This is a genomic window from Proteus sp. G2673 (assembly GCF_009915125.1).
Lineage (GTDB): Bacteria > Pseudomonadota > Gammaproteobacteria > Enterobacterales > Enterobacteriaceae > Proteus > Proteus penneri.
In genome coordinates this window covers 1-230,686 of record NZ_JAABLT010000010.1, presented here as the reverse complement: position 1 = coordinate 230,686, position 230,686 = coordinate 1, and the positions used below count along the sequence as shown (strand labels likewise).

Genomic DNA, 230,686 nt, shown 5'->3' with positions numbered 1-230,686 from the left:
GGGTCGCGTGGTTTCCTTGTGCAATAACAAAAGGAGGAACATCTTGTGCCACGCCTGAACATCCACCGACCATCACATGAGAGCCAATTTGGCAAAACTGATGCACTGCACTCATGCCACCGATAATCACAAAATCACCTAAAGTGACGTGACCACCCAGAGTACCGTTATTTGCAATAATACAACGATCGCCAATGATACAATCATGTGCGACGTGGGTATTAATCATCAGTAAGTTGTCGTTACCTATTTTTGTGATATTGCCACCTTGGGTTGTTCCACGGTGGATAGTCACGCTTTCACGAATAAGGTTTCGATCACCAATAATGACTTGCGTTGGTTCACCATGATATTTCAGATCCTGATTAACTTCACCGATAGAAGCGAATTGGTAAATCTGATTTTCTCGACCAATACGTGTATGCCCATTGATAACAACGTGAGATTTGATATCAGTACCTTCTCCAATCTCAACGTTTGCACCAATAACGCAAAAAGGGCCAATGCGAACATTAGCACCGATTACCGCACCCTCTTCAATAATTGAGGAAGGGTGAATGACTGCGGATTTATCTATCATAGGCTAGACCTCACGGCGGCGAGCACACATCATTTCAGCTTCGCAAGCAATTTCCCCATCAACTTTAGCGACGCCTTTAAAGCGAGCAACACCACGACGTTCTTTAATGAATTCTACTTCTAGGATCATTTGATCCCCAGGTAAGACAGGACGTTTAAAGCGAGCACCGTCAATAGCAGCAAAATAGTAGAGTTCACCAGGTTCCAGCTTTCCTACGCTTTTGAATGCTAAAATACCCGTTGCCTGAGCCATGGCTTCGAGGATCAATACGCCTGGGAAAATAGGTTTTCCTGGAAAGTGTCCTTGAAAGAAAGGCTCATTAAAAGATACATTTTTTACTGCTCTTAGAAATTTCTTTTCTTCAAAATCAAGGACACGATCAACCAATAAGAATGGGTAACGGTGTGGAAGTAAATCTAAAATTTCTTCGATTTGCAGAGTATGATTCTCACTCATTGCAATACTCTTCCTGTCTAATAAAACTGAGTCTAATTAATAATGACACGACCTGCTGTGACTCAAAAGGTGAGTTAATCCGCAGGTCGCAAAATGGGTAACATTTCGTCAATGACGTATATTGTTACTTGTCGCTACTTTCTATTTGGCGTTCAAGTGACTTGAGCCTTTTTTGCATTTCATCAATTCGCAACACAAGTGCTGCAGTTTTACGCCATGCTTTATTCGATTGTAGCGGAATTCCTGAAGAATAAACTCCCGGCTCAGTGATAGGACGCATTACCATGCCCATACCTGTTACCGTGACTTTATCACAGATTTCCATGTGACCATTGATAACACTTGCTCCACCAATCATACAATAGCGGCCTATTTTCAGGCTACCCGCCATGATGACACCACCAGCAACAGCGGTATTATCACCAATAATGACGTTATGTGCGATTTGGCACTGGTTATCAATGATAACACCATTACCGATAACTGTGTTATCTAATGCGCCTCGGTCAATTGTCGTACATGCACCAATTTCAACGCGATCACCAATAACAACAGAACCTAATTGTGGAATTTTGATCCAATTACCACGTTCATTAGCATAGCCAAAACCATCTGAACCAATCACAGTACCAGATTGAACCAAGCAATCTTTACCAATGATAACTTCATGATAAATAGATACATTTGCCCATAAACGGCTATTCTCGCCAATATGTGCTTTTTTACCTACAAAACAACCGGCACCAATCACAACATTATCACCCAGGATAACATCTGATTCGATAACGGCATTTGCACCCACTGATACATTTTTTCCTAACTTAGCATCAGGAGAAATAACAGCACTTGGGTGGATATCCTGTGCTGGCTTTGGTGTTGTATCCATAATCTGTGCCATTTGAGCATAGGCAAGATACGGGTTTTTCACCACAAGTGCAGCAACGGGACAAAATGGAAGATCAGCTTCTGTTAATACAACAGCCGCTGCCTGACATTCACTTAATTTCTCACGATAGCGGCTATCGGAAAGAAATGTAATTTGTTCGCTATTTGCTAGGCTCATTGAAGCAAGACCGGCGATAGTGATATCACCATCGCCGTGTAACTGTGCATTCAACTGCTGAGCAAGATCAGCTAATCGAATTGAAAACATCTATTATTTAACCTGTTTCTGAACCTGAGCAGTAATATCTTTACCATCTGCGAAATAAGGTACAGTGTTAGCATCAAGGATCACATCATAGCCTTCTTTCTTCGCTACTGCATCAACAGCGTCTAATACACGTTTCATGATTTTGTTACGTTCTTCAGCTTGACGGCGGCTAAAGTCTTGCTCAAAAGCTTGTGCTTTTTGTGCATATGCTTCACGTTTAGCAACCAGATCTTTCTCTGTATTTGCACGTTGTGTTGCATTCATAGTTGGTGCATCTTTTTGATATTTTTCAACAGCGGTCTGTAATGCTTTACCTAAGTTCTGCAATTCAGTGTCACGTGATTTGAATTCATTTTCCAATTGTTTCTCTACCGCATCACGGTTAGGAATTTGTTGGAGAACTTGACCGATGTTCACTACACCTACTTTATCTGCGGCTTGAACACCTGCTGACATGGTCAATGCCATTCCTAGGGCAGCGGCACATAACAATTTTTTCACGATTAAACTCCTTAAAACCAAAAATAATTTTTTGTCAGAAATCGGATGCCTTTTTCAGCATTGTGAATCAGGCATCAACTTTACTTACATCGCTACCACGTTCTACCAATATTAAACTGGAATTGCTCTGATTTATCGCCTTCGTAATCTTTTATTGGTTTAGCATAAGAGAATACTAACGGACCTAAAGGAGATAACCATTGTAATGCAACACCGGTCGAAACACGTATATTACTTGCTTTACCAAAATCAGGCATACCTGCTGTCCAATTAGAGTTCGTGCTATTCCAATTGGTATCCCATACTGTACCCGCATCAACAAACATAGAAGTTCTAACTGATGAGGAATATTTATCATCTACAAATGGCGTTGGTGTGATCAGCTCAAAGCTTGCCACGGCCATAGCGTTACCACCAACCGCATCACTTGATAAATATGGTTTTCCTTCATGCCCTTTTTCATTTAAATAAACGGCTTTAGGGCCGATATTATTTGAACGGAAACCACGAACGGTACCAGAACCACCGGCATAGAAGTTTTCATAGAATGGTAATTCTTTACCACCTAAACCATCACCGTAGCCTAAACGGCCTTTAAACAGAGTTACCCAAGATTCTTTTTCATTGATTGGGTAATACGCCATACCGTCCCAAGTCACTTTGTAGTACTTGTTGTCAGAACCAGGTACAGTCACACGTCCACTTAAGTTACTTCTCACACCCGAAGTTGGGAAGAAACCTTTGTTTAAGTTATTAAATGTCCACCCCAGACTGACAGTATAGTCATCCGCGTTAAACGATTCACGTTTATCAAGTGCTGGACTTTCTCCCATACTTTCAAGATAACGCCACATCGCAACTTGAGGATCCATACGTGACAGACCATTGTGAGTATAGCCTAAACCTAGACGGGCTGAGTTATATTCATTAATTGGGAAGCCTAATGTACCATCTACACCATAAGATTTATTGGTATAACCTGATAAATCAGCATCATTAGCGCGGAAGTCGTTATAGAAAATTCGACCACCCAAACTCACACCATTGACAGTAAAGTATGGGTCTGTAACAGACAATTCAGCGTAAGTTGAGTAGTCATTTTTACTCGCATTAATCGCAACTGCATTACCTGTACCTAACCAGTTATCTTGGGTAACACCCACTTGGAAACTCACACCACTTTCAGTACCGAAACCGACACCAAAGTTAAGAGAACCAGTGTTACGTTCTTTTACGCGATAAACAATATCAACTTGATCAGGCGAACCTGGAATACGTTGCGTTTCTGTTTCAACCGATTCGAAATAACCTAAACGATTTAAACGTTCTTTACCTTGTTCAACTAAATCACTACCTAACCATGCACCTTCCATTTGACGCATTTCACGGCGTAAAACAGAGTCTTTCGTGATATCGTTACCTGCGAAACGTACTTGGCGAACATAGAAACGGTTTCCAGCATCTACGTTTACATGCAGTTTCACGGTTTTGTTTTCATCATTAATTTCAGGGCTTGTCATAACACGAGGATAAGCATATCCATAACGACCTAACAGATTTTTAATATCATTTTCTGTTTTAGTCACTTGCGCGCCATTATAAAGAGAGCCCGGTGCAATTTCGATAAGCTCTTCAATTTGTTTAGTGTAGCCTGCCGTATTACCATTGACTTCAGTATTTTCTACTGTGTATTTATCACCTTCTTTCAGGTTAATGGTAATGTAAATACCTTTTTTGTCTGGCGTTAAGCTGACATTAGTTGATTCAATATCAAAACGAGCATAACCACGATCGAGATAAAAACTTCTTAATGTTTCTAAGTCACCCGCCAGTTTTTGTTTCTGATATTTTTCATCAGCCGCTAAGTTCCACCAAGGCACATCGTCACGTAATTGGAAACGGTTAACGAGCTCAGCGGTAGAAAACGCTTTATTACCAACAATGTTGATTTGCTGAATAGTTGCTGATACACCTTCTGCAAACACGAGTTTTAAGTCAACACGGTTACGAGGGAGAGGTGTAACAACCACTTTTACCGTTGCATTATATTTACCAACACTATAATAGAAATCTTCAAGTCCTTTCTCGATATTTGCAAGCATTGTACGGTCAAGTGTTTCACCAATACGAATGTTAGAAGCATCAAGGTTCTGTTTTAGCATCTCTTCCTTGATTGCTTTGTTACCAGAGAAAGTAATGCTGGCAATAGTTGGACGCTCTTTTACTTGAACAATCAGAGTATTTCCGTCACGCAGGACACGAACATCATCAAAGTTTCCTGTCGCAAATAATGAACGGATAGTTCGGCTGATATCATCATTACCGACCGAGTCTCCAACCCGAACCGGCATGTTCAGTAATGCTGCACCAACGGCGACGCGTTGAAGACCTTCAAATTGAATGTCCTGAACTACGAATCCGTCTGAACCGTATGCAGTGGCGCTGCCCAGCAGCAGCGACGCTATAAGCAACTTTTTCATCGCCATCGTTGTTTTGTGTTTTCCTAACCGGTCTCTGCTTACCAATTATAAGCGAGAGAAATCATTGAAAAGTGCAAGTCCCATTAAAAGCATCAGTGCCATAATACCAATACGATAACAGAAATCTTGTACACGCTCAGATACCGGCCCTCCCTTTATCTTCTCGATAACCAGGAAAAGCAGGTGCCCGCCATCTAAGACAGGCAGGGGAAACAAGTTAATGATCCCCAAATTGACACTAATAAGCGCCATAAACATCAAATAATAAATAAAACCAGAGTCAGCAGACATTCCCGCGCCTTTCGCGATGGAAACAGGCCCACTAAGGTTAGTTAATTTGACGTCACCTACGACTAACTTGCCAATCATTTTGACAGTTAAACTCATCAACTGCCATGTTTTATCAGATGCTTCATAAAGCGCTGAAAATGGGTTGTATTGCTGCATTATCAAATATTGCTCATCAGGAGGTAATACTTGCAATTGCGCACCAACTTGCCCTACTTCAGTGCCATCTTTCAGTGCAACAGCTGTCGGTGTAATATTCAACATCAACGACGAGCCGTTACGTTCAACAAGAAGCGCCAAAACTTTATTGGGACTTTGTCGAACAAAATAAGTAAATGGATGCCATGCATCAATTGGCTGACCATCAACTTTAACGATACGATCCCCCGCCTGTAAACCCGCTTTTTCAGCAGCAGAACCTTTCGTAACGTCAATAATCTTTGAGTCTAATCGTGCGCCAACAGGCATTATCCCTAGAGACAAGATAGGATCTTGTTTTTCAGGATCAAAATTCCATTGTTGTAAATTCAGTATATTCTCACTCTCAGAAAGAGAATTTGGATCTGAAACAATGAACGAAACCTCTTTGGCACCAATTTTACTAACTAATGCTAAACGAACTGCATTCTGATCAGGCGTTTCGATACCTGCAACAGATTTTAGTTCCATTCCGGGCGTTAATTTTGCTTGTTCTGCGATAGAATTCGGACGAATGTCTGCAATTATAGGTTTTAATGCAGGCACACCTATCATAAAAACAATCCAATAGGCGACTATCGCTAACAAAAAGTTAGCAATAGGTCCTGCGGCAACAACCGCAGCACGTTGACCAACTGTTTTATTATTAAATGCAAGATGACGGCGCTCAGGTGCAACCTCAGCGACTCTTTCATCTAACATCTTTACATAGCCACCCAAGGGTATCCATGCGATAACAAATTCAGTGCCATGTTTATCTATTTTGCGCCAAATTGCTTTTCCAAAACCAATAGAAAAACGCTCGACATAAATACCACAGCGCCTAGCTACCCAAAAATGCCCAAACTCATGTACCGTAATTAAAATACCTAAAACGATAATAAACGCGGCAAGATTCCACAGGATACCCATTACTTACCTTTATAGTTTAAAGCCAGAAGAAATCAGAAAGACCAATCCTGCAAAGACTGGGATAGCCGCAGTCAAACTATCAATTCTATCAAGTACACCGCCATGCCCCGGTATCAATTGGCTACTGTCTTTAATACCAGAAACGCGTTTAAACATGCTTTCTGCAAGATCGCCAAATACCGATACGATAACAACAACGCCAGATATTAATAACAAGTTGTCCGGTACTTCAGTCACTGGTGAAAAATAAGTAAACAACCACGATGCAACACCAGCAGTAATCAAGCCACCAACTAACCCTTCGAGGGTTTTACCTGGTGATACTTTAGGCGCCATTTTATGTTTACCGATTAAACGTCCGAAAGCATAAGCGCCAGAATCAGCCGCCCAAACTAATAACATGACATACAATAACCACCATGCACCAGTATAAGTGTCGGTGTTATAGCCCAACATACGTAGCGCCATCATGCCACAATAAAAAGGAACAATCGTCAATATACCGAACAATAACTTAATAAAAACTGAATTTTTCCACATATTGGCTGAATTCGGATAACTTACAACTAATAAAATTGCGGCTACCCACCAAATTAAACCTGCCCACAAACCATTTTTTATCATTGGAGTATCTAGTAGGTGGTCAAAATTAGGTAAAGAAAACTGCATAACGAGTAACAATGCAGCAAAGCCGATCCCTGTTGCAATACGTTTGCCTTGAGAATGCCAGCCAATAAATTGTGCCCATTCCCATCCCGCTAAGCCTGATATTGCAATAATGACCAATCCAAAACCTACGGGAGGAAGTAGAAATAGTGCAGCAATAACAATAGGGATTAAAATTAATGCGGTGATGACACGATACTTAAGCAAGTTATCCTCCCAGATTTATAGTATCTGTTTCTGATGTAGTACCACCGAAACGTCTTTCCCGTTTAGCAAAAGCATCTAGTGCATTCTGAAAAACTTGTTCATCAAAATCAGGCCATAAAACCTGTGTAAAATAAAGCTCAGCATAAGCAATCTGCCAAATAAGAAAATTACTTATACGATGCTCACCACCTGTACGAATAACAAGATCGACATCAGGCTGATTATGCAAGCAAAGATGTGAGGATATTGCATTTTCATTAATATCTTCGAGGCTAATTTCCCCTTTTGCGAGGGATGTCGCTAATTGTTTTACACTTTGAGTGATATCCCATCGACCGCCATAATTAGCCGCAATATTTAAATTAAGTCCTGTATTATTCGCAGTGAGTGCCACAGAACTTTTAATTCGGTCTTGTAAGCGACGACTAAAACGGCTGATATCACCAATGACAGTCAATTTAACATTATGTTTATGAAGACTCTTCACTTCGTTATCTAAAGCAAAAACAAATAACTCCATGAGAGAACTCACTTCCTGCTCTGGTCTATTCCAGTTTTCGCTACTAAATGCATATAACGTTAGTGATTCAATTTTGTGTTTTACGGAAAAGCTAACCGCATCCCGAACTGCTTTAATTCCCGCGCGATGCCCCGTTACTCGGAGTTTCCCTTGCTTTTTAGCCCAGCGTCCATTGCCATCCATAATGATAGCAACATGCTTTGGTTTTGATGCGGATGAATCGTCACTGGATAAGTTCACTCAATTTAACCCTTTGCTAATCTGATACTGATACAGACAGTCCTCTTCGGATAACCTATGCACAAAAAAAAACCGTGACACCCACGGCCTTTGGCAAAGCCTCAAAGTTGCTAAAGCAATAGCTTTAGTAATGAACTGTTAATTTTCATTATTGTCTTTAGTGATTCGGCAACTATACCATTAGCCAGAAAGACGAACAAACACCCTATATTAAATATAATCACCATTATACCAATTGAGTGATTATCTGATGAGTTTCTAATCTTGCTAATTTATCAATTTCTAGAACATCATTAATACTTTGAGGCTCTGATAGGTCGAAATGTTCAACAACTTTACGATTAATTTTAGCAATATCAGTAAACTTCACTTTTTCGTGTAAAAATGCATCAACAACCACTTCATTAGCTGCATTTAACACTGTTGTTGCCGCTTGCCCACGTTTTGACGCTTCAATAGCTAGCGCTAAACAAGGGTAACGTTGGTAGTCTGGACGAATAAACTCTAGAGATTGAATCTCAAAGAAATCTAATGCTTTTGCACCAGATTGAGTTCGATGTGGGTAAGCCATTGAGTACGCAATTGGCGTTCTCATATCGGGTTCACCAATTTGAGCAATAATACTACCATCGCGATAGCGAACCATTGAATGAATAACAGATTGTGGATGAATAATGACTTCCATTTCTTCTTCAGAAGCATTAAAGAAATAACGAGCTTCAATATACTCAAGCCCTTTATTCATCATCGTTGCAGAATCAACCGAAATTTTACGTCCCATAGACCAATTTGGATGCGCACACGCTTGATCTGGTGTCATCATTTCCAATTCTTCTAATGGTGTATAGCGAAATGGACCGCCAGAACCCGTTAACAAAATGCTCGTCACACCTTCGTTAGCTAAAGAGGCATGGCCTAGATTTTCTTGAATAGTTTTAGGTAAGCTTTGATAAATTGCATTATGTTCGCTATCAATGGGTAAAATTGTCGCACCATATTTAGCAACCGCATCAAAGAAAAGTCGCCCACTAGTTATCAGTGATTCTTTATTTGCTAATAGAATTCTTTTGCCTTTTTCAATGGCAGCAAGTGTCGGTTTTAATCCTGCAACACCGGTTATCGCAGACATCACTTGATCAGCATCATCAAGAGCGGCAATTTCATTGATCGCATGAGAGCCAGATAAAATTTCGGTTTTGCACGATGTATTAGCAAGTAATTGTTTAAGTTGTTTTGCACTGTTCTCATCAGACATCACAGCGTATTTAGGCTGGAAAGTAAGGCACTGTTGCGCCATCTTGTCTGCATTTTTTCCTGCTACTAGAGCAAGAACCTGATACTCACCAGGATTATTTTCAATGACGGAAAGAGTACTAGTTCCGATAGATCCTGTTGAACCTAATATAGTTATTTGTTTCATTTATTAATCAATCAGTATGTCTACAACGTTTTAATTAAAGAGAATTATATCAGTATGACAAGGTAAATGAGGATTAAAGATAAAAACTTTAATAAATAATGTGACAAAAGAAGGTATTAAGCACGAATTTTCAAATAAATAATTAAAAATAATGCCGCTAAAAAGCGGCATTATCGAAAAAAGATATAAAATTTAGAATTCCATTAACTCTGCTTCTTTCAGCGCTAATGCATCATCAATTTTTTTAATGAACATGTCAGTTAATTTCTGAATGTCATCTTGTGAACGGCGTTCATCATCTTCGCTAATCTCTTTATCTTTTAGTAATGCTTTTACTTTATCGTTAGCATCACGACGGATATTACGAATAGAAACGCGACCTTGCTCTGCATCACCACGAACAACTTTGATTAAGTCTTTACGACGTTCTTCAGTTAATGGAGGCAGTGGAACACGGATAATGGCTCCAGCAGATGAAGGGTTTAAACCTAAATCTGATGCCATAATCGCTTTTTCAACAGCTGGTGCTAAAGTGCGATCGAATACCGTGATCGCCAGTGTACGGCCATCTTCTGCAACGACGTTAGCAACTTGGTTTAATGGAGTTGGCGCTCCGTAGTATTCAACTACAATGCCATCTAAAAGGCTAGGAGACGCACGACCAGTACGAACTTTATTAATCTGGCTTTTTAGTGCTTCAACGCTTTTATCCATGCGTTCTTGAGCATCTTTTTTGATTTCATTAATCACGTTATAAACCCTTGGGAACTGGTTATCTTCCAGTCGATATGAAATCATACCGACATAAATGAATTGGCGTACTCTAGATGTTAACGCCAAATTATACCGTTGTCTCTGTGTATTAAGCGTGAGAAATCAAAGTTCCTTCACTTTCACCCATTACAACCCGACGTAATGCACCCGGTTTATTCATATTGAATACGCGGATAGGTAAATTATGATCTCGGGCTAATGTGAATGCAGCAAGATCCATGACTTTCAATTCACGTTCTAATACATCCTGATAAGTCAGTTTTTCATAAAGTACTGCATCAGGATCTTTGGTTGGATCAGCAGAATAAACGCCATCCACTTTCGTTGCTTTTAATACAACGTCAGCTTCAATTTCAATACCGCGTAAACACGCAGCTGAATCGGTAGTAAAGAATGGGTTACCCGTACCAGCCGAGAAAATAACGACTCGACCGTGGCGTAATAAGCTAATTGCTTCTGCCCAACTGTAGTTATCGCAGACACCATTCAGTGGAAATGCAGACATAAGGCGTGCATTTACATAAGCACGATGCAATGAATCACGCATTGCTAAACCATTCATTACTGTCGCGAGCATTCCCATGTGGTCACCCACAACACGGTTCATACCTGCCGCAGCAAGACCCGCGCCACGGAACAAGTTACCACCGCCAATTACGACACCGACTTGTATACCTAATTCAACGAGTTCTTTGATTTCCTGAGCCATGCGATCAAGTACGCTCGCATCGATACCGAAACCTTCTGCGCCTTGCAGGGCTTCGCCACTCAGCTTTAATAAAATTCGCTGATATACAGGTTTTGCATTGGTAGCCATGGTGTTCTGTCCTAAGCAGATTAGTTAATTGGAGGTTTTAGATAGCTTCTCTTTTTAACAAAAAAAAGCAAACAGCCAGTGGAGATTACAACAAAACAGAACCGCCATTAGGCGGCTCTGTTAACGCTAAGCGTTATTATTTGCTCATTGCAGCAACTTCTGCTGCGAAATCAGCTTCAACTTTCTCAATACCTTCACCAACTTCGAAACGAACGAAGTTAATAACATCAGCATTGTTTTCTTTCAGCAGTTCACCAACAGTTTTGCTTGGATCCATTACGAAATGCTGACCAGTCAGAGAAATCTCACCGGTGAATTTGTTCATGCGACCGATAACCATTTTTTCTGCGATTTCGCGTGGTTTACCTGATTGCATTGCGATATCCATCTGAATTTGGTGCTCATGTTCAACAACATCAGCAGGAACATCTTCAGGACGAACATATTCTGGTTTGCTTGCAGCAACGTGCATAGCAATGTGTTTGATCAGTTCTTCGTTAGCGCCTTTAGCTGCAACTAAAACACCGATACGAGCACCGTGTAGGTAAGTACCTAATTCTTCAGCTTCTAATACAGCAACACGACGAATGTTGATGTTTTCACCGATTTTAGCAACTAATGCAGTACGTGCTTCTTCGAATTTAGCTTTCAGAGCATCGATATCATCAGTTTTGTCAGCTAATACAGCAGCCATAACTTCTTTACCGAAAGCGATGAAACCAGCATCTTTGGCAACGAAGTCTGTTTCACAGTTCAGTTCAACCAGCGCACCGAATTTACCATCAGCAGCAACTTCTGCAAGGATGATACCTTCAGCAGCAACACGGCCTGCTTTTTTAGCCGCTTTAGCTTGACCTGATTTACGCATGTTGTCGATTGCTAATTCGATATCACCATTAGCTTCAACCAGCGCTTTTTTACATTCCATCATGCCTGCGCCAGTACGTTCACGCAGTTCTTTTACCAATGCAGCGGTAATTCCAGACATTTGTTTCTTCCTCGACTTTTCTATGGGCTAGCCATAGATGTTCTCATAGCAGATGTGTAAAGGGGGCCTATTGAGGCCCCCTAACCAATATATAGCAATACCTGGTTAAATAAGGGCTCTTACGAGCATGCCTTATTATTCAGCTTCGACTAAGCCTTCTTCAGCCTGAACAGCCAGATCTTGAGAACGACCTTCACGAACAGCTGTAGCTGCAGCGGTCAGATATAATTTAACCGCACGGATTGCATCGTCATTACCAGGGATAATGAAGTCGATACCATCTGGATCAGAGTTAGTATCAACGATAGCAAATACTGGAATACCCAGGTTGTTTGCTTCTTTGATAGCAATGTGTTCGTGTTCAGCATCGATAACAAACAGAGCGTCAGGTAAACCGCCCATGTCTTTGATACCACCCAGGCTGTTTTCTAACTTACCAAGTTCACGAGAACGCATTAACGCTTCTTTCTTGGTCAGTTTGTCAAAAGTACCGTCCTGAGATTGTGATTCTAAATCTTTCAGGCGTTTGATTGACTGACGAACAGTTTTCCAGTTAGTCAGCATACCGCCTAACCAGCGGTGGTTTACATAAAACTGGTCACAGCTTTCTGCTGCTTCTTTAACAGCTTCAACGGCAGAGCGCTTAGTACCAACAAACAGGATTTTGCCTTTACGAGAAGCAATTTTGTTCAGTTCAACCAACGCTTCATTGAACATTGGAACAGTTTTTTCCAAGTTAATGATATGAACTTTGTTACGCGCACCAAAGATGAATGGTTTCATTTTTGGATTCCAGTAACGAGTTTGGTGACCGAAGTGAACACCGGCTTGCAGCATATCGCGCATTGAAACAGTTGCCATTTTAGACCTCTATAAATTTAAATTTGGGGTTATTTCGTCCACAAATCCCATACGACCGACTCATCAGCTGTAAAGGCTAAAACCTTCACATAAGAGCACCCCGGCGTTATGTGCCGATTTGTGTGTGTAATTAACACAATTGAATGTTTCAGATTTACTGCTATTACCCACTGTGTGGTGCAATAACAGAACTCCGGCGCGCTTTATACCATAAATAACCTTAAGAAACCACTATTACTTGTGTTTGATAACGGCGTATTTGACATAAAATTGGCGATATTAAACAGAGGAAAAAGAGATTATTGAAGTGATTGCTATGAATATTGCTCTAATATCAATTTGCTAGAAAAACACCAATAGAAAAGCGCAATATGTAAAGACAATCAGATTAAGAAGGCGTAATGTTCGTCATTATTCTCGATATCAGACAGATTGCACACATCCTCTTTATTGGCACACCTACTTTCTGCTGATATCATAAATGGTAATCAGAATTATTTCTCATCATCATTCATTTAACCTGCAATACAAAATATGAATACAACAAAATGTATTATCTAATTCGTATTGTGGCTTTTAATCTAGACGAAGAACTCAAATGGCTATTGTAATCAAGACAGAAGAAGATATTCAAAAAATGCGCGTCGCAGGTCGTCTTGCGGCAGAAGTTCTTGAAATTATCGCACCTTTCGTAAAACCAGGCGTAAACACCGCTGAATTAGACCGTATTTGTCATGAGCATATTGTTAACGCACAACAGGCTATTCCTGCTTGTCTTAACTATCATGGTTTCCCTAAATCAGTCTGTATTTCGGTTAACGATGTTATTTGCCACGGTATTCCTAGCGAAGAAAAAATCCTTAAAGATGGCGATATCGTTAATATTGATGTCACTGTCATTAAAGATGGTTTTCATGGCGATACTTCAAAAATGTTTATCGTAGGTAAACCAACAATACAAGGTGAACGTTTATGTCGTATCACCCAAGAAAGCCTCTACCTTGCTATTAAAATGGTTAAACCAGGTATTCGCTTACGTGAACTTGGCAAAGCAATTCAAAAGTTTGTTGAAGGTCATGACTATTCTGTTGTTCGAGAATATTGTGGTCACGGTATTGGTGAAGGATTCCATGAAGAGCCTCAAGTTTTACACTACGATGCAGATGATAGCGGTGTTGTGTTACAAAAAGGCATGGCATTTACCATCGAGCCAATGGTAAACACAGGTGATTACCGTATTCGTACGATGAAAGATGGCTGGACGGTTAAAACTAAAGACAGAGGTTGGTCAGCACAATACGAACATACATTAGTCGTTACTGATGATGGTTGTGAAATTATGACATTACGCAAAGAAGAAGAACCGTTTATTTCGGCGGTATTAGTCAACGCATAAGCTTCTTTTTGAGCTAGAAATGTAAAAGCGACATATTTTTTCGAGATGTGTCGCTTTTTTTATTTTATTTGCTATGAAATAGCAGAATGACTAGTCAGGTTATCGTTTTAACATTAGTCTTAATGTCATAAGCAAATATTAAGGAGGAAGACGAATAATGACTAATAAAAATACATTTCAAACACCGCCCCCTTCCCCTTTTTTGCTGACAGAAAACATCCTAGATTGCGCTAAACTTAAGCAATCTATTGAACAATTTCAGTCTTGGTTAGCAGATGCTTTTCATCATGATGTTGATGTAGCTTTATTACTTCAAGCCCGTAGCCATTTCATTGACCAACTCTTAACTCAATTATGGCGTTATACTCAATTATCTGATTATCCTGACCTTAGTATTATTGCTGTTGGTGGTTATGGTAGGCAAGAGTTACACCCCCTTTCTGATATCGACCTTCTGTTTTTAAGTGATTCACCTTTATCACCAGAAATAGCCGACAAAATCAGTAAATTAATTACCTTACTTTGGGATGTGCGCCTTGAAATCGGTGTCAGTGTTAGAACAATGGAAGAGTGTCTTTTAGAAGGTCTCTCTGATTTAACGGTAGCGACAAATTTGCTAGAAGCTCGCCTTGTTTGTGGTAATCAATCACTTTATCAACAGTTAATTAATCATATTTTCAGCCAAGGATTTTGGCCATCACCCGATTTTTTTGCAGCTAAAATAGAAGAACAAAAACAGAGACATCAACGATTTCATAGTACCAGCTATAACTTAGAACCAGATATCAAAAGTAGCCCTGGTGGACTGCGCGATATTCACACTCTAATTTGGGTAGCGCATCGCCATTTTGGTGCTGCATCAGTTTCTGAAATGGTCAACTTTGGCTTTTTAACGCCAGCAGAAGGACAAGAGCTATTAGAGTGCCAATACACACTATGGAAAATTCGTTTTGCTCTCCATCTTGTGCTTTCTCGCTATGACAATCGCCTATTATTTGATAGACAACTCAACGTTGCTCAACTTTTAAATTATGAAGGTGAAGGCAATCAGTCGGTTGAAAAGATGATGAAGGATTACTATCGCGTAACTCGTCGTGTCAGCGAGTTAAATGATATGTTACTTCAACTTTTTGACGAAGCTATTCTTGCTCTGCAACCTAATGTAAAACCACGACCTTTAGATAATGAATTCCAGCTAAGAGGCTCTCTCATTGATGTTATCGATGAGAGCTGTTTTCTTGATGATCCTATCGCCATTATGCGCCTATTTTTACGTATGGCAGAACATAAAGAGATCACGGGAATTTATTCTACAACACTACGCCATTTGCGTTATGCGCGTCGTCATTTAGTTCAGCCTTTGTGTGAGTACCCACTAGCACGCCAAGTTTTTATGCAGATCTTGCGCCATCCTCATGCAGTTTCTGGTGCATTTGTTCCAATGCATAAACACAGTGTACTGGCGGCTTATTTCCCGCAATGGAATAATATTGTAGGCCAAATGCAGTTTGATTTATTCCATGCCTATACCGTTGATGAACATACTATTCGTGTTTTACAAAAACTTGAAAGTTTTGGTTCTTATGAAAACCACGAACAACATCCGCTTTGTGTTGATATTTATCCCAAACTTCCTCAACTTGAATTACTACGTTTAGCTGCACTTTTTCATGATATTGCCAAAGGTCGCCATGGCGATCACTCCATATTAGGCGCTCAAGACGTTGCGCATTTTGCTCAACAACATGGTTTAAATCAGAGAGAATCAGCCTTAGTTGAATGGCTTGTTTGTAACCACTTACTTATGTCTGTTACAGCGCAACGACGTGATATTCAAGATCCTGACATTATTTTTCAGTTTGCATCAGAAGTAAAAAATGAAAGTCGATTGCGTTATCTTTTGTGCTTAACCGTTGCTGATATCTGTGCAACCAATAGCAGTCTATGGAATAGCTGGAAACAGAGCCTATTACGTGAACTTTTTCTATCAACAGAAAACCAGTTACGCCAAGGTATGCACTCTATTCCCGATTTACGTGAGCGTATTCGTAATCATCGTTTGCAAGCACTAACTATTTTACGAATGGAACAGGTTGATGAAGATAAACTACAAATAATTTGGGGACGCTGTCATGCCGACTATTTTTTACGCCATACACCAGAACAAATAGCATGGCATGCACTTGCGTTAATTGAGCATAATAGTGCTGATCCCATGGTATTAATCAGTCAACAAACTGAACATGGTGGTACTGAGATATTTATTTGGTGTGCTGATAGACCTTCTCTTTTTGCATCTGTTGCAGGTGAATTAGATAGACGTAATTTAAATATCCATAACGCTCAAATTTTTACTAACCGCGATAATATGGCTATGGATACCTTTATTGTGTTAGAGCCTAATGGTAAACCTCTGGCGATTGATCGGTATAATGCAATCCGCAACGCGCTGATCCAAGTTGTATCCGCTCCTTATAACGCCAATGCAAAAACACGCTCATTACCTGCCAAATTACGCCATTTTGACGTTCCGACTAAAATTAACTTTATCGCGTCTAACCATAATAAGCGCACCTATATGGAACTATTTGCACGAGATCGCCCAGGATTATTAGCGATTATTGGTAAAGTTTTTGCTGATCTTTCACTTTCATTACATGGTGCCAGAATAACCACAATAGGCGAACGTGTTGAGGATTTCTTCGTATTAACCGATAGCGAAAATAAAGCATTAAACCAAAAAATGAAGGATGAAGTCGTAGAAAGGTTGACAAAAGCCCTAGTTTCAAAGGATAAAATATAGGAACCCACGACAATACATATAGGAAATACTATTAATGCAAGCATTACAATCTATTATTGATAACGCCTTCGAACATCGTGCTGATCTCACTCCAAACAACGTTGAGCCTCATATTCGTGATGCCATTAATAGCGTTATTGCACTGCTAGACAGCGGGAAACTGCGTGTCGCGGAAAAAATTAACGGTCAGTGGGTGACTCATCAATGGTTAAAAAAAGCCGTTCTGCTCTCTTTTCGCATCAACCATAATCAAGTCATTAATGGCAGTGAAAGCCGTTATTTTGACAAAGTGCCGATGAAATTCGCTGATTATGACCAAGCACGTTTTGAAAAAGAAGGTTTTCGTGTTGTTCCACCCGCAGCTGTTAGACAAGGGGCTTATATCGCTCGTAACACTGTTTTAATGCCATCTTATGTCAATATTGGTGCTTACGTTGATGAAGGTAGCATGGTTGATACATGGGCAACCGTAGGTTCATGTGCTCAGATCGGAAAAAATGTTCATCTCTCTGGTGGTGTAGGAATTGGTGGTGTTTTAGAACCACTACAAGCAAACCCAACCATTATTGAAGATAACTGCTTTATCGGTGCTCGCTCTGAAATTGTTGAGGGTGTTATTGTTGAAGAAGGTGCCGTTATTTCAATGGGGGTTTATATTGGTCAAAGTACCAAGATTTATGACCGAGAAACAGGCGAAGTACATTATGGCCGAGTCCCTGCGGGCTCTGTTGTTGTGTCGGGCAATTTACCCTCTAAAGATGGAAGCTACAGCCTTTACTGTGCCGTGATCGTGAAAAAAGTTGACGCAAAAACGCGTGGAAAAGTTGGTATTAATGAATTGTTAAGAACTATCGACTAATATAAGAACAGCGGATAGAATTAATTCTGTTCGCTATTCTTTCACTCATCTTTCTATCAGGTGCCAATATATGTACGATAATTTAAAAAATTTAGGGATCCCGCATCCTGAAGATATTGACCGCTATACTCTACGCCAAGAAGCTAATAACGATATTTTAAAAATCTATTTTCGCAAAGATAAAGGTGAATTCTTTGCAAAAAGCGTAAAGTTTAAATATCCACGCCAACGTAAAACGATTTCTGATGGTCAATCAGGACAAGGCTTTAAAGAAGTCAATGAAATCAATACTAACTTACGTTATGTTATTGAAGAATTAGATCAAATTTGTCAACAAGATCAAGTAGAAGTCGATTTAAAACATAAAATCCTAGACGACTTACGCCACCTTGAACATGTTGTTGCAAATAAAATTGCTGAAATTGAAGCTGACTTAGAAAAACTGACTCGCCGTTAATAACAAACCCTTTTAGCTGTTATTTATGTCAGTTTTATAGAAAAACACCGCTTAGTTACTGTATAAAACAGAAACAAGCGGTGTTTTTAATACAGGATAGAACTCATTATTTTATCAACTAATTAAAAATTAGATTATTTTCTAATTAATCTAGTAGGTTAACCCAGTTTTCAAGCCAATCAATTGCAAATACTTCTGGCTCTGCGACATCCATACCATCTATTTTTAATATTTCGCCGATACGTTTTGCTTGGTGCTCTTGTAACAACTCATCAAATTGCATTCCTGCACCACAAAAAGAGTCATAACTACTATCACCTAAGGCAATCAAGCCATAACTTAGATTTGGCTGATATCCAACATTATCACGTAGTTCATGAAATAGCGGAGCAATAGTATCAGGTAAATCCCCTTGCCCTGTACTCGATGTTATCACAAGTACTGTCGAATATTTTTCCCAATCAGCAAGTGTACCCTCTTCATAAATATTGGCTTGATGTTTATGCTCAAGCAAAATACGCTGCGCCTCTTCAGCTACCGCTAATGCATCACCATAAACAGTACCTACAAAAATGCCGATTTTAGCCATCATAACTACCTACTTTATACAGTTTAAAATTCAATAAACTTAGCTTGCCTAACATATAGAAATTTAACCTTTATCTCAAGCTTCAGGGTCGTTAATTACTTCATATCATCCTAGAATTCAGTAGAATAAATGAAAAAATACTTATTTTATTAATTTAATGTCTGATTTATATTTTTATATTTTTATATTAATATTTAAATTGATTTAGTTTTATGACCTAAAAATAAATTAATTTAATAGATATAAACCGTCATTAATTAATAACGGTTTATATCAAAACAAAGGATAAAGAAATACTACATAAGCCACATATTTACTTATTTAACAAAAGAGTATTGTAAATTTTATTCCATTCATTTCTTTCTTTTGAAAAAAACCAAAATATATCATTTTTAGGTTTTGATTCCTTTAGCGTTTTTGTTATTAATTTATTAGCCCATTCGGGTAGTTTTCCACCGTTGAAAGCATCGCTATTCAGTATAATATTTAAATTTTCATGTGCTTTCATTATATTGCCATGGTTTTTATTATTGATATCGAGTCGTTTCTGATATGATTTAGGAAAGAAAAACTTATATGCTTTAGAAAAAAAGCTATTACTATTCTCTAGAGAATTATTATTAATAAAAAGTAATGAAGCGATTTTATTAATATTTAATAAAATATTTTCTTTTTGAATTTCACTATTAATCCTAGCAGTATATCCTTTCAATTTATTATCCACCTCAATTAACAATTCAATTCCAAAATAATTAGCCGATTCAATGGATTTATAATATTCATTTTTTATAGTTTTTATTTTTTCTAAGCTAGATTTAAATTCTATTAATCTATGTTCATCTTCTATCTTTTCATTTGAATTTAACTGTCTAACAATATCAAATTCATTATTAATTTCGATTTTCTTCCTAGTTAACATATCAATATTTATTTCAGATATATCTTTATAACCTAAAAAATCAACAATATTATTTATTGCTAAAGCTACATCGACTATTTTTTTATGGCTACTTACTTTTGAATGTAATTCATTTTTAATTAATTTAATTTCATTTTCAATTTTTTTAATTTCACATGGTGTGTCCTTGATGGAAGGTATTATATCAACCTTGCAATAACTCTCCTGATTAGTTTGTATCTCATCTTCTATTTTCATAATGGATAAACTACATCCATGAAAGCCAATATTATTATTTTCATTTGAAAATATATTCAATAAATTATTACCACCATTACTCTTATTATATAAACTTTCATTAATATGATCTATTTTATAAAACTGACCTTTATGGCTTATAAAGCTATTTATAATTGGACTATCATCATTAAAAACCATTTTTTCAAGAGAACTAGTATTATAAATATTCTTTTTCATTTTATTAAATAAGCTGTCCTTTTTTTTATAGGAAAGCAAACCAGTAAATATTTTTTCGACATCACCGATATCATTAATATTTTTCACGCTGATTATTTTATCTTTACTATCAAAAAAAGTTTTAACGCCTCCTGAGTTAATCCTGTCTTCCAGTTTTTTTAGATGTTCTTTATTTTTACCATTATTAGTATATTTATCAATTGAATTATCTAATTCTTTTTTTATATTATTTAATAAAAAATCCTTATCCTTATTAAGAATAAAAATATTATCATTTCCTTTTTTAAAAAAAAGTGAAATGTTATTTTTATCGAATACAGCACTCTCTCTATTTTTTTTATCATTTATATCTGTTATGGATAATATAAAACTTCTATGATTACTTTTGACGGTTAGCATGATATTTTCCCACTCTATTTAATAATTAATAGAATGGCATAACCAGCATAAATATTATTGCAATAAAAAAACACTCCCGAGTTTTACATGGGAGTGCTTTTTTATTTAGTGTGGAATATAGTAAGCTATTTATCGTTACCTAAAGACCTTATATATTCATCCATTTCAGTTTTTAGATTATCTGATTTAGGGCCAAATATCGCTTGAATACCCGAGCCAACAACCACAACACCAGCAGCACCTAATCTTTTCAACTCATCACGATCGACTTTTTCAATTTCTTTAACGCCAATACGTAAACGAGTAATACAAGCATCTAAGCTACTGATATTGTCTTTGCCACCAAACGCAGCGACTAAAGATTGCCCCATTGCACTCTTATCAGCTTGTTTTGCATTTTTATCTTCAACTTCGCGACCTGGAGTTTTCAGGTTTAGTTTCACGATTAAGAAACGGAAAATAGAGTAATAAGTTATCGCATAAAGTATGCCAATAATTGGGAACAGGTACAGCTTACTGCTGTTACCGCTTAATACGATAAAGTCAATTAAGCCATGAGAGAAACTCGTCCCATCACGCATACCTAACAGAATACAAATAACAAATGCTAAGCCAGCTAAAATGGCGTGAATAACATAAAGAATAGGTGCGACGAACATAAATGAGAATTCGATAGGTTCTGTGATCCCTGTTAAGAAGGCAGTTAATGCCGCAGAAATCATGATACCGCCCACTTTTACACGATTCTCAGGACGAGCTGAATGCCATATCGCAATAGCTGCTGCAGGCAAACCAAACATCTTAAATAAAAAGCCACCTGACAACATACCCGCAGTAGGGTCTCCTGCCATATAGCGAGGAATATCGCCATGGAATACTTGTCCTGCACTATTTACATATTCACCCACTTGCATTTGGAACGGTACATTCCAGATATGGTGCAAACCAAACGGCACCAATGCACGCTCAACAACACCATAAATACCGAAAGCAACTGCTGGGTTTTGATAGGCAGCCCACTCAGAAAAACGTTGGATAGCTGTACCGATAGGTGGCCAAATAAAGGATAGAAGAATACCCACAAAAATCGCAATCAGACCAGAAATAATAGGGACAAAGCGTTTACCTGCAAAGAAACCTAAATACTCAGGAAGTTTAATACGATAAAAGCGGTTAAACATTGATGCGGCAATAATACCCGCAATGATACCACCGAGTACCCCCGTATCAGTTAAACGTTGTATTTCAACACTATCAGGTGATAAACCTAATACCCAAGGGGCCACTACCAGCATAGTTTTTGACATAATGCCATAAGCCACAACAGAGGCTAGTGCTGATACCCCATCATTATTGGTAAAACCTAATGCAACACCAATCGCAAAAATAAGTGGCATATTAGAGAAAACCGAACCACCAGCTTCTGCCATAACTTGAGAAACAGAAGAAGGGATCCATGAAAGATCAGCGGAACCAACCCCTAATAAAATACCGGCGATAGGCAGCACAGATACCGGTAACATCAAGGACTTTCCGATTTTTTGTAAAACAACAAATAGGTTTTTAAACATCAAGCAGACTCCCGGAATGTGGGTTTTTATATGTTGTAAGTTTTTATTTGTTTAAAGTAGTGTGGGTTTTATTTCATAAACTTATCTAATGATAAGCCTTATTTATTTTACATCATAAAATAAATCGCTTAATGAATACATGATAGCTGTCACGTTTCAAACATGTGTTCAGATCAATTAATAAAATAATTTATTTTACAAATAATTAAAATAGATTATAAATTTGCGCAAACCATCAAGACTTAAGTAAAAAAGCCTTGATAGTCACAAAATGAAAGTAATATTTAAAATAAGAAAGGAATTAAAAATGATGAGCTAAATCTTCACCATACTGCTCTAATTCAGGTCTTAATCCACGCCAACCAAATTGATTAATAAGGTGTTGCCAAGGCAGATCCCATTTAGCTGTTAAGTTAAGTGGTTGCAATGTGATTGGATGAATTAAGTTTAGATGGCTTGCATGTAACATCAAGCGATGAGATTGAAAATAATTTACAACTCCACGGTTTTGACGTAAATCACCATGAGCGGTATCACCGATAATTGGATGGCGAATATGAGACATATGGCGACGTAATTGATGCTTACGACCTGTTTCAGGACGCAATTCTAATAAACTAAATCGAGATGTAGGATAGCGCCCAATCGCAACCTCTTTTTCAACAGTACCTAATGGCTGGCAATGTGTTACACATTCTTGAATTTGTGGAGGTTGAGTTGCAAATTTGTCTGCAATTTTATCTAACTCCTCCACTAAAGGGCTATCAATCACTAGCGCTTCTTCAACATACCCTCTGACAACGGCATGGTAAATTTTTTCTGTTTTATGTTGTTCAAAAGATTGAGATAGCGCTCTAGCGACATCAGAAGAAAGCGCCATCAATAGAACACCTGATGTAGGTCTATCTAGACGATGCACGGGGAAAACATGTTGCCCTATTTGATCTCTTAGTGTCTGCATTACAAACACTGTTTCATGTCTATCTAACCAACTACGGTGAACAAGCCAGCCCGCAGGTTTATTCACCGCAACAAGATATTCATCTTGATAAATAATATCTAGCATTGTCGGCCTTATGATTTAAACATTGCGTCAAGTTCACGCAAATGATTGAGTAAATCAGTAACATCTCGACTCTTATCTTCTTTAAATGCTTCTTCGTAATAAGGTGCGATTGCAAATGCATTCGGTAATGGCATTTCATTTTCAATCATCGATGACAATTTTGGAATTAATACCCACTGTAACCATTCATGAGCACTCATTGTATCAATACAGAAAGGCTCAACACTTTCAAATGCTTGTTCAGTCGGAGATTCTAATTGCCATAGCTCAATATTCTTCATCTCTTCTTCAATCAAGAGCAATTTAGCTAAAATGCGTTGTTCTGGTGTCATCATTTATTCCTTATATAAAACTTACGAATAAGGATAACATTGGGATGGAATAGCAGAAAACAAATAAAAAATAAAAGGAGCCGAAACCCCTTTTAGACAAGAAAAATAGTTGTCTGTACAACACATGCGTCCAAGCAAGACCGTTTTTATCTATCCTTGAGATTACGTCCGTATCAACATTAATGGAAATATCCTATTTCCTGTGTCCTTGATCACTCTATATTTTATCGGTCACCAAACAGTCCCTTAGTTGGTGGACGTAGAATGCCAATAATTGATTAGTTAAACAACCCACAAAATAAAAGTAATTAAAGAGCTATAACTATAAATAAAGACAATAAGTTAATAACTTATTGCTCTACTTAAATAAATCAATTTTATTTTTATTAGTGGCGTTTTTTAATAAAAAACACATGCTTTTTTTGTAAGATATATCTCACAAGAAAAAAGGCTTATAGACTACATCACTCATTATATACAGCGACTAATTCCGATAAAAAGAGAGATAAATTTTCAGCTAAAACTTCTCTTTTCTTTTTACCGAAAGTTTCAAGAATGACTTCACCGGAAACATTACACACGGAAATTATTTCATTTTCTGAATCTGTAGTGCCAATAAACAATGTGGGTGTAAGTTTTAAACGCTTTTGAGTCACCAAATGACCAATAATGTTTTCTTGTAAGCGAATAAAATCTTCTTCGCTCCACACTTGGATCAAACTGAAATCTATATCTCTAAAACGAACCTGCATATCACCAGCATACTGAGTGGTAAAGTAATCATGCAATTCAGGGCGAATAATAATCCCCATTGCTTTTTCAATTTTTTCTAGTTTATCTATTCCTACAAAAGGTTGCGGTAACCAGTAAACAACCTCATCACCTGTTCTTGATATACAAATAGAAGGAACACCATAAAGATCTTCACTTGCAGGAGGTAAACCTGATTTTTCTTGCCACAAATCAACATACTTTTGCGTAAAGGCTTTTAATTCAGAGGAGATGTTTTCAGTCATGATTATCTGTTTTATCTATTTAAATAAGAATTCCCTTTATATTACCTGATTATGACACTAATTCAGAGCATCAAAAATAAAGCATTCATATACTATTGATGTTTCAATAGTATAATTAACCTTCTTTTATTTTCAGCTAAAGTTAGGATGTAAATTATGTCTTTATATCAAGGTGATAAATCTCTTGAAGCATTATCTCTCGGCAAAGAGACTCAATATCACGATCAATATGATGCCGGATTATTGCAAGGTGTACCACGTAGCCTAAATCGAGATTCACTCTCTTTAACTGCTGAAAATTTACCTTTTCATGGTGGTGATATTTGGACTATGTATGAGCTCTCATGGCTTAATAGCAAAGGCTTACCACAAGTTGCTATTGGTCATGTTGAATTAGACGCAACCACTGAAAATCTTATTGAATCTAAAAGTTTTAAATTATATCTCAATAGTTTTAATCAAACTCGCTTTGAAAGTTGGGATATCGTCGAAAAAACCTTACTTAACGATTTAACAACTTGTGCTAAAGGCAAAGTTAATTTGACTATCTATCCACTTTCGCATTTTACATCACAACCTATTGTCGATTTTGCTGGAGAGTGTATTGATGAACAAGATATCGAAATTGATAATTATCAGTTTGATGTCCAATGGTTAAACGAATCGACAACCGATACACTGGTTGAAGAAACCCTTGTCAGCCATCTGTTAAAATCCAATTGCCTTATTACCAATCAACCAGATTGGGGATCAGTCGCTATTCAATATAAGGGTAAAAAGATTAACCGTGAAAAACTGCTACGCTATTTAGTTTCATTTAGGCAACACAATGAATTTCATGAACAGTGTGTTGAACGAATTTTTCACGATATTATGCAATTATGTACGCCAGAAACATTAACTGTTTATGCGAGATATACGCGACGTGGTGGATTAGATATCAATCCTTGGCGTAGTAATTGTGAGTTTGTTCCAAAAATCAGTCGATTAGCCAGACAATAATAGGAATAATGCCTGTATGTTAATATGATCTGTGTTATACCAAGATCAGTTGCACTTCAGTTTGTTATTTCAGGAGAAAAAGGAGTCCTACGTGATAACTCATGTCAGCCCATTAGGTTCCATGGATCTGCTTTCACAGCTAGAAGTTGATATGCTAAAGAGAACCGCAAGCAGTGATCTTTATCAGCTGTTTCGTAATTGTTCTCTTGCTGTCCTCAACTCTGGTAGCCTTACTGATAGTAGTAAAGAACTGTTATCTAAATACCAAGATTTTGATATTAACGTACTGCGCCGTGAACGAGGCGTAAAACTTGAGTTAGTCAATCCTCCTGAAGACGCCTTTGTTGATGGAAAAATTATTCGCTCACTACAAGCTAACTTATTTGCTGTGCTTCGTGACATATTGTTTGTTCACGGGCAAATCACAACAGCCAAACGCGATCTTCACCTGAACTTAGAAAATAGTACTCACATTACTAACACAATTTTCTCGATTTTACGTAATGCACGAGCCCTTCATATTGATGAAGATCCTAACATGATCGTTTGCTGGGGTGGTCACTCAATCAATGAAACAGAATACCTTTACGGTAGAAAAGTAGGTAACGAATTAGGGTTACGAGAACTCAATATCTGTACAGGCTGTGGACCTGGTGCGATGGAAGCACCAATGAAAGGGGCTGCCGTTGGTCACGCTCAACAACGTTATAAAAATAGCCGTTTTATTGGTATGACTGAGCCTTCAATCATTGCGGCTGAGCCACCAAATCCATTAGTTAACGAACTGATTATTATGCCAGATATTGAAAAGCGTCTGGAATCTTTCGTGCGAATTGGACATGGAATTATTATTTTCCCTGGCGGTGTAGGAACAGCGGAAGAATTGCTGTATTTACTTGGTATTCTGATGTCTCCAGAAAATCAAGACCAAGTATTACCACTGATTTTAACTGGCCCTAAAGAGAGTGCAGAGTACTTTAATGTATTAGATGACTTTATCGCCAATACATTAGGCGACGAAGCTCGACGTCATTACCAAATTATTATTGATGATGCACCTGAAGTTGCTCGTATCATGAAAAAATATATGCCTTTGGTCAAAGATAATCGTCGTAGTACTGGTGATGCTTATAGCTTTAATTGGTCAATGAAAATCAATGCTGATTTACAGCATCCTTTTGAGCCAACACATGAAAATATGGCATCGCTTAACTTAAGTACCGATCAATCTCCTGAGAAATTAGCAGCTGACTTACGTCGTGCATTCTCTGGTATTGTTGCTGGTAACGTAAAAGAAGTAGGTATGAAAGCGATTGAAGCTTACGGCCCTTATAAAATTCATGGTGATCGTGAAATTATGCGTCGCATGGATATTTTATTAACCGGCTTTGTTGAGCAACATCGAATGAAACTTCCGGGTGGTACAGCTTACCAACCATGTTACGAAATTATCAGCTAATTTATTATGATACATTTGCTGATTATTGATGCTTTAAACCTGATCCGCCGCATTCATGCGGCATCAGGTTCTTCTTGCCAAACTGTGTGTGAACAGAGTGTCAATCAGCTGCTTGGTCACACACAACCTACCCATGCTGTAGCGGTCTTTGATGAAGATGATCGAGAGGGTAGTTGGCGACATCAACTCTTACCCGATTATAAAGCAGGCCGCACACCCATGCCTGATGACTTGCGACAACAATTACCTGAAATTAAAGCAATGTTACTTAATTTAGGAATACAAAGCTGGCACTCAGGTGGTGATGAAGCAGATGACGTTGCAGCAACACTGGCAACCAAAGTGGCAAGTGCAGGTTTTCGAGTCACGATCATTTCAACGGATAAAGGTTATTGCCAATTACTTTCTCCCTCTATTCGTATACGCGATTATTTTCAACGACGCTGGTTAGATTTAGAATTTATTAGATCTGAATTTGGTGTCGAACCATCTCAACTTACCGATTATTGGGGATTAACGGGCGTCAGTAGCAGTAAGGTTGTAGGAGTTCCTGGTATTGGCCCTAAAAGTGCTACCGAGCTTTTACAAGCTTATCCAGATCTAGAATCGCTCTATCAACATATTGATGATGTTCCTACTAAATGGCAAAACAAACTTACTACTCATAAAGAGTCTGCATTTATCAGTCGGAAAATCGCGACATTACGTACTGATATTCAATTAAACGGTAATCTACAACAGTTGCGTTTAAAATAGCCAAGTTCCCAGTCATTAAGACACAACCAGCGAATATCTTTAAATAACTCGCTCTCATTAAAAAAAGCTAAGCTTCTATTTATAAGCTTAGCCTTTTATCGTTATCAATACACCGATGTAATTTGAGCGTTTTTAGAATTCACGGTCGGGTCGATAAGCGGCCCAAATATTTTGTATATGAACTGTTATCTCTTCTCTATCATGATAAAGATGCTTAGCTTGGATCTTAACGTTAATCCCTTTTTCCGCTAATTCTGACTTTATTTTGTCAAGGATATGAGAGACTTCTTCATAACGCTTTTTCATTGGCAATTTTAAGTTAAAGATAGCTTCACGACACCATTCATTAGCAATCCAAGTTGTCATTAATGCAGCAACTTTAGCTGGTTTTTCAACCATATCGCAAACAAGCCATGTGATATTTTTAGAGGTAGGTTCAAATTTAAAACCATCAACTTGGTGATGACGAACTTGCCCGGTATCCATTAAAGATTGTGCCATTGGCCCATTATCAACAGCATGCACCATCATACTGCGTTTTACTAATTGATATGTCCAACCACCGGGGCATGCACCTAAATCGACCGCTTTCATTCCACTTGCTAAACGCTCTTCCCACTCTTCATAAGGAATGAAAATATGAAATGCTTCTTCAAGTTTTAATGTCGAACGACTTGGCGCATCTGATGGGAATTTTAATCGAGGAATACCCATATAAAATGGGGAATTATTAAAACTATAGGAATAGCCAACATAACAACATCCCGGCGCAATAAAAAACACATGAACAACAGGACGGCTAAAGTTCTCTACTTTCAACAATATTTTCTCATTACGTAAATGATTACGTAATGGCACCGTAAATTTACGGCAGAATTTTAATAATTCTTTGCTTTCGTTAGTGTCTGCAACTTCAACTCGAAGTTCACCTGCTTTTTCAACAGCACCTTTTAGCATTCCAACAATCGGTGTAATTCTATCTTCTGGTGGTAAATCTTTAAGTAATTCACCTGTCACAAACATCTGACGAGCAAAAATTAATTCACGGAAACTCACATCACGCGCAATCTTATCTGCATCACCTTCTTGGTAACATTCAAAGATCACATAACCACTTCCTTCTTTAACACGAGGAAAGCCATAAACGCCGATTTGACCTGCTTTATCCGTAATCTCAGCCGCGCACTCTTTTTCAAAACCTTGGCGACAATATAATGCAACTTTATTCATGGCGAGACGCCGGTGCCCTTAGACGCAAAGCGCCAATAAAAATTAATGCCCAACCAATAAGAAAACTAAATCCACCAATTGGCGTAAAATAAGATAACAATCTAACTTGTGTTAGCGCCATACAATAAAGGCTACCACTGAAAAGTAGAATACCAACACCAAAGAAAATACCCGCCCAATAAAACCATAAAATGGTTTTACGCATTAACATTGCCGCAATTCCGACAAGTAATAAGGTATGGACGATTTGGTAGCGCATCGCTAACTGAATGTATTCCCAATGTTGTGGCGATAAATGAGGTGCAAGCTTATGAGTTGCAAATGCACCAAAAGCAACATAAAAGAAGCCACTAATCGCGGAAAACATAAGCAATGTACGACTATTCACTGTTTATTCCTTCCTATCTAGAAGATATTTACCAATCGCAATATTAAGATGATGTTAGTAAACCCAGCTTTTCTTGCTCATTCGCTGCTTGAGATAAAATCCATTGGCGGAAAGCCGCAATCTTACCCAATTCAGCCTGACTATCTTGGCAAACTAAATAAAATGCATTTTTACTAACAAGGACATCTGGAAAAGGTCTTACTAATCGACCTGATTCTATTTCACTACGTGCCATGACATTATTAACCAATGCAACACCTTGTCCATGTACAGCAGCCTGTATCACCATTGAACTATGGCTAAAAATAGGGCCTTGTTGCACATTTATCTGATTTTGTATCTCTAATTGGCGTACATAAGCTTGCCAATCTCGACGAGATGTATCATGTAGCAGTGTATGATAAATCAGATCGGATGGGGTTTTTAGTGGTTTTTCACCTGTAAGTAAAGATGGTGCACAAACAGGAATTAAATATTCTGCATAAAGGCGGTCTGTACGCAACCCAGCCCAATTACCTCGACCATAAAAAATGGCGACATCAACATCATCAGCCAATTTATCTTCTTCTCTATCAACAGCTTGAATTCGCACATCAATTCCCGGATAAGCTTGGTTAAAACCAGATAACCGAGGTACTAACCATTGAATCGCAAAACTTGGAGAAAGGCTAACGGTAAGTGCGCCTTTCGCGCTTCTAGCTAATAATTTGCGAGTTGCCTCGTTAATTGATGAAAAAATTTCCTTAATATCGAGGTAATAACTCTGCCCTTCTTCCGTTAATAAAAGAGAACGGTTACGTCTTCTAAATAATTTTAGCCCAAGGAATTCTTCTAATGTTTTAATTTGGTGGCTCACTGCTGCTTGTGTCACAAATAATTCTTCAGCGGCTTTAGTAAAACTTAAATGACGTGCCGCTGAATCAAAAACCCTAAGCGCATTTAATGGCGGTAAACGTTTAGACATATTCGGTTCTTAAACCCCTATTTTGGCTATTAGTAGACCCTAACTTTCATCATTAGTTTTTTTTATGCGAAGCATTATAAATTGTCCCTTGATGATTAGCCAGTAAATACCTATAGTAAGCGCACTTCCTAAGCCGGAACGAAAAGTTGTGTAGTAGTAATACTGCAAAACTTTTGGCTTTGTGGTTGTGATGTTGTGTTTGCAAGTTGTCTGGAAATTCCAGACTTAGTAGCTGATGCTACTGTTTTTTTTCACTTCCTGTACATTTACCCTGTCTGTCCATAGTGATTTTATAGTGCACCGCCAAGGCGGTGCTTTTTTTATTCCCTATTTTTATCTAACTTTTCATCTTCTACACACTCACTTTTGATGTTTTCATCTTTTCTTCACAATAAATTTATTGTCAATGTTCTGAAAAATGCATCATATTCTCTTTAACATGATTAAATTAAAGAAAAAACATATGATAAATCTACTATCTGTGATTTTTTATTGAGCGAATTTTCGCCATCTTTATCGTGTTATTATGGGCGCACTATCATGCTATAAACGGATGTTCTTAGTTTTTCATTATAAATAAATATAATTAACCGTATAATCTATACGCCCTATTTTTACTACAAATGACGAAACGTTATTCATCTACCAACACAGCATAATTATGAACGTATTTTCCCCTGAATTATTTCGACAACAATTTCCTGCTCTTGAAGCAAACACAGTGTATCTTGATAGCGCAGCTACGGCATTAAAGCCTCTTGCGATGATAGAAGCCTCCGATAATTTTTATCGCCACAATTTTGCAACGGTACACCGTAGCCAATATCAGCATGCTAGGGAAACAACGCAACAATATGAGGGGACGCGTCAACAAGTTGCCAAATTAATCAATAGTGCTGATAGTGATACGATTATTTGGACAAAAGGCACCACAGAATCACTCAACCTGATTGCTCAAGGCTATTTTCGTCCACGCTTACAAGCTGGTGATGAAATAATTGTTAGTGAGCAAGAACATCATGCAAACCTTATTCCTTGGTTGATACTGGCCGAACAAACGGGCGCACGAGTGATCCGCTGGGCAATTGAGGATCATTTTTTACCTTCAATTAATAGCTTAAATGCTTTAATCAATAAGCGGACACGAATTGTTGCTGTTAGCCAAATGTCGAATGTAACAGGTGCTCAAATTGCATTAGATAAGGTGTCTCAATGCGTTCATCAACATGATAATTGCTTATTGGTTGTCGATGGTGCGCAAGGTATTGCGCATCACCCAACGGATGTCACAGCACTTGATATCGATTTCTATGTTTTTTCCGCTCATAAACTCTATGGCCCTAATGGATTAGGTGTTTGTTATGGCAAACGAAAATATTTAGAAGATATGGCTCCTTGGCATGGTGGTGGAAAGATGCTAGCTCACGTCACATTTGATGGGTTTACTCCAGCCGCTATTCCTCAACGCTTTGAAGCGGGAACACCTAATGTTGCAGGTGTTATTGCATTTTCAGCCACATTAGCATGGTTAGAAAAACAAAATATGCATCAGGCTAATCAATATGCTCTTGAGCTTGCAAAAGAAGCAGAAAAACGTCTCAGTGAGTTAAATGGTTTTATTAGTTATCGAGCGGCCAATTCATCGGTTGTTTCCTTCAATTTCGAAGGTGTTCATCATAGTGATTTAGCAACATTAATCACAGAGAAAGGTATTGCATTACGCACAGGGCAACACTGCGCACAGCCTCTTATTGATTCATTAAACATTTCAGGCTGTTTACGCATTTCTTTTATGCCTTATAATCAACACGCTGATATTGATGTTTTTATTAATGCCGTTAAATTTGCTCTAACACTCTTAAAAGATGAATAATTGAAATGAATAACAACACACCTCTGCTTGCAACTCAGCACCCATTTGGTCATGAAATCACTTTAGAAGCATTACTTAATGATTTCCAAAAATTAAAAGCGTGGGAAGACAAATATCGTCAATTAATTCAACTCTCACGTAAATTACCCGCATTACCTGATGAATTAAAAACAACAGAAAAAGAGATCAAGGGATGTGAGAACAGAGTGTGGTTAGGTGTCGAATTAAATAATGACGGCAAATACCATATTTATGGTGATAGTGATGGTCGTATTGTAAAAGGCTTATTGACTATTATTTTAACCGCTGTTGAAAATAAAACAGCGCAAGAAATAGCTGATATCGATATGTTAGCTATTTTTGATCAATTAGGATTGGCTAATCAAATTAGCCAATCTCGCACGGACGGCGTGAATGCGATTATCAAACGATTAAAATCACTTACCTCACAGTATTAAGTTTTATACTCTAAATAATTCAATATGTAGCTAGGCGACAAGTAAATGAGTCACTAGGAGCATCAGTATGCGACTAGTGCGATGGAGCACCGTCAACAACACGACAACTTCAAATATGACGAGTACGTTGAGCCTTCGCTAGCATCTTCTTCAATGCATGAGACACCGCAATAAAACCAAATGACGCCGTTACCATCGTTACAGCACCAAAACCGGCTGAACAATCCATTCGTTTCACACCATCCGCCGTACTTTTTGCCGCACAAACCGTACCATCGCCTTGTGGATAAACTAACTGTTCTGTTGAGAAAACACAGTCGATCCCTAATTTCCCCTTACTATTTTTTACAACATTAAAATCAGATTTCAAACGCTCTCTTAATTTAGCCGCTAAAGGATCTTGAATTGTTTTTGCTAAATCAACCACTTGAATTTGGGTTGGATCAATTTGCCCACCAGCACCACCCGTGGTGATCACTGGAATTTTATAACGGCGACAATACGCTAATAATGCAGCTTTTGGCCTTACACTATCAATAGCATCAATGACATAATCGAAGTTGTTATTCATCATTTCAGCAACATTATCAACTGTGATAAAGTCATCAATACTGGTCACTTTGCATTCTGGGTTGATTTCTAAAATACGTTGTTTCATCACGTCGCATTTGGGCTGCCCCACGCTTTCTTTCAACGCATGTATTTGACGATTAGTGTTCGTCACACACACATCATCCATATCAATTAAGGTGATAGCACCAATACCACTGCGTGCTAATGCTTCAGCCGCCCAACTACCGACCCCACCTATACCCACGACACAGATATGGGCCTGAGCAAAATAAGACAATGCTTTTTGCCCATAGAGTCGCCCGATCCCAGAAAAGCGTTGTAAATATGAATCTGATAATGAATTTTGCATGGTGCGATAACAACCTAAATAACAGAAATAATCATGGCTATTCATATTAATAGCCATGTCGTGTGTATAATTTTACCGTTTATAACGAGCAGATAAAGAGTAAATCGTTTTATGATGAAGGATTTAGCAAGTTAAGCTGTGATTTTTTTAATACCCAAACACGCCCATAATGATTATAGAAACCTGCCATATGGCCAGCATCTTTACCAATTCCATGATAAATATCGAAATGATGGCCTTTAATTGCTCCGCCTACATCTAATGCCACCATTAAACGCATTTGATATTCACCTGTAAATTTACCCGTATTATCAAGTACAGGAATTTCAGCAAGTAACACCGTTCCGGCTGGAATAATACTTCTGTCAGAAGCCACAGAGGCAAGTGCAACAAGTGGGATAGCACTGGCACCTCTAACAGGGGTAAACGGTTCTGGTTTGAAAAAAACAAACGATGGGTTTTCTTCTAATAATTTTCTCACTTCAGCATCATTGTGCTTATCAGCCCAATCTCTAATAGCGAGCATCGACATATCTTTTTTTTCTACTTCGCCATTATCAATAAGTACTTTGCCAATACTACGATAAGGGTGTCCGTTTTTCCCTGCATAACCAAAGAACGTTAAAGGTTTACCATCACCGAAATCAACATAACCACTTCCCTGAACTTCCATCATAAAATTATCCATAATGGAGTTACTGTACGCTGCAATTAAAGATGGGCTTAATGCACCATTATAAATAGCAGCACGAGAAGGCAATTTTGAACGATTATTAGTAGGCATTCTATAAAGAGGATATTGGAATTCACCTTGTCGTGTTAAACGAGCTTCAAGGACTGGCGTATAATAACCAGTAAATTGAACATTACCGTAGTTATCAACCCCTTCCATTTGAAATGCAGAAAGATTAAATTGACGTAATTGACGAGTATCTGCACCAGAACGTAGCCAGTTTTCAACCGCCTGATAAGTCTCTTTGTTGCTATTATACAAACGAGATGATGTTTGGTTTATCTGACTTACTTGTTGTAAGTAATCAGGGCCATTAATCGGTGTACCTTGTGTGTTTGGCGAACTTACTTCAATGAGATCTTGCTTAAGCTTTCCATCTTTATACTGTTGCCCTTGCTCTGTTGGACGATGACATCCTGTCAAGGCAAGCGCTAACATACCTAAAATTAACGATTTTCGCCAAGTAACCATTTTTGACCCGCTTAATAACTAAATTTGAGTGTCGATTTTGAGTTAGAAAGATACCAAAGCAAAATCAATAAATATACGATTATACTAATTGTTAAGGCTTTCTATTATCACCCAATCAATATGACTTTTAAACATCAAGTATATACGCTAAATAATTTGAAGCATGACGAGTATAACTGCCTAAATTTGCATCTTGATGTGTTATTTCTGACCGTTTTTAAAAGAAAACTGTAAAAATTTCATAAAAAACTTGCAACTCGGCAGATCCTGAGTATAGTGCCCCTCTGTGGAGACGCGGGGTGGAGCAGCTTGGTAGCTCGTCGGGCTCATAACCCGAAGGTCGTCAGTTCAAATCTGGCCCCCGCAACCAATTCACAAAGCAGTAAGTTATAGTATCAGTCGCGGGATGGAGCAGCATGGTAGCTCGTCGGGCTCATAACCCGAAGGTCGTTGGTTCAAATCCAGCTCCCGCAACCAATTCTATAAACAACAATTCAGTCGCGGGATGGAGCAGCATGGTAGCTCGTCGGGCTCATAACCCGAAGGTCGTTGGTTCAAATCCAGCTCCCGCAACCAATTTCTTTTCAAAATTTCTTCTTATTTTACTTTTCCTCTTAATTTACAAATCTAATCTTCTCACTCATAAATTTACTACATTAAATTTCTTTTATCTCAATAACCCATTGTGTTAGATAGATTTATTACACTTAAAATACAATAAAAAACGCCAATAGAAAGCGCATGATATTGGCTTTCCACTGGAATATAAGAAAAGAATATAGAAAAAGATTAGCTACGATCAGCTAACGTTAATTCACCGCCATTAGCGAAATAAGCTTTGATCCCTTTGAAAATAGATTCTGCAATTTGTTGCTGGAATTTAGCCGTTTTCAGTTTCTTCTCTTCTTCGATATTACTGATAAAGGCAGTCTCTACTAAAATAGAGGGGATCTCAGGCGCTTTTAATACCGCAAAACCGGCCTGATCGACTTTATTTTTATGCAGTTTATTAATACCACCTAATAGCTTAAGCACTTCGCTACCAAATTTTAAGCTGTCATTAATAGTCGCAGTTTGTACGAGATCGAGCATTGCATGGTCTACATAGCGATCGCCACTTTTACTCACCCCACCAATTAAGTCAGACTCATTTTGTGTTTGAGCAAGATAACGTGCCGTATTACTGGTTGCGCCCGTTTTTGATAATGCAAAAACAGATGAACCTCTTGCTGAACGGTTTGTAAACGCATCCGCATGGATAGAAACAAATAAATCTGCCTGCATTTTTCGCGCTTTAGCAACACGCACTGTCAATGGAATAAACACATCTTCATTACGTGTCATATACGCCTTCATTTTGGCGTCTTTATCAATAAGCGTTCTTAAGCGACGAGCAATTTGTAAAACCACATCTTTTTCACGTGTTTTATATTTACCAATTGCCCCAGGATCTTCTCCACCATGGCCTGGGTCGATCATGATAATAATAGGTCTATCTCGCCCTGCTCTACCCGGTTTACGGGTATCAGTTTGTGCTGGCACTGCTTGTTGTAAATCACCGTCGTTATATTCACGCAATAGTGCTAAGAGAGGATCGTCTTCCGTGTCAGCACCATGGCTTGGATAGAAATCTAACACCAAACGGTTTTTAAATTCAGCCACAGGTTTAAGCGTAAACATTTGTGGTTGTACAGGCGTTTTTACTTCAAATACCAGTCGTACTGTTTTAGGTGTATTTTGACCAACGCGAATAAGCTTTAAATACGGATCGCTAGTCTGAACCTGATTAGCGACACCTTTCAGCACGCTATTAAGTTGAATACCTTCTAAATCCACCACAATACGTTCAGGATTTGATAATGCAAACTGACGATATTTCAGTGGGGTACTGGATTCTATAGTCACGCGAGTATAAGTCGAGGCAGGCCAAACCCTCACAGCAACAATAGATGCTGTGGCAGCAAAACCAACAGGACTAACACTTAACAATAATAACGCGCCAATTCCTTTAACAAGACGACGACGAGTTTGATTGTGCTCAGAATGACTCATGAAAATATTCCAAAAAACGATTAACGCCAATAAACTCTAAAAAGAGATAAAAAAAGTTAAGAACAAAAAACTTTACCCAATCCACACTTCACTGTCACTTAAAAACAGCACAATTACTCACTTTTACACGAATATTCTGCCTTCAGGGAAAACAATAAGATAGGATTTTACTTGCCATTCCTCTCCAAAAAGAATAAAAATACATTAAATACGAATAAAAATTCATTTGAGAGGGTTTTATGAAAGAGCGTAGCACCGAATTGGTCGATGGATTCCGCCACTCGGTTCCGTATATTAATGCACATAGAGGCAAAACATTTGTCATTATGTTGGGTGGCGAAGCCATTGCTCACGAAAATTTCCCATCCATCATTAATGATATTGGGTTGTTACACAGCCTAGGTATTCGTTTAGTGGTGGTTTATGGTGCTCGCCCACAAATTGATGCAGCTCTTGAAGTACAAAAAATATCTCCGATTTATCATAAGTATACGCGTATCACAGATAGCAAAACCTTAGAAATCGTTAAACAAGCTGCGGGTACATTGCAACTCGATATTACGGCTCGCCTATCAATGAGTTTAAGCAATACTCCATTACAAGGTGCTCATATTAATGTTGTCAGTGGTAACTTTGTTATCGCGCAGCCATTAGGGGTTGATGATGGCGTTGATTACTGTCATAGCGGGAAAATTCGTCGTATTGATGAAGAAGCTATTCATCGCCAGTTAGACAGTAATGCTATTGTATTAATTGGCCCTGTTGCAGTGTCTGTTACCGGTGAAAGTTTTAATCTCACCTCAGAAGAAGTGGCAACACAGCTTGCAATCAAACTTAAAGCACAAAAACTGATTGGTTTTTGCTCATTTCAAGGTGTTGCCGATGAAGAAGGCCACATTGTTTCTGAACTGCTACCTAATCAAGCTGAAGATAAAATTCTAGAGCTACAAACAGAAGGTGATTACCACTCAGGCACAGTAAGATTCTTGCGAGGTGCGGTTAAAGCCTGTCGTCGAGGTGTAGAACGTAGCCACTTACTAAGTTATCAATCTGATGGTGCGCTTATTCAAGAATTATTCTCTCGCGATGGTATTGGTACTCAAATCGTCATGGAAAGTGCAGAGAAAGTTCGTAGAGCAAATATTAATGATATTGGTGGCATACTCGAACTTATTCGCCCATTAGAACAGCAAGGTATTTTAGTCAGACGTTCAAGAGAACAATTAGAAATTGAAATTGACCAATTCACTATTATTGAACGCGATAATATGACTATAGCCTGTGCCGCACTGTACCCTTATCCATCAGAAAAAATTGGTGAAATGGCGTGTGTTGCAGTACATCCAGATTATCGAAGCTCTTGTCGTGGTGAGGTTTTACTACAACGTATCTCAGCACATGCTAAGCAATTAGGATTGGAAAAGCTGTTTGTTCTAACAACTCGTAGCATACACTGGTTTCAAGAAAAAGGATTTGAACCAGCCGAAATTGATAAGCTACCGATTGAAAAACAGGCACTTTATAATTACCAACGTCGTTCTAAAATTTTAATTTTAGACTTACGTAAAGAGTAATTAATAAGCATAAAAAAGACAGGAGCCCTCTCAATGCCTGTCTTTTTATTTTCTATCATTAACTAACAGCTAATAACGTAATTTATCAATTAATCCACTTCGACGTTGAATACGTGTTTGTATTGCCATTCTCACCATAGACTCTGAAGCATATAGAGAAAGCTTCTTTTTAGCGCGTGTTAATGCGGTATACAGCAATTCACGACTAACAACAGGTGAAAATTTATCGGGTAGTACTAACGCTGTATGGGTAAATTCAGAACCTTGTGATTTATGCACGGTCATTACATATGCGGTTTCATGTTGTGGTAATCGACTCGGTTGGATCGCTTTCAATTTTCTATCAGGTAGCTGAAAAAAAGCCTTCATTTCACCTTCATCATTATTGAGCATAATGCCAATATCACCATTAAACAAACCTAATGTACTGTCATTTCTTTGGATCATAATAGGTCGTCCAATATAATCACTTTGATAACTATTTGTAGGACGGCGGATCAATCGCTGGCGATGCAATAACATTTCAATTCTGTCATTTAACCCACTTACACCAAAAGGGCCTTCTCTTCGTGCACACAATAAACGGTATTGGTTAAATGCATTAAGAATAATATCAGGTGAGGCTTTTTGGGAAACTAATGTGAGATATTCTCGATAGGCATTAACGGCATCTTGAATCATCAGTAAATAACTTTCTTTTGATTCCAAAGCAATAAAGCTCACATCTTGAGGCTCTAATACTATTTCAAGCTGTTGTGGGCTAATCTCTGCTTTTTTTAGCAATGTAATCGCTGTTTTGGTCTGCCCTTTATTAACCGCAAAAGCCAGTTGCCCTATGCCTGAATCTTCACCAAAACGATAGCTTTTACGTAATAGACACAGAGAATCACTGACGACAGATACTGGGGTTTGAGAAACTGGAATAGTATCCGTCGATTTAACCAATTCACCTTGGGTTAAGTGATTAATCTGATCAAATCTTTTTTGACTGAAGCCATCTTCAGAAAAACGACAAATATCACCTAATACAGCCCCCGCCTCAACAGAAGCAAGTTGGTCTTTATCTCCTAAGAAAATAACGTGACATTTTAATGGAAGTGCATCAATCAAACGCGCCATCATAGGTAAATCAACCATTGAGGCTTCATCAACAACTAAAATATCAAGCTGTAATGGGTTATCTTTATGGTAGCGCACTTGCTGACTTTCAGGCTGAGCACCTAATAAGCGATGAATAGTTTGCGCCTGCTTTGGCATCCATTTATTTTCTTCTTCACTTAAATTAAGTTGTGCTAAGGCGTTACCTAAAGATTCCGTTAATCTCGCTGCCGCTTTACCTGTAGGAGCGGCTAATTGAATAATCGGCTTTTCATTCGATGTGAGCATCACAAAAGCGGCTAAAATTTTAGCAACTGTTGTCGTTTTTCCCGTTCCTGGACCGCCAGAAATAATGGAAATGGGGCTAGTGATAGCAACGCTGGCAGCCACTTTTTGCCAATTTGTTTCTTGATTTTCTTTCGTTGCTGGAAAAAGTTGGTTGAGCACTTTAATTAATTCATTTTCATCAATATCAACAATAGCCTGCTCTCGCCTAAAAAACTGAGCAACTTTCTCTTCATAGCTCCACATTCTTTGTAGATAAAGATATTCATTATCTAAAATAATAGGAAAAGAGGGATCATCGCGACTTTGATTAACGCAATGACAATGAGTCAACTCTTCTACTATCTTTTTAGCAGAAGGCTTACCCATTTTTTGCCAAATCTCTAGTGCAAACTCTTTTTGTCTACCATCGAATAATTGATCTTTCTGAATAATATTCAATGGTAAACAAACATGACCCGCTCCAGTTTGAGCACTCAAATAAGCAAATACAAACAGTAAAATAGGGTTTTCATCTTCAACCAGCATTTGTGCAAATCGAAGATCTAAAGGTCGTAATAAATTTTGTGTAATCGCTTGTTCTAAGAGTTTGATCATTTTTATTTCTCACCGACTACATCGGGTTTGCTACTTTGCCCTGTAAATAGTGAATCTAATGCCAAAACAAAAGCTTCATCAGGTAAATAGGCATAAACACCATTTCCAGGGTGCGCTTTGTCTATTCCACGTAAAAAGAGGTAATAAATTCCACCAAAGTGGCTTTTGTAATCATAATCAGGGATGCGCTGTTGTAAAAAACGATGTAACGCTAAGGTATAGAGTTGATATTGTAAATCGTAGCGATGATCCATCATTGCATTCATCATCGCTTCTTGTGTGTAATCCTCACTCGATTCACCTAACCAATTCGATTTATAATCCACAACATAGTATTTACCTTCCCAAGAAAAGACTAAGTCAATAAAGCCTTTAAGCATCCCTTCTACTTGTTGAAATTGCAGAGCCGGACAATGTCTTGATAGAGGATCAAACTGACTAATTAACTGGGTCAATTGGGTTGATGATAGTTCTTTTTCAATAGGTAAATAGAATTGTAATTCATCAAGTTGTTGTGATTTTGGGATATCAGCAAGACACAATCCTTGAGAATTAAGCGGTGTATGAAACAGTGTTTCCATCCAAGTAACTAAAAGGGGAGCCCACTTTTCATCAAAACCTTGAACGCTCAATTGTCCTTGCATCCACTGTTCATCAATAGGTTGCGAAAAATCTAATACTTCCAGCAAACTATGTAAAAACGTTCCTGCGACTGCACCACGCGGGAAATGATGAATAGAATTTTCATCAACCTCTCCTTGTCGTTTCTCACCTTTAGCATCTGTATCAAGTCCCGGTGCGATAGATTGCACCAAAGACTCAATATCACCTAAATCAAAATGATAATGACGATTTGAATGCTGATAGGTTAATCCTGAATAACTTGTTATACGCCAATTATCATGGATCTGACGTTTAAATATAGCAGCTTCAAGTTTGGTTTCAGGGGCTAATTGAGACTGGTAGCGATGCGCTGATATATTATCAAGCGTTGTAACACTGATATTATCATCTAATAAGGCATGAATTGCTTGATGTAATAATTCACTATTACCTTCTTCGCCTTGCTGTAATAAATACCCTAACGCATTTTTATGCAAATCAGTCAGCCCTGACTTACGTTTATTCCCTTTGACAAGAGGAGCGACACCAACATAACAGCAAAATTTAGATCGCGTTAATGCCACATAAAGTAAGCGTAAATCTTCAGCTAAGCGCTCTTCATCCGCTAAGCGTAAACTTTCAGGTCGGCTAAAAATATCTAATTTTGCGTAAAATTTCTCTCTATCATGATAAAGCGCTCCTTTTTGCTCTTGGTAATTACAAGCAAAAGGTAAACAAACAATCGGATATTCAAGACCTTTAGATTTATGGATAGTACAAATTCGCACAAGATTTCGGTCACTTTCCAAACGCATTTGTTGGTTTTCAGATTGTGCATCAGGATGAGAAATCTGTTGTGCTAACCAACGAATAAGAGCATGTTCACTATCGAGTTGTAATGATGTTTCTTGTAATAGTTCACCAATATGCATGATATCTGTAAGCCGGCGTTCACCACCAATACTTGCGAGTAAATTTTCTGCAATTTGATTATCCATCATGATCTTGCGCAACATTGGTAAAACACCACGCTTTTGCCACAATACATAATAATCAGCAAACTTCTCCACGTAACTATTCCAGTGTGCCTCACTGCGGTTCAAATCATCAATTTGCTTTGCGCTAAACCCAAATAATCGGCTGGCTAAAGAAGCCCTTAAAACTCGCTCTTTTTCAGGTGTTACAACCGCTTGTAATAGCCAAAGTAGATCTTTGGCTTCGTTGGTTTCAAAAACACTTTCACGATTGGATAAGAATACTGACTGTATTGAAAGTAAATTCAATGCATCACTGATCAGTATCGCTTCTCTGCGGCTACGCACCAATACCATAATATCAGCAGATGTAACCGTTTTTTTTGTACCTTGTTCGATCAGCCAAGCCTGTTGCTGATCCCCTGCTGATAACCAATCACGAATTTGTGCAGCACATTGTGCTGCCATAATTTGCTCATAATTTCCCGTAGAAACACTTTCACCTTCAGCAAGCCAAAAATTAAAAGGTGAAATCGGTTTGTCATGGTAAACAAAGGCCATGTCTTGGTTTTTTTCAGCCGAGCTTACTTCAATAAAAGGGATATGCTCAAATAGAAATGGAGCATTGGAACGCATAAAAAGCTTGTTAACTGCATTCACCATACCCGGCGCAGAGCGCCAGTTAGTATTTAATGTGTAGTGATGAGATGTCTGCTTTCGGGCTTGAATATAAGTAAAAATATCCGCACCACGGAAAGCATAAATTGCCTGTTTAGGATCGCCGATAAACAACAACCCACTGTTTTCATACTCACCATAAATCGCATCAAAAATACGATATTGTTGGGGATCTGTATCTTGGAATTCATCAATCATTGCAACTGGATAGCGTTCACGAATAGCTTGTGCTAAAGCTTTACCACCTTCACGTTTCAATGCTCTATCTAAGCGTGTTAATAAATCATCAAACCCCATTTCACCGCGACGCATCTTTTCATTTTCAATGCCTCGACGTATTTCAGGGATCGCATTGAGCAGAATAACATCACGCAGAGTCAAGCTCTGCTTTGTTAATCGTTCAATTTCAACAAAAAGAATATGTTCTGGTGCTGGGCCTTTTGTGCTCTTCTCATTCAGCGTTTCTTGCGAAAAACGAACCAAACAATCTGGTAATTGATAGCTTTTCGTTTCTGCTGTTGACGCCCACAACGTTATTTCTTCAATCCATTTAGGTAAAAAACGACTGCTATAACTACGTTTATCAACACCCGAAGCTGTTATCCATGCTTCAATTTCATGTTGATGTGCATGCCAACGCGTTTTCACCTTGTTAATTGCTTCAATAACCGCTTGATGACGCTCTTTAACTGACTCATTTTCACTGTCTAATGCCACACCTTCGATTTCAGGCATTTCACCTTGTAAATAAGGCTGTATTTCATAAAGCAGTTGTTCAGGGCCAGACCAAATCTGGCTTACTGCATTAGCAACATCATAAGAAAGTGGATAACAATGGCGGCGCCAGAAGTCAGCACATACCCGCCTTTTGAGTTCATATTCATCTTGGATCAAGACTTGTTCAAACAAGACGCCTGATTCAAATGCATTGTTTGCCAACATACGCTGACAAAAACCATGAATCGTATAAATAGCCGCCTCATCCATTTGGCGCTCTGCTTCAAGCAACCATAATGCAGCCAGATCTTTATTAGGGATCTGTTTAAGTAATTCGTGGTAAGTATCATTGCAACTTTCAACATCATGGCGAATACAGGCAAGTCTTAGTTCATGAATATTTTTGCGAATACGTGCTCGTAATTCATCTGTCGCCGCATCCGTGAATGTCACAACTAAAATCTCTTCAACACTGAGAGGGCGGTAAAATGCAGACTCCCCGCCTAATCCAAGAAGCAACCGTAAATACAACAACCCTATTGTATAAGTTTTCCCTGTTCCTGCTGACGCCTCAATGAGGCGTCTTTGGTACAGCGGAAGTGTATACGGGTTTAGTGGCTGTGCCTGTATCACTTCACTCACTCTTTAATTTCCTCAATAGGTAAAGTTTTTTGTAATTCGCTTACTGTGGCGTAACGTTTCCACTGTTTATTTTCGGCGTAATCAGCATCTTTGCCATCTTTACCAATAACTTGAGAGACAAAAATAAATCCGTTCGGTTTTATAATTGCTTTTTCATAAAATTCAATAGCTTGTTTTAAAGTCACTTTATTAAGCTCAGCTAAGAATTTTTCACGTCCATCATATTTTAAGTTATTACGATGGAAGTCATTTCGATAAAGAGAAACTTCTTCATAGAACGTTTGAGGTGGTTGTTTAACTTCAGTAATAATTGCTTGCTTATACTGATTAAAATCTGCTTCACTCATTCTTTTCAAACGTTCATAGGCTTGCTGATAAAATGCGTTATAACGTTCATTTAAGTAAACTGGCGGTTTAGCATTACTTTGTAATAAGAAACCTAGACCAAACTGTTCACCCATAGTGCCTTGATAAGCAAATACTGCATAACCTAGCTGTTCTTCTGTTCTTAATTGATCATAAAACCAAGGTTTGATAACAGACGCTAACACTGAAGAAATTGCCTGACCTTCAAGACGGCTATAACCTATTGGGATATAAAGCTCACCTAATGCGTTATCTGTACTCTTCGATTTACTTTGGAAATCAACCGCATTTAATTTATTGAATACTAATGTTTCACCGATCCAGTATTCTGTACCTTGATTACCTAATAATTCGTGTGCAGATTTAGCGATATCGCGGCTTTGCTCTGGCGTTAAGTTACCAATAATTAGCGCTTGAAGTACTGCGTTTTTAATTACTTCACGGCGATTATCAATAATATCTTGCAGTGTAATTGACTCTAATGCTTTGAGTTTGTCAGCTTCTTCATAATACGGGATCGTATTTAATCGACGAGCCGGCAACATAGCTTCTTCAAATGCTTTTAAGTTATGAGTCACATCAAGTTGTTCACGATACCAAGATTTAGCTTGATCGAGCTCTTCTTGAGTTGATTCGAAACTCATATAGCTTTTCAGTGTAGCATTAACGAGTTCTGGTAAATGTTGTGTATAACCATTCATTGAAAAATCAATGCCTTGTCCTGATGAGGATGAGATATTCATTCCAGCAACAGAAGCTTGGTAAGATAATTCACTTAACGCTAAACCAGCAAGATAATCCGTTAAAGTTTGTGTCACTTGTTGCTTAACGGTAATGTCAGCTCCCTTATTCACTAAACTTAATGTCACACTGGCTTTAGGCTCATCAGAGAAATAGTGTGATGGCATATAAAACAAGCGAGCGCTTTTATCCTGCCACAACAATTCTGGTTTGATGATTTTGCTATCCGCATCAATCAGAGAAAGGTTATCAGGGATATAAGGATTAAGTGCTGGCAGAGATAATGAAATATCATCCGATAATGTCTGCCATGTTTTTAATTGCTTATCTGTGATTTTATCAACCTGATAAGGGGCATTAACAAAGTAGGCTTGTTTGTTAGACGGCTCATTAGGACTTATTACCCAAATACGCGCTTTCTCTGGTGTAAGAGAATCAAGACGAGAAAGAATAGCTGAAGGCTCATACTTATCAGCAATATAACCCGCATTGAGGATATTTTTGATTGGATAACGCAACATCATATCCGAAATACCTTCTATGTAATTCATATCTCTTACAATAGAGCCATAACGGAATGAAAGATCTAATACATTCGCAATTTCATCAAAATAACGTTGGCTGATACCTTCTGTCTTAATTAAACGAATGTATGAAAAGATAGCGGAAATCACTTTGTCTTTTTGCGCTAAACCTTTATCTGTCAACGCAACATAAATCGTAAATGAGCCTTGATTGCGATCGATATAAGGCTCTGAAGATGCACTAATACTTTCAGCTAAACCTTGATCTTGTAGCCATGTTGCCAATGTGCCTGCACTAAGATTACCGATTAAATAGCCAATATATTCATCAGATTTACTACGAAAATCAGCAATATTGTTATCTATACCAAACTCAATTTGTAAAGTCTTTTGCGGTTGAGCGGGTACTAAATGGATCATTAACCCTTTTTCTTTATCCGTCATAGCAGGTACTGTGGTGACTGGCACATCTGCCTTTTTATTCGGGATACGAGCGAAAGTGTTTGCGGCTAATTTAGATAATTCATCAAGTGATTTATTACTATAAATAACACCATTCATTAAATTACCAGAATAGTGTTTTTGATAGAATTTAATCAATTCATCTTGAAGCTTACTATTTGGTTTATCACTTAATGTCTCTAGATTCCCCCCCATAAAGCGAGAACTTGGATGTAATGGATTTAAAGTTTCAGCCCTGACTTGCCAAAAACGCATACCATCACGTGCACGCGCCATTGTTAATTCAGCATTAACCGCATTACGCTCACGATCGGCATTTTTAGGATCAAGTAAGGGTTCAGCTAAAGCATCAGCAAGGCGATCAACTGCTTCATTAATAGCACTATTTTCCACTTCTAAATAGAATGCAGTACGATAGGTCGTTGTACTCGCATTATGAGAGCCACCATTCTTTTGTAAGAATTCAGACATACTGCCTGATTGGGGATATTTCGCCGATCCCATTAGCACCATATGTTCTAAATAGTGCGCAAGACCTTGCTGGCTATCCGGATCTTCTAATGCTCCAACAGGTAATGCAACTGCCGTTAATGATTTAACTGCCTTTTCATCAGAAACCAGTAATACGGTCATTTCATTAGGTAGTTTAATCGCTTGATATTGCCGTGGATCACTCTCACTTTTTTCAATACTATCAGGCAATACTTGCCAAAGTGGATCAGTAGCAAAACTGTTGATACTCAGTAGCATCAATAGCAACATGATCCCTAGTTGCGAGCAGTATTTTCTCATCTGATATGAGCTCCCTTATTTTTTCAGAAATGGAATTATTGGTTTAAATATTGTTAATGCCGTCTGCTTGACTGTTTGTAAAAAAGGCTCGTCTAATTGAGAGAAAGCACGCTGAACATACATGTCATTCATTTCACCATCTCGATTATAACTATCCGTTAAATGTTGCATTAGAACTAATTCTGCTTTTTCTAGTGTCTCTTCATCATCAAGTAAAAACGCTTGTGATTTTTTATCATAGCAAGCTTGTAACCAAGCCCAGCCACTTTTCGCAAATAGCGCTAATGGGCTGTTTAACCCTTGTTTATAATCACTAATTAAATTGTCTAATGTTGAATAGGCAAATTCAGGATCAACAGGTAATAAACACCATTGAGTCTCTTTTCTGCCGTAAAACCGGCTCTCGCCCGTCCCCTCTTTTAAACAATAAACTAAGTGCTCAATCCAAAGCTGTAATAAATCATTAGCTGTTAAGCTGGCAGGTCGCCAGCGTAATAAACCATCAGTTTGTACCTCATTTAAACGGCCAATCAGTGGCATTGCACTAAAGCTTTGCTCTAATGTGACAGAATGTGTGGCTGATCGTTCACTTCTTATCTTTTCCGCTAAAGGGAGTAACTCTTCTATTTGTTGCTCCCAATAAATTTGACCAAATGCGCTCGCCGGAAGTTGTCCCGCGGCTTTGATACGCTCAAACAAAGCTTCTGTTGAACTTTGATCAATCAATGCTTTTAATAACCATTGATTCAATAGATAACGTTGAAGCGCATTTATCACAAATGGCTCTTCTTCAGGTAATTCTGTTTCTTCAATAACAAAGTTTGTTTTTAATCTTTGTTGGAAAAAAGCACGAATAGGATGGCGATAAAAACGTGCAAGCTCGTCAATTGAGACTTTATCTATTGTGTCATCATCATTAAGTGCTTCCGTAAAACATTGATGAACCTCCCCCTGCCCACTGGCAGCAGGTAGCCATTCAGAAGCATAAGAGCGAAAAGAAGCACCGATTCGGAAATTTTCTTGAGCAAAAGGAACACGGCTATGTTGTGTTAACAAATGCTGATTTATACGAATCGCACTTTCATCGACATTGCGTTCACCATCTTCCGGCAAACGGAAGTTTTGCCCAATATAATCTTGTAACTCTTTGATTAATAAAGATGGGTTACATTCTCGATCGTCCCGTATCGATTTTCCGATATAACTAATATAAAGGTATTTTTCAGCTGAACTAAGCGCTTCAAGGAATAAATAGCGGTCATCATCACGACGTTTTCTATCACCACGACGGCGTTTTTCCGCCATTAAATCAAACCCTAACGGCTGAATATTACGAGGATAAATACCGTCGTTCATGCCTAATAAACACACCGCTTTAAAGGGAATAGAGCGCATAGGCATTAACGTACAGAAATTAATGCTACCCGCTAAAAAACGCTGACTGATTTTTTCATCATCAAACCGTACGGTTAATTCATCACGAATAAGGACTAGCGGGATTTCATTTTGATATTGCGCTTTCAGTCCATTTTCAATCACCTTTTGCCATTGCTGGATAATAAGCGCTAAAACTAATTCCGTTTCCTCATCAGATTCAAAAAAAGCATCAACTAATTGTTGTCCAACTTCTAGCCATGCTTCTAATGAGCGAGTTTCACTCAAACGTGTACGCCACTCACTTAATGTATAAATAAAATCAGCGAGATATCCTGCAAGCTCAGCAACTAAGCCACTTGATTCATCATAAGGAAGGACCCCTTTCCAAGGGCCATTTTCACTTTCCATCGCATAACCAAGCAACATGCGCAGTAAACCAAACTCCCACGTATTTTTACCCGTGATGGGTAATAAGAATGAAGCCACATTCTCATCATCCAATCCCCAACGTATGCCTGATTCATCGACCCAACGACGTAGTAGTTTTAGTTCATTTTCAAAAATAGAGAAATGCCCAGCTAAAGCAGGAACTTCAAGTAAAGCTAATACTTGTTCTGCGGTGAACCGACTTTGAGGAAGCTCTAACAACGTAATAAAAGCTTGTAATACAGGGTGTGCTTGACGAGCTTTCCTATCTGAAATTGCAAAAGGAAGATAACGTTCTGAAGGTGCATTACCAAACACCGCTTGAATATAAGGTGTATAGCTATCGATATCCGCAACCATCACAATAATATCACGTGGTAATAATTCGGGATCTTGCTCTAATAAATGCAGTAATTGATCTTGTAGTACTTCTACTTCACGCTGTGGGCTATGACTGGCATGAAAAGTCAATGAGTTATCATCTGGTAAAATTACACGTTTATTTTCACTACATTCATAAGTTTCAAGTGTTGTACCTAATTGCGAAAAATCTTCTAAATCAAGAATGTCAGCTTGCAATTGATGAAGTAAATTATCTCTTGGAATATCAACAAAAGCATCCAATACATCGGCATATTCAAGTTCAGAAAGAAAATAGAGATTATCTTTACCCAATTTTCCCCATGAAGCTAATAGCGGATTACCAATATTTTGCTCCCCCTCTTCATTAAATAATGATGAGGCATTTTTTTCATCTTTAAACCACGATAATTCATGTAATTGCTGATAATGACGAGGTTTTCTACTATTCAAGCGAGCAAGAAATTTAGGATCTTGAATATCGCCCCAATAGTAACGGCAAGGATTGGTAAAAAGTAAATAGATCTCTGTATGACGCCCAATAGCTTGCAGAGCCTGCAAATAAACTTGCGGTAATGCCGAAATACCACAAATAAAAATACGGGGTGGAAAACAGTGTTGAAGTTCTCCTTCTTTTGCACCATTTAATGTCGAAATAAATTGCTGGTAAAGATTAGAACGATGCCATTGAGGCTGATTGAGATCTTTTGTGTATTGCTGTAACGCTACCCACAATATTTTCTGCCAACGCTGATTTTCACTCAGCCCTTCTATCAATTCATCTTTTTCCCACGAAGCTAACCAATCTGAACGATATACCAAATATTGGTCAAATAAGTCAGCAACACGCCCTGCTAATTGGTGTAATTTACGTTTATCCTCATCATCATCAAGATAATGAAGTAGCGGTTTAAATTCTTCATGAGATAAATATTCAGGTAATAATGCCATTAATTTCCATGTCATGGCATCTTTAGAAAAAGCACTTTCTTTAGGTATACCTGATAGCACCCGCGTAAACATTTCCCAAATAAAGGTTGCTGGTAATGGGTAACGGATATTAGCAGCAATACCCAAGCTTTCGGCAAGCTGGATTTGCAACCACTGAGACATTCCGGGGCTTTGTACAAGGATCACTTCTTGTTCAAAGGGAGAAGAGAGTGGTCTGGTCTGCATAAAGTGCACCATAAGTGACTTTAGTAATGACAACTGATTTGAGTGATATATATGAAACATCAGATCCTCATCTTATTAATAGCATGACCAGTAATACAGCTTTATTTCGGGTAATACATTATTGGCAACATAACCTTCTATTTCCTGACAACCTTCAGACTGTAATAGTGAGCGTGTCATTATTTTGGAATTGGCTACGAAATAGTCAGGTAATTTATCAGTCATTTGTTCAAATAAAACAAAAAGTTCCTGCCCTGCCTGCTGCATTTGAATTAACCGCTGAAAGTCAGCTTTTAATGATTGACTATACCCTATAATAGCGACAAAACTAATATTAAAAAACAGTAATATAAACATTGTATTAAGTAAAATAGAGCCACTTTCTGATTTATTTTGAATGTTATCTATAACACACACTCCTTATGTACTAATGGGCAATAATCTAGCCATCCATTTGGATGTGTCACCATGGATTTATTTTTGTCCTCCAAAAAATCAACCCATTGATAATGATATATTTTATAACCATTTAAGCTTTCTGCTTGTCCTTGTAATAATCCTTTTTCTAAAGAAATCAAAAATAAACAACTCTTTATTTTAGGGTTTACATGAAAATGACGACACTGCCATTTATTTAACTGTGACGATAGAATTTCCCAATTCCGTTTTATTCCCCACGCTAATGCAGATTCAGCAAATAAAAAAGCTTGTCGTGCTTGCAACTCTTGCATTACTATTTGTTGAGATTGCCTGTAATGATAAGCAAAATTTCCTAGCGCTGATAAGCTCATAACAATAAACCCAATTACGACAAGTAAACTTGCAAATCCTTGCTCACTTTTATTATTAATAAAATCAATACTCATAACGTGGTCACATTCCTTAACCGAATTTCATTCTTATAATGTAGTTTCACAGTAGGCGATTGTTTTAAATGAAATTTCAAGGAAACAGAGAGATAAAAAAAGGGTTTCTTTTTGATAAGATGTTGCTTTGAGTAAGGACGTAAAATAAACTCCGTCACTTCTATTTCATGACTTTCAAAGAATCGTTGCCATCCTGAAGAAGTACAATCTTGTACTCCTCTTAATTGTTCTAGTTGCCCATTTCTAAGCCGATAACCAAAATAATCACTCTCTTTTGAGGAAGGCGCATCCCATCGACCATTGCCATTTACGTCATAAGCGAAAATAACGCAGGAGTTTTTTTCTTGATAAGAATACTGCCCTATTTTTAATGGTGAAGAGTGTAACCCCTTTGACTGCGATACATAAGCACACTCACCCTGACAATATCCAGTGCGCCTTAATTGTGTTTCTAGCACCAATAACCTTTCCCTTAAAAAAATATCTAACTGATATTTTTGGTAAGAATGGAGCAGTGTGTTCATTACTTGAGGATATGCCCGACTGATGCACAGAAATAGAACGCCACTAATTGCCATGGCAAAAAGGCATTCCATCAGCATCATGCCAGATGAAAATGAAAATATTGATCGCTTTAACATGGCGAAAATACCTTAATTTTCTGGCTACATGCTCTTATTCTCCCTAAAGATGAAATAACAATTTTTACTTCACCTTCTGAGCTTTGAAGTACAAAACTCATTGGTCTTAAAGTTTGACGAATATCCCCAAACGTAAAATTTGAGACCGTTGATTGTTTAAGTTGAATACCCGTGGTTAATTGAAAAACTGTTTGTTTTTCAGTTAAATGCCGTTGAGAAAAAGGTATAGCGACGACTTTATTGCTGGGTGATAAATGAAGTGATATTTTAATTTTTATATTAAACAGTAGCGCTTGTTGTCGTTGATATGAAAGAAATGCAATGGTTTCTCGTACACTATGTATCAATTGACGTTGGTGAGTAAATTGCTGATAGGTCGTAATTGATAAATAACTTAAAATCGAGGCAATCATCATGACAATAAGCATTTCGAGCAGGCTTATCCCCCATTCACTCTCTTGTTCAAGTTTACTATTTAGGCTTATTTCCATATTACTGTTCATTTTGTTCTCCTCTAGAGCCTGCGATGAGAATGCAGCTAAACCTTTGTAAGGTAAATAAAAGAGAGTGTTTTTTTCGAACGATGACGCAGTAACTATATTTTCAGAACAAACACAAAAAAATAGTTATCAACAAGGCTGGGGTTAATCTTAGTTTATTGAATTTAAATTTAATGGTAGGAATAAAAAGCCCCTGTTTATCACTAAACAGAGGCTTTAAAACATAAAGGAAAAATCAAACCGTAAATGGGTATTTTATTGCTTCATGGCATTGATAACCTTCAACAGTAAAATCATCCGTTGTTACCCATGTTTCGATATCTTCCAATGTTTTAATTTTTGGATTGATATGCAACGTTGGTAACGGTAAAGGCTCTCTTTTTAGCTGTACATCACGCATTAGAGGTAATTGATTTTCATAGATATGTGCATTGATTATCTTATGAAATGCTTTACCCGGCTTATGTCCTGTAATTTGAGCCACCAGCGCTAATAAAACAAAACACTGTATTTGGTTGAAATTTAACCCTAATGGTACATCACAGCTACGTTGATAAGAGGTTAAGTAAAGCGTATCACCCACCAATGAAAATGTGTGTGTATGCATACAAGGACGCAAACAACCTAACTCAGTTTCACCTGGGTTATAAAATGTTACGATCTCCCCACGATCATCTATCCCCTTAGTCAGGTTATCTATCACTTTGCGTAGTTGATCAAAATGGGAGCCATCAGGGCGTTGCCATTGACGTCCTTGAACACCATAAACACGCCCCATATCATCTTCACCTTTACGATGGGGGTTGTTTAACCATGCTCCATTTTCATTGGCGTTTGCATTCCATGTATTACAACCAATTTCACGAAATTGACCTGCATTGTCGTAACCACGTAAATACCCTAACAGCTCTGCAATTGCTGCTTTATAAAAGCTTTTACGTGTCGTTATCAGCGGAAATTGGTTATTCGCAACATCATATTCCAGATCGGCATTAATCACCGTTAAACAACGGGTTCCTGTTCGTTTATTATCAATCCATTGCCCTTCATCGATAATGCGTTGACACAATGCCAGATACTGCTTCATGTTGTCTCTCTTGTAATTAACTAATAATAAGAAATTTATCTCACACTATTTGTGAGTTGGTGTTGGGTTTTGTGGTGTCTTTTTATCTTGGCGATAAGCCCATACCATAAAAATAATACCCAATAAAATCATTGGAATTGAAAGTATTTGCCCCATACTCACACCACCAAATAATCCTAGTTGTGCGTCTGGTTGACGGAAGAATTCAACAATAATACGGAATGCACCATAACCAATCAGGAACAGACCTGACACACTACCTACAGGACGACTTTTGCGTACAAAGATATTCAGGATAATAAATAGCACCACACCTTCTAACAGCATTTCATAAAGTTGTGAGGGATGGCGAGGTAAAACCCCATATTCTTGAATAATCGGTAGTAGTGTTGTTGGATCTTGAGCAACAAGCTGGAGATCTTCAGAACGAGAGCTTGGAAATAAGAAAGCCCAAGGCGTATCTAATGTGACGCGTCCCCACAATTCACCATTAATAAAATTACCAATACGACCTAAACCTAAACCAAATGGAATTAAAGGTGCTACAAAATCAGCCACTTGGAAAAATTTACGTTTAGTACGTTTAGCAAACCAAATCATGGCACAAATGACCCCAATTAAACCACCATGGAATGACATACCGCCATCCCACACTTTAAAGAGGTAAAGAGGATCATTTAAAAAGACAGGTAAGTTATAGAATAAAACATAACCTAAACGACCACCGATAAATACACCGACAAAACCAACATAAAGTAATGTTTCAACTTCATTTTTATTCCAGCCACTATTCGGTTTTGCAGCTCGACGATTTGCAAGCCATAAGGCAAAGACAAATCCAACTAAATACATCATACCGTACCAGTGTAATGAAACAGGCCCGATAGAGAACATTACAGGATCAATCTCTGGAAATTTAAGGTAGCTTATACTCATTATTCCCTACTTCACTTAATCAATAATTTCTGTATTGGCTATTTAATACCAACATAGAAAAGGCTTATACGAAGGCAGACTAAATACCTCCGCGAATTAATCCACCTAATCCTTGCCGTTCCATAAATTCAGAAGACAATTTTTTGATTTCTGTTGCTGTTTCAGCTTGCAACACTTGTTGCATAAAAGACTGTAACACCACAGGATCAAGATGGCGTAATAAGTATTTTACCCTAGGTAAACTACGACCACTCATGCTTAACTGCCTAAAACCGAGCCCTATTAACAGCAATGCCCCGATAGGGGTTCCTGCCATTTCGCCACAAACACTAACTGGCAACTGATAATATTGGCATTGTGTTGCAATCAAATTCAGTGAACGCAATAACGCAGGATGCAAATTATCATAGAGTGATGCTACATGGGTATTATTACGATCGACTGCAAGCAAGTATTGAGTTAAATCGTTTGTTCCAACAGAGATAAAATCAACCCGATTCGCTAATTGTGACAACATAAACACCAATGAAGGCACTTCAAGCATAATACCCAGTGGAGGTGGAACACATTCACATTTTAGCTCTCGACTCACTTCATTACATGCGCGTAGCAGCAATGTTCTTGCTTCGTCAATTTCATCAATACTTGTCACCATCGGCAACAAAATTTTCAAATTTTTAAATTCGAGGTTTGCTTTTAGCATTGCTCGTAGCTGAATAAGAAAGATTTCAGGTTGATCAAGCAATATTCTTATGCCTCTCCAACCTAAGCAAGGATTTTCCTCATTAATGGGCATATAAGGAAGTTGTTTATCTGCACCAATATCTAAAGCACGCAATACAACAGGCTTATCAGGGAAAAAAGAGAGTATTTCGCGGTAGCGATTTTTCTGTTCATCCTCAGAAGGGAAACCGCTTTGTAGCATAAAAGGGATTTCTGTCCGATATAAACCAACGCCATCTATTCCCACGCTAATGCGTTGCTCGTATTTAATATTTAATCCCGCATTCAATTGAACGCTAACCGATTCACCATTTTTGAGAACAGCTTGCTGTTCAAGCTGATCTTCTGCAATTTGGCTTAATACACTTTCTTCATCAATAATCTGTTTATATTCTTGAGTAATAAAAGGCTCTGGTTCAATAAAAATCTCACCACGATAACCATCAAGAATAAGCATACGATTGTGTAAAAGCTCCGGTTGAATATCCGCGCCCATGATCGCGGGAATTCCCATTGCTCTAACAAGGATCGCAGAATGTGAGTGTGTTGCACCATCTCGCACAATCACACCTGCAAGCTGTTGCTCTGGTAACTCCGCCAATAAACTTGCGCTTAATTCATCAGCAACCAAAATAAAACGCTCTGGCCAAATATTAGTTGAACTTAGATCATCATCTAAATGAAATAATAAACGGCGCCCTAATGCTTTAAGATCAGAGGCTCTTTCTCTCATGTAGCCATCTTTCAGGCTAGAAAATTGTGACGAAACTTTCTCAACAACCACTTTTACAGCCCATTCTGCGACATATCCTTGAGTAATAATCGCTGTCATTTTATGTTTAAGCTGGGGATCATTAAGTAAATGAGAGTAGAGATCAAAAATAGCGGCACTCTCTTTTTGTGCATTCGCCATAAAGCGTTTACTAAAGCGACGACATTCTGCAGTGGCATCTTCTAAAGCCACAGTGAGTCGATTTAATTCCGCCTTAATATCAAGTGCGCTGGCTTTAAATACATTTTCCAGAACTGGCTGGGAAATTTCTTGCCAACCATAAGCCATAACAACGCCAGTCGAAACTGAAAGTGCTTTAATCCGACTTTGGCGATATTGCCCAAAAAGCCCTTTAGTTTGTACTTGCGATAATGTAGCCCCGAGCTGTGTCGCCAGCGTCACCATAAAAGACTCTTCGCTTTCATTGAATAAGCGACGCTCTTTTTGCTGAACAACTAATACACCAAGGAGTTGGCGACGGTAGACAATAGGAACGCCAAGAAAAGCACGGAGATCGTCTTCTTTAACTTGAGGAAGGTACTTAAAACTAGGATGTTCGCGAATATCAGCGAGGTTGATAAGCTCTGAAAGACGCCCCACTTCACCAACCACGCCTTCATTAAATGAAAGACTAACCGCTCTCCCTCTAGGTTTTTTTAACCCTTTGGTCGCCATAAGATAAAAACAACTACGTTGTTTATCGGCAAGATAAATAGAACACACATCCGTGTGCATTGCCTGACACGTTTCCTTGACTAAGAGTTCAAGCGCTTCTGGAAGCCCAGCTGCCATAGCCACTTTTTCTACAATTTCTCGCAAACGTGTCAGCATAGTGTTATCTAATACCTTTTACGCCGATATCCATACGATGGACGCGGTAAAGACACTTGTTCTTGCAATGGCATGACTACTGGTGCGAACTCTTTCATTACACGTCGATAAACATCGCGTTTAAAAGAGACGACTTGTCGAACGGGGTACCAATAACTCACCCAACGCCAGCCATCAAATTCTGGCGTTTTGCTTTGTTGAACATTAATGTCTTTATCATTACTTGTTAACTGCAAAAGGAACCAACGCTGTTTTTGTCCAATACAAACAGGTTTTGTGTCCCAACGCACCAAACGCTTAGGTAACTTGTAACGTAACCAGTTACGTGTGGAGGCAAGAATTTTGACATCCTTGCGACTTAACCCAACTTCTTCGAACAACTCTCGGTACATTGCCTGCTCTGGCGATTCTCCAGGATTAATTCCCCCTTGAGGAAACTGCCATGAATGTTGCCCATAGCGACGAGCCCAAAGCACTTGCCCTTGCCGATTACAAATTACAATCCCTACATTCGGGCGGTAGCCATCATCATCAATCACTAGACTACCTCAATAACCAAATTTGAAAGATAACTCATTGTTTCATACTACCCACAAACGGTAAACCTCTATCAACAGACTTTGCATGGCGCGTGTATTTATCTACAATGGGAAAGTCTCAACGGGGTGCCTTTTTAGGCTGAGAAAAACTCGTGGAACCTGATCCAGCTAATACTGGCGTAGGGATTTGAGTCAGGATGTTGCAATATTCATTGGTTTGCTATCCTTACTCCTCAGATCCTACCTGACTTTTACTGAGGAACTAAACGTGTTAAATAAATCACTTCGCTTTACTTTCTTTCTGGGCGCACTGGGCATTATGGGCACTTTTTCAACTCAAGCCTTAGCACAAAAGCCCACACTCACTGTTTACACTTATGATTCATTTACCGCAGATTGGGGCCCTGGGCCTGCAATAAAAAAAGCGTTTGAACAACAATGTGATTGTGAGCTAAAACTGGTTGCTCTGTCTGATGGTGTATCACTCCTTAATCGCTTACGCATGGAAGGTGATAAAAGCAAAGCTGATATTATTTTAGGGTTAGATAACAATCTGATCCATGCAGCAAAAGAAACTGGACTTTTCGCACCAAGCAATATCGATACATCCAAACTCGCCTTACCTGAAAAATGGACTGACGATACCTTTGTGCCTTATGACTACGGTTACTTTGCTTTTATTTATGATAAAAACCGTGTCCAGAATCCACCCAAAAGCATGGCTGAACTGTTAAATAGCAAAGAAAAGTGGAAGATTTTGTATCAAGATCCTCGCACCAGCACACCGGGTTTAGGTTTAATGCTATGGATGCAGTCACTTTATCCTGAAAACACGGCTACTGAATGGAAAAAATTGTCAGAGAAAACGCTGACAGTCACTAAAGGTTGGAGTGAGTCTTACGGCTTATTCTTAAAAGGTGAAGGTGATTTTGTGCTTAGCTACACATCATCCCCCGGTTATCATATTTTAGCGGATAAAAAAGATAACTATGCTGCTGCGATTTTTGATGAAGGGCATTACTTGCAAGTCGAAGTTGCTGCAAAACTCAAATCAAGTAAACAACCTGAATTAGCGCAGCAATTTATGCAATTTATGCTCACCCCTGCTTTCCAAGAAACGATACCTACAACCAATTGGATGTATCCTGTTATAGATATGCCATTACCGGATGTCTATTCCGTGATGCCTAAACCCGAAAAATCATTGCAATTCGATGCAGATATTGTCGCCAAAGAGCGCCAAACGTGGACGCGTAATTGGCAATCTGCGGTGAGTCGCTAATGGGAAGATGGCTTATCCCGGGGCTATGTGCCTCGGGTTTACTGCTTATTGTGGCATTATTGTCATTTGGTGCATTATGGATTAATGCGCCAAGTGGCGAATTATCCTCTATTTTTGCTGATGACTATTTATGGCATGTCGTGCGCTTTACTTTCTGGCAAGCCTTTTTATCTGCCTTATTTTCAATATTACCTGCCATTTGGCTCGCTAAAGCACTTTATCGACGCCAATTTAAAGGTAGAACACTTTTCTTACGTTTATGTGCCATGAGCCTTGTGTTACCCGTTTTAGTGGCACTTTTTGGTATTTTAACGGTTTATGGACGAGTCGGTTGGATTGCTCAAATCTGTGAATGGCTGGGGATTAATTACCAATTTACCCCTTATGGCTTACAAGGTATTTTATTGGCGCACATTTTTTTCAATATGCCATTAGCAACCCGAATGCTGTTACAAGCTCTCGAAAGTATCTCGCCAGAACAACGCCAGTTAGCCTCACAATTAGGCATGAATGGTTGGCAGCGTTTTCGCTTTCTGGAATTTCCTTATTTATGGCGACAAATACTTCCCACAGCGTCACTGATTTTTATGCTCTGTTTTGCCAGCTTTGCTACTGTACTGGCGTTAGGTGGAGGCCCTGCGGCAACAACCGTTGAGCTAGCAATTTATCAAGCATTAAGTTATGACTACGATTTACATCGTGCTGCACTTTTAGCACTAATCCAGCTCTTTTGCTGTTTAGGCTTAGTACTTATCAGCCAAAAACTCAAAGGTACACTCTTTATTGGAGATAGCCAAAAACAGCATTGGCGCGATCCCTATGATCCTATCTTTAGTAAAATAGCAGATGGTCTCATTATCACACTTGCACTCCTCTTTTTAGTCCCCCCCATTTTGGCCGTACTCACTGATGGTCTTAATAGCCAATTTCTACGTGTCATACAACAACCTGTACTTTGGCAAGCTTTTACAACCTCACTGATTATTGCTGTTGGTGCGGGTATTGTTTGCGTTGTATTAACGATGATGTTGCTATGGAGTAGCCGAGAACTTCGCCTACGCCACTTTAAAAAAGCGGGGCAGGCTATGGAAATGAGTGGTTTGATCATTCTAGCGATGCCGGGTATTGTGTTAGCAACAGGCTTTTTTTTGTTATTAAACAATACGATTGGATTACCTGAATCACCTTATATTTTAGTGATTTTGACCAACGCTTTAATTGCCATTCCTTATGCTTTAAAAGTGCTCGAAAATCCAATGAATGATATTGCTTCACGTTATGGTCTTTTATGTCAATCGCTTAACATTCAGGGTATCAACCGACTTCGTTGGATCGAATTACGAGCATTAAGAAAACCGATTTCACAAGCACTTGCTTTTGCTTGTGTTATTTCTATTGGTGATTTTGGTATTGTTGCCCTATTTGGTAATGAAACATTTAGGACATTGCCTTTCTATCTTTATCAGCAAATTGGTGCTTATCACACACAAGATGGGGCTGTGACAGCCATGATTTTATTACTACTTTGCTTCTCTCTTTTTAGCCTAATAGAACGATTAGCTGGAAAATCTTATGATTAAATTAGAGCACCTAACTTATACTTATGAACACCAACACCTCTTATTTAATCTAACGGTCAATGCAGGAGAACGCATTGCTGTATTAGGGCCAAGTGGTGCAGGTAAAAGTACATTGCTCAGTTTAATCGCTGGTTTTTTACCATCAGAGAAGGGAAGCCTGTTTCTTAATGGCCAAGATCATACCAAAACAGTACCGGCCAAACGCCCTATTTCCATGTTATTTCAAGATAATAATCTATTCCCACATTTAACTGTAAGGCAAAATATTGGCTTGGGGTTAAATCCAAGTTTAAAACTGACTAGAGAGCAAAAAGCACTATTAGAGAGTCGAGCTGAACAAGTAGCGCTCAGTGAATATCTTGAACGTTTACCTTCCCAGTTATCAGGCGGTCAACGCCAACGTGTTGCCATTGCTCGTTGCCTTGTACGTGAACAGCCTATCTTATTGCTCGATGAGCCTTTTTCTGCACTCGACCCCGCTTTACGCATTGAGATGTTGGCACTACTTGAGCAACTTTGCCATGAAAAAGCGTTAACCTTATTGATGGTTTCTCATAGCTTAGAAGATGCAGCAAAAATTGCCTCAAGATCGATTGTGATAGATAACGGTATAATTGTTTACGATGGAAATACACAATCACTAATAAATGGTGAAGTGGATCAATCACTTATTTTAGGTATTCCATTTAATTAATCTTAGCTTAAATTAACTGTATAAATAACCACTATATTGACTATAATAAACTCATCTTTAGTGAATAATTTGTGTTTATTAGGTGCTCATGATTGGTCATACGGAACAAGGCTTTATTCTTACCCGCCACTGGAGCGACACGCCAAAAGGTATTGTCGTCTCTTATTGGCTGGCGACAAATAACGGCCCACGTAAAGTTACAGTTCCTATGCAACGCGCTATCGGTTTTGTTGCCCGCCAACATGAAGCGGTTTTACGTTCACTCGTTAATAAAAACCCTGATATAGAAATTCGCCCTCTCGATTTAAAAGACTTTGAAAGGCAGCCTGTTTTTGGCGTCTACTGCAAACAATACCGCCAACTCGTTCAACTAGAACAGCAACTCAAAGAGCATCACATTCGTCTTTATGAAGCGGATATTCGCCCACACGAACGTTACATGATGGAGCGCTTTATTACCGCACCTGTCTGGTTTCGTTATCAACAAAATAATATTACGACATTAAAACCCGCACCTGATTATCGCCCTACACTGCGAACTGTTTCTTTAGATATTGAAACCAGTGAATTCGGTGAACTTTACTCTATTGGGCTTGCAGGTTGTGGCGATAATGTCGTGTTTATGCTGACAGATAATTTATCTACAGAGAATGAGAGTCAGCAATCCAAAGGTTATCGCTTATGTTATGTCAGTAGCCGATTGCGTTTAATTGAAAAACTGAATGAGTGGATACAACATTACGATCCTGATGCGATTATCGGTTGGAATTTAATTCAATTCGATCTGCGTATTTTGTACACACATGCCCAACGGTATGGTGTCAGTTTATTATTAGGCCGCCAAAATAGCCCGTTAGAATGGCGAGAGCATGGATTTAAAAAAGGTCATTTTTTTGCTTCGGCTCAAGGTCGTTTAATTATCGATGGAATCGAGGCTTTGAAAATGGCGACATGGAACTTTCCCTCTTTTAGTCTTGAATCCGTTGCTCAAACACTGTTAGGCGAAGGTAAAGCCATCGATACCCCTTACGCCAGAATGGATGAAATTAATCGACGCTTTAAAGAAGATAAGCCCGCACTAGCTTATTATAATTGGCAAGATTGTGTCTTAGTAAACCGTATCTTTGATGCAACCTCTCTTATGGCATTCTTATTAGAGAGAGCTTGTGTTACAGGGCTTTCCGTTGATAGAAGCGGCGGATCTGTGGCTGCATTTACGCATCTCTATCTCCCTTCAATGCATCGCATTGGATATGTTGCGCCTAACCAAGGTGAAAAACCTGAAGAGCATAGTCCCGGTGGCTTTGTGATGGACTCTACTCCCGGTTTATATGATTCAGTCGTTGTGCTTGATTACAAAAGCCTTTATCCCTCTATTATTCGTACTTTTTTAATCGATCCTGTCGGAATGATTGAAGGAACACATCAACCCGATGAAAAACTGGCTATTCCAGGTTTTCGCCAAGCGTGGTTTTCGCGGGAAAAGCATTGTTTACCCACTATTGTGTCGCAAATTTGGCATGAAAGAGATAACGCAAAGTTACATAAAAATGCCCCGCTCTCTCAAGCTCTCAAAATTATTATGAACGCTTTTTATGGTGTTTTAGGCTCTGTGGGCTGTCGTTTTTTTGATCCTCGTTTAGCGTCATCTATTACACTACGAGGTCATGAAATTATGAAAAAAACGCGAGAATTAATAGAAGCTAAAGGTTATCAAGTTATTTATGGTGATACGGACTCTACTTTTGTTTGGCTTAAATCGCCACATACTGAGCAACAAGCCCAACAAATAGGGCATCAGTTAGTACAAGAGGTTAACCAATGGTGGAAGACACACCTTTTTGAAACCTATCAACTTGATTGCAAATTAGAGCTGGAGTATGAAACACACTATCGCCGTTTTTTAATGCCCACTATTCGAGGGATGGAAACAGGTAGTAAAAAGCGTTATGCGGGATTAAGCAATGATAAAATGGTATTTAAAGGATTAGAAACTGTCAGAACGGATTGGACCCCACTCGCTCAAAAATTTCAACAAGAGCTTTATACACGCATTTTTCATCAGCAACCTTATCAGCAGTTTATTCGTGATTATGTCGCGGATACGCTTGCGGGAAAATATGATGATAGATTAGTGTATCGTAAACGGTTACGTCGAAAATTATCAGAATATCAGCATCACGTTCCCCCTCATGTCAAAGCGGCACGTAAAGCGGATGAATATAATTTATCCAAAAATAGACCTCAACAATATCAGCAAGGCGGTTGGATTAGTTATATAATTACCCCCTTGGGGCCAGAACCGTTAGAGCACATTACCACTGCACCAGATTATGAGCACTATATCAATAAGCAGTTAATGCCGATTGCAGATGCTATCCTGCCTTTTATACAAGATGATTTTTCAACCTTGTTAAATGGGCAAATGACACTCTCATTTTAAGTTGTGTCATTTTGCAGGTGACGGTTTGCTTTGCATCTATTAACATAACGTCCCTTTGGTGATAATTAGCTTTTCTTTGTTCTAGGAATGCACTTTTTATCCCGCAGATTTTAATGACAACACCGCAATACTGCATTCATTAATAATTCCTAAATTATATATTTGAGAGCTGAGTTTATATATATGCCTTTTACTCTTGGTCAACGTTGGATTAGCGATACTGAAAGCGAGCTTGGACTGGGTACTGTTGTGGCAGTTGATGCCCGCATGGTTACCTTACTTTTCCCCGCCTGTGGCGAAAACCGCCTTTACTCCCGTCATGATGCACCAATAACGCGGGTGATGTTCAATGCAGGGGATACCGTCACCAGTCACGAAGGCTGGAAACTCGCCATCGATAACGTTGTAGAAGATAATGGCCTTCTTATCTATCAAGGTGTACGTTTAGACACCGAAGAGCCCGCGCAATTACGTGAAGTGTTCTTAGATAACAAACTCACTTTTAATAAACCTCAAGATCGCCTTTTTGCAGGCCAAATCGACCGTATGGATCGCTTTGCCTTACGCTACCGCGCTCGTAAATTTATGAGCGAGCAGTTTAAGCAAGCTCAAAGTGGTTTACGTGGCATTCGTGCAAGCCTTATTCCTCATCAGCTTTATATCGCCAATGAAGTGGGTAAACGTCATAACCCTCGCGTATTATTAGCTGATGAAGTGGGTTTAGGTAAAACAATTGAAGCCGGTATGATTATCCACCAGCAATTAATGGATGGTCGTGCAGAGCGAGTGTTGATTATTGTGCCTGAAAGCTTACAACATCAGTGGTTAGTTGAAATGTTACGCCGTTTCAACCTACGTTTCTCTCTGTTTGATGATAGCCGTTATAGTGAATCTTTATTAGATAGCGATAACCCATTTGAAACAGAACAGATGATCATCTGCTCTTTAGATTTTGTGCGTAAAAATAAGCAACGTTTTGAACACTTGGTTGAAGCAACATGGGATATGCTGGTTGTCGATGAAGCCCATCACCTTGTTTGGAGTGAAGATGCACCAAGCCGTGAATATCAAGTAATTGAAGAGTTAGCTGAATCTATTCCTTCAGTGTTGCTATTAACCGCAACGCCTGAGCAGTTAGGCCAAGAAAGCCACTTCGCTCGTTTACGTCTGCTTGATCCAAACCGTTTCCATGACTACAACGAATTTATTAATGAGCAACAAAAATATCGCCCTGTTGCCGATGCTGTTACTATTTTGCTATCAGAAGATGATTTAAATACCGACCAACAAAATATCATCAGTGAAATGATCAGCGAGCAAGATGTTGAACCATTACTGAAAGCGGCAAATACCCAAGGCGAAGAACGCACCAAATCTCGCCAAGAACTTATCCATATGTTAATGGACAGACACGGAACGGGCCGTCTGTTATTCCGTAATACACGCTCTGGTGTGAAAGGTTTCCCAAATCGCGTACTTCACGCGATAAAAATGCCACTGCCAACACAATATCAAACAGCGATTAAAGTTGCTGAAATTATGGCAGCGAAAAAGAGCCTCGAAGTTCGTGCGAAAGAGATGCTCTATCCTGAACGTATTTACCAAGAATTCGAAGGTGAAAACGCAACATGGTGGAACTTTGACCCCCGTGTTGAATGGCTACTGGGTTTCTTAACGGCAAATCGCAATGAAAAAGTTCTAGTTATTTGTGCGCAAGCAGCAACTGCATTGCAGTTAGAGCAAGTTTTACGCGAGCGTGAAGGTATTCGTGCTGCCGTCTTCCATGAAGGTATGTCTTTACTTGAACGCGATCGCGCTGCAGCCTATTTCGCGTCCGAAGAAGAAGGTGCTCAAGTTCTGCTATGTTCAGAAATCGGCTCTGAAGGACGTAACTTCCAGTTTGCTAATCAACTGGTTATGTTTGATCTGCCGTTTAACCCTGATTTATTAGAACAACGTATTGGTCGTCTTGATCGTATTGGCCAAAATCGAGACATTGATATCAGCATTCCTTATCTGGAAGGTACGGCTCAATCTGTATTGTTGCGTTGGTATCACGAAGGCTTAGATGCCTTTGAACATACTTGCCCAACTGGTCGTACTATTTACGACAGTAAATATGATGCTCTCATCTCTTATCTTGCACAACCTAATGAATTAGCTGATTTTGATGAGTTTATTGCTGCTTGTCGTAAACAACATGATGAAATGAAGCTCAAACTTGAACAAGGTCGCGACCGCCTATTAGAGATGCATTCTAACGGTGGTGAAGTGGGTGTTGAATTAGCCGGTGAAATAGCCGCTCAAGATAACGATCCTGAGTTAGTGAACTTTGCACTGAATTTGTTTGATATCGTCGGTATTAATCAAGAAGATCGCAGTGATAGCTTAATTATTTTAACACCATCCGATCATATGTTAGTACCTGATTTCCCTGGCTTACCACAAGATGGTTGCACTATCACATTTGATAGAGAGCAAGCGCTATCTCGTGAAGATACCCAATTTATCAGTTGGGAACACCCCATTATCCGTAATGGCTTAGATTTAATTTTATCTGGTGATACAGGAAGTTGTGCCGTTTCTTTATTAAAAAATAAAGCATTACCAGTGGGAACGCTGTTAGTTGAACTGATCTATGTCGTAGAAGCACAAGCACCTAAACATCTGCACTTAAGTCGTTTCTTACCGGCAACACCCGTTCGCTTATTACTTGATCTAAAAGGTAATAACCTAGCCTCTCAAGTTGAGTTTGAAAGTTTTAACCGCCAATTAAATGCGGTTAATCGTCATACTTCTAGCAAACTGGTCAATGCGGTACAGAGCGAAGTACACCATGTACTCAAAGCTTCTGAACCGTTAATGGAAATCGAAGCGAAAGGACTGATTCAAAAAGCGAAAGAAGAAGCTGATCGCGTACTAACTCATGAATTATCGCGCTTAGAAGCTTTACGTGCGGTAAACCCAAATATTCGTGATGATGAAGTCGAAGCCATTGAAAATGAACGAGCTCATATTCTTAACCATTTAGATGAAGCAACGTGGCGTTTAGATTCAATTCGCCTCATTGTTGTTACCCACCAATAATCACCGTTAAAGCGGGGAGTATTCTACTCCCCGTTGTTTTGATGAGATATCCACCATGATGGAAGTGTATAACCCGCCGACAGATCCTTGGTTACATGTTTTATATCAAGATGAGCATATTATTGCCGTCAATAAACCCAGCGGATTACTGTCAGTGCCGGGCAAAGCGCCCGAGCATAACGACAGTATTATGTCGCGCATTAAAGCTGAGTTTCCTAATGCTGAATGTGTACATCGCCTTGATATGGCAACCAGTGGCGTTATCGTTGTGGCACTAAATAAAGAAGCAGAGCGTGAGCTAAAGCGTCAGTTTCGTGAACGTGAACCCAAAAAAACCTATATTGCACGCGTTTGGGGACATGTCGAAAAAGAAGAAGGATTGGTTGATTTACCTTTGATTTGCGATTGGCCTAATCGACCAAAACAAAAAGTCTGTCATGAAACAGGAAAAGCGGCGCAAACTTTTTATGAAGTGCTGGAATATGAAGAGAATGCAACAAGAGTGAAACTCTCACCAATTACGGGGCGTTCACATCAATTGCGGGTACATATGTTAGCGTTGGGGCATCCTATTTTAGGGGATCGCTTTTATGCACATCCGCAGGCAAGAGCGATGGCACCTCGCCTGCAATTACATGCTCAGGAATTATTTATTACGCATCCTGCTTTTCGATCCCCGATACATTTTGAATGCCTTGCCGATTTTTAATGTCTTATGACACTAAAACAGTCACTGAACTCAATGAAGCAAGGAGCAAGCAAAGCGCTAATCCCATAACCCCAACAAGAACACGGACGTTTGACATGGATATAGTTCCTTTTTTAAGAGAAGAGAGAATGAAATAATTAAATTTCACTTATATTTTACCGTGATAAATAATAAACTCAACTCAGTCTAAGTTATCTCTATCACGAAATAATTCTCTCTTTTCTCATCTTCTTTTACAAGATGTTAACGAAATCCTTTTTCTTTTTTTATCAAATCGTAAGCAACTTGTATAGACTGTGCTTTTTGTTTTGCTATTTCCATCATTTCTGGTGGCAAACCTTTCGCTACAAGTTTATCTGGATGATGTTCTCCCATTAATTTTCTATAAGCTCTCTTTATAGTTTTAACATCATCATTTTCATCGACGCCGAGTACCTTACATGCATCCGAGAGCGTAGGGCCTTGAGGGTGAGGCTGATAGCCCTGTCCATTTTGATAATGAAAATTCTGACCAGCCTGCATCATTGCTAATATATGCTCAAAATGCGCACGAGAAAAACCAAGCTCATCAATGATGATAAACAGCATTTTTCTTTCATTTGGATGCAGTTGGCCATCCGCAAAAGCAGCTTGTAATTGGATTTCCAGAAACATCTGAAGTAAGTCACGGCGCCCAACACAAATTTGTCTAACACGTTGCAATGTGGCTCTTAATGGAAAATCAGGTGATTTACCTTCTCTAAAAGCTTGTTGTGCAGCTTGGCGACCGACACCATGCAGATTCATGCGATCCATCAATTCACTGGCAAGTGAGATATCAGTTTGAGTCACTCGCCCTTTTGATTTTGTTAAATGCCCTAAAACTTGGAAGGTTGCAGCAAAGAAAAAAGCTTGTCTATCACGCGTATAGCGACCACCACTTCCTAATTTACTTCGTTGCATGTCATAGAGATGCCCAAGAAAAACACCAATAACAATGCCCCAAAAGCCTATTCCAGCAAAACTACCGATGGTAAGGCCTAATAATTTTCCCCAATAGCGCATAGACTCCTCAAATCTTCGATGCTCTGCCTGCAATTTTGCATTATCATACTATTCATTTGCTTGCACACCTAACACCAAGCAACCTCTAAATAAACTTTTTCTTAAAATAAAGAGATTTGCTGTGTCTCTTTGGACAGAGGTAATGCTGTTTTCGTTTAAACTGTGTTAAAGTAAAATGAGTGACCAAACAAATAATTTTAGCGTTGTTATACAGCACGAAATACCGCATCAGCGCGGTGTTTTTTTGTTTCTAATAAGGCTATAACACTATTTCAACACAGAAACATCGAAAAAATGGGAATTAGACCTATTTTTCGGTTACCGTTAGAACAATGTTCAGAACGTTGGGCTGGTGTCGCATAACTCCCTGCGTTAGTTTCTAGCTGTTTATCAGCACGAAGCCACTGATGACGGAAGCACATAAATACTTATGAAAAAAAGTTATCCCACACTGCTGGCCACCCTAGTTTGGGCCACAATATATGGTCAGCCTGCTTATGCTGATCTTGCCTCCCAATGTTTACTGGGAGTTCCTGTTTATAATAAACCGTTAGTACAAGGCGATCCCAACAGCTTGCCTGTCACTATCACTGCAAATGATATGCAAGGTGAATATCCTCGCATGATCAAATATAAAGGTGATGTTGATATTAAACAGGGCAACCAAACCTTAAGTGCAGACAGTGTTGAACTAACACAAACTGAGGGAGAAACACCATTAAGAATGGTCACAGCAACGGGAAATGTCTCTTATGATGATCCTCAAATCATCTTAAAAGGGCCTCGCGCTTGGTCTAATCTTAATAATAAAGATACGGATATCGAACAAGGTAATTACCAAATGGTTGGCCGCCAAGGCCGTGGTTACGCAAATAAAATGCAAATGCGTGGCGAAAATCGCTATACCATTATGGATAAAGGTATGTTCACTTCTTGTTTACCGGGAGATGATAGCTGGAGCGTTGTCGGCTCAGAGGTTATTTTAGACCGTGAAGAGCAAGTTGCTGAAATCTGGAATGCACGTTTTCGCGTCGCTAATGTGCCTATCTTTTATAGTCCTTACCTTCAATTACCGATTGGCGACAAACGTCGCTCTGGCTTCTTAATTCCTAACGGAAGCTATTCTCGTAGCTCAGGCTTTGATTTCCAATTACCTTATTATTGGAATATTGCCCCTAATTATGATGCCACCATTACAACCAACTATATCAGTCGTCGTGGTTTAAAATTAGATAACGAATTCCGTTATTTAACAACCCCAGGACGCGGTACCATCGCGGTAGATTGGATCAATCACGATAGCCAATACAATAAAGACAAAGAAGAAAATAAAGCAGGCTATCTTCCTCGTGACACCGCTACACGTTGGTTATTCTACTGGGGCCACAGTGGTGTTATGAACAATGTGTGGCGATTTAATATCGATTATACAAAAGTAAGTGATAATAAATACTTCACTGATTTCACCTCTCAATACGGTAATACGACTGATGGTTATGCGACTCAGAAATTTAGTACGGGTTATGCACAACAGAACTGGAATGCCACATTAACCACTAAACAGTTCCAAATTTTCTCTGATAATAAAGATGCAAAAGCTTATCGTGCCGAACCCCAGCTTGATCTGAATTATTATAAGAATGATATCGGGCCATTTGATTTCCGAACTTATGCTCAATTTGCGCGTTTCACCAGCGTGGGTGATAACACGCCTGAAGCAAATCGTTTCCATATTGAGCCAACAATATCCTTACCTTTATCAACTGGTTGGGCTAGCTTTAATAATGAATTGAAAGTAATGGCAACTCATTACGATCAAGATATTCCTGATGCGTATAAGCAAAAGAACCCTAATCAATTAGACGATAATGTAAACCGTGTACTACCACAGTTTAAATCTGATATGAAAGTGGTTTTCGAACGCCAATATCAAACCAATAATATTACACAGACCCTCGAACCTCGTGTGCAATATCTTTATGTCCCTTATAAAGACCAATCTAACATCAACAACTTTGACTCTGCATTATTACAGTCAAACTATGGCGGATTATTCCGCGACAGAATGTACGGGGGTCTAGACCGTATTGCCTCTGCAAACCAATTCACCACAGGGGTAACTTCGCGTTTTTATGATAGCGAATTAGTTGAACGTTTTAACGTTTCTATAGGTCAAATCTACTTCTTTGAACGTCCAAGAACCGGTCCATCATCTATTGGTGAAATAATTAACAGTAAAGATGAAAGTGGCTCTATGGTCTGGGCGGGTGATGCTTATTGGCGTATCACTGATACCGTAGGTATGCGCGGAGGTTTACAGTATGACCGTCGTTTAGGTAGCGTCTCAATGGGTGATGCTATAATGGAATATCGTGCCGATAGTGATCATCTTTTACAGTTGAGCTATCGCTATGTGGATCGCGATTATATTCAAGCAACACGTGTTCGCCCTTATGATGGAAAAATGCAACCACTACCTGAATACCAAAAAGGTATTTCTCAAGTCGGCGTGGTCGGTAGTTGGCCATTAGCCGAACGTTGGGGCCTTGTGGGATCGTATTACTTTGATACCAAAGAATCAGAGCCTGTTAGCCAAATGGTTGGTCTACAATACAACACGTGTTGCTGGGCTGTGAATGTGGGTTATGAACGAAAAATTGTTGGTTGGAAAGTTGACCACAGCGATATTGATAATAAATGGTCTGTCAATGTGGAACTCAGAGGCCTAAGTAACAATCATAGTTTGGGTAGCCAGAAAATGCTTGAACGCGGTATCTTACCTTATCAAAGAGCATTCTGATTTAATCAGACTACGGAATTGGCTGAATAAATATGTCATCCCGCAACAAGATGCGGAAAACACATAATGGGAAACTTATGAAAAATTGGAAAACGCTGTTTATCGGCTTAATGATCACGGTCGGTGCAGCTACCAGCTCAACAACATTTGCTGCACAAGAATTAAACCGTGTATCGGCTATCGTCAATAACGGTGTCGTTCTAGAAAGTGACGTTAATAGAATGCTACAGACTGTCAAAATGAACGCAAAAAATGCGGGTCAAGAAATGCCAGATGAGCAAGTTCTTCGCCAACAAATTCTAGAGCGTTTGGTGATGGATAACATCATTTTGCAAATGGCACAACAAATGCAAATTGATATTCCTGATGCCGCAGTAGAATCGACAATTCAGGGTATTGCTGCTGAAAATAAACTTTCACTAGATCAATTGAAAAAACGTCTCGCAGCGGATGGTATTTCTTACAACGATTATCGCCAAGATATTCGTAAAGAGATGATGCTAGCCGAAGTTCGTAACAATGAAGTGCGTCGCCGTATTACTATTTTACCTCAAGAAGTTGATTCTCTTGCTAAACAAATTGAAGGCCAAGCAAGCCAACGTGTTGATCTCAACCTAAGCCACATCTTAATTCCATTATCAGAAAATCCTGCACCAGCTGAAATAGAAAAAGCCCAGCAAGTCATTACTCGCATTATGAATCAGCTAAAAAATGGTACAGATTTTGGTAAATTAGCTGCAACTTATTCTGCTGATCCACAAGCTTTAAATGGCGGTAATATGGGCTGGGCATCTATTGATGAATTACCAACGCTATTTGCGAAAGAGTTGATAGATGCGCAAAAAGGCCAAATCGTAGGACCTATTCACTCTGGTGTTGGCTTACACATTATCAAAGTAAACGATATTCGTGGTGGCTCTAATACCCTCTCTGTTACGGAAGTTAAAAGCCGTCATATTCTGCTAAAAAGCTCACCAATCATGAGTGATGAGCAAGCCTATGCCAAGTTACAGCAAATCTCTGCCGATATTCGCAGTGGTAAAATAACTTTTGCTGATGCTGCAAGAGAGTACTCTGAAGATCCAGGTTCAGCATTGCGTGGCGGTGAGTTAGGATGGTCAATGCCTGATGTTTACGATCCGGCATTCCGTGATGCGTTAATGCGCTTAAATAAAAACGAATTAAGCCAACCTGTTCGCTCAAATTTTGGCTGGCATTTAATTGAATTAGAAGACACTCGTAGTGTTGATAAAACAGATGCCGCTAATAAAGAACAAGCATACCGTTTACTCTTCAACCGTAAATTTAATGAAGAAGTACAAAACTGGATGCAAGAGCTACGAGTAGGGGCTTATGTGAAAATAATGAACGAGAATAATGCAAACTAAGCAAATAAAACCACTTGTTATCACCCCCGGCGAACCAGCCGGGGTTGGTCCTGACCTAATTATCTCATTAGCACAAATGAGTTGGGATTTACCTTGGGTTGTTTGTGCTGATCCTCAGTTACTTAAAACAAGAGCAGAATTGTTAAACCTGCCTCTTTCATTAGTTGAATACGATCCTGCCACACCACCTAAAACACACACACCAAGCCAAATTTGTGTACTCCCAATCACACTTCACACCAATGTCATTCCAAGTACATTAGATGCGCGCAATGGATTATACGTTGTAGAAACATTAGCTCGTGCTTGTGATGGTTGCCTAAACGGTGAATTTGCAGCACTCGTGACGGGGCCGGTTCATAAAGGCATAATCAATGATGCAGGTGTGCATTTTACTGGACACACCGAGTTTTTTGCTGATCGTAGCCACTGTGAACGTGTTGTCATGATGCTAGCAACAGATACATTAAGAGTTGCATTAGCAACCACACATTTGCCTCTGCGGGATGTCGCTGATGCAATTACAGGCGAGCTTCTGCATGAAATTATCACTATTTTAAACCACGATTTAAAAACCAAATTTGGCATAGCAGAACCTCAAATTTACGTTTGTGGCCTTAATCCTCATGCGGGAGAAAGCGGTCATATGGGACGTGAAGAAATTGATATTATTGAGCCTGCATTAGCACAATTACGTCAGCAAGGCGTTCATCTTCATGGACCTTATCCTGCTGATACTTTATTTCAACCAAAATATTTAACACATGCTGATGCGGTACTTGCGATGTATCACGATCAGGGATTACCTGTGCTAAAATATGAAGGTTTCGGTCGCGCCGTGAATATCACTCTCGGTCTTCCTTTTATCCGTACTTCTGTTGATCATGGCACCGCCCTTGAGCTTGCAGGTACGAAAAGCGCAGATGCTGGCAGTTTTTGCACCGCATTAAATTTAGCCATTAATATGATACAAAATTGTAATGAATAATAGAGTCCATCAGGGGCACTTTGCCCGCAAACGCTTCGGGCAGAACTTTTTAACAGACAGCTATATTATTGAAAGTATTGTTGAATCCATTTACCCTCAACCTGGTCAAGCCATTGTTGAAATTGGCCCTGGTTTAGGAGCAATTACAGAGCCAGTAGGCGCAAGAATGGATAAAATGACGGTTGTAGAAATTGACCGTGATTTAGCCGCTCGTTTAGAAGTTCATCCTACATTAAAAGACAAGCTGACCATTATTCAGCAAGATGCAATGACGATCGATTTTGCACAATTAGCAAAAGAGCGTCAGCAGCCTCTGCGTGTTTTTGGTAACTTGCCTTATAACATTTCTACACCACTCATGTTCCACTTATTCAGTTTTGCCGACGCAATCTCTGATATGACATTTATGTTGCAAAAAGAGGTGGTTAATCGCCTTGTTGCGGGTCACGGTAGCAAAACTTATGGTCGCTTAAGTGTGATGGCGCAATATTATTGCCAAATCATCCCTGTACTTGAAGTTCCACCAACTTCATTTAAACCTGCACCTAAAGTTGATTCAGCGGTTGTTCGTTTGATCCCTTATAAAGAAAAACCATACCCAGTAACGGATATTGCAATGCTTAGCCGTATTACCGCTCAAGCATTCAATCAACGCCGTAAAACACTACGCAATAGCTTAGGTGGATTACTCACAGCAGAAGATATGATAGCACTTGATATCGACCCAACAGCAAGAGCTGAAAATATCTCTGTTGAGCAATATTGCAAAGTGGCAAACTGGTTATCGCAAAAGCAAGACTCACAAGCATAAGATAAAGCCAGAGACAGGAGGCACTATGTTCACCTCATCAAAAGTGGCGATACAGGTACAAAGCGTTTACATTGAAAGCCAATCATCTCCTGAAGATGAACGATATGTTTTTGCTTATACCATATCAATTCATAATTTGAATAAATGTGCAATTCGCCTCCTGCGCCGCTATTGGTTAATCACCAATGCACAAGGTAATACCACTGAAGTTCGAGGTGAAGGTGTTGTCGGCGAACAGCCCCTTATCGAGCCAGGCACACAATACCGCTATACCAGCGGAGCCGTTCTTGAAACACCAATGGGAACAATGGAAGGTCATTATGAAATGATTGACACTGATGGTCGATTATTTCAAATCGAGATCCCTGTTTTCCGCCTTGCACTCCCAACATTGATAAACTAACTATGGCAACTTATTTAATTGGTGACATTCATGGTTGTTACCGTGAATTGCGCCACCTTCTTGATAAAGTCAGTTTCGAGCCAGCACAAGATACATTATGGTTAACGGGAGATCTTGTTGCACGAGGCCCTGACTCACTTGAAGTACTGCGCTTTGTAAAAAGTTTAGGCAATTCACTAAAGCTCGTCTTGGGCAATCATGATCTTCATCTTTTAGGTGTATTTGCAAAAATTAGTCGCAATAAACCAAGAGATAAGCTGAATGACTTACTTAATGCACCTGATGCAGATGAATTAATTAATTGGTTAAGACGTCAACCTGTATTGCAAATTGATGAAGACAAGAAAATCATCATGGCTCATGCTGGGATCACGCCACAATGGGATTTAGAAACAGCCAAAATGTGTGCGCGTGAAGTTGAAGCTATTTTAAGTAGTGATAGCTACCCTTTATTTATTAACTCAATGTATGGCGATTTACCAAACAATTGGTCACCAGAACTTTCGGGACTAGCACGATTACGCTTCAGTACTAATGCACTCACTCGTATGCGTTACTGCTTTCCCAATGGTCAGCTCGATATGATTTGTAAAGATAAACCACAAGACGCACCAGCACCATTAAAGCCTTGGTTCGATTTACCAAGCCAGTTACCTGAAGGTTATAGTATTGTATTTGGGCATTGGGCCTCTCTTGAAGGAAAAGGCACTCCTGATAATGTTTATGCATTAGATACGGGATGTTGCTGGGGTGGTAATCTCACTTGTTTACGTTGGGAAGACAAACAATATTTCACTCAATCTAGCCTATCAGCCCCCAAATAACGCACTTATTATCCCTTTACTTCTTCTTGCGCAAAATGGCGACATTGCCTTTTGCGCTATGTCGATTTTATCCTCACATATAACTTAATGACTCTTTTTTATTCTAAAGAGAACGTTTTATACACAAAAACGAACACCTTAAAATACCCATAAATTTAATCATTAATAATCAATAAGTTATTTTTTTTCATAGTAAAATAAGTATCAAAAAATACGATATTGGGAATAAAAAACCTCTATATTGATTAATATCTCATATATTATTCTTATAAAATGAATTTATTAAAATATAAATAATGATTAGCTTAAAATAAATCTCTGTTTATAAAAAATATTTAAGTAGAATAATAAATCTTGCTTCTTATTATTTTTATATGAATAAAATAGGAATAATAAAAAGGGAGATATTTAATCTCCCTTTTTATTTAATTCTTGTTATTTTCTTCTTTTTAATATTTCGAAGCAGTAGTTATGAGAGTTATTTTCATCTGCTTCATGATATTCCATAAAAGTAGAATCCCACTCATCAGGCTCATAATCTGGGAATGTTGTATCACCGATGACTTCAGCATCGATGTGAGTTAGATAAAGTGTATTTGCCATAGGCAGAAATTGCTCATACACTTTACCGCCTCCTATAACCATGATTTCATCATGATTTTCAGCAGCTTGCAAAGCTTCTTCTACAGACTTCACCCAAACAACTTCACTATCTGTTCCTGGTTGGCTACTTAACACAATATTGAGACGATTCGGTAAAGGACGACCAATAGATTCATAAGTCACCCGGCCCATAATAACGGGTTTATTTAGCGTATTCTTTTTAAACCATGCGAGGTCACCCGGTAATGTCCAAGGCATTGCCTTTTCCATACCAATAATGCGATCCATCGCTAATGCTGCGATTAAACTAATATTCATTTACACACCTACGGGTAAAGATGGGAAAAAACTGCTCACACTATACGTAAAGCTAAAACCTGAGTCGATACAAATTATGCTTCCTTGATAATAAATAATTGCTTTATACTCGAAGTGTTAACTTAATCATATAAGATTCAATCATTATAATATTGTTATATACAAGGCGCTATTATGCTTGAAACTTCTTTAGTTGTTTTTACAATTGCTTTACTCGGTATGATCTCACCAGGTCCTGACTTTTTTCTCGTTGTAAAAAATGCGGCGCGTTATCAACGATCTGCAGCAATGATGACTGCAATGGGGATTGTGGCAGCATTACTTGTGCATATGTCATATTGTGTTGCAGGTATTGCCGTTCTTATCACCACAACACCTTGGCTCTTTTCTATTTTAAAATATGCAGGTGCTGTTTATTTGCTATGGATTGGTTTTCAAAGTTTGCTCTCAAAATCTAATCATTCGATTGATGAAAAAACAGCACAACATTCACAAATCAGTTTTAAGAAAGCTTTTATGCAAGGTTTTCTCTGTAATTTACTCAACCCTAAAGCCACTTTGTTCTTTCTTGCCGTTTTCACTCAGGTATTAAGTATCGATTCAAGCATCGGTGAAAAATTATGGTATGCCTTTATTATTTGGGGATTAGCTGTCGTTTATTGGCCTTTGCTCGTTTTATTAATTCAAAGTGCACCAGTGAGAAAAGTACTCAATAAAATCCAAAAAAGTATTGATAAAGTTTTAGGTGTGGTACTGATTGGATTAGGTATTAAAGTGGCATTGAGTTAAATAAAAACCTCTTTGATAAGATTTATTAGAGAGGTATAACTCATTTATAATAAATTTAAACTCCAATCATTATCACTCTTTAAACACTCAATAATATCTAGTAAAACCCTTTCGTTATCAAGATAATTAGAGTTATTTTTCATTTTAATTAAAATAAAGTCATAGTTATCCCTAATAACTTTCGCTATATTGTTTTTCATTTCATCACTGCTTATATTTTTACTAAAAAAATTCTTTATTTTTCGATTATAATCAGATATAAAACATTCATCCCCTGCTGTTTTTTCTTTTTCTTTAATAATGTCCTCGTATTCTAACACGCCAGACCGAAGCATATTGTCCACAAACGCCTTGACACCTTCATTATTTTTTAATTTATTAAGAGATTTATTATTAATACTAACAAAGTCTGAATTTATTAAATTATTATTTTTGAATTCTATTTTTTCACACCCCACCAAAAGAGTAGATAAATTATTTAATCTATCATGTTGATCTAAATTTAATAAATAAGTCAAACTAGTCTTAATATTAAATATTTTCTTTATAAAAAAAGATATTTTAGATGAAAAACTTTTATTCTCCTCCCTTACATAAAAGCTGCTGAAACTATTTGAAATACTATTAATTGCATTTTTTATTTTCTTTTTTTCTTTTCTATCTATATTGAAATCTGTTATTGCTGTAGCTTGAGTACAATAATTCATTATCTTCATAATAACTCCTTATTTCATAGTAGAATAATCCTCTTTTTATCTATATATTCATACCGAAAAAAGCCCTTATTACTAAGGGCCTTTTATAGAAAAAAACCTAAATATAATTAGAAATTAATTTTCAATGTTGCATTGATACCACTTGTACTTACATCACTATTATATTGGCCTTGGTAATACAGCCCGAAGGTAGTTGATTTACTTAATTGCGCATCAACACCTAAGCCAACACCAAACAAATTATCCAGCTTACCACCGCGTAATGTTGCATCACCGGAATTTGATAAGAACAGACGTGATTCAGGACGATTGTCACCAAACAGATGGCTTGCAGAAATATCGCCTTTTAATGCCATATTTATATTGCCAGCCATAAATGGATAACCACCACGTAAACCGATAGTACCGACTTGAATATCTTGTGAATCAGTCTTAGTGGTAAATTTCATATTACCGACATTTTCATTGATATCATCTGTTGATACGCGTAACCAGCTAAATCCTGCGTATGGCTCAATCGAGTATTGATTAGTATTAAATTGAGTATAAGCACCTTCTAAGAAAATTTGAGTAATTTTTGCATCATAACTGGTTGAGTTATAACCTGCATTTTGTCCCACCCAAAGTGTTCTTTTTGCATCTCTATCTTGATTAGTATGGGTGAAACCATAGTTTAATGAAGCCACATCATACAAATTAGACACACCATAAGCACCAATATGGATATCGTTGCTATCTATTTTACCGTGTTCATTACCTTTATATTTGGTTGAGCCGGCACCAAAGAAGAGACCTACTTTCGTATTTTCAGTCACATCAATTTCTGCACCTAATAACCCCGCATAGAAATCAACATCCATATTGCTATGACCATAATCAGCATTACCCCATTGACCAATGCCGGTCATCCAAATACGGGCGTTACTGTTATCCAATGTAGCATAGCGGCCTTGACCAATACCCATAGCTTGATCTTTCACTGTACGAGTTAACCCTAAAACATTTACGACACTCGCACTGTTAGCATTTAAATACATATCACTCCCTAATGATCCATAGGTCTTATTCAGATCTCTTTCATTCATAGGAAGTACAGCATTAAATAAATCGCCACTGCCAGTGATATCTAATGTATTAGCAATAGAACGGCCATTTTCATTATTTGCAAAAGTGGCTAAAGAGGTATTTTCTTTCTTACTTAATGTGCCTGTAATGGTGTTATCTTTTACAGAAACATTTTTATCAAATAATGCATAATCACTATTTGAAGCCACGTTGTTATTCGCTAACATTTTTGTTTTGGTGCGATTATCAACTAAATTGTCTGCATTTACAGTGCCTGTCGCAACAGCGTTGTTAAGATAAATATCTTTTAACTGACCTTCATTATCTGCACCGATATCTAAATTTGCCCCTTTATTTAAGGACATATCGCCGACATTAACATCGTGCCCGACGGTCACTAAATATGTCCCTTTATCATTGATATTAATATTGGTTTTATGACTCTCATTTGATGCTAATTGACCTTGTTGTGTGAAAGTATCGTTATAGCGATCAATAACACTTAATTTACCGCCATTCACATTAACCGCTTCTGTACCAAACGATTCTGTAAAGCCATATAAAGTACCTTGTCCGACTGTTGTACCACCACGATAAGTATTATCGCCAGTCATCACCAACGTACCTTCACCTTTCTTGACTAAAGCGCCATCATATAACCCAGCGTCAATTTTCGCTTGAATAGCATCAGCACGTTTTTGGTAATACTCTTTACGCCATTTTTCAGCATCTTCTTTGCTGACAATGTGTGAAGTTGGATCTGGGTTACCGTCGTTGATAACAAAATCCGTTCCTAGATTGTAATCACCACCCGCCGAAATGCCTTTCTCTTGGTACTCTTTCAGCCATGATAAATCTTCTTGTTCTCGCAGATCTAACGCAGTTTGTGAAATATCATTTGTCCAAACATCAAGCGGTGTCATGCTTAAGTTATATTCAAACTTACCTAAGAATTGACCAGGGCCATACATTCCTTTATCTAAATCAGGAGTCCCCCAACCATAACGTACATCAGGCGTACCTTCAGCTGCCGTCCAACTATCATATAAAGAGCCATCTGGATTATGGTGATTGGCAGTTGTGAACATCACATCACGTACTTGCATCGCATTCATTGATTGATAACGCGACATTAAGACGCCCATAGCACCTGTAACATGAGGTGCAGCCATAGATGTACCACTAAAGGTATCCCAACCTGCATTTCCCTCTTCATCAACAACTGACGAATAAATGTAACGACCCGGAGCAACCACCGTCCACCATTTCGCATTCCCTGCTTCATTAAAGATTTTTTCTAATTCATAACCCGACTTGTCTGCATTCTGTTTAAGACCTGCAACTGCAATCCAATGTTTTTCTGCTTCAGGATTAAAGTAAGGATAAAGGGGGCGATAATAAGGCTGGGCAAAATCGCGGTTACCGGTTGTAAAGACTTGCACAACATTCGTGCCTTTTACTGCATCATAAGCGGCATCAACAAAAGAAGGTTTATCACCATAGACTTTTTTGAAATAAAAATATTCGTATTCAGTTTGTGCTGTGGTATCAACCGGCATGTGCTCAGTTGTCTTACCACCATCAGGACCTTTCGTCGGAACTGTATTAATAATTCGTGGGTTGGTTCCCCAGCTATTATTAATCACCTGAGCGCCTGCATCGACCATGGCTTTCCAGCCAGTGTAGAAGTAGGTGTAATCTTGGTAAGGGCCGTAGTTATTGCTATCTGTTGCCCCCGTATTTCCTAAATAAACATCAGCACCCCATGCAACCCCATGCATGCCATTACCGTCACGGCTTGCGCCTACCGTGCCTGTAACATGTGTTCCGTGTGTATCATTCACATCTTTGATCCAGCTTCCATCAACATCAAAGTCTTGACCTTTTTCATAATGTCCCCCCATTTCTTGGGGGTAACGCATGCCTGTTGAACCGTATTGACCTTTGGCTTTAACGGCATGGAAACGTGCATCATTTAATTCAGGATGTGATAATAATGCACCTGAATCCATCACACCTATTTTGGCACCTTGCCCATGAAAACCAAGTGCATAAGCACTAGAGGCATTCATTGCAGCTAGTCCCCAGTCTTTTTGATATTCTTGGCTCTCCCAACTTTTTCTATCACCTAATTGCCCAGTTTCTAAATATGCCACAGAATATCCAGAAAAAAGCAATGCAGATGCAACAAGGGAAAGTTGAAATATATTTTTGTTTATTTTATTCATTTTATGATGATGACTTAAAGCTATTTCTTTGTTCATTCTGTACCTTCAATTATATTAAAATTTAATAACATTAATTAAGGATCAAAAATAAAAGACGCAGAGATTCTCTAGTTTCTAGAAAAATAATTACTTGAAGAACATCCCAAAAATATCACTTAAAACCATAAAAATAGATAGATTGACTAACCAGTCACAAATTAGCAGATAGATTAAACAAAATTAGATCGTTTGTTATTATATTAAAAATAACCAAAATTAACCTATTTCAATATTAATCTCATTAATGACAATATTTAAATCAACTTAATAAAGAGAACTTAAATAAACAAACAAAAATATTAAATTAATTAACAATTTTTTTGGAAATATTTTCTCTATTTAAACTTTAGTCTAAAAAATATAATTCACATTGTTTTTAACATGAAAAAAAACAGTATTTTTATTTGAAAAATACTGTTTTTATTTTAATTTAGTATTACTACTGAATTTTTATTCCGAAGGCGTGACTTCCATTTGTCCTACCATACCTTTATCTGCATTTTCTAATACTTGGCTGTAATATAAGAAAGGGAAATGCGAATAAGAAGGCTGTTTTAATTCCACCAGCAATTCACTTTGATCCTCAATCCAAACAGTATCTTTCCAACCAAAATCAGAGGGTGCAGGTTTCTGACCATTATGATTAATCACTTTAAAACGGGCACCTTCAATATGGAATGGTTGCGGTGTCGGTACTGTTACAAGCCAACGCTCCCAGCCATTTTGCTTACCGACTAAATCAATTCTTGAAAGTTCCCAACGAGCATTATTTATTCCCGGAGGACTGTTATGCAGTTGAATAGTTCTAGGCTGAATAGAGGTAGTGATTTGTGTGTCATCTACCGCTAATTGCGCAGGGACTTTGTCTGTCATTAATGACATTAATCCGGTTGGTTTAATCGTTATTATATTGGTATTACGTAATAAATCTGAAGATTCAAAAATACCACGGAGCCTATCCATAAAGCCGGCACTTTGCCCTGCGGTAATGGTGACGTCACCACCTTCAGACATATCAACCAATATTTCACGTCGCTCCCCTGGAGCCATTGGAATTGACTTCAATTCTACAGGAGATGTTAATAACCCCTGATCAGAAGCGATAAGGTAAAGCGATCGACCATCATTTGCAGTTAATTCATAACGACGAGCATTAGATGCATTCACTAAACGTAAGCGGATCCAACCTCTAGAGACTTCAATATAAGGATCTTCACGTCCATTAACTAACAATGTATCACCATAGAAGCCATCACTAGCAGCTTCTTTGTCGTATTGTGGCGTACCAAAGTTATCAATCCGTTTATCTTGAATGATGATCGGAAAATCATTCACTCCATAATGTTTTGGTAGCGGTAGGGATTTGCTCTCTTCATCTTCCACAATCCACATTCCTACCAATCCATTATAAACATGAGGTGCCATTTTAAACGGTGTATTGGCGTGATACCAACATGTTGTTGCTTTCTGACGAATAGGCAATACCGGCGACCAATAAGCTCCGGGTGACATTAGTCTTGCGGCTCCACCGACTTGAGTGCCCGGAACTAATAAGCCACTTACCGTCATTGATACCGCTTCATTAAGGCGGTTACTATAAATCAGTTTTATATCATCGCCACTTTTGACTTTGATTGTCGGTCCCGGAGTTGAGCCATTGATCCCCCAAACCTGTGCTTTTTGAGTACCATTAAACGCCCAATGCACGTTTTGCAAAGTTAAGAACAGTGGCTGACCACGACGCGATTCCAACAAAGGCGGTATAGGTAATTTTTTATCATTAACTGATTCAGCACGAACAGAAGATATAGAGCCCAGACATACCGCTAAGCCTGTAGCCTGAATAAACTGGCGACGACTAAATGACATACTTTCTCCGCAACAAAATACAAATATTCCTATTGCATAATCAAAATGCTGTGACAGGAAAAAAGCTGCTGTGATTTAAAGACAAAAGGACTTAAATGAAATTACGGGAGCATAATAGCGCGGATGTGACATAAATCCTAAAAATAGTTGATAACCAGCACTCTAAATAATTCAAAATACAACTAGGCAACTAATGAATGAGCCGCTAGTCACATACATAAATATGTAACTAGCGCAAATGAGTGTAGTCAACAACGTTGCACCTTGAAGTATGACGAGTATATGAAGATCAGGCTTATATTTGTACAAACAAAGCAACGAAAAAAGTATTAATTTAACTTACCGGGAAAATCACGTTTATTCATTTCTTCAACTTCTCTATCTAGCTCTTCGATTTTCGCTTTCATAATTTGACGACAATCTTCTGCTAATTCTCGAACTTGATCTTTGGTGTATTTTGAAACGTCAATTGGAGGTAACATTTCAACAATAACGTACCCATTATTCCAACGGTTTAGCTTAATCTTACCCTGTGTTGTTGAAACACAAACAGGAATAATCGGTACGCCCGCTTGAATGGCGGCATGGAATGCCCCCGTTTTAAACGGTAATAGTCCACGGCCACGGCTACGTGTTCCTTCTGGGAACATCCAAACAGAAATCTTCTTCGATTTAATTTGATCAGCAACTTGTGAAATGGTGCCATGTGCTTTAGAGCGGTTTGCTCTATCAATTAAAATATTCCCTGTGATCCAATACAATTGACCAAAAAAAGGAATAAAAATTAAGCTTTTTTTACCTACTGTCACGGTATTAGGTTGAACCGCATTTGACATCGTTACCATATCGAAATTATTTTGATGGTTTCCGATATAAATACTTGGACCATAACTTTTTGCTTCTTTTGGAAAGCGCTCAACGAGTTTGATACCAAAAACAGTAGATAACTTGCCGAATAAGCGTCCATAAGTCATTACATGTTTAGGATTTCTTGGTGAAAACATGCAATAAATCATTCCAAACGTCACCACAATAATGGTGTAAAGAATGACAATGATGCCTCGAATAATGGCTAACATAAGTTTTAGCGTCCTAAATAGAAGTGGGTCAACAGACCCACTCAATATCAATTAAGTATTAGATTTAATTTGTTTCAATATCAATATGATCGATAACTTGAGCACCACGAGGTAAAGAGGTTCCTCGACGTCCACGTTTTGCTTTAAAGCTAACTAACTCATTCATCGACATTGTCATCTTACGTTTACCGAAATGCAATGTAACAGAGGCATTCTCAGGTAATACACGTAACCAAGCGACGTTATCTTCACCACTTGCGGCTTGTGACGCCGGAATAGAAACCATCTGATTTCCTTTTCCTTTTACCATAGTTGGTAATTCAGATGCTTCAAAAATCAGCATTCTACCGCCTTTAGTAATGATCATAATGAGATCAGTGAGCTCATTGTTCAAGCGCTGTGGTGGTAATGGTAATGCATTTTCAGGTAAAGTCAGTAATGATTTTCCTGCTTTATTTTTAGAAGTTAAATCATCAACCTGACAGATAAAACCATAACCGGCATCAGATGCCATGACGATCTTATCGGTATTTTCGCCCATAACAACATGACGCAATTGCGCACCTTTCTGAACTTTTAATCGTTCAGTTAGCGCATCACCTTTGCTACGACCAGAAGGTAATGCATCAACATCAACAGTATAACTTTGACCTGTGGTATCAATTAAGTGTACTGGTTGATTACTCATCCCTTCAACAGCATCAAAATAATCATCACCAGATTTAAAACCAACCGATTTAGCATCAATACTATGTCCTTTTTGACAACGAATAAGCCCTTTTTCAGACATAATGACGGTAACTGCTTCAGGATGCAGATGTTTTAACGGAATAGGTTCATCACCCGCATTACCGCTAAAATAGTTGATCTCTTCTGCTTTAAGCACTTCTTGCTGACCATCGACAGTAAAGATTAATGCTTCATCTTTTGGTGCAAACAACATTTGTTCAATCACATCACCTTGCTCTTTCCCTAAAGCAACAAGACGTGTACCACGCCCTTTTTTATTCATTTCATTTAGTTGTTCTGCTGAAATGGCTAAAATACGTGTTTTATCAGTGATGATAATAAACCAGTGTTGCTCATTTTTCTTTTGAGGATCAACTAAGAGCGGTGCTAATAATTCAGTCTCTTCAGAAACAGTGAGTAGACCTTTACCTGTCTTATTCTTCGTTTCCATCTCATCGTAAGAGAGAACCGTGCCATAACCTTCTTTTGTTGCCAGTAAATATTCTTGTCCAGCACTTCCCGCTAACATGTATTTCACGCTAGCTTCTGGAGGGAAAGTTAACTTACCGGTTAATGGTTCGCCTTGGCTACGTCCAGAAGGCATATCATTTGGGCTTAGAGTATAGCTTCGGCCAGTGGAATCAAGGAACAGAACAGGCTGATTACTCATGCCTCGAACTGCACTGTGATAACTATCCCCAGCGCGATAACTCATACCGCTAGGATCAATATCATGTCCTTTTGCATTACGTACCCAGCCCATTTCAGAAAGCACAATGGTGACAGGCTCTGATGGCAACATATCTTGTTCATTAACCACTTTCGCCTCTTCTTGAGGGCGAATAGGAGAACGTCTGTCATCACCAAATTCTTTTGCGTCGGCTTCAATTTCTTTTTTCAGTAAAGTATTTAAGCGACGTGGTGAACTTAATAATTTCTCAATACTATCGCGTTCTTTTTCAAGCTCATCACTTTCACCTTTTAGTTTTATCTCTTCAAGTTTGGCTAAATGACGCAAACGTAACTCTAAAATAGCTTCAGCTTGAATATCAGATAACTCAAAGCGACGCATTAATTCTGCTTTTGGCTCATCTTCATGACGAATGATTTCAATCACTTCATCAATATTGAGATAAGCAATTAATAAACCTTTGAGGATCTCTAAGCGACGTAAAACTTTTTCTAAACGATGATTTAGACGATTTGTGACTGTTTGGCGACGATAAACTAACCATTCGTTTAAAATAGTCAGTAATCCTTTTACTGCTGGGCGGTTATCTAACCCAATCATATTTAGGTTAACGCGATAACTTTTTTCTAAATCGGTATTTACGAACAAGTAGTACATCACTTGCTCTAAATCAACACGATTACTACGAGGAACAATCACAAGTCTGGTTGGATTTTCATGATCGGATTCATCACGCAAATCTTCAACTAAAGGCAATTTTTTTGCTCGCATCAAGGCTGCAATTTGCTCAAGTACTTTGGCACCAGAAACTTGATGAGGTAATGCAGTGATCACCGCACATCCTTCTTCTTTCTGCCAAACAGCTCGCATTCTGACCGAACCACGACCCGTTTTATAGATTTTTTTGATATCGTCTTGAGCCGTAATAATTTCAGCTTCAGTTGGATAATCAGGGCCTTGAACATATTGCATCACGTCAGATAATCCCGCATCAGGATTATCTAAAAGCATCACTAAAGCTTGTCCTATTTCACGTGCATTATGCGGTGGAATATCCGTTGCCATCCCAACAGCAATCCCCGTTGTGCCATTAAGCACGATATTAGGTAAGCGTGCTGGCAACATTTTCGGCTCTTGCATCGTGCCGTCAAAGTTAGGGATCCAATCTACCGTACCATGTCCTAATTCACTCAATAATGTTTGTGAATATTTGGAAAGGCGTGATTCGGTATAACGCATAGCGGCGAAAGATTTTGGATCATCCGGCGCCCCCCAGTTACCTTGTCCATCAATTAACGGATAACGATAAGAGAACGGCTGAGCCATCAGTACCATTGCTTCATAACATGCACTATCACCATGCGGGTGATATTTACCTAGCACGTCACCAACAGTACGGGCTGATTTTTTAAATTTAGCAGAACTACTTAAACCTAGCTCTGACATCGCATAAACAATACGACGTTGCACAGGTTTTAGCCCATCTCCAATAAAAGGCAATGCACGATCCATAATGACGTACATGGAATAGTTGAGATAGGCATTCTCTGTAAATAAGTGGAGCGGTTGGCGCTCTACACCATCATGAGTCAATTCACTCATTCAATTTTTCCTCAGACTCTTGTGGTATCCATTACACTTCGATGTCAACTTCATCGCCCTTCTCTTGTAACCAATTTCGGCGATCTTCAGAGCGTTTCTTCGCTAACAACATATCCATCATGCCTAGGGTTTCTTGATAATTTTCATCATCAATCACCAATTGCACTAAACGACGCGTATTAGGATCAAGCGTTGTTTCACGCAGTTGAAGCGGGTTCATCTCACCCAAACCTTTAAAGCGCTGTACGTTAGGCTTTCCTTTTTTACGACTTAAACGTTGTAAAATGGCATTTTTTTCTGATTCATCAAGGGCATAATGAACTTCTTTACCTAAGTCGATACGGTAAAGTGGTGGCATCGCCATATAAACGTGCCCTTCCTTAACAAGAGCTGGGAAATGGCGCACAAATAAAGCACACAATAAAGTTGCGATATGTAAACCATCCGAGTCCGCATCCGCAAGAATACAAATTTTACCGTAACGCAGTTGGCTTAAATCATCGCTATCAGGATCCATACCAATTGCAACCGAAATATCATGGACTTCTTGTGACGCTAACACTTCATCTGAAGAGACTTCCCATGTATTTAGGATCTTACCGCGCAAAGGCATAATCGCTTGATATTCACGATCTCGAGCTTGTTTAGCAGAACCTCCTGCAGAGTCCCCTTCGACCAAAAATAGCTCGGTGTAACGTAAATCTTGAGAAGTACAATCAGCCAATTTACCCGGCAATGCTGGCCCTGAAGTGAGTTTCTTTCTCACCACTTTTTTAGCTGCTCGCATACGACGTTGCGCGCTACTAATCGCCATTTCAGCGAGTAATTCGCCGACTTGAACGTTTTGATTTAGCCATAAGCTAAAAGCGTTTTTTACCGCATTTGCAACAAATGCACTGGTTTGTCTTGAAGAGAGTCGTTCTTTGGTTTGCCCTGCAAATTGAGGATCTTGCATTTTCACTGATAATACATAAGCGCAACGCTCCCATGTATCATCCGCGGTTAACTTAAGACCTCTTGGTAGCAAATTACGGAATTCACAAAATTCGCGCATTGCATCTAACACACCTTGGCGTAAACCATTTACGTGTGTACCACCTTGAACCGTCGGAATTAAGTTAACATAGCTTTCAGTGAGTAGATCGCCACCTTCAGGTAGCCATAACATAGACCATTCAACGGCTTCATTATCTCCTTCAAATTTGCCTGTAAACGGCTCTTCAGGAAGGCGAACAAATTCAGCAACAGCTTCACTTAAATAATCGGTTAAACCATCAGCGTAGCACCAATTTTCTTGAGTATTGTTTACTTTATCGACAAAAGAAACATTCACGCCCGGGCATAATACCGCTTTAGCTTTTAATACATGAGATAAGCTTTTAGAAGAAAAACGAGGAACATCAAAATAGGCGCCATCAGGCCAAAAATGCACACTCGTTCCTGTATCTCGTTTTGCACAGGTGCCAATCTCATGCAACTCTTCAACTTTATCGCCATTTTCAAAGGCAATTTGGTAAATTTTACCATCACGACGAACAGTTACTTCAATACGCTTTGAGAGGGCGTTAACAACCGAGATCCCCACACCATGCAACCCGCCAGAAAATTGATAGTTTTTATTAGAGAATTTTCCTCCGGCGTGAAGGTGAGCAAGGATTAACTCGATAGCAGAGACCTTAAGTTCTGGGTGAATATCGACAGGCATTCCTCGCCCATTATCGATAACTTCGATAGATTGATCTGCATATAAAATGACATCGACCTTCGATGCGTGTCCCGCAAGCGCCTCGTCCACGCTATTATCGATCACTTCCTGTGCCAAATGGTTCGGTCTTGTTGTATCTGTATACATCCCTGGACGGCGACGTACAGGCTCTAGACCATTAAGAACCTCAATATCCTTTGCGTTATAACTTGATTGAGTCATTGTTTTAATCTGCGGTTCGCTGTTAGAAAATACTGTTTATAATAACAGGTGTTTGCGGCAATATGATATTAATTTTCGGATAGATACATCAACCTACGTTTTACAGGTTAATTAACCGAAAGACTAAATTATCTTTAAAAATTGAATAATTTTCGGAAAAAAACGTTCAAAACCCACAAATGCGTGATTTCCATCCGATTCTACGGTTTGCCTACACGCGCCAAGATATGAGACAGCTTGACGATAATCAAGTATTTCATCTCCAGTTTGTTGAAGCAACCAAATAAGTTCGGGTGATGTAATTACGGGAATACGCAAGGCAAGTAACTCATCCATATGATGAGGTTCTAATCTATACTTTTGATGTGTATAGGGATTTTCGTTTTCACCCAAGAAATTTTGTAAGAGATCAAAAGGACGGATCGCAGGATTAACAACAACAGCGGGTAAATTAAAACGTTGAGATAGCCAGATCGATAAGTAGCCACCTAATGATGAGCCAATTAATCCAAGCTTGTCATCTACGCACTCTTTAGCTAACGATTCAATTAACTGAGCGGCTTCTTGAGGGTAAGGTGGCAATTGAGGTACTAACAATTCAATTTCAGGATGTGTTACTTCAAGCCATTGACGAAAAGCCTGTGCCTTTGCTGATTTTGGTGAGCTATTAAAGCCATGTAAATAGAGAATACGAGGCATGACTTAATAGCCATCCGAATCAAGGTCAGGACAAAATTCAGTCCCCTCTAAACGGTAAACTTGTGTTTCAATTCTGCCCTTCTCATCAGATAAAAGTGACATTTCCAAATAACGCCAGCCCGGAGAAACAGTATCTAATGTAAAATTAGTACAATGAGGGCGAAATTGAATGCACGTAGAAGGTGTTGCCAACAAACGAATACCATTCCACATTTCATCCATTTCTTGATGAATGTGACCACAAAGCATCATTTTTACTTGAGAGTGCTCTCTTAAACGCTCAGCCAATTCTTGAGAATTTCTTAAACTGTGTTGATCTAACCATGTACACCCTGACGGCATAGGATGATGATGCAACAAGATAATCGTATCTCTGTGCTTTTGACTTTCGAGACAGCGTGTTAGCCAATCTAATTGACAATCTGATAATTCACCATGAGGAACACCTTGAATTTGGCTATCTAATAACAGCATTTGCCAATTATCACCAATCAACACTTGTTTAGCTGACAAAACGCCTGCCTGATTTAAAGCATCAATCATCGCAGGTTGATAGTCATGATTACCTGGCAACCAAACACAAGGTGGTGTTAACGTTGCAATGCCATCTGCAAAATGCTGATAAGCTTCAAAGGTTTGATCTTGAACTAAATCACCTGTTGCTACAATCAAGTCAACATCAAGACCCTGCTCTCTAATCGCATTTAATACCGCATGGTAGCTACGATAAGTATTTATGCCCAGCAAAGTGTCTTCCACATTAGCAAAGAGGTGGGTGTCTGTGATTTGTAATATTCTTACGGTGTTTTTGTGTTTCACCGATAATTCAAGCTGGCTTTCCAAAAGGTTTCCTTGTTTCACTCTCATTAGCCGTTATGTTAACGTATTTTCGTAGTAAAGATCTGCCAACCAATACACATTTCAAAAGATTAGTGAGAAATATTCTCGCTTTCAATCACGTTTTTTTCACTTCTTTTTACAATTTAATTCATTTGATATCGTACACTTAGAGATAGTTACTCTACTTGATAATATTACTAAAAACACCCTTTAAAGATTGATTAATATATTAAATTACCGACCAACGCTTTCTTAACTCAATATGATGAAGTTGTAACCATTGAAGTGCAATGACCGATGCAGCATTGTCAATCACGCCCTCTTCAACCCAACGATAAGCTTGTTCTCTGCTAACAACATGAACACGAATATCTTCATTTTCACACGCTAATCCATGAATACCTTTTGCTGTTGTTGTATCAACTTCACCGACATAAACATGCATTCTTTCGCTGGTGCCACCAGGACTAGAAAGATAACTAATAATTGACTCGCATCGCCCAACAACAACGCCCGCTTCTTCTTGGGCTTCGCGTCTAACAACGTCTTCTGGGCTTTCGCCTTGTTCAACCATACCCGCAATCACTTCTAGCAACCAAGGTGTCTCACTGGTTTCATACGCAGGAATACGAATTTGCTCAATTAATACCACTTCATCACGTTTAGCATCATAAGCTAACAAAACACCCGCATTGCCTCGCTCAAAGACTTCACGTTTGACTTCTTCACTCCATCCGCCTTCAAAAAGGCGATGTTTAAAGCGGTACTCAGTCATACGGAAAAAGCCTTTATATAAATCTTTTTGATTGAGCAATTTCACGTCTTCACGGCCGTATAAAAATGGTGTATTTTCCCTTTTCTTCATACAATGTTCCTTAAGTTATATTTAAGAGTCTTTTTATTGCTTATGTTTAATACAGATTTAAAGAAATTTGCCAACAATTCATGTAAAGTTAATCTAAAATAAAAGGATATGGCACAAATGGCTACCCCTACTTAGGGAAACAATCTGCTAGAATTATCCCCAATCAAGATTAACAGAGGCAACTCAGCGAAACTGTTGCAACAAGGAATTAAAATGAAAAAACTGCTCTCTCTTTTGGTCACGATGAGTTTGGCAGGATTCAGCACTGCAAGTCAGGCTGAGGATCTGCTTCAAGTTTATCAAAAAGCAAAGGACAGTAACCCTGAGTTACGCAAGTCATTAGCTGAAAGAAATCAAGCTTTTGAAAAAATTAATGAAGCTCGTGGCTCATTATTACCCCAATTAGGATTAGGTGCCTCTGCCGATTATAAAAGCGGCTACCGCGATAATAACAACACCGAATCCAATTCTATTGGTGCAAGTTTAACGCTAACTCAAAGTGTGTTTAACATGGCATTATGGCGCCAGTTAAACATTCAAGAAAAAACTGCGGGTATGAGCGATGTGACTTACCAAACAAGTCAGCAAAAGCTGATTTTAGACACCGCGACCGCTTACTTTGATGTTTTACGTGCTATTGATTCATTATCATTTATTGAAGCGCAAAAAGAACAAGTTTACCGTCAGTTAGATCAAACAACTCAACGTTTTAACGTAGGTTTAGTGGCTATTACTGACGTACAAAATGCGCGTGCAAATTATGATAGCGTACTGGCACAAGAAGTGGTTGGCCGTAACCAATTAGATAACGCATTAGAGAAACTACGCCAAGTCAGTGGTATTTATTACATTAATCTGGCATCACTCAATATCAGCCGTTTTTCAACAACATCACCAGACTCTATTGAGAAACTGTTAAAAGATGCCGAAGAACGTAACTTAAGTTTATTAAGTGCACGTTTAGGCCAAGATTTAGCGCGCGAAAATATTCGTTTAGCGCAATCTGGTCACTTACCAACCGTAGATTTAAATGCATCAACTGGCGTATCCAATAGCCATAGTCACGGTAGCGCATTACCTCCTGTAACGCCTAACACTAGTCGCAATAGTTACAGTGGTCAAAATAGTATTGGTCTGTCTGTTAGTATTCCTCTGTATACAGGTGGCAGAACAAGCTCACAAGTTGAACAAGCACAATATGGTTTTACGAGTGCAAGCGAACAATTAGAATCGGTTTATCGTTCTATTGTCCAAATCGCACGTTCTTCTTATAACAATATTTCTGCATCAATCAGTAGCATCAAAGCGTATCAACAAGTTGTTGTTTCTGCACAAAGTTCATTAGATGCAACTGAAGCGGGTTATCAAGTGGGTACTCGTACTATTGTTGATGTGTTAAATGCCACAACAACACTTTATGATGCAAAACAAAAATTATCCAACGCACGTTATGACTATTTAATTAACCAACTAAATATTGAATATGCACGTGGCACATTAAATGAAAATGACTTAATTCAGTTAAATAACACACTGGGTGCAGAAGTTTCTACTTCACCAGATAGTATTATTCGCTCGTTAACAAGCCCTGCTCTTAACGTTGCTCCGTGATCGTGAATTAAGAATTTAGCCACTTATAAAAAACCGCTTTCAGCAATAAACTGATAAGCGGTTTTTTTATGTTTATTCTTAACATTACAATATCATGTTATGGCTTAAATTAAGATCTCAACAATATCTATATTCTTGTATTAACAAATAGCTTAATCACAATTAGGTTAAAAAGAGAAGATTCATCTAATTTCATTATTCTTAACCTTATAAAGATCACAAATTTCTGGTTATCCCTGATGATTAGGCGTTTCTTATTTATTTTCTAGACTATTTAACCTATCCTAGCTTTTATTTTGAACGTGTTACCTTTTATGGATCTTACCAATATGCCAATGAAACGTACCAAATCGATTAATCGAGATGCTTTCCGTAAAGCATTCCGTCCTTATCGTCTGGCGCCTGTTGCAATCGCCATCACTGCTGTATTCGCGCTTTCAGGATGTGAAGAGAGCGATGAGACAGTTTCACTGTATATGAATGCACAAGAATGTGCTCAAGCGAATCCTTCACAAGCAGCACAGTGTGAAGACTCTTATCGTACTGCATTACAAGAGGCACAACGTACAGCACCTAAATACGCAACATTAGAAGATTGTGTAGCTGAATTCGGTGACGCTCAATGTACACAAACAGCATCGATTGATGGACAAGCTGTGAGTACTGAAAATGCCAATAATTTAAACCCAGACAGCTCACAAATGGCCCAAGCTAACTCCGGTGGTAGCTTCTTTATGCCATTAATGGCGGGTTATATGATGGGTCGCTTAATGGGGGGTGGCGCACCAGCACAACCACTGTTTAGTTCGCGTAATCCAACAAGCCCTGCAAACGGTAAATTTGTGGATGCGACAGGTCGTAACTATGGTCCTGCGGTTGGTGGGCGTCAAATGAACGTACCAAAAACAGCCATGACACCAAAACCATCAACAACCTCAACAATAACACGTGGTGGCTTTGGTAATACGGTTTCAAGACAAGCTGCAGCTCAACGTACCAATGCTACGAATAATAACCGTAGCTCAACCGGTTCATCTTCTTATCGTTCAGGTGGTTAATTAAAACCATGAAACGCGAAAATATCATTGAACGCCCGGATTGGCGTGAAAAAGCAACTGAATTTGGCTTTAACTTTCATACAATGTATGGCGAGCCTTATTGGTCTGAAGATGCTTATTATCAATTCTCAATGGAAGAGGTTGAAACGTTAGAAGAAACGACAGAAGAGCTGCATCAGATGTGTTTACAAGTCGCTGATAAAGTGGCTAATAGCGAAGAGTTGCTGACTCGTTTTCAAATCCCTCGTCACTGTTGGGATTTTGTACGTGATTCATGGAAATCGTCTCAACCTTCGCTCTATTCACGTCTTGATTTAGCGTATGACGGTAAAAGTCCGGCAAAACTGTTAGAAAATAATGCAGACACACCAACTTCATTGTATGAATCTGCTTTTTTTCAATGGATCTGGCTTGAAGATCAAGTCAATGCAGGTCGTTTACCGCAAAATGCCGATCAATTTAATAGCATACAAGAAAAGTTGATTGATCGTTTTGCAGAGCTTCGTGATCAATACGGAATGCGTTATCTGCATATGTCTTGTTGCCAAGATACGCAAGAAGATCGTGGTACCGTTCAATACTTACAAGATTGTGCTGAAGAAGCAGAGGTCACAACTGACTTTGTCTTTATTGAAGATCTAGGTTTAGGTGAACGTGGTGAATTAACTGATCTGCAAGATCAGATAATCAGCAACATGTTTAAGCTTTACCCTTGGGAATTTATGTTCCGCGAAGACTTCTCAACTAAACTGGCTGATGCGGGTATTCGTTGGTTAGAGCCTTCTTGGAAGAGCATTATCTCAAATAAAGCATTATTACCCATGCTTTGGGAAATGTTCCCTAATCACCCCAATCTGCTACCTGCTTATTTTTATGAGGGTAAAGCGCCTGATTCATTATCACGTTATGTTATCAAGCCACTGTTTTCACGCGAAGGTGCAAATATTCGCATTGTTGAAAACGGCAAAGATATTGCTGTCGCAGATGGTCCTTACGGTGAAGAAGGCTTTATTGTTCAGGATTTCCACCCACTGCCAAAATTTGGCGATAGCTATACATTAATTGGTAGCTGGCTGGTTAACGACCAATCTGCAGGTATTTGCATCAGAGAAGATAGAGAGCTTATCACGCAAGATCTTTCACGCTTCTATCCACATATTATTTTAGATTAATAGAAATCTTAAAATTATATTGAGCACCTTATTGCTGATAAGCAGTAAGGTGTTTTTTATTCAAAATAGGTTTCGTTATTAGTAAAAAAGGCTAAATCCCATAAAATGAATTTAGCCTTTTACTTATATCAATAGGTTTTATTGGATGGTTTTATCCAATTTGAAACGTCATCATACTTAATGATTTATTCACAATATCATTATTCAACACTGTTACCTTTTCACCCGCTTGTTTTAAACCTAATAGATACAAAGCAGGCAAAAAATGATCGGGAGTAGGATGTGACAATCGCCCTTCTTCTGTTGATAAAATCGTAAATAACGCTTCTGGTACCTTATCGCTTTGTAAACTATTTTCGACTGCCTCATTAAAAGCCAATGCCCAAGGATAAGGCATTGCGTCGCTGTTTTGCCAATCCATCATTCTTAAATTATGAACGATATTACCGCTACCAATAATTAAGACACCTTCTTTACGCAATTCAACCAGCTTTTGCCCTAATTCATAATGCCATTGTGCCGATTGACGTGCATCAATGCTTAATTGAACAACTGGAATATTTGCGTTGGGATACATTTTTTCAAGTATTCCCCAACTTCCATGATCTAATCCCCATTGATCCATATCGAGTTTTAATTTAATCGGATCAATCAGATCTTCAATTAGTGCGGCTAAACCTATCGAGCCTCGCGCTGGATATTCTATTGCATACAATTCTGGTGGAAATCCATAAAAATCATGAATTGTCTTTGGTTGCGACATTGCCGTTACATACGTTCCATCAGTATACCAATGGGCTGAAATCACTAAAATCGCTTTAGGTTGAGGAAGCGTTTCCCCTAATTCTGACCAGAGGCGAGTATATGTATTATCTTCTAATACATTCATTGGACTACCATGCCCAATAAACAGTGCTGGCATCATTTTTGTTTCCATAACCACCTCTATGGCAAGTGTTCTTATCGTATAAGCATACTGCCTTATTACTTGAAATATAGTCAAAGAAGTATGAAATAGTTATTCAAAAAATATGAAAAAAGCCACCTAAGTTTCCTTAAGTGGCTTAAATAAGTGTGTGTGTGTTTTCAGTGTCGGTTATAACATGTTAATTTCAGCCAGCTTTTTTCTCCTTACGAAGACGATAAGCCACTAAATCTTCAATAGTTAACACTGGCATATTGTGCTTTTTAGCAAAAGTAATCACTTCTGGTGCTCTTGCCATTGTGCCATCGTCATTGGTTAATTCACATAACACTGCAACAGGTTTAAAACCAGCTAAAGTTGCTAAATCAATTGATGCTTCTGTGTGTCCGCCACGCGTTAACACACCACCAGGTTGAGCACGTAATGGGAATACATGACCTGGGCGATTTAAATCACTTGGTTTTGCATTGTCAGCGGCGGCTGCACGTACTGTGGTTAAACGATCAGATGCTGAAACACCTGTTGTTACGCCTTGTGCTGCTTCAATCGTTACTGTAAATGCCGTATGAAAATGACTGGTGTTATTCTCCACCATCATAGGCAAATCAAGTTGTTGACGACGTTCTTCTGTAATGCATAAACAAACAATACCACTACCATGACGAATAGACATCGCCATTTGTTCTGTAGTCATTGTTTCTGCGGCGAAAACCATATCGCCTTCATTTTCGCGATTCTCGTCGTCGAGCACCATCACGCCTTTACCCGCACGAAGGGCTTCTAGAGCAAGTTCAACACGCTCAAATGGATTACCGAATTCGGAAAGTAGCGTCTGATTCATGGTAAAAAAACCTCAATAATTAATGAAAGTTACCAGAATCAGGGCAGTCTTAGGAGTGGATCTCTGCTTAATAAAAACACAAGCAGAAACAACAGGAATGGATACAATGATCCTACTGATGCTATTTTATTCTCTCCCATCCAGACTTTAACTGTCGGCTCCAGAATTACACTGGATCTGCTGACCTTTGCATTACAATAGCAACACAAAGCGCTCGCGGGCTTTACCTATGTATTCAGGTATCTACCGCCGGTGGGGACTTTCACCCCGCCCTGAGATTAACGGTGAAACTATACGCTTTAAAATTATAAGAGGCAATCATCAATCGACGACAATCTTTGTTTCATCACATAATCATTTTATGACATACGGTTATTTAACGATTTATAATAAAAAGTAACAATAATCTTGATATCTAGTTTTATTCCCTCAGTCCTCATATTACACTTAACCTCAGCTTTCTATTTTATTTGTGAGGATTTCCCATGTTGGACCCGAAAAAACTTGAACAAGTCGCGCGCCAAATCCAAAACGTACTGCCACAAGGCGTTAAAGATTTTGGTGATGATATTGATAAAAAAATCCGCACTGTTCTGCAATCTCAATTAAACAAATTGGATTTAGTCAATCGCGAAGAGTTTGATGTACAAACTCAAGTCTTATTACGCACTCGTGAAAAACTTAATCGTTTAGAACAACGTTTAAATGAGCTAGAAGCGAGTCTGCAGGCAAAACCTCAAGCTGAAGTTGCCCAAGTTGAAGAGGTTGAAATTGTGGTAGAAACTCCAGCAGAAAATAAAGCTTAGCCAATGACTTTATTGCTTATTTAAGCCATAAAGCAAAAACCCTGTATCTCATAAAGACACAGGGTTATTTTTTATCTACTAAATATCGTTATTAACAACTATTTTAATTCTGGCCAATAGTCTTTATTCGCTTCAATTAAATCATCTAAAATTGCTTTTGCAACAGTCGCACTAGGTACTGTTTTAGACATTGTAATCGCCTGCCAAAGTTTCAAATAAGATTTTTCAATCCATGCTTCTACTACTAATTTTTCAACTGCAACTTGTTGGCTCATCATCCCTTTTTGGAATAATGGAATTTTACCCATGACTAAAGGCTCTGGCCCATGGCTTCCGACAATACAAGGGATCTCCACCATTGCTTCAGGATCAAAGTTAATAATTGAACCGTTATTAGGAACGATCAGCAACATTCTTTCTTGAGTATTAAACGCGATAGCCGTTGCAAGATCGACAATATAAGAGGCATGTTCATCTATTTCAATATGACCTGCTGATGATTTACCAGCGGCTGTAATGGCTCGACAAGCGCTAAATACATTCTTTTCTCTGTGCTCCATCACTTCATTCGCACGAGTATGATGAGGATCAGAATGCGCAACGACATAATCTGGGAATAGATAATACTTCAAGTAAGTGTTTGGCATCGTTGATGGATCTAACGCCCACACATCTTTTGCTTTACCGAATGTATCATTCCAACTTGCTTCAACCGGCTCACCTGCTACTTTTGGAATATATCCATGTTCGGCAACATGTTTACGAATAACCGGCAGTAAATCATTACCTTGCAAATCTTCGACCTGAGTCCACCAACCAAAGTGATTTAAACCGTAGTAACGGACTCGCATCTCTTTGCGTGATTTTAATCCTGCAATTTGTGCCATACGTGATTCAATGCCAATTGGCATATCACAAATATTTAAGATCTTCGCATTAGGTTTTAAACGGCGAGTAGCTTCAGCGACAATTGCTGCTGGGTTAGAATAATTTAGCATCCATGCATTTGGTGAATATTTTTCCATATATTCAACCAATTCCAATACTCCACCAATAGAGCGCATACCATAAGCGATACCACCAGGCCCACAGGTTTCTTGTCCTAATACGCCATGGCGTAAAGGAATTTTTTCATCTTTTTCACGCATTGGATATTTACCAACACGAATATGAGCCATAACAAAATCAACATCCGTGAAAGCAGTTTTAGGATCTGTGGTATAGCAAAATTCAATTTCAGGTGCTTTTTCAGTAAGAATTATTTCACAAGCTTTAGCAATGGTTTCTTGCCGCTCGGCATCATTGTCATAAAATTTGATGGCTCTTAATGGAAAACGTTTTAAATTTTCCAGTAGCATCAAAATAATACCGGGTGTAAATGTACTACCGCCACCTGCAATTACGACTGAGAACTTCTTCATTATATAGCCTCCGACAAGGTGATATTTTGTGTATCTTCTTTCATAAGTTGTTCAATTTTGTCTCTCACTTGAGAAACGTGTAGCCCGATAATGATTTGTAATGCATGACCTTTACGCACCACACCATGTACACCGAGCCCTTTAAAATAGGCATCCGTTTCAACTATCTCGTTATCTATCACTTCAATACGTAAACGTGTTGCACAGTTATTTAAAGATTTGATATTTTTACTTCCCCCTAGGCCTTCAAGAATGCCTTTAGGAAGGGCGAGTTTGCGGTCTTCTTTTTCTGTTTTTGAACTATCTGAAGTTTGTGACTTTTTATTTTTATAATCTTGTTTGCTATAAAGCTTGATCTCTTCATCATCTTCTTCACGACCTGGTGTTTTTAAATTAAGTTTGATAATTAATGTTCTAAACACCACAAACCAAATCATTGTAAAAATAAGGCCTATGACTATTTGTGTAATAATCATCCCGTAATGGTTATGGAACATAGGGATCCAATTCATAGGCAGGAAATTATCGATGATCCCCCCACCCATATTTCCGACAACACCAAAGTGATAAAGCGTTGTCGCTAATGTGGCGGCTAACACGGCATGAATGGCAAACAATAACGGAGAGATAAATAAGAATGTAAACTCTAACGGTTCTGTTATTCCCACAAATACCGCGGTCAATGCAGAGGGTATAAGTAAACCTGCAATTTTGGCTCTATTTTTAGGTGCAGCAGTAAAATAAAGAGCAAGTGCTATACCAATAGAACCAAAGACTTTGCTGTTGCCATGTAAAGCAAAGCCACCTTCAGGAAATAACTCTTTTAAAGATTGGGTGCTTTGACTGAAATATTGCATATTTTGAGCCCAATCAACTTGAATACCATGTTCAGTGACAGCGGGACCAAAAATAAAAGGACCATAAATAAAGTGATGCAAGCCAGTAGGAATTAAAATACGTTCAAGAAAGGTATATATCCAAACACCTAAAGAGCCAGATTCAACCATAAATACTTGCAAAGATTGAATACCAATTTGCACTTTAGGCCAGAAAAATAATGTTATCCACGCTAAAGGTAACATCACAAAAAAACTAATTAATACAACATAAGATGTTCCTTGAAATATACCTAAAAAGACAGGAAGTTGTTTATCGAAATAACGATTATGAATACCGGTAACTATACCCGCAATAATAATTGCTCCAATAATACTGGTATCTAATGTTTTAATTCCAGCTATCATTGTTAAGCCACTATTTCCGCCGATTTCATTTGTAAAATCTACGCCGAAATAACTGCCCCAAACTATTCCCATTGCATTAATAAAATAATTCCAAGTGAGAAAACTTACCATTACAGCAAGACAAGCTCTTGCTTGTGCAGTTTTAGCTAAACCAATTGGTAAGCCAATTGCAAAAATAAGAGGCATATTACGAAAAACAGTCCATCCCCCTTCTTCAATAATATGAACAATTTGGGAAAATAAACTATCGGGTCTTAATAAATCTTCACTAATAAATAATGGATTCTGTAATAGAATTGCAATGCCTACAACAATACCTGCAAATGGAAATAGCAGGACAGGAGTAAACATGGCTCCACCAAATCGTTGTATTTGACTGAGCATAAAAATATCCTCTTATTTACTGCTACTGAAACGATATGCTATTTAATTCATTTTTTTTCTGTAAATTCAGATTAGATTCTTTTCTCTTTATTCTCTCATCTGAAATGAGTTATTCGTGATCTGATTCATACTAATCTTTCAGTCAAAGTGATCTCATTTTTAGTCAAAAGGCAGATCACTTTTTATTTTTTGATAACGTTCACATTTTAGAGTTATAAATGATTTTCTTATATATCAAAAAATTATATTCAGATAGATTAAATAAAAAGAGCCGATTTTAAGAGTGAAAAGAGGTATAAAAGTGATCTACAAAGACATTGCAAAAAGCCTAAGAATTCAAATAAATTCGGCTGGATACCAAATTGGTGACCCTTTACCAGCAGAAAAATCATTAGCACAACAATACAACGTATCGAGAATGACAATACGTAAAGCGGTGGATTTATTAGTGACCGCAGGATTATTAGAACGAAAACATGGCTCTGGTACTTATATTAAAGAAAAAGCTGTTCATCATGAAAATGCTAGCCTAAAAGGCTTTGTCGAATTAATGGCAAATACAGGCCACAATGTAAGAAGTGAAGTGATAGAATTTAGCGTTATTCCCTGTCCTTTATCTATCGCCAGTAAACTACGAATTAATTCAAATGAACGTATTTTTTATTCAAGGAGAATACGTTACGTTGATAATAAACCACTTATTGTTGAAGATAGTTATATGCCTGTTAAATATTTTCGTAATTTAACCTTAACCCATTTAGAAGGTTCTAAATTTGATTTTATTGAAAATATTTGCCAAATAAAAATAGCGGGAAGTTACGAGACATTTCACCCTATAATACCAGACAACAATATTTGTCAATTATTAAAAATAGAGAATAACATTCCAATATTAAGACTCAGCACATTATCATACAGCACCAATGGTGATTATATAAATTATTCAATAATGTATAGAAATACCCAAGATTATATTGTTGAGTATCATTTAAAACGAGAGCAATAGTTATTAATAATAAATAATCGCTATAGCAAAAAAGCACCCCGTAGAGTGCTTTTTAAACTGAATAAAAGAGCTTAATTATTTCTTTTTAATCGCATTAATAATATTTGTTGTAGAAATGCCATCTTCAAAGTTCAGCACTTTTACTTCACCGCCTGCTGCCCAAACTTCTTTACTACCCGCGATATCTTCAGGTTTATAATCACCACCTTTAACTAAGATATCCGGTAAGACAGAAGCGATTAAACGCTGTGGTGTATCTTCTTCAAATGCAACAACCCAGTCTACTGCGCCTAAAGCGCCAAGCACTGTCATACGTTGCTCTAATGGATTAACAGGACGAGTTTCACCTTTTAAACGCTTTGTTGAAGCATCGCTATTTACAGCAACAATCAAACGATCACCTAATTTTCGTGCATTGGCTAAATAACTAACATGGCCTGCGTGAAGAATATCAAAACATCCATTAGTCATCACAATACGCTCACCGCGCTGACGTGCTAATTCAACTGCTTGTTTTAATTGTTCTTCTTCCATTATACCAAAACCGTTGTCAGCACGACCACGAATGGCGTTTTCCAGTTCAATAGGTGATACTGTCGATGTTCCTAATTTACCGACAACAACACCCGCTGCTGCATTAGCCAGGAAACAAGCTTCACTTAAAGGTTTGCCAGCAGCTAAAGAGGTGGCTAATACACCAATTACCGTATCACCAGCCCCAGTAACATCATAGACTTCTTGTGCTTGGGTTGGTAAATGCAATGGCGCTTCATTTGCACGAAGTAAGCTCATTCCACGTTCTGAACGAGTGATCAGCAACGCTTCAAGATCTAAATCTCGAACTAATTGAGTCCCTTTTTCCACCAGCTCATCATCGGTTTTACATACCCCAACGACTTGTTCAAATTCAGACATATTTGGCGTTAATAGCGTCGCACCACGATAGCGTTCAAAATCAGATCCCTTAGGATCAATTAATACAGGTACACCCGCTTTTTTTGCCAGTTGGATCATCTCTTGAACATGAGAAAGTGCGCCTTTCGCGTAATCTGATAAAATCAGAGCGCCAATAGAAGGCAACGCTTGTTGAATTCGTTCATAGATAGGTTGAGGATCAACGTTGCTAAACCCTTCTTCAAAATCAAGACGAATTAATTGCTGATTACGAGAAAGAACACGTAATTTTGTGATCGTTGGGTGTGTCGCAACAGAGACAAAATCACAACGCACATTGACCTGATTTAATGTATTACTCAATGCTTTTGCGGCTTCATCAATACCTGTTAAACCCACTAAACGCGAATTAGCACCAAGAGACGCAATATTCATCGCAACGTTTGCGGCACCGCCTGGTCGCTCTTCTGTGGTATCGACTTTAACCACTGGCACTGGGGCTTCTGGTGAAATTCGACTTGTTGGGCCATACCAATAGCGGTCTAACATGACGTCACCGACAACCAACACATTGGCCTTATTAAAATCCGGCAGCGTTACTTTCATCCCATACTCCACATTTATTTTCAAAATAAGCCGAAATAATACCATAACTTGTTAGGCAAAAAGAGATACACATAAAGACTTCATGCCAACAAACCATTACTCTTGTTCACCAAGCCACTTCAGTTTGCTTTTTAATACACACTCTCGCTCTGCGATAAAACAATGATTATCCACAATGGCAGGTAATGCTTGTAACGCCAGATGATGTAATTCATTACGCAAAGTGACATAAGCATGTGTTAAAGCGAGAGCTTCATCTTCATCCATTACTTGATGCTTTGCCATTAACTCAAAAATACGCACATTATCAGACCAACGAGTTAAAGCAGGGTATTGATGAGAAAAACGCAATACTAAATATTGCGCGATAAATTCAATATCAGTAATACCACCAGATGAGTTTTTTAAATCAAACTTGTCTGCTTGTGTTGGTGCAAGATGTTGTACCATTTTTTTACGCATATCGCGGACTTCATTTTGTAACACATCAGCATCCCGAGAGAGGCACAATGTTTCATGACGAATACGTGAAAACATCTGTTGTAGTTGCTCGTCACCGTAAATCATTCTGGCACGAATTAAGGCTTGATGTTCCCATGTCCAAGCTTCATTTTTCTGATATTCATCGAAAGCTTGGATCGTACTTACTAACATTCCTGATTCACCCGAAGGGCGTAAACGCGCATCGACTTCATACAATACGCCAGAGGAGGTTCGGGTACTAAATAAATGGATAATACGCTGTGCTAAACGAAGATAAAATTGGCGGGCATCAATCTGTTTTGCTCCAGTTGTCATGATATTCATTGGACAATCTAATAAAAAAACCAAGTCCAAATCTGAGCTATAGCCTAATTCCCATCCCCCCAATTTGCCGTATCCAATCACCGCAAAGCCCAATCCATCACGATGAGATAAATGTTCAGGCTCACCATAACGTTTCACCATATATGACCAAGCTTGATGCACAACCGCATGAATAATAGCTTCAGCTAAATAGGTTAAATGATCGCTAACTTTCATCACGGGTAATACACCTGTGATATCTTCCGCAGCAATACGCAACAGTTGGGCTTGCTTAAATTGGCGCAGTGCTTCTAGTCGTTGTTCTTCATCTTCTTCTGGTACACGTAATAAATATTGACGTAATTCATCACGATAGGCATCTAAAGGTAGTGGCTGATAGAGTGAATTAGGATCAAGTAATTCATCTAACAATAAAGGATGAAGCGCTAATTGTTCTGCGATCATCGGAGATGCTGCACATAATCGAATAACGTGTGTTAAAACTTCATCAGACTCTTGCATCAACTCTAAATATGTCGTGCGACTGACAATGCTTAATAGTAATGGAGTGATCCGTTTTAACGTGACTAATGTTTGAGGTTGCTGGCAAATTTTAGCCAATAGTTTTGGCATTAAGGCGTCAAGAACATCGCGTCCTCTCGGCCCAATAGTTCGCTTGCCAATATCTTGGCGAAAAATCTGCAACGTCTGATTTATAGCCTCAAGCGCTTCAATGGTTAATGTTTCATGAAATAATGACGACGTTTCAGGTAAGCGTCCAAGTAACCAAAGACGTTTAAATTCAGAGATATCATCTTCATCATCGTTTTCGTCTTCTTCACCAATTAATTGCGTGAAAATCACGGAAACAGCCCGCATCTTGTGGTTAATCTCTTGATAAAGCGTATCCCAATGATCAAATCCCATTGCGAAAGTTAACCGTGCTTTATCTTCTTCACTTTCAGGTAAAGTTTGGGTTTGTTGATCGCCAATAGATTGCAGTAAATTTTCTAATCGACGGAGGAAAAGATAACTATCAGACAATTGGGCGGTTTCTTGTGACGTTAACAGTTCAAGTTTGGTGATAACATTAAGCACTGTTAATAATGAATTGTTTTGTAACTCAGGCTCCCTTCCTCCACGAATTAACTGGAAAACCTGAGTAATAAATTCGATTTCACGAATACCACCAGAGCCTAATTTTATATTATCAATCATGCCACGACGACGAACTTCACGACTTATCATGGATTTCATATTTCTAAGTGATTGAATAACACTAAAATCAATATAACGACGATAAACGAAAGGACGCAACATTTGCCGTAAAACTTGGCAATATTCTCTCTTTTCTGCACCTAAAACACGCGCTTTGATCATTGCATAGCGCTCCCAGTCTCGCCCTTGCTCTTGGTAATAATCTTCCAGCGCCGCAAAGCTCATCACCAAAGGCCCACTTTCACCAAAAGGGCGTAATCGCATATCAACACGATAGACAAAACCATCAATGGTATGCTGATCCAGCGCTTTAATAAGCTTTTGACCTAAGCGAGTAAAAAACTGTGCGTTATCTAATTCTCGACGTCCACCTTGCGTAAATCCATTTTCAGGATAGGCAAAAATTAAGTCGATATCAGAAGAAAAATTAAGTTCAAATCCACCTAATTTCCCCATTCCTAAAATCAATAATGGCTGAGGTTTACCTTCACTATCACAAGGCGTCCCCCATTGTTGGCAACATTGCTGATAAAGCGTATCTCTCGCGACACAAATTAATGTTTCAGCCAATACACTCAAATGTTTTAGCACACAAGGAATATCGCCTAATTGAAAAAATTGTAACCATGCAATTCGCACTAATTGTTGATGACGAAATTGGCGTAAGATCCGCATCACATCATCTTCATTATCAATATTGGCTAATTTTGCCGTTAATTGAGATTCATAACTCTGCCATTCGACACAAGTTGGTGGATTTTGCCTGATATCAGTCAACCATTGAGGATTAACCCGAAAATGCTCGGTTGCAAAGGGACTAAATGCAAGAAATTGTTGTTCTTGTTCACTAAAAGGTGCCAGCGCATTAAGTTGAGAAGAAAAACCACACTGTGCTTTATCCCACAATGATTGAAGTACACTGATAACAGACATAAATAGATTCTCACGTTGTCAGGAAATTAAGCAATAGACAGTAACCACGACGTAGAAGATAACTTAAAGTTCAACCATAAAACATGATAATAGTTGGTTGCAGTTGTAAATGTTAACGGTGAAATTGCATTGAGTGACTGTTGCATAAATTCAGGCAGATCTGACTGTTTTTTGCACCAATCTGAAAATAATGCCAACATCGCTGGCATAGTTATTGTCGGAGGTGTTGGATTAGCAAAAATAGCTTCTTCTAATGCCTGTATTGCACTTAACCATTTTGTCAGTTGTTGTGCCGTAGTATCACTAGGAGAAAGATTTACGACACTCAACGATAACGCAGGCTTATCTTTTGCCAGATAATAACCTCGAGCCGCTTTACTGCGAGAGGCAAGACGTAATCCGCCTTTTTCACCTAAATACGTCGCTAATGCAATAACGTCTGACACCTTACCTTTTTTAAGTTCTAGCTCAAACTCTTCGATGGGTAATTCATATTGCTCAGTACGAATAGCACCTTGATCTAAGACCACTTCTATTTGACTGTCTTGATACTCAACAAGCCAGATTTCACGATAAAAATCGGTATGAAATAACACATTAAGCTGGGATTCTAATAAAGTGAGATCCGTTTTTTCTGGCCAGATTTCCGCAGGAAAGCGAGCCAAATCTAATTTAGGTTGTATTAATTCAACGTTATATTCTGGACGTTGATGCAAACCTGCAACAACTTTACCCGCTGTTTTAATTGTCATTTCATAACGTTCATCAACACCACGAATACGCAACCCCATATCCCAACGACGAATTTGATTATCTGTCGTCTCAAAGTAAAGATTAGTCAGCTTTTTGGGGGCAGCGTGCTGATGTGGTAGAGTCAGAATGCGCTGAATAATGTGAGGAATAGCGGCAGGTATGGCACTCATTTTGAGTTCGGTTTCTAATTGGCTCATTCTATTTCCCTTAAGTAAATCAATTGATTAGTAAAATATTTAACGCATTTTCATTTAGCAAGTGATAGCCTAATAACAATAATGAATAAAAGGCAGATTATCCCTATATTCTACCAGTTAAGAGTGTTCTCATTCTGGTTTACTATTTGCTTACGCAAACTTTACTCTTTAGTATCAGTAAAAATATTCTCTTGTATAGATAAAAAAGTTGAAAACATAATGCGAAAATTACCCTTACTTTTTCTTTCCTTACTTGGCTTAGGTGTTTCTCTGAGCTCACACGCAGAAACTCGCTATGTTTCCGATGAATTATCCACTTATGTACACAGTGGACCTGGAAATCAGTATCGAATTGTTGGCTCTTTAAATTCGGGCTCAACCGTGACTGTACTTTCTCGTAATGCAGCAACGGGTTATGTACAGGTTAAAGATGATAAAGATCGTACCGTTTGGTTACCAGAAAACCAACTCAGCACACAGCCAAGTATGCGTACTCGCATCCCTGCTATGGAAAAAGAGATCCAAACACTGCGTGATAAACTGGCAAATATCGACCAAAGCTGGAACCAACGCACCATTGATATGCAAAATAAAGTTTCAAACAGCGATGACATCATCAATGGTTTGAAAAAAGAAAATGAGCAAATGAGAACAAAGCTCGCTGTCGCAGAGAAAAAACTCGATTTTGCTAATCAACAGTTAGATGACCGACAACGTGACATCATTTTACAGTGGTTTATGTATGGTGGTGGTGTTGCTGGTGCAGGTCTTATTTTTGGTCTGATCCTTCCGCATATCATTCCTCGTCGTCGTAAACGCAACGATCGTTGGATGAACTAATATTCAGCCAAAAGGAATCATGATCCCGTGAATATATACCTTGTTGGTGGCGCTGTGCGTGATCAATTATTACAGATACCTGTAAAAGACAGAGATTGGGTTGTTGTTGGCGCAACACCCGAAGAACTGTTACAACAAGGCTATCAACAAGTCGGCAAAGATTTTCCTGTTTTTCTTCATCCTGATACACATGAAGAATATGCACTTGCACGTACGGAACGAAAATCTGGATCAGGTTACACGGGATTTACTTGTTATGCCGCTCCTGATGTCACATTAGAAGACGATCTTGCACGTCGCGATCTCACTATAAATGCCATAGCGTATTCTGCAAATGGTGAATACATTGACCCTTACCAAGGTATAGATGACATCAATGCACGATTGCTTCGCCACGTCTCCGATGCCTTTTCAGAAGATCCTTTAAGAGTTTTGCGGGTTGCACGTTTTGCGGCTCGATTTGCGCCTTTAGGTTTTATCGTAGCACCAGAAACACTGCAATTAATGAAGACAATGGCACAAAGTGGCGAACTAAATGCACTAACGGCAGAACGCGTTTGGAAAGAGACTGAAAAAGCCCTTGAGAGCCATGCCCCTCAGGTTTACTTTGAAGTTTTACGCCAGTGCGGTGCTTTAAAAGTTCTTTTCCCCGAAATTGATGCCTTATTTGGCGTACCAGCTCCTGAAAAATGGCACCCAGAAATCGATACGGGTATTCATGCCATGATGGTACTGAATATCGCCAGTCAATTAACAGACGATATTGCGGTACGCTTTAGTGCCTTATGTCATGATCTAGGAAAAGGATTAACGCCTCCTGAAAATTGGCCTCATCATCACGGTCATGGCCCTGCTGGTGTACCTTTAGTTGAAGCATTGTGTCAACGATATCGTATTCCAAATCACATTCGTGATTTGGCTCGTTTAACAGCAAAATTTCACGATCATATCCATCGTATCGATAGAATGCGCCCTTCTAAAATTATCCGCTTATTTGATGCTATTGATGCATGGCGAAAGCCTGAACGTGTTGAACAATTAGCTATGGTCAGTGAAGCGGATGCTAGAGGACGTCTCGGGTTAGAAAACCTACCTTATCCACAACACGCATTTTTTTGCCAAGCTTTCGCCGTTGCAAATAATGTGGATATTAAGCCAATCATTGAAAGTGGATTAAAAGGAAGTGCAATACGAGATGCGCTAACCAAGCAACGAGAAGTTGCGATTATTAAATGGAAATCGCAACTTAATCGAGAAAGTGAGTAATTAAGCTTTACGCTCAATAATCACCCCTACATTTGTGGCTTGTGCAATAGCTCCCGGTTTCGCTAATTTAATTTTTACTCTTGGTACAGCAAATTGCGTTATCAATAGCTGTGCCACTTCTTCAGCTACTCGTTCAACTAATTCAAAACGTCGACTCTCGACATAATCAATGATTGCATTGCTCACACTGGCATAATCTAAACAATGAACAACATCATCAGTTTGGGATGCGCGTTTGTTATCCCATTCCATTTCGATATCGAACACTAATTTTTGTTTTATGGTTTTTTCCCAATCATAAACACCGATTGTAGTTATTACTGATAATTGCTCAATAAATACGATATCCATCACGTCATCTCTTATTTTTTCTGTTCATCGGATACCACTTCCGATGAAATATGCGTATTATCCATACATGCCTAACGAACTTACATAAACATTGGAGAATACAAATGAGTGCTAACGCACTTGGAATGATCATCTTCGCCTACTTGTGCGGCTCAATCTCCAGCGCGATATTGATTTGCCGACTGGCAAGATTACCTGATCCAAGAAAATTTGGCTCTGGCAATCCCGGAGCGACCAACGTCCTACGTATTGGTGGAAAAGTAGCCGCAGCAGCCGTTCTTATCTGTGACGTCCTAAAAGGGATGATCCCTGTTTGGCTCGCCTATTACTTAAATGTGCCTCCTTTTTACCTCGGCATTGTCGCCATTGCCGCATGTCTTGGGCATATCTACCCTGTTTTTTTCCACTTTAAAGGAGGAAAAGGGGTTGCAACCGCCTTTGGTGCCATTGCCGCAATTGGCTGGGATTTAAGTGGTCTTATCGCAGGAACGTGGTTACTCACCGTATTACTTAGTGGCTATTCATCACTTGGCGCGATTATCAGCGCATTACTCGCCCCTTTTTATGTTTGGTGGTTTAAACCAGAATTCACTTATCCCGTTGCGTTATTATCATGCCTTGTACTTTACCGCCATCATGACAATATTCAACGTTTATGGCGTGGGCAAGAGAGTCGGATTTGGCAAAAATTGAAGAAAAAAACGGAAAAAACAGAAAAAGAGATCATTCAAGAAGCAAAAGAACAAGAAAAAGAAGATTAATTACATTACGCTACGCTTCAAATAAACACCAAAAACAAAAAGCCACTTTTGAAAAAAAGTGGCTTTTTAACAAAGGAATAAAATCTAAATACTCAAATAAATTATTGCTTATCAAGCGCAGGTAATTCAGCTAAAGGCCAACGTGGTCTTACCGTCACACTTAATGGGCCTTCTGTACCACCTTTAAAACGGATCATACCTGCCAATGCAATCATTGCGCCATTATCTGTACAAAGCTCAGGGCGAGCATAAAAGACTTCTCCACCGATTTGCTTCATAACAGCTTCCATTTTTGCACGTAATGTACGGTTTGCACTCACTCCACCCGCCATGACTAAACGCTTAAAACCTGTCTGTTCTAAGGCTCGACGACATTTTATTGCTAACGTATCAACAACTGCATCTTCAAACGCGCGTGCGATATCCGCGCGCGTTTGGTCTGTATCATCATTTTGACGAATAGTATTAGCCGCAAAAGTTTTTAAACCTGAGAAACTAAAATCAAGTCCCGGCCTGTCTGTCATTGGACGAGGAAAAACAAAGCGGCCTTCTGTACCTTGTTGCGCCATTTTCGATAATACTGGACCACCAGGGTAATCTAATCCCAACAGTTTTGCCGTTTTATCAAAAGCCTCACCAGCAGCATCATCTATAGATTCACCCAATAAGGTGTATTCACCAATTCCTGTCACACTAATTAACTGTGTATGACCACCAGAAACCAGAAGTGCCACAAATGGAAACTCGGGGGTTTTTTCTTCAAGCATTGGTGCTAATAAATGGCCTTCCATATGATGAACAGGAATAGCAGGAACATCCCACGCAAACGCTAATGAACGCCCAATAGTTGCACCTACAAGTAATGCGCCTACAAGACCAGGTCCCGCAGTATAAGCAACCGCATCAATATCTTTTGCAGTCAGATTTGCTTCTTTAAGCGCGGCTTGAATAAGTGGCACTGTTTTACGGATATGATCTCGTGAAGCCAACTCAGGAACCACACCACCATAATCGGCGTGCAATTTAATTTGGCTATAAAGTTGATTTGCTAATAGACCGGCTTTATCATCGTAAATTGCGATACCGGTTTCATCGCAAGATGTTTCAATACCTAAAACTCGCATGACGCTTCCAAATTCTTCATCGCTGATCCGCGTAATAAGTCAATTGTATCATTATTTCGGTGATTTTATACGCCTTCACGACATCTTTTACATACCAGCATGTGACAAATTCCTTTTTCTGGTCTATAATTATCCACCTATTTTAAGTGATTTAAATGTGTGGTTAGCGACTTTCGCTTTTTGTGCTTATTAAAAAGACACAAAAGTGAGAGTTTGCGTTTCAATTTTGTGCATCTCTTTACAAAGTGCCCTGCTTTGAAGTAAAATTCCGCACCATTTTAAATGTCGGCTGGCTTAAATAATGCCAGCGCAAACCGATTTCTATTGAGGTGAGAGGCACATGCCGGTAATCAAAGTACGTGAAAACGAGCCATTTGACGTTGCTCTTCGTCGTTTCAAACGCTCTTGTGAAAAAGCAGGCGTATTAGCAGAAGTTCGTCGTCGTGAGTTTTATGAAAAACCAACGACTGAACGTAAACGTGCTAAAGCATCAGCAGTAAAACGTCACGCTAAAAAATTAGCTCGCGAAAACGCACGTCGTACTCGTCTGTACTAATATATTGCGGCTTATACCGCAACATATGCAGACACAGTAGTCGCAGTTAAAGGCCGTGCTTTCTTTCGAGAGCGCGGCTTATTCTCGTTCAACAACAGGCGTAAAAGGGCTTATGGCTGGACGAATTCCACGTTCATTTATCAATGATTTGCTAGCTCGAACCGATATCATCGATCTTATCGACGCTCGCGTGCCGTTAAAAAAACAAGGCAAAAATCATTCAGCGTGTTGTCCGTTTCATAATGAAAAAACGCCCTCTTTTACAGTAAATAGTGACAAACAGTTTTACCACTGTTTTGGTTGTGGCGCGCATGGCAATGCTATTGATTTTTTGATGAATTACGACAGGCTCGATTTTGTCGAAACCATTGAAGAGTTAGCAGCAATGCATGGGTTAGAAGTTCCTTATGAATCAGGAACAGGCAGTAGCCCTATTGAACGACATATAAGACAAAATCTCTATCAAGTGATGGAGAGATTGAATCAGTATTATAGTAACGCTCTCAATAAACCTGATGCACAGGAAGCAAGAAACTACCTTGCGCATCGTGGGCTTAGTGAAGAAATTATTACCCGTTTTTCTATTGGATTTGTGCCAACGGGTTGGGATAACGTCCTAAAACGTTTTGGTCAAGATGCCGATAATAGAGCCTTACTTCTTGAAGCGGGTATGGTAATCACTAACGATAATGGTCGCACTTATGATCGTTTTCGCCAACGCGTCATGTTTCCTATCCGAGATAGACGTGGCCGAGTTATTGCCTTTGGTGGGCGTGTTTTAGGTGATGATTTACCTAAATACTTAAACTCACCAGAAACAGAGATTTTCCATAAGGGCCGTCAACTTTACGGACTTTATGAAGCACAACAATCTAATAATAACGTCACAAAGCTATTAGTTGTTGAAGGTTATATGGATGTTGTGGCATTAGCACAGTTTGGTATTGATTATGCCGTTGCCTCATTAGGAACCTCCACCACAGCAGAACATATCCAGTTGCTTTTTCGAACAACGGATAACATTATTTGCTGCTATGATGGAGATAGAGCTGGACGTGATGCCGCATGGCGAGCATTAGAAACCGCCCTTCCTTTTTTAAATGATGGCCGCTCTTTACGTTTTATGTTTTTACCCGAAGGTGATGATCCCGATTCTCTGGTTCGTCGTGAAGGTAAAGAATCTTTTGAAAAACGTATGGAACAAGCACATTCATTATCAGAATTTTTATTTGATTCACTCGTTCCTCAAGTGGATCTGAGTACTCAAGAAGGCAATGGTAAGCTATATAGTTTAGCCAGACCATTAATAGATAAGATCCCAAGTGAAACTTTACGTCTATATTTATTAAGAGAGCTTGGAAGCTTAACGGGAAATCCCGATATTGAGCAGATGGATCGATTATTTGGCAGAACGCCGGTTAATCACGAGTTATCGTATCAACCGACAAAATTACGCACAACACCGATGCGTATATTGATTGCCCTATTGATACAAAACCCAGAATTCTCTAAATTAGTGCCCCCTCTCGAGGGATTAAGTACAGAAAAAATCGCAGGTTTATCGCTTTTTATTGAATTAGTTTCTGTTTGCCAAGCACAACCAGGCCTGAATACAGGACAGATTATCGAACTCTATAGAGAGAATAAATTCGGTAAACAGCTTGAAAAATTGGCAATGTGGAACGATATAGATATAGATGAGATTGCAGAAAAAACCTTTACAGACACGTTAGATCATATTTTTTTAACCGCAATGGACGAACGTTTAAACGCGCTTATTGCGAAAGAGAGAACAGAAGGTCTAACGCAAGATGAACGCGAAGAAGTCCAATTGATAATACAGGCACGCGTTAAAAAGTAAATACAAAATTAAGATTAAAAACACGGCTTAATTGCCGCTATCGGTAGGTACTAAAAACCTACATTTGCTACGCTGAGGGGATCGTAGCAATCGACAATGAAAATGCCCCTCCGTAGTTATTGTTGGCTAAACAGTTATCGCCGACCCGACACCAACCCAAATTACTTTGAAGTGTGGATACCGTCTTATGGAGCAAAACCCGCAGTCACAGCTGAAGCTACTTGTTACTAAAGGTAAGGAGCAAGGCTACCTGACCTATGCTGAGGTCAATGACCATCTGCCGGAAGATATCGTCGATTCAGATCAAATCGAAGACATCATCCAGATGATTAACGACATGGGCATTCAGGTTATGGAAGAAGCACCTGACGCCGATGATCTGATGCTGGCAGAAAATTCAAATGATACTGATGATGATGCTGCAGAAGCCGCAGCTCAGGTACTTTCTAGTGTAGAATCTGAGATTGGCCGTACAACCGACCCTGTGCGTATGTATATGCGTGAAATGGGGACAGTTGAACTGCTCACCCGGGAAGGTGAAATTGATATCGCAAAACGCATTGAAGATGGTATTAATCAAGTTCAATGTTCCGTTGCAGAATATCCTGAAGCAATTACTTATCTTCTTGAACAATATGATCGTGTTGAAGCAGGCGAAGCACGTCTTTCAGACTTAATTACTGCATTTATTGACCCTAATGCCGAAGAAGTGGCAGAAAGTGAAGATGTCAATTTAGGCAAAGAAGATGATGAAGTTGCCAATGACGCTGAAGACGAAGATGAAGATGAAGACGAAGATGGCGACAATGACAGCGATAGCGATGACGATAACAGCATCGATCCTGAATTAGCACGTCAGAAGTTTACTGAGCTTCGTGAGCAATACGAAAAAACTCGCCAAACTATCAAGGCGAAAGGTCGCAACCACAAAGATACAGAGCTTGAAATCTTATTGTTATCTGAAATTTTCAAACAGTTCCGTTTAGTACCGAAACAGTTTGATTATTTGGTTAACAATATGCGTGAAATGATGGACAGAGTTCGTACTCAAGAGCGTCACATCATGCGTCTTTGTGTTGATCAAGTTAAGATGCCTAAGAAAAACTTCATTACGCTGTTTACAGGTAACGAAACTAATGACACATGGTTTACTGCTGCTCGAGCAATGAATAAGCCTTGGTCTGAAAAGCTAGCAGGCATTGAAGAAGAAGTACAACGCAGCTTACAAAAACTGCAACAAATTGAAGTTGAAACTGGATTGACAATCGAACAGGTTAAAGATATTAACCGTCGCATGTCTATCGGTGAAGCAAAAGCACGTCGTGCGAAAAAAGAGATGGTCGAAGCGAACTTACGTCTCGTTATCTCTATCGCGAAAAAATATACCAACCGTGGCTTACAGTTCCTTGACCTAATTCAGGAAGGGAATATCGGTTTGATGAAAGCGGTTGATAAATTTGAATACCGTCGTGGTTATAAGTTCTCAACTTATGCAACATGGTGGATCCGTCAGGCAATTACTCGTTCAATCGCTGATCAGGCGCGTACAATCCGTATCCCTGTTCATATGATCGAAACGATTAATAAACTGAACCGTATCTCTCGTCAAATGTTGCAAGAGATGGGACGTGAGCCTTCACCAGAAGAGCTTGCAGAACGCATGTTAATGCCTGAAGACAAGATCCGTAAGGTACTAAAAATCGCTAAAGAACCTATCTCCATGGAAACCCCAATCGGTGACGATGAAGATTCACATTTAGGTGATTTTATCGAGGATACAACTCTCGAATTGCCACTGGATTCTGCGACATCAGAAAGCTTACGCTCAGCAACTCACGAAGTGTTAGCTGGCTTAACACTGCGTGAAGCGAAAGTCTTGCGTATGCGTTTTGGTATTGATATGAATACAGACCATACCTTGGAAGAAGTGGGTAAACAGTTTGATGTTACCCGTGAACGTATTCGTCAGATTGAAGCGAAGGCACTGCGTAAATTACGCCACCCAAGCCGTTCTGAAGTGTTACGTAGCTTCCTTGATGAGTAATCAACTTTCCTCTCAATAAAAGTTATAATGAACGCCTGTGATATCACAGGCGTTTTTTTATGAGGATTTAGAGACGATATCTACAATCTCTTTAAGCTACGATAGATTTCACCTACATATATTTATAAAAAATAGCCTTATTATTTATATTTTTGTATCTGTACGCATGCTTATTAATGATATCGTTACGCTATCTTATTGATATCATAGTTATTCTCTGTTTTATCTTTTTATTGTTTAAATTGAACATAAATTGCGCATACAGTCATTCAAAGGCTAGACCTAGTGCCAAATGGCACGTATAATCACACTCCATTAAGGCCCCTTAGCTCAGTTGGTTAGAGCAGGCGACTCATAATCGCTTGGTCACTGGTTCAAGTCCAGTAGGGGCCACCAAATTTTAGCTGTTAAATCAGCGCATTAAGCCACTTCTTAGCAAGTGGCTTTTTTGTTTTTATAGGTCAATGGCGACAAAATGGCGACAGAGTTTTTTAATAAAAAATATTTCACATGGTTTAAGTACAAAATATTTAATATATAAAAATACAAAAAATTTCAGTTTCAAAAATCTATAACTCACTGAAAAATAAATATTCTCTAAAATGCTCTCACGTAAAATATGGATCATCAACCCCACGTAAAGTATGAAATTTCTTTTACTATCAATGCGTTAATTTTTTATCGAGATCCTTTTTCTATCTCTCAAACTGAAATAACCTGAAATCTTTTACAATCATTTCAGTTTGACGCCGACGCAAAGAACCCAATACCTGCGCGCCCTCGCGATATGTTTTGTAAAAAATTCAAACTGAAATAATTTTTAGATCTAAATTGTGCAGGCGGGTGCGGATTAGTGCGTTTTACGTGGTGAATGATTTTATTTCGTGGGGATTATGCGCACTGTGTCGCATGCTATCAACGCGATCTATTTTGAGTTAATGCAGATGTATTATGAGAATTGAACGCCGTAGCGTGGCGTAGAAGTGGATATAATGACGGGCGTAAAAAAGCCCGCAAATGCGGGCAAGGATGGTAACGATTTTATCACCCAATGACAGGTGAATATTTCTGCTTAAGTCCTGTTGATTTAGTGCCTGTTTTGCTAATGGCTGATGCGTTTAACGGGTTGCCCGTGTTGTTATGAGTATGGCTTGCCGTGAGTGTGGCCAGCTCATTGACGACGTCTAACGTATCTAACATGCACTGCATCACATTCAATTGTTCATTACCTAAATAAACAACCGGTGCCATGATTTTTTGCATCGCGCCTGCAATACTCGAACGCACTGCCCCGATTTTTTCCTCCAGTTTCTGACCAACATCAACCGTCATATTTTTACCAACCGCCACAACCTTATTGGCTTGCGTTGCTTGGCTAAAATCGCCCTCTGCAATTTGCATAATGGCACCTGCCATTAACGTGCTGGTGCCAATGACTGTCGTTTTATCGGTAGCTTGTACGGTGGTTTCTCTGGTGATAACGGTGCGATTTTCTGTGTCGGTTTTAACTTCACGGTGCATCGACTCTTCAATAATTTTCTGGTCAGTTTGACGATGCCATGTGCCGTCCTGCGTAACCCGTTGTGATACCTCTTGGCGTTGCTGTTGCAGTTGTTCGCCTGGCTTGATGTCTGGCAAGGTATTGCCATGACTTAACACTTGGCGAATAAAGGGCTTATCTGCACGGCCATTTTCAAACGCAATTTCAACCATTGAACCCACAGGCGGATATTGAAACATTCCCGACTCATTGCCTGCCATGGGCAATGGTAACGGCACCGCGTGATAAACGGGTGCCACATCATTGCCGTCGGCATCAACCATTTGCACGTCAACGGCGTATTTCGGTCTAAAGGGGTCTGAAATATCCCCCGCGGTGGTGTTTTCGGTGGGTGCTTCAACACGGGCAAATTTCGGCAAGTGCAACCCTGCAGAAAGTTCGGGGTAAGCATTATCAATTTGTTGTTGTGCTATGGTGCGATTTTCGGCTCGTCCTGTAATCGCATCGGGGCTAATCCACGTTAACGTCATATTATCGTTATCAAGGGCAACACGCTCTAAGCGTTTATCGTTAACTTTCACACCAGGGCGCAAACTTTGCACCATCGGGATAGTCATTTGATTACCGGCACGTTGTTCAGAAGAAAACTGATTGTCTATTTCAATCTCTTTATCTTTCCAAAATGAATCATTCCAGCTTCCTACGAACACGTCACCGTCTGGCGTTTGATACCACACGTAATCGGGAATATTGAAGACTTTTCCCAGGCTATTTAATAATTGATACCCCGTGCCGTTATGGGTGTAGTGTGGGATTGGGGTATTCACATATTCAGCATCTGGTAACACAAAATGTAATCCGCTGTGCTCTTTTAGATAATCGGTGATCTGTTTTAAGGTGGGATGCTGAAAAGAGCATGGCCACATTCTGTCAAATACGCCAACCAATTCGCGCACGAACAATTTTTGAAAACCATTTTGTGACGGTTGCGAACGCTCCACATAGCCCGTGAAATACCGTAATAGTAAATCCGTGTAGCCAATATCAAGGCGCACCAATTTACCTGTGTAATCTGTGTCTGTTTTAGCGGTAATAAACCCACGGCCACATTGTGATAATTCCAGCACCATTTTCACGTCGACAAGGTGTGTTTCATCACCCGATAAATAAAGTCGATTAATCGGTTTCATCTTTTAATCTCCCAAAGCATCATTAACAGGCTTCAACACATTTTTCTCAAACCAGCTTAATTCCTGCTCTTGTTCTGGCGTTCCTTCGCCGTTAGCTTTCGGCTTATCACTCATGGCTTGTGTTTTAGCCTTAACTTGCCCTGCCGAACGACTCTCACGTTTTTCGGGTACCGATAAATGCTCACGTAGAGTAAAAGTAATTTGCCAAGCTTGCTTGCCGTCCATTTTTGAAGCATCGATGCCATTAGTGAATGTGCCCAGGCGAAAATTAATCGCGCTGGCCATACGGTTGGCCACACGATAGCGTTTTAGTAATCCATTTTCTTTGGCTTCCGCCAACGCAAATAAACGGGTTAGCGTTTTTTCTTCGGTGAAAGGGATCGTGCCCGTGATGCGTAGCTCTTTGGGTTTAATCCCCTGCTCACTGTTTACCGTGCTTGATGACTGCCCCGACTGGTCTTTGTCTTGATACATCATGGAGGGTGTAACCGTGAGATTTTTTAATAAAATCGCTTCACCGTCCAGAGCTAATGTAATGATTTGACTGACTTTCGGTGTGTTATTTTCGTTGAGTGGTGTCTGTGTCATGCATCATTCCTTTGATTGCATCAATATCGCCAGCAAACAATGTGGCCAAGGTGTAAACCGCATCTTGTTCGGGGATTTCTTTTTTCATTTTCTCCGCTAATTCTGCGCCGTTACCTTTTCCCTGGAACACCCAAACCGTGGTTGATTTTCCCAGTAAGCCCGCCAATGAATCAGCCATGCCTTGCAAGATATTTTTTCGACTTTCCGCAAATCCTTTTACGCTAGAAAGTAACCCCGCCACACTTGCCCCGCTTGAGGCTTCACTTTTTGCCTTTTCAATTAATCCCGCATTGATTACCGCACGGCTATTATTGGTTGATAATGTTTGTGGTTCTGGAATACCCGCTAACGTTTTAGCGGGTATCTGCATTTTGGTGATATTCAGGCTTTCGGCTGTTTTGGCCATACGTTCAACTTGGCTAAACACCGGCAAAGGCAATACGCCCGAAAAGGCTTGAATTGCATTGATAAACTCGTCATGAGTACGGGCGCAAATCATTGTCACCACAATATCAACCTCGCCCGCACCCTGAATTTTATTCGCAATATAATTAATCGCATTGGTGGGGCTTAAATAACTGCCTGTGGCGGTATTCTGTCCGACACCATAAATAAATGGGTGAACGGGCAGTAATGAACAGGTAACTCCCGTTAAATCGCCTGATAGTGAAAACTGCTTACGTTGCCATTTCATTATTTATTCCTCAATTAATATGCAACCCATACTTCAATAATCCCCCACGCTGAATCAACTTTTAATGCTTTATTTCCAGTTACTGTGAATCGAGTAAATTCATTATTAAACCCAATGTAAACAGGTGTATTTAAAAACGGCGGAATTAAATTACCGCCTATAAACCCTTTATCCACTCCTGAAAGTTTCGCATAAGCTATTTTCCCTCGAATATCTTCTTTTAATGTTATATTGATATTATGTCCCTTTATTTCCGCACCTTCCCACACCTTAATAAATCGCATATTTTCACCTGCTCTCAAATAGCGAACATCACCTTGTGCTGTCGTTAATGCCCCCACATCTCCCGCATTTAATGTGATATCCGCATTCAGCGGTTTACCATTCACTTTACGGGTATTGGGTACACGACCATTTGCATTGTTATTGGCATTATTGGCTGTGGTTTGGGCGGTATTGGCTTTACTGACGCCATCATTGGCTGTTCTTTGGGCATTATCAGCCTTAGTTACCGCACTACTTGCCGTATTTTGTGCATTAGTCGCCATGGTTTTGGCTTCATTGACTTGCGCAGGCGTAGATGCGCCCACATCGCCCGCGTTTAAGGTGATATCCGCATTCAGCGGTTTACCATTGACTTTACGAGTATTAGGCACACGACCATTGGCATTGTTGTTCGCATTATTGGCGGTAGTTTGGGCGCTATTGGCTTTACTCACGCCGTCATTGGCTGTCTTTTGAGCATTGTCGGCTTTAGTGACAGCACTATTTGCCGTTCCTTGGGCATTGTCAGCTTTAGTTACGGCACTGTCTGCCGTCTTTTGTGCATTAGTCGCCATAGTTTTGGCTTCATTGACTTGCGCGGGCGTAGCTGCCCCCACATTTCCCGCCGTTAACGTAATATCTTGCGTACCATCAAACGGCACCCCCGAAATTTTGCGCGGTGTCGCCAGTTTTTGCGAGGCAACGGCTGTTCCTGTTGAGGGTAATCGGGTATTAGCATTGTCATTCGCCGACTTGGCTGAAGCCATAGCGTTATTATGTAAATCAGTCACTAATTTTTGTGTCGGAGCTAATGCCTGGCTAGTGCCCGTTTTATCCGTTAGTTGGGTAAATCCTTTTGCCGTCAATGTTGCATCGGGATGATTACGGGATTTTTCGTGCGCTTTTAACGCATCATCTAATTGTTGAAAATCCAGTGTTCCTTTAGGGCGTAAATCGGTAATTTTCCCATCTGCTGAAATCGACGCGATTGCAAATACAAAATGCGCAAAACCCGCGTTATCGATAGTGTTTTTTAAATCAGACTTAACGGTGAGTTGAATCTGAGTTTGCCAGCGACTAGTAATATTCCCTTGGTAACTCACATCGGCATAAACCTTAGTATTTTCCGCGGGTACGGTGATATTCTGGTTTGAGGTTAATTCCGCTCGTAATCCACCAATGTAACCAATACCTTTTGTGACAAAATATTGATTCCCTGTTTTACCCACTAAAAACGCATCGCCAAAAAAAGAGGCTTCACCGTAATTGTCGGTATTAACCAGCCGTTGCATTTCATCTATACCAGAAAGCCTGGCGGTAAAATCAATCTGCCACATTTCTGCGGGGGTATTGATAGCGGTTTCTTTGCTGGCACCTAAATACTCCAACAAGAAAGAACGGGTTAACACGTTACCCTGTTGCCCTGCTTGGGTTTTAATTTTGCGTTGGGTAGGTGCGTGCACAATCATCGCTACCGTGCCAGATTTTTTATTTAATAAACCAATCCAATTAAAATCAAAATCTCCAATTTCAGCACCAACAGTAACCGAATAGGCCACCGCATTTTGATTGACGACGCCCGTTTTATTTACCGTTTGACGATGCACAATGTATTTTGCATCGGGCAACCCTTCATTGCGGTCAATCGGTTTTTCAAGCTCTAAATTCGGGATATATGCAAAGACGAATTCGTCTAATACAATGAGGTTTCCATCAATCGACTCTTGGGCTTTCCAGCGCTCAAATGCCGTTGTAATAATAGATTGTGACATTTGTTACTCTCCTTGTAACAATGACGCGCTAAAGGTCTGATATTCACAATCAGCCCAACCAAAACGCATCACTAATTGATTATTGGTGATCACTTCAAAACGATAACGGCGACAAGTGCGCCCATACTGGCGAATAATTCCCATCAATAAATCAGGGTTGCCTGCGATTTGTCCGTCACTGACTCGTAAAATAATGACATCCCAATCAATATCAGGCTGACGCTCTAACAGCTCGACATAGCCCACACCGAGGCGCTCAAAAATGGCAATAAAGCCACTAACCGACCCTGCATCACGGGCATTAATAAAGGCAAACTTTACGCGCTTGCGAAATAAATCAAGGGGTTCACCTTTAAAACGGTGAATATCGCGCTGATACGCGAGCACCGATAACAATTCTTCTGAACAGGTTTCCGCATCCAATTGTTTGAGTGGCCATAACATCCAGTCATAAACACCCGACCAAAATTTGCGCACCGCATTTAACAATTTTGCGGGTTCACCTTTGTTCATCCATGACGGCAAATTTAAGCCTTTTAATCGTTCCTTGAAATCAGGCATCTTGTAGCTCCACGGTCAGCGATTTTAAACGGGGCACACTCAATTCACTGATAATGTCCGTTTGATTAAATTGCAGGGAATCGACCAGGGTAAAATGGCGATGAATTTCGCGCCCCAAATTGGAAAATGAAAAACGCGAGTATGGCCATGTTTTTTTCACGTCATAACTGGTGTTTTCACGAAAGGCACAGCGCACCAGATTTTCAATATCTTGCTTGAGTTTGGTCTGCTCATTGGCGGTTAAGTTGGTGATATTTTCCACGTACACCGTCAATGTAATGGCGTGTTGCGTTTCAGGCATGGGCATACATTGCATATCATCACCGTGCCCGTGATGCCCTTGTGTATTGACGTAATCATTGACTTTGTCGATAAACGGCTGACTGATCACGCCACTGTCTAAAAGCAGATAAGCATTGGCGGTGCCTGCACCTCTCGGTGCATCATGCAAAAAGAAAATACGGTCAATACTCAAACCCACCACGCTGGCAATCATCCCTTGATATACCGCATCAGTATGGTAATTACCGACTAAATTATATTGATTACGGCAACGATCACGTAAATCATCATCGCTCTCTTTATCCGCACCTGGCACTAACAACCAATTTTCTTCATTTTGCGCCCGTTCAATGCCTGGCACGGCAACGGGTAAAATGCGGAAATAGCCAGGCGCGAGATTAAAGGCGCCACCTGCTTCGCTCGCATCAACCGCAATCAAGGCTGACTCTTTTTCAATCGTGACCGTTTCCGTCGTCACGACACTGTAAATCTGCCCGTTAATGCGCTCTGTCTGCACGATAGTGCCCGCTGGCACAGTGACACTGTTTTGCCCTGCGACACGATAAAAGCGCACTTGCCCTTTCGCTTTGGTGGCGGGTTTGCGTTGCAGATTAACGCCCCAAGCAAACATTTCTAGCCACGCCCCCGATGCGGTAGCCAGATACATATTGGTGAACACCAAATTAATCAAGGCGTCTTTGAGCCATTGAACGGGGGTTGTGACAAGGGTATTAATCAAACGCCAAAACGGTGACATAGAAGAAGTGTTGGTAATTAAGCCTTCTTCTTTCACTATGTCGTTAAATTGCTGATTAATGTCATCCGCAGTGATGGGCATGCCGTTGTCTTTTAATGCCGATTCATAGTCAATTTGTGGACGTTGTTTATTCGCCATAATTCACCCCGACACTAATACGGCCAAAATCATAAGTGTCTGCGGTCACCCATAATTTTTTTACGTTTTCTTCATCAACGATAATGGTGCCTGGAATCAGTCGCACATCATCTTCAACCAGTAACACAATCTGCATCCGAATATCGGCGCGTAATGTTGGGCTACGTTCGGCGACTAATTGTGTCGCTAAACCACTTTCAATAATCGCATGTGCAATGTCTTGTGTGATACTTTCACGGTTATTACACAATTTAGGCTCAAAGCCTGCATTGAGCGTAAAGTCACGCTCGGTTATCAATAAATCAATATATTTCGCCTGTTCCATGGCTTCTATCCTTAATTAAGCGCGCTCCACTCTTCCAAATCCGCGGGTGACATCACATTACCATTGTTGATCGTGATATTTCCGTATTGTCTGCGATTATCAACACTCGTTTGATTGTTATTAATTTCTTTGTTTAAACCACCTTTGTTAATGCCTTTTAAATCCCCGCCCGTTAATAATGACGGTTGATAGTCAAAACGGCGGTTAACTTGGTTTTGATTGACCGCATTAAAGTCAGGTTGAACGGGCACACTGGGTAATGCAGAATTGACGACGGCGGTTTCGGTTTCTTTTAAATCAATATTCACGCCAGGGAGATAATTTAATTTGCTGGCCACCGCATTAAACACGCCGTTAAAACTGTCACTTAACCAATTCCAAAGCCCATCAAATACGTTCTTAATGGAATCTGAAATACCATTAAATGTGTCACTGATAGAGAAGTTTTCAAACCAACCGCACAACGCATCCCAACCGCCCGCAATCACATTCCATAAATTGGCAAACAGTTGCGACACCGTGTTATAAATCGCAATAAAGGCTTGCACAGGTGACAATGAGAAAAACCATTGGCACACGGCATCCCAACCTTTGGCAATGCCTGCATACATCAAATTTGTTATGCGGGTAATGGATGCCCAAAAACTGGCAAATACGCTAACGGGATTGATGCGCTCTAAAAATTGAACCGTCTCGCTCCATGCTGTAATGATGTTATTTTTTAAGTCATTCCACGTTTGAGAAATCCATTTCGATGCATTGATAAACGCGGTGATAATCAAGCCCACACCTTTGATGGTCATGCGCAATGGCCACGACAATAGTTCAATCGCTTTCGCCACACTCTTACCAAAGGCTTGACCTGCAATCGTGGTTTTATTCAGTGTCTTTTCTGAAAATTCAATAGGTGTGAGTAAATCCGTAAACCAATTAAAAACCGTTTTGACCGCTTCCCACACGACACCCAACGCTTTACCGATGTCCTCAAACATCGAACCAACGGGCGACATAGAGTCAAAGGCCTCTAAAAAGCCTTGCACAAATCCTTTGAAAAACGCCTTGATAGGTTGCCAAAATTTCACGACAGCAATCGCGACCAAGGCAAACAAGCCGATTAACAATAAAACTGGCCATGTGATAGAGGTAAATCCTAATGCTGTGGCAAAAGAAGCAATTTTTGTGGTATTTAAAAATCCCGTCAGTTTAGCGAGAGAACTGCTAAAAAAGCCGGTGGCTTTCGTCACTAAATCGTATTTGCCTTTCATCAGTGAGAGCAACACCCCGCCCGTTTTCCACAACGGCAGAATACCGACCCACAACAACCGACCGATACCTAGCACGATATTCGCCATCGCACCCATTGCGGTGAATGCAATAAACCCCGTCACTACATAACCAATCGCACGGGCGATATTTGGGAATAATGTTAACCAACGCACGAGCATTTGCCCCATATCGGCAATTTTATTAATCAGGGGCACAATCACAGGCAATAATGTCATGCCGACCGCAATGCGTATCGACTCCCAAATCGACAATAACCGTTCCCACGGATTGGCTAACATACTCGCCATTTCGGTGGCGCGCTTCATGCCGTCATCACCGCCTAATGCCGTGATGTTTTTGCGTAACACCTCGACGTTATTAAACAGTGATTTAACGACAATCGCCGAATCGCCAAAGGCATCCTCAATCTCTTTTTGGGCTTTTAAATTGCCCGCAATGGATTTGCCGTATTTGCCTTGCAGTTTCTCCAGCATTTCGGGCATCGTCAGCATTTGCCCTGACGCATTAACAAACGATAGACCGAGTTTTTTCGCCCCGTCCGTTGCTCCTGACAGAAACGACTCATATGCGCCACTGGATTCCGTGCCTAATGAGCGTTGTAACTCGCCTAATACCGCTAACTGTTCATCAATACCAACTCCAAATTGTGTACCCGCAGAGCGTGCCCCTTCCATCAAATCAGTGATTTCAGCCATAGAAGTGCCGAACGTTTGCGACATAATAACGGCTTTGCCTGCCAGCTCTTCCGCGAACGTCACTTTGCCCACGCTATCGGCATAGCCTTGAAATTGGGAAAACATTTTCCCCATATAGGCATTGGATTCTTCGGCGGTGGTTTTTAGTGCTGATGCCGTAATGTTGCTGATTTTAGTCAGTTGCGGGAGTTCATTATCAGAAATACCACCAATGGCCTTTCGGATAGAAAGAGAAGATTCAACGAATTGCACGGCGGATTTACCGTATTGTGCGCTAAAGGTCAGCGCATCATTGGTAATTTTTTTCATCGCGCCATCGTCTACACCCGTGACTTTTGCCATGTCGAGTGCGTCTTGAATAGCTAACGCGGGGTCTAAAACGTTTTTCAACGCAAAGACAGAGCCAGCCAAGCCAGCCCCACCGACCGCGATATTTTTAAATGCTTCTTGTGAGGTTTCAGCGAATTGAGTCACGCCTGCTTGCACGGCCTTCAAGGGCTGAGTGACTTTATCAATCATGCTGAGTGTAAAATCTAATGTACTCATCATTCACCCTTGAAAGCTAATGCAATGCCGTTTGCGACCGCAATGCGGTGATTTTCTGTGAGGTGGTTATCTAGCCAAATTGCGCATGCGAAGCTGTCGATATCATCCTGCTCATGAGGGAGATAGTGCCGTCGTAACGCCATATATTGTCCGAGGGCACTGCGTTCAATCGCTTCGACTCGCGCCGTTAGTTTTTTAGTTCAATATCCAATTTAGGTGCGTATTCTGAATTCACCTTTTCCAGTAATTGCATCGCCGAACCTGGGATATTTAAAACCTCTGTTAAGGCTTCTTTGCTTTCAGGGGTAATAATTCGGCGTAAATAAGTGACAGTGGGCGCGACTTTATCCGTTGCTGAAATTTCATTTAACCAGCCGTTATACGCGGTCATATTCGGCTCAAAAACCAGCTCTTTGCCCATTACGATTAAGGTAATTGTGTTTTTCTTGGTACTCATTTTTCCATCCTTTGACGAATTTCGTCCGTTAATTGGTTGTGCCGAACGGCACATTTCCCGTAAATTTCATGGTATTTTAATAATGCAGTGGCTAAATCTGCCCCTGTATTACCGTTTAGTTTCGGTAAGGTTGTCGTGCATTTTGTCAGTAGATTTTCCTGATAAGGCACGTTCTGCATTGTCGATTGCTTCGTTGTACATCCTGACAAAATCATCACTAACACAAAGATGAGTGAACACAGGCTTAATAATTTCGGTGCGTATTTCAGGCGGTTGCGCATTGGCGAGTGCCTCCAATTTATTTTCTAACGTCCTTGCTGATTGACTCGCTAAATCGTGTTGAGCCTTTAAACTGGCGTTATTAACTTCATTAGCTGTTTTTAATGCGACCAGTTCAAGACTGTCTTGATGCCAACCTTTAACCAACCAGCCAGCTCCAAAAGTTAAAATAAACGCAAAGATGATCGCCGTTGCTTGTTTCATTATTTCACGCCGTTGTGCTCTAACGAGTAGTGATTACCGTCATTGAAACGACCGCCCCACGTACCGCCAATGGATTCCCAATATTCGCCAAGGGGCTGATGGTCAGTTGTCTTGGTGAGATAAACACCCTCTTTAAACAGGTTAAAATCCACGGCCAATCGCTGAGTGTGTAAGCTGTTTTTAATACCAGTGCCTGATTTAGCGTTTAACTTTGCTTGTTCTTCTGTGCGATACGCTTCTGAAAATGTCAGTTCATAACCGTTGTCATAAGCAAAGAGGATCAAGTCTGCAATCATGCGCGTAAACTTGCGTTGTTTTTCGCCGAGTGTCATTTTTTCAACTTCCCTGTCAGTAAGTCACTGCCTCGTTTTTTCAGCCATAATTCCACTAACTGAAAGCCTGCAATGCCTAACGCTGAACCTAGCCCCGTAATCGCCAGTGGCGAAAGACCTGGGATCCAAATCAACAATCCCCCTGCCATTAATGATACTGCCGAACCCAAAATGACACGACCAATAAAGAGGCGTAACGTAATGGGTTCACTGCCTGACATCATTTTGCCAATCGCAATTAAAGCGCCCAAGATAATCAAAGAAATCAGTGTTTTGTTATGTTCTTCCATGAACAAAAATCCTTTCAATTACAATTTATCTGTCAATTCAGACTCTAAATAAGGAATGCCATTAATGCGCACAAAATCCGGTGAGGTAACGATAAATTTAATTTTATGCGTCATCACCGCCCCGCCTTTTGGGTCAACGTCTAAAATATCGGTGACGTTTAATTTACAGCCGAAAGACTCAACCTTAAGTTCTTCTGTGCCTGCTTTTGCGTACCACATCAAATCGACTAAGGGGATAGCGCGCCAAGAGCCTGCACTACGGGCTTTTGCTGTAATCACATTTAAATATTTGGTGGATAATTCCAGTTCACCCTCTGCCGATACATCCCCGTTCACATAACCGTCAGGCACCCCATTGGTTTGAGCGACACCTGTATTGTCTGTAATCGATAGACTGACTTTCTCAACATGCACTAAGTCACCATCGATATTAAAATCAATCGACTGCCCCGAAATCCGTTTTCCGCTCATTATTCACTCTCCAAGGATGTGTCTAACAGAATGCCAATGGTGATCCCTTTCGGGCATTCATAAGTTCGCACCGTGATATACACTTCAACGTTATTTTTGTTTTTCCATGTAATAACCACATCACCTTCTTTGGGTGGTTTTACTTCGCCTGGGAAACTCACCCCATTAATTTGCGTACTGCGTGACATTTCACGTAACACTTTGGCAAAGTAGGCTTGATGGGCTTCAATACTGGACGGGGTACTGTTTAAACTGCGGTCAGCAATTTTGGCAATCGCACGAATACGCACCGTGCGCGCGACTTTATCAACAACACGCAAGTTTTCAATTGACTGATAATCACCCCCTTCAACGTCTAATGTGCGACCGTCAGACCAATAAATGCCGTCATAATCGGGGTACCACATCGGCACACTAAAACGCTGTTTTTCCAACGCTTGCAGTGTCGCCAAATCAAGGCTTTTCCCTGTGCCATCTAATGGAAGATACGCACTGCCTAAATCGGTTAGTGCGCCCGTTTTAACACGTGCGGGGCTATCGGCAATCGTCACCGCACGGTTACATAATCGCCCAGCCAGAGCACCTGCCTCATTTCCCCAAAGCATTGGCACTAATTGAATGGAGGATTCCGCTTCCCCTTTTGAGAGCGCTGATAAACGTTCAACATAGCCCGACCACGCTTCATCATCTTGCGTTGCACCGACACCTAAAATGGCAAATAACCAGCGCCCATGTTTTGCGATTAAATCAGCGCGTAAGGATTTAGCCGATTGGATAACAGCTTTTGTTGCATCACCAATTAATACATACCCTTCGCAACTGGCAACCGCTTGTGCATCCATCACCGCGTCAACAAATGCCAATTCTTCCGCATCTTCCGCTAATACATGCACGTAACCCGACCAGTTTTGTCCTGCATTACGCATCGCCGATAACACATTACTTTTTAACGGGCTGTCTGGCGTTCCTAACACATCATCGAAATCGGTTTGCGTATTGACCGCAATAGTTTTACCGACATTGGTTTTTCCTTTACCAATAAACAGCAAAATGCGCTCAATTTCCTTTGTTTCGCCTTGCAGTTGGTTATGTTGATTAACCTGAACAGTTGGCCACATAGTAAATTCCTTTTTTATGCACCGTAGCCGATGCCTTGAAGTTGTCTCTCTAACGCTTTGATAAAGTCTTCATCACTGATACCTAAAAACTCACGACTGGGGATATCTACCTCCCAACTGGTTTTTTTAGGTTTATTTTGTAAAAGACGGATTAGTAATCCCGCCTGAAAAAAACGCATCTTTCCTGTAATCTCTTTTAAAGGAGGCTTTACCCAACGCTTTCCTTTTTTGATTTTATAGCCCAATGCCCGTAGTTTTTTGGCTTGTTTCGGTGTTGCGGTAGGCTCTGGCTTCTTCTCACTCGTTGCTTTTCGGATATTATTATCGTTGGCATTTTTACGACTAATTTTTGCTGTCATACCATATTGCTGGCTATATCCCACGACACCAGCACCCACAGGTTTACTGCCATTGCGATAATTTCCGCCCCCAAGATAAATACGGACTACACCTTTTTCGGGAATTTCACGAATTTTTAATAGTTTAGGCATTTTACGGAGCATCTTTTTTTTGTAGTTACCGTGTCGCCCTTGCCATGCCTCACCATCAGGTGTCTGCTGGTTTTTTACCGCACGTTTTGAAGCAACAATCACACCGTATTTCGCAATTCGCCAAAGTAACCGCTGACGTTTTTTCGGCGGTAATTCCAATTCTTTGAGCTGTGCCCGTAATTTTTTTAGTTGCTCTGCGTTTAATTGCCCTTGAATGCTCATTTCACACCACGGGGATCACATCAATATTTTCAGCAAATAACACTTCTGGGTTGGCTAATGACCAACGTTTACCGTCAAATGGCACGAGGCCTTTTTCATCTTCTTTTAACACAATGGCGTCGCTTAATTTAAGGGTGACAACAACCATTGCTATATCCTCGTCCACATCAACATCAATCGTCGGTGGTTCATCATCAAAATCGGGTTCAGTTAAATCTGTTTTTAACTCTTGATACCAGGCCTCAATCAAAATAGGGATATAACGTGTATCTATTTCACGATATGGCCAACGTCCCCAAGCAATTACCGCATCATATTCTTGCGTTAAAATTTGATATTGTTCTTTATTCGACTCATCTTTACCCAAATCTCTGTGAGCACGTTTAAAAACAAGTTCATCCATTTCGCTACTAAATTCTGTCGCAAATAAGGATTCAGGCAAATTTGCACGTAAGAACGCAGTCAATTTTTGTAGTCGGGTCATATCATTTTCACCGTAATGCGAGGCAACTGTTTCATATTGCGAATAACAAAAGTTGATTCCGCTAATAACCGTGACCGTAATTCGTCGCTTTCTTGCTGTGGATTTGGCGCTCGACTAACAATCGACAAATATTCACCCAATAAATCCGCTTTTGCCCTGGCATACACCGCTTTTTTATACTGCGCACAAAGGGCATTAACGCCTTTTATTTTTGCGCCTGGGGCGTCTTTTGCCTGATTAACACCTTTTGATAGCCAATAACTTTTCACATCTTTTAATTCACAATTAATTTCTGTGACCGTGGTTAATAATGCATCAGCAATAAAATCGGCATCGATATTGGCAGGAATAGCGCGACTTTTTTGAAAATCACCTAAATTTAAATCAGGCCAAAATTCATCATTTGTCAGTTCTTCATTTTTATAGGTAATGCCATCGCCATTTAACATGCTGACCTCTAAATAAAAAGCGGGCGTACCAGTTTCCACGACCAATAAACAATAAATTGTTTTGTCTCCACTGTGCCCGCTCCGGCTTGCGGTAGTCTTTACTCTTGCTCTAATGCCCGTAATCGTGAGGCAATGCGCAAACGATGTGTTTTAACCCCGCTTTTCGGGTTTAATTGATGTGCTCTGGCAAGATAAGCATCGGCTTGATTTAGCGTATCAACACAATCAATTGCGCTGGCTCTTGCATCGCCCACATCGCCTTTTAATAACTCTAACGCGTGGAATTTAAACCACTTCGCTTGTATTTTTTCGTGAACTCGCCAAATTTCTGTGACATTCTTAAATGTCCTTGAAAAATAAGGCTCAATGGGGTTTCCTGCTTCCGCTTCTAACTGTGCCCATTCAAGGATGGTGTCAGCCACAAAAGCAGGGAAACCGCTTTTAAAATTGTCGGGGGTGCGCTGTCCTTGCACGATGGCGATATCCGCCCAGTCCAGTCCTTTATCGAACTCCCCCACATCAAATAGCCAAATGACGCAATACACAAAAATCGGGTTTTGATACACTTCGCCTTCATCTAAATAACGTTGTGCTGTCGGTAGATACATGGGCAATAATTCTTCACGTTTCATTGCCACACGTTCATACGTTTGATTGAGTGCTCGCAGTCGTTTGACATCCCGCTCAATGGCACGTGCTTGAAGATGCATACTTTCACCGTCAGCAATGGCAACTGCCTGTCGCTGTTCAAGTTTTTGTTGCATTTCAACTTCTATTCGGTGTCGTTGTGCGGGTGATAACATTACTCTTTATCCAGTTTTTCAGCGGGTTCGGTTAATTCACCAATGGTGACCGCATTTTCATCATAAGAAGCATAAAGCTCTGGATATTCCAACGCATAACCTTCATTACGCAGGTATTTGTTTTCATAAGCCTTACGGTCTTCTACAAACTCCGCTTTACGCTGACGCGTATTACGTTGAGTGTAAATATGAAGATTTGACAGCATAGTGACTGTCATACGCTTACCTGGCATAAATGGCGGAATAATGGCATTGCGTCCTGCAATAGTATTACCCAACATTTGTGCGGCAATTTTTTCCGTTGGTCTGTCAGCAGATTGATATAAGCGATATTGCTCTGCTGAAACCAAATCAGCACCGACAAGTACAACTAATCGCGGGTCTGTACGATGTTCAACTGGAATACAGGTATTAATAAGGTCTGATGCCATCGCATCTAAAGAACGGAAATCACCTTTATCGTCCAGTTTGACTGGTGTGGTAATAACTTGCTTACCACCATCCCATTTTTTAGCAATTGCATGCCAACCGATATTAACGTCTTCACCCATTGGGTTAGCATCAGGGTCAGTGCTATCTGCAACACGTTCCCCATTAAACCCAACACGTAGCATATCTAATGCAAAACATTCATTGATAAACACTTGCATGCGTTGGAAAAATTCATTTTCTGTGCCTGAATTTGCCCAAACTGACAGTAAATGCCACGTAAGTGATGCACCTGAATCGGTTTCAACCAATTGATAGGTATTACCATCCACATTGGTATCACGAGAAAAACGACCGCCTTTTTTACGTCCTGTAAAAAGACCTGGATTACCCACAGAAACGACTTGGCCTTGTAACTGGTCTACATCCATGCAGGTGATCATGCCTAGGAAATCAACCGATTCCATCAATGCCGAACGCAGTGCCGTTTCTTTTGGGTCTGTTAGCGAGAAATATTTAGAAGTATCATCAACCCCGTAAGCCTCGGCTAACCCATTAACATAGGCTTTTAGATACTGTCTAGCCCGTTGATTTAATTGCATAGAAATCCCTTTCCTATCCTAGTGAATTAAAGAAAATCAAAACGTTTGTTTTTATTTCCTGTCGGATTAGCGCTAGGTTTTCTTGTTGAAATAGAGTCTAACTTGCTAAAGTTTTTAACAATATTTGGTAAGTTATCGCGCAATTTTGAAAAATCTTCTGTATCAACCACTTCTTTGACGGTTTCAACATCCTCTTGCACTTCATCAACATTTTGTTGTGTTTGGGCAAGTTTCGCTTCAAGTTCTGCGATTTTGTCTTCCGCTTGTGCGAGTGCCTCAGCCAGTGCTTGTAATTTTTCATCATCAGCAGGCGCAGGCGTTTGTTTCTGTTCTGGCTCTTCAATTCCGTAGTGTTTACGCCATGATTTATCTTTCATGCTTCCATTCCCTTTATCTCTTTTCCGACTAAAGTTAAAACGCGTCGTGCCAACACAAGCAGGGTCATCAACAACCGCTAATCCCTCTAGATATGTTATTCCTTGCCCTTGGAAATCTAAATTCATCTCCACAGAAGGAAATAGCCCATAATCTTGTGCGTTCATTTCTAATAAGCGAATAAATGGACGCAATATGGCATAAAGATGTAATGTGCCCGCGTCGTCTTCTTCCGCTTTAACTTCGATAACTTCTCCGACAGGTTTCTCGCCAGGCTCTCTGACGTGTTTCCCATTTGGCGGATGTAAATACCAAATCATGGCGGTATAACGCTGATAATCGTAGGTTTCCGCCATTTCAATAATTTCATTGCGGAGAATTTCACGACCGTCAACGGTTTCGCCTTCCGTGGCTATGCAAACCCACGTCGTCCTTAACTGTGACATTGTTTACATAATCCCCCCTTTCCGTGGGTACTTTCGATAATTCCGTTTGAGGTAACAGTATTGCGAAATTCCATCAGGTGGGCGAATGGTTAAATTTGGATATGGCGTATAACCAAATTTGTGGCAACGCCAGATAGGCTGTGACTCGGCATAATGTTTTACATTATGGCGAACTCACGATATTCAGATGAATTAATAGGAGTAGCGAAATCGCTGTATTTGCGACGCTATACTCCTGCAGAAATTGCAACCGAACTTAATTTGCCGAATCGGCGAATCGTTTACTACTGGGCTGAAAAAGGGAATTGGCAGGATTTACTCAGTCATGAATCGGTTTTAGATGCGATTAATCGACGCATTATTTTGCTCAGTGAGCGAAACAATAAAACTGTTTTTGAACAAGAGGAGTTAGACCGTTTAATTAACCATCATATCAAATTGATGGCGCAACAAAATAAACACGCAGAGAAGCTGGCGCAGGCAAAAGCACAAAATAATCAATCTGGTTACTCAAATGATAATGAGTCTGACGATGGTGAACCAAGGAAGAAAAAACGCTATCGTAAAAATGATATTTCTGAATTAACAGAAGAACAATTTCAGCAATTCGCTGACAAAATGCTTTTTGGCTATCAAAAACATTTACGCAATAACATTAAAAAATCCATTCGTAATATTTTAAAGTCACGCCAAATTGGGGCGACTTGGTATTTTGCGTTTGAAGCACTGGAAAATGCGGTACTCACGGGTGACCCACAAATCTTTTTATCGGCCTCAAAACCGCAAGCCGAGGTTTTCCGTTCCTATATTGTCAATATTGCAGAGCAATTTTTCGGGGTGACATTAACGGGTAACCCGATTCGTTTAAGCAATGGTGCTGAACTTCGTTTTCTTTCTACCAATAAAAACACCGCACAAAGCTATTCAGGTCATCTTTATTGTGACGAATATTTTTGGGTGCCTAACTTTAAACATTTAAATGAAGTTGCCTCTGCAATGGCAACTCACGACAAATGGCGCACAACCTATTTTTCTACGCCTAGCTCAAAAACCCATCCCGCATATCCGTTTTGGACGGGTGACGAATGGCGTGGAAATGAAAAAGAACGTAAGAACGTTAAATTTCCTAAACTTGAAGAGATGCAGGACGGCGGACGAGATTGTCCTGATGGTCAATGGCGTTACGTCATTACGTTGGAAGATGCTATCAAGGGCGGTTTTAACCTGGCATCCATTGAAAAACTTCGCAATCGTTATAACAAAGATACATTCAATATGTTGTATATGTGTGTCTTTGTTGATAGTGGCGCATCCGTCTTTAAATATGGGGATTTAGAAAAGTGTTGGGTTGATGTCGCGCTGTGGGAAGACCATAACCCGAAAGCATCCCGCCCTTTTGGTAATCGTGAGGTTTGGGGCGGTTATGACCCTGCCCGTTCTGGCGATACCTCCGTTTTTGTTATTTTAGCCCCGCCCACTTCACCAGAGGAGCGTTTCCGTGTTCTAGCCGTTCATTATTGGCATGATATGGCATGGAAGCGTCAGAATCATGACATCAAAGAATTATATAAGCGTTATAACTTTACCCACATAGGGATTGATGATTCAGGGTTGGGTAGTGGTGTGCATGAAATGGTGTCAGATTTTGCACCGAGAGAGACCATGAGGATCACTTACAGTAACAGCATGAAAATTCAATTAGTTCTTAAAATGATTGATTTAGTCGATGAAAAACGTATCGAGTGGGATAAAGAACAAAAAGAAATCACCGCCAGTTTTCTCGGTATTCGCAGAGATACTACCAGTAAAGGTGGCTCAATGACATTTGTCGCTGACCGTAGTATCGAAACAGGTCATGCTGATATTTTTTGGGCAATTGCTCATGCGGCCATTAACGAGCCATTGAATACTGACAAACAAAATAAATCCAAATATTTCATCAAGAAAAAGGTTACTTAAATGGGAAAGAGAAAATCAAGGAAGATTGAGCCAGTTTCTACCAATCGAAAAAAAATGAGCATTATTACATTGGGTAAACCTGAACCTATTTTGACGACACAAACCCAATATCAAAATATCTGGTACGACAATGATTATGACCATTATATCTTACCCATTGAACGTATTGCTCTAGCACAATTAGTTAATCTCAACGCGCAACATGGTGGTGTTCTCTATGCTCGCCAAAATATGATATTGGCAGATTTTATTGATGGCGGATTAACCCATGAAGATTTAAAAGCATCGATTATGAATTACTTGATTTTCGGTGATACGGCCATTTTAAAAGTACGGAATTACTGGGGGGAAGTAGTTGAATTATGCGTATTACCCTCTTTATTTATGCGACGCCGTAAAGATGATTGTTTTGTTATTTTACAAGAAGGTGAACCGTTAATTTATCCCCCTGAAGATGTCATTTTTATTAAACAATATGACCCACAACAACAGGTTTATGGTATTCCCGATTATATCGGCGGTATTCATGCTTCTTTACTTAACAGTGAAGCCACCATATTTCGTCGTCGCTATTATCACAACGGTGCCCATACGGGTGGGGTTCTTTATTGTAATGACCCATCACTGACCGATGAAGTCGAAAAAGAAATTATCCAAAACTTAGAACAAAGCAAAGGCATTGGTAACTTTTCCACAATGTTTGTACATATTCCCAATGGTGATCCCGAAGGGATTAAATTTATGCCTATTGGGGATATTTCGGCTAATGATGAATTTAATAATGTTAAAAATATCAGTGCTCAAGATATTTTAACCGCACACCGCTTTCCCGCAGGTTTAGCGGGGATTATTCCTGGTAACGTTGGCGGTTTAGGTGACCCAATCAAAGCCCGTGAAGCCTATCGACAAGATGAAGTTATCCCTGTGCAACGCATGTTTGAGAATGCCGTCAATAGTGACCCTGAAATACCGTCACATTTGCATATCAATTTTAAGAAAGATAACGACAGTTTGGGTGCAGAATGAGGCAAAAAAAGGTAAAATTACGTCAGTTCGATTATTTTGGAGTTCGTAATATGAAAGTGATGAAAGTCCTCTGCCCCGCGTGCGGTGAAAAGGCAATCATAAGAACAACAAATAGAAAACATCGCCAATTTGCTGACCTTTATTGTCAATGCACAGACTTAGAATGCGGAATGACTTTCGTTTTAAACGTCACTTTTAGTCACACACTAAGTCCTAGCGCCAAAGACGTGAATAAAATGATTGATAAACTGCTACCAGATAATAAACAAATGGCGCTTGATTTACTCAAAGCGCCCATTGCTTAAATTATTGAGCCACATTTTGTGGCTTATTTTTTTCCAATAAGTCCACTCTGGCATTGTCGGCTAACTCAAATATTAATGATAAAACAATATCTTTTTCCTGTGATGTGAAAGAATCAAAACTGCCTACTTTTGCGATAAGAGCTATTCTTTCAAGTGCTTCCATGCTTTTTATATTATCTGTCATTATCATACCCTTAAAGAATACTGTATGAATAAACAGTATAATAGCTTTGTGATTTTTGTGAACCCCTAAGTGATAATTATGTGAGATATAATTACTTATTGTGTGACCCTTGATATTTCGTCACGTAATATCGGGTATGGCATGATAATGAATCAATTAAATAGGTTTCGATATCACTTGGTTGTTGAGGTATTGCATAATAAACATCCCCCGCCAGACCGCCAAATAATGGCTTTTTAAAATCGTCATGACTAACAAAATAAAATTTTGCACCTTTCAAGACAAATCGCCTAACACCTGTATTTTCAATACCAAGGTGATCGCAAAAACAATCTAAAATATGATTAACCTCGCATTCATCACCAATGAAGAATTTATTTTTTCCTGTTAGTAATGCGTTCAAAACTGATTCTAAAGAAAAATACTCCGCATGAGAGAAACTTGCCCTTTCGGACAAAACACTGACTTGCTTAAAACACAGGCGAGCCAATAAATCTAACGTCAGTTTTATTTTTTGCATACTCATAGATTATCTCTCCTCGCTCATACCAATAAATTTGCGATATTTCTCTGCAAGAAAAAAATAGGATGCAATCAAAATATAAAATGGCCATAGCATTGAGTAATCTATCGCTTCACCTAGGCTGTATTTGTCATGATAGCTTTTTTTAGACTTCATCGTTCTGTGTATAAAAAGAACTATTGATATCAATAAATAAAATAAAACTAAGTATTTATACATTCATTCCTCTCAACTTATTTACTTTATTAAAAATACGGTCTTTTCATTCATTAAATTGACGGTATTTCAGCTGTGTAGTGCCCGTTCTTATCAAAGAACCGTCGTCAAAACTTCTAAACGCCTTATCATCAATGACTATTCCCGCCCCATTTCTCATTTTTTGGGCATCATCAAAGGTGATTTCATGCCCGATTGACCTGAAATTATCTAAAATTTCCGTTACCACCTTTTCTTCATCGTTAATCGTTCGGGTTTCCCCCGTACAGTTATTGACAGAACTCCTAGGTGACGCGTTCGCGCCACTAACAGCAGACTCCGCATGCGCGTCGTCTAACTTCTTCACAATCTTCCATTGTTTCAAACGGGTTAAAATGGGTGTGTCTATGCCGACTAACGTAGAAAAAACTCCTTTTACACGGATCACTTCTTCACCGTATTCGTTAGTGTCTTCCGATTCCTGATACCAAAGGCGCGCGATAAGGTTTTCACGTTTCACAAACGGGCCACCTTGAGCATTGATATAACCCGCCCAATTTCCACCGTCAGCACAATCGTGAACAAGGGCGAACTCAACATCTAAGCCCATCGCTCTATCGTGGTCAGCCATTCGGCGCAATTCACGGTAAACGGTCACAGGCGCACCACCGATAAATTGAAATTGGCGGATATTCCAACGTCCTGCCCATGTTGCTGCCGCCATTGCGGCTTCTTTCATTGGTCTACCGCTTTCATCATCGACTTCACCATCGAGAGCGTAACCATCGACATTTTTTGAAATGTATTTCGCCACATAACCCGTTGCTGACCCTTTTTCGGGATCGATTTCTTCAACGTAAAAACGCGCTTTACGCGCTTTGTCAGTAATTAATTCGTGATTATCTTCTGCTACGGCATAGGCTTTAATAATTGAGCGGATTTCTTCAAGTTGAGACGGCAACATAAATAACAGCATGTGCCAATGAGGTGTACCATCATGATGCGGTTCAGCAACGCGCATCCCAAAGACACGCAAATCTTTACGGTGTAATTTTGCTCTTATTTTACTCCATAGCTTACAAAGGTATTTTTGTGTGTCAGCAGGACTGCAACCATTCCATTTACGGTTACGATAACCGTGTTTTGTTGTCGCATGATATTTAGACGGGGCGGTTAATGTGTAAAACTCACCGACATAACCTAATTCATTACAGATATCTTCAAAACCACGAATACGCACCATCATTTCAGTGCGCTTAATCGCAGGGTTGGCCACACTGCCATAATATTTATCAATCAAGCTGACGCGATTCCCTTCCTCGTCTTCCAGCTCCATGGATTTTAAAAACTCACGTGTCCGATTTTTTTGCTCTTTCCATTCGTTGATGGCGGTTTTACTCGCATAGATATTGGCTTTCTTGCTGACCAAATTGATTGCAATGCTTAAATGCTCACGCCATTGAGAAGCATATTTGCGTAAACGGTTAAGCCACCATTTATCTGACATCATGCGAGAAATAGCCGAATCAGCATCTTTCTGATTAAAATAGCGTGTGGTTAATTTTGCCCATCTAGGCACATCTTGTTTAAAACCTGCGGTTATTTTTGAAGCATGTAAAAAAAGTTTGTAGGTTAATTTCAATTCACTATCAATGATATTTTCTTTACCTGCTAACATAAGCTGTTCATTCATTAAGTTAGCGATATCCCATGCAAGATTTTCGATATCTTTTTTTGACATATCAGGCAGGTGATTAAAACGGTTGAAGAAATTACAGTTTTCTACCGTCATTGCAGGCAAAGCATAACGGTCAGTGATCATTTTTATTCTTGGGTAGGTTCTTTCAACAAAAGTTTTCGCAAGATATGCATTAGCGCGTTTGCGACCTTGTTCTTTATCTAAATCGCTATATCGCTTGTTAACAACGATTTGTACTAATTTAGGTTGTTTAGATAATAAGGCTTCCGCATCATGAAACGCCTTATGCTCACGTTCCTTTTGATGGATTTGCTCGTAGGTTTCAAATGGACGTTCAATAGGTTTTGAGGGTTTATCCCATGGTGATACTCTTATATTATGAAATTTTGATGATGCTGAAATAGTCATTTTTAATATCTCAATATAAGGATTTGAAATGGAACATCGATATACACGTGATTGCCCCCGTCCAGACTACGATGAAAAAATTACCGAATGGCTAAATAAACAAAGTAGAAACAGTTGTTCATCAATGTCTTACCCCGTTGCGCTCTATCATGGTGGTTACATTTATCGTTGCATTAAGGGTTCAGGACTTGGTGATTACGTTTCTATATGTGAATTTCTAAAATCTCTTAACTTAGTCAATATGATTGCGGATGATGCTACTTTTCGGGGTTATGATGCCGTGTTCTCAACAATCCCTGACAAGGTTGATTTACTAAAAAGAAAATTTTCACTCTCAGACATCCCTAGAAACGAACCAGCAAAATAACTGCAAGCGATACAGTGATCTTCTGTATCGCCTTTTTTTTCATGAAAAGTTCTCACTAACTAACTCTTGCGCTTGACGTTCTAGCTCTGATGCTTCACTTTCCAACAGTTCAGCAACGTCGGCATAATCCATTTTGTTTTGAATGATAAGACTAGATAACTTGCGAATACGGGATGCGTATTTATCCGCACAGGCTTGCTTTTGCTCATTACGTGCTAACGCTAATGTGGAATCTAAAACAATAGCGTGTTCGTTATTAGCAATTTGTGCAGGCATAAAAGTGGGCGTTGGTATTGATGTATTCATAGTTAATTTCCTTTATTTAGGTTACAAAAATCCCTGACCGATTAAGGCCATTTATTTTTACTTTGGGTTTAATTAATTATTGAGGTAATGCTAATTGTTTAGGTAATAATGCCGTAACGGCTTTAATATGATTAATGGCTTTAATAATGTCGAAAATTTCTTCTGTTTTAAAATCTTCAAATTTTAAATCATGTCTTTCTTTTGGAATGCCTGCCATATATAAAATAACACCTAAGAATTTTTTATTTTCTTGGTAGCAGTCATCAAATCTATCACGCATATCAAAAAAGAAGCGTTTTAATTCTTCATTTTGTAAACCAAAGTGGCGAGAACGTAATTTAGCGGTATGATTTAATCCATCGACACGTTGAGCAACTGGAATATGAAAAGCACGTTGTTCATTTTCAACTTGATTCTGATACATAACAACCTCACTTAAAATGGTATTTCGTCACAATCAATTTCTAAACTTTCGCAGACAATAATAAATTCATGCGCAAAAGATTTTAATTCATCATGAATAAGGTCTACACATAAACCATTATTTTGTGCATTGTTAACTGCATCTATTAATTGCTCGCGTAACATTTGTTTTTTAGTCTGTAATTCTTTTAACCCTTTCGTTATGCAATTTTGTTTATATATATATTCAGATAAGTCTTTTTTTAAATAAGCCGTCTCGTCGCCTTTATTACTAAAATCGAACCCTATTTTCACTTCGATATTATTATTTTCAGTTAATTTTTTTAAGCGCTCTATTTGATGCTCTTTCGCACCTGGTAAAATCTCATCAAACATATTTTCTTTATACATAAACACCTCTAACTTAAAGCTGATATTAATAAATAACCCATAAATAAAATAAAGCTAACAATATAAATAGAATTTTTATTTTCATTTTTAAATGAATCACTGGATAATTTATATTTGTGTTGTTGAAGCTGTAATGAATTTAATTTCATTTTAAAACCTCACATCATTGATGGGCTAAGATTGGTTACTGCATCCACTGCACAGACGAACGCTGGATTAGTATGTAATCTTGCGGATAGTGTTATTCCTGCCAACGTTAAACAACGAATTGCTGTATTAACAGAGCGTTTAAAATCAGCGACTCGCGCATTATTTAAATTACCGCCTGAAACTGTATTAGTTGCTAACTTCCCAACCTCACCGACTGCCGTTAATAAATATGCGGGTACATTAGAATCGCATGCTTCGTTAACGGGGACTGACGGCTGACACTGCATCTGTTCTAGAACTCCATCAAGAATAGAAGCGTCCTCAGTTGCATCAGTCAACTTCATTAAATCAATACAAGTTAATTGATGCGGTTGTTCAGGATTTAACTTATTACGCAACATTTGCGCATTCATACCGATGCTTTCTGCTATTTGTACTAAATCCCCTTTGTGGGTATTTGCGAAAGCACGACATGCATTATCAAAGTGCGCTTGTTTGGAAACCTGATAATCAAACATGGTGTTTATTCTCAAAATGCGAAAGACTAGCCCTGCTGATTAGACTGAAACGAAATATTACAGCCCTCAGAAGCTTCTACGTACAGGGCAAGCATGTTAATAAAAACAGTTCCCTTTTTCATGGATGCACTTTTTTTGCGAACAGGTAAGCGACCATCTTTAATCATATCTCTTACGGTTTGCTTAGGTAGGTTAAAGCGTTCCATAAACCCTTCTAGCGTTAGATACGGCTCAGGAATGCTGATTGTAATATTTGGTCTCATAAGGCAAAATCCCCTATTCGGTTTAATTCGATGCTATTCAGTTTCATTCGTGTAAAACAAAGAGATTAAAGAGAGAATACTTTACGTAAAACGAATCGTCAATACCGAATAGCATAAAACTTGGTTTAACGCGAATTCAGGAAGATATGAATGAATAGTGCATTTGATTTTATATCATGTGACAACAGCGGTGAGGTTTTAGATAGAATCATAGAAGCTTATGGTTTCTCATCAAAAATAATGCTCGCTCAACATTTCAATATGGTTGCTAGTAGCTTATCTGGTAGATATAAACGAAATATATTTCCTGCAGATATGGTTGTTAGATGCATGTACGAAACAGGTGCTAATCTTGAATGGTTAGCATTTGGTGAAGGGAAGCCATTTAACTATGAAAAAATAGATAATCTAAAAATTCCCAACTTTAGTTTAAATGATGGTCAACTCATACCTTCAGACCATATTATGTTTGATAAAGTCATTTTCCCCAATCAATCCCCTTTACCATCCGAACCAATATCAATCCAAGATGGAAATAATTATTTCATTATTGATAAAAAATTTAATGAGGTATTCGATGGAAAATGGCTCATTGAGTTTGATGAAAAAAATAGCATTAGAGAACTAACTAGAATGCCAATGCAACGCGTTAGAGTTTCTGGCGTTGGAATGGCTTTTGATTGTGAAATATCTGATATAAAAATTCACGGTCGAGTTATTACTATTATTGAAAACCAGTGACTAGATAAGGATTATCAAGATTCAGGGGATTCTTTCCATACTAACTTTGTAGCTTTTTTACGATAGGACTGATATAGACATGGAAAAATTTCACTTAGAAATGGTTGGGGATAGCGCCCCTGTGCTAGATCGCATAATAGAGGCTTATGGTTTTAGCTCTAAAATAATGCTCGCTCATCATTTAGAAATGGCATCGAGTAGTTTAGCTGGAAGATATAAGAGAAATATTTTTCCCGCTGATTTAGCTGTCAGATGCGTAGCTGAAACTGGCGTCAGTCTTGAGTGGTTAGCGAGAGGTAATGGAAAACCTTTTGATTATGAGAAACTAGACAATTTAAAAATTCCTAACTTTCAACTAAAAAATGGCCAACTCATACCCTCAGACCATATTATGTTTGATAAAGTCATTTTCCCCAATCAAGCTCCTTTACCATCCGAACCGATATCAATCCAAGATGGAAATAGTTACTTCATTATTGATAAAAAATATAACGATGTTTTCGATGGAAAATGGCTCATCGAAATTGATGGAAAAAATAGTATTAGAGAACTGACTAGAATGCCTATGCAACGCGTTAGGGTTTCTGGCATTGGAATGGCTTTTGATTGTGAAATATCTGATATAAAAATTCATGGTCGAGTAATTACTATTATTGAAAACCAATAAGGAATTGATAATGAAATACCTAATGTTAACAATCGGATTGTTATTATCTCTAAATGTATCTGCAAAAATGAGTAACTGCGATATTGCAAAAGAAGCCTTTAGAGATTCAGCTTCATTGATGAGCGATGCTGTTCTTTTTGCTATGAATAGCGACGGAAAACCTGGTGAATATAGTTACTATCACACCTGGTATGAGAACTACTATCCTAAAAAAATTGCTTCCATTAAAGGCAGATATGACTCCTATACAAAAAAAGTGGATAGTAACAACCCAATATTTTTAGGTATTACCTCAATTATTCAGGCTAACAATTTTGCAAAAGCAATGGATTTATATTTAGAAGATAAATCTAATAAAGATAAACTAAAAGAAGCACAAGAATTATATAACTCTATGTATCAGCAATTAGTTAAAGACTGCGGAAAAATTTAATCTCATGTCGATAACAAAACAAGTTGATGGTCGTTGGTTAGTTGAGCTATACCCCAACGGCCGAACTGGTAAGCGAATTAGAAAAATATTCACCACAAAAGGCGAAGCTATCTCATTCGAGCGTTATGTTATTGAGCAAACCGTTGATAAGCCATGGTTAGGTGAAAAAGAAGATAAACGCACACTCTCTGAATTAGTAAACATTTGGTTTGGTGGGCACGGCATCACATTAAAAGATGGTGAAAAACGGAAATCAGCAATGCTTTTTGCTAGTGATGCGATGGGTAAACCATTAGCTACTGAATTTAATGCCCAGTTGTTTTCAGCCTATCGAGAAAAAAGATTAAACGGAAAAATTACTCGAACGGATAGAGTAAAATCCATTTCTCCAAGAACAATTAACCTTGAACTGGCATATTTCAGAGCAATGTTTAATGAGTTAATTAGACTAGGAGAATGGAAAAGCGATAATCCATTAAAGAGCATTCGTGAATTTCGCACTGACGAAACTGAAATGGCTTATTTAACTGATAATCAAATATTAGACTTATTAGATTCTTGTCAAAAAAGCCAAGCTGATGACCTTTTGATTATAGTAAAAATAGCGCTATCAACAGGTGCAAGATGGTCAGAAGCTGAAAACCTTACTATGTCACAAATAACACCCTATAAAATTACATTCACTAAAACTAAAGGAAAAAGGAATAGAACCGTTCCTATTTCGGAAGAACTCTACAATGAGATACTGGAATGTAGAAAAAAACAAAAAGGTAAATCCAAATTATTCACCCCTTGTTATTCAGCATTTAGGACAGCAATCAAAAGAGCAAAAATAACACTTCCCGATAGCCAATCGTCTCACGTTCTACGCCACACTTTTGCATCTCACTTCATGATGTCAGGTGGTAATATTTTAGTGCTACAACGAATCCTTGGCCACACTGACATAAAAATGACAATGAGATACTCTCACTTTGCTCCCGAGCATTTAAATGATGCAGTGTTATTCAACCCCCTACAAAAAATAAAGTGGCGACAAAATGGCGACACAAAACCCCAATAACCGATCTATAACGTTCTATTTCGTTTTATAACTAATTGTATTTATTGCATCTTGTTGTTTTTAAAGACTATATTAAGCTACTCATAATCGCTTGGTCACTGGTTCAAGTCCAGTAGGGGCCACCAAATTTTAGCTGTTAAATCAGCGCATTAAGCCACTTCTTAGCAAGTGGCTTTTTTGTTTTTATGGGCGAAGCTGAGTGTTGCGCTATTTTTCTAATTATTCGCTATAACCTTCTATAAAAACCTACTCCACATTTTGATATCACTCATCCATCTTTGTTGTTCAATATCCTCAATATCAATTCATATAGAATGATAGTTGTATTTAAGGTGTCTGTATCGAATTCACTCTTTACAAGAAAAGTGATAGATCTTTTAATATTTATACTTTTATAACTATATTAGAGTATCTTAATTGGAATATTTAAATTAGAATACTTAAATTAGAATATCTTAATCTTTTTTCGATTTATTTAACTCTGAGGTGATAAAGCAAAATGCTAAATAACAGTAGAAATAAATCACTTTTTTTATCAATTTTAAATTTTCATGAATTTATTTTAGATAAAATAATCGAATTTTTAGTTATAGATAATATCTAATAATTCCTAGCATCATAAAAAACTTCAATTTAAAACAATCATAAAAAGAAAGTTTTATAAAAAATTAATTATTAAATTAACTTAACTTTGACCCAAAACAAATCTCACTTACTACTTTATAGTGTAAATAATTAAAATAAAAAAAATAAACTTATTTTTTTACAAAAATAAACCACAAGTTAATTGTGTATTATTTATAATAATTGCTTATTATTATTTATTTATAAAAAACAAATAAAACGAGTATTTTAATATTTTAAAGAAACGCAACCACATGTTATATTTATAAAATATAAAAAAACATACTTATACGACAATCTAATAGAGAATAACTATTAATGACTTAAATAAAAAAACAATAAATTAATATACACTTATTAGGTGTTTTGTTTTTGATGAAATATTACAATCACCACTTTTCGGTGTCTTGATTTTATAAAACATCTCGAGTAAATTATTTAGTCGAGAACATAATGAAATAAATTATTTTATTATGCTCATTAAAAATGACGACTAGGTAATTAATAAAATTATATGAATAGGTAAATAAACCATGTGATTACTGTAACAAATGTGATATTAGACTTTTTTCATAAAAGTAGTCGAAAAAGAAATAAATAGAGTTTATAAAAACACGATCAATGGATTAATGACTGTTAAAAAACTGGCTTAGTTATTAAATGTTTCCAAACAACAAATATCTAGATATGAATGCGATATTTGTAATATTACAGCCGACACACTCGTTATTATACTTGATATCCTAAACGTCTCTATTAATGAATTTATCAAAAATGTAAATTTAAACACTTTTGATAATAAAATACCTGAAACCAAGAATTTCTTTAATACTTCTATTTTAATGAATAATTAATAAATATTGCATAATAAATGATTTTTATTTTCACATTAAGCTAAAAATTTATTTCATTAGTTTTTCCCTAATGAGTAAACATAATATTCCTTTATTTAAAATAAAAAGGAACATTATGTTTATCTTATTATGGAAATAAGATACCTATGTCCATCATTTTTAAAAGTGCTCATCCGTTAGAGTCAATAAGATGTTACTTATATTATAGAGGAAAAGTATGAAAAAGGTTATTGTTGCTACTTTAATTACTACTGCCGTAGCTTTAAGCTCATCAGCATTTGCTGCTGGTGGACAAGGTCAAGGTTCTGGTCAAGTGAAGTTCCACGGCTATATTATTGATGCTCCATGCTCAATAGAATCAGAAAACCCAATCGAAGTTGATTTCGGCCAAATATCTCGTAAGGCACTAGCCGCTAATAGTAACACTGGTGAAAGTCATGTTAAAACATTTAGCATTGAATTAGCTGACTGTGATATCTCTGACTTAACTGATAAACAAGTTACTACTACATTTAGCTTCACTGATGCTGGTCAAGATACCAACTTAATTGGATTTGATGGCAAAGAAGGAATGGGTGCTGGTATTGCAATTGTTTCTGGTGGCAGCAAAGTAGTGAACAACGTTGCCACTAAACCACACCAATTAAGTACTGGTCCTAACACTCTACAATTCGCTTCTTATGTGAAAGGTCTTGGTGGTACAGGTGATGAGGCTATTAAAGTCGGTGAATTCTACGCAACCGCTAACTTTACTTTAGCATACCAATAAGAAATAGCAGGTCAGTTTTATTAATATAAAACTGACCTGTTCTACTAATTGGAACTATTAATGAAAAAATTGATATCTCTTTTATCATTATTATTAGTCACTTCATATACGTATTCGTCTACAGAACAAGGACATGGTCGAGTTGATATGAGGGGAACTATAGTTGAAACACCTTGCTTAATTGATACGGGAAGTGCAGATCAATCAATAGATTTAGGTATTATTCCTATTTCATATATGTCCCAATATGGTTCATCTCCAGAAAAAGCGTTTTCAATTAAATTGATAGATTGCCAGTTGGTGTCAACAGCAAAAGAAAACTTTCAATGGGAAAGTTTCGATGTAACTTTTGATGGAGCTAATAATGGTAATTATTATACCGTCAATGGAGACGCAAGAGGCGTTGTTTTACAAATAAAAGATACCAGTGAGCAGTTAGCTATACCAGGGAAGAGTATGGATAAAATACAAATCTCACCTGGGGATATGTTTTTAAATTATAAATTAAGACTTATTGCTGATGGCTCTGATATAAGAGCAGGTGATTTTCATACTATTATTATTTATAGAATCAGTTATTACTAATTCTAGTTATTCGGATAATCATAATGTTATTATTGAAAATAAAAAATGTATTAGTAAGAAAGCTGATCATAATAAGTGCCTTTTTTATTTTTAATCCGGCTTATTCAAACACATTTGAATTTAGTTCAAATATGTTTAATTTAGAAGATGGCGAAAATATTGATGTCACCCAGTTTTCAAAGTCAGGGTATATTCTACCAGGAACCTACACATTAAAAATTCAGCTTAACCAAAATGTTATTGCTGAACAACCAATCACTTTTTATGCTGATGAATCTCGAGAAACAGGTAGTTCAGTCTGTTTATCACCAGAACAAGTTTCATTATTAGCCCTAAAACCAGAAATATTGAAACAAATCACTTGGCTAAATGATGAAAGTTGCCTTGATTGGAGTTCACTCCCTGGTGCAACTTATACTGGTGATCTTGGTACATTGACATTACATATTAGTATGCCTCAAGCCTATATCGAATATTCAGATGCAACATGGGAGCCAGCTTCACGTTGGGATGAAGGTATCTCTGGACTTATATTTGACTACAATATAAATGCTAAAACAAATAGACCTCATAAGTCAGGAAATAATACATATTCATTAAATAGTAATGGTGTTACTGGTATTAACTTAGGTGTTTGGCGTGTTCGTGGTGATTGGCAAGGACGTTTAAACCATGGTACAGGATCTGAAGAGACTGTAAATACAGATTTTAAGTGGAGCCGATTTTATGCTTATCGCGCAATTTCCCAGCTAAAAGCTAAATTAACGTTGGGAGAAGTTTATTTAGAATCTGATCTATTTGATACATTTAGATTTATTGGTGCGGTATTAGGTTCTGACTTATCTATGTTACCACCAAATTTACGTGGATATGCTCCAGAGGTTAATGGTGTCGCACAGACCAGTGCTCAAGTCATTATTTCGCAACAAGGACGAATTATTTATCAGACCCAAGTTGCCGCCGGACCTTTTAGCATTCAAGATTTAAGTAGTGCAGTTAGTGGTACTTTAGACGTTAGAGTTGAAGAGCAAGATGGACGTGTTCAAGAATATCAAGTTAATACTGCGACAATCCCTTATCTAACTCGTCCTGGACAAGTGAGATATAAAGTCGCTTTTGGACGCCCAGCAGATATGGATCACCGAGTTAATGGGGATGTGTTTGCCACAGGTGAGTTCTCATGGGGTGTAACAAACGGTTGGTCACTATTTGCAGGTAGTATTAATAGCCAAAATTATAATGCGTTTTCTGCTGGTTTTGGACGTGATTTACTTATATTTGGTGCACTGTCGTTTGATGTAACTCAATCTATTGCTAAGCTTTATAATGGTGGTAACAAAGATAAGTACCAAGGTCGTTCATATCGAATTAGTTATTCGAAAAGATTTGATGATATAGATAGCCAAATACAATTTGCTGGATACCGTTTTTCTGAACGTGATTTTATGAGTATGTCTCAATTTTTAGATGCTCAACAAAATAATGGTATTCGGGAAAATCACCAAAAAGAATTATATACCGTTACACTAAGTAAAAACTTTAGAGATTATCGACTTTCAACAGGTTTAAATTATCGTTACCAAACATATTGGAATCAGCCTGACCAAAACCGTTATGATTTCACTGCAATAAAATATTTTGACATCGGTAATTATAAAAATTTATCTTTATCATTAAGTCTCTTTAGAAATAAAAGTAATTGGGGTAATGACCAAGGTGCTTATGTAAGTATGACCATGCCTTGGGGAACTGGTGGTAATTTAAGTTACAGTTCAAACATTGATAATGATAATAATATTTCAAATAGCGTTGGTTTCTTCAATCGTGTTGATGATAATACTTCATATAGAATAAGTGCGGGTAATCAACGTAAAGGTGGTCTTGCTAACGCTTATATTTATCATGAAACGAATAATGCCACGTTAAGCGGGACAGCTGCTTATGTTCATAATCAATATACTGCATTTGGTTTGAATGTGCAGGGTGGTTTGACTATGACAATGAATGGTGGGGCCATACATAGAAGTAGTTTACCTGGTGGTACACGTCTGTTAGTTGATACCGATGGTGTTGAAAATATTCCTGTTCAAGGATATAGCACTCCTGTCTATACAAATGCTTTCGGCAAAGCTGTTTTACCTGAAGTGAATAGTTATTATAAAAATAAAATTAAAATTGATATTAATAACCTTCCTGAGGATGCCGAGGTTAATGACAACGTATTATTAGCAACGTTGACTGAAGGTGCTATTGGTTATCGTAAATTTGAAGTTAATTCAGGTATGAAATTAATGGTTGTTATTAGGTTAAATGATGGCAGTTATCCTCCTTTTGCAGCTCAAATAACGAATTCGAAAGATAGAAATACTGGCATAGTAGGTGAATTTGGTAATGCTTATATAACAGGTATTAATCCAAATGAATCAATGACTGTTAGCTGGGGTGGAAATAAAAAATGCCAAATTAATTTCCCTGATAAAATAGAAAACAATGGCCAATCTTTAATACTAGTATGTTCCAATGTTAATGAATAAAAATTTAATTCTAATAGAGCTGACGTTATGACTATTCTAAATAAAAATTTTTGTATCGGGTTATTATGTGTTATTTCCACGAGTGCACAAGCAGCACTTTCCTTAGACCGCACAAGAGTGATATTTGAAGGAGATAAAAAATCTGTTTCTTTGAATGTTGCAAATACAAGTGAAAAACTACCTTATCTTGCTCAAGCGTGGATTGAAAATGATAAGGGCGTTAAAATCCAGTCACCATTTGTTGTTGTTCCTCCTGTACAGCGAGTTGAACCTGGAAAACCGACACAAGTTAAAATAGAAGCTATTAATGTCTTACAAACATTACCACAAGACAGAGAAAGTGTATTTTATTTTAATCTAAGAGAGATTCCACCTAAGAGTGAAAAAGCTAATGTTTTACAACTTGCGTTACAAACTAAAATTAAGCTTTTCTATAGACCAGAAAAGTTAATTATGAGTGGAACGGATATTATTAATAATCCATGGCAAGAAAAGGTAGTGCTACAAGAAAATAGTAGTAACTACACTGTTGAAAATCCAACGCCATATTATGTTACTATTGTTAATATGGCAAAGGATGAAAAAAGTAAAACAGATCCTAATTTCAATCCAATTATGTTAGCGCCATTTGGTAAAGATACTATAAATGTTAATCCATCAGTATTAGGTTCTAAACCTGTGATTACGTATATTAATGATTATGGTGGACGTTCTCAGGTATCTTTTTCTTGTGTAAGCAATAAATGCGCTGTAAAAGAAAAAGGCTAATGATGAAACTATCAAATTTTATTTTGTATAAAGTTGTTGGATTAGTTGTTTTCTCTTTATCTTTAAATGCAATGGCACAAAAAGATTCCAATCAAACACTATTCCGACCGTACACTAGTACTGAAGGTATTGATGGTGCTAAAGGGCAACTTTATGTTTATGGTTCTCTTGTTGAAAGTCCTTGCAAGTTGGCAATGACATCTAAATATCAAGAAATTGATTTAGGTATTATTGGTACTGCTGAACTTCAAAATATTGGGAAAGTCGATAAATCAATACCTTTTTCTATTGAACTAATAGATTGTATTAGAACACCAGCAAGTGCAATAAATAAAAAGTTAGATACTTCTTTTTGGAGTCATATACAACCATCTGTTAAAATAAATTTTTATGCCAAAACAGTTCCTTTTTACCCTAATCTAATTTCTGTTACTGGCGCAGAAGGTTTTGGTTTAGCTATTCTCGATAAAGATAAGAAAACAATATCGTTGAATGAATATACGACACCTGAGATTTTGCAGCCTGGGCAAAATATTTTGACTTATAATTTAGCACCTGTACGAATTTCTCAAGATTTAAAAGCGAGCAACTATACAGCGATTATTTACTTTTTACTATCTTATGAATAGAGATATTTATTATGAAAATGATAAAAGAAATAATTTTAATAATATTTGCTCTTATATTTATACCTAATATTTCCTATTCTGCTTCTTCAGGAAATAATCAGACTAATATCTATATTCATGGTTCAATATTAAACGCTCCTTGTAAAATAAGAAATAAGATTATAAATGTAGAATTTGGCGATATTATTGGCAAATATCTTTATATACACGATAGAACACGTAGTATCCCTTTTTCTATTGAATTAGATGATTGTAAAACTGATATAGCCAATTCTGTTATTGTTACTTTTACTGGAAAGTCTTCTTCCGGTGAGGGGTTAGGTGGTTTTCTTGCATTAGATAGCAGTAGTGTCGCCTCTGGAGTAGGGATTGGGATAGAAACAGATAATGGAAAATTTTTACCCCTAAATCAAAGCACAAAGGCTATGAATTTAATTAGTGGCTATAACGCTTTAGCTTTTAAAGCCTTTGTTAAAGGTGATGATAGAGTATTAAGGAATAAGTCACTAGGTTTTGGTGAGTTTTTGGCGACAGCTACATTCGAATTGGAATATCCATAAGGTCATATATTATGAGAAAGTTATTTGTATTTCTATTATTTTTCCCTATGCTATCTTTTGCTAATAATGCTTGGTATGTAAGTATTCCTAAATATAGAATTAATCCAAGTGCTCCACAAGGTAAACAGTTCGAATATACTTCAGTTTTATATTTAAGTGAAGAGGGTTTAAAATCGAAAGAACCCTTAAATGCTAATTGTTTGAACGGGTGTTGGGTAGGCATAAACACGCAGACTTTATCTCGTGGTCCTGATGATTTACGTTATCTTGATTCAGAACAAGAAAATATTTATTTTAAAGGTACAACTGTTGGTGACGCTTTAACTGCAATGTATGAGCGTTTGGGCTCCTACTATTATGTAAATCAAGCAACAGCACCAAATAGAACAAGCGAGGGTATCACATGGTGTGGAGCAATTGGTATATCTACATCAGGTATTAATATGTCATATAAAATAATGTCAGGGGGCGAGTGCAGTAGTCTACCTAATCCGCCTGATGTAGAATGTTCTTTAGAAACCGCTGGTATTGATTTGGATCACCGCGAACTCGTTGTAGATGAAGTTGCAGGAAATACTGTGTCTGGTGATTTTATCGTTCGCTGCAACCAAAACGCTGAGATGTATTTATCGTTAATGAGTCCTAATGAAGAAAATAGTAATCCTAATATAGGTACTAGAGTAAGATTAAGAGAAAATGAACTATATAGCATACTCACTATTAATGATAAACCAGCTGTAAATAGGACTCTGTTTAATCTATCTGCTAATGATAACAGATTTACGGTTACATCCACTCTTTTCACTCCTACAGGTCAAGTAGAGCCTGGACCATTCTCAGCTTTTGCTTTTGTTGTTATGTCGTATGTATAAAAAATTTTTATACATTTCATCTCGAGTGAGTTGTTGTGTAAAAGTTAAAAGAATTCTTTACTCGCACTCATCAAGGCAAATTCGTAATACGCGCTTTTTTATCTGATATACCGTATATTTTTATTCCTCACTATCAACTGATTATCTAGACTGATACAACAAAAAAGAAAAATACGCTTAAAAAAATAAAGCTCACTCTAATATCTCGATTAAAGTGAGCTTATTTTACATATAATATTAAGTGACTAATTTAACTTATTAGTCTTATTCTTTAACCTTAAAGATCGACACTTTATCAGTTAAGTTTTGTGCTTTTTCATCTAAAATCATTGTTGAAGTTGCACCTTGTTCAACTAAGGTCGCATTTTGCTGAACAACAGAATCCATTTGGTTAATAGCTACTGCGATCTGTTCAATACCCACTTTTTGCTCTTCTGATGCAATACTAATACCTTGCATGATATCGCTAACTTTAGTAATAGAAGAGACGATATCCTGCATATGCTCGCCAGTTCTATTTACTAATTCTCTACCATAAGCCACATCCGCAACGGATTCTCTGATAATTTGGTTAATTTCACGTGCAGCATCTGCACTTCTCGCTGCTAAATTTCTCACTTCTGTTGCAACAACCGTAAATCCACGGCCTTGCTCACCAGCACGTGCAGCTTCAACGGCGGCATTTAATGCCAGAATATTAGTTTGGCTTGCTATGTTATTAACCACATCATTGATTTCAGCGACTTTTAATGTTCCTACCTCAATTTTCTTCATTGAGTTAATCGCATCATTCATAATGTTAGAACCATCAATTGCTAAATCGCGGGTTTCTGCGGTAATCGAGTTTGCTAAAATCGCATTATCAGTATTATTTACTACTGCAATTTTTATCTCTTCCATACTTGCTGCTGTTTGTTGCAGAGCACTTGCTTGCTCTTCAGTACGTGAAGAGAGATCTTGGTTGCCAGACGCAATTTCTGCTGAACCTTTTTTGATCTCTAGTGCTTCTTCTTTAACAAGTTGAATAGTCGATGTTAGTGCAGTTTGCATGTCACCCACATTAGAGAACAAGGTGCCAAACTCATCATTTCGTTTCTTAGGTAGCGTAAAACTTAAATCTCCCTCTCCCACTTTCTGCAAAATGGCTGATAATGTATTCAAATTAAAGATAAACGTTTTATTGACCCAACGGATGACAATATAAAGAAGAACAAGAATGATCCCCAGTGCAATAATCGTTGTGTAAAGTGACAACTGTACCATCCAAACTTGCTGCGCTTTAATGTCATCATTCACACCTTTAGTGATAATAAGATATTCATCAAAGAGATCAGATAAGCGATTAAAATCATTGGAGAGGTTTGATTCTGTGTAATCTAGCGTATCGATAGGTGCAATCAGCTCATCGAGAAGATAATAGAATAGCACTGATAATTGTTCTGAATTACGTTGAGCATCAGGACTTATCTTCTTCACGCCTACCCAATGTGTAATCGTTGCTTTTGATTTTGTCGCCAGCTCTTTTGCTTCAGTAACAAGTGATTTAATTGTTTCTTGCTTATTCACATCCGTCATTGTTTTCAACAACATCAGGTAGTTGACGTGAGAACGAATGGTCGCTAATTCATACCTTGCTTCTTGTACACTATTCAATCTGGTATTCAAGGAATCCAATGATGCAAAGTTTTCTTGCATTCTATAAATAAAAAACGACGACAATACAGATGATAATAAGAAAAGAACTAATAGTATGATAGAACCTACTTTAGCTGATCTTTCAATACTCATGAAATAATCTACCCCGGCAATAAAATATTACAAATGTACTCATTTATCGGCACGAAATAGATTTTATTTACTCATTAATCAGAATTATCAATACAAACACTTATTACAATTCTCAATCCATGATATCCATTGGTTTTTTACTCTGTTTTTAAACAGTTAACGAAAATAATATACCACAATGAAATAGTATTTCAGTGTTATTAGTTAGTAGGCAACTAAATTTTGACTTTAATTAAAACTAAAAATAAGTCAAAAATTTAAACGCAGAAAAAAACAATAAACATTGAATACTCTATAAATATAAAAGCGATAAATTAATATTTTTTAATAATACTAATCCATCAATAATTAATATCTACATTTAAAATAATCAGCGATTTGTTTTATAAGATATCTTTTTTATTAGTTACATAAATAATTTGTACTTGTACACATAAAAATTAGTGATTTTGAATAACCAATAGACACGCTGTCTCATTTTGAGAACAGTGATATAATAAGTTTAATGAACTTAAAAACTCTGATGATTTACGGAGCCTTACCCTGTATGCAACCCCAATTTGAAAACGCGAAAAACACCGTAAAAACGTTATCAGTGTTTGATTTTGATGGCACGCTAACCTATCACGACAGTTTTATCCCTTTTCTAAAATTCGCCTTTGGCAAACGTAAATTCTCACGCCGTTTGATTAAAATGGTATTACCAACATTACGTTGTTTTAGACGCAAACTCACGCGCGATGAGTTAAAAGAAGTGTTGATTAAAACCTTCCTAACCAATATTGATGAGCAATGGTTAAAAGAAAAAGCAGAAGAATTTTGCAAGCTTTACTGGAGCAAATTAATGCGTCCTACAGGCTTATTAGCTGTTGCTGAAGAAGTGAAGAATAATGCTGAAGTGACGATTTGCTCTGCATCACCTGCAATGGTATTACAGCCATTTGCTGACCGCTTAGGCATTAAATTAATTGGTACAACACTTGAAGTGGTTGAAGGTGTATTAACAGGTAAAATTATTGGTAATAACTGTCGTTGTGGTGAAAAAATCAAACGATTAGAAAATATTTATGGGGATTTGACACAATATCATTTAAGAGCTTGGGGAGACTCTCGTGGCGATCATGAATTGCTTTTTGCCGCACAAGATCCTCATTGGCGTCACTTTCATACAGATCGTCGTAAAACTAAAAATTCGCCAATCAAAATTACGACAAAAAAAGAGTCATAATAACTTACTCTTTTCTTATCAACACAAACCATAGCCCCCGCAAAAGCGAGGGCTATATGATAGAGTCTTAGATATTTACGCCGTGCTGTGATGCTAACGCACTTAAACCACCCGCAAAACCTTGACCAACTGCTTTGAATTTCCACTCTGTACCATGGCGATATAACTCACCAAAGATCATTGCAGTTTCTGTTGATGCATCTTCAGAAAGATCAAAACGTGCAATTTCAGTGTTATTGTCGTTGTTATAAACGCGCATAAAACTGTTGCTAACCATACCAAAGTTTTGTTTACGGTTTTCTGCATCATAAATAGTAACCGCGAATACTAGTTTTTTCACTTCAGCAGGGACTTTTGATAAAGTGATTTTGATTTGCTCATCATCACCGTCGCCTTCCCCAGTACGGTTATCTCCTTGGTGTTCAACGCTTCCACATTGACTCACTTTGTTATTAAAGAAGATAAAACTGGCGTCTGAAAGTACTTTTCCATCTTCACCTACCATGAATACTGACGCATCTAAGTCAAACTCTGCGCCATCTGTCACACGGGCATCCCATCCTAGACCAACCATAGCAACCGACATTGTTGGTGCTTCTTTAGTCAGAGAAACATTACCACCTTTAACGAGGGAAACTGCCATATCAAAGCTCCTACTTTATTGAATAAACTGGCAATCACATCTTATGACTACCAGTGTAGTTAGTATTTTATCGATCCGCTATCAAGAGGCATTAATACCGTATTGAGCACAAACTGAACCTAAGCCCCCTGCATAACCTTGACCTACAGCACGGAATTTCCACTCTGTACCATGGCGATATAACTCACCAAATAACATTGCAGTTTCCGTTGAGGCATCTTCCGTTAAGTCATAACGAGCCACTTCGATTTGGTTGTCATCATTAACTAAACGAATAAATGCACCTGATACTTGGCCAAAGCTTTGGCGACGTGCTTGCGCATCATGGATAGTGACAACGAAGATAACCTTATCGACATCATTTGGGATCATGTCTAATTTGATTTTCAGCGCTTCATCATCACCATCGCCTTCACCTGTGCGGTTATCGCCAGTATGAACAACAGAACCATCAGCAGATCTTAAATTGTTATAAAAAATGAAATCGGCATCGCTACGCACTTTTCCATTTGCAGCTAACAAAAATACAGATGCATCTAAGTCAAAATCTTGACCATCTGTAGAACGGGCATCCCAACCAAGTCCGACAAGGACGTTTTTCATCGTTGGGGCTGCTTTGCTCAGAGAGACATTACCACCTTTAGAAAGAGAAACGCTCATTTTATAACCTCTTTAGTTTTGTTTTTAATATTCTGATTTCTCAAGAATATTTATTAATTTGTCTTACCTTGATCATCTTTTTTTTCTGGGAATACAAAACTTGCAATAATCCCCAGAGCAAGAACACCTAGCACAACAAATAAGCTAGTTGTCGCGGAAATGCTGTATCCATGTTGCCAGATATGGTCTGTTGCATTTAAACCTAGTTTTACGGCAATAAAGAACAACAACACAATAACCGCTTTTTCAAGGTAAACCAGATACTGTTTTAACGCTTCTAACACGAAGTAAAGCGTACGTAAGCCTAAGATTGCGAACATCATTGCACTATAGACAATAAGGGGTTCACGGCTTACTGCGATAATAGCGGGAACCGAGTCGAAAGCAAACATCACATCGGAAAGCTCTACAACAGCCACACACAACATAAGTGGTGTTGCATATAACGCAGCTTTTGTACCACGACCGATAGTAATCTCTTTGTTTTCTGGTTTTGCTAATTCAGCATCAACTTCTTTTTGTGTTAATAAGAAAGCGTGTCCAGTGATTTTTGGCCATATAGGGAAAAATCGTTTAACTAAGCGATAAGCAAGATGTTGTGAATAGTCTTCAATCTCTTCACTGTCATCACCGCTTTTCAGCATCATCACTGCCGTCCAAGCAACGATTAAGGCGAATACTATCTCAACATATGGCCCTAAACTTAGCAGTCCTGTACCGATGGCAACAAAGATCCCACGGAAAACGATAGCACCGATAATACCCCAATAAAGAACGCGGTGACGGAAGCGATCAGGTACCGCAAACCAAGAGAAAATCGCCATCATGACAAACAAGTTATCAACGGAAAGCACTTTCTCTAATGCATAACCTGTTACGAATAAGCTCGCAACTTCTGCACCATGGTGAATATAAAGGAATCCTGCGAATACCATTGCAATGGCAACCCAGAATATAGACCAAAAGATGGCATTCTTTAACGTTACTGGCTTATCTGCACGATGCATAAATAAGTCGATAAAAATAGCGCCAATCGCAAGTACAACAAAGACAATGACAGTTTCTGTCGGAAAACCAATATGTGTGGATACCATAATAATTCCTGAACGGTTCCCTATATAAAATTAATTACAAACCAAATTCTGCGGGCTGAAAGCCTAATGCAATGGCAATAGCACGCACAGCTTCTTTTTCATCATTGTCAAAATCACCATCACTTTTCGCAACAGCAATACCGACACGAATAGCTAATTGCGCAGCTTCTGGCTGATCTTTCATTGCCAGAATATACTTCATGGTTTCGCCTTTACCGACTTCAGTATCGAATTCGAAACTCAAGATTAGCTTATTAAAGAATTCGATAACTTCAGAAGTATCAAAAACTTTAAGTTCATCCGATGCTTTTAAAAAACCAAGCATCTTCTGTTTTTCTTCAGAACTGACACCGTCACTCGCAATGGCAATACGCGCACAAACTGCAACAGTACCTTGCATAAATTTTTTATTTTTAAAGCGACCAACTTGCTTGGCTAACTCAGAACGGCTTGTATTAAAACCTTCTTTTAATTTATTAAAAAAACTCATGTTATTTTTCCTTATATCTACTTGATCACTTAGAACCCGCTGTCCAGCGAAATCCCCACCCATACGCATTATCCATATCACGGTGGCCTTTAAAAAACTCATTGAGACGTTCAACTTTTATTGATCCGTTCTCATTAACTAGTCGGGCAATAGCACACATACCACGACCATTATTACCGTCAGTTAAGCGTGTTTCGATAGGTGGCTGATCAGGTACATGAATGGTAACCACACCATCCGTTTTGCTCCAATTCGGTACACCTTCATAAATAAACGCGAAAATAAGCACTTGCTTAATATTTTTCCATTCACGCCCATTCACAAAGATCCATTCACCACCAGCAACATCTCCGGTACGATCATCACCTTGCAATTCAACATAAGGAATTCGATTGAAATCGCCAAACCCGTTTCCTAATGCTTGAATAACGGACTTATGTCCTTGCTGAAGTTCAACAAATGCACCAATATCTAAATCGATACCTTTGTTGCCACCGAACAAACCACCTAATAACCCAGAGCCCCCACTTTTACTTTCGCGGTGCCAATCAAGGTTGATTCGAATTTTACCGAAGTCATCTTTCTTCGTTAGGCTGATTGCTGGTTTCTCTTTAGTTAAAGAAACTTTACTTAAGTTCACCGAATTTGGCGCTGGAGCAGGAGCTGGTTTCGGTGCTGGTGCTGGTGCTGGTGCTGGTGCTGGTGCTGGTTCAGAGTCTGCAATATCAACACCAAAATGTTCAGCTAATGGCTGTAAACCACCGTTAAATCCTTGAGCGATAAAACGGAACTTCCAGCTACCATTACGACGATATAATTCACCTAAAATTAATGCTGCTTCAGAACGACCGTTAATATCAACATTACCATTCGCGACAACTTCATTATTAGCATCAACTTGAATTGATAATCGTTGTAAATTTGCAATAGTTTGTTGACCGTCACAAGTCGCTGTAAACGCGATTTTTTCAACATCTGGACGTAAACGCGTTAAATCTACAGTAAAAGATGTGCTGTTTCCTGCTGTTGCATAGATAACCGTACGATCATCATTAGCAGTCTGTCCATAAAACACCATATCGGTGTCGCCTTTCACTTTACCGGACGCATAAAGCCTAAAAGCAGACACATCAACAGGAGCACCTGATTGAATTCTAATGATTAATGTCTGATTAGGAACAGGTAAGTTCCCACCTGGAGTCATATTCATTTATCGCACCACCGTAGCCACAATATCGGGCATCATGTCGTTAATAACACGACCTTTACAAGGCGCACCAAACGCAGTGAAATCCCATTGACCATGATTACGTTGCAAAGAAGCAATCACGATACCGGTATGAGAGCCTTGCTCTGTTAAGGTATAACGCACCAGTTCTTTGTTAGTTGTTTTATCAACAACACGACAGAATGCGTTTTCAACTTCATTAAATGTTTGTCCACGGAAACTGTTTACTGTGAATACCAAGTATTCAACATTTGTTGGTAAACGGTCTAAATCAACGAAAATTGTTTCATCATCGCCATCACCGTCACCCGTTAAGTTATCACCAGAGTGAATAACTGATTGACAACTTGATTTTAATTTTCTAAACCAAATGGTATCGATTTGATTGCCACTTGCGTCAAGCAATACGCAACTTGCATCTAAATCAATAGAACCACCACCACCAAAAAGACCGCCTAATAATCCTTTTTTCTTAATCGGATCCCAGCCCAAACCAAACATTAAATGGCTCAGTGTAGGTGCTTGTTTACTGAGAGAAACTGTTTGATTCTTGCTTAATGAAACCATAATTAAATTCCTTCAGAGGTAGAGTGAAACAATAATGCCATTTGTGATTAATTCCATATCGTGAAAATCATCATATCATGATGAAGTACATGAGCAAGACTATTTTTACCGCCAGAATCTAAAGTTTTGTCAATTAATTGATTTTGTTTGTATTTTTATGAGAGAAAATTATAAAAATACAAAGTAATCATAATAATAACGCTATTTTTTAGTCTAATTTAAACCAAAGTCAAATAAATCATATTATGATTGACACAGTTCTTCGAAATCTTCATGATTATAAGCATTGAACCCTACACTTTTATTTCACGGTATACAGAGTAATGAATAACACAATTTGGTTTATGGAAGGTTTATCATCACAACGCGATATAATTCAAAGTGTTAAAGACTTTGCAAAACAGCAGCACCAAGAAATCTTTGTGCTCGCTTCTCATCGTCATACTCGAAATGAGATTTTATCGCTTGCTGATGGGGCTTTTTATGAACCTCTTGAAGAGACATTACGCTTAAAATTTATCGCTGATGTTGTAAAACAACATCAAGTCAGAGCCATTCATACTGGGCGCAATAGCGCATGGTTTGAATTACACCGCCAAGAAATTGAGTCATTAGGGGTAAAATTAACCACAGGTGCAACTGAGCTAGGACAACTGCAATTAGCTGATAATAAAGTCGCTTTTGCACAAGCTATGGAACAATGCGGTCTTCCTGTTGTACCTTCCATTTACATTGACTCAATCGATGAATTGGAAAAACAAATAAAAAATCCACCTTTTGGTGAGATCCCTTTATGCATTAAGCCAATAAAAGGCATTTATGGAATGGGCTTTTGGCGCTTTGATAATCAGGTTTCACCAATGGCACTGTTTAATCACCCAGAAAATCGCCAAGTCAATCCTCAACAATATCTTGATGCATTAAAAACAGTTGAACACTTTGAACCATTAGTGCTCATGCCTTATTTACCCGGCCCTGAATACTCTGTTGATATGGTGGTTGAACAAGGTGATGTTATTGCAGCTGTAGCTCGACGCAAAGAAGGTGCAATACAGCATTTAGAAATTTCAGGTGAAGCCTATGAATTAGGCAAAGCGTGTGCAACAGCGATGAAAGCCGATGGGCTGGTGAATGTGCAAACTCGAAATAATCATCAAGGTCGCCCGCTGTTACTTGAAATTAATATGCGCCCTTCGGGGGGAATTGGTTATACCCAACATTGTGGAATTAATCTTGCCGGTATTTTTGCTTTACGCCAATTAGGATTAATGAGTATTGAAGAGGCTCAAGCCCAAAATAACCATTTTACACCAACAAAAATACGCTCAATCACCGATTCTATTGTTTTCAATTCAACGTTAACAAATTTAATCAGTACGGATAATAATTAATAATGAAAAATAGTATAAGTGACTCAGCCGTTTATCGTCGCCCTCTTTCTTGTGGCACATTAAGTGTGACGCCAAATTGTTCTATTGAGTTACTTGATGAATTATTTGATATTGCAGAAAGACGCAATCCTAAGCGTGCATTTTTATTTGTCAGTAAAGTATTAGGCCGACATATCCCTGTTTCGCCGAAGAAAATGCGTGAAACCTACCAAAAACTTGCCAGTCAGTTTCCTGACTCACTCGAAGGCCCAGTTCTGTTTATTGGTATGGCAGAAACCGCTGTTGGTTTAGGTGCTGGTATTTTTGATGAAGTGAGAGATCGCTTTCAACAAGCGATTTATTTAACATCAACACGCCATCCTGTTGATAAAGGTGAGTTGCTATGTGAGTTTAAAGAAAATCACAGCCACGCAACTGACCATTTACTCTATTTGCCTAAAACAGCAGAGCAACGCCAATGGGTACAACAAGCAAAAACCGTAGTATTAATTGATGATGAAGCGACTACGGGTAATACCTTCATTAACTTGCTTTCAGCACTGCGTGAAGACGGTGGATTAACCCATATTAAGCAGGTTATTGCGGTAACCTTAACTGATTGGAGTGGTGACGCTATCGCTGAACGCTCCCCATTACCGATTAAAACCCTCTCCTTAGTACAAGGGACGTGGCAATGGGATGCCAATCCAAATGCGCCTTTACCTATTATGCCTAATGTCAATATCACAGCATCAGGGCAATTTGCGATCACGGGTAAACAGAGCTGGGGTCGATTAGGCATGACAACGCCCGCAAGCGATCTGGGTTTATCTATCAATGCTTCTTTGGGTGAAAAGATCCTTGTTTTAGGATCAGGAGAGTTTGTTTGGGAACCGTTCTTATTAGCTGAACGTCTTGAAAAACAAGGGGCTATCGTAAAATATAGTTCGACAACACGTTCACCTATTTCAACCAATTTTGCCATTCAATCAGCAATTACATTTACTGATAATTATGGTTTAGGTATTCCAAACTTCGTCTATAACGTAGCACATCAACAATTTGATCGCATTTTGCTTTGTTGTGAAACACCAGCCGAAAGTATTGATAGCCAGCTGATTGAAGCCCTCAATAAAGTGGCACCTATTGTTGAGGTAATTAGTTATGACTAAACCTGTTATTTTAACTGATCTCGATGACACCCTCTTTCAAACACGTCGTAAGATGGTGGATGAATTAGCACTAGAACCCTATAAAACTGGCGCACTAGATAGAAGTTTAGAACCCCGTAGCTTTATGACTCAAGAGCAAGCGATGCTGGTAGATTGGATGTTAGAGCATGCGGATTTAATTCCTGTTACTGCACGCGGAACGGAAGAGATTAGCCGAGTTACCATTCCTTTTCATTCTTGGGCGATCACCACACATGGGGCGGTAATATTAACACCTGAAGGTCATGCTGATGCACAATGGCAAAATCACATCACTCAAAGCTTAGCGCCCTATACACAACGTTTGTTGACTCTACAACAATCAATTACGCAATTAATGGCAGAACGAAATATTAATGGTTGGGCACGTATTAACTATGAATACAGTGAGTTGCCTATTTATTTAGTCATGAAGCATAACGATAGCACTCGATTAGACGAGCTATACACCATAGGTGATGAAATAGAAAAAACATTCTCAACTGAAGGTTTTTATATTCATCGTAACAGTAACAATATTGCTTGGTTACCTGAGCCTATTGAAAAAGGCAAAGCCGTCACCTATTTGCTTAATAAATTAAAAGCAGAACGCGGCGTATTTCCTGTCATTGGTTTAGGCGATAGCCTAAGTGACCATCGCTTTATGAAATTATGCAGTTGGTATGGGCTTCCTCGTCAAAGTCAGTTTGCGGATGCGATCAACACAAAAATTTTTGGAGAATAAACATGATGGATCATAAACCTTTTTCAGGATCTTATGTATCAGGTGATGTCGATTTTCTACTTCAACCGGTTAATATTGAAATGACGCCCGTTGAATTAAAAGAAGAACTAATACAATCAGGTAAACGACACTATTCTGACATGCTAAGTCAAGAGCCAGAACCAACGACATGGCATTTAGATCTCTTTGAAAAAGCGCTAGAAACCGGTGCTACACGTTTAGCCACTGAAGTCATAATGTTAGCTAAATCATTGATTGAGCGTTTCGGTGATACCCCAATTATCTTGACAAGCCTTGTTCGTGCTGGTGTTCCTCTAGGTGTCATGCTGCAACAAACATTGCGCAAAATGGGAAAAACCTCTTATCACTATGGAATAAGTATTATTCGAGATAGAGGCATTGATAGTGAAGCGCTTTCATGGATAGAACAACGTCACGGCACAGAAGGTGTTGTGTTTGTTGATGGATGGACAGGAAAAGGCGCTATTACGGGTGAACTTATTCGTTCATTATCAGGACGAAAAGGCTATCCCCCCCAACCTCGTCTTGTTGTCCTCGCTGATCCTTGTGGTTGTGCATGGTTAAGTGCTAGCGATGAAGATTGGCTTATTCCATTTGGGATCATGGGAGCACCTGTTTCAGGATTAATTTCACGTTCAATTTGGACTGAAGAAGGCTTTCACGGTTTTGTAGATTGCCAGCATTTAAAACAGTATGAATGCAGCCGTTACCTTGTTGATACTGTAGGACAATTTGTTGATATATTAATCAATAACGATATTCCATTAGCTACATTTAAAGAACAACAGTCAGACTTAAAAAGACTGAGCGAAAACGTCGTTAGTTCACTTGCAAACAAATATGATATTTCAAATATCAATCGTATAAAACCGGGTATTGCTGAAGCCACACGCGCTGTTTTACGCCGTGTACCTGATCATGTCCTTGTAAGAGAAAGAACCGATCCTGATGTCGCGTTACTGGTTTATCTTGCACAGGAAAAAAATATTGCTGTTATTGAAGCAGGGCAAGCGCTTGGTCAATATCGTGCAGTGACTATCATTAAAAAGGTGAAATAATGATTGAACGATTATCCCCATGGAACTTAGGGGCAACACTTTATATGCCGGCAACACGGACAGATATCGCGACGACAATTATTAACCAGAAAATTGAAGGGTTACGCTCTTTAATTATCTGTTTAGAAGATGCGGTGAGTGATGCGGATATTCCTGTTGCATTAGAAAACTTGGCAGTATTATTAAATACTTTAGCAGAACACAAAAAAAACAGTGATTGTAGCCATTGGCCACTGCTGTTTATTCGTCCTCGCCATACTGAAATGGGTCAATGGATCACTGAAAACCTTGATGTCAGTGCCATCGATGGCTTTGTTTTACCTAAGTTTACGCAAGCTTCTCTGCCAGTTTGGTGGAAGATTATTGAAAATACGCAGTTATGTATGATGCCAACACTTGAAACAGAAGAAGTGTTTGATGTTATCCAAATGACAGAACTTGCAAATCACCTACTAACTCACCCTTGCCATAACAGAATTATTGCATTACGTATTGGTGGCAATGATTTAATGAATGTTATTTCTCTTAGACGTAATCGCCAATTAACACTTTATGATGGCCCAATGGGTTACGTGATAAAAATGTTGGTTGCTGTCTTTGGTGCTCGTCAATTTGCCCTCACAGCACCTGTTTGTGAACATATTGATGATCACCATATTATGGATAAAGAGCTTGCTCTTGATATTGCCAATGGTCTTGTCGGTAAAACGGCGATACATCCAAAGCAAATTCATAAAATTGAACAAGCTCTGATGGTTTCTCAATCCGACCATTCAGATGCATTGCGTATTTTAAATTCAACGCAAGCCGTCTTTAAATCACAAGGTGCGATGTGTGAACCTGCAACACATCGTCGCTGGGCATTGAGTATTTTAACCAGAGCTAAAATTTATGGTATTATTCCTAATCAACAAAATAATGCTCAGCGTTTTAACGCAACATAAAATATTCTATAACAGAGCTGTAATCTCTATGAGATAAAATAATTATCTTATATTGATTTCAATTTATAAGTTTCTAGTTAAAGCATGTTATCTTTAACTAGAACTTATAAGAATAACGCGAATTTTTTTATTTAAAAAAGTACATTTTTATTTCAATTATTAATTTATACTACATTTAATAGGAAGCTTATCTTATTTACTCTTGTCCACACAGAACAAGAATAATAAATATTATTGCTGACTATTTTAACACACAAATAACAGAATAAGTGGTAACTAAGCATGCAATTAAGCACCCGTCAGGTCAGAGTCTTTACACTGGCAATCCTTTTAAGCTCAGGAAAAAAGGTTCCAACTATTAAGATTATTTCTGCTCTTGAATGCTCAGAGCCTACATTAACTCGCGTATTAAAAGAGATAAGAGATTCTTATGGTGCTGAAATAAAATACAGCAAAGCCTCTCGCGCGTATCAAATGACTGAACGAGGCCAACTCGATAGTAAGGCATTACGTCGTATGCGTGAGGCATTATCCGCCAGTGAAGAGCTTCGTCACAATGGAATGACAAGCAAAGTTTATCTCGATAAAGATAAAAAGAAATCAGTTTCACTTTCATTAAAAATGTCAGCATTACGCAAGATCGATAGATTATCTTATTTAAATAATTCCACACGTAGTGAAGCTGTAGAATTATTAGTTGATCACTATATTGAAAATTTAATTCAATCAACACTCGCTGAAATAGCTGAGAAAGAAAAAGAAAAAAAGAATTAAAAGCAAATAATAAAAATTAACTTGATACTTCGGTATCAAGTTATTTTTTTAAAAATAAGAAAAATAAGAAAATATATAAAAACACTTATCCAATAAAGTTATTTTATATATTTTCAACACTTTTATTTTATTTTAAATATATTTAAAAACAAAAAAACAAATATATTAATCAATTGAATTTATTAGCTTTTATAATTATTATTATTTTTAGTTGAAGTGCGTATTTACACTTAATCATTATTAACCATTCAATTTTTGCCATACTTATAAATACGGACTGAATAAAACAGGCTTTCTTTAATAAAATTATATCGCTTCGTCACTCGATTTAAGAGGGATAAACAGGCCAATTCCTCTTTTATTTTGCTTTTCATACTATCTTCATTCAGATTATTAATATTGGACAATCATCACTGCGTTTTTTCTCCAATTTAATTAAACTAAGCATAATCTCAATTGAACACCTTCATGAGTCGGTTAGTATATTAATCGCTTATTTCTATCTCACTCACAGGATAAATGCATGAGAAGATTGCCAGTTTACCTTTTACTTGATACATCAGGTTCTATGTATGGAGAACCTATTGCAGCAGTAAAGAATGGCGTTGAAATGCTCTTATCAACACTACGCCAAGATCCTTACGCTTTAGAAACCGCCTATATTTCTATCATCACCTTTAACTCAACCGCACAACAGATTGTGCCACTCACTGATTTAATCAATTTCAAAGTTCCTGATTTAGTCGCAAGTGGAACAACAGCATTAGGTTCTGCACTCACTTTAGTTTCTAATCGTATTGAAAAAGAAGTACAAAAAACTACGGCTGAGACAAAAGGCGATTGGCGTCCATTAGTTTTCGTGATGACAGATGGCGCCCCCACGGACGATTGGAAAAAAGGCGTTGAGAAATTTAAAGCAGCGCGCACTGGCGTTGTTATTGCGTGTGCAGCAGGACAATCAGCACAAACAGGTGTACTAAAAAATATCACTGAAATTGTATTACAGCTAGATACGGCAGACTCCAACACGATTAAGTCTTTCTTTAAGTGGGTTTCAGCCAGTATTTCTGTTGGTAGTCAAAAAGTCGATTTAACTAAGAAAGATATTAGTGATCTTGATGACTTACCGCCACCGCCCCCTGAGGTTAACGTTGTACTTTAAATAAAAAAGGAATGAATATGTCTGTTAGTTTAAAAAAAGGACAAGGTGTTAGTTTAAAGAAAAATGAATATGACCTTTCCTCTGTTACTATCGGTTTAGGCTGGGATATCAACGAAGAAAAACGCGGATTTCTTGGTGGTCTCTTTGGTAAAAAAAGCGAAGAATACGATTTAGATGTTATCGCCTTCTTATGTGGCGAAAACGGCAAAGTCAACGATTTGGGTAAAATCGAAGATGGACGACCTTCTCTCGTCAATGGCGATATTATTTTCTTTAATAGCCTACAACACAAATCAGGGCAGATTTGGTTAACAGGTGATAATCGAACAGGTGCAGGTGATGGAGACGATGAGCAGATCATCGTGAAATTAAACACACTTGATCCTAAATTTAGCAAAATCGTCTTTATTGTGCAGATTTACAATGGTCGAGAACGACAACAACACTTTGGTAAAGTACAAAATGCCTTTATCCGCGCCGTTGATGCCAAAAATATAGAAATGGCTCGTTTTGATTTATCTGGAGGCGAAGCCTTCAACAATCAACGTTCAATGCTGTTTGCTGAATTAGTCAGAGAAGAAAATGGCTGGAAACTTAACGCCATTGGTGAGCCTTCGAGTTCAGATAGCTTTATTTCTTACTTAAAGGACTTCACCTAATGAGAAGACTGCCTGTTTACCTGTTAATTGATACTTCAGGATCAATGAGAGGAGAATCAATTCATGCCGTTAACGTAGGGATACAAACTATGCTTAATGCATTGAGACAAGATCCTTACGCATTAGAAAGCGTTCATATCTCAATTATCACTTATGATAATGAAGCACGTGAATTTATCCCATTAACTGCATTAGAAGATTTCCAATTCTCTGATATCACCGTCCCTAGCTCCGGCGGTACTTTCACGGGTGCTGCGCTAGAATGTTTAATCCAATGTGTCGATCGTGATATTAAGCGTTCCGATGGTGACCAAAAAGGTGACTGGCGTCCTCTCGTCTTTTTGATGACTGATGGCACACCTTCTGATGCTTATGCTTATGGTGAAGCGATTAAAGAAGTGAAAAAACGTTCATTTGGTTCGATCATCGCTTGTGCTGTTGGCCCTAAAGCCAAACATGATCACCTTAAAGAACTCACACCTCAAGTGGTCGCTTTAGAAACACTAGACTCTAATGCCTTCTCTGGCTTTTTTAAATGGGTCTCTGCCAGTGTCGCATCAGGCAGTTCAAGTGCAGGAGTGAATACGGATAAAGATACCTTACCGCCACCGCCTCCTGAAATCCAACTTGTACTGTGATCCGCAAAAGCAAAGTGCTCCAAAAGGCTTTGCTTTTATTTTATTCAGGCTTTGGTTTATCTGCTCCAATACATAACAGCCACGATAAAGTAATAAGGTATAACAATGAGAAGGCTACCCATTTTCTTTGTTTTAGATTGTTCAGAATCGATGATAGGTGAAAACCTAAAAAAGATGAATGATGGTCTGACGACTATTATTAGCGATCTCAGGCGAGATCCTCACGCTCTTGAAACTGCTTGGGTTTCTGTTATCGCCTTTGCTGGCGTTGCAAAAACCATTGTTCCACTCACTGAAGTCGTCTCTTTTTATCCTCCTCAGCTTCCTTTAGGGGGAGGCACTTCATTAGGCAGTGCGTTACGAGAACTTACTCACCAAATCGATACTCAAGTTAGAAAAACCACGATTGAGCAAAAAGGTGATTGGAAACCTGTTGTTTATCTTCTTACTGACGGTAGACCAACCGATGATTACGCACAAGAGATAAAACGCTGGAAAGCCCACTACGCCAATAAAGTTAACTTAATTGCGATTGGATTAGGCTTAAGTGCTGACTTACACGCGTTATCACAATTAACTGAAAATGTACTGTTATTTACTGAAGCACAAGAAGGCGATTTCACCCGTTTTATAAAATGGATAACGATGTCTGTGGTTTCCCACAGTCGCAGTGTTGGCGAGGAAACACCTCCACTTTTAAGCAAAACCGAGCAAATTGTTCGCCTTGCTAAAGATGATGTAGCTCGTGCCTATGATGAATCTTGTGTCACATTTGTCGGCCGTTGTAGCCACACTCGCTCGCCTTATTTAATGAAATATGAACGCCCACCAATGAAAGCCTCTGGACTTGATTTTAATCTCAACCTCAATGGGTTTAATTTAACGGGCTGCTACACCTTAAACGAAGATTACTTTGCATGGAGCGATCTCAGCGCTACGGCATATCAAGTGAATACCAGTGAACTTCATGGCACTCCTGGTTGCCCCTATTGTGGCAATGCCACCGCCTTCGCTGTTTGCCAATGTGGCAAATTACTCTGTGTAAATGGCCCAGAAACTGTTATTTGCCCATGGTGTGATAACAGCATCACCTTTGGAAATAACAGCAATCAATCTGACTTTGATGTCACTCGAGGTAAAGGCTAATGGATAAAAAAGCCCTACTCACAAAACTGATTATTGATGATACGCTAACTTCGCAACGCATTGCGATACATGAAGAACTGATTATTGCGTTATATGAAGATGCAGAAATCGCTCAATACATTGATTTTATTATTAGTAAAATCAAAGCAAAAACAGCAGAAAAAATTACACCACAAGATAAAGTACAACCTATTCTTCTGTTATTGCCACCCGCCCGCGATTTAGCCTCTGAAGAAATATCATTACCAGAAGAGCCCCCATTAAAACCGGGGCAAACTCCCACACATTCATCACCAATGCCAATAGAAAAACCGATTATTCACCGCCCTACGGCCAAAATTACCCTTTCTAATGCCAAAGTCGGTACAGCGTTCAATTCTACACTCAGTATCGAACTAGATACCCTCGAAATTGCCAAAATTGAAGCGGTTGATTTTCCAGAAGTAGTTGGAATAAGCTTTGATCCTGAAAGTTGTTGCTTAGTGGGTACGCCAACAAAAAGTGGCAATTTCACATTGATTGTCCATTGGTCTGTAAATGCCATTTGCTATCACGATGAAGTCTTATTAATCATCAATCCTGATCCTCGTAGCTTATGGCAAATCAATGAGCCTCCCGCCGATAGCCTTTACCCCAAAGCGCATATTGATAGCAAACTTATTCTTAAAGACAACATTCGTATCGCAGGTGCAAGTCGTCGCGGTCGCTCTCATGAACATGCAGGCACATTCCGTGATGACGATTTTTATATTCATCACGATAACCAAAGCCAATGGAATATTTTAATTGTTGCTGATGGTGCTGGCAGTGCGCGCTATTCTCGTGAAGGCTCTCGGATTGCTATCAATACCGTAAGCCACTATTTAAAATCGCAATTAAGTGTGGAGAATAAAGCGCTTAAACCTCATCTTGAAACCATTCATCAATGGAATGACAATAACGCAATTAATCAATTGGGAAGCTTCTTTGCTCAACTCTTCCGTAATGCGGCTCAATTAGCGATTAATAACCTCAAAAACGAAGCCATTCATATTAATGAGCCAGTAAAATCTTTTTCTACTACGTTATTAGCCACCGTTTCTTTGCGTATCAATGACGAGCTATTTGCGGCCTCATTTTGGATGGGAGATGGTGCTATTGCCGCTTATGGCCCAGCGGGAAAAGTTCGCATTTTAGGTATTCCAGATAGTGGTGAATATGCAGGACAAACCCGTTTCCTTGATGATAGTGCGCTCAACGATGCTGAATTTAATCGACGCATTATTATTGGTAAATGGAAAGAAATTTCACACCTTATTTTAATGACAGACGGCGTTTCTGATCCGGTATTTGAAACGGATAATGGCTTACAAGATCCCAATAAATGGGCAGCGCTTATTGATGAAATATCGCCTTGTTTAGCCTCACCAGAAACCGCAGATCAAAAACTGGCCGAATGGCTAAATTTCTTTTCAGCAGGCAATCACGATGACCGCACTCTGGTTGTGGCTTGGTGATCATCAAAGAGAAAATAGGTGAGTTTCATGGCAGAGATCATTACCTGTACAACGCAAAGTGGAAAAACAGTTCAGTACGTCAATGAGATTATTGGCTCTGGCTCAATGAAAGATGTCTATTTTTCCCCTGACAAAACCTATGTTGTTGCCTTTTATAAGACAAAACAAAACGCACAAGCCAAAGATAGAATCGATATGATAACAGGCTCTTATCGACATAATATCTTTGAGCAAAGTGGTGGAGAATATTGGAAAAACCTCTTTTGCTGGCCAACAGATGTTGTTGAATATCAAGGAAAAATTGGTATTGTGGTGCCCACGTATCAATCCCACTTTTTCTTTAAATATGGCTCTAAAAACAATGACTTTCTTGCCATAAAAGGCCGAGAAAAAGAAGGTAAATGGTTTGCAAGTGCAAATAACCAAAATAAATTTCTCGATCCTCGTGAAAGAGGCAATCTATTAAATTACCTGAAAGTCTGTTTATTGCTCTCTCGTGCTGTACGCCGAATGCATGCAGCAGGCTTATGCCATAGTGATTTAAGCTATAAAAACGTGCTTATCGATCCTGAACAAGGTCATGCTTGTGTCATTGATATTGACGGTTTAGTGGTTCCTGGGAAATACCCACCTGATGTTGTCGGAACACCTGATTTTATTGCACCAGAAGTGGTAAAAACCAGTCATTTACCGAAAGAAGATCCTAACCGGATCTTGCCAAGTATCACGACTGATAGACACGCCCTTGCGGTATTAATCTATATGTATCTGTTTTATCGCCACCCTTTACGTGGCGGTAAAATTCACGATCTTGATGATGAAATGCGTGATGAGACACTCTCTATGGGTGAAAAAGCGCTGTTTATTGAACACCCAACAGATCGTAGCAATGCGGTAAAACTTAATCAGGTAAAACCGTCATCTCTACCTTGGGCTGATCCCGAAAAAATCCCATACACGATTATGGGGCCTTACCTGACGCCTCTTTTTGAAAGAGCCTTTATTACAGGATTACATGATCCTTCGCAACGGCCTACCGCTGATGAATGGGAAACGGCTTTAGTCAAAACGGTAGATTTGGTTCAGCCTTGTCAGAATAAAGATTGTGAACAGCAATGGTATGTTTTTTCTGGAAAAACACAGCCGGTTTGTCCTTATTGTCATACACCATATAAAGGACAATTGCCGATTTTAAATCTCTACTCTTCCCGTAAAGCTGGTAGCTTCAGACCAGACGATCACCGCTTAATGGTTTGGAGTAATCAATCACTCTTTCCTTGGCACGTTAATCGCCTGATTGCACCTAATGAGCGCACCACAGATGAACAAAAAAAGCGTGTAGGCTATTTTGTTTATCACAATTCAACATGGTGGCTGGTTAACGAGCGTATTGATGGATTAATGGTATTGCCAGAGAAAAAGAAAATAGCGATTGGCGATAAAATTGCATTAACCGATGGATTGCAATTTGTGTTATCGACAGAAGAAGGCGGGCGGCTTGTTGTGGTGCAATTAGTCTCAAATTAATAAAGTAAGAGAATAATCCGTTTAGTTTATTACGGGTTATTCTCTTTTTATCAATTCAACCTTTGTACTCATTCTTAAGAAGAACGCTTTTCGACCGCTGATCTGAACGCTATGATTATTTTTATTCCTAACAGCATTATTTAGTTAAGAAAAACTGTGCAATCTATCAAACTTTAGCCTTTAATTTGATATCAACGCAAAATCACATTTTCAGTGAGCCCCCCCTCAATACTTTTCTAACCTTCAATATTGGATACCAAGATCCCAGTTTATTAAGCCCTAACATTTACAATACCGCATAGTGATAATTGGAGGGGCTAATGAATATTAAAAATAAAATCAATGTGCTAGAACTTATTTCGCCAGAAATGAAGCAAGTTATGCAATATTATGCAGATAATCCGCAACCTGCGCCGGAAAGTAATGACTACCCTTCTATGCGCCTTGCTTATAATCAAGACAGACGTTATTGGAATGCAGACGCACCAGAGATGTTTAATGTAAAAGATATTTCGGTTAGTACTTCTTATGGAAATGTATTAACGCGTCTTTATCAACCCAAAGAAAAAACACCCGCAACTCTCTATTATCTGCATGGTGGCGGTTTTATTTTAGGGAATTTAGATACCCACGATCGCATTATGCGACTGCTTGCCAGCTATACTGGCTGTACCGTTATTGGTATTGATTATTCACTGTCACCGCAAGCGCGCTATCCCCAAGCCATTGATGAATCCGCACAGGTTTGTCAGTATTATCATCAAAATGCAAAACACCACAATATTAATACTCAATGTATTGGTTTTGCTGGTGACTCCGCAGGTGCCATGTTATCACTTGCCACCGTGTTATGGTTGCGTGACAAACACGTTCACTGTGGCAAAGTGAGCGCAGCTTTACTTTGGTATGGATTATATGGCTTACGTGATTCCACCAGCCGCCGACTTTATGGAGGTGAATGGGATGGATTACGCCAACAAGATCTCGAAGAATATGATAATGCGTATTTAACCGCACTTGGCAGTCGTGACGCACCTTATTATTGCTTATTTAATAACGATTTGACGCAAGATATTCCACCTTGCTTTATCGCCAGCGCACAATACGACCCACTTATTGATGATAGTGTGACGTTATTTAAAACGCTAGAAGCCCATCAATTACCTTGTGAATATAAAATGTATTCTGGCACATTACATGCCTTTTTACATTATTCACGTATGATGAAAGTGGCTGATGACGCCATCCGAGATGGCGCCGATTATTTTGTTAAACAACTCAAAAATTAAAACTCAAGATTACGAATAAAACGATAATCTGCCGACGCCTCTTTGAGTCGATATAGACTTGCAGGGCGTCCTCTCTCTGCCCGTTTTTCACCAGTATCAATCAATAAATCTGCCTGTTCGATGCGTCGTCTAAATGATTTTTTCTGGATCTCTTTCCCAATCAAAATTTCATGAACATGTTGTAACTCAGGCAAGGTAAACACCTCGGGTAATGCAAATCCGGGAACAATTGAATAGAGCGATTTTTGCTTTAATCGCTCTCTCGCTTGTGTAATTAATTCTTGATGATCAAAGGCTAAGCTTTGTTGTGTAACCTCATCAATAGGGCACCACATTACCGAATCCACAGTATCAATATGTGCTTCACAGGCTTGATGTGCAATCAACGCGGTATAACAAACCGTCACTGACCAACCTCTTGCGTCACGCTGGCTATTTCCCACTGAACAGAGTTGCTCAATATAAGGAGGGATCACACCCGTTTTCTCTTTTAATTTTCTGAGCACTGTATCTTCAAGGCATTTATCCTGCACTTCATCAACAAACCCACCGGGTAAACCCCATTTTCCTTTTTCAGGATGCTCCCCTCTTTTCACCAACAACACTTTTAGCTGCTCTTCATGATAAGTAAACAGCACGGCATCAACGGTGATTAGTGGAGATAGGAAATCACGACGGTTATAACTGGCTAAAAAATCTTGTTCATTCATGACGGAAGCTTTATTAGAAAACGATAAGGCTATTTTAAGGTTAAACAGCAAAAAATCAAATTTTGTCATAAAGACACTAAATCAGTTGACAACGATAGTGTCGATAGGACACAATCTAATTATTGTCATAAAGACACTTAAAAAGGAAATACTATGTTTAACTTAAATTATTTTAAAGCTGACTCATCAACATTTATCATTAAATCCGTTAATGGCAAAATCCGCCAACAAGGTAAAGGCTTAAGTTTTTGGTATAACTCAGCCACAACCTCTATTGCGGCATTACCTTTAAACGCTCAGGAAGCCCCTTTTATTTTTAACTTCCAAACCGCAGACTTTCAGGGTTTACGCATTCAAGGGCAAATTTCATTTCAGGTCAAAGCGCCTGAAAAAGCGGCAGAAGTGCTCAATTTTAACTTGAGTAAAAACGGCAAGTCTTATGCCTCTGAAGATCCACTCAAACTCAGTGATCGCGTTGTACGTATTGCACAAACCTTAATTCAAGCAAAGATCCAAAGTACCCCACTTAGAGAAGCATTATTACTCAGCCAATCATTAGTCACTTTGGTGATGGAACAATTGATTGAACACTCGTCATTAGAAGCATTAGGTATTGCGATTTTAGATGTCTCTATTGCGGCAATCACACCATCACCAGAAACTTTAAAAGCACTAGAAGCCGAAGCGAGAGAATCTTTACTGAAAGAAGCCGATGATGCCATTTATTCTCGCCGTAAATTCTCAGTAGAACAAGAACGCACCATTAAAGAAGCTGAGTTAGAAACCGATTTATCCGTTCAACGTAAACGTCAAGAAATTGAAGAAGCACGCTTAGAAAATGAACGTACATTATTACGAGAACAAGCCGAGATTGAAAAAGAGCGCCTTGAAGCGAAGGTTAATGCAGAAGCAAAACGCAAAGAATTGGTCGCGTTAAGTGCTGAAAATCAGCGAACACAATCAGAAGCCGATGCTTATGCCATTGAGGCGACTATGCGTGCTTATCGTGAATTACCAGTTGAAAACCTAAAAGCCATGGCGCTAGCAAAAATGGACTCACAACAGTTAATGGCCATGGCATTTGAAACCTTAGCGCTGAATTCAGGAAAAATTGGCGAACTAAATATCACCCCTGATTTATTTAGCCAATTCATGAAAAAAGGGGGTAAATAATGCAACGTAATAACGATTTTCGCTTCGTACTGGTGATGAGAAAAAGCCGTTTACAGGAATTAATCGAGCGTTTTAATACTTGGTCACAAGCCAAATTCTATCTAGAACACAACAATGTTGAGGTAAAGGATTACCTCAATGAACACAATTTATATCAAAAACAATTAACAGAAGCTGAACTGATTTTAAAATCATTAGGGCGTTTTCAACTTTTAGAAAGAGGTTTATTACCTAGCTATCAATTTTCACCCCACGACATTGTGGTGGTGATCGGTCAAGATGGATTGGTTGCTAATACATTAAAATACCTTAATGGACAGCCCATTATTGCCATAAATCCTGATCCATCAAGATGGGATGGTAAATTATTACCCTTTGAAATAGGGCAATTAAAAGAGACAGTCATTAATACCATTAATCAAAAAATGCCATTTAAAACGGTCACATTCGCGCAAGCGACAACCAATGATGGTCAATCACTATTAGCAGTGAATGACTTATTTATTGGCCCTAAAAGTCACACCTCCGCACGGTATATTTTACAATGGAGTGGCGCTCAAGAAGCGCAATCTTCATCAGGCATTATTGTATCAACAGGACTGGGATCAACAGGTTGGTTTCAATCTATTCTTGCTGGTGCGATGGCCATTACAGGAGAAACTTCGCACCCTCTGTTACAAGGTTTTAACTGGAGTGAACGAAAATTACAATTTAGTGTAAGAGAACCGTTTCCAAGCAGAACGACCGGAGTGGCACTCACTTTCGGCACGATTGAGCCAGATTCACCGTTGCAATTAGAATCTTTGATGCCAGAAAATGGCGTAATTTTCTCTGATGGTATAGAAGATGACTATTTACAATTTAATGCGGGTTGCATTGCCCACATCGGTATCGCTGACATACAAGGCCAATTAATTAGCCCAAAAGGATGTCAGCATATTTAGATGGATGATAAAGAAAAAAGTGAAGATCAAGACAAACATCCCTGTTTGCTTGATCTTCGATTACCGTTATTAACATCCGTTGTTCTAACGCTATATTATCTCGATGCCATCCTTGAGCAATCCAACCCAAACTAAACGCCAGTATTGCAATCCATGCATATAACGCTTGTTTGTTGAACATGACCTAACACCTTAGTCATTCGAGACAAAACTGACTTTATCGACTTTTTATGATGAAAACATATTGCACTTTTTACTTGGTATCCTCTTTTTCTTTCCCTGAAAAAAATTGATTACCTCGTTTACGTAACCAGATTTCGACTAACTGATAACCCACAATACCGAGCGCTGAGCCAATCCCCATTACTGCGACAGAATCAATTCCAGGCCATAAAATAAGCAGTGCGCCAGCAACAACAGAAACCGCCGAGCCTAAAATAATTTTGCCGATAAACAATCTTAATGTCATTGTTTCATTCGCAACGAGCATCTTTCCTAATGCAATAAAAGCGCCCACTACCACTAACGATATCAATGTGCTGTCATATTCATCCATGAATACACCTCATCTCTGATCACACTTTTTTTAACCGTAAAAAGAACCCTCTCCTCCCAATATTCATCAGATAATCTGTAAAGCGTTACTTATCTCCATATGGTTTAACGTAAAATCATTATCGACAAAGTTTGTATTTCAGGCTAGTAAGTTTGTTCGGTTATTGTCTGCTATCATGCTTTAACCGACAATAACCGAACTATTCACACCAAATAATACAAATAAACTTGTTTTATGTACCTTTAAACAACCATAAAACAAATATTTATATAAAAAAACAATAAATAGGCTGGTTATAATACAATTTTAAGCTAATATAGAAGGTATCCGATAGCCCTTAGTAAAGAGAAAAATAATATGCGTGTCTTAACTATCTTTTGTCCTGAATGTGGTGAAAAAGCGCTTATAAAGAAAAGTAATCGTAAACACAAAGAGTTATCCGATCTCTATTGCGCTTGTCGTGATCCTGAATGCGGACATACCTTTGTTTTAAACCTCACGTTTAGTCACACCCTTATGCCTAGCGCAAAAAACAAGAATACGTTGTTATTAGATGTCATTAAAAATCTTTCTCCAGAGCAACGAGATAAAGCATTGACGCTTTTGCAAGACATGTAACCCTCACAAATAGATACTCTTTTTTATTTATTTTTATGATCTTGCTCCCATTCTGACAGGTTATTTGACTAACTTATTCTTATAGAAAGATAAATGATGTAGATTCATTTTTAAGCTAAATGAAAATAATTCTTATGTTTTAAATAAAACAAACACGCCTATTGATACTGTGTTTGCCAATCCTTTAATAAATAATTTGTCAGCCCCCAAACCAGAACCCCTATTTCTAGTTTGAAGACTAAACACAAATTTCAAATGGAGCATTTAAGATGAAAAAGCTGATTAATCGAGTTGATGATGTGTTATCTGAACAACTACAAGGCTTTGCAAAAGCCCATCCTGAAATCAAACTTCATCCCTCCTCTTTTTATGTCACGCGAAAAGATGCTCCAGTAAAAGATAAAGTTGCGCTATTGTCCGGCGGTGGTAGCGGGCATGAACCTATGCATGCAGGTTTTGTGGGTAAAGGAATGCTTGATGGTGCATGTCCGGGTGAAATATTTACGTCACCAACGCCAGATAAAATGTATGACTGCGCCAAAGAGATTGATAGCGGTGAAGGTGTTTTAATGATCGTGAAAAACTACACCGGTGATGTACTTAACTTTGAAACAGCAACAGAACTGCTTCATGACGACGGTGTAAAAATCGCAACTGTATTAGTTGATGATGATGTAGCGGTAAAAGATAGCTTATATACCGCAGGGCGCCGTGGTGTTGCCAATACCGTTTTAATAGAAAAACTACTGGGCGCGGCAGCAGAAAGAGGCGACTCTCTAGATGAACTAGTTAAATTAGGTCACCACATTAATAACAATGGTTTTTCTATCGGTATCGCCTTAGAAGCCTGTACGGTTCCAGCCGCAGGAAAACCCTCTTTTACTTTACCTGAAAATGAAATGGAGTTTGGTGTCGGTATTCATGGTGAACCGGGTATTGACCGCCGTAAATTTACTTCTCTCAATGATACCGTTGATGCCATGTTTAATACCTTAATTGAAAATGGTCACTATCAACGAGTGATCCGCAATTGGGATCGTGAAAACGGCACTTGGATCGATGAAAAGCAGGAAAAACAGCCGTTAAAATCTGGCGATCGCGTCATTGTCTTAGTGAATAACCTTGGTGCCACACCACAATCTGAACTTTATGGTGTTTATAACCGTTTAACTCAATGCTGTGAAAAATTTGGCTTGACCATCGAACGTTCTTTAATTGGTTCTTATTGTACTTCGCTCGATATGACAGGGATCTCAATAACGTTATTAAAAGTTGATAATGAATTACTTACCTTATGGGATGCCCCTGTGAATACACCAGCGATGGTGAAATAAGTCTTTAATCACAAGAAAAGGAACAAAAAATGGCTTTAACACATGCTCAAATCATTCTTTGGTTACAACAATGCGCATCACTTTTTGAACAAAATAGTGATTATCTGACAGACTTAGATCGTGAAATTGGTGATGCTGACCACGGTTTAAATATGAACCGAGGCTTTAGAAAAGTGCAAGAAAAACTACCTGAATTTGAAGGACAAGATATTGGCACAATCCTTAAAACCACAGGTATGACATTGCTCTCAAATATTGGTGGAGCAAGTGGCCCACTATTTGGCACCTTCTTTATTCGTGCCGCCAAACCCACGGCTGCATTGCAAAACTTAGAACTTAATCAACTTGTTGAAATGGTAACAGAAGGTGTAGAAGGCATTGTAAGCCGAGGAAAAGCAGAGCCAAATGACAAAACCATGTGTGATGTTTGGTGGCCGGTGGTTGAGTCATTAAAACACTCGAGTGAACAAAATCTTTCTATCAAAGAAGCCCTCAATCAAGCACAAGTTGTCGCTGAAAAAGCGGCTGAAAATACCATTCCGATGCAGGCTCGAAAAGGGCGAGCAAGCTACTTAGGTGAGCGCAGTATCGGACATAAAGATCCCGGCAGTGCTTCTGTGGTACTGATGATACAAGCCCTTGCAAATAGTATTAATGCATAACTGACCAAGCAACCCATAAAGGTCTACCATGATAAATATTGTTATTGTTTCTCATAGTAAACATCTCGCAGATGGTGTGGCAGAACTTGCCAGTCAGATGCTTAATCCAACTCATTGCCAGCTTGCGGTTGCCGCAGGTGTCAACGATGACGAACATGCCATTGGCACTGATGCCGTTAAAATTATGACGGCGATAGAATCGCTTTCACCAGCACAATCTATTGTTGTGATGATGGATTTAGGTAGTGCAATACTAAGTGCAGAAACTGCGATTGAGTTACTTGATCCAGAGCTAGCTGAGAAAGTCACCCTCTGCTCAGCGCCTTTAGTTGAAGGAACGCTTGCTGCAGTTGTAGCCGCATCTTCAGGCGCATCACTAGAAAAAGTGATTGAAGAAGCTTCAAATTCTTTATATCCAAAGAAAATCCAACTTGGTGAAAATTTCGTTCAATCTAAAAATGATATTAATGCCACTGTCAAAATTCACGGTAAAGAGGCAAGTTGGGTTGTTCGTAATCCCCATGGTCTACACGTCAGACCGGCCGCAACGTTAGTTGAGGTACTTTCTGCTTTTCAGGCTGATTATCAATTAGTTAAAGGGGATAGGCGTATTAATCCTCTCAGTTTAAATCAGCTTTCATTAATACAAATTCGCCAAGGTGATGAGATAACGCTAATTGCCTCTGGTGAACAAGAAGAGGAGGCGATTGCAGCTTTTCTTGAACTTGCCCAAAATGGCTTTGGAGAGGAGTTATCTTCTGATTCTAATACCCTAACATTAAAAGGCATTTTAGCCCCCGTCACCCAAATTAAGGCCCCTGCTTTTATTTGGCATGAAATAGAACTTTCACCTATCGAAAACTTATCTGAACCGATTGATATTGATGCTCAAATCGGCAAACTTAAATTTGCAATAAAAAGCACGCTAAAAGCACTAAAACAGAGTGCCAATAAAGCTAGTGAAAAATTAGGTGAGCATATCGGTGCCATTTTTAACGGCCATATCATGATGTTAGATGATGATGAATTAATCACAAGTGTGATTGATCGCATCAAAGAAAAGAAGATCAGTGCCCAGCAAAGTTGGTCAGATGAAATGCAAGAAAGAACACAGTTGTATTGTGCTCTCACCGACCCTTATTTACGCGCACGTGAACTCGATCTTCGTGATCTGCGTAATCAAGTACTTTATCATTTACAAGATAAAACTCGCCCAAGCTTTACCCCTTCACAACCCGCTATCTTGGTCGCCAAAGAGATTTTTCCTTCCACATTAATTCAATTGGAATATAAAAAATTCGTGGGAATAGTGTTAGCCAAAGGCGATGTCCTTTCTCACAGTGCCATTATCGCGTCTGAAATGCATTTACCCATGTTAGTAAATTTGGGGCCTGAACTATTAAAAGTGACTGAATCTCAGATGCTAAAATTAGACACAAATAAGGGCGAGTTAAGTATTGAACCAATAATGCCATAACCCTTTTTTCAATTCATCTACACAAAAAACCCGCACAATAGTGTGCGGGTAAGTCAACGAAAAACGCTATTGATAAGAAGACAGTACTTGCTATTGCTATAAAGGGAGTTACTCCCTTTACTCAAACAGGTGTTTTGGATATCCAACCCGCCCTTAAGGACGGTCTTTACGGCATGCTGGGTAAATCAAACTTTTGGCTTATAGCTATCTTTATCGAGATCATGTTTTTTCATTCGTAAATATAGCTTCTTACGTGGAATACCCAAATAATCCGCCACATCACTCACTCGACCCGCAAATAAATATAACGCATCCTCAATTAATCGACGCTCATATTCATCCACAAGATTATCCAAAGGGCCTTCTGGTGGGATAATGGCTCGATGTTGTTCACTATCAACCATTTTCACAATGCCTACCGCATAGAGTTCAGCCACATTTCGTAACTCACGAATATTTCCTGGCCAATCGTAACGCTTTAAAATATCGAGGTAATTACGATCAATCTTCGGTACTGCAATACCGAGTCGTTGCGCACTTTGTCTCAAAAATGCTCTAAATAGCGGAATAATATCAGGGCGTCTTGCACTTAACGGAGGCAATGAAAAAGTGATTTGTGAAAAATAGTAATAAAATTCAGGGATTAATCGCCCTTCGGTTACCAATTGTTGTGTATTATTTTCTAAAATCGCAATCGTTCTAAAATGGCGTTTTCCTTGACGTTCCATATCTAATAGATAAGAGCTTAGCCAACGTTGCGCTTCTGATGATAAATCATAAGGAGAACGCAAAATTAATGTTCCAACTTCATCCGCTTCAATTTGAGCAATAACCTGTTTGATATCAGATAAACTTTGACAATCAACTGTTTGGATAGCTTTATCACTATGCGGGCTTAACTCATGTAAGAGTTGAGCGAGAAGGTGACGTCCCGTTCCCATCTCCCCTTCTATCATTAAATCTTTATCAATATCGGCAATTTGTTGTACTTGTTCTCTGATCGCGGTGATTTGCGCGCTATCTCCCACTAATCGCTCTTGTGTCGTGCTGATTACGGCATTTCTCAGAGAAAGAATGGATTGACGCTCTTTATGAGCCTTCGCCACTAACTCTAAGAAAGCAGGAGGATTAATTGGCTTTTCAATAAAATCATAAGCGCCTTTTTTTACCGCTTCTACTGCTAACGGTATATCCCCATGGCCAGTGATCATGATAACGGGGATACGAGGGTCAATTTGTTTAATGCGCTCTAACACTTCCATACCATTCATTGCTGGCATATAGATATCAAGCACAACAGCACCTTGCCATTCTGGTGTTAAAAGGCTTAATGCTTTTTCTGGTGAGTCAGTTACTCTGGCAATCATTCCCGCAAGATTAAGCAAATGACGATAAGATTCGAGAATATCTTCATCATCATCAATTAATAAAACGTCAATATCATGCATGTGTGATTGTGTCATCTGTAAACTCCAAAACAACCATGGCGCCACCCTTTAATGTAGAGGCCAAGTAAATTTCATAACCAAACCGTTGCATAATTGAACGGCAAATGGATAACCCTAACCCAAGCCCCACATCTTTTGTGGTTGTAAATGGGGTAAATAATTTGGGTAAAACCTCTGAATTGAATCCTTTTCCACTATCAGCGATCGCCACTAATTTTCTTTTGGGATCAACAGATAAAAGATCAATGGTGATCTGACTTTCACCAAGACCCGCAATAGCATCCATCGCATTAACAAACAAATTAACTAAGACTTGTTCAATTTGTGTCGGATCTGCACAAATAGTTAATTCATCAGGAATATTATTCTTAATAATGCATTGCTCTCGTTTAGAACGAGACTCTACCAACACCATCGCGCTATCTACCAGCTCTTTTAATGGTGCTGATACAAAGCTAATTTCAGATGAAGATTTACGAGAGAAATTACGCAATGCCGTAATAATTCGATTCATTCGCGCACACAGCTTTTCGATACGTTCGATTGAATCAGGTAATTGATCATATTTTCCCATCTGCATAGTCAGTTTTGCACTGTAAAGATAGGTATTAATTGCAGAAAGTGGCTGATTAAGCTCATGTGCAAGGCTTGTCATCGCCTGACCCACAACCGCCATTTTAGCAGCCTGTACTAGCTCTTCTTGTGTCTGAATTAAATGTTTTTGTGCCTGTTCACGACGCAACATCTCTTCATTTAATTGCTGGTTTTTATCCTGTAAATCTTGTGTTTTTAATGCCACCAGCCGTTGAAGCTCTAATCGGCTTAACTCTTGGCGCGTAATATCTGTGATAGTCACAATATATTTGTGTTCATCTTTATGTGGATATTCTCGAATATTAAATTGTAAGAAATGAGGCTCACCCGCTTTTACCATTCGAATAATACATTCACTCTGCCCTAATAAATAGAGCTGGCCACTTGAGCTAAATTGAGTTTTTAGCATCGTGCTGGCTTCGCCACTAAACAGCAACCAAAGCGGTTTGCTATTTTGCTCTTTTCCTGTACCTAAGAGTGTTGCCGCACTTGGATTAACCGTTTCTATCCTGCCATCGTGGTGACAGGTAATTAAACTCGCATCCGTGTTATTAATAAGATTTAACGCATTACTAGCTTCAACTTCTTTCATTTGACGCCAAAATCGACGAAGTCGCCGACTTAATAGACCAATTTCATCTTGTCCTTCAATCAGTACAGGCTCGGTTAAATTACCGTTAGCGACATGCGCTAAGTCATCACTGAGTTTATTCAATCTTGCGATAAGTCTTCTATCGATTAAGATTTTCATCACAATAATACTCAGCAAAAGTGATGCAATAATGATGACAACAATAACGATTTTCCCCGTTGCCATCAGTTTACGAGTATTATCATTAAGCTTATTTAGCGCTTCACTGGTAGCAAAAACATTGCTTCTTACAGCACTATCAAATTGTGATAATTTTTCATTCAGTTCAGGAGTTAATGCTTTGAGCTTTTTTTCGTTTTCTACATCATCAATCAATGTCTGGTAGATATCACCGTCATAACGCGTAATGGCAATAATCTCTTGTAATATCTGGCGGTGAGCAATAGTTGATGGATAGCTTTTTAGCTTTTGATTTAAGGCGATTATTTCATCAATCTTAACACTGATATAATGAAAAGCGACATCAATATCACGGCTATAGCGTTGATGAGCAATTTCTTCAACTAAACTAATTAACTCATTTTCCGTAGTAAATAATTCTTGTAATAATGTGGATTCAAGTAAAAGTTGTAGGCTGTTTTCCTGTACATTTTTCTCATTAATCATTTGGCTAACATGCCACTCAATTTCATTAAGTAGCGGTTTAATATCTTCACCAACAGCGTCATGCATCCATGCTAATTGACCTAATAATTGAGCAAGCCTATTTTCCAATTCTCGACGCTTATCCAGTAACACATCTTGCTGATCAATTAATGCCGACAGTTCGTCAACAAGTTGAGTATAAAAATCACGCTGTGGCTTTTGCTCAATAGGAAACTCACGCAAATTATCTAATAACTGATGAATTTCCTGCTGTTGTTGCTCTGAAACTGATTTTCTCTGTGTCTGTTCTCGCTCTTTTAATAGCATTTGTAAATTGGTGCTATAACGTTCCATATTATAGCTAGTGGTTAACATCGGTAGAGACTCCCCCACTGACGCATTAATCTGTGTCGCCAATTTTCCCCACATAAAAAAGATCACCACACCAATTAATAGGGTGAGTAAAGAACTAAAGATAAACGCCATATACAAACGTCTACCTAATTTACCAAATTGTTTAGGCACTAATAATTTCATCCGTAAGACCTTTCATAAAAACAGCGCTTCCTGCTGTATATCTGAACCACAAGGCGGTTAGGGTGATTTGTTTTCTCTTAATAAAGCGCGTGCTTGTTCAAGTTTTTCTGCTTCTAATGTACGCCATTGATACAGCACAGCTAACGCTTGATCGGAATACTCTCGCTGATCGGCTTCCTTCATAAATAACGCTTGTAATGTCGGTGAATTAGCCTCATTTTCACTAATAAGCACTGAACTTGCTATTTTTCGTGCTTTACTGATCGCATCAAGACGTTCTGACGTTTTATTTTCCTGTCTTTCAGCTTCATGGATATCACTCCAAACTTGGCGCATTAACGGAAAATTATGGGTGATCATTTGATCAAATAACGCATTAACCACTTCACTACGACGATAAGCCTCATTGCTGTTTAAAATAAATTCTGTGTTATTAGCCAGTTCATCGTTATTACGTAAGATCTCTTTGCTTAACGGGATCTTTGCCATATCACTTTTATAGATGATCTCTTGTCCTTCATCCGATAAAAGAAAGGCAATAAATTTGGCCGCGGTGTTTCTTTTACTGCTTTCCGCCACAATAGCGACATAAGCCGGCAAAATAATCGACTTATCAAAATAGCTAAACTCAACAAAATCAAAGCGTTTTTGATGGTTAAAAGCGTAGTTATCAATAATTGGCCCAGCGCCGACAATACCTCTAGCGATAGCATCACTAACACGTGAACTGCGTGCAGAAATGGAAGAAAGATTCCCACTGGTTTCCAGTAAAATCTGCCATCCTCGCTCCCAGCCATACTCTTGTAACACATTTTCCACCATCAATTGCATCGTGCCAGAGTTCGCTGGTGTAGTCATGGTTAAGTGCCCTTGATAAATAGGATCACTTAAATCAATCCAGCTTTTTGGTGCAGGAAGCCCCCATTTTTGCAAGTATTGTGTATTGCTCATAATACCAATACCAGAATAACCAACCGTGGTTATCTTATCGTTTAAGATATCACTATGACGAGTTAACCATTTTGGCGTTTCATAATTGACAGGTAACCGCGCCAGCAACCCTTCTCTATCTAAATGATGAAAAAAGTTAGCCGATGACGACATCACAATATCAACAGGCTGTGTGGGATATTGTTTCATCATACGTGTTGCTATCGCGACACGACGATAAACCACTTGCACTTTGGTATCAGGATAACGTGCGCTAAAAGCTTCTGTGAGTGGTCTCATTGGTGTATCTGAAAGCGTCGTCAATATAACAAGCGGCTGCTCATCACTACGCACAGGTGTGATAAACAGCCAACTAAACAATAAACAGACGAGACTAAGTGTTATTTTTATTCTCATGACATACCCCTGATTTTGTTTTGAATAAACATAAAAATGTGTCGAACTTCAAACTTCTGATATTTAGCAATATTTATTATTTTGAGCTAATGAGTCCCTAATGACCCATTTACAACAATGATACGACGATATCTTCACTCATTTTTAAACCAACACCTAATAGCGATGTTACAAATTTGACTCACCGATTCAGCAGAATGTGTCATCGATGACTCAAATTCCCTCTTTTGCACCAAGATGACCTAAATGAATAGCATCAGCTCTGAAAACCAAAATCAGCTTCAGACATGAATAATATTCGGAGTCATCTCTATGCTAAGTTTCTTTAAAACCAGAAAGGATCTGCCGCTAATAGAAGCGTCAAGTGAAAAGATCCGCGCAATATATAAAAAGCACCAATGGCAGGTCTTCTTTGGTCTTGTTCTTGGTTATGCCATGTTCTATGTGGTTCGTATGGCACTCGGTGTGGTGAAAAAACCTATGCTGGATGCAGGTATCGTAACCACCGCTGAACTCGGTTTAATGGGTTCTGCGTTCTTCTTTACCTATGCATTTGGTAAGTTCTCTAACGGCTTCTTATCAGATTATGCCAATATTGGACGCTTTATGTCCATCTCGTTAATTGCCTCTTCCTTTGTTTGTATCTTCATGGGAATGTCAACGGCGAGCCTGTTCTTTATCCTATTATGGGGTATTAACGGTTGGTTCCAATCTGTCGGTTCAGCACCTTCTTGTGTCTCTATCTTCCAATGGTTCTCACCAAAACAGCGCGGTACCGTTTATTCCATCTGGGGTGGCTCGCGTAATATTGGTGAAGCAATTACCTGGATCTTGACTGCAACCATAGTGAGCTTCTTCGGCTGGCGCGCAGGCTTTATCGGTGCCGGTATCGCGGGTATTGCGGCAGGTATCATCTTACTGATGATCTTAAAAGACCGTCCTCGTACTTATGGCTTACCTGATCCAGCAACCGCGTATGGCGAAGAGTCAGAAGCCGTTAAATCAAGTGACCCGAAAGAAACACGTCGCGCTCAATTATTCATATTAAAACAACCAACAGTATGGATCATTGCAGCAGCTTGTGCAGCTATGTATATCTCTCGCTACGCAATCAGCTCATGGGCCGTTCTTTACCTGCAAGGTTCAAAAGGTTATTCACTGATTGATGCTGGTTTTGCGATGTCAACTTACCCTATTGCCGGTTTCTTTGGTGCAATCTTAGCGGGTATGGCTTCAGACAAACTGTTTAACGCTAACCGTCATATTCCTACACTGATTTATGGTATCGCCAACATCGCTGGTTTTGCACTGATGTTCTGGGGTCCACAAAGCCGTGTTATGGATGCAATTGCATTAAGTATGGTTGGTTTTGCAATGGGGGGTCTGGTTGTGTTCTTAGCGGGCTTAACCGCTTGTGACTTAATGCCGAAAAACGCAGTTGGTGCAGTAAAAGGCTTTATCGGACTGTTTGCTTACATTGCCGCATCTGCGCAAGAGTTAATTTCAGCATCACTGATTAAAGTTACTCAAGTTGGCGATATCACTCACTACGACTTCACCACAGTACAGTACTTCTGGATTGGTTCTGCCATCGCCTCCATGATTTTAGCGACGCTAGTCTGGAATGCGAAAAAAGTGACCATGGATTAATGAATTAATTAAGTTGTCATCAAGGGATACCGTTGGGTATCCCTCTTTAAAAAGAGAATGTCATTATGCGTAAGACAAAAATTGTTGCGACTCTTGGCCCAGCTAGCTGCACAGAACAGATGATCGAAAAACTGATTTTGGCAGGTGCTAACGTATTTCGTTTAAACTTTTCACATGGTACTAGCGAACAGCATCAGACTACAGCCGCAACTATCCGTCAGGTCGCAGAAAAACATCGTGTATTTATCGGGATCTTAGCTGACCTTCAAGGCCCGAAAATTCGTATCGCTAACTTTAAGAATGATTCCGTTAAATTAACGCAAGGCGATAGCTTTATCCTAAATGCAGATCTTGATCCAACATTAGGGGATGAGCAACAAGTTGGCTTGGATTATCCTCAACTTGTTCAGGAAGTCACACCAGGGAATATTCTGCTACTCGACGACGGTAATATCCAATTACAAGTCAGCGCAGTAAATAATAATCAAATTGAAACAAAAGTGACTGTAGGTGGAAAACTCTCTAACCGTAAAGGTATTAACTTACTCGGCGGCGGTTTATCAGCACCTGCGTTAACAGAAAAAGACAAACAAGACATACACACAGCCGCCGCGATTGGAGCTGATTATATTGCAGTGTCATTCCCACGTAATGGTGCTGATATTGAATATGCGCGCAGTTTAGTGATTGCGGCAGGAAGCCATGCCAAAATCGTTGCTAAAGTCGAGCGTGCTGAAGTGGTTTCTTGTGAAGCCAATATGGATGACATTATTAAAGCGTCAGACGTCATTATGGTGGCACGAGGTGACTTAGCGGTTGAAATCGGTGATGCCAGCTTACCGGGCGCTCAGAAGCAATTAATCGCACGTTGTCGTGCATTAGGCTGCCCTGTGATCACGGCAACCCAAATGATGGAGTCAATGATTGAAAGCCCAATGCCAACCCGTGCCGAAGTCATGGATATTGCGAATGCTGTTGGTGATGGTACTGATGCGGTAATGCTATCAGCCGAAACGGCGGCAGGAAAATATCCAGTCGAGGCGGTTAGTGCAATGGCGCGTGTTGCTGAAGGAGCCGAACGCTCTTTTGCAGCTAATGCTGAAAACCCATGGCAATCTCCGTCTTATTACTCACAAACAGGTCGTTGGATTGCTCTGGCAGCTGCGACAAGCGCCTTCCATGATGACAAGCATTTAAGTGTTGCAGCATTAACAGAAAATGGTAAATCAGTGACCTTATTGTCACGTTTTATGCCAAACAATAACGTATATGCATTAACAGATAATCCCGCACTTGCCGGTCAATTAACGGTATTACGTGGTGTAACACCTGTGGCTTATCAACGTCAAAATAATAATGACTGTGATGAAAACATCATGCAAAAACTACAAACAGAGGGATTATTAACAGACATGAATTCACTCTTGATCACTCGTTTATCAACCTTTGAAAAAACCGGTGAAAGCGACTGTTGTCATCTTGTTCCTGTAAAACAAGTTGAAGCAACAACTGCTTGAGTGTCTTCCATCAAGGGGCTTATGAGAGAGGCAACCTGAAGTAAATAATAAAAAAAAGAGCACACCAAAATCATTTTAGCCACAGGGAATGTGGCTATTTTTCGTCTAGATACTGCTATCAGCATGGCAAGGATAAGCATCTTGTAATGCGAGAATATAAATTAACTCCAACGGCGTTTCTTGTTGTTGGTTCTTCACTTCAGGATTTTTATCTAAATAAGCATCAATATGCTTAACCATAAAATCGCCATTTTGCTCTATTTTAGGCGGTGGGCAATAAAGAGGACGAAAATTATCGTTATCTTGATTCTCAATTTTTACAGCAACCGCATAAAAATTAAATCCATTTGCGATACCGTTTAGATAAGCTTGAGTCACCGATTTTAATTGTTTATTAGCAGGATGCTCGAGGGCTAATAATCGTTTTACCTCTAGATAACCGCTTAATGTCACTGCCTGTGAATACAGTGGGAATAACAATAGCATCCCTATAACCCCTTTTAATAACATTCCTTTTTTCATGCTGATTTTCTCTTTAATTCAATAGATATTGATTTCATTCTAGTCGTTTTACTGCGTTAAGAATATGTGCAATGAATATATACATTGAAGATCTTTTAAAGGCTCCCATTGTGCAAATCAAACACATCAAATTGTGATCACAAACCCATTTAGGATGGTTTCCAAACTAATTAGCAGTTTTTCACTTTACAAAGTAAATAAAACGGTGCATAACTATCAATCACAGACGATTTTATATAAAAAAAACATCTTTTAGTTTTGTTTCTAAACAAATGGAGTAGTAACGTGACACCGAACGTACCCAATACATTACGGCAAATGAATGCCTCGCTTGTATTAAATGTCATTCGTCATCAAGGTCCTTTGTCACGGGCTCAGATAGCCAAAATTAGTGGAATTACAAAAGCGACGGTGTCTGAAATTATTAACGATCTCCTTGAAGAAAAAATCGTTTATGAAAGCGGTGTTAGTTCGCCAGCAGGACAAGGTAGAAAAGGTATTTTAGTTAACTTCGATCCTCAACACAGTTTAGGTGTCAGCATTGATTTAGGCGGAACCAAAATCGCCTATGCTGTTTTTAACTTAGATGCCGAATTGTTGTATGAATATCAAGAGCCTACCTTTGATACTGACGATCGTGAGCACTTTATTACGCAATTTGCACAAAGTATTGAAAATGTGATCGAAAAAAGCGGCGTAGACCGTCAAAAGATCAATGTTATCGGTGTCGCCACACCAGGGATCATCGATATCAAAAATGGTGTTGTGCTAGAAGGTTCCCCTAACTTACCTCAATGGGATAATTTACCTTTAGCACAACAGCTTACAGAAAAACTCAATGTACCCGTTGTACTCGAAAATGATATTCGTGCAGCACTTGTGGGTGAAATGTGGAAAGGCCACTGCCGTCATACGCACAGTTGTGCGCTAATTGGCATCGGCACAGGATTAGGCTCCGCCTTGCTAATGGATGGAAAAGTTATTCGTGGCGCAAACAATGCAGCCGGTGAAATCGGCTATATGATGTTTGCTCGTGACCATCTCTTTCGAAATTGGCGCAATAAAGGATGCTTTGAGAGTTTCTGTTCCGGTTCAGGTTTAAGTGAACGCATGGCGAGCTTACGAGGGGAAAATCTTAGTGCGATTGAGATTATTCAAGCCTCACAACAAGGCGATCCTCTGGCTCAATCCTTAGTTGAAGAAATGGCAGATTATCTTGCTATTGGCATTATGAACTTAGTCGCCATTGCAAATCTGGAAAAAGTGGTATTAACAGGCGGGATCACTCGCTCTGCTGATACCTTTTTACCGCGTGTTCAGGCAAATCTAGGTAGACATTTATTTGCTAACACCAAAGTGAATATCGAGCTGTCTGAATTATGGGAAAAAGGCCCGCTTTATGGCATTGCCATTCTTGCCTTGGCTACGGTTTATCCATCAATTCAATTTATGCCCGAGATCCAATTGAGATAACCCTAATAAAAAAGCACCTAAACGAGATGGGAGCAACTCATGGCAGGAATACATCTTCACCCACATGATATTTTAGACGAAGGCATGCCCGCTATACTTCAACGCCTTGATGGCATGAAGCATGTCGAGCATTTATTTGTCGAAATTAATACCATTTTTGAACGTAACCCTTACCCTGTTGGTGATTTACCTCATAACCCTATCCATAATGTGGTTATGGGAACAGGTACACTACACATCAACACTCATACTGATTTCCCTCGTCTAAGCCAACGTGTTGATCCAACTATTTTAGCGGGTGCCGATCCGCTAATGACGATAAAAAAAGCCACTGATGGCGGAAAATATAAAGTCATTCCATGGGCAAATATTCTTAATGGCGATTTCACTGGGGATATAGAAAACAATCAGGTTATCGATTTTAAAGGCCGTCCACAGGCACACTGGCTCTGCCCTAACGCTCCTGATGTCGCTCAATTGTGGCAAAAGACATTCACAGCATTAAAACAAAACTACGGTTATGACACCTTTTTAATTGATCGAATTCGTTTCCCTGATTGGGCAGGTAAAGAAGTTAATCCAGCTGGATTATTTACCTGTTTTTGCCCTCACTGTGAAAAGAAAATGGTACAGCAAGGTTTACCTGTTAATGAAATCAAACAGCGTCTGGCGGCTTTAGCTGACTCATTAAAACAAGCGGATTTCGAAACACCTGTTGCCGCATTAAAAGAAGATCCTTTGTTAAAAGCGTGGCAAGTATTTCGCCAACAAAGTGTGACTCAATTAGTTGAAAAATTACTGTCTGATGCCAAACAAACTGCGGGTGGTATTACGTTATGGCTTGATCTATGGCCACCAGCTTATAGTTGGATCTTAGGTCAGAACTACCATGAATTAACGCGTTATTCTTCAACACTCAAACATTTCCCTTATCATAAATTAGGGGGAGGAGCAGATGTTCAAGGGTTAATTAATCATTTTGCCCATGATAGCGAAAGCCAAGAGCGTGCATTTACTGCGTTCAAACGCTTATTTGAATTACCTTATGACATTTCATACGAAACCTTTAAACAGCAAGGTTTTCCTATTCACTTTGTTGCAGAACAAAATAATAAAGTTCGCCAGCTTTCACAGCCAAATACCTTTATTTATAGCGGTATTCAAATGTGGAATTTACCTGCCTCTCAATTAATTGAAGCCGTTATTGCAGCAGAAGAAAGTGCTTGTGATGACTTACTTTATTATTGCTATGGATGGGCTACTCAAGAATTATTTGATGCAATTGGCGAACACAATACACCTAACAATAACGCCTATAACAACACGATTAAAGAATAATACACCGCGGAAAATCAGGATAAAATTATGGCTAAACAACAAAAATGGAAAGTCTTTTTCCTTCTGTTTGTCACGATGTTTTTACTCGGTGGCATTCAAAATACAAAAGGGCTTATTCTTGAACAAGTTCAACATGATATTTCATTAAATATGAGCCAAGTTGGCTCATTAATTACCTTTTTCCAAATCGGTTTTTTAATTGCCAGTTTATTAACAGGCTATTTTACCGATAAGAAAGGGTTAAAAGTCATGATGTTTATTGGCTCATTAATGATGGCGGTTGGTTTAACAGGAACCAGCCTTGCTTTTAATGTGATGCTATTTTTTGGCTTTTATCTGGTAATTGGTTTAGGTATTGGCTCGATGCTTGTCTCTATCGTGACCGTTATTCCGACTTTCTATAAAGAGAAAGCTGGCATGATGTTTAACGTCTCTAATGCAATGTTTGGCGTAGGGATGATTGTCACTCCGCTAATTTTACAATATCTATTTTCACACTCTATTTCATGGCGTACTTTTTATGTGGGTGTTGCCGTTATTGTTGCGGTCATTATTCTCGTATTGAGTACATTAAAAATAGAAAACAGCGCACAAGTTGATATGAAATTCAGTGACTTTTTAGAGTTACTGACACAAAAATCGCTATTATTAGTTATCTTATTTATTACGTTGTACGTTGCTGCTGAAGCCGCTTTCTTAAACTTCTTCCCTATTTTCTATACCTCTATGGATATTGGAAATATGAGTAGCGCACAAAAAGCAGAAACAGCCGCTTATGTGATTTCCAGTTTTGCTTTCTTATTTACTATTGGTCGTTTTATTGGTGGTTTTATTAACCTTGCATTGGGTGATCGCAAAACGCTTATTCTATTTTCATTATTTTCTCTAATCGCCATTATTGTAAGCCGTATCTTTGTGCAAGATGTTGTTTATCTGTTTATGGTATTTGGTTTTGCATTATCAGTGCTGTTTCCAACAGCCGCCGCCGTTGCCACAAAATTAACCAGCAAAAGTGGCTCGGTGATGGGATTGATTTATGTTGCTTCTGGATTGGGTGGTGCGTTAGCAGGTTCATTAATTGGTCAAGTATCAGAAAGTTATAATGTTTCTGTTGGCTTTAACCTGATTATTGTATTCGTCGCCCTCTTCTTTATTATTTCTCTATTTATTAGAGAACAAAAACAATAACAACAACCGTTATGCCTCTGAAATTTGCCCCTCCATATGAGGGGTTTTTTATTTCTATCGTGATAAATTAAGGTACATTTTCCTTTTTGTTTTGTTGATTTTTTCACCATCGCCCTAATAATAGTATTAATATTCACTGTTAAAATAGGAGAATATGATGGCAAGTGGATGGGCTAATGATAGTGCTGTTCAAGAGCAAATAGATGCCACCATTGATGATGCAATTGCCAGAGCTCGTAACCAAATGGCGCAAGGTGAAAGTGCAGAGTTTTGTGATGAATGCGGTGAGCCAATCTCTCTGGCTCGGCAAAAAGCCGTTCCTGGTGTACGTTATTGTTTAAACTGCCAAGAGGCATTTGATAAAAAAAATAATGCCTTTAGTGGGTATAATCGCCGTGGTAGTAAAGATAGCCAACTCAGATAATCTGCAATTATTATCATATAAAATAAAAACTGTACTTTAATATGGATTTCCTCGATTAAAGTACAGTTTGTTTTATTTAATCAGACAATAATTTAGTTAGATTTTCGCAACCTTTTTTGAGCTCATGTTTTGACTCATTTCGGTTAAAATCTTCATAAAATTATCAATATGAGCACGTTCAGTATTTGGATTCATAAATACCGCTTTTTCACCTGGAAGATAAATATAACGGTTATTTTTCGCATATTTCGAGCAAGCAATAGAATCTACCCAATTAGTAAATAATCCTTCTTTACCACGTTGTAAGAAAAGTTTTCTATGCCACTGCGTATTATGAACCATAAAGTCATATGCTTCTTTATCTGTAGAGCACGTTAACTCTAAATCAAAAGCAACATTAGGATCTTTGACTAAATTTGGATCATACAGTTTAAAACCAACACTTGGGCCTTGGTTTTGCGGTACGATCACTTTCGCATTCCCCATCTCTAACAACTGATGGCGCATGTAGTTGGCGTTTTGCAAACAGTGAGCAATAATGGTTTGGTAACCTTCAATACCCATATAGTGCATTGCAGAATAAGCACCAAAGATACCCACACCACTACGTGTACATTCAATAGTAGATTGTAAGTGAGTCTGCCCTTCTAATTCATGTTCAAAATAGGTGAAGTTTTCTGGATCGTTTTCCAGTGCCACGAAGTCATTGCCATTTTTCACCAATACTAAACTTGAGGTATAAGGCACATAGCCCCATTTATGGAAGTCGATGGTAATGGAATCGGCATATTTCAGATGTTTAAATTTCTCAACGTTCTGACGTAAACCTTCTAAGGTGACATCATTAATTGCCAGCGGATTACTGCTAAAATCATATTCTAAGAAGAAGATAATCGGCCAACCAACAGCTGCATCAACGTGAACATGGGGCTTAACAGGGATCTCGAATTCTTCACATAAGCGATCACGTAATTCACAAACCCCTTTCACATCATCCACACCAAAGGTGTCTGTTGTTCCTGTGGTTAACATGATAGTGGGTACTTTGCATTTAACAGTAAAGCACGCCCTTAATTCTCGCTCTAAGTGTTCTAAATTAATGGTGTTATCTTCAGACACTTTAATACGGATAGTTTTGTTATCAACATCAACACCTAATAAGGCTAGGTTAGTCATATTTGAATAGTGACCACCTTGGGAGTTAATGATGCGATAATCTTGATCTGCTGCCATGCCTAAATGTTTAGAATTAGGCATAGACTTGCGTAATCCAAAGAGATAACCATATAAGTTACACATGGTGCCACCTTGAGTGAACACACCTGAGGCAACTTCAGGATCGTAACCAACCAATTTAGCGACTTTTTTTATCGTCACTTTCTCTAACGCATCAGCAACACCAGAATATTCGCAATACACCATGTTAGGGTTGCCCATTAACCCTAAGATTGAACCATAAACCCCCGGATCACTTGGCATTGCAATTACGTTTTCAACAGCTAATGGATTTTCCCAGTTTTTACACAGTGTTGAAACTAACATCAGTAGTTCATTAGGATCATTTTCTGGGTAATTAATGTTTTGTTGGATTTGCGTATCCGTCATTAGACGTTCAAATAGTTGTTGCCCATTTGAGTAACGTTGTAATTGGTCATTATCGTTAGAAGTTGTTTTTCTAAACTGTGTAATCGATTGGATTGTTTTATCCTGAAATATCGGCCAATACTTCGGATCTCGGCTGAAAAAGTGAGTAATAACGTCGTGGTATTTCTTCTCAAATTCCGCATTCAGAATGTTAGCAGAAGATAGACCTAATAAATCTTGATTTTTCACTATATTCTCCAAATAGAAACCGAAAATAACTTAATTGAACAGTATAGCAATACTATACATTTTCTAATTAATTTAGTTAGTACTTCATGTGATCGCATAGGCTCTACTCACAACCACACAAAACAAAATATTTTATTTAATATCAATAAGATATTGATATTCGGAAAGTTAAATTTACAGATATTATTATTTCATATATATGCTTATGTGACTGACATCACAATGAAAATTAAGCTACAAACAAAAATAATCACCCGAAATACTATTAACTATTTGAAATATAATCAAAATACAATAATAACCAGCTAACTATATGATATTATTGGAGTCTCTATTTAATTAATTGTATTAATCTGTTATTTCCGCAATTAGTACAGCTAAAATTACATTAAGTTTAGTTACCACCAATAAAATCAAACGAAATCACTATAATATTTTCCATAATTAGCTAATTAATTATAATTTTAACTATTATTAGGTATAAAGTATGGGTTAAGGCTAAAACGGAAGGTAGTCAATAATGAAAATATAAAAAAGAAAATAATCATAGAGAATAATTCTACAAATAACGAAAATATTGGTTGAAAACAAAAGACAGTCACCCTGCTAAACAATCAGAATATTTACTCTACATATTTTGCTTCTTTTGCCGATACTTAAAGTAATAAAGTAGGTAATTAACGGAGAAGACAATATGAAAGCACGTATCGCTATTGCTGCTGTATTCGTATTATTATCCGCAAGTGTCTATGCTGAAGAATTTACCTGCCAACTTGAAAATGGTAAGTATGTCAGCGTGTTCGTTGAACATGGAAAGCCACCTGTTTATCGCTATGGCACACTTGCAAAAACAGAGATCACACTACCTGTTCCTCAGCAACCCAATAATAATGTCTTTTATGGGCATCAAATGTTTGTTGCTGGCGCATCGACTTATATTCGATTTAAGAATGGAAATTACAGCTACATTGTTTATGACGGTGAAGGTAGAGGATGGAACTTTAACGGTATAATTGTTTATAAAGACAATAACATTATCAGTAAAAAAGAGTGCAAACAGCCATTAACACCCAGCTTAGATAATTTAAAAAATTACTCAATTAAAATGGACCCTTATTTAGAAACCTATATTTATGCTCCTTAATTTCTAATTTAATTAAACATATATACATAAAAAAACCCAATTCTTAAATTGGGTTTTTAGTATCTTTAAGCAACGAGATGTATTGATTAGTCTTCTAATAACAGAACAGATTCTAATGCAATTTCAATCATTTCGTTAAAGGTAGTTTGACGCTCTTCTGCTGTAGTTTGTGTACCTTTTTTGATGTGGTCAGATACGGTACAGATGGTCAATGCTTTTGCGCCGTATTCCGCTGCAACACCGTAGATACCTGCAGCTTCCATTTCAACACCTAAGATGCCGTATTTTTCCATTACATCAAACATTTCTGGATCTGGAGAGTAGAACAGATCAGCAGAGAAGATATTACCAACGCGAACTTTAATGTCTTTCGCTTTTGCTGCATCAACAGCATTCTGAACTAATTGATAATCAGCAATAGCGGCAAAATCTTGGCCTTTGAAACGCAGGCGGTTAACTTTAGAGTCTGTACATGCGCCCATACCAATAACAACATCACGCAGTTCAACATCTGGTAATACTGCACCACATGAACCCACACGGATGATAACTTTCACGCCGAAATCTGTAATTAATTCTTTTGCGTAAATTGAGCAGGAAGGAATACCCATACCGTGGCCCATAACAGAAACTTTACGGCCTTTATACGTACCTGTAAAACCTAACATACCACGAACATTGTTTACTTGACGGACGTCTTGTAAAAAAGTTTCAGCGATGTATTTAGCACGAAGCGGGTCGCCCGGCATTAAAACGACATCAGCAAAATCGCCCATTTCTGCGTTAATATGAGGGGTAGCCATAATTCTTCCTTTTAATTGATCTTTTTACTATTCAAATATCATTCGGTAGGCATATTACTATACCTACCGAAGTTAAATTAAAACATTGCCTTACCATAGTCGACCGGAGATAAACCGAAGTATTTCACAACAGTCTGACCGATATCAGCGAAAGTTTCACGGTGCCCCAATGAACCCGGTTTAACTTTTGGACCATAAACAAGAACAGGAATGTGTTCACGAGTATGATCAGAACCAGGCCAAGTTGGGTCGCAACCATGGTCTGCTGTTAAGATAAGAATGTCATCTTCTTTAACCAGTTCCATTAATTCTGGTAAACGACGGTCGAATAACTCAAGTGCTTCACCATAACCCACAACATCACGACGGTGGCCGTAAGAGGAGTCAAAATCAACAAAGTTGGTGAATACAATTGTGTTATCGCCCGCAAGTTTCATTTCTTCAAGTGTTGCATCAAACAGTGCATCAATACCTGTTGCTTTCACTTTTTTAGTGATACCTACGTTTGCGTAGATATCAGCAATTTTACCAATAGAAACAACATGGCCTTGTTTTTCATCAACCAGTTTTTTCAACATCGTTGGTGCTGGTGGCTCTACAGCTAAATCATGACGATTACCTGTACGGGCGAAGTTACCCGGCTTGTCACCGATAAATGGACGCGCAATAACACGACCAATATTGTAATCACCTTTGTTTAGCTCATCACGAGCAATTTCACACAGCTCATATAATTTATCTAAACCGTAAGTTTCTTCATGACATGCAATTTGGAATACAGAGTCGGCTGAGGTATAGAAAATCGGCTTACCGGTTTTCATATGCTCTTCACCCAGTTCATCCAAAATCACTGTACCAGATGCGTGACAGTTACCTAAGTATCCTGGTAATTTTGCACGTTTAACGATGTTTTCTAGCAGTTCTTGTGGGAATGAGTTTTTCAGTTCTTTGAAGTATCCCCAATCAAACAGAACAGGCACACCCGCAATTTCCCAGTGGCCTGACGGAGTATCTTTACCAGAAGAGATTTCACTGGCATAACCATAAGCACCGATAATATCTGCATTTTTATCTAAACCGACAGGGAATTTGCCTGTTGATTCTTCCGCAGCTTTACCTAGACCTAAGCGGCAAAGATTAGGTAAATGGAGAGGACCTTTACGACCGTCTCTATCTGCTTTACCGTCAGCAAACGCTTGTGCGATATGCCCTAAAGTGTCTGAACCTTGGTCACCGAATTTCTCCGCATCACCGGCAGCACCGATACCGAAGGAATCTAATACCATGATATGTACACGTTTCATAATTCTCTCTCCTGTGTCATTCTCCGTAGACCACGGATATGTCACTGATAAATCGTAATTGAGTTCTTATTCGCTGATTTGGCGGTACACCATTGGTGAAGCTTCGCGTTTGCTGTCACCAATTACCATCGCTTTACGGACTTCAGCCGCAGCTTCTTGCCATGATTTTTCACTGTTCGCATGGATCATCGCTAACGGAGTGTCTGTATTGATTTCAGCACCAAGCGCTACGATGTCGCTTAATCCCACACTATAATCAATTGCATCAGTGGCTTTACGACGACCACCACCTAATGTCACAACAGACATACCTAATGCACGTGTATCCATTTCTGTGATAAACCCAGCTTTCTCAGCAAATACAGGTTTACTTAATACCGCAATTGGCAGGTATTTATTGTAGTTTTCAACAAAATCAGATGGGCCTTTCTGTGCTGCAACCATTCGACCAAAGACTTCTGCCGCTTTACCGTTATCCAACACATCTTGTAGTTTTTGACGAGCTTGTTGACGATCATCCGCTAAACGGCCTGATACTAACATTTCAACACACAGCGCCATAGTGACTTCAAATAGACGAGGGTTACGGTATTCACCTGTTAAGAATTGAACTGCTTCACGAACTTCAACCGCATTACCTGCGCTTGAAGCTAGAACTTCATTCATATCCGTTAACAGTGCCGTAGTTTGACAGCCTGCGCCATTTGCTACTTGGACAATTGACTCAGCCAGCTCTTCAGACTTCTGATAAGTCGGCATAAAGGCACCAGAGCCCACTTTAACATCCATCACTAATGCATCTAAACCTTCAGCTAATTTTTTACCTAGAATAGAGGCTGTGATAAGCGGGATTGAATCAACTGTAGCAGTAATATCACGGGTAGCATAAAAGCGTTTATCAGCAGGTGCTAATGAATTAGTCTGTCCGATAATAGCAACACCCACGTTACGAATAATATCGCGGAATTTTTCATCATCAGGGAAGATATCGAAACCTGGAATTGCTTCGAGTTTATCTAATGTTCCACCTGTATGACCTAATCCACGACCTGAAATCATAGGAACATAACCGCCACACGCGGCAACCATTGGCCCTAACATCAGGGATGTAACATCACCTACACCACCTGTTGAGTGTTTATCAACAATTGGGCCGTTTAAATTTAGGCTTTTCCAGTTCAGTACTGTACCGGAATCACGCATAGCTAATGTCAGAGCAACACGCTCAGGCATCGTCATATCGTGGAAATAAATAGTCATTGCTAATGCAGCAATTTGACCTTCAGAAACAGTATTATCTCTGACGCCATTAATGAAAAAACGAATTTCTTCCTCTGTTAAAGGATGACCATCACGTTTTTTACGAATAATCTCTTGGGCAAGAAACACTGCAACCTCCTGGTTTTATAGCATTGATAACGCCCACAATAAAATGTGGACGTATTACACGAATGGATTAGTAACCACTAGACGATTTTTGCTCGCCATGACCTAAAGTGGCTAGTAAATTACCTAACAAGCTTGATGCGCCAAAACGGAAGTGACGGGCATCAACCCAGTTGTCACCCATAATGCGTTTAGCCAATGCAAGGTATTGGGCAGCTTCTTCAGCGGTACGTACACCACCAGCCGGTTTAAAACCAACTTCTTTGCCAACGCCCATATCGTGGATCACTTGGATCATTAACTCAGCGCTTTCCAGTGTTGCATTTACAGGTACTTTACCTGTGGAGGTTTTAATAAAGTCTGCACCTGCTTTGATGGAAATTTCAGATGCTTTACGGATAAGCGCTGGATCTTTCAGCTCACCCGTTTCAATAATGACTTTCAGTAAAGCGCCTGCTTTTGCACAAGCTTCTTTACATGCTTTAACGATATCAAAACCGATTTGCTCGTTACCAGCCATAAATGCACGGTAAGGAAAAACTACGTCAACCTCATCTGCGCCATAAGCTAATGCCGCGTTGGTTTCTGCTAATGCGATATCTAGATCATCATTACCATGAGGGAAGTTAGTTACGGTTGCGATACGAACGTCAGGAGTACCTTGTTCGCGTAACACTTTACGTGCTAACGGAATAAAACGTGGGTAGATACAAATAGCAGCAGTATTGCCTTCTGGGCTTTTAGCTTGATGACATAATGCTGTCACTTTTGCATCAGTATCATCATCATTTAATGTAGTTAAATCCATCAAAGACAGCGCAAGGCGCGCTGCAGCGGTTAAATCTGTCATAAAACTCTCCAACGATGTTTCTCAAGCCCTTTTGGGCGTACGCTTAAGGTTAGCGATTAAATTTGTTGGCGAGCGGACTTGGTTCCTTGAAGATGTTGTTGCAGCTTAATACCACAACGACAGCTGAGCTCCCTCTCACCGCGCTATGCTCACTTCGGCGACCCGTCATTGAGCTTTCGCCATTCCATGAAGTTTCAGCACATCTTATTTGAACACGCTAAGGAACAATTAGATGTGCTTTTCGTCACACTAATTAAATGCAACTTGCAATATATAACATAAAAATGTGATAAATATCACAGTTAAGTCGTTTTCTGGTTTAATGTTACTCGAATAGCGCCTTTAAGTCGTCTTTATAACGCAAAAAAAGCGTGAGCAATATAAAATGATATCGTTATTAACCCTATTCAATACAAATTGCGAAATATCTCTCACAATAAAAGTAGTTAACATTACAGCAGAAAACAAACATAAAAGAGCAGATAGGCAAAACCCATCTGCTCTCTACAATAAAAATTAATTAAGCAACAACGGCCATTGCTGTTAATGCAAAGAAGAATCCTGCAATCGTTGCACTCATTAAGTTAGAGAGTGTACCTGCAAGTACTGCTTTCATACCTAAACGAGCCACATCTTGACGACGATTTGGTGCCATTCCACCTAAACCACCTAACAAAACAGCTACGGAAGAAAGGTTAGCAAAACCACACAGTGCAAAGGAAATGATTACCTTTGTTTGTTCTGATAACACCATGAGTCCAGAGCCCGCAACAAGTGCATCCTCTTTGAGATATTTACTAAATTCAGAGTAAGCATAGAACTCATTGATAACAATTTTTTGTCCAATAAATGAGCCTGCAATGGTCGCTTCACTCCAAGGCACGCCAATTAGGAAGGCAATAGGTGCAAACACCCAACCAAACACGAGTTCTAATGAGAAATTCTCATAACCAAACCAGCCACCAATACCACCGAGGATACCATTAACTAATGCAATCAATGCAACGAAAGCAAGTAACATGGCACCGACGTTAAGGGCAAGCTGTAAACCTGAAGAGGCACCTGCAGCTGCAGCATCGATAATATTGGCGGGTTTTTCGTCATCTGCCATTTTATCAAGCGCATCTTTTTGATCATCTGGTGTTTCTGTTTCAGGGATCAATAATTTAGCAAAGAGTAAACCACCAGGAGCCGCCATAAAGGAAGCCGTAATCAGGTACTCCAACGGTACGCCCATGCTAGCGTATCCAGCAAGCACAGAACCCGCAACAGAGGCTAAACCACCACACATAACAGCAAAGAGCTCAGAGGTTGTCATTCTTGCAATATAAGGGCGAACAACAAGTGGTGCTTCTGTTTGTCCAACAAAAATATTTGCAGTTGCAGACATCGATTCTGTTCGTGATGTACCCAGTACTTTTTGTAAACCACCACCAAGAATTTTGATGACGATTTGCATAATGCCAAGGTAATACAACACTGCAATGAGTGAAGAGAAAAACACAATAACAGGCAGTACGCGTAGGGCGAATACGAAACCGCCACCACCAAATAATTCGAACATTTTATCTGATACTAAGCCCGCAAAGAGGAAGCTCATCCCATTATTGCCGTAATCAATAACATTCTTAACGCCATCAGAAATCGCAAGAAGTACCTCGCGACCACCGTCGGAATAAAGAACAAATGCACCTAAGCCAATCTGAATAAGGAATGCGCCACCAACTGTACGTAGTCTAATTGCACGTCGATTGCTGGAAAACAGAACGGCTATCAATATTAATGTTGCCATTCCGACCAAGCTCATAATGAGTTGCATTGAAGGATCCCTGTTCACATAAAAATTTAATGGATTATCAATAATGCCCTTGCCAGAGCTTATTGACTCTTTTTTGCCAGATAATTATACCTAGTCTAAGAAAAGAACCCTCAACATCCATCACAAATAGGGTCTGAAAAAAGTAACAAAAAAGTCACAAATGAGAAGTTGATCACACAAAAAGAGGGGAAAACTGCATTATTGAATAGGCAGAATAGAGAGAAAACATCATCCGATTAACAAACCATGTATTCAATTTTAACCAGTAAAGTTAAATTCAATTCAACAACTAGATATTATCTTTTAACCGAAATAATTGTAGGCTATTAAAATAGAGTTGCTGTGCAATTACCTCAGAGGGTTCTTGACGTAGTTCACAGAGTTGAGAAAAAACATATTGAATTCGTTCTGGGCGATTGGGTTCACCTTGAAAACCGCTCACAGGCATATCGGGCGCATCTGTTTCTAGTAATAGCGATTCAAGCGGCAATGAAGCCATTGCTCGACGGGTCTTTTGTGCTCGCTCATAAGTAATGGTTCCACCAACGCCAATAAAATAGCCTTGTTGAATAAACTTTTCAGCTTGTTGCTGGCTTCCTGCAAAACCGTGTACAACTCCTTTACGAGGAACATCATAACGACGTAACAAGGCACTTAACTTATCGTGAGTTTTTCGTGAGTGTAAAATAACGGGTAAATCAAACTTAGCCGCTAATTTAAGTTGTGCAATTAAAAAGCGCTCCTGCTTTTCTGGTTGCGGGTTATCCATATAGTCATCAAGCCCGATTTCTCCGATAGCAACACAACGAGGTTCTATTTTTAATTTCTGTTCTAATTCAATGAGATGTTGTTCTGTATGCGCTTCAATATATAAAGGATGTAATCCTAATGCACTATATAATTGAGGATATTCATTTGATAACTCAGTCACCACATCAAAATTCCAGCGAGCAACTGCAGGAATAATGATTTTTTTTACTTGCGCTTGATGTGCTAAAGATAAGCTATTTGCAATATCATTATAAAAAACCGGAAAATCAAAATGACAGTGAGTATCAATAAATTTATTCATTCTTAAACCTGCCTTACATCAGGGTGCACACTTCTTGTTCCTTGTTGAATAATTGAAGCATCCTCCGCTTTATCCGCCTTTGCTTCTTGCTCAAATAGGCTAAAGATTTTTTTATCATGCTGTTTGAATTTTTTCTTAGAAAAATGCTGACCTATTGTCGCTAAAAAATAGCGTCCACAACGTCTACCCACATGATAATCATGATTTAATGCACTTAAACGACTTCCTAATGCACTCGATTGTAACGTCGTTGGTGGATAGATTTCGATAACAACAACATCTTCTGGAGGCGATTGAATAAATTTAAGTGTTTCGGTATAGGTTTCGATATGGACTTGAGCCATCGCCATAAAACGTTGTAAACGGCTATTTTCAAACCATTTTCCCATACGATCGACCCATTCTGTTGTGTATTGATATTCAGAAGGTACCGTGCGCACAACAACAATAGTACGACAACCACGTCGATAAGCTTCTCTCACTGGAATAGCATCGCTGATACCACCATCATGATAAACAACATCATGAAATAAGACCCCATTACGATAAAAAGCAGGGATAGCACTGGACGCTTTGATTATCTCAAGCCAAGTCAGTTCATCGGGTTGAAAATAATTGGCCTGAAAATTATCAGAACGACTTGCCACCATATAAAATTCGCGCCCCGTATCAAACCGCCGTAGTGCTGTTGGTATATCAAGAGGCATTTCTTTGGCTGTCGTGTCTATATACCAATCAAGATCGAGTAAATTGCCGCCACGGACAAAACGAATGGGATTGAAGAATTGATTATTGGTTGTATAGCGATTAATAATTTTACGTGCATATCCACGCTGACCACAGGCAAAAGCAGACAAATTTTGTGCTCCCGCAGACACCCCAAGTAAAACATCAAAGGGATCAAATCGTGATCGCATAAATTCATCAAGGACACCCGCAGTAAAGATCCCGCGTTGACCTCCGCCCTCACAAACTAAAGCAACTTTACCTTGTGGTAGTGAGGATTGAAATTCGAGTGCAGTAATATTATTTAATGTGACAGGTATATACTTCCCCATAATGTCTCCTTAATACAACTTAACAAAGGATACCCGCACATTTTTTTGACGTCATTCTTTTTCCGTACTCATTCAAATAAATTAGACAATATATTCTTAGAGTGTAACGAATATAAAAGAAAATCACGTTTATGATTTGATATTTACATCTGAGTCTACGCTTTTAACACCTTCAATTTTTTCAATAACTTGTAAGATTTTTTCTTCTTGCGCTTTACTATCAACAAAACCGGAAAGAAAGACATGCCCAAACTCAGTACGAATAGAAATATTCTCACTATTAATATCTTGCATTGGCAATAGCGTATCTTGAATTTTATTAGAAATAGAAGTATCACTTAAGTAGTGACCCGTATTATTCCCACTTTTATTAATCTCGCTATACCACGATGTTTCAGCTGACGCGCCCATACTGACAAAAGCTAAGCCGATTGACATTAATAACGCCAATTTTAGCGTCTTATATTGTTTCATTGCTCTCCCCCTAATCACAATAACTGAGATAGGAAATATACGTGTGTTTTAATGTCTGTCTTTTTATTAAGCACTACAAAAATTTAACAATCTAAGCTATTACACTAATAAGCTATCCGAGTTAAATAAAGTAAAAAATAGCAAATAAAGACTAATCCTAATAATTTTATTCTAAAAATGAAAAATAAATCTATAAAAAATTTTACATATATTTATAAATAAGTGTAAAAACAGGCATCATGTTAACAGAGAAAAAAAAGAGTAATTCCAAATGAAGAAGGGTTTTTCGGTAGGATATTAGGGATATACAGAGGATATTTAACAAAGAAAATCGAGTCTCTCACAGCGATGGGTTTATTAAGTATAAAGACTCAACAAAGCGAAGCAACAAATAAGGCTATATTAAAAAATATAGCCTTTTCATTAAGTTAAATGCTCAAAGTATGAACACACTCTTACTCTAAATAATTCAAGCGACAACTTTAAGCATAAACACACTTTTACTCTAAATCGTTCAAGCGCCAACTTTAAGTATAAGCATGAGAATACTATTACTCTAAATAGTTCAAGCGGCAACTTTAAGCATCAGCACGAACATGCTATTACTCTAAATAATTCAAGCTGCAACTAGGCGACAAGTGAATGAGTCGCTAGGAGCATACATAAGTATGTGACTAGTGCGAATGAACGTAGTCAACAACGTTGCAGCTTGAAGTATGACGAGTAATTAGTGCTCACGGGTCTGATGGAACTCAACATCAGGATAACGCTCACGTGTTAAATTCAAATTGACCATCGTTGGTGCGATATAAGTTAAGTTATCGCTGCCATCAAGTGCCAAGTTTTGTTCATTTTTACGTTTAAACTCTTCGAGTTTTTTCTCGTTATTACATTCAACCCAGCGTGCCGTTGAAACGTTAACGGATTCATAAATCGCTTCAACGTTATATTCACTCTTAAGTCTTGCAACAACCACATCAAACTGAAGTACACCGACCGCGCCGACGATTAAATCGTTATTTGCCAGTGGTCTAAAGACTTGTACAGCACCTTCTTCTGATAACTGCACCAATCCTTTAAGTAACTGTTTCTGTTTTAATGGATCACGTAAACGAATACGGCGGAACAATTCTGGCGCAAAGTTTGGAATGCCCGTGAATTTCAGAATTTCACCTTGAGTAAAAGTATCACCAATCTGAATGGTACCGTGGTTATGAAGACCAATAATATCGCCAGGATAAGCATGTTCAACGTGAGAACGATCGCCTGCCATAAAGGTTAATGCATCAGAAATCACCACATCTTTTTTAATTCGAACTTGGTGTAACTTCATACCTTTATCATACATACCAGATACAACACGTAGAAATGCAACACGGTCACGGTGCTTAGGATCCATATTGGCTTGGATCTTGAAGACGAAACCGGTGAACGTTTCTTCAGAAGCAGTGACTTCTCGCATATCAGTTTGACGAGGCATTGGTGCTGGCGCCCATTTTACAAGGCCATCAAGCATATGGTTAACACCAAAGTTACCTAATGCAGTACCAAAGAACACTGGGGTTAATTCGCCTGCTAAAAATGCCTCATGATCAAATTCGTGAGAAGCACCTAATACTAACTCTAATTCATCACGTAATTGACTTGCTAAATCGTCACCTATCGCTTCATCAAGCTCTGGGTTATCTAACCCTTTGATAACACGAGAATCCTGAATAGTGTGACCTTGACCGCTTTGATAAAGATAAGTTTCATCTTTCAGAATATGATAAACCCCTTTGAAGAGTTTTCCGCAACCAATAGGCCAAGTAACAGGACTACACGCGATTTTTAATTCTGTTTCAACTTCATCCATGACTTCCATTGGATCACGAATATCACGGTCAAGTTTATTCATAAAAGTCAGAATTGGGGTATCACGTAAACGTGTGACTTCCATTAATTTACGAGTACGATCTTCGACCCCTTTAGAAGAGTCAATGACCATTAAACAGCAGTCAACTGCAGTTAAAGTACGATAAGTATCTTCAGAGAAGTCTTCGTGCCCTGGGGTATCTAATAAGTTAACTAGACAATCAGCATAAGGGAACTGCATAACTGAGGTTGTAATAGAAATACCACGTTGTTTTTCCATTTCCATCCAGTCAGACTTTGCATGCTGATTTGAACCACGGCCTTTTACGGTTCCTGCACGTTGAATTGCTTGTCCGAATAACAACACTTTTTCAGTGATGGTTGTTTTACCCGCATCTGGGTGGGAAATAATGGCAAAAGTTCTACGACGAGCAACTTCTTGCTGAAAAATAGGATTAGACATCAATGGTGATCTTCTGGTTGATAGACGAGAGAATGTAAGACACTGATATATTGCTATAAGTAATAATTAACGTGACTATAAAAACATTCAACCCGTAAGTTAATCTTAATTGGCGCTTATTTTCGCCTATCTTGTCTGTATAAACAATCAATGGTTACTATTTTATCTACTTGAGGGAGTGATGCCTAGTGTTTGAAAAAATTAATCGTATCTACTGCCTTATAGAGCAACATTGTTTTCATTGATACGCTCAGCATACCTATGTTTGCTAAAAATTCTACAAGCTACCTTTATGAGCTAACAATAAAGCAAAGCGTTAGCCTATTTATTTTCGGTTCAGGATTGAATAGAAGGATCTAAATAAACATACCTTCATTTAGATTTAATTTTGTCTATATTTAGAGACTAATCACTTTATTTAAAATAAAAGCAAATACTCAACTACTTCTTTTAAATATTATTCACCTTTTTAACACCGTTATAATCACCTGACGTTTTAAAATTTAACGATGACAAAAGTGAAATTAACTTGATAAATTTACATTAAGTAAAAATAAAGATAAATTTCAAATAAAAATAATGAAAAAATAAAATTATCATTCTTCAAATAAAACAAAAAACGCCTAATAGAAGGCGTTTTAAATTTAACTTAAATAAAGATTTAATTAGAAAGAAATAGGATAAGCCATGATAATCGCATCTTCATTTCCTGTCTTCGTTGGGTAATAGTTTTTGCGTTTTGAAACGAAATTAAATCCTATAGATTCATAGAGATTGAACGCTTTTTCATTAGATTCTCGCACCTCTAACCACAAGGTGGCGATATTTTTTTTCTCAAGTGTTTCAATCAGTTCCAATAAAAGTGCTTTACCGTAACCTCTCCCCTGATAATCAGGATGGATTGCGATATTAAAAAGTGTTGCCTCATCTAATATTAATTGCGTAATTGCAAAACCTACAATAATATTATCAATGCAAATTTTCAGATTAAAATAATGACTACCTTGGTTACTATAAAATGTTTCTTCACTCCAAGGGAATGAATGACTTAATTTTTCAATTTCCCATGCTAAAGGTAAATCAGCAGGGTTTAAGAGTGAAATGGTCTTCATATTGATAAATTTGTTTCCAAAGATCGCGTTTTGCATCAGCATCAAAATATAACTGATGTAATGAAGGGCTTCTCAGAGAAGTATATTCAGAGGGAAGTATGAGATCAGTGCCTAATAACCAGCAGGGAAGATTGAATGATTCTGTGAGCATGCTCACATCATCTGTTGTAATACAATAGATTTCGTCTTTATCTATCCCCATGGCGCTAAAAATATCAGAGAAAAGCCCGTTATTTAGATCAACGGTATCATCAGTAATGATAAGTAAACGTGTTGTATCCGGAAATTGAACAGAATGCTCGCCTTTTAACACAGCAGGCTTATGAAGTACCCACTGACGAATTCCAAGTTGGGATAACATTCTGTCTTTACGGCTCATTATGTTTACCTATCAAGTGTAGAACAACGGTACATAGTATCAGAGGGCATAAACTACGCCAATAAATAGCGTCGGTTTCTTTATATCTGATATCATGCGTCTCATGTTTTTTAAGGAGTAATAATCATAATGTCCTCACTGTCCCCTGCTAGCGAAGTTATTCTTCGTCACCTAGATCATTTCGCAGACAGGCATGTACTTATTGCAGGTGATCTTCAAGATACTTTTGCGGCGCAAATTCAGGCAAAAAGTGTCAGAGCATATACCAACCAATATCACCAGTGGCTACCATTACTAAAATCAATGGGGGATAATGCACTCTTCGGTTTAGTTGCAGATCAATCCTTTGTGAAATATTGCAATACCTTGATCTATTTTTGGCCTAAAAATAAAAACGAAGCCACTTTCCAACTGCGTAGCCTTTGCTCTAACTTACAAGTGGGTACTGAAATTTTTATCGTCGGTGAAAACCGTAGCGGTGTTAAAAGTGCCACTGAATTAATGAACGGTATCGCTAAACTTAAAAAAATAGATTCTGCACGCCGTTGTAGCTTATTTTTTGGTACTCAAACATATCAAACACTGTTTGACCGTAATAACTGGTGGCAAACCTATCGCCATGACGACTTAACCGTAATGGCATTACCGGGTGTCTTTAGCCAAAATGCATTAGATGAAGGTAGCCGTTTATTACTTTCAACTTTTGATGATGCAATGGTTGGCGATTTACTGGATATGGCATGTGGTTGTGGCGTTCTTGCTACAGTTTTAGGCAAGAAAAACCCAATGTTGAAACTCACCTTGTGTGATGTAAATGCAGCGGCAATTTCTTCCAGTATTGCGACATTAAATGTGAATGAATTAGAAGGCCGAGTGATTGCAAGTAATGTCTATTCTGCCGTTGAAGAAACTTATGATTGGATAATCTCAAACCCGCCTTTCCATGATGGTTTAGGTACAAGCTATACTGCTGCTGAAGATATTATTCGCCTTGCACCAAATTATCTGAAAAAAGGCGGTAAATTACGCATTGTAGCGAATTCGTTTATCCCTTATCCAGATATCCTGGATCATGTATTTGGCTCTCATGAAGTGCTTGCATCAACAGGTAAATTCAAAGTTTACCAAGCCACCAAGAAAGACTAATCACAAGCCCTGTTATTTATGACAGGGCTTTATTTTTCATCACCAAGATATTTATTAATAAAAAATAATTGACGCCAAAAATAATTGGCATAGAATTCGCGTTCTGTCTGACTGCGAGGATGGCGGAATTGGTAGACGCGCTAGCTTCAGGTGTTAGTGTTCTTACGGACGTGGGGGTTCAAGTCCCCCTCTTCGCACCACTCAATTAACCTTTCTTTTCCTTTGATAACCCCCAGTTAATAATCCTTTATTGCTCTCTATTCATTATCCAGAATATGTGACTAACAGTGTCATTAAGCTATAAGTCAACACAACACCAGCCGGGATCATCACCCACATCTGCAATTTCTTATGGAATAACATCAATGTTGATAGCAGCATTGAAACAACTAAAACTAACGTAAATGCAGATGTTCCAGCAATCGAGTGCATAATGACGGTAAGCAAAGAAGAAACCGCTAACATTTCCCATAAACTGATACGAGATGTCCAAGAAGCGACTGAAGATAAACGTGTTAATTTAGCCATAATAACTCACCATTAATGATAATGATTTTCATTATTATATACAGCACCAATACTAAATCAACTTATATAAAGAAAAAAAACGCTCTATATCCTTATTTTTTAAAAGGTTAAAGCATTTTCTAAAACATAAAAAACGCCTTCTCATTCTCACGAAAAGGCGTTTGATTTTATAATATTATTAATAAACGAAATTAAGCGTTATTTGACTTTATAAAATAAAAGACCATATGAATATCTTCTGGCTCTCTTTCATAAAGTTCAGGATCAGGAATATCAATTAAACGACACCCTAAATGCTGATAAAAATTCACGCTGTTTTCAGAAGGTGTTGATGAAATATATAATCCATCCGCACCGTTTTCCTTCGCATATTCCACACAATAATCAAATAATATTCGCGCTAAGCCTTGCCCACGTTGCGGGTGGCTGACATGTAAAAAAGAAAGTTGAAGTAGACTACCATTTTTACCGCGCTTTTTCGGATCAACACTTGCCGCAGCAACCAATCGATCATGTTCAAAAACACCCCAGAAAGGCGCGCCTCGATCAAAGCTTTCAAGTAAAACTGGGGTGTAATGTTCTGCCTCACCTTCTGGCCAACCTTTCATATCAAAGCGCTGCTTTGATAAAAGTAACTTTCCTTCTTTCAATACATATAGCTTTTCAATAAGCTCCGTTCTATCAATTCCCCATACCTGCGGAATTTCATTTCTTGTTAATTGACGAATATTATTTTTCATTATTAATGATTAACCTGTTCTGATGATGATTCACTTTTTTCTAATGCGTGGTAAGCCACCGCACAGAATAAGGAATTCAACCGTTTCATATCACCAAGCAAACTGGTATGCAAAGAACTGGTTTCAATGCTTTGCATATTATGCAAATGAAGACGTTCTACATGTGCAAACGAGTAACGTTGGTTGAGTAAACGGAAACGATGTTTTGCTCGACGTAACTTACGAGCATGTTCCATGTTGCCGGAAACAAATACCGACATCGCCAGATTCAGATTACTTTGCAGACGCTCAAGGAGTGTCTGTAATTCACGACGTCCTTCCTCCGATAAAAATAAGTGATGATTTAAACCTTTACTCACCACTTCAGCCGACATACGCGCAATGATAGCGGATGATTGTTGTAAATTCATCGCTGTATCAATAATTTCAGCCCAACGTCGGGAATCTTCCGTACCTAGATCATGCTGTTGAATTTGCGCCATGTACAATTTAATGCTGCTATGGAGCAACTCCACCTCTTCTTCTAACTGACTAATTTCCCTTTTCTGCTGACGATCACCTTCCATTAATGCAGTAAAACGTTGCAACATTTGTTCTACAACATCACCTAATCGTAGTGATTCTCTCACCGCATTAGCGATAGCTAAAGATGGAGTATCAATAGCAGATTGATCCAAATAACGAGGCGCAACTTCCGATCCTGTGGCTGGTAATTCCGGAATAAGTCGCTGACATAATTTTGCCATTATGCCGACAAAAGGGATCATCAATACACAGCGTGCAAGGTTATAAATAACATGAAAATAGATAACGACTTCAGCCGATGAAAATCCATATTGCTGGATTTTATTTGCAATGATGGTTATCCAAGGTAAAACCAATAATGCACCAATTAATTTAAAGAAGAGGCTTCCTAATACGACTTGGCGTGAAACAATATTTTGTCCCCGACTACTCATTAACGCAAGTAAGCCACTGCCAATATTAGAGCCAATCACAATGCATAAGCTGATATACAAAGGCATTAGCCCAGTTGCGCTCAATGTCGCGGTCAATAACACGGCCGCAAGGCTTGAATAACTCACCATGGCAAACAGAGCGCCCACTAAGAGAGCTAAAACAGTGTCTCCACTTAATGATGTAAAGATAGCTTGTACCGCACTGGCATGAGTGATTGGCTCTGCTGAGGTGACTATCAATTGCAAAGCTAAAATAATTAAGCCAAGGCCAATTCCCACTCGCCCAAGTTGCCCGACGCGCTCTTTTTTACGACTTAAAAAAGTAATCACCCCGACAAGAATAAGAAGTGGAGATAACCAAGAGAGATCAAACGTCAGCACTCGTGCCATAAGTGCCGTACCTACATCCGCACCTAACATAATAACAAGTGCAGGAGTAATCGAAATAAGTCCTTGCGTCACAAAAGAGATAACCAAAAGTGCCGTCGCATTACTGCTTTGGACTAATGCCGTTACCCCAACACCTGCAAGGAAAGCGTTGGATTTTTTATTAATACTTTTACCTAAAATTCGGCGTAAATCAGAGCCAAAGACGCGCATAATGCCTGTACGAACAATATGTGTTCCCCAGACAAGAAGCGCGACTGATGAGAGTAAATGAAGCAGTGTCAGCATAGAAATAATAACCTTATTTTTATCGTTGTTTGTTTGACTCTGTTCTCCTTCAATCTCATAAAAAGAGAAAGACCATGAGCAGATACATCTGAGAAAAGATTTTTATTGGTAATGCCTTAATAACACATAAGGTGACTAGGCAAAAAGATATTGCAACTTAAGTGCAATAATCAATGGAGAAATTGAGAATATTACATAGATTAATTTGTGAATTCTGTTAATTATAACAGAAAATGTGTCACTTTCAAAATCACCCTATAAATAACCTATTGATTTATTATCATTTTATTTTAAATAGGCTCAATTTTTAATAAAAAAACGCGACCAGAGGGTATCTCTCTAAGTCGCGCGAAAATACAACAATTTAGTAAGGCAATTCGACTACAAGTTCAGACAGACTATAAATTCAACTAGAATTTACTTCAGACCCATAGCATCACGCATTGTGAAGAACAAGTCTGTTTGGTCAGTTAACCCAACCACATTCGCAGCATGCGGGCCATAAGCAGCAACACGTAATTGCGCACCAGTATGCTCTTGAGATCCTTCTTCTGAGTTACCGTAATTCACCACCATAACCGCACCATCTTTAGTGATAAGTGCTTGTGTTAAGCCACTTGATTTCACATCAGCTTCAATAATCTGGCTTGAATGCGCATGGTCAGCGGTGACAATAATCAAAGTGTCGCCGTTTTGTTTAGCGAAATCTAAACCGATTTGTACTGCTTCATCTAACGCAACAGTTTCACCGATTTGTCCGCAAGGATTAGCATTATGATCTTGCTTATCAATAGAAGCACTTTCGACTTGTAAGAAGAAACCGTTTTCATTAGTTTTCAGTAAATCGATCGCTTTTTTAGTCATTTGTGCCAGTGTTGGCGCATTTGGATCGAGTTTAGAGTTAGGTTTGCACTCTAATGGTGGATTATTCAAATTACCATGATACGTGGCTTTTGGTCCTTCCCACGCCACAGCCATATTACCTTCATGGAATAAACCTAATACCGGCTTATCCTGATTTGCCAAAGTAATTGCATCTAACGATTTTGCATCTTTGACGATTTGATAACCACGCTCGATAGCTTGTTGCTCTAACGTTTTACCTTTGTATTCTCCCGCAGCGGCAGTTTGAGCAAAACTTTTTGCACCGCCCCCTAATGTAACGTCTGCACGAGTCACTAATAGTTGTTCAGAGATAGAACCTTTGCCGCCATTTTCTAATGCATTAGTTGAGCATTTTTCTAAGGTTTCAACTGGACCATAGCATTTACGTCCAGTGACATGAGAAAACAGTGCGGCAGGTGTCGCATCTTGAATTTCAGATGTAGTCACGTTCCCCGTTGCCTTTCCGTTGGCTTTTGCTAATTCCAAAATGGTTTGGTGATCCTTACCAAATACATCAATCCCTAATGCACCATTATAAGTTTTCACACCAGAAGCCCATGCTGTTGCTGAGGCTGCCGAATCTGTTACATAGTTAGGTTTTTGTGTTTTTCTATCTAATGAATAGTGTGTGTATTGACCCGTTATCGGTAACGCATCGATACCTTTAAAAAAGCCACCTGCACCTTCAGCGTAGTTACGTGCAACAGTGATTTCAGAATCCCCCATACCATCACCAATAAAGAGGATCACATTTTTCGCTTGGTTATTATTTAAAGCTGCTTTTAATGCCTCAGTTTGATCTTGAGTCATACGGCGAGCACCGCCAAATTCCGTGATATTACCTTTTGCTGCGCGATCTTGTGCCAAAATTGCATCGGCAGCAACGGGAGCTGCAAAAGAAGAGAAACTCGCACCAGCCAATAGCGTTGTGACAATAACGGATAAAATAGAACGTTGGTAACGATGAGACATAGCTTTTTCCTTGCACTCTAAAGTAAAAAACAGGGTTAATGTTTTAAGTCAGGAAAAGCTTACGGCAGTTAAATGACAGAGAAATGAAGGGTAAAAGCGATTTCGATGACAACTTTATGACACCTTGATGACAAACAAAAAGCTTATACTGCGAATACGTGTATAAGCTTTTGTTATATTAAAACATATTGTTAAGGCGTGATCTTAAACTCGTCATTCTCTTGAGTTAATGCTTTTGCCCCTAAATACAGGGTTTCACACCAAGAAATATAATCATGCCCACTGGCCATTTCGAGTGATTGAACAGGATAGCCTTTTTGCTCTAAAACCTGTTTCAAGTGGCGATTATTATTTAAAATCCCGCCTTTATCACCACGACTTTCAAATAGCCCTGCTTCTAAGAAAAACTGTAATGGCTTTTTATCTGCTTGCTCAAATTGTCGAATAAGCCATTCAGGCTCTTCATTTTCAGGTGCCCACCAATAAGATCCGGACATACTCAGTACTTTACCAAAGCGATCTGGGCGATTAAATGCAACCCATGAAGACGCTAATCCACCATAACTTGAGCCTGATACAATCGTTTCTTCTGCTGATATGTGAATACCTTTCTCTTTTTCTAGCCAAACAAATAATTCATCTGCCAAGAAACGGTAAAAATCAGGATTTGGTGGTAATTCAACACTACGGCGATCGCTATCAATACTATCAACAAATAGGATCATCATCGGTGCCAATTTCCCTTCCTCTATCTGTTTATCAAAAAACTTATCAATACCATATTGGCGACGATAAATTTGACCATCAAATAATACGAGGATCCGTGGTGTTTCCATTTTTTGGGCTGGCCGGTAAAGTGCTATTTCACGATCATTATTTAAGATCTCACTGTGAAAGCGAACAATCTCTGTCTTACCCTTCATGGTTCTATCAAGAATATCAGGCAACTGGCATTCACGCTTACTGCCTAGCGACAATAAAGAAAAGTGATTATAGATATCCTCAGATTGACTTGGTGAATTTTGGGAATTAAATGGATCAGCTTGTGCCGTGGTTAAAATCGCGCGACGTTGCTCAAAAGGCGCTGAATTTTCAATAACAGGTACATCAGGCGCTAATTTATATTGCATTAATGTGTCGTTAGGCACGATATAACTACGATACCAAATATCACTATTGGCTAAACGTGTTAACGGATCATGATTACCATCGGGTGATCCCAATAAATAAACATTCTTTTTGGCGCCTTGCCATAGAAAAGTGACTCGCTTTTTACCACTATCATAAGGCTCAATCAGAGGAGTCCCTTCCTGACGTATTTGTTGCCAAAACGCCTGAATATTTTTTTGATCAAGTTGTTTAGCGAGCGTTTGTAAACGAGGGCTAGTTAGTGCAATACCGGCATCTTTATCTAAAGGTTGATAAGGTTGTGTTGTTAGCATGAGTTGCCATGACTTCCCCTTCTCACCTTGTCCAACCAATTGATAACTAGACGTTTTAGGCAATAAAAAACGGATTTTTTGTTGTCCATCAGCGGGAACATCTTTCAATAAGCTACGAATATGAGTACCATCTTGTGTCTCTAACCGTAGATTTTGTATGCCTTTTACGTTTAATTCAACATAACGTTCGTGCTCTAAATGAGTAGCAAAACACACCGTATTGTTATCAAACTGGCCTGTTATTTCATTACCTTCTGTTACAGATAAACAATTAGCAAAACTAGGAAAGGATGCCATTAGTGCACATATCATCAAAGGAATTCTCACTATATTATTCTCGTTATGAACTATTGTGAGAAACAATAGTAATGATAATTGTTATCATTACAATAAGTAAAAAGGTAAAATTGCTACATATCATCAAAACTATTTTTCGCATCAAATAAAAAAGCTCAAATAAATTATTTGAGCTTTTTTATAATGCAATATTAAATCAACGCTCTTCTAATGGATAACTACGAAAACTCCATAATCCTAACGCTTTTAAGCCATCACGATAAATACCTTGTATATCTGATTTACTGGCTTTTTGTAATTCCGCTAATGGCTTATCAGGTGCGACAACTGTTAGGTAAGAGATATCACTTGGGCCACTTTGCCAACTCGCGATAGTGAAAATCGCATCAGCACGACGAACATGACTACCAGAGCTAATAATCACTGCTGTTTTAATACGATGTTTGGTTAAAGCATAACGGCTAAATAACGCATTTTCGACAGTTGTACGTGCGTAGTTTTCTTGGAAAATACGTTCCGGTGCAATACCGTTTTTCACCAACCAATCCGCCATTAATTTACCTTCCGTTTGATGTGCTTTCGGCACACCTCCCGTAACGACAATCATGGCATCAGGTAATTGTTTAGCCACTTCTAAGGTTTTATTTAAGCGTTCAATTAAAATCTTATTCATTGTGCCATCGGGATTTAAGGCATAACCCAATGTCACAATCGCGTTGTTATCTTTGGTTTTATTTAGTTTTGCCAAATCTACCGGTGTCAATTTATCACTTAAAGGCATTTTACTGACGCGGTCAATCTCTGCGAAAAAGCGATTAATCTCTTCAGCTTTAGCTGGATTTAATGATTTCAATTTATTGAAATACGCTTCACTTTCTTTGTCTTTTCCTTCAAAACGAGTCCATGAAGTGACATAAATTAGCGCATCAATATCATCAGGAGCGGCTTCTAAAATTTGTTTATAAATAGTAATCGCGCGAGGAACATCATTGTTATAGATATAAGCACTCGCGGTGCTAAATAATAAATCGAGGCGGTAAGGTTCTAATTTATAAGCTTGTTGCAGTTTTTGCGCCACAATTTCCATATTGGATGGCAATTTCCCCGTAAACCCTGCATCTGACACTCGTGCCGGAGATTTAAAGGCATCTAACGCATCTTGGATCAAGCTATCAACAGTTTGACGCTGAGAAACATATTGCTGATAACTATTATCTGGCTGATGCACTTTTTGGTAAGACAATGCAGTTGATGAAACGGTAAAACCTAAAGCAGCAATCGCTAACGAAATGACCGTTTTCTTAATACGATGTGAAACACGGGAAGGTTGCGCCATTATCTTGTCCTTTTACGAAAAATAGTCAGCTTCTTCACCTGAGCGAATGAAGATAGAGAGTGTGACTCCTCACACCTAATGGTAAAAGAAATACACACCGATAAATCTATACCTAATATTTATAATAAAGATCTCCGCATTAATTTTCAGTAACCTTTCTCACCTTATTGAAAAATAATAGCATTATTAGGTAAATAGCTTATTTGACAGATTTCTTTATGTATTTTTATCTTTTAGTAAGTAATTTTGTTCTGATAGCTCATCAGTGATAAAGAATAAAAACACTTTATTCTTTAGTAGAAAGTGAGAAGCTTGCATTTAAGTTAATTCTTTAATGTAAAAACGCCACTAATGGCGTTTTTAATTATAACGTTACTCAATATGTTTTGATTGCATCATTAATAATTCTCTGACTAATTCGACGCAACTTAAGAAGCGCTCGTCATAATCAGGTGAGTTAACTTTAATATACTCAATATTGTTTTTATCTAACATTTCCATCAGTAAAGTTTGGAAACGACGACGATCTTTATCACTGCCTAAACTACGCAAACCATCAGCTACCCATGGCGTGTTATTTTCTAGCAAGATAACTAAATCAAAACGGTATTCATCAATCAAAGCTTGAACAAAGGGGTGCTCTTTACCTTCATAACGTAAACAAAATGCCTGCGTTGTGACAAAGTCCGTATCAACAAAAGCCACTTTATTGGCATATTTAACAGCAAAATCAATATATTGAGCATGTCCTAATGCGATTTTATCGTAGTCCGAATATTGTAATGCCATCTCGTCTCCACCTAAATGAGAGAAAACATAATCGCGACCATACTCCCATGCACTGGTTGTATTGAAGATATTGGCAAGCTTATTGACTAGTGTTGATTTACCGCTAGATTCACCGCCTAAAATAGCCACGGTACGCACAAAGAAGGGTTTAACTTCTGTTGGAATATATTCCCAATATTTAAAAGGTGCTTGGCGGATTTGGCTACCACTAATATTCATAAAGGAACGTTCAGGATCAATCAATACCGTTTCAATACCCAAGAAAGCATTATATTGTTCTGAATCTTCTCGTTCACTGGTATAGATAAAATCAGGGGTTATCTGCTTTTCGTGCAAAAACGCTTTGATCCCTTCACTCCACATTTCCCAACCATGGGGTTGTGGTTCAATACCGTGCTCATCAAACTCATGAATACGAATATTTTTTTGATATTTAAAGGTTTGTAATAACCAACGTAATCTGTCACTGACTGTCGGTTGTTGTGACATCGCACTATTGATAAATAAGTTTTTATCACGAGGCTCGTCATGACACAAAATGACATGTAATTCATCCACTTGACTACAAGCGCGTTGAATTAAATAAATATGCCCTGTATGGAGTGGATAAAATTTGCCGAAAATCACACCGATGGTTTTCTTTTTCACTGGGTATTCTAACCCTAAGAATTGGTGTAACGCTGACATTTTTTGCGCACTGGGGCTCTTGATTTTATTATTAATCAATTGGCTAAGATAGCCTTTCGTCATATCACTTTCATCAGCAACTTGTTGTAATGTATATCCATTTTTTCTGATAGCCTGTTTGATATAATCAAAAGGTCCCATAATTAGCTCCTTTAGAAATCTTCTAAATCATCAAGAACAGATAATGCATCTGACAGCTTCTTCACACCATACACTTTCATATCAGGAGGATTTTTTTTCGGCATATTCGCACTCGGTACAATCGCCCGTTTAAATCCATGTTTTGCAGCTTCTGCAATACGCTCTTGTCCACTCGGTACAGGCCGAATTTCTCCCGCAAGGCCAACTTCACCAAATATCACTAAATCACGCGGTAAAGGACGATTACGAAAACTTGATACTAATGATAATAACAAGGCTAAATCAGCACTGGTTTCTGTGACTTTAACCCCTCCCACCACATTGACAAAAACGTCTTGATCAGACATTTGCAATCCGCCATGACGGTGTAAAACGGCAAGTAGAATAGCAAGACGATTTTGCTCTAATCCCACAGCCACACGACGTGGATTTGATAGCATTGAGTGATCAACTAAGGCTTGTATCTCCACCAGCAAAGGCCTTGTTCCTTCCCATACCACCATCACAGAACTGCCTGATGTGATTTCATCTCCTCGGCTTAAAAAGATAGCAGAAGGATTACTCACTTCTCGTAATCCTTGCTCCGTCATGGCAAAAACACCTAATTCGTTAACGGCACCAAAACGGTTTTTATGACTACGTAAAGTACGGAAACGGGAGTCTGTCTCACCATCCAACATAACAGAACAGTCAATACAGTGTTCCAGTACTTTAGGCCCTGCCAATGTGCCATCTTTTGTCACATGGCCTACCATAATAATGGCAACATCATTGGTTTTAGCGAAACGAGTTAAATAAGCAGCCGTTTCACGCACTTGAGCAACACTGCCCGGTGATGATTGAATATCCGCCATATGCATCACTTGAATAGAGTCAATCACCATCAATTTAGGCTTTTCTTGTGACGCAATTAAACAGATTTGCTCAATGCTGGTTTCTGACAACATATTCAGTTCTGCTGTCGGTAAACCTAATCGATGAGCGCGCATAGCAACTTGTTGTAGCGACTCTTCACCCGTGACATACAACGTTTTCATTTCAGTAGCTAAACGGCACATAGTCTGTAGTAATAAAGTACTCTTACCTGCGCCGGGACTTCCCCCGATTAAAATAGCACTTCCGGGAACAACGCCACCACCTAATACACGGTCAAACTCTTTAAATCCTGTTGAGAATCGGGGTAATGCTTCAAGGCTAATTTCCGATAGCTTTTGAACACGGCTAGCACCTTTTGCATCACCCGCAAAGCCACTGAAACGCTCGTTACGGGAAGAAGAGGTTGCGGCAAGGCGCACTTCTGTAATTGTATTCCACGCATGGCAAGCCGAGCATTGCCCTTGCCAACGAGGATAATCTGCACCACATTCATTACATACAAAGGCTCTTTTTGCTGCTTTTGCCACACTTTTCTCCCAACAATAACGATTTTAGAAAAACGCACTTAGCGCTCTTCGTGTTTTAAACCACCACTTAAAATACACATTACACCCATTAAATCAGCATGACGAATAGCGACTTTTGCTTGAGCATACACTTTCGGTTTTGCATGATATGCAATGCCAAGCCCCGCTTTTCTCAGCATTTTAAGATCGTTTGCACCATCACCAATGGCAATTGTTTGCTCTATTGGGATCTCTAAATCTTTCGCTAAACGCGCAAGCACTTGTGCTTTATATTTTGCATCAACAATCGTGCCTTTGACTTTACCTGTCAGTTTGCCATCTTTAATTTCAAGATGATTAGCAACAGCAGCCACTAAGCGTAATTTTTGTTTTAAATTATCGGCGAAATACGTAAAGCCACCCGATGCAATAGCAATATGCCAGTCCATCGCTTGAAGTTTACGCACTAAGCTCGTTAACCCCGGCATAAGAGGTAAATCATCCATTACTTTTTGCAAGATAGAAGCATCAGCACCTTTCAGTTCAGCAACACGGAGTTTTAAGCTTTCACTAAAATCCATTTCACCTTGCATAGCGCGTTCTGTTATTGCCGCAACTTTATCACCCACTCCTGCAAGTTTGGCGATTTCATCAATACACTCAATTTGAATAGCCGTTGAATCCATATCCATCACTAAAAGTCCAGGAGAACGCAAGCGAGGGATTTCACCTAGTGGAACGACATCCAGACCACATTCATCAGATAAACGGCGAATTCTACGGGTTAGACTGCCGGCAATACGTACCACTTGGTAATCATCAATACGCCATGAAGAAACCACCACAATTGCCACGCCTAATTTATGTTGAAACTCGCTAATTCTTTTTTTATCGAGTTCTCGTCCATAAAGTAACCACCCACTATCGCCAGCACGATAATCCAGTGGCATGACTTCTTCACCACTGAGTGATAGTGGCAGACCTGGCCATTTACGGATTTCATCCGGTAAATAGCAATAGGTCAGACTATTTGACATACTTATTCTCCTGTTTTCCCCTGTCTGAACAAAATAATCGTTATTCAGCCTATTCTATCTCTGACTCATCTGGCAACATGCACATACTTGCTTACGCAAAAGGATGAACATGCTTAAAGACAAACTAAAATTCAAACTACAAAAAACGGCGATTATACTGATTTGTATCGCACTATTGGCATTTCTTATGCAAGGCGCGTCTTATTTTAGCCGTGCTAATCAACACGCCCGTATTACTCAGTTTGAAGAGCTTGCAAAAACGCTGGCAGAACAAGTTGCGTTCTCTTTATCCACTTATTTGGATGACAGTAGCAAAGATAACGTAAATCCCCTCATTATGGCTAATTTAAATCATCTCACTCACAATAGTCGGGTACTTGATGCCAGCCTTTATTTAGAAGATGGAACACAAATAGCGCATAGTGGTGAAAATGTCACTGTTAAAGAACGATTAGCACTAGAAGGACAGAAGAGTGGCGGTTCTTTTAATCACCAACTTGTTGTTCCTGTACCGGGTAAAGATAAACCGAAGGGATTTTTAAGGCTGACATTAGATACTCACCAGTTGATCACTGAATCAAGCCAAGTCGATAACACCACTAATTTATTGCGAGTCATGCTATTAGTCGCACTTGCGATTGGCTTTTTGCTTTCTCATAACCTTCTTCAACTAACTCCCGTTCATTGGCAACAGTCTCCTTATTTATTAACAGCTAATTTACCGCCTCGTACTGAAAAAGGGGAAGATAAAGAAAGCGCGGATGAAAATGATGAAGAAAATGAATCAAAAGAGGGTGTCAAAGAGGAAAATAACGACACTGACAATAAAATAGATAAAATATAAATTCTTATTTTTTAGCAAACTATTCAGTGAGTTTAGTGAATAATTAACTAAGCTCACTTTTTTCTATTTACTTATTTAGATATATCTAATTTATGCGTATTTTTGTGCTATTTCCTTAATCTTTAAGGGGGTTTTGTTTAAAGTCACGGTAAATTCTGACCAAGTCATTAACCTAAAAAGATAAGTTTTAAATCTTTTTCTGGCTCTTTGAGTACTGAGGTGGTTATGACTGAACAATCTGCTATCCAACGTTGTCGACAAATCGTAGAAAACCCAACCCTTTCCCCGGAACAAAAACGTCATTTTCTGGCGTTAGAAGCTGAGAATATGCAGCCTTATCCGTCTCTACCTGAAGATGCAGCTAAAGCGCTTAATGAACGGGTTATCTGTGATATGTATGAAGGTCACGCCCCTTATAAACCACGTTATGTCCTGCCTGATTACGCGAAGTTTTTAGCACAGGGATCTCGCTATTTAGAACTCGAACCTGCGCAAGATTTTGACGACGCCTTAAACATGCTGACTATCCTTTATCACCATGTTCCTTCTGTAACTTCTATGCCTGTTTATTTAGGGCGTATTGATAAAATTTTACTGCCTTATGTCGGCGAGCTAACCGAAGAACAGCTTTACCCTAAATTAAAACGCTTCTGGCGTTATCTCGATAGAACACTACCCGATGCTTTTATGCACGCCAATATTGGCCCTGAAGACTCTGTTCTTACACGTTTAATTCTTAAAGTGGATGTTGAACTTCAGCAAGTCGCACCTAATCTCACCTTTATTTATGATGCGAATTCAACACCAACAAACCTACTTCACCAAGCCATCACCAATATTTGCCACAGCAGTAAACCTCATATTGCTAACGGTATTTTGCAAGATGCGGTATTTGGAAAAGATGAATACGGAATTGTCAGTTGTTATAACTCTCTACCGCAAAGTGGTGGCGGTAGCACTTTAGTACGGATTAACCTTAAAGAAGTCGCTAAACGTAGCCAAGATAGCCAAGATTTTCTAACTCAGGTTTTGCCATTTTATATGCAGAAACAGATAGAGATTATTGATGTACGTTGTGAATATCTCTATGAAAAATCGAACTTCTTTCAACAAAGTTTCTTAGTCGAAGAAGGTTTGATCTCACCTAATCGCTTCGCGCCCATGTTTGGTATTTATGGCATGGCAGAAGCCGTAGCACTTCTACTTGAAAAAGAAGGCAAGCAAGCGGCTTATGGTGATAATGAATCCGCCAACAAACTTAGCTATATGATCAGCGAAAAACTGGCACAATTTGTCGCTGATACACCTGTTAAATATGGTTGGAAGCATCGAGCCATGTTACATGCACAATCAGGTATTAGTTCTGATATTGGCACAACTCCTGCGACTCGCATTCCTTATGGTAAAGAGCCAGATCCTGTTACCCATTTAATGACGGTTGCTCCTCACCATCAATTTTATACCTCAGGGATCAGCGATATTTTAACCGTTGATGAAACCATCAAACAAAATCCTGATGCGTTAATGCAACTCTGCTTAGGGGCATTTTCCTCCGGATTAAGAGAATTTACTGCCAACGTAGGGGGTAATGATTTAGTGCGTGTTACTGGTTATATGGTGCGTTTATCTGATTTAAAAAAATACAAAGAAGAAGGCTCCCGCCTTAATACCACTTGGTTAGGTGATGAAGCCACAGCAAACTGTCATATCGCTGAACGTAAACCTAGAGTTATCAGTCATGAACAGCAGATGCGTTTCGATAAATAAGATACTCCCCTTCTCTTGTGTAGATGGGCCAGGCAATCGTCTGGCCATCTTCCTGCAAGGGTGTAATTTGCGGTGTAAAAATTGTCACAATCCCTACACTATGGGGATCTGTGACAGTTGCGGTGACTGCATTGCGACTTGCCCACAGCAAGCGCTTTCATTACAAAATGGTAAGATAAGTTGGAATAGTACAAGCTGTGAACAGTGTGATACCTGTATTCAACAATGCCCACGACAATCAAGCCCGATGACATTAACCTATACTGTTGATGAACTAATGGCTCTTACACGCAAATATGCAGCATTTATTAATGGTGTCACCATCAGTGGTGGTGAATCTACGTTACAACTGCCTTTTTTGATTGATTATTTTAAAGCAATCAAAGAAGCACCCGATCTGAAACACCTCTCCTGTTTAATTGATAGTAATGGCACATTATCAATTAATGGTTGGCAGAAAATTGCCCCCTATATGGATGGTGCTATGATCGATTTAAAAAGTTGGCATGAAGAATCACATATTTATTTAACCGGTCGAGGTAATCAACGTATTAAAGAATCAATTAAATGGCTCGCGAACAATAATTTACTTACAGAATTACGCCTTTTATATATTCCAGAAAAAACAGATTACTTAGAAAATATTGGATTACTTTCTCAGTTTATTAATTCACTAGGAGAATCGATATTAGTAAGAATTAATGCCTTTCATCAACATGGGGTATATGGTAAGGCGAGTAATTGGAGAACAGCACAAAAACAACACATTGATTTATTTAAAAAAGAATTAAATAAAAGAGGCATTTTCAATATTAAAACACCAAATATATATTCATAATCAAAATAAATAAAAAATTAAAATAACAACTAATAATTATAATAAACATAATTAGCAATGTATTTTAAAATAAAATCCATTTATATTGACATAAAAAGAATATCAAATTAGTCTTCAAAAAAAACCTGCCAGTATATATGGAATAATAATTTATGCTTATAAGTAAACCAAATATAAAACTATCAATTATTGCTTCAATAATAATTAACTCGTCATATAGCTATGCCGTAGACTCTCCAAAAGAATTAATCGAAACTGAAAAAAATAAATTCAAATTCGAATTTATTGATCGCCTTTCACTTAAAGATTATTCAAGTAACAAACATATTCATGGTAGAATGGAAACAAGAGATATCCCCGTAATCTTAACTTCTAAATACCAAAATACAATAATAGTTTCTGATGATAATAAAATTAATATAAGTCACGACTTAGGCAAAAGCTTTAATCCATTAGAAATAAACGGTTTTAATAATATTAAAGCGATCTCTCTTTCTGAGAATGGTCGTTACTTAACAGCTCATGGTGAACATAAAAATAATAATAGTGATATATTTTTTGTATATGATATTTATTTAAAAGAAACAACTCTATTTAACAATAAAAATAACATTAGTTACGTTATTAATGATGATTATTATCTTACGACAGAAGATGGCTTATTTAGCCTTTACTCGGAAGATAAAGACCTTTACTCACACCTTTACCCAATAAATGAAAAAAATTTTTTTATCTTTGATAATAAAAATAAAAAAACAGTTCTGCTTAGTGATATAGATAATACTGAATTAAAAAATCACATTGAAAAAAATAGATTTATTGCCTTTAATGATTTAAGTATATTCAATAATTACTCCTCAGACCAAAATCCCAATATTACGGGTATCTCGTATAGTGGAAAATATATTTATGGTACACAACAAAGAGATAATCAAGATTCAATTAATGTTAGATTAGCTTTCATTTATGACAAAGAAAAAAACACGATTGAGTTGCTTTCAAACTCAGAGTATGGCTCATCAAAAATAAATCATTTTTCTAAAAAAAATGATATTGCCGTAGGCTGGGTAGAATCACTTGTTAAGCGCAGAGAGGAACGTAATGAGAGATTAATTCGGCAAGCTTTCATTTACAATCCAAACATTCAAAATAACGATAAATTTAAAATCCCTAGAATTAATAGTAGCATTAATTACTATAATTCAGAAGCAACAGCTATTTCAGAAAAAGGTGATTTTTTTGTTGGATGGACCGAATACGGTGATGGTGATTTAAGGGAAATAAAAGAATTACGTTTATCACAACACCCTAGAAATGCTTTTGCATACTTTATTCAAGATAATTATTCTATTTTATTACCAAATTTTAAAATTAGAAATCACGATAACAACGAAGAATCAGAAGCACACTCTATTTCTAAAGATGGTAATACTATTTTTGGGATCTCTAAAAAACAGGATGATAAGTGGTATGCGGTCGCATGGCATTTAGATAAAAAGAAAATCAACACAATAGAACAAGAAAAAGAAAAAATTAATATATTCTTAGATACTATTTTAGCGAAAAAGGATATTAAATCTGCAAAAGATCATTTTAATACAACAGAAATAAGACTAAATACAGCCCAAACGGAATATGATCGTTTTGTAGTTAATTTAAAAATTCAACTACAAGAAACAACTAAAAAATATAATGAAGCCATAGAAAATAAAAAGAAAATAGAGGAAATCATAGATAACGGAGGTGTAGAAGCTTGGAATAAACATTCCAATAAATTCCATGAATATACATCTGATATAGATTTTTATAAAACAAAACAAGATAATATTAAAAGGGATATATCAACATCAGATAACAGCCCAATAGGGCTTAAATTACAGATTGTTAGCTATGAACACCAAAAAAATCAACAAATACTGGCTGAATTACAAAAAGATAAGCAAACCGCTAATATCGAACCGAATACAAGAGATAATATCACTGAGCAAGAGCGCTTAGACAAAGAGCAAGCCGATAAAGCTAAAGCTGAGCAAGCGCGCTTAGACAAA

General features: G+C 38.7%; 203 protein-coding genes, 5 tRNA genes, 2 pseudogenes and 2 riboswitches (1 of these 212 cut by a window edge). Of the genes and pseudogenes, 87 read left to right on the top strand and 123 right to left on the bottom strand.

The window, feature by feature from the left end:
- From lpxA to rpsB, 13 genes are all read right to left on the bottom strand, one after another.
- A protein-coding gene (gene lpxA / locus GWI59_RS06300; protein WP_006535886.1) for an acyl-ACP--UDP-N-acetylglucosamine O-acyltransferase crosses the window boundary here: on the bottom strand, positions 1-580 show its 5' portion. Its footprint begins 224 nt before the window's first position; only the first 580 of its 804 coding nucleotides appear in the window; its start codon is at positions 578-580; its stop codon lies off the left edge, out of view.
- Positions 581-583: 3 nt separating this feature from the next.
- Complete coding sequence (fabZ, locus tag GWI59_RS06295; protein ID WP_006535887.1) at positions 584-1,036, bottom strand: 3-hydroxyacyl-ACP dehydratase FabZ; 453 nt, start codon at positions 1,034-1,036, stop codon at positions 584-586.
- A 124-nt stretch (positions 1,037-1,160) separates the two neighbouring features.
- On the bottom strand, positions 1,161-2,189 hold the full coding sequence (gene lpxD, locus GWI59_RS06290) for a UDP-3-O-(3-hydroxymyristoyl)glucosamine N-acyltransferase (RefSeq protein WP_006535888.1): 1,029 nt from the start codon (positions 2,187-2,189) through the stop codon (positions 1,161-1,163).
- A 3-nt stretch (positions 2,190-2,192) separates the two neighbouring features.
- Positions 2,193-2,690, bottom strand: coding sequence for an OmpH family outer membrane protein (locus tag GWI59_RS06285; protein ID WP_036934019.1), 498 nt, complete (start codon positions 2,688-2,690; stop codon positions 2,193-2,195).
- A gap of 92 nt (positions 2,691-2,782) precedes the next feature.
- Positions 2,783-5,176: an outer membrane protein assembly factor BamA gene (gene bamA, locus GWI59_RS06280; protein WP_109848121.1), complete on the bottom strand. Its 2,394-nt coding sequence runs from the start codon at positions 5,174-5,176 to the stop codon at positions 2,783-2,785.
- Between the two features lie 39 nt (positions 5,177-5,215).
- Entirely contained in the window at positions 5,216-6,568 is a 1,353-nt protein-coding gene (gene rseP, locus GWI59_RS06275; protein ID WP_161671169.1) for a sigma E protease regulator RseP, read from the bottom strand.
- Positions 6,569-6,577: 9 nt separating this feature from the next.
- Positions 6,578-7,441, bottom strand: coding sequence for a phosphatidate cytidylyltransferase (cdsA, locus tag GWI59_RS06270; protein WP_109848119.1), 864 nt, complete (start codon positions 7,439-7,441; stop codon positions 6,578-6,580).
- 1 nt (position 7,442) lies between these two features.
- A complete protein-coding gene (gene uppS / locus GWI59_RS06265; protein ID WP_023582707.1) occupies positions 7,443-8,144 on the bottom strand; it encodes a polyprenyl diphosphate synthase in 702 nt (233 codons plus the stop codon).
- A 283-nt stretch (positions 8,145-8,427) separates the two neighbouring features.
- A complete protein-coding gene (ispC, locus tag GWI59_RS06260) occupies positions 8,428-9,621 on the bottom strand; it encodes a 1-deoxy-D-xylulose-5-phosphate reductoisomerase (RefSeq protein ID WP_161671168.1) in 1,194 nt (397 codons plus the stop codon).
- Between the two features lie 192 nt (positions 9,622-9,813).
- Positions 9,814-10,371 (bottom strand): ribosome recycling factor, encoded by a 558-nt coding sequence (frr, locus tag GWI59_RS06255; RefSeq protein ID WP_036913811.1) that lies wholly within the window; start codon positions 10,369-10,371, stop codon positions 9,814-9,816.
- Between the two features lie 112 nt (positions 10,372-10,483).
- A complete protein-coding gene (gene pyrH / locus GWI59_RS06250; RefSeq protein WP_006535902.1) occupies positions 10,484-11,212 on the bottom strand; it encodes a UMP kinase in 729 nt (242 codons plus the stop codon).
- Between the two features lie 136 nt (positions 11,213-11,348).
- Positions 11,349-12,200 carry a translation elongation factor Ts gene (tsf, locus tag GWI59_RS06245; protein ID WP_115065593.1) on the bottom strand — a complete coding sequence of 284 codons (852 nt, stop codon included), beginning with the start codon at positions 12,198-12,200 and terminating at the stop codon, positions 11,349-11,351.
- Positions 12,201-12,335: 135 nt separating this feature from the next.
- A complete protein-coding gene (gene rpsB, locus GWI59_RS06240; protein ID WP_023582712.1) occupies positions 12,336-13,061 on the bottom strand; it encodes a 30S ribosomal protein S2 in 726 nt (241 codons plus the stop codon).
- Positions 13,062-13,659: 598 nt separating this feature from the next.
- On the opposite strand from rpsB, the gene map reads away from it, so the two are divergent.
- From map to GWI59_RS06220, 4 genes are all read left to right on the top strand, one after another.
- Positions 13,660-14,457 (top strand): type I methionyl aminopeptidase, encoded by a 798-nt coding sequence (map, locus tag GWI59_RS06235; protein WP_161669644.1) that lies wholly within the window; start codon positions 13,660-13,662, stop codon positions 14,455-14,457.
- A gap of 157 nt (positions 14,458-14,614) precedes the next feature.
- On the top strand, positions 14,615-17,260 hold the full coding sequence (glnD, locus tag GWI59_RS06230) for a bifunctional uridylyltransferase/uridylyl-removing protein GlnD (RefSeq protein WP_161724269.1): 2,646 nt from the start codon (positions 14,615-14,617) through the stop codon (positions 17,258-17,260).
- 34 nt (positions 17,261-17,294) lie between these two features.
- A complete protein-coding gene (dapD, locus tag GWI59_RS06225) occupies positions 17,295-18,119 on the top strand; it encodes a 2,3,4,5-tetrahydropyridine-2,6-dicarboxylate N-succinyltransferase (protein ID WP_006535909.1) in 825 nt (274 codons plus the stop codon).
- Between the two features lie 70 nt (positions 18,120-18,189).
- The gene (locus tag GWI59_RS06220; RefSeq protein WP_006535910.1) at positions 18,190-18,576 is read left to right on the top strand and encodes a DUF3461 family protein; all 387 of its coding nucleotides are present in this window, start codon (positions 18,190-18,192) and stop codon (positions 18,574-18,576) included.
- Between the two features lie 145 nt (positions 18,577-18,721).
- Here GWI59_RS06220 and GWI59_RS06215 read toward each other — a convergent pair whose 3' ends face one another.
- The 6 genes from GWI59_RS06215 to syd all read right to left on the bottom strand — a co-directional run bounded on the left by GWI59_RS06215 (position 18,722) and on the right by syd (position 24,924).
- Positions 18,722-19,165, bottom strand: a complete 444-nt coding sequence (locus GWI59_RS06215) for a flavodoxin (protein ID WP_161724279.1) — start codon at positions 19,163-19,165, stop codon at positions 18,722-18,724.
- A 313-nt stretch (positions 19,166-19,478) separates the two neighbouring features.
- On the bottom strand, positions 19,479-20,939 hold the full coding sequence (locus tag GWI59_RS06210) for a hypothetical protein (RefSeq protein ID WP_161724267.1): 1,461 nt from the start codon (positions 20,937-20,939) through the stop codon (positions 19,479-19,481).
- Between the two features lie 125 nt (positions 20,940-21,064).
- Positions 21,065-22,510 (bottom strand): PTS glucose transporter subunit IIBC, encoded by a 1,446-nt coding sequence (ptsG, locus tag GWI59_RS06205; protein WP_161724264.1) that lies wholly within the window; start codon positions 22,508-22,510, stop codon positions 21,065-21,067.
- Between the two features lie 301 nt (positions 22,511-22,811).
- Positions 22,812-23,576 (bottom strand): tRNA pseudouridine(65) synthase TruC, encoded by a 765-nt coding sequence (truC, locus tag GWI59_RS06200; protein ID WP_109399946.1) that lies wholly within the window; start codon positions 23,574-23,576, stop codon positions 22,812-22,814.
- Positions 23,577-23,584: 8 nt separating this feature from the next.
- Entirely contained in the window at positions 23,585-23,908 is a 324-nt protein-coding gene (locus GWI59_RS06195; protein ID WP_109399947.1) for a YqcC family protein, read from the bottom strand.
- Between the two features lie 464 nt (positions 23,909-24,372).
- Entirely contained in the window at positions 24,373-24,924 is a 552-nt protein-coding gene (syd, locus tag GWI59_RS06190; protein ID WP_006535920.1) for a SecY-interacting protein, read from the bottom strand.
- Between the two features lie 156 nt (positions 24,925-25,080).
- Here syd and queF point away from each other — a divergent pair, with 156 nt between their 5' ends.
- The 3 genes from queF to xni all read left to right on the top strand — a co-directional run bounded on the left by queF (position 25,081) and on the right by xni (position 28,141).
- The gene (gene queF / locus GWI59_RS06185) at positions 25,081-25,926 is read left to right on the top strand and encodes an NADPH-dependent 7-cyano-7-deazaguanine reductase QueF (RefSeq protein ID WP_006535921.1); all 846 of its coding nucleotides are present in this window, start codon (positions 25,081-25,083) and stop codon (positions 25,924-25,926) included.
- A 91-nt stretch (positions 25,927-26,017) separates the two neighbouring features.
- Positions 26,018-27,385 carry a nucleotide 5'-monophosphate nucleosidase PpnN gene (gene ppnN, locus GWI59_RS06180; RefSeq protein WP_072064271.1) on the top strand — a complete coding sequence of 456 codons (1,368 nt, stop codon included), beginning with the start codon at positions 26,018-26,020 and terminating at the stop codon, positions 27,383-27,385.
- A 6-nt stretch (positions 27,386-27,391) separates the two neighbouring features.
- On the top strand, positions 27,392-28,141 hold the full coding sequence (xni, locus tag GWI59_RS06175) for a flap endonuclease Xni (protein ID WP_006535925.1): 750 nt from the start codon (positions 27,392-27,394) through the stop codon (positions 28,139-28,141).
- Between the two features lie 132 nt (positions 28,142-28,273).
- Here xni and rlmM read toward each other — a convergent pair whose 3' ends face one another.
- The 3 genes from rlmM to GWI59_RS06160 are packed head-to-tail and all read right to left on the bottom strand — an operon-like array spanning position 28,274 to position 30,723.
- Positions 28,274-29,371 (bottom strand): 23S rRNA (cytidine(2498)-2'-O)-methyltransferase RlmM, encoded by a 1,098-nt coding sequence (gene rlmM / locus GWI59_RS06170; RefSeq protein ID WP_109848112.1) that lies wholly within the window; start codon positions 29,369-29,371, stop codon positions 28,274-28,276.
- Positions 29,364-29,759: a DUF423 domain-containing protein gene (locus tag GWI59_RS06165; protein ID WP_036913817.1), complete on the bottom strand. Its 396-nt coding sequence runs from the start codon at positions 29,757-29,759 to the stop codon at positions 29,364-29,366. The genes rlmM and GWI59_RS06165 overlap by 8 nt, the downstream gene beginning before the upstream one ends.
- A gap of 43 nt (positions 29,760-29,802) precedes the next feature.
- Positions 29,803-30,723, bottom strand: a complete 921-nt coding sequence (locus GWI59_RS06160) for a transcriptional regulator GcvA (protein WP_161671164.1) — start codon at positions 30,721-30,723, stop codon at positions 29,803-29,805.
- A gap of 661 nt (positions 30,724-31,384) precedes the next feature.
- Here GWI59_RS06160 and csdA point away from each other — a divergent pair.
- Both csdA and csdE read left to right on the top strand, forming a co-directional pair.
- Positions 31,385-32,596: a cysteine desulfurase CsdA gene (gene csdA / locus GWI59_RS06155; protein WP_109848110.1), complete on the top strand. Its 1,212-nt coding sequence runs from the start codon at positions 31,385-31,387 to the stop codon at positions 32,594-32,596.
- Positions 32,597-32,601: 5 nt separating this feature from the next.
- Positions 32,602-33,054 (top strand): cysteine desulfurase sulfur acceptor subunit CsdE, encoded by a 453-nt coding sequence (gene csdE, locus GWI59_RS06150; protein WP_109848109.1) that lies wholly within the window; start codon positions 32,602-32,604, stop codon positions 33,052-33,054.
- 109 nt (positions 33,055-33,163) lie between these two features.
- Here csdE and tcdA read toward each other — a convergent pair whose 3' ends face one another.
- Both tcdA and mltA read right to left on the bottom strand, forming a co-directional pair.
- Positions 33,164-33,976, bottom strand: a complete 813-nt coding sequence (gene tcdA, locus GWI59_RS06145; protein WP_006535932.1) for a tRNA cyclic N6-threonylcarbamoyladenosine(37) synthase TcdA — start codon at positions 33,974-33,976, stop codon at positions 33,164-33,166.
- Between the two features lie 109 nt (positions 33,977-34,085).
- A complete protein-coding gene (gene mltA, locus GWI59_RS06140; RefSeq protein WP_006535933.1) occupies positions 34,086-35,180 on the bottom strand; it encodes a murein transglycosylase A in 1,095 nt (364 codons plus the stop codon).
- A gap of 293 nt (positions 35,181-35,473) precedes the next feature.
- On the opposite strand from mltA, the gene GWI59_RS06135 reads away from it, so the two are divergent.
- The 3 genes from GWI59_RS06135 to GWI59_RS06125 all read left to right on the top strand — a co-directional run bounded on the left by GWI59_RS06135 (position 35,474) and on the right by GWI59_RS06125 (position 35,756).
- Positions 35,474-35,550 (top strand) — tRNA-Met (locus GWI59_RS06135).
- A 30-nt stretch (positions 35,551-35,580) separates the two neighbouring features.
- Positions 35,581-35,657, top strand: a tRNA-Met gene (locus GWI59_RS06130).
- A 22-nt stretch (positions 35,658-35,679) separates the two neighbouring features.
- A tRNA-Met gene (locus GWI59_RS06125) sits at positions 35,680-35,756 on the top strand.
- Between the two features lie 213 nt (positions 35,757-35,969).
- On the opposite strand, the gene amiC is transcribed toward GWI59_RS06125, so the two are convergent.
- Positions 35,970-37,232: an N-acetylmuramoyl-L-alanine amidase AmiC gene (gene amiC, locus GWI59_RS06120; RefSeq protein WP_072064277.1), complete on the bottom strand. Its 1,263-nt coding sequence runs from the start codon at positions 37,230-37,232 to the stop codon at positions 35,970-35,972.
- A gap of 239 nt (positions 37,233-37,471) precedes the next feature.
- Here amiC and argA point away from each other — a divergent pair, with 239 nt between their 5' ends.
- Positions 37,472-38,806: an amino-acid N-acetyltransferase gene (gene argA / locus GWI59_RS06115; protein ID WP_161724262.1), complete on the top strand. Its 1,335-nt coding sequence runs from the start codon at positions 37,472-37,474 to the stop codon at positions 38,804-38,806.
- Between the two features lie 69 nt (positions 38,807-38,875).
- Here the strand turns inward: argA and recD are convergent, their stop codons facing one another.
- The 12 genes from recD to rppH all read right to left on the bottom strand — a co-directional run bounded on the left by recD (position 38,876) and on the right by rppH (position 57,519).
- The gene (gene recD / locus GWI59_RS06110) at positions 38,876-40,786 is read right to left on the bottom strand and encodes an exodeoxyribonuclease V subunit alpha (RefSeq protein WP_161724260.1); all 1,911 of its coding nucleotides are present in this window, start codon (positions 40,784-40,786) and stop codon (positions 38,876-38,878) included.
- 2 nt (positions 40,787-40,788) lie between these two features.
- Positions 40,789-44,400 carry an exodeoxyribonuclease V subunit beta gene (gene recB, locus GWI59_RS06105; RefSeq protein ID WP_161724258.1) on the bottom strand — a complete coding sequence of 1,204 codons (3,612 nt, stop codon included), beginning with the start codon at positions 44,398-44,400 and terminating at the stop codon, positions 40,789-40,791.
- Positions 44,397-47,285, bottom strand: a complete 2,889-nt coding sequence (gene ptrA, locus GWI59_RS06100) for a pitrilysin (protein WP_161669387.1) — start codon at positions 47,283-47,285, stop codon at positions 44,397-44,399. Before ptrA ends, recB begins: the two co-directional genes overlap by 4 nt.
- Before the next feature lie 15 nt (positions 47,286-47,300).
- A complete protein-coding gene (gene recC / locus GWI59_RS06095; RefSeq protein WP_161724256.1) occupies positions 47,301-50,684 on the bottom strand; it encodes an exodeoxyribonuclease V subunit gamma in 3,384 nt (1,127 codons plus the stop codon).
- Between the two features lie 15 nt (positions 50,685-50,699).
- Positions 50,700-50,891: a hypothetical protein gene (locus tag GWI59_RS06090; RefSeq protein ID WP_237584690.1), complete on the bottom strand. Its 192-nt coding sequence runs from the start codon at positions 50,889-50,891 to the stop codon at positions 50,700-50,702.
- A 137-nt stretch (positions 50,892-51,028) separates the two neighbouring features.
- On the bottom strand, positions 51,029-51,490 hold the full coding sequence (locus GWI59_RS06085; protein WP_161724254.1) for a DUF2509 family protein: 462 nt from the start codon (positions 51,488-51,490) through the stop codon (positions 51,029-51,031).
- Positions 51,487-52,131 (bottom strand): prepilin peptidase-dependent protein, encoded by a 645-nt coding sequence (locus GWI59_RS06080; RefSeq protein ID WP_072064283.1) that lies wholly within the window; start codon positions 52,129-52,131, stop codon positions 51,487-51,489. The genes GWI59_RS06085 and GWI59_RS06080 overlap by 4 nt, the downstream gene beginning before the upstream one ends.
- On the bottom strand, positions 52,125-52,634 hold the full coding sequence (locus GWI59_RS06075) for a potassium:proton antiporter (RefSeq protein ID WP_237612100.1): 510 nt from the start codon (positions 52,632-52,634) through the stop codon (positions 52,125-52,127). The genes GWI59_RS06080 and GWI59_RS06075 overlap by 7 nt, the downstream gene beginning before the upstream one ends.
- A gap of 232 nt (positions 52,635-52,866) precedes the next feature.
- On the bottom strand, positions 52,867-53,718 hold the full coding sequence (locus tag GWI59_RS06070; protein ID WP_006535953.1) for a thymidylate synthase: 852 nt from the start codon (positions 53,716-53,718) through the stop codon (positions 52,867-52,869).
- 45 nt (positions 53,719-53,763) lie between these two features.
- On the bottom strand, positions 53,764-54,654 hold the full coding sequence (lgt, locus tag GWI59_RS06065; RefSeq protein ID WP_006535954.1) for a prolipoprotein diacylglyceryl transferase: 891 nt from the start codon (positions 54,652-54,654) through the stop codon (positions 53,764-53,766).
- 79 nt (positions 54,655-54,733) lie between these two features.
- Entirely contained in the window at positions 54,734-56,980 is a 2,247-nt protein-coding gene (gene ptsP / locus GWI59_RS06060; RefSeq protein WP_072064285.1) for a phosphoenolpyruvate--protein phosphotransferase, read from the bottom strand.
- Positions 56,981-56,988: 8 nt separating this feature from the next.
- On the bottom strand, positions 56,989-57,519 hold the full coding sequence (gene rppH / locus GWI59_RS06055) for an RNA pyrophosphohydrolase (RefSeq protein WP_036934096.1): 531 nt from the start codon (positions 57,517-57,519) through the stop codon (positions 56,989-56,991).
- A 112-nt stretch (positions 57,520-57,631) separates the two neighbouring features.
- Positions 57,632-57,723, top strand: a riboswitch (TPP riboswitch).
- Between the two features lie 64 nt (positions 57,724-57,787).
- On the opposite strand from rppH, the gene thiB reads away from it, so the two are divergent.
- The 6 genes from thiB to rluA all read left to right on the top strand — a co-directional run bounded on the left by thiB (position 57,788) and on the right by rluA (position 67,314).
- Positions 57,788-58,801, top strand: a complete 1,014-nt coding sequence (gene thiB / locus GWI59_RS06050) for a thiamine ABC transporter substrate binding subunit (RefSeq protein ID WP_161724252.1) — start codon at positions 57,788-57,790, stop codon at positions 58,799-58,801.
- Entirely contained in the window at positions 58,801-60,381 is a 1,581-nt protein-coding gene (gene thiP, locus GWI59_RS06045; protein WP_373273831.1) for a thiamine/thiamine pyrophosphate ABC transporter permease ThiP, read from the top strand. Before thiB ends, thiP begins: the two co-directional genes overlap by 1 nt.
- Positions 60,374-61,075 carry a thiamine ABC transporter ATP-binding protein ThiQ gene (gene thiQ / locus GWI59_RS06040; RefSeq protein ID WP_161669384.1) on the top strand — a complete coding sequence of 234 codons (702 nt, stop codon included), beginning with the start codon at positions 60,374-60,376 and terminating at the stop codon, positions 61,073-61,075. The genes thiP and thiQ overlap by 8 nt, the downstream gene beginning before the upstream one ends.
- An 88-nt stretch (positions 61,076-61,163) precedes the next feature.
- On the top strand, positions 61,164-63,518 hold the full coding sequence (locus GWI59_RS06035; protein ID WP_161669383.1) for a DNA polymerase II: 2,355 nt from the start codon (positions 61,164-61,166) through the stop codon (positions 63,516-63,518).
- A 183-nt stretch (positions 63,519-63,701) separates the two neighbouring features.
- Positions 63,702-66,605 carry an RNA polymerase-associated protein RapA gene (gene rapA, locus GWI59_RS06030; protein WP_006535966.1) on the top strand — a complete coding sequence of 968 codons (2,904 nt, stop codon included), beginning with the start codon at positions 63,702-63,704 and terminating at the stop codon, positions 66,603-66,605.
- Positions 66,606-66,660: 55 nt separating this feature from the next.
- Positions 66,661-67,314 (top strand): bifunctional tRNA pseudouridine(32) synthase/23S rRNA pseudouridine(746) synthase RluA, encoded by a 654-nt coding sequence (gene rluA / locus GWI59_RS06025; protein WP_006535967.1) that lies wholly within the window; start codon positions 66,661-66,663, stop codon positions 67,312-67,314.
- A gap of 243 nt (positions 67,315-67,557) precedes the next feature.
- On the opposite strand, the gene djlA is transcribed toward rluA, so the two are convergent.
- Positions 67,558-68,358 carry a co-chaperone DjlA gene (djlA, locus tag GWI59_RS06020; RefSeq protein WP_072064291.1) on the bottom strand — a complete coding sequence of 267 codons (801 nt, stop codon included), beginning with the start codon at positions 68,356-68,358 and terminating at the stop codon, positions 67,558-67,560.
- A 430-nt stretch (positions 68,359-68,788) separates the two neighbouring features.
- On the opposite strand from djlA, the gene lptD reads away from it, so the two are divergent.
- Genes lptD through apaH form a run of 6 tightly spaced genes read left to right on the top strand, consistent with a single transcriptional unit; the run spans position 68,789 to position 75,572 of the window.
- Positions 68,789-71,158, top strand: a complete 2,370-nt coding sequence (gene lptD, locus GWI59_RS06015) for an LPS assembly protein LptD (protein ID WP_161724248.1) — start codon at positions 68,789-68,791, stop codon at positions 71,156-71,158.
- Positions 71,159-71,208: 50 nt separating this feature from the next.
- A complete protein-coding gene (surA, locus tag GWI59_RS06010; RefSeq protein WP_109399968.1) occupies positions 71,209-72,546 on the top strand; it encodes a peptidylprolyl isomerase SurA in 1,338 nt (445 codons plus the stop codon).
- Entirely contained in the window at positions 72,536-73,534 is a 999-nt protein-coding gene (gene pdxA / locus GWI59_RS06005; RefSeq protein WP_115065606.1) for a 4-hydroxythreonine-4-phosphate dehydrogenase PdxA, read from the top strand. Before surA ends, pdxA begins: the two co-directional genes overlap by 11 nt.
- The gene (gene rsmA, locus GWI59_RS06000; protein WP_006535977.1) at positions 73,527-74,345 is read left to right on the top strand and encodes a 16S rRNA (adenine(1518)-N(6)/adenine(1519)-N(6))-dimethyltransferase RsmA; all 819 of its coding nucleotides are present in this window, start codon (positions 73,527-73,529) and stop codon (positions 74,343-74,345) included. The genes pdxA and rsmA overlap by 8 nt, the downstream gene beginning before the upstream one ends.
- A gap of 25 nt (positions 74,346-74,370) precedes the next feature.
- A complete protein-coding gene (gene apaG, locus GWI59_RS05995) occupies positions 74,371-74,748 on the top strand; it encodes a Co2+/Mg2+ efflux protein ApaG (RefSeq protein ID WP_006535978.1) in 378 nt (125 codons plus the stop codon).
- Positions 74,749-74,750: 2 nt separating this feature from the next.
- Positions 74,751-75,572: a bis(5'-nucleosyl)-tetraphosphatase (symmetrical) ApaH gene (gene apaH, locus GWI59_RS05990; protein ID WP_006535979.1), complete on the top strand. Its 822-nt coding sequence runs from the start codon at positions 74,751-74,753 to the stop codon at positions 75,570-75,572.
- 435 nt (positions 75,573-76,007) lie between these two features.
- Here the strand turns inward: apaH and folA are convergent, their stop codons facing one another.
- A complete protein-coding gene (gene folA, locus GWI59_RS05985) occupies positions 76,008-76,493 on the bottom strand; it encodes a type 3 dihydrofolate reductase (protein WP_006535980.1) in 486 nt (161 codons plus the stop codon).
- 174 nt (positions 76,494-76,667) lie between these two features.
- Here folA and GWI59_RS05980 point away from each other — a divergent pair, with 174 nt between their 5' ends.
- Entirely contained in the window at positions 76,668-77,282 is a 615-nt protein-coding gene (locus GWI59_RS05980; RefSeq protein ID WP_161724246.1) for a LysE family translocator, read from the top strand.
- A 44-nt stretch (positions 77,283-77,326) separates the two neighbouring features.
- Here GWI59_RS05980 and GWI59_RS05975 read toward each other — a convergent pair whose 3' ends face one another.
- The 10 genes and pseudogenes from GWI59_RS05975 to nudF form a co-directional block, all read right to left on the bottom strand.
- Positions 77,327-77,998: a hypothetical protein gene (locus GWI59_RS05975; RefSeq protein ID WP_161724244.1), complete on the bottom strand. Its 672-nt coding sequence runs from the start codon at positions 77,996-77,998 to the stop codon at positions 77,327-77,329.
- A gap of 107 nt (positions 77,999-78,105) precedes the next feature.
- Positions 78,106-81,327, bottom strand: a complete 3,222-nt coding sequence (gene pta, locus GWI59_RS05970; RefSeq protein WP_161724242.1) for an autotransporter Pta — start codon at positions 81,325-81,327, stop codon at positions 78,106-78,108.
- A 453-nt stretch (positions 81,328-81,780) separates the two neighbouring features.
- Positions 81,781-83,199, bottom strand: a complete 1,419-nt coding sequence (ftsP, locus tag GWI59_RS05965) for a cell division protein FtsP (protein ID WP_161724240.1) — start codon at positions 83,197-83,199, stop codon at positions 81,781-81,783.
- Positions 83,200-83,528: 329 nt separating this feature from the next.
- Positions 83,529-84,278, bottom strand: a complete 750-nt coding sequence (locus GWI59_RS05960; protein WP_072064298.1) for a 1-acylglycerol-3-phosphate O-acyltransferase — start codon at positions 84,276-84,278, stop codon at positions 83,529-83,531.
- A gap of 64 nt (positions 84,279-84,342) precedes the next feature.
- Positions 84,343-84,792, bottom strand: coding sequence for a DNA gyrase C-terminal beta-propeller domain-containing protein (locus GWI59_RS17675; RefSeq protein ID WP_228766790.1), 450 nt, complete (start codon positions 84,790-84,792; stop codon positions 84,343-84,345).
- A gap of 327 nt (positions 84,793-85,119) precedes the next feature.
- A pseudogene (gene parC, locus GWI59_RS05955) lies at positions 85,120-87,300 on the bottom strand (DNA topoisomerase IV subunit A); the annotation flags it as partial.
- A gap of 31 nt (positions 87,301-87,331) precedes the next feature.
- The gene (parE, locus tag GWI59_RS05950; protein ID WP_072064300.1) at positions 87,332-89,227 is read right to left on the bottom strand and encodes a DNA topoisomerase IV subunit B; all 1,896 of its coding nucleotides are present in this window, start codon (positions 89,225-89,227) and stop codon (positions 87,332-87,334) included.
- Positions 89,228-89,350: 123 nt separating this feature from the next.
- Positions 89,351-89,926, bottom strand: a complete 576-nt coding sequence (yqiA, locus tag GWI59_RS05945) for an esterase YqiA (protein ID WP_006535999.1) — start codon at positions 89,924-89,926, stop codon at positions 89,351-89,353.
- A gap of 3 nt (positions 89,927-89,929) precedes the next feature.
- Complete coding sequence (gene cpdA / locus GWI59_RS05940) at positions 89,930-90,769, bottom strand: 3',5'-cyclic-AMP phosphodiesterase (protein WP_072064302.1); 840 nt, start codon at positions 90,767-90,769, stop codon at positions 89,930-89,932.
- A 226-nt stretch (positions 90,770-90,995) separates the two neighbouring features.
- Positions 90,996-91,631 (bottom strand): ADP-ribose diphosphatase, encoded by a 636-nt coding sequence (nudF, locus tag GWI59_RS05935; protein ID WP_161706334.1) that lies wholly within the window; start codon positions 91,629-91,631, stop codon positions 90,996-90,998.
- A 213-nt stretch (positions 91,632-91,844) separates the two neighbouring features.
- Here nudF and tolC point away from each other — a divergent pair, with 213 nt between their 5' ends.
- From tolC to GWI59_RS05920, 3 genes are all read left to right on the top strand, one after another.
- Positions 91,845-93,242: an outer membrane channel protein TolC gene (gene tolC, locus GWI59_RS05930; protein ID WP_161669594.1), complete on the top strand. Its 1,398-nt coding sequence runs from the start codon at positions 91,845-91,847 to the stop codon at positions 93,240-93,242.
- A 329-nt stretch (positions 93,243-93,571) separates the two neighbouring features.
- On the top strand, positions 93,572-94,300 hold the full coding sequence (locus GWI59_RS05925; RefSeq protein ID WP_072064305.1) for a DUF1190 family protein: 729 nt from the start codon (positions 93,572-93,574) through the stop codon (positions 94,298-94,300).
- An 8-nt stretch (positions 94,301-94,308) separates the two neighbouring features.
- Positions 94,309-95,472, top strand: a complete 1,164-nt coding sequence (locus GWI59_RS05920; protein ID WP_072064306.1) for a glutathionylspermidine synthase family protein — start codon at positions 94,309-94,311, stop codon at positions 95,470-95,472.
- A gap of 151 nt (positions 95,473-95,623) precedes the next feature.
- Here GWI59_RS05920 and ygiD read toward each other — a convergent pair whose 3' ends face one another.
- A complete protein-coding gene (ygiD, locus tag GWI59_RS05915) occupies positions 95,624-96,409 on the bottom strand; it encodes a 4,5-DOPA dioxygenase extradiol (protein ID WP_161724238.1) in 786 nt (261 codons plus the stop codon).
- A gap of 175 nt (positions 96,410-96,584) precedes the next feature.
- Positions 96,585-97,238, bottom strand: a complete 654-nt coding sequence (ribB, locus tag GWI59_RS05910) for a 3,4-dihydroxy-2-butanone-4-phosphate synthase (protein ID WP_006536009.1) — start codon at positions 97,236-97,238, stop codon at positions 96,585-96,587.
- 124 nt (positions 97,239-97,362) lie between these two features.
- Positions 97,363-97,522: riboswitch (FMN riboswitch) on the bottom strand.
- 201 nt (positions 97,523-97,723) lie between these two features.
- Between ribB and ubiK the strand changes: the two genes are divergently transcribed.
- Complete coding sequence (ubiK, locus tag GWI59_RS05905) at positions 97,724-98,044, top strand: ubiquinone biosynthesis accessory factor UbiK (RefSeq protein ID WP_072064308.1); 321 nt, start codon at positions 97,724-97,726, stop codon at positions 98,042-98,044.
- Positions 98,045-98,142: 98 nt separating this feature from the next.
- Here ubiK and GWI59_RS05900 read toward each other — a convergent pair whose 3' ends face one another.
- On the bottom strand, positions 98,143-99,465 hold the full coding sequence (locus GWI59_RS05900) for a 6-phospho-alpha-glucosidase (RefSeq protein ID WP_161724236.1): 1,323 nt from the start codon (positions 99,463-99,465) through the stop codon (positions 98,143-98,145).
- Positions 99,465-101,093 carry an alpha-glucoside-specific PTS transporter subunit IIBC gene (locus tag GWI59_RS05895; RefSeq protein ID WP_109848091.1) on the bottom strand — a complete coding sequence of 543 codons (1,629 nt, stop codon included), beginning with the start codon at positions 101,091-101,093 and terminating at the stop codon, positions 99,465-99,467. The genes GWI59_RS05900 and GWI59_RS05895 overlap by 1 nt, the downstream gene beginning before the upstream one ends.
- A gap of 301 nt (positions 101,094-101,394) precedes the next feature.
- Here GWI59_RS05895 and GWI59_RS05890 point away from each other — a divergent pair, with 301 nt between their 5' ends.
- Positions 101,395-102,099, top strand: coding sequence for a UTRA domain-containing protein (locus GWI59_RS05890; protein WP_161724234.1), 705 nt, complete (start codon positions 101,395-101,397; stop codon positions 102,097-102,099).
- 75 nt (positions 102,100-102,174) lie between these two features.
- On the opposite strand, the gene hldE is transcribed toward GWI59_RS05890, so the two are convergent.
- From hldE to GWI59_RS05875, 3 genes are all read right to left on the bottom strand, one after another.
- A complete protein-coding gene (gene hldE / locus GWI59_RS05885; RefSeq protein ID WP_072064312.1) occupies positions 102,175-103,599 on the bottom strand; it encodes a bifunctional D-glycero-beta-D-manno-heptose-7-phosphate kinase/D-glycero-beta-D-manno-heptose 1-phosphate adenylyltransferase HldE in 1,425 nt (474 codons plus the stop codon).
- 96 nt (positions 103,600-103,695) lie between these two features.
- Positions 103,696-106,536 (bottom strand): bifunctional [glutamate--ammonia ligase]-adenylyl-L-tyrosine phosphorylase/[glutamate--ammonia-ligase] adenylyltransferase, encoded by a 2,841-nt coding sequence (gene glnE / locus GWI59_RS05880; RefSeq protein WP_161724232.1) that lies wholly within the window; start codon positions 106,534-106,536, stop codon positions 103,696-103,698.
- A gap of 26 nt (positions 106,537-106,562) precedes the next feature.
- Positions 106,563-107,486 (bottom strand): CYTH domain-containing protein, encoded by a 924-nt coding sequence (locus GWI59_RS05875; protein WP_161724230.1) that lies wholly within the window; start codon positions 107,484-107,486, stop codon positions 106,563-106,565.
- Between the two features lie 219 nt (positions 107,487-107,705).
- Here GWI59_RS05875 and GWI59_RS05870 point away from each other — a divergent pair, with 219 nt between their 5' ends.
- Positions 107,706-108,326 (top strand): TIGR04211 family SH3 domain-containing protein, encoded by a 621-nt coding sequence (locus GWI59_RS05870; protein ID WP_072064315.1) that lies wholly within the window; start codon positions 107,706-107,708, stop codon positions 108,324-108,326.
- A 27-nt stretch (positions 108,327-108,353) separates the two neighbouring features.
- Positions 108,354-109,592: a multifunctional CCA addition/repair protein gene (locus tag GWI59_RS05865; protein WP_161724228.1), complete on the top strand. Its 1,239-nt coding sequence runs from the start codon at positions 108,354-108,356 to the stop codon at positions 109,590-109,592.
- Here GWI59_RS05865 and folB read toward each other — a convergent pair whose 3' ends face one another.
- On the bottom strand, positions 109,593-109,943 hold the full coding sequence (gene folB / locus GWI59_RS05860) for a bifunctional dihydroneopterin aldolase/7,8-dihydroneopterin epimerase (protein ID WP_072064317.1): 351 nt from the start codon (positions 109,941-109,943) through the stop codon (positions 109,593-109,595).
- Between the two features lie 104 nt (positions 109,944-110,047).
- On the opposite strand from folB, the gene plsY reads away from it, so the two are divergent.
- Positions 110,048-110,704 carry a glycerol-3-phosphate 1-O-acyltransferase PlsY gene (plsY, locus tag GWI59_RS05855; RefSeq protein ID WP_006536028.1) on the top strand — a complete coding sequence of 219 codons (657 nt, stop codon included), beginning with the start codon at positions 110,048-110,050 and terminating at the stop codon, positions 110,702-110,704.
- Between the two features lie 101 nt (positions 110,705-110,805).
- Here plsY and tsaD read toward each other — a convergent pair whose 3' ends face one another.
- Positions 110,806-111,828, bottom strand: coding sequence for a tRNA (adenosine(37)-N6)-threonylcarbamoyltransferase complex transferase subunit TsaD (gene tsaD / locus GWI59_RS05850; protein ID WP_109396238.1), 1,023 nt, complete (start codon positions 111,826-111,828; stop codon positions 110,806-110,808).
- Positions 111,829-112,168: 340 nt separating this feature from the next.
- Here tsaD and rpsU point away from each other — a divergent pair, with 340 nt between their 5' ends.
- From rpsU to GWI59_RS05830, 4 genes are all read left to right on the top strand, one after another.
- Positions 112,169-112,384 (top strand): 30S ribosomal protein S21, encoded by a 216-nt coding sequence (rpsU, locus tag GWI59_RS05845; RefSeq protein WP_001144069.1) that lies wholly within the window; start codon positions 112,169-112,171, stop codon positions 112,382-112,384.
- A 112-nt stretch (positions 112,385-112,496) separates the two neighbouring features.
- Positions 112,497-114,245 carry a DNA primase gene (gene dnaG, locus GWI59_RS05840; RefSeq protein WP_161669602.1) on the top strand — a complete coding sequence of 583 codons (1,749 nt, stop codon included), beginning with the start codon at positions 112,497-112,499 and terminating at the stop codon, positions 114,243-114,245.
- A gap of 187 nt (positions 114,246-114,432) precedes the next feature.
- Positions 114,433-116,289 carry an RNA polymerase sigma factor RpoD gene (rpoD, locus tag GWI59_RS05835; RefSeq protein WP_072064321.1) on the top strand — a complete coding sequence of 619 codons (1,857 nt, stop codon included), beginning with the start codon at positions 114,433-114,435 and terminating at the stop codon, positions 116,287-116,289.
- A 319-nt stretch (positions 116,290-116,608) separates the two neighbouring features.
- A tRNA-Ile gene (locus GWI59_RS05830) sits at positions 116,609-116,685 on the top strand.
- Positions 116,686-117,333: 648 nt separating this feature from the next.
- Here GWI59_RS05830 and GWI59_RS05825 read toward each other — a convergent pair.
- From GWI59_RS05825 to GWI59_RS05730, 22 genes are all read right to left on the bottom strand, one after another.
- Positions 117,334-118,980 (bottom strand): hypothetical protein, encoded by a 1,647-nt coding sequence (locus GWI59_RS05825; RefSeq protein ID WP_161724226.1) that lies wholly within the window; start codon positions 118,978-118,980, stop codon positions 117,334-117,336.
- Between the two features lie 3 nt (positions 118,981-118,983).
- Positions 118,984-119,568, bottom strand: a complete 585-nt coding sequence (locus GWI59_RS05820) for a baseplate complex protein (protein ID WP_159364086.1) — start codon at positions 119,566-119,568, stop codon at positions 118,984-118,986.
- Positions 119,540-120,262: a hypothetical protein gene (locus GWI59_RS05815; RefSeq protein WP_161724224.1), complete on the bottom strand. Its 723-nt coding sequence runs from the start codon at positions 120,260-120,262 to the stop codon at positions 119,540-119,542. The genes GWI59_RS05820 and GWI59_RS05815 overlap by 29 nt, the downstream gene beginning before the upstream one ends.
- A 14-nt stretch (positions 120,263-120,276) precedes the next feature.
- Positions 120,277-122,298 carry a phage tail-collar fiber domain-containing protein gene (locus GWI59_RS05810; protein ID WP_161724222.1) on the bottom strand — a complete coding sequence of 674 codons (2,022 nt, stop codon included), beginning with the start codon at positions 122,296-122,298 and terminating at the stop codon, positions 120,277-120,279.
- A gap of 3 nt (positions 122,299-122,301) precedes the next feature.
- Positions 122,302-122,859, bottom strand: a complete 558-nt coding sequence (locus GWI59_RS05805) for a phage tail protein (protein WP_060554721.1) — start codon at positions 122,857-122,859, stop codon at positions 122,302-122,304.
- Positions 122,852-124,036 (bottom strand): baseplate J/gp47 family protein, encoded by a 1,185-nt coding sequence (locus tag GWI59_RS05800; RefSeq protein WP_161724220.1) that lies wholly within the window; start codon positions 124,034-124,036, stop codon positions 122,852-122,854. The genes GWI59_RS05805 and GWI59_RS05800 overlap by 8 nt, the downstream gene beginning before the upstream one ends.
- On the bottom strand, positions 124,026-124,361 hold the full coding sequence (locus GWI59_RS05795) for a DUF2590 family protein (RefSeq protein ID WP_036935273.1): 336 nt from the start codon (positions 124,359-124,361) through the stop codon (positions 124,026-124,028). Before GWI59_RS05795 ends, GWI59_RS05800 begins: the two co-directional genes overlap by 11 nt.
- Positions 124,362-124,372: 11 nt before the next feature.
- Entirely contained in the window at positions 124,373-126,889 is a 2,517-nt protein-coding gene (locus GWI59_RS05790; protein ID WP_161724218.1) for a phage tail tape measure protein, read from the bottom strand.
- A complete protein-coding gene (locus tag GWI59_RS17390) occupies positions 126,889-127,032 on the bottom strand; it encodes a DUF6890 family protein (protein WP_202608823.1) in 144 nt (47 codons plus the stop codon). Before GWI59_RS17390 ends, GWI59_RS05790 begins: the two co-directional genes overlap by 1 nt.
- Positions 127,033-127,076: 44 nt before the next feature.
- Entirely contained in the window at positions 127,077-127,346 is a 270-nt protein-coding gene (locus GWI59_RS05785; protein WP_036935269.1) for a putative phage tail assembly chaperone, read from the bottom strand.
- Positions 127,343-127,525: a hypothetical protein gene (locus GWI59_RS17670; protein ID WP_123822325.1), complete on the bottom strand. Its 183-nt coding sequence runs from the start codon at positions 127,523-127,525 to the stop codon at positions 127,343-127,345. Before GWI59_RS17670 ends, GWI59_RS05785 begins: the two co-directional genes overlap by 4 nt.
- Entirely contained in the window at positions 127,455-127,829 is a 375-nt protein-coding gene (locus GWI59_RS05780) for a hypothetical protein (RefSeq protein ID WP_159364092.1), read from the bottom strand. Before GWI59_RS05780 ends, GWI59_RS17670 begins: the two co-directional genes overlap by 71 nt.
- Positions 127,829-128,161: a M15 family metallopeptidase gene (locus tag GWI59_RS05775; protein ID WP_159364093.1), complete on the bottom strand. Its 333-nt coding sequence runs from the start codon at positions 128,159-128,161 to the stop codon at positions 127,829-127,831. The genes GWI59_RS05780 and GWI59_RS05775 overlap by 1 nt, the downstream gene beginning before the upstream one ends.
- Positions 128,158-128,451 carry a phage holin family protein gene (locus tag GWI59_RS05770; protein ID WP_036935263.1) on the bottom strand — a complete coding sequence of 98 codons (294 nt, stop codon included), beginning with the start codon at positions 128,449-128,451 and terminating at the stop codon, positions 128,158-128,160. The genes GWI59_RS05775 and GWI59_RS05770 overlap by 4 nt, the downstream gene beginning before the upstream one ends.
- An 18-nt stretch (positions 128,452-128,469) precedes the next feature.
- Positions 128,470-128,922 carry a DUF2597 family protein gene (locus GWI59_RS05765; protein WP_036907273.1) on the bottom strand — a complete coding sequence of 151 codons (453 nt, stop codon included), beginning with the start codon at positions 128,920-128,922 and terminating at the stop codon, positions 128,470-128,472.
- Entirely contained in the window at positions 128,922-130,040 is a 1,119-nt protein-coding gene (locus GWI59_RS05760; protein ID WP_161724216.1) for a DUF2586 domain-containing protein, read from the bottom strand. The genes GWI59_RS05765 and GWI59_RS05760 overlap by 1 nt, the downstream gene beginning before the upstream one ends.
- Before the next feature lie 14 nt (positions 130,041-130,054).
- On the bottom strand, positions 130,055-130,753 hold the full coding sequence (locus GWI59_RS05755; RefSeq protein ID WP_087803437.1) for a hypothetical protein: 699 nt from the start codon (positions 130,751-130,753) through the stop codon (positions 130,055-130,057).
- Between the two features lies 1 nt (position 130,754).
- A complete protein-coding gene (locus GWI59_RS05750) occupies positions 130,755-131,237 on the bottom strand; it encodes a phage tail protein (RefSeq protein WP_161724214.1) in 483 nt (160 codons plus the stop codon).
- Positions 131,234-131,686 (bottom strand): head completion/stabilization protein, encoded by a 453-nt coding sequence (locus GWI59_RS05745; protein WP_049220751.1) that lies wholly within the window; start codon positions 131,684-131,686, stop codon positions 131,234-131,236. The genes GWI59_RS05750 and GWI59_RS05745 overlap by 4 nt, the downstream gene beginning before the upstream one ends.
- A 98-nt stretch (positions 131,687-131,784) precedes the next feature.
- Positions 131,785-132,489, bottom strand: a complete 705-nt coding sequence (gpM, locus tag GWI59_RS05740; RefSeq protein WP_161724212.1) for a phage terminase small subunit — start codon at positions 132,487-132,489, stop codon at positions 131,785-131,787.
- Positions 132,489-133,520, bottom strand: coding sequence for a phage major capsid protein, P2 family (locus tag GWI59_RS05735; protein ID WP_036935250.1), 1,032 nt, complete (start codon positions 133,518-133,520; stop codon positions 132,489-132,491). The genes gpM and GWI59_RS05735 overlap by 1 nt, the downstream gene beginning before the upstream one ends.
- A 26-nt stretch (positions 133,521-133,546) precedes the next feature.
- Positions 133,547-134,341, bottom strand: coding sequence for a GPO family capsid scaffolding protein (locus tag GWI59_RS05730; RefSeq protein ID WP_161724210.1), 795 nt, complete (start codon positions 134,339-134,341; stop codon positions 133,547-133,549).
- Positions 134,342-134,506: 165 nt separating this feature from the next.
- Between GWI59_RS05730 and GWI59_RS05725 the strand changes: the two genes are divergently transcribed.
- Genes GWI59_RS05725 through GWI59_RS05715 form a run of 3 tightly spaced genes read left to right on the top strand, consistent with a single transcriptional unit; the run spans position 134,507 to position 137,631 of the window.
- A complete protein-coding gene (locus tag GWI59_RS05725; RefSeq protein WP_036935245.1) occupies positions 134,507-136,300 on the top strand; it encodes a terminase large subunit domain-containing protein in 1,794 nt (597 codons plus the stop codon).
- Positions 136,301-137,326: a phage portal protein gene (locus tag GWI59_RS05720; RefSeq protein ID WP_161724208.1), complete on the top strand. Its 1,026-nt coding sequence runs from the start codon at positions 136,301-136,303 to the stop codon at positions 137,324-137,326.
- Positions 137,323-137,631 (top strand): ogr/Delta-like zinc finger family protein, encoded by a 309-nt coding sequence (locus GWI59_RS05715; protein WP_036907246.1) that lies wholly within the window; start codon positions 137,323-137,325, stop codon positions 137,629-137,631. Before GWI59_RS05720 ends, GWI59_RS05715 begins: the two co-directional genes overlap by 4 nt.
- Before the next feature lies 1 nt (position 137,632).
- On the opposite strand, the gene GWI59_RS05710 is transcribed toward GWI59_RS05715, so the two are convergent.
- The 3 genes from GWI59_RS05710 to GWI59_RS05700 all read right to left on the bottom strand — a co-directional run bounded on the left by GWI59_RS05710 (position 137,633) and on the right by GWI59_RS05700 (position 140,640).
- Entirely contained in the window at positions 137,633-137,815 is a 183-nt protein-coding gene (locus GWI59_RS05710) for a hypothetical protein (RefSeq protein WP_109373031.1), read from the bottom strand.
- Between the two features lie 91 nt (positions 137,816-137,906).
- Positions 137,907-138,341 (bottom strand): hypothetical protein, encoded by a 435-nt coding sequence (locus GWI59_RS05705; RefSeq protein WP_161724206.1) that lies wholly within the window; start codon positions 138,339-138,341, stop codon positions 137,907-137,909.
- Positions 138,342-138,600: 259 nt separating this feature from the next.
- A complete protein-coding gene (locus GWI59_RS05700) occupies positions 138,601-140,640 on the bottom strand; it encodes a replication endonuclease (protein ID WP_161724204.1) in 2,040 nt (679 codons plus the stop codon).
- Between the two features lie 28 nt (positions 140,641-140,668).
- Here GWI59_RS05700 and GWI59_RS05695 point away from each other — a divergent pair, with 28 nt between their 5' ends.
- Positions 140,669-141,007 carry a hypothetical protein gene (locus tag GWI59_RS05695; protein WP_052038464.1) on the top strand — a complete coding sequence of 113 codons (339 nt, stop codon included), beginning with the start codon at positions 140,669-140,671 and terminating at the stop codon, positions 141,005-141,007.
- Between the two features lie 39 nt (positions 141,008-141,046).
- On the opposite strand, the gene GWI59_RS05690 is transcribed toward GWI59_RS05695, so the two are convergent.
- The 5 genes from GWI59_RS05690 to GWI59_RS05670 all read right to left on the bottom strand — a co-directional run bounded on the left by GWI59_RS05690 (position 141,047) and on the right by GWI59_RS05670 (position 143,057).
- Entirely contained in the window at positions 141,047-141,313 is a 267-nt protein-coding gene (locus GWI59_RS05690) for a DUF2732 family protein (RefSeq protein WP_161724202.1), read from the bottom strand.
- Positions 141,314-141,389: 76 nt separating this feature from the next.
- Positions 141,390-141,737, bottom strand: coding sequence for a DUF5347 domain-containing protein (locus GWI59_RS05685; RefSeq protein ID WP_060554741.1), 348 nt, complete (start codon positions 141,735-141,737; stop codon positions 141,390-141,392).
- A gap of 11 nt (positions 141,738-141,748) precedes the next feature.
- The gene (locus tag GWI59_RS05680; protein ID WP_161724200.1) at positions 141,749-142,126 is read right to left on the bottom strand and encodes a hypothetical protein; all 378 of its coding nucleotides are present in this window, start codon (positions 142,124-142,126) and stop codon (positions 141,749-141,751) included.
- A gap of 158 nt (positions 142,127-142,284) precedes the next feature.
- Positions 142,285-142,794: a phage regulatory CII family protein gene (locus tag GWI59_RS05675; RefSeq protein ID WP_161724198.1), complete on the bottom strand. Its 510-nt coding sequence runs from the start codon at positions 142,792-142,794 to the stop codon at positions 142,285-142,287.
- Between the two features lie 26 nt (positions 142,795-142,820).
- Positions 142,821-143,057: a regulator gene (locus GWI59_RS05670; RefSeq protein ID WP_161724196.1), complete on the bottom strand. Its 237-nt coding sequence runs from the start codon at positions 143,055-143,057 to the stop codon at positions 142,821-142,823.
- 150 nt (positions 143,058-143,207) lie between these two features.
- On the opposite strand from GWI59_RS05670, the gene GWI59_RS05665 reads away from it, so the two are divergent.
- The 12 genes and pseudogenes from GWI59_RS05665 to GWI59_RS05610 all read left to right on the top strand — a co-directional run bounded on the left by GWI59_RS05665 (position 143,208) and on the right by GWI59_RS05610 (position 154,156).
- A complete protein-coding gene (locus GWI59_RS05665) occupies positions 143,208-143,798 on the top strand; it encodes a phage repressor protein CI (protein WP_161724194.1) in 591 nt (196 codons plus the stop codon).
- Between the two features lie 79 nt (positions 143,799-143,877).
- Entirely contained in the window at positions 143,878-144,465 is a 588-nt protein-coding gene (locus GWI59_RS05660) for a phage repressor protein CI (protein ID WP_161724192.1), read from the top strand.
- 10 nt (positions 144,466-144,475) lie between these two features.
- The gene (locus GWI59_RS05655) at positions 144,476-144,898 is read left to right on the top strand and encodes a hypothetical protein (RefSeq protein ID WP_161724190.1); all 423 of its coding nucleotides are present in this window, start codon (positions 144,476-144,478) and stop codon (positions 144,896-144,898) included.
- Positions 144,899-144,902: 4 nt separating this feature from the next.
- Positions 144,903-145,961, top strand: a complete 1,059-nt coding sequence (locus GWI59_RS05650) for a phage integrase (RefSeq protein WP_161724188.1) — start codon at positions 144,903-144,905, stop codon at positions 145,959-145,961.
- Between the two features lie 1,292 nt (positions 145,962-147,253).
- Positions 147,254-147,439, top strand: a pseudogene (locus GWI59_RS17665) (helix-turn-helix domain-containing protein); the annotation flags it as partial.
- A 217-nt stretch (positions 147,440-147,656) separates the two neighbouring features.
- Positions 147,657-148,208, top strand: coding sequence for a fimbrial protein (locus GWI59_RS05640; RefSeq protein WP_115065612.1), 552 nt, complete (start codon positions 147,657-147,659; stop codon positions 148,206-148,208).
- A 60-nt stretch (positions 148,209-148,268) separates the two neighbouring features.
- A complete protein-coding gene (locus tag GWI59_RS05635; RefSeq protein ID WP_161671147.1) occupies positions 148,269-148,793 on the top strand; it encodes a fimbrial protein in 525 nt (174 codons plus the stop codon).
- A 23-nt stretch (positions 148,794-148,816) separates the two neighbouring features.
- A complete protein-coding gene (locus tag GWI59_RS05630; RefSeq protein ID WP_161706337.1) occupies positions 148,817-151,327 on the top strand; it encodes an outer membrane usher protein in 2,511 nt (836 codons plus the stop codon).
- Between the two features lie 27 nt (positions 151,328-151,354).
- A complete protein-coding gene (locus tag GWI59_RS05625; protein WP_161724186.1) occupies positions 151,355-152,095 on the top strand; it encodes a fimbria/pilus periplasmic chaperone in 741 nt (246 codons plus the stop codon).
- Positions 152,095-152,724, top strand: a complete 630-nt coding sequence (locus tag GWI59_RS05620) for a fimbrial protein (protein ID WP_161706338.1) — start codon at positions 152,095-152,097, stop codon at positions 152,722-152,724. The genes GWI59_RS05625 and GWI59_RS05620 overlap by 1 nt, the downstream gene beginning before the upstream one ends.
- A gap of 11 nt (positions 152,725-152,735) precedes the next feature.
- Positions 152,736-153,284, top strand: coding sequence for a fimbrial protein (locus GWI59_RS05615; protein WP_109848081.1), 549 nt, complete (start codon positions 152,736-152,738; stop codon positions 153,282-153,284).
- An 11-nt stretch (positions 153,285-153,295) separates the two neighbouring features.
- Positions 153,296-154,156 (top strand): MrpH family fimbial adhesin, encoded by an 861-nt coding sequence (locus tag GWI59_RS05610; RefSeq protein WP_109848080.1) that lies wholly within the window; start codon positions 153,296-153,298, stop codon positions 154,154-154,156.
- Positions 154,157-154,420: 264 nt separating this feature from the next.
- On the opposite strand, the gene GWI59_RS05605 is transcribed toward GWI59_RS05610, so the two are convergent.
- Positions 154,421-155,944, bottom strand: a complete 1,524-nt coding sequence (locus GWI59_RS05605; RefSeq protein WP_109848079.1) for a methyl-accepting chemotaxis protein — start codon at positions 155,942-155,944, stop codon at positions 154,421-154,423.
- Between the two features lie 547 nt (positions 155,945-156,491).
- On the opposite strand from GWI59_RS05605, the gene GWI59_RS05600 reads away from it, so the two are divergent.
- Complete coding sequence (locus GWI59_RS05600; RefSeq protein WP_109399996.1) at positions 156,492-157,172, top strand: HAD family hydrolase; 681 nt, start codon at positions 156,492-156,494, stop codon at positions 157,170-157,172.
- A gap of 67 nt (positions 157,173-157,239) precedes the next feature.
- Here GWI59_RS05600 and GWI59_RS05595 read toward each other — a convergent pair whose 3' ends face one another.
- The 6 genes from GWI59_RS05595 to GWI59_RS05570 form a co-directional block, all read right to left on the bottom strand.
- Positions 157,240-157,815, bottom strand: coding sequence for a TerD family protein (locus tag GWI59_RS05595; RefSeq protein ID WP_006536042.1), 576 nt, complete (start codon positions 157,813-157,815; stop codon positions 157,240-157,242).
- Between the two features lie 81 nt (positions 157,816-157,896).
- Entirely contained in the window at positions 157,897-158,475 is a 579-nt protein-coding gene (locus tag GWI59_RS05590) for a TerD family protein (protein WP_006536043.1), read from the bottom strand.
- 53 nt (positions 158,476-158,528) lie between these two features.
- Entirely contained in the window at positions 158,529-159,569 is a 1,041-nt protein-coding gene (locus tag GWI59_RS05585; RefSeq protein WP_109399997.1) for a TerC/Alx family metal homeostasis membrane protein, read from the bottom strand.
- Positions 159,570-159,603: 34 nt separating this feature from the next.
- Positions 159,604-160,059: a tellurite resistance TerB family protein gene (locus tag GWI59_RS05580; protein WP_072064327.1), complete on the bottom strand. Its 456-nt coding sequence runs from the start codon at positions 160,057-160,059 to the stop codon at positions 159,604-159,606.
- Between the two features lie 25 nt (positions 160,060-160,084).
- On the bottom strand, positions 160,085-161,269 hold the full coding sequence (locus tag GWI59_RS05575) for a TerD family protein (protein WP_161724184.1): 1,185 nt from the start codon (positions 161,267-161,269) through the stop codon (positions 160,085-160,087).
- The gene (locus GWI59_RS05570) at positions 161,270-161,854 is read right to left on the bottom strand and encodes a TerD family protein (RefSeq protein ID WP_072064329.1); all 585 of its coding nucleotides are present in this window, start codon (positions 161,852-161,854) and stop codon (positions 161,270-161,272) included.
- Positions 161,855-162,177: 323 nt separating this feature from the next.
- Here GWI59_RS05570 and GWI59_RS05565 point away from each other — a divergent pair, with 323 nt between their 5' ends.
- From GWI59_RS05565 to aes, 13 genes are all read left to right on the top strand, one after another.
- Positions 162,178-163,245, top strand: a complete 1,068-nt coding sequence (locus GWI59_RS05565) for an ATP-grasp domain-containing protein (protein WP_109848076.1) — start codon at positions 162,178-162,180, stop codon at positions 163,243-163,245.
- Between the two features lie 2 nt (positions 163,246-163,247).
- Complete coding sequence (locus GWI59_RS05560) at positions 163,248-164,396, top strand: phosphoribosyltransferase domain-containing protein (RefSeq protein ID WP_109848075.1); 1,149 nt, start codon at positions 163,248-163,250, stop codon at positions 164,394-164,396.
- The gene (locus tag GWI59_RS05555; RefSeq protein WP_115065616.1) at positions 164,389-165,159 is read left to right on the top strand and encodes a hypothetical protein; all 771 of its coding nucleotides are present in this window, start codon (positions 164,389-164,391) and stop codon (positions 165,157-165,159) included. Before GWI59_RS05560 ends, GWI59_RS05555 begins: the two co-directional genes overlap by 8 nt.
- A gap of 2 nt (positions 165,160-165,161) precedes the next feature.
- On the top strand, positions 165,162-166,238 hold the full coding sequence (locus tag GWI59_RS05550) for a cysteine protease StiP family protein (protein WP_115065617.1): 1,077 nt from the start codon (positions 165,162-165,164) through the stop codon (positions 166,236-166,238).
- Positions 166,238-167,182, top strand: a complete 945-nt coding sequence (locus GWI59_RS05545) for an HpcH/HpaI aldolase/citrate lyase family protein (protein WP_006536055.1) — start codon at positions 166,238-166,240, stop codon at positions 167,180-167,182. The genes GWI59_RS05550 and GWI59_RS05545 overlap by 1 nt, the downstream gene beginning before the upstream one ends.
- 282 nt (positions 167,183-167,464) lie before the next feature.
- Complete coding sequence (locus GWI59_RS05540; protein WP_006536056.1) at positions 167,465-167,956, top strand: hypothetical protein; 492 nt, start codon at positions 167,465-167,467, stop codon at positions 167,954-167,956.
- A gap of 523 nt (positions 167,957-168,479) precedes the next feature.
- The gene (locus GWI59_RS05535; RefSeq protein ID WP_109848072.1) at positions 168,480-169,118 is read left to right on the top strand and encodes a vWA domain-containing protein; all 639 of its coding nucleotides are present in this window, start codon (positions 168,480-168,482) and stop codon (positions 169,116-169,118) included.
- A gap of 17 nt (positions 169,119-169,135) precedes the next feature.
- Positions 169,136-169,777, top strand: coding sequence for a TerD family protein (locus GWI59_RS05530; protein ID WP_109848071.1), 642 nt, complete (start codon positions 169,136-169,138; stop codon positions 169,775-169,777).
- Positions 169,777-170,415, top strand: a complete 639-nt coding sequence (locus GWI59_RS05525) for a vWA domain-containing protein (protein WP_072064336.1) — start codon at positions 169,777-169,779, stop codon at positions 170,413-170,415. Before GWI59_RS05530 ends, GWI59_RS05525 begins: the two co-directional genes overlap by 1 nt.
- A gap of 105 nt (positions 170,416-170,520) precedes the next feature.
- The gene (locus GWI59_RS05520) at positions 170,521-171,561 is read left to right on the top strand and encodes a TerY-C metal binding domain-containing protein (protein ID WP_109848070.1); all 1,041 of its coding nucleotides are present in this window, start codon (positions 170,521-170,523) and stop codon (positions 171,559-171,561) included.
- Positions 171,561-173,057: a PP2C family serine/threonine-protein phosphatase gene (locus tag GWI59_RS05515; RefSeq protein WP_161724182.1), complete on the top strand. Its 1,497-nt coding sequence runs from the start codon at positions 171,561-171,563 to the stop codon at positions 173,055-173,057. Before GWI59_RS05520 ends, GWI59_RS05515 begins: the two co-directional genes overlap by 1 nt.
- 27 nt (positions 173,058-173,084) lie before the next feature.
- Positions 173,085-174,584: a helix-hairpin-helix domain-containing protein gene (locus tag GWI59_RS05510; RefSeq protein WP_109848068.1), complete on the top strand. Its 1,500-nt coding sequence runs from the start codon at positions 173,085-173,087 to the stop codon at positions 174,582-174,584.
- 320 nt (positions 174,585-174,904) lie between these two features.
- The gene (gene aes / locus GWI59_RS05505) at positions 174,905-175,873 is read left to right on the top strand and encodes an acetyl esterase (RefSeq protein WP_161669312.1); all 969 of its coding nucleotides are present in this window, start codon (positions 174,905-174,907) and stop codon (positions 175,871-175,873) included.
- On the opposite strand, the gene GWI59_RS05500 is transcribed toward aes, so the two are convergent.
- A complete protein-coding gene (locus GWI59_RS05500) occupies positions 175,870-176,583 on the bottom strand; it encodes an NUDIX hydrolase (protein ID WP_006536068.1) in 714 nt (237 codons plus the stop codon). The two genes, aes and GWI59_RS05500, sit on opposite strands and share 4 nt — an antisense overlap.
- Before the next feature lie 153 nt (positions 176,584-176,736).
- Here GWI59_RS05500 and GWI59_RS05495 point away from each other — a divergent pair, with 153 nt between their 5' ends.
- Positions 176,737-177,756: an SPFH domain-containing protein gene (locus GWI59_RS05495; protein ID WP_115065621.1), complete on the top strand. Its 1,020-nt coding sequence runs from the start codon at positions 176,737-176,739 to the stop codon at positions 177,754-177,756.
- Positions 177,756-178,700 carry a hypothetical protein gene (locus GWI59_RS05490; RefSeq protein WP_006536072.1) on the top strand — a complete coding sequence of 315 codons (945 nt, stop codon included), beginning with the start codon at positions 177,756-177,758 and terminating at the stop codon, positions 178,698-178,700. Before GWI59_RS05495 ends, GWI59_RS05490 begins: the two co-directional genes overlap by 1 nt.
- Here the strand turns inward: GWI59_RS05490 and GWI59_RS05485 are convergent.
- Positions 178,672-178,881, bottom strand: a complete 210-nt coding sequence (locus tag GWI59_RS05485) for a hypothetical protein (protein WP_109848065.1) — start codon at positions 178,879-178,881, stop codon at positions 178,672-178,674. The genes GWI59_RS05490 and GWI59_RS05485 overlap by 29 nt on opposite strands.
- 72 nt (positions 178,882-178,953) lie before the next feature.
- Positions 178,954-179,256 carry a phage holin family protein gene (locus tag GWI59_RS05480; protein WP_072064343.1) on the bottom strand — a complete coding sequence of 101 codons (303 nt, stop codon included), beginning with the start codon at positions 179,254-179,256 and terminating at the stop codon, positions 178,954-178,956.
- Positions 179,257-179,613: 357 nt separating this feature from the next.
- On the opposite strand from GWI59_RS05480, the gene GWI59_RS05475 reads away from it, so the two are divergent.
- From GWI59_RS05475 to dhaM, 4 genes are all read left to right on the top strand, one after another.
- Positions 179,614-179,874 (top strand): ogr/Delta-like zinc finger family protein, encoded by a 261-nt coding sequence (locus GWI59_RS05475; RefSeq protein WP_006536077.1) that lies wholly within the window; start codon positions 179,614-179,616, stop codon positions 179,872-179,874.
- A 269-nt stretch (positions 179,875-180,143) separates the two neighbouring features.
- Entirely contained in the window at positions 180,144-181,208 is a 1,065-nt protein-coding gene (dhaK, locus tag GWI59_RS05470) for a dihydroxyacetone kinase subunit DhaK (protein ID WP_109400008.1), read from the top strand.
- 29 nt (positions 181,209-181,237) lie between these two features.
- Positions 181,238-181,870 carry a dihydroxyacetone kinase subunit DhaL gene (gene dhaL, locus GWI59_RS05465; protein ID WP_006536081.1) on the top strand — a complete coding sequence of 211 codons (633 nt, stop codon included), beginning with the start codon at positions 181,238-181,240 and terminating at the stop codon, positions 181,868-181,870.
- Between the two features lie 28 nt (positions 181,871-181,898).
- A complete protein-coding gene (gene dhaM / locus GWI59_RS05460) occupies positions 181,899-183,347 on the top strand; it encodes a dihydroxyacetone kinase phosphoryl donor subunit DhaM (protein ID WP_109848063.1) in 1,449 nt (482 codons plus the stop codon).
- A 185-nt stretch (positions 183,348-183,532) separates the two neighbouring features.
- Here dhaM and GWI59_RS05455 read toward each other — a convergent pair whose 3' ends face one another.
- The 3 genes from GWI59_RS05455 to GWI59_RS05445 are packed head-to-tail and all read right to left on the bottom strand — an operon-like array spanning position 183,533 to position 188,510.
- A complete protein-coding gene (locus GWI59_RS05455) occupies positions 183,533-184,810 on the bottom strand; it encodes a sigma-54-dependent transcriptional regulator (RefSeq protein ID WP_161724180.1) in 1,278 nt (425 codons plus the stop codon).
- A complete protein-coding gene (locus GWI59_RS05450) occupies positions 184,788-187,163 on the bottom strand; it encodes an ATP-binding protein (RefSeq protein WP_109848061.1) in 2,376 nt (791 codons plus the stop codon). The genes GWI59_RS05455 and GWI59_RS05450 overlap by 23 nt, the downstream gene beginning before the upstream one ends.
- 57 nt (positions 187,164-187,220) lie before the next feature.
- Complete coding sequence (locus GWI59_RS05445) at positions 187,221-188,510, bottom strand: ABC transporter substrate-binding protein (RefSeq protein WP_161724178.1); 1,290 nt, start codon at positions 188,508-188,510, stop codon at positions 187,221-187,223.
- A gap of 312 nt (positions 188,511-188,822) precedes the next feature.
- On the opposite strand from GWI59_RS05445, the gene GWI59_RS05440 reads away from it, so the two are divergent.
- Entirely contained in the window at positions 188,823-190,160 is a 1,338-nt protein-coding gene (locus GWI59_RS05440; RefSeq protein ID WP_161724176.1) for an MFS transporter, read from the top strand.
- Between the two features lie 65 nt (positions 190,161-190,225).
- Positions 190,226-191,677, top strand: coding sequence for a pyruvate kinase (gene pyk / locus GWI59_RS05435; protein WP_109848059.1), 1,452 nt, complete (start codon positions 190,226-190,228; stop codon positions 191,675-191,677).
- Positions 191,678-191,782: 105 nt separating this feature from the next.
- Here pyk and GWI59_RS05430 read toward each other — a convergent pair whose 3' ends face one another.
- Complete coding sequence (locus tag GWI59_RS05430) at positions 191,783-192,199, bottom strand: Rap1a/Tai family immunity protein (protein ID WP_006536094.1); 417 nt, start codon at positions 192,197-192,199, stop codon at positions 191,783-191,785.
- Positions 192,200-192,484: 285 nt separating this feature from the next.
- On the opposite strand from GWI59_RS05430, the gene GWI59_RS05425 reads away from it, so the two are divergent.
- The 4 genes from GWI59_RS05425 (at position 192,485) to GWI59_RS05410 (ending at position 196,622) form a co-directional block, all read left to right on the top strand.
- Positions 192,485-193,672, top strand: coding sequence for an ROK family transcriptional regulator (locus tag GWI59_RS05425; protein ID WP_337247387.1), 1,188 nt, complete (start codon positions 192,485-192,487; stop codon positions 193,670-193,672).
- A gap of 39 nt (positions 193,673-193,711) precedes the next feature.
- Complete coding sequence (locus GWI59_RS05420; RefSeq protein ID WP_109848058.1) at positions 193,712-195,010, top strand: hypothetical protein; 1,299 nt, start codon at positions 193,712-193,714, stop codon at positions 195,008-195,010.
- Between the two features lie 27 nt (positions 195,011-195,037).
- A complete protein-coding gene (locus tag GWI59_RS05415; protein ID WP_072064354.1) occupies positions 195,038-196,198 on the top strand; it encodes an MFS transporter in 1,161 nt (386 codons plus the stop codon).
- Between the two features lie 157 nt (positions 196,199-196,355).
- On the top strand, positions 196,356-196,622 hold the full coding sequence (locus GWI59_RS05410; protein WP_109400018.1) for a DksA/TraR family C4-type zinc finger protein: 267 nt from the start codon (positions 196,356-196,358) through the stop codon (positions 196,620-196,622).
- A gap of 96 nt (positions 196,623-196,718) precedes the next feature.
- Here GWI59_RS05410 and GWI59_RS05405 read toward each other — a convergent pair whose 3' ends face one another.
- Positions 196,719-198,455 (bottom strand): pyridoxal-dependent decarboxylase, encoded by a 1,737-nt coding sequence (locus GWI59_RS05405; protein WP_161724174.1) that lies wholly within the window; start codon positions 198,453-198,455, stop codon positions 196,719-196,721.
- 694 nt (positions 198,456-199,149) lie between these two features.
- Between GWI59_RS05405 and GWI59_RS05400 the strand changes: the two genes are divergently transcribed.
- On the top strand, positions 199,150-199,599 hold the full coding sequence (locus tag GWI59_RS05400) for a hypothetical protein (protein WP_109848056.1): 450 nt from the start codon (positions 199,150-199,152) through the stop codon (positions 199,597-199,599).
- A gap of 86 nt (positions 199,600-199,685) precedes the next feature.
- Here GWI59_RS05400 and deoD read toward each other — a convergent pair whose 3' ends face one another.
- From deoD to GWI59_RS05345, 11 genes are all read right to left on the bottom strand, one after another.
- Positions 199,686-200,402 carry a purine-nucleoside phosphorylase gene (gene deoD / locus GWI59_RS05395; RefSeq protein WP_006536106.1) on the bottom strand — a complete coding sequence of 239 codons (717 nt, stop codon included), beginning with the start codon at positions 200,400-200,402 and terminating at the stop codon, positions 199,686-199,688.
- Positions 200,403-200,479: 77 nt separating this feature from the next.
- Positions 200,480-201,706 (bottom strand): phosphopentomutase, encoded by a 1,227-nt coding sequence (deoB, locus tag GWI59_RS05390; protein ID WP_072064358.1) that lies wholly within the window; start codon positions 201,704-201,706, stop codon positions 200,480-200,482.
- Between the two features lie 66 nt (positions 201,707-201,772).
- Positions 201,773-203,095, bottom strand: a complete 1,323-nt coding sequence (gene deoA, locus GWI59_RS05385; RefSeq protein WP_109400020.1) for a thymidine phosphorylase — start codon at positions 203,093-203,095, stop codon at positions 201,773-201,775.
- Positions 203,096-203,162: 67 nt separating this feature from the next.
- Positions 203,163-203,942 carry a deoxyribose-phosphate aldolase gene (deoC, locus tag GWI59_RS05380; protein ID WP_006536109.1) on the bottom strand — a complete coding sequence of 260 codons (780 nt, stop codon included), beginning with the start codon at positions 203,940-203,942 and terminating at the stop codon, positions 203,163-203,165.
- A gap of 520 nt (positions 203,943-204,462) precedes the next feature.
- Complete coding sequence (locus tag GWI59_RS05375; RefSeq protein ID WP_072064361.1) at positions 204,463-205,761, bottom strand: NupC/NupG family nucleoside CNT transporter; 1,299 nt, start codon at positions 205,759-205,761, stop codon at positions 204,463-204,465.
- A 289-nt stretch (positions 205,762-206,050) separates the two neighbouring features.
- Positions 206,051-206,833, bottom strand: a complete 783-nt coding sequence (locus GWI59_RS05370; RefSeq protein ID WP_109848055.1) for a TatD family hydrolase — start codon at positions 206,831-206,833, stop codon at positions 206,051-206,053.
- 2 nt (positions 206,834-206,835) lie between these two features.
- Entirely contained in the window at positions 206,836-207,891 is a 1,056-nt protein-coding gene (locus tag GWI59_RS05365) for a patatin-like phospholipase family protein (RefSeq protein WP_109848054.1), read from the bottom strand.
- A gap of 129 nt (positions 207,892-208,020) precedes the next feature.
- Positions 208,021-208,365 carry a BON domain-containing protein gene (locus tag GWI59_RS05360; protein ID WP_006536117.1) on the bottom strand — a complete coding sequence of 115 codons (345 nt, stop codon included), beginning with the start codon at positions 208,363-208,365 and terminating at the stop codon, positions 208,021-208,023.
- Between the two features lie 727 nt (positions 208,366-209,092).
- Positions 209,093-210,682: a peptide chain release factor 3 gene (gene prfC, locus GWI59_RS05355; RefSeq protein ID WP_109848053.1), complete on the bottom strand. Its 1,590-nt coding sequence runs from the start codon at positions 210,680-210,682 to the stop codon at positions 209,093-209,095.
- Positions 210,683-211,347: 665 nt separating this feature from the next.
- Positions 211,348-211,794: a ribosomal protein S18-alanine N-acetyltransferase gene (rimI, locus tag GWI59_RS05350; protein ID WP_161707027.1), complete on the bottom strand. Its 447-nt coding sequence runs from the start codon at positions 211,792-211,794 to the stop codon at positions 211,348-211,350.
- Positions 211,763-212,173, bottom strand: coding sequence for a DNA polymerase III subunit psi (locus tag GWI59_RS05345; RefSeq protein WP_072064367.1), 411 nt, complete (start codon positions 212,171-212,173; stop codon positions 211,763-211,765). The genes rimI and GWI59_RS05345 overlap by 32 nt, the downstream gene beginning before the upstream one ends.
- Before the next feature lie 129 nt (positions 212,174-212,302).
- Between GWI59_RS05345 and rsmC the strand changes: the two genes are divergently transcribed.
- The gene (gene rsmC / locus GWI59_RS05340; protein ID WP_072064368.1) at positions 212,303-213,319 is read left to right on the top strand and encodes a 16S rRNA (guanine(1207)-N(2))-methyltransferase RsmC; all 1,017 of its coding nucleotides are present in this window, start codon (positions 212,303-212,305) and stop codon (positions 213,317-213,319) included.
- 113 nt (positions 213,320-213,432) lie between these two features.
- Positions 213,433-213,519: transfer RNA gene (locus GWI59_RS05335), tRNA-Leu, on the top strand.
- A gap of 64 nt (positions 213,520-213,583) precedes the next feature.
- Here the strand turns inward: GWI59_RS05335 and GWI59_RS05330 are convergent.
- The 9 genes from GWI59_RS05330 to serB form a co-directional block, all read right to left on the bottom strand.
- Positions 213,584-213,847: a DUF1435 family protein gene (locus tag GWI59_RS05330; RefSeq protein WP_072064369.1), complete on the bottom strand. Its 264-nt coding sequence runs from the start codon at positions 213,845-213,847 to the stop codon at positions 213,584-213,586.
- Positions 213,848-214,038: 191 nt separating this feature from the next.
- Positions 214,039-214,587: a GNAT family N-acetyltransferase gene (locus GWI59_RS05325; protein WP_109848051.1), complete on the bottom strand. Its 549-nt coding sequence runs from the start codon at positions 214,585-214,587 to the stop codon at positions 214,039-214,041.
- Between the two features lie 2 nt (positions 214,588-214,589).
- Positions 214,590-216,221: a Na/Pi cotransporter family protein gene (locus GWI59_RS05320; protein ID WP_109848050.1), complete on the bottom strand. Its 1,632-nt coding sequence runs from the start codon at positions 216,219-216,221 to the stop codon at positions 214,590-214,592.
- A 417-nt stretch (positions 216,222-216,638) separates the two neighbouring features.
- Complete coding sequence (gene phoA, locus GWI59_RS05315; RefSeq protein WP_072064372.1) at positions 216,639-218,078, bottom strand: alkaline phosphatase; 1,440 nt, start codon at positions 218,076-218,078, stop codon at positions 216,639-216,641.
- A gap of 191 nt (positions 218,079-218,269) precedes the next feature.
- The gene (locus GWI59_RS05310; protein ID WP_237585319.1) at positions 218,270-219,817 is read right to left on the bottom strand and encodes an alpha/beta hydrolase-fold protein; all 1,548 of its coding nucleotides are present in this window, start codon (positions 219,815-219,817) and stop codon (positions 218,270-218,272) included.
- A 196-nt stretch (positions 219,818-220,013) separates the two neighbouring features.
- Positions 220,014-221,153, bottom strand: coding sequence for an ElyC/SanA/YdcF family protein (locus tag GWI59_RS05305; protein WP_161724170.1), 1,140 nt, complete (start codon positions 221,151-221,153; stop codon positions 220,014-220,016).
- A gap of 372 nt (positions 221,154-221,525) precedes the next feature.
- On the bottom strand, positions 221,526-222,770 hold the full coding sequence (nadR, locus tag GWI59_RS05300; RefSeq protein WP_072064375.1) for a multifunctional transcriptional regulator/nicotinamide-nucleotide adenylyltransferase/ribosylnicotinamide kinase NadR: 1,245 nt from the start codon (positions 222,768-222,770) through the stop codon (positions 221,526-221,528).
- Between the two features lie 11 nt (positions 222,771-222,781).
- Positions 222,782-224,173 carry a DNA repair protein RadA gene (gene radA / locus GWI59_RS05295; RefSeq protein WP_109400030.1) on the bottom strand — a complete coding sequence of 464 codons (1,392 nt, stop codon included), beginning with the start codon at positions 224,171-224,173 and terminating at the stop codon, positions 222,782-222,784.
- 38 nt (positions 224,174-224,211) lie between these two features.
- Positions 224,212-225,189: a phosphoserine phosphatase gene (gene serB / locus GWI59_RS05290; protein WP_109400031.1), complete on the bottom strand. Its 978-nt coding sequence runs from the start codon at positions 225,187-225,189 to the stop codon at positions 224,212-224,214.
- Positions 225,190-225,298: 109 nt separating this feature from the next.
- On the opposite strand from serB, the gene GWI59_RS05285 reads away from it, so the two are divergent.
- From GWI59_RS05285 to GWI59_RS05270, 4 genes are all read left to right on the top strand, one after another.
- Positions 225,299-226,033 (top strand): YtjB family periplasmic protein, encoded by a 735-nt coding sequence (locus tag GWI59_RS05285; protein WP_161724168.1) that lies wholly within the window; start codon positions 225,299-225,301, stop codon positions 226,031-226,033.
- 225 nt (positions 226,034-226,258) lie between these two features.
- Positions 226,259-227,800: a YjjI family glycine radical enzyme gene (locus GWI59_RS05280; RefSeq protein WP_161724166.1), complete on the top strand. Its 1,542-nt coding sequence runs from the start codon at positions 226,259-226,261 to the stop codon at positions 227,798-227,800.
- On the top strand, positions 227,772-228,638 hold the full coding sequence (locus GWI59_RS05275) for a YjjW family glycine radical enzyme activase (RefSeq protein WP_109848046.1): 867 nt from the start codon (positions 227,772-227,774) through the stop codon (positions 228,636-228,638). Before GWI59_RS05280 ends, GWI59_RS05275 begins: the two co-directional genes overlap by 29 nt.
- A gap of 152 nt (positions 228,639-228,790) precedes the next feature.
- Positions 228,791-230,686, top strand: a 1,896-nt coding sequence (locus tag GWI59_RS05270) for a hypothetical protein (RefSeq protein ID WP_161724164.1), incomplete at its 3' end; no start/stop codon positions are given.

Coding starts and splice junctions, on each gene's coding strand:
- GWI59_RS05610 (WP_109848080.1), top strand. CDS start 153,296: ATGAGAAAGTTATTTGTATTTCTATTATTTTTCCCTATGCTATCTTTT.
- dhaM (WP_109848063.1), top strand. CDS start 181,899: ATGATAAATATTGTTATTGTTTCTCATAGTAAACATCTCGCAGATGGT.
- GWI59_RS05275 (WP_109848046.1), top strand. CDS start 227,772: ATGAACAGCAGATGCGTTTCGATAAATAAGATACTCCCCTTCTCTTGT.
- ptsP (WP_072064285.1), bottom strand. CDS start 56,980: ATGCTGACACGTTTGCGAGAAATTGTAGAAAAAGTGGCTATGGCAGCT.
- GWI59_RS05370 (WP_109848055.1), bottom strand. CDS start 206,833: ATGAATAAATTTATTGATACTCACTGTCATTTTGATTTTCCGGTTTTT.
- GWI59_RS05925 (WP_072064305.1), top strand. CDS start 93,572: ATGCCAATGAAACGTACCAAATCGATTAATCGAGATGCTTTCCGTAAA.
- GWI59_RS06075 (WP_237612100.1), bottom strand. CDS start 52,634: ATGAACAGTAATATGGAAATAAGCCTAAATAGTAAACTTGAACAAGAG.
- parE (WP_072064300.1), bottom strand. CDS start 89,227: ATGACTCAATCAAGTTATAACGCAAAGGATATTGAGGTTCTTAATGGT.
- rpsB (WP_023582712.1), bottom strand. CDS start 13,061: ATGGCAACTGTTTCAATGCGCGATATGCTGCAAGCCGGTGTTCACTTC.
- dapD (WP_006535909.1), top strand. CDS start 17,295: ATGCAAGCATTACAATCTATTATTGATAACGCCTTCGAACATCGTGCT.
- GWI59_RS05560 (WP_109848075.1), top strand. CDS start 163,248: ATGAAAAATAGTATAAGTGACTCAGCCGTTTATCGTCGCCCTCTTTCT.
- GWI59_RS05825 (WP_161724226.1), bottom strand. CDS start 118,980: ATGAAACCGATTAATCGACTTTATTTATCGGGTGATGAAACACACCTT.
- ptsG (WP_161724264.1), bottom strand. CDS start 22,510: ATGTTTAAAAACCTATTTGTTGTTTTACAAAAAATCGGAAAGTCCTTG.
- GWI59_RS05695 (WP_052038464.1), top strand. CDS start 140,669: ATGGAACATCGATATACACGTGATTGCCCCCGTCCAGACTACGATGAA.
- GWI59_RS05320 (WP_109848050.1), bottom strand. CDS start 216,221: ATGCTGACACTGCTTCATTTACTCTCATCAGTCGCGCTTCTTGTCTGG.
- GWI59_RS05795 (WP_036935273.1), bottom strand. CDS start 124,361: ATGGAACAGGCGAAATATATTGATTTATTGATAACCGAGCGTGACTTT.
- GWI59_RS05800 (WP_161724220.1), bottom strand. CDS start 124,036: ATGGCGAATAAACAACGTCCACAAATTGACTATGAATCGGCATTAAAA.
- apaG (WP_006535978.1), top strand. CDS start 74,371: ATGTTCACCTCATCAAAAGTGGCGATACAGGTACAAAGCGTTTACATT.
- rsmC (WP_072064368.1), top strand. CDS start 212,303: ATGTCCTCACTGTCCCCTGCTAGCGAAGTTATTCTTCGTCACCTAGAT.
- GWI59_RS05570 (WP_072064329.1), bottom strand. CDS start 161,854: ATGGTTTCATTAAGCAAGAATCAAACAGTTTCTCTCAGTAAACAAGCA.
- truC (WP_109399946.1), bottom strand. CDS start 23,576: ATGCTAGATATTATTTATCAAGATGAATATCTTGTTGCGGTGAATAAA.
- GWI59_RS05430 (WP_006536094.1), bottom strand. CDS start 192,199: ATGAAAAAAGGAATGTTATTAAAAGGGGTTATAGGGATGCTATTGTTA.
- rsmA (WP_006535977.1), top strand. CDS start 73,527: ATGAATAATAGAGTCCATCAGGGGCACTTTGCCCGCAAACGCTTCGGG.
- xni (WP_006535925.1), top strand. CDS start 27,392: ATGATACATTTGCTGATTATTGATGCTTTAAACCTGATCCGCCGCATT.
- GWI59_RS05285 (WP_161724168.1), top strand. CDS start 225,299: ATGCTTAAAGACAAACTAAAATTCAAACTACAAAAAACGGCGATTATA.
- GWI59_RS05410 (WP_109400018.1), top strand. CDS start 196,356: ATGGCAAGTGGATGGGCTAATGATAGTGCTGTTCAAGAGCAAATAGAT.
- GWI59_RS17675 (WP_228766790.1), bottom strand. CDS start 84,792: ATGGCATCTGATGCCGGTTATGGTTTTATCTGTCAGGTTGATGATTTA.
- GWI59_RS05975 (WP_161724244.1), bottom strand. CDS start 77,998: ATGAAGATAATGAATTATTGTACTCAAGCTACAGCAATAACAGATTTC.
- dhaK (WP_109400008.1), top strand. CDS start 180,144: ATGAAAAAGCTGATTAATCGAGTTGATGATGTGTTATCTGAACAACTA.
- folA (WP_006535980.1), bottom strand. CDS start 76,493: ATGAATATTAGTTTAATCGCAGCATTAGCGATGGATCGCATTATTGGT.
- ygiD (WP_161724238.1), bottom strand. CDS start 96,409: ATGGAAACAAAAATGATGCCAGCACTGTTTATTGGGCATGGTAGTCCA.
- GWI59_RS05620 (WP_161706338.1), top strand. CDS start 152,095: ATGATGAAACTATCAAATTTTATTTTGTATAAAGTTGTTGGATTAGTT.
- uppS (WP_023582707.1), bottom strand. CDS start 8,144: ATGGATGGCAATGGACGCTGGGCTAAAAAGCAAGGGAAACTCCGAGTA.
- dhaL (WP_006536081.1), top strand. CDS start 181,238: ATGGCTTTAACACATGCTCAAATCATTCTTTGGTTACAACAATGCGCA.
- lptD (WP_161724248.1), top strand. CDS start 68,789: ATGAAAAAAAGTTATCCCACACTGCTGGCCACCCTAGTTTGGGCCACA.
- GWI59_RS05565 (WP_109848076.1), top strand. CDS start 162,178: ATGAATAACACAATTTGGTTTATGGAAGGTTTATCATCACAACGCGAT.
- tcdA (WP_006535932.1), bottom strand. CDS start 33,976: ATGCAAAATTCATTATCAGATTCATATTTACAACGCTTTTCTGGGATC.
- lgt (WP_006535954.1), bottom strand. CDS start 54,654: ATGAGTATAAGCTACCTTAAATTTCCAGAGATTGATCCTGTAATGTTC.
- djlA (WP_072064291.1), bottom strand. CDS start 68,358: ATGCGCTATTGGGGAAAATTATTAGGCCTTACCATCGGTAGTTTTGCT.
- GWI59_RS05980 (WP_161724246.1), top strand. CDS start 76,668: ATGCTTGAAACTTCTTTAGTTGTTTTTACAATTGCTTTACTCGGTATG.
- queF (WP_006535921.1), top strand. CDS start 25,081: ATGTCTTTATATCAAGGTGATAAATCTCTTGAAGCATTATCTCTCGGC.
- GWI59_RS05895 (WP_109848091.1), bottom strand. CDS start 101,093: ATGCTCAGTCAAATACAACGATTTGGTGGAGCCATGTTTACTCCTGTC.
- gpM (WP_161724212.1), bottom strand. CDS start 132,489: ATGTTATCACCCGCACAACGACACCGAATAGAAGTTGAAATGCAACAA.
- GWI59_RS06085 (WP_161724254.1), bottom strand. CDS start 51,490: ATGAGTATTGATTTTATTAATAATAAAAGTGAGCAAGGATTTGCAAGT.
- recC (WP_161724256.1), bottom strand. CDS start 50,684: ATGTTTCATATATATCACTCAAATCAGTTGTCATTACTAAAGTCACTT.
- GWI59_RS05575 (WP_161724184.1), bottom strand. CDS start 161,269: ATGAATATGACTCCAGGTGGGAACTTACCTGTTCCTAATCAGACATTA.
- csdE (WP_109848109.1), top strand. CDS start 32,602: ATGAATAACAACACACCTCTGCTTGCAACTCAGCACCCATTTGGTCAT.
- GWI59_RS05495 (WP_115065621.1), top strand. CDS start 176,737: ATGTTTAACTTAAATTATTTTAAAGCTGACTCATCAACATTTATCATT.
- GWI59_RS05745 (WP_049220751.1), bottom strand. CDS start 131,686: ATGTTAAATGGCGATGGCATTACCTATAAAAATGAAGAACTGACAAAT.
- ispC (WP_161671168.1), bottom strand. CDS start 9,621: ATGAAACAAATAACTATATTAGGTTCAACAGGATCTATCGGAACTAGT.
- GWI59_RS05685 (WP_060554741.1), bottom strand. CDS start 141,737: ATGTATCAGAATCAAGTTGAAAATGAACAACGTGCTTTTCATATTCCA.
- GWI59_RS06220 (WP_006535910.1), top strand. CDS start 18,190: ATGTACGATAATTTAAAAAATTTAGGGATCCCGCATCCTGAAGATATT.
- GWI59_RS05730 (WP_161724210.1), bottom strand. CDS start 134,341: ATGTCACAGTTAAGGACGACGTGGGTTTGCATAGCCACGGAAGGCGAA.
- ftsP (WP_161724240.1), bottom strand. CDS start 83,199: ATGTCATTTAGTCGTCGCCAGTTTATTCAGGCTACAGGCTTAGCGGTA.
- GWI59_RS06210 (WP_161724267.1), bottom strand. CDS start 20,939: ATGCTAACCGTCAAAAGTAATCATAGAAGTTTTATATTATCCATAACA.
- aes (WP_161669312.1), top strand. CDS start 174,905: ATGAATATTAAAAATAAAATCAATGTGCTAGAACTTATTTCGCCAGAA.
- GWI59_RS06070 (WP_006535953.1), bottom strand. CDS start 53,718: ATGAAGCAGTATCTGGCATTGTGTCAACGCATTATCGATGAAGGGCAA.
- rapA (WP_006535966.1), top strand. CDS start 63,702: ATGCCTTTTACTCTTGGTCAACGTTGGATTAGCGATACTGAAAGCGAG.
- GWI59_RS05475 (WP_006536077.1), top strand. CDS start 179,614: ATGCGTGTCTTAACTATCTTTTGTCCTGAATGTGGTGAAAAAGCGCTT.
- GWI59_RS05590 (WP_006536043.1), bottom strand. CDS start 158,475: ATGAGCGTTTCTCTTTCTAAAGGTGGTAATGTCTCTCTGAGCAAAGCA.
- rpsU (WP_001144069.1), top strand. CDS start 112,169: ATGCCGGTAATCAAAGTACGTGAAAACGAGCCATTTGACGTTGCTCTT.
- ubiK (WP_072064308.1), top strand. CDS start 97,724: ATGTTGGACCCGAAAAAACTTGAACAAGTCGCGCGCCAAATCCAAAAC.
- deoC (WP_006536109.1), bottom strand. CDS start 203,942: ATGACAGATTTAACCGCTGCAGCGCGCCTTGCGCTGTCTTTGATGGAT.
- GWI59_RS05360 (WP_006536117.1), bottom strand. CDS start 208,365: ATGAAACAATATAAGACGCTAAAATTGGCGTTATTAATGTCAATCGGC.
- GWI59_RS06195 (WP_109399947.1), bottom strand. CDS start 23,908: ATGACACCAGAACAACGCATTTTAGCTAAATTGCTCTTGATTGAAGAA.
- GWI59_RS05760 (WP_161724216.1), bottom strand. CDS start 130,040: ATGTGGCCAACTGTTCAGGTTAATCAACATAACCAACTGCAAGGCGAA.
- syd (WP_006535920.1), bottom strand. CDS start 24,924: ATGACTGAAAACATCTCCTCTGAATTAAAAGCCTTTACGCAAAAGTAT.
- dnaG (WP_161669602.1), top strand. CDS start 112,497: ATGGCTGGACGAATTCCACGTTCATTTATCAATGATTTGCTAGCTCGA.
- serB (WP_109400031.1), bottom strand. CDS start 225,189: ATGTCAAATAGTCTGACCTATTGCTATTTACCGGATGAAATCCGTAAA.
- thiP (WP_373273831.1), top strand. CDS start 58,801: ATGGGAAGATGGCTTATCCCGGGGCTATGTGCCTCGGGTTTACTGCTT.
- yqiA (WP_006535999.1), bottom strand. CDS start 89,926: ATGCCTCGTATTCTCTATTTACATGGCTTTAATAGCTCACCAAAATCA.
- GWI59_RS05690 (WP_161724202.1), bottom strand. CDS start 141,313: ATGAATACATCAATACCAACGCCCACTTTTATGCCTGCACAAATTGCT.
- glnE (WP_161724232.1), bottom strand. CDS start 106,536: ATGTCTGTTATCAGTGTACTTCAATCATTGTGGGATAAAGCACAGTGT.
- GWI59_RS05765 (WP_036907273.1), bottom strand. CDS start 128,922: ATGAGCGGAAAACGGATTTCGGGGCAGTCGATTGATTTTAATATCGAT.
- GWI59_RS05520 (WP_109848070.1), top strand. CDS start 170,521: ATGAGAAGGCTACCCATTTTCTTTGTTTTAGATTGTTCAGAATCGATG.
- GWI59_RS05675 (WP_161724198.1), bottom strand. CDS start 142,794: ATGTTTGATTATCAGGTTTCCAAACAAGCGCACTTTGATAATGCATGT.
- GWI59_RS05870 (WP_072064315.1), top strand. CDS start 107,706: ATGCGAAAATTACCCTTACTTTTTCTTTCCTTACTTGGCTTAGGTGTT.
- GWI59_RS05900 (WP_161724236.1), bottom strand. CDS start 99,465: ATGAAGAAGTTCTCAGTCGTAATTGCAGGTGGCGGTAGTACATTTACA.
- phoA (WP_072064372.1), bottom strand. CDS start 218,078: ATGTCTCATCGTTACCAACGTTCTATTTTATCCGTTATTGTCACAACG.
- rluA (WP_006535967.1), top strand. CDS start 66,661: ATGATGGAAGTGTATAACCCGCCGACAGATCCTTGGTTACATGTTTTA.
- pyk (WP_109848059.1), top strand. CDS start 190,226: ATGCGTAAGACAAAAATTGTTGCGACTCTTGGCCCAGCTAGCTGCACA.
- GWI59_RS05455 (WP_161724180.1), bottom strand. CDS start 184,810: ATGACACAATCACACATGCATGATATTGACGTTTTATTAATTGATGAT.
- GWI59_RS06035 (WP_161669383.1), top strand. CDS start 61,164: ATGATTGGTCATACGGAACAAGGCTTTATTCTTACCCGCCACTGGAGC.
- GWI59_RS05720 (WP_161724208.1), top strand. CDS start 136,301: ATGGGAAAGAGAAAATCAAGGAAGATTGAGCCAGTTTCTACCAATCGA.
- GWI59_RS05330 (WP_072064369.1), bottom strand. CDS start 213,847: ATGGCTAAATTAACACGTTTATCTTCAGTCGCTTCTTGGACATCTCGT.
- tolC (WP_161669594.1), top strand. CDS start 91,845: ATGAAAAAACTGCTCTCTCTTTTGGTCACGATGAGTTTGGCAGGATTC.
- plsY (WP_006536028.1), top strand. CDS start 110,048: ATGAGTGCTAACGCACTTGGAATGATCATCTTCGCCTACTTGTGCGGC.
- rseP (WP_161671169.1), bottom strand. CDS start 6,568: ATGGGTATCCTGTGGAATCTTGCCGCGTTTATTATCGTTTTAGGTATT.
- deoD (WP_006536106.1), bottom strand. CDS start 200,402: ATGGCTACCCCTCATATTAACGCAGAAATGGGCGATTTTGCTGATGTC.
- GWI59_RS05775 (WP_159364093.1), bottom strand. CDS start 128,161: ATGACACTCGGCGAAAAACAACGCAAGTTTACGCGCATGATTGCAGAC.
- GWI59_RS05365 (WP_109848054.1), bottom strand. CDS start 207,891: ATGGGGAAGTATATACCTGTCACATTAAATAATATTACTGCACTCGAA.
- GWI59_RS05450 (WP_109848061.1), bottom strand. CDS start 187,163: ATGAAATTATTAGTGCCTAAACAATTTGGTAAATTAGGTAGACGTTTG.
- glnD (WP_161724269.1), top strand. CDS start 14,615: ATGACTAATAAAAATACATTTCAAACACCGCCCCCTTCCCCTTTTTTG.
- GWI59_RS05400 (WP_109848056.1), top strand. CDS start 199,150: ATGAAAGCACGTATCGCTATTGCTGCTGTATTCGTATTATTATCCGCA.
- GWI59_RS05555 (WP_115065616.1), top strand. CDS start 164,389: ATGACTAAACCTGTTATTTTAACTGATCTCGATGACACCCTCTTTCAA.
- nudF (WP_161706334.1), bottom strand. CDS start 91,631: ATGAAGAAAAGGGAAAATACACCATTTTTATACGGCCGTGAAGACGTG.
- GWI59_RS05605 (WP_109848079.1), bottom strand. CDS start 155,944: ATGAGTATTGAAAGATCAGCTAAAGTAGGTTCTATCATACTATTAGTT.
- GWI59_RS17670 (WP_123822325.1), bottom strand. CDS start 127,525: ATGCAGAACGTGCCTTATCAGGAAAATCTACTGACAAAATGCACGACA.
- GWI59_RS05805 (WP_060554721.1), bottom strand. CDS start 122,859: ATGCCTGATTTCAAGGAACGATTAAAAGGCTTAAATTTGCCGTCATGG.
- GWI59_RS05650 (WP_161724188.1), top strand. CDS start 144,903: ATGTCGATAACAAAACAAGTTGATGGTCGTTGGTTAGTTGAGCTATAC.
- GWI59_RS05305 (WP_161724170.1), bottom strand. CDS start 221,153: ATGGCGCAACCTTCCCGTGTTTCACATCGTATTAAGAAAACGGTCATT.
- ribB (WP_006536009.1), bottom strand. CDS start 97,238: ATGAATCAGACGCTACTTTCCGAATTCGGTAATCCATTTGAGCGTGTT.
- ptrA (WP_161669387.1), bottom strand. CDS start 47,285: ATGAGAAAATACTGCTCGCAACTAGGGATCATGTTGCTATTGATGCTA.
- GWI59_RS05710 (WP_109373031.1), bottom strand. CDS start 137,815: ATGACAGATAATATAAAAAGCATGGAAGCACTTGAAAGAATAGCTCTT.
- nadR (WP_072064375.1), bottom strand. CDS start 222,770: ATGGGACCTTTTGATTATATCAAACAGGCTATCAGAAAAAATGGATAT.
- rimI (WP_161707027.1), bottom strand. CDS start 211,794: ATGAAGACCATTTCACTCTTAAACCCTGCTGATTTACCTTTAGCATGG.
- GWI59_RS05310 (WP_237585319.1), bottom strand. CDS start 219,817: ATGGCATCCTTTCCTAGTTTTGCTAATTGTTTATCTGTAACAGAAGGT.
- pyrH (WP_006535902.1), bottom strand. CDS start 11,212: ATGGCTACCAATGCAAAACCTGTATATCAGCGAATTTTATTAAAGCTG.
- GWI59_RS05280 (WP_161724166.1), top strand. CDS start 226,259: ATGACTGAACAATCTGCTATCCAACGTTGTCGACAAATCGTAGAAAAC.
- GWI59_RS05780 (WP_159364092.1), bottom strand. CDS start 127,829: ATGAAACAAGCAACGGCGATCATCTTTGCGTTTATTTTAACTTTTGGA.
- GWI59_RS05680 (WP_161724200.1), bottom strand. CDS start 142,126: ATGTATAAAGAAAATATGTTTGATGAGATTTTACCAGGTGCGAAAGAG.
- GWI59_RS05655 (WP_161724190.1), top strand. CDS start 144,476: ATGAAATACCTAATGTTAACAATCGGATTGTTATTATCTCTAAATGTA.
- surA (WP_109399968.1), top strand. CDS start 71,209: ATGCGGAAAACACATAATGGGAAACTTATGAAAAATTGGAAAACGCTG.
- GWI59_RS05420 (WP_109848058.1), top strand. CDS start 193,712: ATGGCAGGAATACATCTTCACCCACATGATATTTTAGACGAAGGCATG.
- GWI59_RS05545 (WP_006536055.1), top strand. CDS start 166,238: ATGATTGAACGATTATCCCCATGGAACTTAGGGGCAACACTTTATATG.
- GWI59_RS05550 (WP_115065617.1), top strand. CDS start 165,162: ATGATGGATCATAAACCTTTTTCAGGATCTTATGTATCAGGTGATGTC.
- GWI59_RS05375 (WP_072064361.1), bottom strand. CDS start 205,761: ATGCAACTCATTATGAGCTTGGTCGGAATGGCAACATTAATATTGATA.
- GWI59_RS05810 (WP_161724222.1), bottom strand. CDS start 122,298: ATGTCACAATCTATTATTACAACGGCATTTGAGCGCTGGAAAGCCCAA.
- deoB (WP_072064358.1), bottom strand. CDS start 201,706: ATGAAACGTGTACATATCATGGTATTAGATTCCTTCGGTATCGGTGCT.
- GWI59_RS05725 (WP_036935245.1), top strand. CDS start 134,507: ATGGCGAACTCACGATATTCAGATGAATTAATAGGAGTAGCGAAATCG.
- amiC (WP_072064277.1), bottom strand. CDS start 37,232: ATGAGTCATTCTGAGCACAATCAAACTCGTCGTCGTCTTGTTAAAGGA.
- GWI59_RS05670 (WP_161724196.1), bottom strand. CDS start 143,057: ATGAGACCAAATATTACAATCAGCATTCCTGAGCCGTATCTAACGCTA.
- GWI59_RS05415 (WP_072064354.1), top strand. CDS start 195,038: ATGGCTAAACAACAAAAATGGAAAGTCTTTTTCCTTCTGTTTGTCACG.
- mltA (WP_006535933.1), bottom strand. CDS start 35,180: ATGGTTACTTGGCGAAAATCGTTAATTTTAGGTATGTTAGCGCTTGCC.
- GWI59_RS06090 (WP_237584690.1), bottom strand. CDS start 50,891: ATGCAGCAGGCAGGGCAGGAACTTTTTGTTTTATTTGAACAAATGACT.
- rpoD (WP_072064321.1), top strand. CDS start 114,433: ATGGAGCAAAACCCGCAGTCACAGCTGAAGCTACTTGTTACTAAAGGT.
- bamA (WP_109848121.1), bottom strand. CDS start 5,176: ATGGCGATGAAAAAGTTGCTTATAGCGTCGCTGCTGCTGGGCAGCGCC.
- GWI59_RS05530 (WP_109848071.1), top strand. CDS start 169,136: ATGTCTGTTAGTTTAAAAAAAGGACAAGGTGTTAGTTTAAAGAAAAAT.
- GWI59_RS06215 (WP_161724279.1), bottom strand. CDS start 19,165: ATGGCTAAAATCGGCATTTTTGTAGGTACTGTTTATGGTGATGCATTA.
- GWI59_RS05750 (WP_161724214.1), bottom strand. CDS start 131,237: ATGACCCGACTACAAAAATTGACTGCGTTCTTACGTGCAAATTTGCCT.
- GWI59_RS05440 (WP_161724176.1), top strand. CDS start 188,823: ATGCTAAGTTTCTTTAAAACCAGAAAGGATCTGCCGCTAATAGAAGCG.
- GWI59_RS05705 (WP_161724206.1), bottom strand. CDS start 138,341: ATGAGTATGCAAAAAATAAAACTGACGTTAGATTTATTGGCTCGCCTG.
- GWI59_RS05325 (WP_109848051.1), bottom strand. CDS start 214,587: ATGAAAAATAATATTCGTCAATTAACAAGAAATGAAATTCCGCAGGTA.
- GWI59_RS05500 (WP_006536068.1), bottom strand. CDS start 176,583: ATGAATGAACAAGATTTTTTAGCCAGTTATAACCGTCGTGATTTCCTA.
- recD (WP_161724260.1), bottom strand. CDS start 40,786: ATGATCAAACTCTTAGAACAAGCGATTACACAAAATTTATTACGACCT.
- GWI59_RS05345 (WP_072064367.1), bottom strand. CDS start 212,173: ATGAGCCGTAAAGACAGAATGTTATCCCAACTTGGAATTCGTCAGTGG.
- GWI59_RS05490 (WP_006536072.1), top strand. CDS start 177,756: ATGCAACGTAATAACGATTTTCGCTTCGTACTGGTGATGAGAAAAAGC.
- GWI59_RS05785 (WP_036935269.1), bottom strand. CDS start 127,346: ATGAGTACCAAGAAAAACACAATTACCTTAATCGTAATGGGCAAAGAG.
- tsaD (WP_109396238.1), bottom strand. CDS start 111,828: ATGCGAGTTTTAGGTATTGAAACATCTTGCGATGAAACCGGTATCGCA.
- pta (WP_161724242.1), bottom strand. CDS start 81,327: ATGAACAAAGAAATAGCTTTAAGTCATCATCATAAAATGAATAAAATA.
- GWI59_RS05700 (WP_161724204.1), bottom strand. CDS start 140,640: ATGACTATTTCAGCATCATCAAAATTTCATAATATAAGAGTATCACCA.
- GWI59_RS05535 (WP_109848072.1), top strand. CDS start 168,480: ATGAGAAGATTGCCAGTTTACCTTTTACTTGATACATCAGGTTCTATG.
- GWI59_RS05960 (WP_072064298.1), bottom strand. CDS start 84,278: ATGTTAGCCATTATTCGAGGCATCATTGTCATTCTTTACACCATTATT.
- GWI59_RS05630 (WP_161706337.1), top strand. CDS start 148,817: ATGTTATTATTGAAAATAAAAAATGTATTAGTAAGAAAGCTGATCATA.
- GWI59_RS05715 (WP_036907246.1), top strand. CDS start 137,323: ATGAGGCAAAAAAAGGTAAAATTACGTCAGTTCGATTATTTTGGAGTT.
- argA (WP_161724262.1), top strand. CDS start 37,472: ATGAAAGAGCGTAGCACCGAATTGGTCGATGGATTCCGCCACTCGGTT.
- GWI59_RS05635 (WP_161671147.1), top strand. CDS start 148,269: ATGAAAAAATTGATATCTCTTTTATCATTATTATTAGTCACTTCATAT.
- GWI59_RS06080 (WP_072064283.1), bottom strand. CDS start 52,131: ATGTTAAAGCGATCAATATTTTCATTTTCATCTGGCATGATGCTGATG.
- GWI59_RS05585 (WP_109399997.1), bottom strand. CDS start 159,569: ATGGTATCCACACATATTGGTTTTCCGACAGAAACTGTCATTGTCTTT.
- GWI59_RS05820 (WP_159364086.1), bottom strand. CDS start 119,568: ATGACACAGACACCACTCAACGAAAATAACACACCGAAAGTCAGTCAA.
- GWI59_RS05445 (WP_161724178.1), bottom strand. CDS start 188,510: ATGAGAATAAAAATAACACTTAGTCTCGTCTGTTTATTGTTTAGTTGG.
- GWI59_RS05665 (WP_161724194.1), top strand. CDS start 143,208: ATGAATAGTGCATTTGATTTTATATCATGTGACAACAGCGGTGAGGTT.
- apaH (WP_006535979.1), top strand. CDS start 74,751: ATGGCAACTTATTTAATTGGTGACATTCATGGTTGTTACCGTGAATTG.
- GWI59_RS05525 (WP_072064336.1), top strand. CDS start 169,777: ATGAGAAGACTGCCTGTTTACCTGTTAATTGATACTTCAGGATCAATG.
- GWI59_RS05595 (WP_006536042.1), bottom strand. CDS start 157,815: ATGGCAGTTTCCCTCGTTAAAGGTGGTAATGTTTCTCTGACTAAAGAA.
- folB (WP_072064317.1), bottom strand. CDS start 109,943: ATGGATATCGTATTTATTGAGCAATTATCAGTAATAACTACAATCGGT.
- GWI59_RS05920 (WP_072064306.1), top strand. CDS start 94,309: ATGAAACGCGAAAATATCATTGAACGCCCGGATTGGCGTGAAAAAGCA.
- pdxA (WP_115065606.1), top strand. CDS start 72,536: ATGCAAACTAAGCAAATAAAACCACTTGTTATCACCCCCGGCGAACCA.
- GWI59_RS05875 (WP_161724230.1), bottom strand. CDS start 107,486: ATGAGCCAATTAGAAACCGAACTCAAAATGAGTGCCATACCTGCCGCT.
- GWI59_RS05625 (WP_161724186.1), top strand. CDS start 151,355: ATGACTATTCTAAATAAAAATTTTTGTATCGGGTTATTATGTGTTATT.
- GWI59_RS05580 (WP_072064327.1), bottom strand. CDS start 160,059: ATGAGTTTTTTTAATAAATTAAAAGAAGGTTTTAATACAAGCCGTTCT.
- csdA (WP_109848110.1), top strand. CDS start 31,385: ATGAACGTATTTTCCCCTGAATTATTTCGACAACAATTTCCTGCTCTT.
- GWI59_RS05600 (WP_109399996.1), top strand. CDS start 156,492: ATGCAACCCCAATTTGAAAACGCGAAAAACACCGTAAAAACGTTATCA.
- GWI59_RS05615 (WP_109848081.1), top strand. CDS start 152,736: ATGAAAATGATAAAAGAAATAATTTTAATAATATTTGCTCTTATATTT.
- GWI59_RS05510 (WP_109848068.1), top strand. CDS start 173,085: ATGGCAGAGATCATTACCTGTACAACGCAAAGTGGAAAAACAGTTCAG.
- GWI59_RS05735 (WP_036935250.1), bottom strand. CDS start 133,520: ATGCAATTAAATCAACGGGCTAGACAGTATCTAAAAGCCTATGTTAAT.
- GWI59_RS05540 (WP_006536056.1), top strand. CDS start 167,465: ATGCAATTAAGCACCCGTCAGGTCAGAGTCTTTACACTGGCAATCCTT.
- map (WP_161669644.1), top strand. CDS start 13,660: ATGGCTATTGTAATCAAGACAGAAGAAGATATTCAAAAAATGCGCGTC.
- thiQ (WP_161669384.1), top strand. CDS start 60,374: ATGATTAAATTAGAGCACCTAACTTATACTTATGAACACCAACACCTC.
- GWI59_RS05515 (WP_161724182.1), top strand. CDS start 171,561: ATGGATAAAAAAGCCCTACTCACAAAACTGATTATTGATGATACGCTA.
- GWI59_RS06160 (WP_161671164.1), bottom strand. CDS start 30,723: ATGTCTAAACGTTTACCGCCATTAAATGCGCTTAGGGTTTTTGATTCA.
- GWI59_RS05755 (WP_087803437.1), bottom strand. CDS start 130,753: ATGAGCATTCAAGGGCAATTAAACGCAGAGCAACTAAAAAAATTACGG.
- GWI59_RS05770 (WP_036935263.1), bottom strand. CDS start 128,451: ATGGAAGAACATAACAAAACACTGATTTCTTTGATTATCTTGGGCGCT.
- GWI59_RS05790 (WP_161724218.1), bottom strand. CDS start 126,889: ATGAGTACATTAGATTTTACACTCAGCATGATTGATAAAGTCACTCAG.
- GWI59_RS05485 (WP_109848065.1), bottom strand. CDS start 178,881: ATGTTCAACAAACAAGCGTTATATGCATGGATTGCAATACTGGCGTTT.
- lpxD (WP_006535888.1), bottom strand. CDS start 2,189: ATGTTTTCAATTCGATTAGCTGATCTTGCTCAGCAGTTGAATGCACAG.
- fabZ (WP_006535887.1), bottom strand. CDS start 1,036: ATGAGTGAGAATCATACTCTGCAAATCGAAGAAATTTTAGATTTACTT.
- rlmM (WP_109848112.1), bottom strand. CDS start 29,371: ATGAATAAAGTTGCATTATATTGTCGCCAAGGTTTTGAAAAAGAGTGC.
- GWI59_RS17390 (WP_202608823.1), bottom strand. CDS start 127,032: ATGGCGTTACGACGGCACTATCTCCCTCATGAGCAGGATGATATCGAC.
- GWI59_RS05480 (WP_072064343.1), bottom strand. CDS start 179,256: ATGGATGAATATGACAGCACATTGATATCGTTAGTGGTAGTGGGCGCT.
- prfC (WP_109848053.1), bottom strand. CDS start 210,682: ATGTCTAATCCTATTTTTCAGCAAGAAGTTGCTCGTCGTAGAACTTTT.
- GWI59_RS05660 (WP_161724192.1), top strand. CDS start 143,878: ATGGAAAAATTTCACTTAGAAATGGTTGGGGATAGCGCCCCTGTGCTA.
- tsf (WP_115065593.1), bottom strand. CDS start 12,200: ATGTCTGGAATTACCGCTGCATTGGTAAAAGAACTGCGTGAACGTACT.
- hldE (WP_072064312.1), bottom strand. CDS start 103,599: ATGAAAGTAACGCTGCCGGATTTTAATAAGGCCAATGTGTTGGTTGTC.
- GWI59_RS05815 (WP_161724224.1), bottom strand. CDS start 120,262: ATGAAATGGCAACGTAAGCAGTTTTCACTATCAGGCGATTTAACGGGA.
- GWI59_RS05640 (WP_115065612.1), top strand. CDS start 147,657: ATGAAAAAGGTTATTGTTGCTACTTTAATTACTACTGCCGTAGCTTTA.